Raw genomic sequence first — 230,686 nt, 5'->3', positions numbered from 1 at the left:
AGCTGGCCGGACAGACCGAGGCCGATCCAGAGCTCCGGCTGGCCGCGCTGCGCGATGAACGTGCGCGCATCGATGCCGAAATCGAACGCGTGGCCTCCGGCCGCGTGGCGGCGCTGGACGGCAAACGCGCGCTGGAACGCGCGCGCGACCTGATCCATCTCTCCGACGAGCTGGCCGAAGATTTCCACCGCGTGCGCGACGACTTCGAGCAGCTCAACCGCCAATTCCGCGAGCGCATCATCGACGACGAAGGCGCGCGCGGCGACGTGCTCGAACAATTATTCAACGGCGTGGATGTGATTGCAGACAGCGAAGCCGGGCGCACCTTCGAGGCGTTCTGGAGTCTGCTCAACGACACCCAGCAAAGCAGCCAGCTCGACCAGGCGCTGGATGCGCTGCTTGCCCGTGGGTTTGCCCGCAAGCTCGATCGCCGCGAACGCGCCTTCTTGCGCGGGCTGACCGGCACGCTGCTGGAACGCGGCGGCGAGGTGCACACGGTGATGCAGCATTTCGCGCGCAGCCTGCGCGGGTTCGTGCAAAGCCGTGGGTATCTGGAACAGCGCCGGCTCAATCAATTGCTCAAGCAGGCGCAGGGCGAAGCCTTGCAATTGCGCGACAGCCTGCACGCCACCACCGCCACCGGCTATACGCAGGCACTCAGCAGCAGCCGCCTGCGCTCGCTGTCGCAATGGCGGCTGCACGATCCACGGCTCACCCAGGTCGATGGACGCGTGCAGGCCGCCGACGCGGCCGAGATCTCGCTGGACAGCGTGGGCGATCTGGTCGCGCAATCGGAGATCGATGTGCGCAGCCTGCGCAACGACCTGCATGAGCTGCTCGGCCAACGCCCGCGGCTGACCATCGGCGACGCCTTGCAACAACGCCCGGCCGTGCAGGGCCTGGGCAGCGTGATCGGATACCTGTCGCTGGGCACGCGCCACGGCATGGTGATCGAAGGACAGATGGAAACGGTGCAATGGGAAGGCAGCGACGGCGCCGTGCGGCGCGCGCGCATTCCCTTGGTGTGGTTTACCCGGGAGAAACGCAATGAACTGGTCTGAGGACGCCGGCCCGGACGCCGACGAGAGCACCGCGGTGTCGGCCATCGACGACCGCATGCCGATGACGCAAGCCTCCAGTGCCGAGCCGCGCGGCGAGCTGTTTTTAGGCGACACCGGCACGCTGCCGTTCGACGCGCGGCGTGCGCTGTGCCAGTTGCTGGCAGGGCCCAGCATCGATGCGCAACGGCACGGCGCGCTGTGGCCGGCGTTGTTGCGCAACGAGGTGGCGATCCGCCAGGTGCTGTGCGAGCTGTTTCTGGAGCTGGTGCTCGACCGCGAGGGCGGGGTGGCCTTCACCCGCCAGGCCGACACCGCCGAGCTCGAATCGCCCACCGTGCTGCGCAGCGCGCCGCTGACGTTCATCGAGTCGGTGTTGCTGCTGTTCCTGCGCCAGCAACTGGCCGAGGCCGATACGCGCGGCGAGCGTGCGGTGGTGGACGAAGCGCAGTTGGTGGAGGCGTTGTCGGTCTACGAGAAGAACGTGTCCACCGATCGGGCGGGCTTCGCGCGGCGGGTGATGACGGCCATCGGCAAGATGCGCGACAACCAGTTGCTGTCGCGCTTGCGCGGCAGCGAGGAGCGCTATGAAGTCTCGCCGGTGCTGAAGCTGTTGTTCTCGGCGGAGGATGTGCAGGCCTTGGTGGTCGCGTATCGCGGTTTGCGGGAAGGGGATGTAGCTGCTGAGTAATTTTCCTTCTCCCGCGCCGGCGCGCCGGCTTCCGTTCTCGCTTCGGGACATTGTCCTCCTTCATCGGGAAGAAGCTGCCCGCAGGGCGGATGAGGGCACGTTGTGGCGTGGTGCTTGGGAGCATGTCGTATGTGTTGCATCTACTGCGACGGCAGTTATAGGAATCGCAGCATCAACAGCAACAGCGCCGCAGCAACACACCACACAGCAGCGCGGCACCATGCGTCATCCGGTTTTTCGCGTTCCACGTCGTCCCGTTTTGATGAGTGAGCTATGAATTCCCAGTCCAATCTGTCGCCAGCGCAACCAGGTGCCTCCTTGTTTGCCGAGACGCTCGCCGAGCAACGTGCGCAGCAGTTCCGCATGCGGCGCTTGCAGGTGCACAACTGGGGCACCTTCAACGGGCTGACCGAAGTGCCGATCGCGGAGAAGGGCTTCCTGTTTGTCGGGCGTTCGGGCTCGGGCAAGTCCACCTTGCTGGATGCGATGTCGGCACTGCTGACGCCGCCGAGCATCGTCGACTTCAACGCCGCCGCGCGCGAAGCCGAGCGCAGTGGGCGCGATCGGAGTCTGGTGTCGTATGTGCGCGGTGCGTGGGCCGATCAGCAGGACAGCGCGTCCGGCGAAATCGCTACCCAATACCTGCGCAAGGGCGCCACCTGGACCGCGCTGGTGCTGGAATACGCAAATGCGCACGGCGAGGCGGTGAGCCTGATCCGCTTGTTCTGGATCGCCGGCAGCGGTAACGCGGCGGCCGATGTGCGGCGTCACTACATGGTCGCGCCACGCCGTTTCGACGTGGCGACCGAGCTGGATGGCTTCGATCTTGACCTGCGCAAGCTCAAGGCGCGATTGGGTGAGGACGTTGCGCATTTCGACGGCTTCGCCGGCTACGCCGAACGTTTCCGGCACGCGCTGGGCATCGGCAACGAGATGGCGCTGCGGCTGTTGCACAAGACCCAGTCGGCCAAGAACCTGGGCGATCTCAATGCGTTTCTGCGCGGCTTCATGCTGGACGAGCCGCGTACCTTCGAAGCGGCCGACCGGCTGGTGGAAGATTTTGCCGAACTCGATGGCGCGCACCATGCGGTGGTCACCGCCCGGCGCCAGGTGGAAACCCTGACCCCTGCGCGCGAGCACCACGCGGCGCTGATGGCGCTGCGCCACAGCGTCGGCGAGTTGCGCGAGCTGCAGCTGGGCGTGGACAGCTACCGCGAGCAGCAGCGGCTGGCCTTGCTGGAGGAGCGGCTGCAGGAGCTCGACAACCAGGACCGTGGACTGGCCGGCGAAGAAGGCCAGCGCCGCGAATCGCTGGATAACCACGAACAAAAACTGGTCGGCCTGGAGCGCGAACAGCGCGCCGCCGGTGGCGAGCAGATCGAGGAACTGGAACGCGAACGCGCACGCGTCGAGCGCGAGCGCGACGAACGCCTACGCCGCCGTGCACAGATCGAACAGGCCTGCCGCCAGCTCGGCACCGCCCTGGCGGCCGGCGCCAGTGGCTTTGCCGCGCAGATCGCGCATGCGCAGACCGTGCTGGATAACGGCAAGCACGACGCCAGCGCGCTGGATGAGGCCATCGCCGAACGCATGGGCGCGCGGCGCGACGACGAGCGCCGGTTTGCCGAAATCCGTGCCGAACTGGAGGCGCTGAAGCGCGCGCCATCGAGCATGCCCGCACCGATGCAGGCCCTGCGCGCGCGCTTGTGCGAAGACACCGGCATTGCCGAGGCCGCGCTGCCGTTCGTGGGCGAGCTGGTGCAGGTGCGCGAGGACCAGACGGCCTGGCGCGGTGCGATCGAGCGGGTGCTGCACGGCTTTGCGCAATCGCTGCTGGTGGACGAGCGGCATTACGCGCAGGTCAGCGAATGGGTCAACCGCACCCACATCGGCACGCGCCTGGTGTACTTCCGTGTGCGCCGCAACGACGAGCTGCATTCGCGGCGGGTCGATCCCGGCGCGCTGCCCGGCAAGCTGCAGCTGCGCGAGCACGCCTTTACCGAATGGCTGCGCAACGAACTGACCCGTCGCTTCGACTACGCGTGCGTGGACAATGCCGCAGCATTGCGCAACGCCGACCGCGCGATCACCCGCGAGGGCCAGGTCAAGCATCCTGGCGATCGCTATGAGAAGGACGACCGCCACGCAGTCAACGATCGCAAGCGTTGGCTGCTCGGTCACGACAACCGCGACAAGCTCAAGGTGTTCGAGCGCGAAGCGCAGGCGCTGGCCCAGCGCATCGCCAGCTGCGATGCCGATGTGGCAGCGCTGCGCAAGCAGCGTGAGCAGGACCAGGAACGCCAACTCGCTGCGCACACCTTGGTGGAGCGCGACTGGGACGAGATCGACGTCGGCCCCAAGCTGCAGCGCCTGAGCGATATCGACGAACAATTGGTGCAGCTGCGCGAAGGCAACAGCGGCCTGCGCGTGCTCGGCCAGGCCATCGAGACCGCACGGACCCTGCGCGACCAGGCCAAGCGCACCTATGAAGATGTGCGGCTGGAGCGCGCGCAACTGGCGCGCGAACGCGTGCGGCTCGAACAGCAGCATGCGGCCTGCGCGGGCCGCGCCGGTTCCGCCACGCTCACGCCCACCCAGTTGCAGGGCTTGCGGGAACGGCTTGCCGCATTGACGCCGCTGTCGCTGGACAATCTGGAAGCGCATTTCCGCGTGGTCGAACGTGGCCTGGCCGAGCAGCTGGCCGACAGCCAGGGCCGCGACAGCCGGCTCAGCGCGCAGTTGCTGGAATGCTTCCGCAAGTATTGCCAGCAGTGGCCCGAAGACAGCGGCGATTTCACCGTGAGCCTTGCCAGCGCCGACGATTTCCTCGCGCGTCTGGACCGGCTGGAAAGCGATGGCCTGCCGCGTCACGAGCATCGTTTCTTCGACCTGTTGCAGACTCAGAGCAAGAACAACCTGCTGGCCTTGCAGCGTTACACCGCCGAAGCCCACAAAGGCATCAAGCAGCGCATGGACGAGGTCAACGCCAGCCTGGAGCAGGTGCCGTTCAATCGCGACACCGTGCTGACCATCGAGGTCGGCGACCGTCGCCTGGCCGAGGTGCAGGAATTCCAGCAGCAGTTGCGCGCGGTGCTGTCGCATCAACAGACCGAAGACCGCGCCCTGGCCGAAGCGCAGTTTTCCACCTTGCGTGCGCTGGTGGCGCGCCTGGGCGCGCAGGAACCGGAGGCACGCCGCTGGCGCGAACAGGTGCTGGATGTGCGCCTGCATGTGGAGTTCATCGGTGTGGAACTGGACGCGCAGACGCGCGCGCAGGTGGAGATCTACCGCAGCGGCGCCGGCAAGTCCGGCGGTCAGCGCCAGAAACTGGCAACCACCTGCCTGGCGGCCGCGCTGCGCTACCAGCTTGGCGGCGAAGACGGCGAACTGCCGCGCTACTGCGCGGTGGTGCTGGACGAAGCCTTCGACAAGGCCGACAACGAATTCACCGCGCTGGCGATGAACATCTTCGAGAACTTCGGCTTCCAGATGGTGGTGGCCACGCCGTTGAAGTCGGTGATGACCTTGGAGCCCTTCATCGGCGGCGCATGTTTTGTCGAAATCAGCGGCCGCCATAACTCCGGCGTGTTGCTGATCGAATACGACGAGCAGGCACAGCGATTGAAGCTGCCGGAGCGCTCGCGTGGCGATGAGCCGGCGGCTGCCGATGCTGCTGACGCAGCGCCGTCGATCACGGCGTTGAGCGAGCCTGCAGTCGTGCAGGGCGCTGCCAGCGCAGATGGCATGGCAGCCGACGGCGTGCCGCTGCACACGGCATCGCCTGCGGCGGAGGAGACCTCGTCCGCGGCGCCGGAAACGCAGACTGGTCAGCGCAAGCCGGCCGTCGCGACCGCGAACAAGCAGAACAAGACCGCCAAGAACGCCAGGACTGCATCTTCCACGCGTGCTGCGGCACAGCCTCGCGCAACGCAGACCAAGAAACCGACTTTGCGTACGCCAGCTGTCGCCAACACGCCGGCATCCGGCAAACGCACGGCGGGCGCGTCGGCGGTGTCTTCAGGAGCCAGGTCCAACGTGGGCAAGACCACTCCGTCTTCAAACACGCCGGGCAAGCCGATTGCGGCCGCAAATGCATCCAACGCCACATCCAGCAAGGTCGCCGCCGCATCTGCGCCAGTGAAAAACACTGCTGCAGCCAAGCCACGTGCAACAGCCGCATCGACTGGTCAGCCAGCGCGTGGCGCCGGCAAGACATCTTCATCACGTGCGGCAGCGAAACCGTCGCGGGCCAAAAAGCGCGCCGCTAAGGCGAACGCCCCGCAGGCGCGCGGCAAGCGCTGAAGACAATCCACGGGCGACGCCATCTGCAGGTGGCGTCGCCGTTTCGACTACGCTGCGTTGGCAGCGGGTGCCAGTGATGAGTGCAGCAGATCCCAGCCCATCTTGCCGATCAGCACGATCACCAGCACCAGGAACAATTTGCGGATCAATGGCGTGCCGCCACGTAACGCCATCCGTGTGCCGGCCACCGCGCCAGCCACGTTCGCCGCCGCCATCGGCAGGCCGATCGCCAGCATCACCTGCCCGCTGGGCAAGAAGAACGACAGCGCCGCAAGGTTGGTGGCCAGGTTGACCACCTTCGCCGCCGCCGAGGCGCGCAGGAAATCCAGCCCGAAAAAGCGAATGAACAGGAAGATCAGGAAGCTGCCCGTACCGGGGCCGAAGAACCCGTCGTAGAAGCCGATCGCCGCTCCCATCGCCAACGCGGTGGCCAGTTCGCGCCGGCCGATCTGACGTGGCCGATGCAGCGCGCCGAAGTCCTTCCTGATCAGCGTGTAGATCAACATCGCGATCAGCAGCACCAGGATCAGCGGCCGCACCGCCTGCCTGGGCATCAGGCTGACAGCGGTCGCGCCCAGGAACGAGAACGTAAACGCCGCCGCGGTGGCATACAGCACCGGCCGCCACGGAAAGCGCACCGTGCGCGCGTATCGCCACGCCGACGCAGCGGTGCCGAACATCGCACTGAACTTGTTGGTGCCCAGAATCAGCGACGGCGCCTGCTGCGGCAGCGTGGCAAACAGGCCCGGCAGCTGGATCAATCCGCCGCCGCCGACCGCCGCATCCACCAACCCGGCCACGAACGCAATGCACAGCAGCCACGGCAATTCGGTGGGAATCAGTTCCAGCAAGACCACGCTCCGCGCAACGGGGGCGACAGCATAGCCGCCGCTCCCGCGTCCCGCTTCGCAATGCAATCCCCAATCCCCAATCCCATCCCGCACAATCCCCGCATGCCGACCACACCCACCGACCCCTGTCCCTGCGGCCGCCCGGCCGATTACGCACGTTGTTGCGGCCCGTATCACGCCGGTGCCGCCGCGCCCGACGCCGAGACGTTGATGCGCGCCCGCTACAGCGCCTACGTGCGCCGCGATGCTGCGTACCTGCTGGCCAGCTGGCATCCGTCCACGCGCCCGGCCGCGCTGTCGCTGGACGAAGGCGGGCGCACCACCTGGCTTGGCCTGAGCGTGCAGCGCACCCTCGAGACCGGCCCCGAGACGGCCGAGGTGGTCTTCCTGGCGCGCTATCGCATCGGTGGCGGCAGCGCAGTCCGCATGACCGAACACAGCCGTTTCGTGCGCGAGGCAGGTCACTGGTACTACCTCGACGCGCGCTGAGACCCACGCCCACCGTCCCACCCCAGCCCGACGTCGCCACCAACTGCGCCCCTCGATGCACCGCCCGCCAGGCCTGTTCAGCCCGACGAACGGTCTTCACGCCCGCCATTTGTCGACGCCGCGTTCGCAGCCGATCGCCGAAGCTTGCCGCGCAGGCGAACTCCGCCGCGGGGGGACTTGGATCATGGCAACCTTCAATCTCTGGCAGTGGGTGCTTCTGGCGGCGGTCGTGTTCGCGATCGTGCTGCCGGCGTGCGTGGCGACCGCACTGATTCGCTTCGGCCCGCGCCACGATGCGCCGCGCCATGCCCGCCCCCGCCGAGTGACCGACAACGCCCCATCCGCGCCGGCCCTGTCGATGCTGACCGGGATCACCGGCGACGGCAGCTGAGCCTGTCGGGCCGGCGGCCTCTCGCTCGCACCGAGCCGCCGGCCCCACCCAGGGACGCCTCACGTATCGCCCTCTGCACGCTTGTGACCTCCAGGTTGGCTATGCTCGGCGGCTCGACTTGCCGCGCAGGAGCACCTCACCGCATGACGTCTGTCCACCCGCCGGCCATCGCGCCATGACGCTGGCCCGGCGTGCATTGCCGTTCGTGTTGGGACTGCTGCCGCTGGCAGCCTCTGCCGATCCGGCCTTCGACCGCTGCCTGGCTGGCCTGCAGTCCCAGGCCGCTGCCAAGGGCGTGGACGCTGCCAGCTTTCAGCGCTTCACCGCCGGGCTGGCGCCCGATCCCAGCGTGCTGCCGCTGCTGGATGCGCAGCCCGAATTCACCACGCCCATCTGGGATTACCTGACCAGCCTGGTCGACAGCCAGCGTGTCAGCGACGGCCAGGCCATGCTAGTTACCCACCGCGAGCTGCTTGCCCGCCTGTCCGAACAGACCGGCGTGGACCCGGCCACCATCGTGGCGGTGTGGGGCGTGGAGAGCGATTACGGCCGTGTCACCGGCAAGCGCCCGCTGCTGGTGTCGCTGGCCACGCTGTCGTGCGCAGGCCGCCGCCAGCCGTTCTTTCGCGGCGAATTCCTCGCCTTGCTCAGCCTGCTGCAGCAAGGCGATCTGTCGGCGGACGGACTCACCGGCTCCTGGGCCGGTGCGTTCGGGCAAACCCAGTTCATGCCCTCCACCTACGCCCGCATCGCCGTGGATGGCGACGGCGACGGCCGCCGCGATCTGGTGACCAGCATTCCCGATGCACTGGCCTCCACCGCCAACTACCTGGTCAAGGCCGGCTGGGAACGTGCCCGTCCGTGGGGCATGGAAGTCACCCTGCCGCGGGGCTTCGACGCCAGCAAGGCCGGGCGCACCCGCCGCCAACCGCTGCAGGCCTGGCAACGCGCCGGCCTGCTCGGCACCGACGGCACACCGCTGGCACCGACCGGACTGCCGGCAGAAACGCCGGCCGCCTTGCTGCTGCCGGCCGGCGCCACTGGCCCGGCGTTCCTGGTGTTTGGCAACTACGACGCGATCTATGCCTACAACGCCGCCGAAAGTTACGCACTGTCCATCGCCCTGCTCGCCGATCGCCTGCGTGGCGGCCCCGGCCTGATCGCGGCCTGGCCCACCGACGATCCCGGCCTGGGCCGGCCCGAACGGCGCGAACTGCAGCAGTTGCTGCTCGCCCGTGGCTACCAGATCGGCGAGGCCGACGGCATGGTCGGCAGTGCCACCCGCCGCGCCATCCAGGTCGAGCAGACCCGCCTGGGCCTGCAACCGGCCGACGGCCGCCCCGGCCAACGCATCCTCACCGCCCTGCGCGCCGCCCCGACGGTCACCGGCGCCGCCGCCATGCGCGCCACCGCGTTCAAGCTGCCGGCCGCATACCCGGCCTTCGCCCACTCCCCCAGCGTCCACAAGGCATCCCCCATGTCCGACACCACCGGCCTGACCACAGGCGATTTCCACGGGTTTCCGTCGCTGCTAATCGACACCCCGTTCTCCACCGCCGCCATCAGCCTGTTCGGCGGTCAGTTGCTCTCGTTCGTGCCCAAGGGCGGACAGGACGTGATGTGGCTCTCGCCCATTGCCAAGCAACCGCCTACCCCGATCCGCGGCGGCGCGCCGGTGTGCTGGCCGTATTTCGGCCGCCAGGACCAGACCGGCGACGTCCCCGCCCACGGCTTCGTGCGCACCGTGGCCTGGCAACTCACCGAAAGCCGCCGCGAAGACGACGGCACCGTGGTGCTCACGCTCACCCCGCCGCGTTTCGACGACCTGGCGCTGCGCCTGCGCATGACCCTGCGCATCGGCCGCACGCTGGAGCAACGCCTGATCACCGAAAACACCAGCGCCGCCCCGGTGCGTTTCACCCAGGCGCTGCACAACTATTTCCGTGTCGGCGACGCGCTCAAGGTCAGCGTGCAGGGCCTGGACGGCCTGGACTATCTCGATAAGTACGAGAACTACGCCACCGTTCACCGCCAGCAAGGCGACTGGAGCCTGCGCGACCCACGCGACCCCGGCCGCAGCGACCGCATCTACACCAATGCCGGCGGCCGCTACACGCTCACCGACCCGGTGCTCGGCCGCCGCATCGTCATCGCTACCGAAGGCAGCCGCTCGCTGGTGGCCTGGAACCCGGGCCAAGAGGCCGGCAAGCAGATGGCCGACGTGGGCGAGGGCTGGCGCGACTACGTCTGCCTGGAAGCGGCCAATGCCGGCCCGGACGTGATCGAACTCGCTCCCGGCGCCAGCCACACCCTGACCCAGACCATCAGCGTCGAGTAAGCGCAACAATCGCCTCCCGATCGGGCAAAGCCCACGCTGTTTTCAGAATACGAAAGCAGCAGCAACGACTCGCTTCTTCCACCGGGACATTGCCCTGCTCTATGGGGGAGAAGGTGCCCGAAGGGGCGGATGAGGGTACGAACGAAGCCTAGCGCAGTTGGAACGACACGAATGCTTCGCCGTACCCTCACCGCGGGTCTTGCACAGGACGTACAGGCTTTCCCTTCTCCCATCGGGAGAAGGTGCCCGCAGGGCGGATGAGGGTAGGCGCGAAGCCTGGTGGAGGCCGAGCGCACATGTCGCTTCGCCCCGTACCTCACCCAACCCCTCTCCCGCAGGAGAGGGGCTTTCAGTAGAGGGGGACCTTGGGCGCATCAGACGACAGCCCACCCCAACCCCACCATTCAATCCACCGCTACACTCGCCGCTTCGCCCAACTGCGCCGCGCGATGTCCCTCTCTCCCGATTCCGCTCCCGTCCCCGGGCGCCGCCGCGCCGCGCTGATCTTCATCTTCATCACCGTCCTGATCGACGTGCTGTCCTTCGGGGTGATCATTCCGGTACTTCCGGATCTGGTGCGCCACTTCACCGGCGGCGACTACGTGGTGGCCGCCGGCTGGATCGGCTGGTTCGGTTTCCTGTTCGCTGCCATCCAGTTCGTCTGCTCGCCATTGCAGGGCGCGCTCTCCGATCGCTTCGGTCGCCGCCCGGTGATCCTGCTCTCGTGCCTGGGCCTGGGCCTGGACTTCATCCTGATGGCCATTGCCCACAGCCTGCCGATGCTGCTGCTGGCACGGGTCATCTCCGGCGTGTGCTCGGCCAGCTTCTCCACCGCCAATGCCTACATCGCCGATGTCACCCCACCGGACAAACGCGCCGGCGCATTCGGCATGCTCGGTGCCGCCTTCGGCATCGGCTTTGTCGCCGGCCCGTTGATCGGCGGTTGGCTGGGCAGCATCGGGTTGCGCTGGCCGTTCTGGTTTGCTGCCGGGCTTGCCCTGTTGAACGTGCTGTATGGCTGGTTCGTGCTGCCCGAATCGCTGCCCGCCGAACGTCGTACCGCGCGGCTGGACTGGTCGCACGCCAATCCGCTGGGCGCGCTCAAACTGCTGCGCCGCTACCCGCAGGTGTTCGGCCTGGCGTCGGTGGTGTTCCTGGCCAACTTGGCGCACTACGTCTATCCCAGCATTTTCGTGCTGTTCGCCGGCTACCAATACCATTGGGGCCCGCGCGAAGTGAGCTGGGTGCTGGCCGGGGTCGGTGTCTGCAGCATCATCGTCAATGCGTTGCTGGTCGGCCGCCTGGTGCGCCGGCTCGGCGAACGCCGCGCGTTGCTGCTGGGGCTGGGCTGCGGGGTGATCGGCTTCATCATCTATGGGCTGGCCGACAGCGGCACTGCCTTCCTGATCGGTGTGCCGATCAGTGCGTTGTGGGCCATCGCCGCACCGTCCGCGCAGGCCCTGATCACCCGTGAGGTCGGCGCCGACGCGCAAGGTCGCGTGCAGGGCGCGCTCACCGGCCTGGTCAGCCTGGCCGGTATCGCCGGTCCATTGTTGTTCGCCAATGTCTTCGCCTGGTTCATCGGCAGCGGTGCACCGCTGCATCTGCCGGGCGCGCCGTGGTTGCTGGCCGCTGTGCTGCTGGCCGCAGGCTGGGGCATGGCCTGGAAACGGGCTGCGCGCGGCGCCGGCACCAGCCCCGCGGCGCAGCCGTGAAGCCAACCTATTCAGCTTGCGCTCGCGTCTGCTTTTTCTGATTTGCGCAGGCACTGCTAGGCTGGTGTCCTTCGTGCCGCGGCACCGCTTTGAGCTCCTATGGTTTCCGACGTCCTGGCAGTTCCGCCATCGGCTGCGCTCGCACTGCGCCACGCCACCCAGGATGCCCATCGCCTGGTCGAAGCAGTGCCGCTGATGCAGGCGTTAGCGCAGGGGCGGGTCGATTCGGCCGCCTATGTGCAGATCCTGCGCCGCCACCATGCCTTGCTGAGCGGCTTCGAAGCGCAACTCGGCAACTGGCTGGCCACCCTGGTCGGCAACGGCTGGCATTACCGCCGTCGGGTGCCGGCACTGCGCGATGACCTGCGCGCGCTCGGCCAGCAACCGGATCTGCCGGCCGCACTGCCCGCCACTGCCGACGATGCCGCGCGCTGGGGCATGTTGTACGTCATCGAAGGCTCGCAGCTCGGTGGACGGGTGATCGCACGCAGCGTGCGCAAGCAGCAGCCCGCGCTGGCCGGCGCCCTGCGCTATTTCGAGATGGCCGACGACGACCCGGCCGGCTGGCGCCGCTTCCAGGCAGCGCTGGACCGACGCCTGGCCACCCCATCCGCACGCGACGCCGCCATCGACGGCGCGCAGGCCATGTTCGCCCACTTCCATACCTGCCTCGCAGCGGAGCCACAGCCGTGAATCAGTCCACCGAACCTCTGGATATGGATGTCTGCGCGCGGGAACCGATCCATATTCCCGGCCTGATCCAGCCTTACGGCGTGTTGCTGGTGATCGAACCGGCCGATGGCCGCATCGTGCAGGCCAGCAGCACCGCCGCCGATCTGCTCGGCGTGCCGATGGATGCCCTGCTGGGCATGCCGTACACCCAGGTGCTGGAACTGCCCGATGCGCAACCATTTGCAGTAGACGATCAACCGCAGCACCTGCTGCACGCCGATGTGCGCTTCCCGCAGCGCAGCGCGCCGACCGATCATCCCTGGGTGGCCGCCTGGCATCTATATCCGGAGCAATGGCTGATTGAAATCGAGCCGCGCGACGCGCGCCTGATGGATGTCACCCTGCGCGAAGCGCTGCCGCTGTTGCGCAGCATCGAGCGCGATGCGGGCATCAACGAGGCGGCGGTGCGCGCGGCCAAGGGCCTGCGCAGCATGATCGGCTTCGACCGGGTGATGGTCTATCGCTTCGACGAAGAGTGGAATGGCGACGTCATCGCCGAAGCGCGCCAGCCCGAACTGGAAGCCTATCTGGGCCTGCATTACCCGGCCAGCGACATCCCGGCGCAGGCACGCGCGCTGTACCTGCGCAACCGCGTGCGCCAGATCGCCGATGTGCGGTACCAGCCGTCGCCGATCCAGCCCACCTTGCATCCGCGCCTGGGCACCCCGGTGGATCTGAGCGATGTCAGCCTGCGCAGCGTCTCGCCGGTGCACTTGGAATACCTGGCCAACATGGGCGTCAGCGCCACCCTCGTGTCCTCGATCGTGGTCAACGATGCGCTCTGGGGGCTGATTTCCTGTCACCACTACAGCCCGCACTTCACCAGCCATGCCATGCGCGATGCCACCGATGCGTTGACCCGCGCGCTGGCCGGGCGCATCGGCGCGCTACAGGCGGTGGGGCGGGCGCGGCTGGAGTCGGTGCTGCTCACCATCCGCGAAAAGCTGATCACCGACTTCAACGACGCCGAGCACCTGACCGTGGACATGCTCGCCGACATGGCCCCGGACCTGATGGACGTGGTCGACGCCGATGGCGTGGCAATCTTCCACGGCAACGAAATCAGCCGTCATGGCAGCGTGCCGGATGCAGAGGCGTTGCGCCGCATCCGCGACCACATCGAATCCGAGCATCACGACGCCCTGCGCGAGGATGCGGTCGGTGCCCTGCATGTGGACGCCATCGGCGAGGTGTTCCCTGAGCTGGCCGACCTCGCTCCGCTGGCCGCCGGCTTCATCTTCGTGCCGCTGATGCCGCAATCGCGTAGCGCCCTGTTGTGGACCCGCCGCGAGCAGGTGCAGCAGGTCAAATGGGCCGGCAACCCGCAGCTGGCCAAGCTGCAGGACATCCCCAACTCGCGGCTGTCGCCACGCAAGAGTTTCGATCTGTGGCAGCAGACCGTACGCGGCCGCGCACGGCGCTGGTCGCCGCTGCATCTGGAGTCGGCGCGCAGCCTGCGCGTGCTGATCGAACTGATGGAACGCAAGCGCTTCCAGCAGGATTTCACCCTGCTCGAAGCCTCGCTGTCGCGGCTGCGCGACGGGGTGGCCATCATCGAACGTGGCGCCAACGCCGCTGCGCACCGGCTGATGTTCGTCAACCCGGCGTTCGCCGAACTCAGCCAGACCGAAGTGGCCGAGTTGATCGGTTGCGACATCCTCGCTTTGCTGGCCGACGATGCCGCACGTGGCAAGGTCGAACTGTTCGAAGAGGCGCTACGCCTGGGTCGCGCCGCCTATGTCACCTTGCCGCTGCGCACCCGCGATGGTGCACCGGTGTATCGCCAGTTCCATCTCGAACCCTTGCCCAGCCCCAGCGGCGTCACTGCGCACTGGCTGCTGCAGTTGCGCGACCCGGAGTAAGAGCGCTGCGATCACCGGCAGGCGGCCAGCGCATGCGTCTGCCGCACTTGGTGCTCCATCAGCGGGCACGCACGCTAAGGCGCTGGCTTCGTCCGCAATGCCAGCAATGTGATCGTTCCGGCCACCAGGCCCCAGAACGCCGCGCCGATCCCGACCAGCGTCAGCCCGGAGGCGGTGACCAGAAAGGTGATCAACGCCGCTTCGCGTTCGCTGTCCTCGCGCAATGCCGCCGCCAGGCTATTGCCGATGGTGCCTAGCAGCGCGATCCCGGCAATGGCCATCACCAGTTCACGCGGGAAGGCCGCAAACACCGCTGCCACGGTCGCACCGAACAACCCGACCAGCAGGTAGAACACGCCCGCGCTGACCGCAGCGGTGTAGCGCCGCGCCGGATCTTCATGCGCTTCGCGACCCATGCAGATCGCCGCCGTAATCGCCGCCAGATTCAACGCAAAGCCACCGAACGGCGCCAGCACCGCATTGACCGCACCGATCCAGCCGACCGTCGGTGAGATCGGCACCGCATAGCCGGACGCCCGGATCACCGCCACGCCCGGCACGTTCTGCGAGGCCATGGTCACCACGAACAACGGAATCGCCAGGCCGAACAGCGCCGCCCACGATAGCGACGGCACTACCAGCACCGGGTGGGCCAGTTGCAACTGCACCGCCTCCAACCGCAGCAGCCCGCCGCTGGCAGCCATCGCAATACCCACCAACAAGGTCGCAATCACCGCATAGCGCGCGAACCAGCGCCGCCCGCCCAGGTAGGTCGCCAACATCGCCAGCGCCAGCAACAGCTGGCTCTGCATCGCCACAAAGATGTCCAGGCCGAAGCGCAACAACACGCCGGCCAGCATCCCGGAGGCAAGCGAGACCGGAATCCGCCGGATCGCGCGTTCGAACAATCCCGAAAACCCGGCCACCATCCCCAACACCGCGGCCACCACAAACGCACCGACCGCTTCGCCTAACGGCACCCCGGCTGCACTGCCGATCAGCATCGCCGCGCCCGGCGTGGACCAGGCCGTGACCACCGGCACGCGGTAGCGCAGCGACAAGCCGATACACGTCACGCCCATGCCGATGCCCAGTGCCCACATCCACGATGCAATTTGCGCCTGGTCGGCGCCCAGATGGCGCGCGGCCTCGAATACGATCACCGCAGAGCTGGCGAACCCCACCAGCACGGTGACAAACCCGGCGGCAATCGCGGGCAGGGATAGATCGCGAAGCAGATTGCGGGAAGCGGGCATGAGGGCGCTCTCTGTCTGGTACATGCATTTTCATCGAGCCATCCCGCGATCGATACCGCACCGTTACGCCTCCGGGTGTCGATCAACGAGCATGCATGCGTGCGGGACGTGGTGAGAGTGCGCAATCGCGTGCCGTATCCGCGTGGATACAGGTCGATGTCATGTCAGTGTCAAAAAGTGCTTGCACTTCTGCGTGGTCTCGATAAACTGCGCGGCCTCGCTCAAGACGGCGGCGCTTCTCGAAGCATCGCAACAACGAACGAGGCGAATCGGCAACATCACAAGGTGTTGACGAAACGAAAAAGCCGGCTATGATGGGCGGCTCGCTACACGGAAAAGACGCTACGGCGGATTGAAGTGCAGCGGCGGCAACTTCCTCTTCACGAGGGGTTGACGAGGATGAAAAGCCTGCTAATATGGCCGGCTCGCTTCGCAGAAAACCTTCGGGTTCAAACGAAGCAGCGTCAACCGCCTCCAAATGAGGTGTTGACGGCAAGAAAAAGTCCGCTATAATGGGCGGCTCGCTTCGACGGAAACGACGAAGCTGACGGGAACGGCGCTGAGGCCACTTCCCCATGTTCTTTGACAGTGTGCGCAGGTAATTTGTGCGGACGCCTGCAGGAAGGATGATTGTCCATCTTGCAGACGTTTAATCAAGCAACATATTAATTGCTTTGCAAGCGATAAGTTGCCAGTGGTTGGACTTCTGCAGCTAAAGTATTTGCCTTCGGGCATGTAATTTTAAGTGAAGAGTTTGATCCTGGCTCAGAGTGAACGCTGGCGGCAGGCCTAACACATGCAAGTCGAACGGCAGCACAGTAAGAGCTTGCTCTTATGGGTGGCGAGTGGCGGACGGGTGAGGAATACATCGGAATCTACTCTTTCGTGGGGGATAACGTAGGGAAACTTACGCTAATACCGCATACGACCTACGGGTGAAAGCGGAGGACCTTCGGGCTTCGCGCGGTTGAATGAGCCGATGTCGGATTAGCTAGTTGGCGGGGTAAAGGCCCACCAAGGCGACGATCCGTAGCTGGTCTGAGAGGATGATCAGCCACACTGGAACTGAGACACGGTCCAGACTCCTACGGGAGGCAGCAGTGGGGAATATTGGACAATGGGCGCAAGCCTGATCCAGCCATGCCGCGTGGGTGAAGAAGGCCTTCGGGTTGTAAAGCCCTTTTGTTGGGAAAGAAAAGCAGTCGGTTAATACCCGATTGTTCTGACGGTACCCAAAGAATAAGCACCGGCTAACTTCGTGCCAGCAGCCGCGGTAATACGAAGGGTGCAAGCGTTACTCGGAATTACTGGGCGTAAAGCGTGCGTAGGTGGTGGTTTAAGTCTGTTGTGAAAGCCCTGGGCTCAACCTGGGAATTGCAGTGGATACTGGATCACTAGAGTGTGGTAGAGGGTAGCGGAATTCCCGGTGTAGCAGTGAAATGCGTAGAGATCGGGAGGAACATCCGTGGCGAAGGCGGCTACCTGGACCAACACTGACACTGAGGCACGAAAGCGTGGGGAGCAAACAGGATTAGATACCCTGGTAGTCCACGCCCTAAACGATGCGAACTGGATGTTGGGTGCAATTTGGCACGCAGTATCGAAGCTAACGCGTTAAGTTCGCCGCCTGGGGAGTACGGTCGCAAGACTGAAACTCAAAGGAATTGACGGGGGCCCGCACAAGCGGTGGAGTATGTGGTTTAATTCGATGCAACGCGAAGAACCTTACCTGGTCTTGACATCCACGGAACTTTCCAGAGATGGATTGGTGCCTTCGGGAACCGTGAGACAGGTGCTGCATGGCTGTCGTCAGCTCGTGTCGTGAGATGTTGGGTTAAGTCCCGCAACGAGCGCAACCCTTGTCCTTAGTTGCCAGCACGTAATGGTGGGAACTCTAAGGAGACCGCCGGTGACAAACCGGAGGAAGGTGGGGATGACGTCAAGTCATCATGGCCCTTACGACCAGGGCTACACACGTACTACAATGGTAGGGACAGAGGGCTGCAAACCCGCGAGGGCAAGCCAATCCCAGAAACCCTATCTCAGTCCGGATTGGAGTCTGCAACTCGACTCCATGAAGTCGGAATCGCTAGTAATCGCAGATCAGCATTGCTGCGGTGAATACGTTCCCGGGCCTTGTACACACCGCCCGTCACACCATGGGAGTTTGTTGCACCAGAAGCAGGTAGCTTAACCTTCGGGAGGGCGCTTGCCACGGTGTGGCCGATGACTGGGGTGAAGTCGTAACAAGGTAGCCGTATCGGAAGGTGCGGCTGGATCACCTCCTTTTGAGCATGACGTCATCGTCCTGTCGGGCGTCCTCACAAATTACCTGCATTCAGAGATGCGTATCGGCACAGGCCGGTATGCGAAAGTCCCATCATGGGGCCTTAGCTCAGCTGGGAGAGCACCTGCTTTGCAAGCAGGGGGTCGTCGGTTCGATCCCGACAGGCTCCACCATTTGAGTGAAACGACTTTGGGTCTGTAGCTCAGGTGGTTAGAGCGCACCCCTGATAAGGGTGAGGTCGGTGGTTCGAGTCCTCCCAGACCCACCACTCTGAATGTAGTGCACACTTAAGAATTTATATGGCTCAGCGTTGAGGCTGAGACATGTTCTTTTATAACTTGTGACGTAGCGAGCGTTTGAGATATCTATCTAAACGTGTCGTTGAGGCTAAGGCGGGGACTTCGAGTCCCTAAATAATTGAGTCGTATGTTCGCGTTGGTGGCTTTGTACCCCACACAACACGGCATGTGACCCTGAGGCAACTTGGGGTTATATGGTCAAGCGAATAAGCGCACACGGTGGATGCCTAGGCGGTCAGAGGCGATGAAGGACGTGGTAGCCTGCGAAAAGTGTCGGGGAGCTGGCAACAAGCTTTGATCCGGCAATATCCGAATGGGGAAACCCACTGCTTCGGCAGTATCCTGCAGTGAATTCATAGCTGCTGGAAGCGAACCCGGTGAACTGAAATATCTAAGTAACCGGAGGAAAAGAAATCAACCGAGATTCCCTAAGTAGTGACGAGCGAACGGGGAGCAGCCCTTAAGCTGGAATGGCTTTAGAAAAACAATCTGGAAAGATTGGCCATAGAAGGTGATAGCCCTGTATTTAAAAGGGCCACTCCAGTGAAGACGAGTAGGGCGGGGCACGTGAAACCCTGTCTGAATATGGGGGGACCATCCTCCAAGGCTAAATACTCCTGACCGACCGATAGTGAACCAGTACCGTGAGGGAAAGGCGAAAAGAACCCCGGAGAGGGGAGTGAAATAGATCCTGAAACCGTGTGCGTACAAGCAGTAGGAGCTCGCAAGAGTGACTGCGTACCTTTTGTATAATGGGTCAGCGACTTACTGTTCGTGGCAAGCTTAACCGTATAGGGGAGGCGAAGGGAAACCGAGTCTGATAAGGGCGCATAGTCGCGGGCAGTAGACCCGAAACCGGGTGATCTAGTCATGGCCAGGGTGAAGGTGCCGTAACAGGTACTGGAGGCCCGAACCCACGTCTGTTGCAAAAGACGGGGATGAGCTGTGATTAGGAGTGAAAAGCTAATCGAACCCGGAGATAGCTGGTTCTCCTCGAAAGCTATTTAGGTAGCGCCTCATATGTATCCTCTCGGGGGTAGAGCACTGTTATGGCTAGGGGGTCATCGCGACTTACCAAACCATTGCAAACTCCGAATACCGAGACGGACTGTATGGGAGACACACGGCGGGTGCTAACGTCCGTCGTGAAAAGGGAAACAACCCAGACCCACAGCTAAGGTCCCAAATTCACTGCTAAGTGGAAAACGATGTGGAAAGGCATAGACAGCCAGGAGGTTGGCTTAGAAGCAGCCACCCTTTAAAGAAAGCGTAATAGCTCACTGGTCGAGTCGGTCTGCGCGGAAGATTTAACGGGGCTAAGCAGTGAACCGAAGCTTGGGGTGCATAAAACTTGTTTTATGCGCGGTAGAGGAGCGTTCCGTAAGCCTGCGAAGGTGGATTGAGAAGTCTGCTGGAGGTATCGGAAGTGCGAATGCTGACATGAGTAACGATAATGCGGGTGAAAAGCCCGCACGCCGAAAGCCCAAGGTTTCCTTGCGCAACGTTAATCGACGCAGGGTTAGTCGGTCCCTAAGGCGAGGGCGAAAGCCGTAGTCGATGGGAAGCAGGTTAATATTCCTGCACCTCGCGTGAGTGCGATGGAGGGACGAAGAAGGTTAGGTGTACCGGGCGTTGGTTGCCCCGGGGAAAGGCGGTAGGTTTGGATCTTTGGCAAATCCGGGATCCTTTAAGACCGAGCACCGAGACGAGCCTTTATGGCGAAGTCACTGATACCACGCTTCCAGGAAAAGCTCCTAAGCTTCAGCTCACGAAGACCGTACCGTAAACCGACACAGGTGGGTAGGATGAGAATTCTCAGGCGCTTGAGAGAACTCGGGTGAAGGAACTAGGCAACATGGCACCGTAACTTCGGGAGAAGGTGCACCCTTTTTGGTGGCTCGTGCGAGCTATAGCTGAAGAGGGTCGCAGAAACCAGGCCGCTGCGACTGTTTATCAAAAACACAGCACTCTGCAAACACGAAAGTGGACGTATAGGGTGTGACGCCTGCCCGGTGCTGGAAGGTTAATTGATGGGGTCAGCCGCAAGGCGAAGCTCTTGATCGAAGCCCCAGTAAACGGCGGCCGTAACTATAACGGTCCTAAGGTAGCGAAATTCCTTGTCGGGTAAGTTCCGACCTGCACGAATGGCGTAACGACAGCGGCGCTGTCTCCACCCGAGACTCAGTGAAATTGAAATCGCTGTGAAGATGCAGCGTTCCCGTGGCAAGACGGAAAGACCCCGTGAACCTTTACTATAGCTTTACACTGAACGTTGAGTTCGTCTGTGTAGGATAGGTGGGAGGCTATGAAACTGTGGCGCTAGCTGCAGTGGAGCCATCCTTGAAATACCACCCTGTCGTGCTTGACGTTCTAACCTAGGTCCGTTATCCGGATCAGGGACCGTGTATGGTGGGTAGTTTGACTGGGGCGGTCTCCTCCTAAAGAGTAACGGAGGAGCACGAAGGTACGCTCAGCGCGGTCGGACATCGCGCACTGTGTGCAAAGGCATAAGCGTGCTTGACTGCAAGATCGACGGATCAAGCAGGTACGAAAGTAGGTCTTAGTGATCCGGTGGTTCTGTATGGAAGGGCCATCGCTCAACGGATAAAAGGTACTCCGGGGATAACAGGCTGATACCGCCCAAGAGTTCATATCGACGGCGGTGTTTGGCACCTCGATGTCGGCTCATCACATCCTGGGGCTGTAGTCGGTCCCAAGGGTATGGCTGTTCGCCATTTAAAGTGGTACGCGAGCTGGGTTCAGAACGTCGTGAGACAGTTCGGTCCCTATCTGCCATGGGCGTTGGAAGTTTGAGAGGGGCTGCTCCTAGTACGAGAGGACCGGAGTGGACGAACCTCTGGTGTTCCGGTTGTCACGCCAGTGGCATTGCCGGGTAGCTATGTTCGGAAGCGATAACCGCTGAAAGCATCTAAGCGGGAAGCGCGCCTCAAGATGAGACTTCCCGGGGCACAAGCCCCCTAAAGGAACCATGTAGACTACGTGGTTGATAGGTCAGGTGTGTAAGTACAGCAATGTATTGAGCTAACTGATACTAATGATCCGTGCGGCTTGACCATATAACCTCAAGTTGCCTTGGTCCCAACGAACGTTGGTAGATCATCAAATGCAAGCTACGTCACAAGTTAACTCTGCGAGACTGGGCGCCTTAATCCGTTTCTTGGATGGCGACGCTCCAACCGTCTCCCTGGTGAAATTAGCGCTGTGGAACCACCCGATCCCATCCCGAACTCGGAAGTGAAACGCAGCTGCGCCGATGGTAGTGTGGCTCAAGCCATGCGAGAGTAGGTCATCGCCAGGGGCTTTACCCCGAAACCCTCAGTCCAAACGGACTGAGGGTTTCTTTTTTGCGCAAGCGCTGGGCTGCGCCGCGCGTAAATGCGCCTTGCATTCCGCCCCGCTTGCCGACCGGTACCGATGTCGTGCTGTGCGTGCAGTACCGCCGGGGCCAGTAGCCCGTCAGGACGCTGGCACCAAGCCTTGCCACACACGCCACGCGCCCATCTCTTGGAGAAAAGGGGCGCGATCCATCTGTTGGCCAAATAACCTGCCTGGCCAATGCCAGATGCACGGGTGCGGTAATGGCTGGAGCCGATAACAGACATCGCCCATGACAGCCTCGCTCGGCCGACGTCCTAGTGCGCATATCCTCGATACAAAGAACGGCCTGGAGCGGATCGATCACGCATCAGTGATGGGTCCCACATCCTTGGTGAGACAAGACGCAAGGCAGATGTTTCACACATCCAGTCCCAGAAACTGGATCGCCAACGCAGGGCTCAGCATTACATCGCTGCGCCATTGATCGGCTCCACGCCGTGCAGTCGAAGGACGCGTAGATGCGAGCCAAAAACGCAAGGGCCGCCGCTGCGAAAGATCAGCAGGTCACGTCGAAACGAATCATGAGCCGATATCTTCAGTTCACGGTATGACGTGTAAGTAGCGCTTCTATCAGGCGGGCAAGGCGGGGATAGACCAGCGATGGCACGCCGGCAGCGGCGCATTGATTGCATTTGAGTGTTTCGACCCCATTAGCTGCCTTGCCGGTATGTGACCGGCGCTTGTTGGATGCGCTGATGCCCGAGTTGCCCGAGGTCGAAACGACGTTGCGTGGCCTGTCGCCGCATCTGGTTGGGCAGCGGATCCATGGCGTGATCCTGCGTCGGCCCGATTTGCGCTGGCCGATTCCCGAGCAGATTGAGCGCTTGCTCCCCGGCGCTACCATTACCAACGTGCGCCGACGCGCGAAATATCTGTTGATCGATACAGATGCGGGCGGCAGCGCGCTGTTGCATCTGGGGATGTCCGGAAGTCTGCGGGTGCTGCCAGGCGACACCCTGCCGCGGGCGCATGACCATGTGGATATCAGTCTGCAGAACGGGCGCGTGCTGCGCTTCAACGATCCGCGTCGCTTTGGCTGCCTGCTGTGGCAATCCGGCACACAAACCCATGAGTTGCTCGCTGCGCTTGGTCCAGAACCATTATCGGACGCATTTACTGGCGATTATCTCCACGCACTGGCACAAGGGCGGCGTGCCGCCGTCAAAACCTTTTTGATGGATCAGGCCGTGGTTGTCGGGGTTGGAAATATCTACGCTGCCGAAAGCCTGCATCGGGCGGGAATCAGTCCGCTGCGCGAGGCGGGAAAAGTGTCGCTGGCGCGGTATCGGCGTCTGGCTGACGCAGTGAAAGACATCCTGGCGTATGCCATCCAACGCGGCGGGACTACCTTGCGCGACTTCATCAGCCCGGATGGTGCGCCTGGCTATTTCGAGCAGGAACTCTCTGTGTACGGGCGCGAAGGCGAGGCCTGCAAGCAATGTGGGCGGGTGTTGAAGCACGCGACGATTGGTCAACGCGCCACGGTGTGGTGCGGGAGCTGTCAGCGATAAGCGCGATATCGCGCCGACGCGGTGTTTGAGCACTGGTACTCTCGCGATCGTGTCACGATCGTTGCCGCGCAAGTCACAACAAAGCGACTCCGAGCAACTCTCCATATGGCTCGCCTGCGGGCGTGCTACACGCGTCTGCTCTGCGCAATGCTGTGACGGTCGACGCGGCTCTCTTGGGCACCGTAGCTTTCGGCATGCACTGGCTGGTTGCGACGCATGCGGTCGGGCCGCCCGAGACTACTGAATCGATTGCTGTACCGCACCCGTAAAGCGGCCAGCTAGCTGCAAGAATTCTCGCGATCGTTACGCTCGCTCTGGATACCGGCATCGGACGTGCGCTCCAACCTGCACGTCCGGGCGCATGTGCCGACCGCACGGAAACCCTCTTGTGCTCGAGTCCCTCGAGAGTGCTCAGCGCCCTGCGTGGCCAGTTCTCCAGGCAAACATAGTGCGACATCGCACCTGAGCTCCAGCGGAGGTACAGCAAGCAGCCGCGAGCAGCGGTGTCCTGGTGTCCAGGTAGGCGGCGGGCCACAATCGTGAGGTCCTCATGTGGAAGCGCTGTATGTCCAGCCCCCGACAGCTTGTCATTCCTCTGATCCTTATCGGTGCATGTGCGCTGGTAGCGATGCCGTCGACCGGCGCGATGACGCCCTCTTCGAGCGCGGCAGCTGCCGTAGAGCGTCTCCAGTTGAAGACCAACGCGATAGAGCTGAGCGTCACGCCGGCATTTGGCGGGCGCGTGCTGTCGTTCCATCTGCGCGGCCAGCCCAACGTGTTGAAGGTCGGTGCGGCAGTGGAGCAACAGCCTGCGCCCGAGGTGTCGGCCACTGCGGGGGATATTCCCTATTTCGGCCATGATGTGTGGGTCGGGCCGCAGAGTCAGTGGTGGTTGCACCAGCAGCTCAACCACGAGCGTCAGGCGGCGGCCGCGGTGTGGCCGCCGGATCCGTATCTGTCCCTGGCGCAGACGCGCGTCAGCATGCGTCGTCATGACGTGGTGGAATTTGAAGGGGTGCCCAGCCCGCTGACCGGGGTGCAATTGCGCAAGCAGATCAAACGTTCTGCAGCGCGTGCGGATACCGTCGACATCCAGGCCAGCGCACGTAATATCCGCGCGCAGCCAATTGCCTGGGATCTTTGGTTCAATACGCGGGTTGCGGCAACGACGCGGGTGTTTGTGCCCGTTGCCGCTGCTGCGGATATCCGGCTGCAGCCGCCGCGCGAGCCCGGCACGATTGCGCCGCGCTATCAGCATGAGCGCGGCCTGCTCGCGCTGCGCGCCGATACGCGTCCAGACCAATTGATCCAGCGCGGCAAGCTATTGCTGCAGCCGTCGGCAGGATGGATGGCCGGGTTCGCAGGCGGGCAGGTCTTGGTGATTCGCTTCGCGCATCAACCGCTGTCGGCGATCCATCCCGAGCAAGGCCAGGTGGAGTTGTATCTGGATGCGCCACCCCGGCATCCGGAACAGGGATTGCTGGAAATGGAGGTGCACGCGCCGTATCGGCAGCTTGCGCCAGGTGCGCAAATGCAGGCACAGGAGCAGTGGACGCTGCTGCGCTATAGCGGGCCGGATGAGGAACAGGCGCAGCGGCGGTTCCTTTGCAGCCAGGCCAACGCGCTGGCGCTGGCCAATGCGTGCGATGCGCCGCCTGCGCCTCGCTGAGATGCGAATTCACGTCGATGCCGGGCTGTGGCTATGATGTCGCCCATTCCCTGACCAGATCGATGCGCATGCAACGACGCCACTTCCTGAAGAATGCTGCTGCCGCATTGGCCGCGCTCGGTTTGCCGACGTTGCCGCAGTGGGCGCTGGCGGCCAAGGCCGTTGGTCTGCGTCGACTCGGGCAACCGCAACCCTTCGACTACGCCTGGTTGAAAGGGCAGGCGCGCGCGCTGGCGAAGGCGCCTTATAAAAGCCACAAGCAGGTATTGCCGGGGCCGCTCGAGGCGCTGAACTGGGATCAGTATCAGTCCATCCGCTATCGCCAGGACCACGCGTTGTGGGCCGATGGCAACGGCAAATTCCAGGCCAAGTTCTTCCACCTGGGACTGTATTTCCATACCCCGGTGCACATTTACGACATCGTCGATGGCAAGGCACAGCAACTGGCCTACGACCCGGCGGCATTCGATTACGGCCGCAGCGGGCTGGGCGGCAAGCAATTGCCAAAGGATCTGGGCTTTGCCGGTTTCCGGCTCAACACGCGCAAGGACACCGACCGCGACTTTTCGGCATTCCTGGGTGCAAGCTATTTCCGTGCGGTCGGCAAGGAAGGCCAGTATGGGCAGTCGGCACGCGGGCTGGCCATCGATACCGGTACCGGCGGGCCGGAAGAGTTTCCGGATTTCATCGCCTATTACCTGGAGCAGCCGGCCGACGATTCGGACACGGTGGTGGTGTACGGCTTGCTGGATTCGCCCAGCGTTGCCGGCGCGTACCGCTTCGCCATCACCAATGGCGATGTGCTGCTGATGGATATCGACAGCGCGCTGTACCCACGCAAGGCGATCGAGCGGCTGGGTATCGGCCCGTGCACCAGCATGTACCAGGTCGGCGAAAACGATAACCGGATGGACTGGGATTGGCGTCCGGAAATTCACGACACCGATGGCCTGGCGATGTGGACCGGCGGCGGCGAATGGATCTGGCGCCCGTTATGCAACCCGCCGCATCTGCGTTTCAACATGTTCGTCGACGAGAACCCGCGTGGGTTCGGGCTGCTGCAGCGCGACCGCAACTTCGACCATTACCAGGACGATGGCGTGTTTTACGAAAAGCGCCCGTGCCTGTGGGTGGAACCCAAGAGTGGTTGGGGCAAGGGCTCGGTGCAGCTGGTCGAGATTCCGACCGTGGACGAGACCTTCGACAACATCGTGGCGTTCTGGAACCCGCAAGCCAAGCCGCAGCCGGGGCAGGAACTGCTGATGGGCTACCGGCTGTACTGGGGCGCGCAGCCGCCGGCCAGCTCGCCGTTGGCGCATTGCGTGGCGACCCGAACCGGCCTCGGCGGCGTCGTCGGGCAAAAACGCAGCCATTTCTCCTGGCGCTTTGCGGTGGATTTTGCCGGTGGCGAACTGGCCGCGCTGGCAAAGGACCCAAAGGCCAAAGTGGAGGCGGTGTTGCAGGTGTCGCGCGGCACTACTGAAATCGTGTCGGCGCGCCCGCTGCACGAGCTCAAGGGCTATCGGGCGATGTTCGACCTGGTGCCGCCGGACGAGGGCACCCAGCAGATCGATATCCGCCTGTATCTGCGCGCCAATGGCAAGCCGCTCACCGAAACCTGGCTGTACCAGTGGACGCCGCCGCCGCCGAGCGAGCGCAAGATTTACTGAGAAGCGCCGGGCGGGGCGGCCGGCGACGCTTGTTGCGGGCATCGCGGGGCCAGCGCGGTCGCATGCGGCAATGCGGCGCCAGGGGACGCTGCTGCATGCAGCATGCGGCTGGGGCGCCATCTGTTGGTGGACGTGTTTGCGGGACGATGGGCGCTGCGTCACGCACTCAGGCCGGCGCTGAGGTGCCGACCAGGTGCAGTCGTCCGCGCGGACGTGTGCAGGCCAGCTCCACGCGGAAGCAGGTGCCGTCCTTGCCGCTGATGATGCGTAATTCGCCTTGATGGGCCTTTGCGATCTGCGCTGCCATATGCAGGCCCAGATCGACATCCGGTAGCGCACGTCCGCCGGTATGCACATGGGTGGAAGCGTGCAGCACATCCAGCCGCCGTGGATCGATCCCATCCAGATTGCAGACTTCGATGCGTAGCCGGCCATGTTCGGTGACCGCGACCGCCTTGATCAGCGAACTTTGCGGCCCTTGCACGACGGCGTTGATCATCAGGCTGCCGAACATCTGCGCCAGCCGGATCGCATCGCCGTGCACTGGCTCGTCGATGGCCACATGCGTGGACAGCACCTGGTTGGGGTAGGCGGCGCGGGTTTCGTCCACGACCTGGGAGAGTGCATCGAGCAGGTCGCTCCCGTCGCCATAGTCCAGCTGCAACCAATCGAGTTCAATGCCGCGAGCGAAATCGCAGGCGAAATCGATCAGTTCTTCCATGCGCCGCAGGCTACGCTGCAGCGAGCGGATGGAACTGCCGTAGCGATGGTCGAGTTGGTCGATGGACAGCATATCCACCACCGCATGCATGGACTGCAATGGGTTGCGCAGGTCGTGCCCGAGAATGCCGATGAATTCTTCGCGCAAGCGCGCCGAGGCGCCAACACGGCCCAGTTCGCTGCGGGCGCGCCGCGATTCCAGCGCGCTTTCTTCGGCGCGTTGCTCGGCCTGGATCTGTGCGGCCAGCAACTGTGCGAGCAGTTCGACCTTTTCCACCAGCGGTGCGTCCATGACGCGCGGCTGCGGATCCAACGCGCACAAGGTGCCGAACACGCTGCCATCGTCGAACCTGATCGGCACCGAGACGTAGCTCTCGAAGCCGTAGAGCCGCGGCGAGGGATGATCGCGGTAGACCGGGTCATCCGATGCATGCCCGAACCACACCGCATTGCCTTTCACCCGTACGCTGTCGCAAAACGTGGTGGCCAGCGGAAGTTCGTCGCCCGGACGCAGGCCAAAGGACAGTGCATCGTGCACCTGGCAGGTGATCCAGCGCGCTTCGGTGACGCGGGCGACGGCGGCAAATCCCATCCCGGTCAGGCGGGTGAGCACGCTCAACACGTCGGCGACCGAGGAGAGCCGGCCGACACGCGCGATATCGGCGCGCAATGCGGGAGGCAGTGGATCCATGAGTGCCTCCAAAGAGTGGACGCTTGCCAGTTTACAGGACCGCGGTTGCGCCCGGTTGTGTGGTGCGCCGCTGTCTCACAGGCGCCACGATACGCCTGTCTGATGGCGCTCGCGACGCCGGCGTGACCGCATGCCCGCACGGGTTTAGCAGCGCCTGAAAAGCGTATAGAGCGTGGCCGGCGGTCGCGGCTGGCTGTCGACGAACGCGGTGCCGCACCGTGTGCTGATGTGTGGTTGTAGCCGCTGGCGCCAGTGCGGCGGTGAGCGTTTGGTGTTGGCGAACGACCAACGGCGATGTGCAAACCCCTGCTTCCAGCGCGATATCGCAGCGCAAACGAGGATGCGCGCACACGCTGCTCCGGGGCAGTGCTGTCCTGGATGCACCACGGCAGCGCGGATGGCCGCGAGTGCGTTACCAGGCCCCGGCGCTAGGCGACGGGCAGCGGCAAGGCGATCTGCAGCGGATCGATGCGGCCTTCGCCACGCATGATCTTCTTGAACTCGGCCCGGCTGACCGACACATAGCGCTCGTTGCCGCCGATCTCCACCTGCGGGCCGTCCTGCACCGCGTGCCCGTGTGCATCCACGCGGACGGTCATGGTGGCCTTGCTGCCGCTGTGGCAGATGGTCTTGATTTCTTCCAGCTCGTCGGCCCAGGCCAGCAGGAACTGGCTGCCCTCGAACAACTCGCCACGAAAATCGGTACGCAAGCCGTAACACAGCACCGGAATCCGCAGCCGGTCGACCACCTCGCTCAACTGCCAGACCTGCGCGCGGCTGAGGAATTGCGCTTCGTCCACCAGCACGCAATGCAACGCGCCGTCGTTGTGGATGTCGCGTTCGACCAGCTGCTGCAACTCGGTGTCGCGCTCGAAGATACGCCCGTCCGCGCGCAGGCCGATCCGCGAGGCGACCACGCCGCTGCCGGCGCGGTGGTCGAGCTTGGGCGTGAGGATCAGCGTGCGCATGCCGCGCTCGCGGTAGTTGTGCGCCGATTGCAGCAAGGTGGTGGTTTTGCCGGCATTCATCGCCGAATAGTAGAAATAGAGCTTGGCCATCGGGCGATTTTAACGGGCCAGGCAGCAGGATGCGGCGCCTGTGTGCGCTGCGCTGGCGCGGTCGGGCGAGGTCGACGCCTGCCGTCGAGCGTGTGGGAGCAGCCTCCGGTTGTGGGCAGGGCTAGCCGCACTGGAGACATGAATCCATCGCGTCGGCCAGCCGCGGGCAGCCCCGGTACAATGGCGCGCTCTGTCGGAAGCCTCTATGTACGGTCTCAATCCCCCGCAAAGCGCCGCCGTGCTGCACTGCGAAGGTCCCCTGTTGGTGCTGGCCGGCGCCGGCAGCGGCAAGACGCGCGTGATCGTGGAAAAGATCGCGCATCTGATCGCCATCGGCCGCTATCCGGCCAAGCGGATCGCCGCGATCACCTTCACCAACAAATCCGCCAAGGAAATGCGCGAGCGTGTGGCCAAACGCATTCGCGGCGACGGTGCCGACGGCCTGACGATCTGCACCTTCCACGCACTGGGCCTGAAGTTTCTGCAGATCGAGCACGCCGCCGCCGGTTTGAAGCGCGGCTTTTCGATCTTCGATTCGGACGATGCCGCCGCGCAGATCAAGGACCTGATGCATGGTGCCAAGCCCGATGCGATCGAAGATGCCAAGAACCTGATCTCGCGCGCGAAGAATGCCGGCCTGTCGCCGGAGCAGGCGATGGCGGCCGCACGCAGCACCCGCGAAAAGGAAGCGGCCAGCTTGTACGAGCGCTACCAGGCGCGGCTGACCACCTTCAACGCAGTGGACTTCGACGACCTGATCCGTCTGCCGGTGCAGATCCTGGAAGCCAACGAAGACATCGTGATGGGCTGGCGCGAGCGCATCGGCTACCTGCTGGTGGACGAGTGCCAGGACACCAACGATGCGCAGTACCGGCTGCTGAAGATGCTGGCCGGGCCGCGCGGCAACTTCACCTGCGTGGGCGACGACGACCAGAGCATCTATGCCTGGCGCGGCGCCAATCCGGAAAACCTGCAGCAGATGGCGCGCGATTATCCGGCTCTGGAAATCATCAAGCTGGAACAGAACTACCGCTGCTCCAATCGTGTGCTGCGTGCGGCCAACGCGTTGATCGCGCACAACCCGCACGAGCATTTGAAGACCTTGTGGAGCGACCAGGCCGACGGCGAGCGCATCCGCGTGTGGGAATGCCGCGACAGCGAGCACGAAGCCGAAAAGGTCGCCGCGGAGATCTCGTTCCTGGGTACCGCCAAGCAGGTGCCGTGGAGCGACTTCTGCATTCTGTTCCGTGGCAATTTTCAATCGCGGCCGCTGGAAAAAGCGCTGCAGCTGTTGCGCGTGCCGTATCACCTCACCGGTGGTACCGCGTTTCTGGAGCGGCAGGAGGTCAAGGACTTGCTGTCGTGGTTGCGGTTGATCGTCAACCCGGATGACGACGCGGCGTTCTTGCGTGCCGTGCAGTCGCCCAAGCGCGAAGTCGGTGCGACCTCGCTGGCGCGTCTTGCCGAACTTGCCAGCGCCAAGTCGGTACCGATGTCGCGCGCAGCCGAGTCGATGGGCGCCTTGCAGCATTTACCGCCACGCGCAGCCAACGGTTTGAGTGCGTTTACCGACATCCTGCGCGATATGCGCGAGCACTCGTCCAGCATGCCGGCCGGCGAGCTGGTGCGCCTGCTGGCCGACAAGTCCGGTTTGCTCAACGACCTGCGCAATCAATCGAAAGACGAGACCGGCTTCCAGCGGCGCAAGCGCAATCTGGACGAGCTGGCCGAGTGGTTCGAAGGTGGTCCGCGCGGTGCAAGCGCCAGCGATCTGGCTGCGCAGTTGGCGTTGCTGTCGCGCAACGACAAGGACGATGGCGGCAACCAGGTGCGCATGATGACCATGCATGCGTCCAAGGGACTGGAATTCCGCTATGTCTTCATCGTCGGCTGCGAGGACGGCGTGCTGCCGCACGAAGTGAGCCTGGAAGAAGGCAATCTGCAGGAAGAGCGCCGCCTGCTGTACGTGGGCATCACCCGCGCCAAGGAGCAGCTGTGGATGAGTCACAGCAAGCTGACGCGCAAGTTCGGTGAGCATGTGCGACTGAAGCCGAGCCGGTTTTTCGATGAGATTCCGGCCGAAGAACTGCAGCGCGATGGTGCCGACCCGGTGGCCGACGCCGAGCGCAAGAAGGAACGCGCCAGTGCGGGATTGGCTGCGATCCAGGCATTGTTCGACTGAGTTTTCCTGAGCCGCGCGGGCAGCTGCGCCACGTGCATCAACAGGTGAGCCTGGCAGGCAAGACGGCGCTGGGCGCCTGCCGGAGGCACTGCGGGTGAGTGCGTGGCACACATCGGTTGCCAGGCGTGCCTGACGCTGAGCCTCCCGGGCCGGCTGCCCTGCGCGGCACGCGTGCGCAAGGATGGAGCGCATCGTGAACGTCTCGGCCGTGATGCGCTGGCGGTCAGGCGTGCATCGATGCCAGTCTTGCCGCTCGACGTGCGTACTACGCGCTGCAGCACGCGACCTGCAACAGACGTGGAACAGCCTGGCATGCAGGCCCGGCATGATCGCCCGCGCCGTCGCTGGCACGGCCCAAGGCTGGAACGTTGCTGGCCAGCCAGGCGAGCCGGCAACGCGCCGGTGGTGCACGCCAGTTGCACCAGCCCAACGGAGTGATATCGCCAACCGTGCGGGTACTGCAGCGTGGCCATGCGTGCGGTCGTCAGTCTTGTCAGTGCCACTGCCGCACGGCAGTCTGAGGTTCCCGCCAACAGAGCGCGCCGTGACCGTCATCCTCGAAACCGCACGCGTGCGCTTGCGTCTGCTCGATCCCGAGCGCGATGCCGAGGCAATGCTGGCGCTGGTCAACGATCCTGCGTTCATCGCCGGCATCAACGACCGCGGTATCCGCACCCGCGAGCAGGCGCGCGAGCATGTGCGCGAATGGGCGCAGGCGCATCAGCAACGACACGGCTTCGCGCACTGGGCGCTGGAAACGCGCGAGGCAGGCACCTTCATGGGCACCTTGGGCCTGCTGTGCCGCGAGACCTTGCCGGTGCCGCATATCGGTTTTGCGCTGTTGCCCGCGTATCGCGGCAAGGGCTATGTGACCGAAGCCGGGCGCGCGGTGCTGGAGCATGCACGCCAGGTACTGGGATTGACGCAGGTGTGCGCGATCGTCTCGCCAGGCAATGCGGAGTCGATCCGCGCGCTGGAAGCACTGGGGCTGCGCTATGAGAGCCTGCGGGTGCTGAGTCCCGGCACCGAGGCCGTGGCGTACTACACGATCGACCTCGGCCCTGGTGGCGTGGACAGCTGAGCAGCGCTGCGTCACCCTGCCGGCTGTTTTCCACCGCACAGGGAGGCCTGCATGGCACTGTTGGTCAACGCCTATTCCACGCTGCGCACGCCCCTGTGGCCGGACTTCCTGCCGCAGGCTGCCGTGCAGCGTCGCGACCACGCCGACCCGGAACTGGCCGCGCATCTGCACGGCTTTGTCGGCTATGTGAATCAGGCCGGCGATGGGCAGATGACCCAGGCGCGCTATCACCTGATGCGGCATGTGCAGCGGGTGCGGCAGCACTTCAGCTTCGAGGTGGACGATGCGGACTTCGGCGCGCTGGCGCAGTGGGCCGAGCACGCCAATGCGGTGTGTTTCCTGGCCGATGGCAGCGTGCGCGACCCGCAGGGGCGGGTGCTGATCAGCCAGGGCGAGCCGGCCATCGACGACGATGCGCAGGTACCGTATCCGCCCGATGCGTTGCAGCGGCGCGCGCAGCAACTTTACCTGCTGGCCGCGCAAGGCATCCGCGTGCCGCCCAGCCTGCCGCCGGTGCCCGGCGAGGCCGAAGCGCGCGTGCGCGATGTGGCAGTCGTCAGTCGACGCATGCTGGCGTTGTTTGCGGTGGCGCTGCGTGCAGAGATCCTGGCCGCTGGCGATACGCCGCCGTCGCTGGCCGAGGTGGAGACGCGTCTTCCCGGCGTGGCAGATGCGCTGTCGCCTCAGGAGCGCGCCTTCTTCGCCCAGCCAGCGCCGAATGCGCAGGCGCTGGCAAACTTCGGCTGGCGTTACGAAAGCCTGGCCGTGCTGCAATGGGCCTCGGGGCTGGCCGACACGCTGCCGGAACCCAACGCGCTGTGCGATGTGCCCCTGGTTGCACAGCGCGCGCTGGACAACGCACAAGCCGCCGAGCGCCCGACGCTGGCGCGACGCCCGCTCGCCGAGCTGCTGGACACGCTGGACCGCCACCTGCGCCTGCACTGGGCGGTCCGCCAGGCCGGCCAATCCGGTCAGCCGGTCCCCGCCGGCATCGTGCCGGGCGTGGTGTATGAGCGGCATTACGCGCTCAATTGGCTACTGCACTTTGAAGATGCCGAGTGGGACGAGGTGGACACGCCGACCTGACGCTGGCGTGCCCCGACCCCGACGTTCGTGCGCGGGCAGCGCTTGCACCGACGCGGCAGGACTGGCCGGTGCATCCATCCAACACGCGCACACACTGACATCGTGCGGCCGGGCGACAAGACCGTGCGGGTCTTGCAGGCGATGCCGCATGCCTCTGCGTGCCGTGGTGCGTATCGGGCGATCCGGCAACTGCCGGGTCACCCAAGGCAGCTGACGTCGATGCTGCCGCACACCTGCCGCGCTGCCGCTACGGCCGTCGGTGGGTGCCGCCCACAGATCAGGCGCCAGCTGCGTCCAGCCGCGCCTGTACCGCGGCAAGCGCCTCCTGCAGTTCGGCGACCGTTGCTTCCAGCGCCTGCATCCGCGCGTCCAGGTCGCTGCTGTCGCTGCCACTGCGCGCGCTCGGTGCCGCACGCGCGGCGGCGGCCTGCAGCGCCTCCACATCCAGCTCGCCGCTGAGCAGATGCATGTAAGGGTCTTCGCGCTGACCGCTGGCGCGCGGCAGTTGTGCGGCCAGGCCGCGCTGGATCAGCCGCTCCAGGTGATGGCGCACGTCGTCGGCATCGTTGAAACGCGCCAGGCGCTCGCTACGTGCGTACAGCTCGCCCAGCGTCTGCGGGCCGCGCAACAGCAGCAGGCCGATCAGTGCGACTTGCTGGCGGGTCAGATCCAGCACGCTGCCCAGGCGGTGTTCGTAACGCTCGGCACGCGAAGAAAACTGCTGGCGCACCAAGCCGAGGGTTTCCAGCTGGCGCAGCGCGTGGTGCACCACGCCAGTCTGCAGATTCAGCACCGGCTCGCGTGCGGTTTTCTGGTTGGCGGCCACCTGCGCGGCGTTGACGGTGAGCGGGTACGCGTCCGGCGTGGTGGCCTCCTTTTCGATCAGGCATCCCAGCACGCGGGCCTGGGCGGTATCGAGGACGGGCGGGGGCGAGGTCTCTGTCATGGATGACTCCGGAGGGCGATCAGCGCACAAGGATATGCCGATCCGCTGCCGGCGTTCTTCCGCTGCGACGCTATGCAAGGTGGCCGACGCCATCGACGGTGTCGCGCATGTCAGCGTCGTGCGCCGGCAACGGGCGTGGGCATCCAGGAACGGGCACGGCACATATTCGCCATCGTGTGGAAGACCGATGCAGCCACGCGGTTGGACGACCGGTATTGCGGCGACCGTCGTCCGTGCGCCCCTGTCATTTCGATGGCGGCGCCATCGGCCAGCGCGAGCGGTACGGCGCGAACCGGCTAAAATCGCACGCTTTATTGTCGACCCTGTCCCGGTGGATGCCATGCGCCCCTCGCTTTACGCTCCGTTGTCCTTCATCGCCTGCACCGCGCTGGCCCTGGGCGCCTGCAAGCCCGCCGACACGCAGCCAGCCCCGCACGCGCAGGAAGCCACCGCAACTGCCAATGCCGACGCCAGCGCTGCGGCCAGCAAGGCCGCAACGTCGTCCACCACTGCACCGGCCGGCGACGACAACCTCAATGCGGTGCTGTGGATGCAGCGCTCGGAGGAATACCGTGCCGTGGCCGAGCAGACCTATCGCGCTGCGGCCGACAAACTGGACGCTGCACTCAAGCAATCCAACTGGGACGCGTTGGTGCCGGAGGAACGCGGCAATGCCGCCACCGGCCTGAAGCCGGCGGTGGTGCTGGATGTGGACGAGACTGTGCTTGACAACTCGCCCTACCAGGCGCGGCTGCTGCGCGATGGCAAGGAATACGACGAGCTGAGCTGGGACCAGTGGGTGGCCGAGAAGAAGGCCACTGCCATTCCCGGCGTGGTGGATTTCGCCAAGGCCGCCAATGCCCGCGGTATCACCCTGATCTACATTTCCAACCGCGCGGTGCACCTGAAGGACGCCACCTTGGCCAATCTGCGCAGCGTGGGCCTGCCGGTGGCCGATGACAGCGTCTTTCTCGGCCTGGGCACGGTGGTGCCCGGCTGCGAGCAGAACGGCAGCGAAAAGAACTGCCGCCGCCAGCTGGCCGGACAGAAGTACCGCGTGCTGATGCAGTTCGGCGACCAGCTGGGCGACTTCGTGCAGGTCACCGCCAACACCGGCCAGGCGCGTGGCGCCTTGCTGCAGCAGTACCACGACTGGTTCGGCGAACGCTGGTGGATGCTGCCCAACCCCAGCTATGGCGGCTGGGAGCCGGCGCAGTTCAACAACGACTACGCGCAACCCTGGCAAAAGCGCCACGACGCCAAGCGCGCTGCGCTGGAGGTGGCCCGATGAGCCGCGCGCCCTTGCCGCTGGCCGCGCATGAGCGGCTGATCTTCGCGCTGGATGTGCCCGGCCACGATGAAGCGATCGCCTGGGTGGACCGGCTCGGCGATTCGGTGTCGTTCTACAAGATCGGCATGGAGCTGCTGGCATCGGGCGAGTACTTCCACGTGCTCGATGCGCTGGCCAAGCGCGACAAGCGCGTGTTCGTGGACCTCAAGTTCTTCGACATTCCCGCCACCGTGGCCGGCACCATCCGCCGCCTGGCGCAGTGGCCGGTGAGTTATTGCACGGTGCACGGCTGGCACGCCGGCATGCTGCAGGCCGCCGCCGAGGCCAATCACGGTGACATGCGCCTGCTGGCGGTCACGGTACTGACGTCGATGGGCCGCCCGGACCTGGCGGCAATGGGCATCGACCGTGAACCGGTGGACGTGGTGGTGGAACGCGCGCTGGCTGCGCAGGCCGCCGGGATCGATGGCGTGATCGCTTCGGGGCAGGAAGCCGGCCCGATCCGCCGCGCCACTGGCCCGGACTTTTCGATCGTCTGCCCCGGCATCCGCCCCGGCGGCCCGGTCGGCGACGACCAGCAACGCACGGTCGGCGTGGCGCAGGCCTTCACCGACGGCGCCGACGCGATCGTCGTTGGCCGCCCGATCCGCCAGGCGAGCGACCCTGCAGCCGCTGCCACCGCCATCCAGGACGAGATCCGCGCGGCACTGCCGCAGAACGGAAACTGATCGGGCCGAAGCAGCGGCCAGCTTCCAAATAAATCAATAGTTTAGGCGGCAACAATTAAAGCATTGCTTTAATGTGAAAGTCTCGTTAACATGCCAGCGTCCGATGTCAGTCGGAAGCTGTGCCACTCATTGTCCACCGGGCTTGTCCCGGTTTTCGAAGGGATCGGGCCTTGTGTCCGATCCTTTTTTTTGGCCGTCACGTTCGCGTGTCGTGGCGACCGACATCAGTGGCTGGCTGCGTGGTGGCATAGATCGCGCGTTACCCGCGGCACCAGGCGAGCATGCATCGCCTGGACGCACGCGCGAAGCGCGCCGTTAGCGCACGCTTGGATCCCTGCGTTCGTTATCGGTCATGCGCAACTGCCACCACCTTCAGCATCAGTTCCAGCCGCAGTGCAAACCAAGGCACTTACGGTAACGCAGCCGCCTTGCAGTAGCGGTCGATGAATTGCTGGTGGCTTGGCATCACATCCACGCAGTGGCTGATGGTCTGCGCCACGCTGGCCAGAAAGCCTTCGGCGTCGCGGTCGGGCACCTGGTCCACCAGCGGGTGATATCCCTGCGGCAGGATGCCCTGGCCCACCAGTACCTGCACCCAGCTGATTTCGGCAAACATTTCTTCGGCATTGCGATAGAAGCGCCCGCTGTCGCGGAACAGGTCCAGCGTGGTCTGCAGCTCCGGGGTGATCGGCATGTGGCGGCAATGCCGCCAGAACGCGCTGTCGTCGCGCTCGGTGGCGTGGTAGTACAGCAGCAGAAAGTCGCGGATGCGGTCGAACTCGAATGCAAGCCGGTCGTTGTAGCGCTGCACCAGCACCGGGCTGATGCCCTCGCGCGGAAACAGCTCCAGCAACTTGGAAATGCCGGACTGGATCAGATGGATGCTGGTCGATTCCAGTGGCTCCAGAAATCCGCTGGCCAGGCCCAGTGCGACGACATTGCGGTTCCAGCACTGCTTGCGCCGCCCGGTGGTGAAGCGCAGCGGGCGCGGGTCGGCCAACGGCTTGCCGTCCAGATTGGCCAGCAACGTGGCGGCCGCTTCGTCGTCGCTGATGTGCGCGCTGCAGTACACATAGCCGTTGCCGGTGCGGTGCTGCAGCGGAATGCGCCATTGCCAGCCGGCTGCGCGCGCAGTGGAGCGTGTGTATGGCGTGGGCGGGCCAACCTTTTCGCAGGGCACTGCCAGCGCGCGATCGCAGGGCAGCCAGTGGGTGAAGTCGTGATAGCCGGTGTGCAGCGCCTCTTCGATCAAGAGCCCACGGAAGCCGGAGCAATCGATGAACAAGTCGCCGTGCACCGTCTGTCCGGACGCCAGTTGCAGCGATTGCACATGGCCGCTTTCCGGATGCAGCTGCACCTGCTCGACCAACCCTTCGATGCGGGTCACGCCGCGCTGCTGCGAATAACGGCGCAGAAAGTGCGCGTACTGCGTGGCGTCGAAGTGGTACGCGTAGGCGATGTTGGCCAGCGGCGAGTTGGCCGGCACATCGCCGGCGGAGGTCATGAACTTGCCGCGCGCAGCCGCCACGGTATTGAGCGTGTACGCACCCAACGGCTGCGCTCTGCCGCGTGCGTGTTGCTTGATCCAGTATTGGTGAAACGGCAATAGCCCCAGCGGGTGCCCGATCTGGGTGCCGAAGCCATGCATGTACGCGGTTCCCGGGCGTTGCCAGTCGACGAACTCGATACCGAGTTTGAAGCTGCCCTGGGTCTGGCGCACGAACTCGGCCTCATCGATGCCGAGCAGGTTGTTGAAGGCCTTGATGTGCGGCACGGTGGCTTCGCCCACCCCGACGGTGCCCAGCTGGTCGGACTCGATCAGCTGCACCTTGAAAGTGGGCCCGAGCACGCGCGCAAACGCGGCGGCCGCCATCCAGCCGGCGGTGCCGCCGCCGACAATGACGATGTTGCGAAGTGGAGCGGGAATCATGTCGATGCATTCCTGAGCAAGACAGCGGACGGACACACGAACGGGGCCAGCTGGCCCCGTTCGAAATACCACATGCCCGTGCCGGCGCATGTGGCAATGCGCGCATCAGAACTTGGCGCCGATCTCCAGCACCACGCTGCGCGGCACGTAGTTGATCTCGCCACTGGTGTTGATGGCGATGTCCGGAGCGAACTGACCATTGCTGCCGAAGCCGTTGTAGGCGTAAGCGCTGTAGTTCTTGAAGTTGAACGCGTTGAGCAGGTTCACACGTGCGTTGAGCTTGAAGTCGCCGGCCACGGTGAACTCCTTGGTGGCCTGGAAGTCCACCGTGCGGTAGCCCCAGATATCGCCGCCGGCCAGGAACTTACCGCTACCCGGCGGGGTGACGCCGACCTGCTGGCAGGTGGCGCCATCGGGATCGGTGAAGCCGAAGCAGGCGATCGTGTTGATCGGCTCGGGCGTGGCCAACACCAGCTTGGCACCGAAGGTCACGCCCCACGGACCATCGATCGAACCGGAAGCGACAAAGCGATGTGCGGCCACGGCATCGGACTTCACGAACGGATAGCCGCGGATGGTGGCCTTATCGAAGCCGTAAGGCTCGTCGATGTTGCGGTTCTGGCGCGCGCTGGTGTGGGTGTAGGACAAGGTCAGGCCCCAACCGGATTCCTTGGTGTACGGCTTGTCGGCCGACAACAGCACCTGGCTGTTGCGTTGTTCCAGGCCGTTGCTGCCCAGGATGGTGTTCTGATAGCCCGGCACCGGCTCGCCCCACGGCACGTTGCCGTTCTGGAAGTAGGAGCCATCCGGATAGCGGTTGATCAAGCCCATCGCGAAACCGTCGTAGCTCAGGATGCGCTGGAAGGTCACATCGGTCAGCCAGTCGCCCACCTGGTTGGTGATACCGATGCTGTACTGGTCGCTGTACGGCGTCTTGAGCTTGTTGTTGAACATGAAGAGCTCGGCGCTGCCGGCGACACCGGGAATGGTGTTGAGCTGATCGATGCCGTTGAGATAGCGCGGGTCGAACGCTACGCAGGTGCGGTCGGCGCGATAGCACGTGCCGGTGGCCGGGTTTTCGAAATACACCGCCACCGGCGACAGCGCCGCCTTGCTGGTTTCCAGCGCCAACTGTTCGAACAGGTTGCGGTCGTACGAGCGCGCGGCACCGCCATGCACAATGGCGGCTTCGTCGCCGAAGATGTCATACGAAAAACCGAAGCGCGGCGCCCAGGCATCCTTGAAGTTCTTGCGGTTGTTGCCGGTGCTGATGTAGTCGGCCACGTTGATGCCGCTGGGCAGCAGACGGTTTGCCCACGGCTGGCCGGGATTTTCTGCGTCGTTGGCATACAGCGCATCGACGAACGCCTGCGAGGTGACGAAGTTGGTGTAGGCCGGGGTGTCTTCGTAATCCCAGCGCACCCCGATGTTGATCATCAACTTGTCGGTGGCGGCCCAGTCGTCCTGCAGATAGATACCGTACTGCTTGGACGGCGAGACCACCGTGGCGCGCTGGCCTGGCGTGGTGTAGGGCGCAATGAAGTCCACGCGGTACGGCGTTGAGTCAATGCTGCCATTGCTGACGCGATAGCTGAACTGCGGATTCAACGCCGCCGCATCCTGCGAGGTGAGCTCGATGTCCTTGTAGTTCACACCCATCTTGATGGTGTGTTCGCCATGCCACTGGAAGCTGGTGAAGGTCAGATCGTTCTGGATGAACCAGCCTTTCTGGCTCTTGCGCTGCGCGTTCTTGCCGCCAGCCGAACCGGTGGTGAGGAACGTGCGCTCATCGATATCGGTGGAGCCGGCACGTGGCTGGAAATAGGTGTAGACGATGCCATTGCCCAGGGTGCGCGGGGTCGGGTTGTTCTCCGAATTTTCGGTGCCGACGATGACCTCGTTGAACCAGTTGTCGGCACTGTGCTGCCAACGCAGGTTGGTGCGCTTGTCCTTGTTGATCTTGTCAGTGGCCTGCGCGAGCGTGTTGGTACCGCCGACGTTGGCAGTCTGCGTCTCGTCGCGGTAGATCGTGCTCAATTCGATGCGATCGCGATCGGTGGGCTCGAAGTCGATCTTGCCGAACAACAGGTCTTCTTCGAACGGCATGTTGGCCGGGCCATATTGGCTGGCCAGGTTGGCCGGCAACTGGCTGACGAAGGCCGCCGCCTCCGAGCTCGGCTGCACGCTCTTGGGCGCCACGTTTTCCTTGCCTTCGTAGGCAACGAAGAAATGCATGCGGTCCTGGATGATCGGCCCGCCAAGTGCGAAGCCGTATTCCTTGGTCTGCGAGTCGATCTTGCCATTGGCTTCTTCGTCGGGCCGCTTGTCGCGCAGGTCCTGATCGGTATAGCGATAGAACGCTTCGCCGTGGAATTCGTTGGTGCCGGACTTGGTGGCCGCGGTAATCGCCGCGCCACTGATCTGGCCGTACTCAGCCTTGTAGTTGGAGGTAATGACCTTGTATTCGCCGATCGCCAGCTGCGGGAATGGATTGCCCTGCGTATCGCTTTGACCGGCGACGCCGCCGCTACGCACGTAGCTCTTCTGGCCTACGCCGTCGATATACAGATTGCCGGCGCTGGCATTGGATGCACCGCCGCGCAGCTTGGTGTTGCCGTTGCCATCGACCTGAAACACCATGCCCGGCACGGTATCGGCAAACTCCAGGAAGTTACGCGTGGCCTGCGGCAACTGCTGGATCTGGCGCGCGCTGATGGTGTTGCCCACTTCCGAGGTCTTGACGTCGCGAATCATCGGCGCGCTGACCGTCACCGTATCCAGCGTGGTCGCATCACCGGCAGGCGCCGCGGCCGTCTCGGTGCCCAGATCGACAGTGGCGCTGGAGGCCACCGACAGGGTCACCGTGCGGCTGATGCCGTTGGATTCGACCTTGTAGGTGCCCGGCTGCAGCCCGACGATGGTGTAGTTGCCGTTCGCATTGACCGGCGCGCGTCGCACCGAGCCGGTGGCGAGGTTGGTGACGACGACTTCGCTGCCGCTCTGCGCGGAAGCGACCTGGCCGCGCAAGGTGGCGTTGCTGGACTGGGCCATGGCCGGAGTGGTGGCGAACAACGAGGCGGCCAGGGCGCAGCACAACAGGCTGCGCGCCGGCAGGGTGGAGACGGTGCGGTGATTCTTCATGACTTTCCCCCTCCCAGGGGTAAAGCGCGACGCAGTGCAGTGACTGGCGCGTTGGGTTGGTGCTTTGGTGTGGAACACAGGGACAACAGGCAACAGCAGCCGCAAGGGCTGCAAGAACAACAAGGGTCTGCGGTGACGGGTGCTTGCTCCTTCAGGCACGGGTCGAGACGGGTGAGGCAATGGCGACGCGTGGACAATGCAGTGCCGTGGCAATCACCGGGCAATGCAAGACCAACGATGCACCAGGGTGCGTGCCGTGCACGATGGCCAGCACAGGCGGCACCCTGTGCTGGGCGACTGCGGCGATGCTAGCGACTTACCAGATGATGCGTGCGCTCAGGAACAGCGTCCGCGGCGAGGTGGACAGCGCCCCGTACTGGTTGATGCTGGCACGCGGGTTGTAGACGCCGTCCTGGCCCCAGTCGATGGCGTACTGGTCGTAGTTGCGGAAGTTGAGCGCATTGATCAGATCCCCGCGCACCTGCACGGTCAACGCCTCGGTGACATGCATGTCCTTGGACAGCGACAGATCCAGCTGGCGCGTGCCGAAGATGTCGCCGCCGGCGATGAACTTGCCGCCCGGTGCATCCACCGAGACGATGCGGATGTTCTCCGACGGCTGGCCGCCGTACTGGTCGTAGGACACCGCCTCATTGCGCGGCGGCACCGTAGCCAGGGTCAGCTTGGCCGAGGCGCTGATGCCCCAGAACAAATCGTAGATGCCGGTCAGCACCAGGCGGTGGCGCGGCACTGCGTTCAGATCCAGGAACGGGTAGTCGGCGATGGTGGCCGCATCGAACCCGTAGCGCTCGTCGTTGCCGCGGTTGCCGCGTGCGCGCGAAAACGTGTAGGCCGCCGTCAGCCCCCAGCCGCTTTCCTGGGTATAGGGCTTGTCGGCCGACAGCAGCAGCTGTCCGGTCTTGGTTTCCACGCCATTATTGCCGATCAGCAGCGAACCGAAGCCCGGCGGATTCTCATTCCACGGCTGGCCGCCATTCTGGAAGAAATCGCCATTGGGATAGCGGTTGCCCAAGGTCAGGATCAGACCGTCCTTGCTGTGAATGTAGGACACCGTGGCCGAGGTGTTCCACTCGCCCAGCCGCGTGCGCAGGCCCAGCGAATACTGGTCGGAATAAGGCGTCTTCAGATCGTTGTTGAGCAGGTCGATCTCACCGTTGCGCACACCCGAATTGACCAGACCGCCGAGGCTTGCCGGGTCGCTGAGGTAGGCCGGGTTCCAGTTGACGCAGGTACCCGGCGCCGGCGTGCAGCCGGGCGCGGCCTCGGCGAAGCGGAGCGTGTACTGCGCCAGCGCCGACTTGACCTGCTCCAGCCCCAGGATGTCGAACAGGTTGCGGTCGTAGCTGCGTCCGGCACCGCCGAACAACACCAGCGATTCGTCGCCACGGAAATCGTAAGAAAAGCCCAGGCGCGGCGCGAAGTTGTTGTTGTCCTGCTTGCGGTTATTGCCGGTGCTGATGTAGTCGTTGATGTTGACGCCGCCCTTGGCCAGTTGCTCGGCGTAGGTGGCGCTCACCGTCGGGTCGGTGCCGGGGCCGTTCAAGGCCGCCACCACTTCCGGCGGGGTCACGTTGTCCAGGTAGGATGGAATCTTCTCGCCATCCCAGCGCACGCCCAGGTTCAATTGCAGCTTGTCGTTGACGTCCCAATCGTCCTGGATGTACAGGCCCAGCTGCTTGCTCTTGGTCGTCACCGAGGGCGCCGCACCGGCAAACGGCAGGTTGAACTTCACCTGGTACGGAATTGCCGAGGTTCCCAGGCCATCGGCCACCGCGTAATAGAACGAAGGATTGACCGTCGAGTTTTCGCTCTGGGTCAGCTCCACCTCCTTGTACTTCACGCCCATCTTGATGACGTGGCTGCCGTGCCAGTCGATGCTGTTGAAGGTCAGGTCGTTCTGGAAGCTCGGGCCTTTCTGTCCCTTGCGCTGGATCGCCAGGCCGCTGGTGGCGTTGTCGCGGATCAGCACATCGTCTTCGGCAACGCCGCGGGTATAGATGTTCTGGTTGCCCAGGGTGAAGGCATTGGGGTTGAACAGCACGTCCTCATAGGAGACACGCGCCTCGTTGACGTAACGTTCGCCGAAATGCTGCCAGCGCAGGTCATAGCGCTCTTCGGTGTTGAGGTTGTTCTTGCCGGCGATGGCGGTGTTGCGGTCGCCCACGTCGTCGCGGCTCTTTTCGTCGCGGTACTTGGCGGTCAACTCCAGGCGATCGTTCTCGCCCACGTCCCAGTCGATCTTGCCGAAGTACAGATCTTCCTTGAACGGACGGGTGACCGAACCCAGGCGGCTCTGCACGCCGGCCGGCAGGTCGTCGCTCAGGGCGCTGAAGCTGTCCGGCACCGAGACCGGGTTGGCCGCCACCTCGAAACCCTTGCCTTCGTAGCTGACGAAGAAATGTGCCTTGTCCTTGACGATCGGCCCGCTGAAGGCCATGCCGTATTCGTCCTGGTGGGTCTGGCGCTTGCTGCCGTCGGCATTGGGCGCACCGGCGCGCTCGTCGGCCTGACGCGCGCGGAAGTCGGTATTGGTGGTGCGCCCGAAGATCTCGCCGTGGAACTCGTTGCCGCCAGACTTGGTGGAGGCCACGATCGCCGCCGACCCCACCTGGTCGAACTCGGCCTTGTAGTTGGAGGTGATGACCTTGTATTCGCCGATCGCCAGCTGCGGGAACGGGTTGCCCGCGCTCTGCTCCTGGCCGGAGACGCCGCCGAACAGATAGCTCTTCTGGCCCACGCCGTCGATGTAGACGTTGACCGCCGAGCTGGCCTGCGCGCCACCGCGGATGCGGCTGTTGCCGTTGGGGTCGGTCTCGAACTGCATGCCGGGCACGGTGTCGGCGAACTCCAGGAAGTTGCGCGTCAGCTGCGGCACCGTGTTGATCTGCTTGAGCGACACATTGGTGCCCACTTCGGAGGTCTTGACCTCCTGCAGCGAGGTGGCGGTGACCTTGACCGTGTCCAGGGTGGTGGCGGTGCCATCGGCGGGCGTCGTCGCCTCGCCGCCACTGCCCAGATTCAGGCTCACCGACGAGGCCACCGACAAGGTCACCGTCTTCTCGGTACCCGGGCCGGCATCCACCTTGTAGGTGCCCGGCGGCAGGCCAACCAGGGCATAGCTGCCGTCCGGCCCGGTCGCCACGCGTCGCGTGGTGCCCGTGGCGACATTGGTGGCGGTCACCGTGGTGCCTGCCTGGGACGCGGCGACTTGCCCGCGCAGGGTGGCATTGCTGGACTGGGCCATGGCCGGGCTGGCGGCCAGCAACGAAGCGGCAAGGGCGCAGCACAGCAGGCTGCGCGCCGGCAGGGTGGAGACGGTACGGTAGGTCTTCATGACTTCCCCCTCCCAGGGGTCAGGCGCGTACCGGCAGCGTGGTCGGCGTGGCGCAGGGTGACGCGTTGTTTCAAGGACGAACGAGCAGCGGTAGCGGCAACGATAGAGTTATAAAAAACATAAGAAACCGTAAAGAATTCGTGAAGATGCGACGGGGTGCATAGACGTCAATGGTCCGGTGTGCCGCGGGCGGCGCTGGACGCACGCACGATCAGTTCCGGAACCATCTGCGAAAACGCCGGCGGTGCAGCGTCGGCAGGCGGTGCAGGCGCATCGACCAACTGCTGGCCCAGCAACAACTGCAACGCGCGCGCGCCCAGGCCGGCGATATCCACCCGCATCGTGGTCAGCGCAGGCAGCACGTAGCGCGCCATCGGCACATCGTCGAACCCGGCCAGCGCAATGTCCTGCGGCACCTTGAGCCCGGCGTGGCCGAGCGCGAACAGGCAGCCCAAGGCCATCATGTCGTTGGCGGCGAACACGGCGTCGGGCCGCGTGTCCCGGGCCAGCGCCTGGCCGGCGCGGTAACCGGATTCTTCGTCGAAATTGCCGGGCAAGATCCAGGGCTGCGCGGCCGGGTCCAGCGCCAGTTCGTCGCGATACCCGCGCAGGCGCTCATGCGCATCGAAGTTGTCGTCCGGCCCGGCGATGAAGGCGATGCGGCGGTGGCCGCTATCGCGCAGATGCCGGGTCATGACCCGCGCGCCGCCGTAGTTGTCCACATTGAGCACCGGGCGCTGGCTGGCGCTGCCGGCGCAGTTGAGCAGCACCGCCGGCAGGCCACCGGGCAGCGCGTCTTCATGCACGCCCGAATCGCCCAGCGACGGCGACATCACCACCACGCCGTCCACGCGCCCGGGAAGGCGCTCCAGTGCACGGCGCTGTGCCTGCGGGTCGCCGTGCGAGCTGGACACCAGCAGGTGATAGCCCTGCTCGCGCGCCACCTGGTCGATGCCGCGGATCAATTCGGAAAAGAATTCGCCATGCAGGTCCGGCAGCACCACCCCGATGGTGTGGGTGCGCCGGCTGCTCAGGCTGCGCGCGGCGTGGTGCGGGATGTAATTGAGCGCACGCGCCACCTGCAAGACCCGCTCGCGTACCGACTCGGCCACGTGCTGATGCCCGTTCATGGTGCGCGAGACCGTCGCCACCGACACCTGCGCTTCGCGCGCAACGTCCTTGATGGTGACGCTGCCGCCTTCGGACCGTGGCCGACTCATGCTGTGGCGTTCTCCAGGTCAACGCGCGTGGCACCGCGCGCCAGGGTGAGGCGCACGGCCTGCTGGCACCGAGCGCCCGTGTCACACAGGCACATGAATGACATCAGCCCCATCTGATGGAGACCCCCAAGCGAGATGCAGCGCACGCTAGCAGGAACTGCAAGCGCTTACATGATGCGCCGCAGCATTGGGCCAAACGCAAGTGGCGCAAGGGCTGAAGCCCGATCTCTGGACAAGTTTGTCCGAATAAGACATCAGCAGCCAATGTCGGACACTGGTCGACAACGTGCCAGGAACTACGAAAACGTAACATCTGCCCACCATACCGTGGCGCACGGTTTGCGCCCGCCTTGCCGCCAATGCCTCCAGACAGCAAGATGCGCCGATCGATCAGGGGGAACATCGTGCGCATGTCGCTACCTACCGTCCGTGCAGGGCGGTTCCACTTCGCCGCGTGGCTGCTGCTGGCCGCGCTGTGCGTGAGCGGCTGCCAGCGCAACCAGACCGCGCCCGCACTGCCCGGCGCCAAGGCCGAGCCGGCCGCGGCAATGCAGGCGATGACCCTGCCGCTGCGGCGCAATGATCTGGTGGCGTATGCGCGTATCCGGGTGACGCCTGCGCAATACACCCAGCTGGAGGCGGCGTGGCGCAGCGGTGCCAGCCGTTGGCCGTTGACCGAACTGCCGCTGCCCAATGAAGTCGGCGCGCTGCTCGGGTCGTTGTCGGCGCCCGATGCCGAACGCCGCCTGCAGCAGGCCTTCGATGCGCAGCTGGCCGGCCAGGCCCAGGGCATCGCGCAGGCGGCGCAATCGCTGGGCCAGTTCGGCGTGCAATACCTGCGTAGCCGCAACGACTACCAGCCCGAGCAGCGCGCCCATTACGTGCAGTTGGTCGACGCCTTGAGCGCGTGGGCCGCCACTGCGCCGCTGGCCGATCGCCCACGCGCCAAGGCCAGCATCGCCGACCTGGCGACCGCCGCCCGTGCCACCGGCATCACCTCCGATGCCGACCTGCAGCGGCTGGGCATGGAAGAAAGCCTGCGCCGGCTCGGGCCGTTCTGGGAAACCTGCAAGAAGGTGCTGGAGCGCTACGACCTGTCGATCGACGGCAGCCTGGACGCGCTGCGGACCGGCTTGATCAAGCAGGATGCCGACACCGCCCAGGTACGGCTGCGCTATCCGCTGGCCGCCCACGATATCGATCTGAACGTCGCGCTGATCAAGCGCGAGGGCCACTGGTACCAGCTGCAGACCCAGAACGAAGTGCAGGCGCTGCTCGATGCCCAGGCCGCGCCCTTACCCAGCGCCACTGCAGTGCCCGACACCGCAGCGGTCGCGCCGGCGAAGGCTGCCGACACCGGGCAACGCCCGGCTGGGCGATAATGACGGTGATGCCAGAACAGAATCCCCTGCCGTTCCCGGACGGCCAGCCCAGCCCGCCCAGCACTGCCGCAGCCGACACCGGCGCCACGACGGCGGCCTTGCCGCTCGCCGAGCCGGTGCCGCCAGCGGTTGCGCCATCGATCGCCCCCGGCGTTGCCGCTGCGCGCAGCGCCAAGCGCCCGTGGTGGGCGCGCCTGCTCGGCCGCCTGGCCGACCCCTGGCTGAGCCTGACCATCGAGCCGGACCAGCCCGGTCGCTACGACGACGGCCGCCCGGTGGTGTACGTGCTGGAAGACTACGGCATGTCCAATGCGCTGATTTTGGACAAGGCCTGTCGCGAAGTCGGCCTGCCGTCGCCGCTGGTGCCGTTGCCGGGCGACCCGCTGGAGCGCAAGCGGGCCTACCTGGCGCTCTCACGGCGCAGCAGCAGCAATTCGCTGATTCCCGAGCAGCGCGGCGGCAAGACCCACTCCGATTCGCTGGCCAAGTTGCTGCAGGCGCACCGCGTGCGCGCCGACCTGGACGTGCATCTGGTGCCGGTATCGATCTTCGTCGGCCGCGCGCCGGACAAGCAGAGCGGCTGGTTTGCGGTGCTGTTCTCGGAAAACTGGGCGCTGGTCGGCCGCTTCCGCCGCCTGCTGTCGGTCTTGCTCAACGGCCGCACCACCATCGTGCGTTTCGCCCCGCCGATTTCGTTGCGCCAGACCATGGCCGAGGGGCTGCCGCCCGAGCGCACCTTGCGCAAGTTGCAGCGCGTGTTGCGCACGCACTTCCGGCGCATCCGCGAAGCGGTGATCGGCCCGGACTTGTCTACCCGCCGTTTGCTGGTGGACCAGGTGCTGGCCGCCGAGTCGGTACGCGAAGCCATCGCCATCCAGGCCAAGCGCGACAATTCCAAGCCGGTCGATGCCTGGCGCAAGGCGCATGCCTATGCGTGGGAAATCGCCGCCGACTATTCCAGCCCGGTGGTCCGCTCGGCCAGCTTCCTGCTGACCCACGTGTGGAACCGCATCTACGCCGGCGTGCTGGTGCATCACCTGGACAAGCTCAAGCAGGCCGCGCCCGGGCACGAAGTGGTGTACGTGCCCAGCCACCGCAGCCACATGGACTACCTGCTGCTGAGCTACCTGCTGTACGAACGCGGCATCGTGCCGCCGCACATCGTGGCCGGCATCAACCTCAACCTGCCGGTAGTCGGCACGTTGCTGCGCAAGGGCGGCGCGTTCTTCATCCGCCGCTCGATCAAGGGCAATGCGCTGTATTCGGCCGTGCTCAGCGAATACGTCGCCCAATTGGTGGCTGGCGGCTATTCCATCGAATATTTCGTCGAAGGCGGGCGTTCGCGCACCGGGCGTCTGCTGCAGCCCAAGGGCGGCATGATCGCGATGACGCTGCGCGCGTATCTGCGCCAGCCGCGCAAGCCGGTGCTGTTCCAGCCGGTATACATCGGCTACGAAAAGTTGATGGAAGGCAACAGCTACCTGGACGAGCTCACCGGCCGGCCGAAGGAAAAGGAATCCATCTGGGGCCTGCTGTGGTCCATCCCCAAGGTGCTCAAGCAGAACTACGGCCAGGTGGTGGTGAACTTCGGCGAGCCGATCGCGCTCAACGACGTGCTGGCCAGGCACGCGCCCGATTGGGACGGCCAGCCGCTGCCGGAAGACGAAAAACCCACCTGGCTGGCGCCCGCGGTGGACATGCTGTCTACGCAGATCCAGACCCGCATCAACTGCGCCGCCGACGTCAATCCGATCAACCTGCTGGCGCTGGCCCTGCTGTCCACGCCCAAGCACGCGATGGGCGAGGCCGACCTGATCGCGCAGATCGAGTTGTGCAAGAAGCTGCTGGCCGAAATGCCGTACTCGGACCGCGTCACCGTCACCCCGCACACGCCGGCGCGCATCATCACCCACGCCGAAGAGATCAACGTGCTCACGCGCGTGTCGCACCCGCTGGGCGATGTGCTCAGCGTCAGCGGCGATACCGCGGTGCTGCTGAGCTACTTCCGCAACAACGTGCTGCACCTGTTCACCGCTTCTTCGTGGGTGGCGTGCTGCTTCCAGAACAACCGCCGCATGAGCCGCGCCGGTCTGTTGCGCCTGGGCCGCACGGTGTATCCGTTCCTGCAGGCCGAGTTGTTCCTGCCGTGGAGCGAAGACCGCTTTGCCGAACGCATCGAACAGACCATCGACATGTTCGTGCGCGAAGGCCTGCTGCTCAACGTCACCGACGACGACGGCGGCATCCTGACCCGCAACACCGGGCAGACCGACGAAGTGTTCCGCCTGCGCGCGATCGGCCATTCGCTGCAGCAAGCGTTCGAGCGCTATTACATCGCCATTTCGGTGCTGGTGAAGAACGGCCCCGGCGTGCTCGGTGCCGGCGAACTGGAAAGCCTGTGCCAGCAGGCCGCGCAGCGTCTGAGCCTGCTGTATGCACCGGCCGCGCCGGAGTTCTTCGACAAGACCCTGTTCCGCGGCTTCATCCAGAAATTGCGCGAGTTGCGCCTGGTGTGGCCGGACGACAACAGCAAGCTGATGTTCGACGAGCGCCTGGATGCCTGGGCCAAGGACGCCAAGTTCATTCTCGGCCGCGAACTGCGTCATACCATCGAACGCGTCAGCCCGGCAGCGGCCAAGCCGGACGTGGCTGTGCCGCCGCAGTAAGAGCGACTGACAAGACGTAGCGAGCAGTCGTCAGGTAGGTGTGGACGGCGGGCAGGAACCGGAGCGTACGCGTGGTACATGCCGATACCGGGCGCCGGCCGCGCCCGCCTGGCGGCTGCACAGTCGTTTTGTTGGATGCTCTAGGCCGTTGGCGAATGCCTTCACGTCTTGCAGGGCGCGTCGGGCGCGTGGCGAGGTGGCGGTAGGCGAGCGCCGGCGGCTTTCACACAGCGGTTCCGTTCGCTTCATCGGGCGCTTGCAGCGTTCCCGTTAGCATCGCAGCACCTTTCACTGTGATCGGCTGCGTTGCACCACGGGCGTCGCCGACAGGAGACTTGCATGCGCGCAGCCATCCACACCCAGTTCGGCGACCCGGCCAAGGTGCTCGAACTCGGCGAACGGCCCACACCGCAACCCGGCAAGGGCCAGGTCCGCATCGCGATGCGGCGTTCGCCCATCCACAACCATGACCTGTGGACGGTGCGCGGCAACTACGGCTACAAGCCCACGCTGCCGGCGATCGGCGGCAGCGAAGGGTCTGGCGTGATCGATGCGCTGGGCGAAGGCGTGCAGGGCCTGCAGGTCGGCCAGCGTGTCGTCGCCGCCGGCGTGCACGAGAGCTGGGCCGACTACTTTCTGGCCGACGCAACCGGCGTGGTCCCGCTGCCCGACGCACTGGATGACGACCGTGGCTGCCAGCTCATCGCCATGCCGCTGAGCGCGTTGATGCTGATCGAGTTCCTGCATGTCCAGAAAGGCGACTGGATTGTGCAAAACACGGCCAACGGCGCGGTTGGCAAGACCGTCGCCATGCTCGCGGCGGCACGCGACATCAACGTGATCAATCTGGTGCGTCGCGATGCCGGCGTGGACGAACTCAAGGCATTGGGCATCGGCAATGCGGTGTCGACCGCGCAAGACGGTTGGCAGGACCGCGTGCGCGCGCTGGCCGGCGATGCGCCGATCGTGCGCGCGATCGACTCGGTCGCCGGCAAGGCGGCAGGCGAGCTGATGGGGCTGCTTGCCGAGGGCGGCGAGTTGATTTCGTTCGGCTCGATGACCGGCGAACCGCTGGAGATCGCCAGTGGCGATGTGATCTTCAAGCAGGCCACAGTGCGCGGTTTCTGGGGCAGCAAGGTCATGGCCGCCACCAAGTCCGAGGACAAGCGCCGCATGATCGGCGAACTGCTCAAGGCGGCCTTGGATGGCAGCCTGGCCCTGCCGGTGGAAGCGGTGTACGACCTGCAGGACGCCGCCAAGGCAGCCGCCGCCAGCGCCGAACCGGGGCGTCGCGGCAAGATCCTGTTGCGCGCAGGCTGAGCCCCCGCAGCCGACGGACACAATCACACGCGGCATCGTCGAAGGCCAGGCGGTCAACTTAGTGGAGGAGCGCGCCCGAGCGCGACGAAGCCTTCCCGGGAAGGCCCGTCGCGCTCGGGCGCGCTCCTACGGGATCGAGGACGCCAGCTGCTCGAATGCCGCCAACTCACTCCCTTCCCCCGCATGCCGCGCAAGGGGCGAAGGGCGGATGAGGGAGCGCCGCCGGCCATGCGTGGACCGCGCCGCCGCAACGAGTGCCCGCGCACCACAAAAAGCAAACCCAACCGCAGACGCGTGCTATGCCGGCTCGTCGGGCACCAACTCCATCTCCAGCCGCGTGATGCAGTCCTTGATGTGCAGCTTGCGCTTCTTCAAGCGCTTCATCTGCAGCTCGTCGTCCAGGTTCGCGGGCACGCGCTGAATCTCCTCGTCCAACGCGCGGTGGGCGCGTCGCAACTCGGCGATCTGCTCGACGATCTCGGCGGTTGACAGGGTGTCCACCCCCCGAGCATACACAACCCCGGGCTGCACGCGTCAGCCGCGCTTGCCAAGCGGCCCGGGGCTGCGACAATGCCCGCGCGCCGCGGGGAAACGGCGGCGCGCCCCGTCCATCATTGCCGCGCGGCTACGGCCGTCGAGAAAGGAGTCTTTCGATGCGTCTGCATCCTTCCCTGCTGGCCCTGGGCCTGTTCGCCGCCGCCAACCTGGCCAGCGCCGCCGATGTCGCCAAGTACGACGGCTTTCTGTGCTGCAACCTGCGCACCGACGGCAGCTGGATCAGCGACAGCAACTACGCCGAAGACGGCAAGCGCATGCTCCCGGTCGGCACCCCGGTCAGCGTCACCGGCTTCGGCCGCAACCGCGTCAACCTCAAGATCGCCGGCGAAAAGCAGTCCATCGGCAACGATTACAGCCGCGACCTGGACAACACCGCCTTTGCCGCCCGGTATGTCGTCACCACCGACCCCAAGCTCAAGCTCGCTACCTTCCCGCCCAAGATTCGCCAGGCGATCAACGATGGCAAGCTAACCGGCGGCATGACCCGCGAACAGGTGCTGATGGCGGTCGGCTACCCGATCAGCAGCGAAAACCCCAACCTGGACGCCTCGCTGTGGCGCTACTGGCGCGACAGCTTCTCCGAGTACCAGGTGCAGTTCGGCCCCAGCGGCAAGCTGGTCAAGGTGACCGCCGATCCGCAGGTGATGAATTTGATCTGGGTGCCGTGAGGCACTCAGCGGAGCAGCAGGCGCCGGCGTGAGCCGGCACCTGTCATCGCCCCACGGTTGCTGATCACTGATGTCGCGTGCGTGCGCGCTGGCGAATGCAAGGCATCGACGACACCGCGCGGGTTCATTGAACGTGCGACCCCGACGAGGGAAGACATGCACGATGGTGAATTGATTATCCCGCCCGACGCACTGGCCGATCCGGAGGCCTTCGAACTGCTGCGTCTATGGGCCGCGAATGAACAGCTGCACGTGAGCATCAATCGCGATCTGGGTGGCGGTGCAGAGGACTTCGGCGAACTGCTTGCGGATCTGTTCGAGCATGCTTCGCGGATGTACGCACAGCGCGATGGCATGCCGCTCGCGCAATGTCGCACGCTGATGCTGGATGACTTCTTGCGACGCGTTGCCGACCCGAGCGGTCGGCAAGAGGGAGCGCTGCCAGTCGAGCACTAGCGGCGCCGTGCAAGGCCCTTGTTGCGCGATCGCGCGTCCCGGGCAAGCCTCTATTGACTGCGATGACTCGGTTAGCAGTGCGCCGGGCACGGACGCATCGCCGTGCTGCCTTTTGGATACCATCGACGCTGGCTTTCTCGCCCAAGGGCAAAGATCCTGGCGTCACTGGCCTTCCCGACCAACACCTGATGAGAGCGTCCTGATGAGAGTGTCATGCAGCGAGATCTGATTCTGTATCCCAAAGACGATAACGGCGACACGCTCTGGCATATCGCACAGCAAGGTGTCGACCTTTCAAAGCCGCGGGAAATCGCTTTTTCGGTGGTCTTCCCCAGCAAGGAATCGGCGCTGGAGTTCTCGGTGAAGATGCTTCGCTTCGAGCAGAAAGTCCGCTGCTGTCATTACCCGGAAAATACGGCGTTTCCCATGGATGTGACGGTGTATCCGACCATGGTGCCGTCGTACAAGGCGATTTCGGCGTTCGAGGAAGACCTGGCAGCCGAGGCCAAGCCCTTGGACGGCTTGAACGATGGATGGGAATTCTTCGGGGACGCGAAGGACGCCTGAGCGCTCGGCCAGTTCGAGGACTGCACGGCGTGCAGATCCTCCTATCAGCGCTTTCGCATCAGCGCGCTGACTGCGGCACACGTCGCAGCTGCGTCACGTCGTAGCCCATCGCCGCGATACGCTCGACCGCTTGCTGATAGTCGGCATCGGAGACCTGCGGGGTGCGCGCCATGTACCAGACGTAGTCGCGCTTGCTGCGCGCCACGATGGTCTGCGTATAGGCTGCGTCCCGCCAGGCGATCACGTACTCGGCCTTGAACGGCCAGAAGAACTGCATGCGCCAGAGCGCGCCATTGCCTTCCTTCGCCACCTGGCCGATCGGATGCATCGATTTGAGCGGCGCCTGGAAGCTGCCCTTGCGAAAGGTGAAGGTGGTCTGGATGCGACCATCCGGTCGCAGCGCGTAGCTCTCCACCGCGTCGTAGGCGCTGCGCTCGGGCCGGGTCGGAATATGCGCAATCACATACCAGTCGCCCATGAAGCGCGGCACATCAACGGTGTCTGCGCGGGGCAGGGCAGCGCGTGAATCGCTTGCGCCAGCACTGCCGTGGACCGCGAGCGTGAGTAACAACAGCATCGAACTACGTCGCATGGCACTTCTACCTAAGAGGGCACGTCTCAGCAATACGTAGGTGCACTGCGTCTGGATGCGAGCCCATGCGATGTAGCTCCGGCCTGGGGGCAAGACTGGCCTTAGTGCGTGCGACATGTCGGTGCCGTTTGCCGAGTCATCTGCGTTCAAGAGCCAAATAAAGAGCCACTCAAACGCCGGAAACGCCCAATTTATGCCGTGAGTATTGTTCAACCCTCAGCCGCCGTGATGACGACAAGGTGCGCTGAAGCATCGAGCTGAAAGGACGTTTCTTCCACCGTCAGCTGCCCAGCGATCACTGACTCGAGGGATGTCGGCGGGCGGTTTCCCAACGGCACTCACCAAGGCGATACCGCGTCTTCCCCATACGGGTAAATCGTCGCGATCGTTCCATCTGCAGCATGTTCCAGCGGTGCCATCTTGATGCTGCGCAGATGCGTCTGGCCGCCCGAAAGCACGCTGTCGTGATAGAACAGATACCACTGCTCCTGGAACAAGCAGATGGAGTGATGCGTGGTCCAGCCGACCACCGGTGCGAGCAGCACGCCCTGGTAGTTGAACGGGCCGTAGGGTGAGTCGCTGGTGGCGTAGCAAATCTGGTGGGTGTCGCCGGTGGAATACGACAGGTAGTACCGACCTGCATGTTGGTGGACCCAGGGACCTTCGAAGAAGCGGCGGGCGTGGTCGTCTGCGCGCAGCGGGGCGCCGTGTTCGTCGAGGATGACGACTTCGCGGCTGGGTTCGGCCAGTTCGGTCATGTGCGCGTGCAGGCGCGCCACGCGCGGGCCAAGTGCGGGTGCCTCGCCCACCGGTTCCTGATGCGTCTGCGCGTAGACATTGTCGCGGTAGTGCTGCAGCTGGCCGCCCCAGATGCCGCCGAAGTACAGGTAATGCGCGCCGTCGTCGGCGGCGAGTACGGCCGGGTCAATCGAGTAGGTTCCGGCGATGGGCTGCGGCTCGGCGACGAACGGGCCTTCGGGGCGATCGCCCACCGCCACGCCGATCTGGAATATGCCGTCGGCGCGTTTTGCGGGGAAGTACAGATAAGTCTTGCCGTTGCGTTGTGCCGCATCCGGTGCCCACATCTGCCGCTGCGCCCAGGGCACATCGCGCACATGCAGCACTTGCCCGAGGTCTTCCACCGCCGCACCTGGATGCGCCATGCGCAACACGTGGTAGTCGGCCATGTCGAAATGCGAGCCGTCGTCGCTGAAGGCCACGCCGGCATCGAGGTCGTGCGAGGGATAGATATACAGCGCACCGTCGAATACATGTGCGGACGGGTCGGCGGTGTAGAGGTGGGTGACCAGCGGTGCGGAAATGGCGGTGCGCGCCAGCGCCTGCAGATTAGCGGCTTGCAGTTCATCGGACATGCGCGTACCTGTGCATGAAGTGGGAGGGGAGGTCAGACAGTGGCGAACGGGGCGGCCTGTCGGCGCATGCCCAGTTCGTGCTCGATGCGGGTTTCCAGCGCCTTGTCGATTTCGTACAGCGCCAGCAATGCAGTGCCGAGCAGGAACGGAAGCGAGGCGTACACGCTGATGGACAGGCGGATGCCGTTGGTGACGGCCGCGCCTTGCTGCGGCAGTGCTGCGTCATAGCCATAAAACGCCAGGATGCCGGCGACCAGTGCGCCGCCTACGCTCAGTCCGATCTTCAAGCCGCACAACATCGCCGAGAAGATGATGGCGGTGGCGCGGCGGTGGTTCTTCCACTCCGAGTAATCGGCCACATCGGCGATCATGGCCCACAGCAACGGGATGGTGATGCCGTAGAAATACCCATGCAGGACGTAGGAAGCGAACACCCAGCCGATCGCATTCGGTGGGTATAGATAGAACGCCAGCAGGAACAGCGTGGAGATCAGCAGCGCGCCGCCGAAGACATTGCGCTTGCCAAAGCGGTCGGCCAGGCGTTTGGAAAAACCGATGCCCACGATCATCGCCAGGATGCCGCCGGCGCTGAACACGCTAAATGCGGAAGTCGGCGCGTCCTGTGGCCACTGCAACGCGCTCATGCCGGCGCCAGTCAGGACGCTGTTAATGCCGGCGATGAAGCGGTTGAACCCGGCGTGGTCGAGAAACTGCGTCAACGCATTCGCGTCGAGGTAGTACTTGAAGTAGTAGATGTACATCCCGCCCTTCATCGCCAGATTGATGAAGACCAGGATGGTGAGCGCCAGCATCACCAGCCAGGGCTTGTTGCGGACCAGATCGGTCAGGTCCTGGCGCACGCTGTTGCGTTGTTCGCTGATCGGCAGCACCCGCTCGCGCGTGGTGAAGAAGGTGATCAGAAAGCACAGCGTGCCGATCGCCGCGAACAGCGCCATGGTGTTGCGAAAGCCCTGCGCCTTGTCGCCATTGCCCAGAATCAAGACCAACGGCAGCAACAGCACCTGGATGATGAACTGCGCAAAGGTCACCGCCAGAAAGCGATACGCCGACAAGCTGTTGCGCTGCTCCATGCTGCCGGTGAGCACGCCGCTCAAGGCCGAGTACGGCAGGTTGTTGGCGACGTACACCAGCATCAGCAAGGTGTAGGTGGCAAAGGCGTAGGCGATCTTGCCCTGCTCGCCGAGCGTGGGCGTATTGAAGGCGGCCAGCGACAACGCCCCGAAAGGCAGTGCGGTCCACAGGATCCACGGGCGGAACTTGCCCCAGCGGGTGCGCGTGCGATCGGCCAAGATACCGATGACCGGCGTAAACACGAACGCGCCCAGCATGCCGACCACAAAGATCAGCGTCGCTGCCACGCTGGCAGGTATGCGGAACACATCGGTGTAGAAGAACGCCAGGAAAGTGACCAGCGTCTGGAAGATCAGATTGGCGGCCAGGTCGCCCAGGCTATAGCCGATCTTTTCGCGCAAGGAGAGCTGCTGTGACCGATCGTTCATGAGATGGGACGGACTCGAAGAATGCTGCGGAAAACGCCGCGGCGCGCATTGCGCCATCGGTCGCCGCTGGGAGGAACGGCGACCGATGACGACAACACTCAAAAGGTACCGCGGATGCCGAGCATGACGGTGCGCCCGGGCTCATACAGGTCGTAGGTGGCGTTGGGCCAGGCGAAGGTCGTGCGCAACGGTTCGTTGGTGATATTGGTGACGTTGAGCGTGATCTGCGGCTTGGACGGCAGCCAATCCAGTGCGTAGCTCGCCGACATATCGAGCTGGCCGCGCGCATCGGCGTTGAGGCGCGCATACGGAATGCCGTTCTGGTTTGCGCCGGAGATCACCATGTCGTCGTTCCAGGTGTAGGACAGGCGGATCGAGGCTGCGTCCTTTTCCCAGTAGACGGTGCCGTTCCAGAGGTTGGGTGCGACACCGACGGCCACCGCCGGCACGCCTTCGCCTTCGGACTGCTGGTTGACGTGGGTGTAGTTGAGGCTGAAACCCAGGCCGTCGAACAGCTTGTCCAGCGGCTGCACCCAGATGGCCTCGGTGCCGCGGATATTGAGCACACCATCGGCATTGACCTGCGTCTGCACATCCACGGTGGCCGCATTGGGGCCGCCGCGCTGGGCCAGGCCGGCCTGCTGGATCGGCAATAGCGTGTCGTAGTTCACGCCCAGGTCGTTGAACGGAATGCGGCGGATGCCGTTGACGGTGAAGCCGGTGATGCGCTTGTTGAACAGGGTCAGGCCCACATAGCCTTCGCCGCCGGTGTACCACTCGCCGCCGAAATCCACATTGGTCGACAGATACGGCTTGAGGTTCGGATTGCCCTGCGTGGCGGTCTGCGCGGAAGGGTCGCTGAAGTTGGTGTTGGGCAGCATCGCGCTGGGATCGGGGCGGGTCAGCGTGCGCGAGCTGGACAGGCGCATGACCACCTTGTCGGCCACGTCCCATGCCACGTTGAACGAGGGCAGGGTTTCCTTGTAATCCGAATCCAGCACCTGCACGCTGCGGACGCCATTGATGGTGACCGGGCCGGTAATGGTCTGGTCGGTGGTCACATAGCGCACGCCGGCGTTGAAGCGCATGGTGCGGTTCCAGACATCGGCTTCCGCATTGGTCTCGATGTAGAAGCCCAGATTTTTTTCGCGGATGCCGCCGGTCGAAGCGCCGGTGTTGGCCGAGTTGCTCTCCGGTGCGGCATCGCGCAGCGCGTAGTAGTTGGTGTCGGCCAGGAAGCGGGAGAAGTCGGCAGTGATGAAACCGCCTGGGCCGGGTTTCAGATAGCTGGCCAGGGCCGCGTTCGGGATTGCCGAGCCGGCGCCGCCGTTGCACACGTTGCCGCCATTGCCGCGGCACACCACCTGTTCCCAGGCGGTGCTGTTGTCGAAGCCACGGATGGTGCGCTCGGCCATGTCGTAGGACGCGCCGATCTTGACGTTGCGCTTGTCCTCGCCGAACTGCAGATCAGCGCGCGCGCCGCGCGTTTCGGTCTGGCGCTTTTCGTTCTGGATATTGACCCGGCCACCCGTCCAGCCCCAGCCCAGGTTGGGGTCGTTGAGATCGAGCGGGCTGGTGATGCTGGGGCGGTCGCCGCCTTCGTTGCGGTAGTCCACGGTGGTGAACGGCGAGGTGACCAGGATGCTGGGCGATTCGCGTGCGAGCCAGCTACGGGTGGCATTGGCCTGCACATTGAGCTTGATGTCCTGCTCGGCGCCAAACAGCAGTTCCGCACCGGGATTGACGCTCCAGAACTTGACGTTTTCGTGGTACGGGCGCGCTTCCAAAAAGTACTGCGCGTTGGCGAAGGTGGCGCTGGTCACCACGTTGTTCTGATCCAGCTGCATGCCGAGCGGAATCATGTTGCCGTTGCGGCCGATCAGATTCATGCTGATCCGCTCGGTGGTGCGCTCGGCTTCGGAGTACAGCGTGTCCAGGTAAAAATGCATGCTGTCGGAAGGGCGCCATTCCAGCGACATCACCGATGCATCGCGGTCGCGATCGCCACTCATGTAGACGCTGCGGCCCAGACGCGGGATCAGCGCGTCGCTGATCTGGTCGATGCTCAGGCCCGGGTTGCGCGCCAGCAGCCAGGCGGCGTCGATGGTCTCGCCGGTGGTGAGGCCGCTGCCGGCAGTGGCGGGCACAGTGTCTGGAACGCGCCAGTTGCCGCCGCCATTGACGTTGCACGCCGCCGGTTGGTTGGTGGCTGGCGTTCCTGCCGGCGGCGCGAGACCGCACTGGGTGTAGGTGAGGCCGGGGTTGGTCCAGCCCACGCTCTCGAAACCGCGCACGCCGAGTTTGCTGCGGACCGACGCCACACCGAACAGTGCACCGAAGGTGCCTGCTTCATTGGTCCAGCTGCCCATCAAAGCGCCGCGTGGGGTAGTTTTTTCGCTGGTGCTGTTCCAGTCGGCCTGCGCCTGATAGGTGAAGTGCACGCCGGGGCGGTCGAACGGGCGCGCGCTGCGCATGTCCACCACACCGGAAACGCCGCCTTCGAGCATGCTCGCGGTGGGTGTCTTGCTCACCGTGAGCTGGGTGAAGAATTCGGTGGGGAACAGATTCAGATCGACTTCGCGGTTCTGGTTCTGCGCATTCAGGCCGATCGAGGCGGTAGCGATGCTGGCGCCGTTGAGCGTGGTCTTGGTGAAGCTGGTGCCCAGGCCGCGGATGGCGATATTGAGACCTTCGCCATTGACGTCGCGCGCCAGCTGCACGCCGGGAATGCGGTTGAGCGACTCGGCGATATTCATGTCCGGAAACTTGCCGATGTCTTCGGCAAACACCGTGTCGGCAAAGCCGACCGAATCGCGCTTGGCGTCGGTGGAGAACTGGATGCTGCGTCGGTAGCCGGACACGGTGACGGTATCCAGCTGGGTCACCGCATCGTTATTGCCGGCAGTGGCTGGCGGGGTTTGCGCCGTGCTCTGGGCATCGGCGGACTGTGCCCAGGCGGCGGTGCTGGACATGCCCAGCAGGATGGATCCCAACGCGCAGGACAACGCGGTTCGTGCGTAGCTGTTCTTCACCGTAATCCCTTCCCTAACAGGTAGCAGATGTCCCACGCATCGCCCCTGCGCAGGGAGTGCCGCTGCCGTTGCGCGGCGCGACGATGGTGCGATGGGGGAGACGGACGATCAGTGCATTTGATGTTAGCGCTAACAAATTCGGAACATCACGCTGCAGGGCAGCATAGATGCGTGCACGCGCCGGCAGGTCGCCGGCCAACCCACGCCGTCGCGCCGGACGCGCTTGCGTACGGAGGCGCAGTGCTGCACTGCGCGATGGATTTATCGCGATGCCGTGGTAATGGTAGCGCTATCATCCGTGGCACAAGGCCACCTTCGTGCAGGTGCAGTGGTCGATGAATCGAACCGAAGAACACGGCAGCGACGGACCCGATCGGCACCTGATGGGTGCACGCTTGCAGGACATCGGCCAATCCGCGCAGGAAGCCGGCGCGCTGGCGCGCCCGCATAGGCCACGCGCATGAGCGAGGTGCCCGCCGCGGCCCCGGGGGCCGCAACGGCAAGGCTCGGCCGGGTGCGTTGGCGGGTCTGCGCCCTGCTGCTGGCCGCCACCACCATCAACTATGTGGACCGCCAGGTACTGGGCGTGCTGGCGCCGTTCCTGCAGACGCAGATCGGTTGGAACGAAATCCAGTACGGCTATATCGTCACCGCATTCCAGGCGGCGTATGCGCTGGGCTTGCTGTGCAGCGGTGCGGTGATCGACCGCTTCGGCACTCGGCTCGGCTATGCGCTGGCGATCGGCCTGTGGAGCCTGGCGGCGATGGGGCATGCCTTGGCCACCAGCGTGGTGGGGTTTGCGATTGCGCGGTTTTTCCTGGGCCTTGGCGAATCGGGCAATTTTCCTGCAGCGCTCAAGACGGTGGCCGAATGGTTCCCGCGCCGTGAGCGCGCGCTGGCCACCGGCATCTTCAATTCCGGCTCCAATATCGGGGCCATTGTTGCCCCATTGTTGGTGCCGTTGATTGCCACCGCCTGGGGCTGGCAGGCGGCATTCCTGTTCACCGGCGTGCTCAGTGCAACCTGGTTGGCGGTGTGGTGGTTCAGCTATCACCCGCCCGAGCAGCAACCCCGGTTGTCTGCCGCAGAACTTGCGCACATCCGCAGCGATGCGCATGAGCCGGTGCAGCGCCGGTTGTCGTGGTTACAGGTGCTGCAGCATCGGCAAGCCTGGGCGTTTGTGCTGGGCAAGTTCATCACCGACCCGATCTGGTGGTTCTTCCTGTTCTGGCTGCCGAAGTTCCTGCACGCCGAATATGGCCTGAGCTTGCTGCAATTGGGCGTGCCCTTGATCGTGATCTTCGTGCTGGCCGACATCGGCAGCATTGCCGGTGGTTGGGTGGCCGGGCGTTTCATCGCACGTGGCTGGAGCGTCAATCGCGCACGCAAGACCGCGATGCTGATCTGCGCGATTTCCGTCGTGCCCATCGTCTTTGCCGCACGCGCCGACAACCTGTGGCTGGCGGTCGCGCTGATCGGGCTGGCCACCGCCGCCCATCAGGGCTGGTCGGCGAATCTGTTTACGCTGCCTTCGGACATGTTTCCGCGCCACGCGGTTGCCACGGTGGTGGGCATCGGCGGCTTTGCCGGTGCGGTGGGCGGCATGCTGATCGCCACCTTCATCGGCTTTCTGTTGCAAGCCACCGGCAGCTATGTGCCGGTATTTCTGATGGCAGGCTCTGCCTACCTGCTGGCCTTGGTCGTCGTGCACACGCTGGTGCCGCGGCTGGAGCCGGCGCAGTTGCCTGTCGATCCAGCGCCGACATCGTCCTGAGGTGAGCCTATGCATATGCGCGCAGTAGCACTGGGGTTATTGATGGCGGCGGGCATGGCCGCGCCAACCCACGCGGCACCGCTGGCAGCGGCGGCGTCCAAATTCCTCGGAAGTGCGTACGGCGCGCAGCAGGCGCCGGGGTTTGCGCAGTACTGGAACAAGCTCACCCCGGAAAACGGAGGCAAATGGGGCAGTGTGGAGGCGGTGCGCGACCAGATGGACTGGAGCACGCTGGATGCGGCATACCGGTTTGCCCAGGCCAATCAGATGCCATTCCAGATGCATGTCATGGTGTGGGGCAACCAGCAGCCGGAATGGATCAAGACCTTGCGGCCGGCCGAGCAGCGCCGCGAGATCGAGCAATGGTTTGCCGCCGTTGCGCAGCGCTACCCGGAGATCGCGCTGCTGGAGGTGGTGAACGAGCCACTCAACGACCCGCCCAGCAAGGCCGATACCGGCGGCGGCAATTATCTGCAGGCGCTGGGGGGTAACGGCGATAGCGGCTGGGAATGGGTGCTGCAATCGTTTCGGCTTGCGCGCCAGCATTTTCCCAACACCAAGTTGATGATCAACGACTACAGCATCACCAATAGCGCGCAGGCCACACAGAAGTATTTGCAGATCGTGCGGCTGCTGCAGCGTGAGAACCTGGTCGATGCGATCGGGGTGCAGGAGCATGCCTTCGAGACCACGCCGGAGGTGGCGATGTCGGTACATCGCGACAATCTGGATGCGTTGGCCGCCACGGGCCTGCCGATCTACATCACCGAGTTCGATCTGGACGGGCCGACCGATGCGCAGCAACTGGCCGACTATAAGCGTGTGTTTCCGGTGTTCTGGGAACACCCGGCAGTGCATGGCCTCACCCTGTGGGGCTTTCGGCCCGGCTTGTGGCGCGACAAGGAAGCTGCCTACCTGATCCGCGCCGACGGCACCGAACGTCCCGCGCTCACGTGGCTGCGCGACTACGTTGCAGCCCATCCCGGCACACCTACGCCATGACAATCGCTCATGCTCGCCGCGCGCACAGGCGTTTGCGTGGTGTCCTGACCTTATGCCGATGCCCGCACGTCATCGTGTTGGCTGCATGCACCAAGTGGCAAGTAGCCGCGCTGATCGTGCTGGCCACTGCCGCACATCAAGGCGGGTGGAGGAGTTTTTCTACGCTGCTTGCTGACCTGCCTGCCTGTCACGCAGTTGCAACAGTCGCCGGCCTCGGCACCATGGTGCTCGCACCGCTCATTGGTTTCGTTTTGCAGGCCATCGGCAGCTACATTTCGATATTTTTTTACGGTGGGTGCGGCCTACAGTCGGGCGCTGGCGGTGGTGCACCGCCTGGTGCCACGACGCAGCCGGCGCGAGTGGAGCAACCGGCCTAGACGCGGTTCCAGGTGTCTGCGCACTTGGCGTCGATCCGACACACGTCAGCGCACCTGCTCCTTTCCGTAGCTGCCTTGCTCACTTATCGAGGATGCCAACATGTTGAAACTCCGTTATCCGCTCACGCTTGTGCTGTTGCTGGGCGCGTATGCGTCCGCTGTTGCCGGGCCCATCGCTGCCGGCAAGCAGCGCGTCCTGGGCAGCGCCTACAGCCCGCAGCAAGCGCAGGGCTTCACCAACTACTGGAACGCCGACGTGCCTGAAAATGCGGGCAAATGGGGCAGCGTCGAAGCCGTGCGCGGCCAGATGAACTGGGGCCCGCTCGACGAGGCTTACCAGCTGGCCAAGCGCAACCATATGCAGTTCCAGTTCCATGTCGGGCTCTGGGGTGCCCAGCAGCCGACGTGGGTGCGCAACCTGCCGCCAAACGAGCAGCTTGCGGCGATCGAGCACTGGTTTGCCGCGATTGCGCAGCGCTACCCCGACATCGACTTGATGCAGGTGGCCAACGAGACGCTGCCGGGTCACAACCAGCCGGACAATCGCCGCAGCGATACGGGCAACTATCTGCGGGCACTGGGCGGCACCGGGGCGACCGGCGTGGACTGGGTGCTTGAGGCATTCCGCCTGGCACGCAAGTATTTCCCCCATACCAAGTTGATGATCAACGACTACAACGTCACCGAGTACAACGACCAAGCCAGGCAGTATCTGCACACCATTCAGCTGCTGCAGCAAGAACACCTGATCGATGCGATCGGCATCCAGGGGCACCTGTCGAGCAACGGCCCCTCAGTTTCGGTGCAGCGCGCCAACCTCGACCTGTTGGCGTCCACCGGACTGCCGATCTACATCACCGAGTTCGACCTGGATGGGCGTACCGACGCTCAGCAGTTGGCAGCCTGGCAGCGTTTCTTCCCGATGTTCTGGGAGCATCCGGCTGTGCGTGGCGTGAACGTGTGGGGTTTCCGTCACGGTCTATGGCGTGAAAATGAAGGTGCGTATCTGATCAATTACGACGGCAGCGAACGCCCGGCCTTGACCTGGCTACGCAGCTACGTTGCCAGCAGGCCCTGACCGGGCTTCCTTCTCATTGTCCATAGGGCTGATATCGATCATGCGTTCTTCCGTGTTGTCCTTGCATCCCGATCGTTTGCTGCCGGCCGATCCCGGCACGCGCGCGATCGCCCGCCGCCTGTACGCACAGGTTGCAACGCTGCCGATCATCAGCCCGCATGGCCACACCGACCCGGCCTGGTTCGCCACCAATGCACCGTTTGCCAACGCCACCGAACTGTTGTTGGTGCCGGACCATTATGTATTCCGCATGTTGTACAGCCAGGGCATCGACCTCGATGCCCTGGGCATCCCGCGCGCAGATGGAACCCGCGCAGCAGTCGACCCGCGTGCGGCATGGCGCGTGTTTGCCGAGCACTACACGTCGTTGCGCGGCACGCCGTCGGCGCTATGGCTCAATCATGTGTTCCATGATGTCTTCGATTTGCGTATCCGTCTCGATGCCGGCACCGCCGATCACTATTACGACCACATCACCGCCGCGCTGAGAACGCCGGCATTCCTGCCGCGTGCGCTGTTCGAGCGCTTCAATATCGAGGTGATCGCCACCACCGAATCGCCGCTGGATCGGCTGCAGCACCATGCGGCCATTGCCGCCAGCGGTTGGCAGGGACGGGTGGTGACGGCGTATCGCCCTGACCCGGTCGTGGACCCGGAGCACGAGCAGTTTGCCGGCGCGCTGCAGCAGTTCGGCGCGCTCACCGGTGAGGACGTGCTCACCTGGGATGGCTACCTGCGTGCGCATCGGCAACGGCGTGCGTTCTTTGCCGCGCATGGCGCCACCTCGACCGATCACGGGCACCCCAGCGCCGCGACCGCCGATCTGTCACCAGCCGAAGCGCAGCGCCTGTTCGATACGGTGGTGCGCGGTGCGGCCACGCCGGAGCAGGCCGAACTGTTTCGCGCGCAGGTGCTGACCGAAATGGCGGCGATGAGCCTTGACGACGGCCTGGTGATGCAGCTGCATCCGGGCTGCTTCCGCAATCACAATCGGCAGCTGTTCGGGCAGTACGGACGCGACAAGGGCGCCGACATTCCGATGCGCACCGACTACGTGCATGCGTTGAAGCCCCTGCTGGATCGGCATGGCAACGACCCGCGCCTGCGCCTGATCGTGTTCACCCTGGACGAAACCAGCTACAGCCGCGAGCTGGCGCCATTGGCCGGGCATTACCCCTCCCTGCTGCTCGGCCCGGCGTGGTGGTTCCATGATGCGCCGGAGGGCATGTGGCGCTTTCGCGAGCAGACCCTGGCCAGCGCCGGCTTCTACAACACCGTGGGCTTCAACGACGATACCCGCGCATTCCTGTCCATTCCCGCGCGGCACGATGTGGCGCGGCGCGTGGACAGCGCCTTCCTGGCCAAACTCGTTGCCGAGCACCGGCTGGAAGAGGACGAGGCAACCGAGGTGGCAATCGACCTGGCCTACCGCCTACCCAAGCAAGCGTACAACTTGTGAGGTGGCGTAAACGGAGGGCGGCAGTGCCGAGGCGTGCGCACGCGGCGCCACTGCATCCTTCGCAGCGGCAGGATCGGTGAACTGATGCGTGCACACGCCAAGCACAACGTCACACGAGCGCTGCGCGCAGGTTATGCAGTACGTGCCTGCACGGGGCTTTTCTGGCTCTGCAGTGCATGGCCCATCATCGCAGCACCGCACGCTGCCAGCGACGCCTCGCGCGAACGTATTTCGCTGGATGCGCAGTGGCGCTTTCATCGTGGCGACCCGCCCGCAAACCAGGAAATCCTGGACTACGATGTGCGCCCGCAGGTGGTGCGCAGCAGCGATGGCAGGGTGGCCGATGCGCAGCCGGAACAAGCGCAGCTCATCGATGCGCCCGCCGTGCGCGTGCTCAAGCCGTGGATCCTGCCCACCGCCAACGGTTTGATCGCAGACCCGGCCCAACGGCACATACGCCCTCCAGGCAATCCGGGCAGCACGGTGGCGTATGTGCAGCCGCACTTCGACGACAGCGCATGGGAAACCGTGGACCTGCCGCATGACTGGGCCATTGCCGGGCCGTTCCTGGCAGATGGGCCTTACGGTGGCATGGGTCGGTTGCCGAGCTGGGGCATCGGCTGGTATCGCAAGAGCCTGGACATCCCGGCCAGCGATCGCGGCCGCGCGATGTTTCTGGATCTCGATGGTGCGATGTCTTACGCCACGGTCTGGCTCAACGGCAAGCTTGTCGGCGGCTGGCCGTACGGTTACAGCTCCTGGCGCGTGGATCTGACGCCGTATGTGATTGCAGGCAAGCGCAATCAACTGGTCATTCGCCTGGATAACCCGCCCGAGTCGGCGCGTTGGTATCCGGGCGGCGGGCTGTATCGCAACGTGTGGCTGACCAAAGCGGCGCCGTTGCATATCGCGCACTGGGGCACGCAGCTGACCACGCCGCACGTCTCGGCCGATGCGGCGCAGGTGCAGCTGACCGTCACCTTGGACAACGCCGCCCGCGGCGCAACCCAGGCGCAGGTGCGCACAGCGATTTATCTGCTCGACGATGCAAGCGACCGGCCCAGTGGCGAAGCGGTCGCGCGCATTCCAGCGCAGCCCATCAGCGTCCCTGCCGGCGGCACGGCGCAGGTGCAAGGCAGCACCCGGATCGATGCCCCGCGCCTGTGGGGGCCTCCACCCACGCAGCACCCGCATCGCTATGTGGCCGTCACCGAGGTCGACCAACAGGGACGCGTGGTGGACCGCTACGAAACCCGCTTCGGCATTCGCAGCATCGTGTTCGACGCCGACAAGGGCCTACTGGTCAACGGCGAGCACGTGCCGATCCGCGGGGTGAACAATCATCACGACCTGGGCGCGCTCGGTGCAGCGTTCAACAGGCGCGCCGCCGAGCGACAGTTGCAATTGCTGCAGCAGATGGGCGCCAACGCCATCCGCATGAGCCATAACCCGCCTGCGCCCGAATTGCTCGACCTGACCGACCGCATGGGTCTGCTGGTGGTGGATGAGGTGTTCGACAGTTGGGAGATGAAGAAGACCCCGCTGGACTTTCATCTGGTGTTTCCGCAGTGGCATGCCGCCGATCTGCGCGCGATGCTGCGCCGCGACCGCAACCACCCCTCGGTGATGCTGTGGAGCGTGGGCAACGAGGTTGGCGAGCAATACACCGGCCAACAGGGCGCGGCGATTGCGCGCGCGCTGCGCGCCATCGTGCATGCAGAAGACCCGACGCGCCCGGCCACGGTGGCGATGAACTACGCCTCGCCCGAGATGCCGCTGCCCGCTGCGCTGGATGTCGTCAGCCTCAATTACCAGGGCGAAGGCATCCGCGATGCAGCCGAGTTCGAGGGTACCGAGCGCATCCGTAAACCGCCGCAATACCCCGCGTTCCATGCACGGTTTCCACACAAGGCCATTGTCAGCAGCGAGACTGCCTCGGCACTGAGCAGTCGTGGCGTGTACCTGTTTCCGGTCACTGCGGACAACAGCGCACCGGTACGCGATGGCCGTGGCGGCGATTCGGTGGCGCATCAGGTCAGCGCGTACGAACTGCATGCGGTGGACTTTGGCTCCAGCGCGGACAAGGTGTTCGCTGCGTTGGATCAACATCCTTACGTGGCCGGTGAGTTCGTCTGGACCGGGTTCGATTACCTGGGCGAGCCCACCCCGTATTACAGCTCGCGCAGTTCCTACTCGGGCATCTTCGATCTGGCCGGCTTCCCGAAGGACCGTTACTGGCTCTATCAGTCGCGCTGGCGTCCGGAACTGCCGGTGGCGCATCTGCTGCTGCATTGGAGCTGGCCAGGGCGCGAAGGACAGGTCACGCCCGTGCATGTGTTCACCTCCGGCGACGAGGCCGAACTCTTCGTCAACGGCGTTTCGCAGGGGCGCAAGCGCAAGGCGCCACGGCAGTACCGGCTACGCTGGGACGCGGTGGTGTACCAGCCGGGCGAATTGCGGGTGCAGGCCTACAAGGACGGCAAGCCGTGGGCCAGCGAGCGCGTGCAGACGGCAGGCCGCGCCGCGCGCATGCAGCTGACGCCGGATCGGGGCAGTATCCGCGGCGACGGACAGGACCTGAGCTTCATCACCGTGCGCCTGCTCGATCGCGACGGACGTCCCGCACCGACCGCGGGCGACCGCCTGCGCTTCCGCATCGAAGGTCCTGGCGAGTTGGTGGCCACCGACAACGGCGACCCCACCGATCTGGAAACGTTCGCTGCGTCGCAACGTCATGCCTTCAACGGGCTGTGCCTGGCGATCGTGCGTGCCAAGGCCGGGGCGCGTGGCACGATCACCGTGCATGTGGAATCGGACACGTTGCAAGCCGCACAGACCCAGGTGGCGGTGCAGTGATGCGATCCAGTGCAATCGAAACCTGTGACCTCTCAACGGACCTGCCCATGCACATCAACCGCGCCAACCTCACCAAACGCCTGGGATTGCTGATCGCCGGCCTCAGTGCAGTGTGCACGCTGCAGGCCCTGGCCGCATGCGGGACGCCCGGCACCTCGCTCAAGCAGGCGTATGCGCAAGGGTTTCTGCTGGGGACTGCCGTCAATGCCGATATCGTCTCCGGCAAGGACGCAGCCTCCGCTGCGTTGGCGGCCTGTCACTTCAATGCGGTGACCGCGGAAAACGTGATGAAGGCCGAAGTGGTGGCGCCGCGTCGTGGGGTGCAGGATTTCAGTGCAGCCGATGCATTCGTGGCCTACGCACAGCGCAATCGGCAGTTCGTGGTCGGTCACACCCTGGTCTGGCACAACCAGACACCGGAGTGGTTCTTCACCACCGCCGATGGTCGGCCCAATACGCCGGCACAGCAGCTGGAACGCATGCGTGCGCATATCGCAGCGGTGGCCGGGCGTTACACGGGCAAGGTGCAAGCCTGGGATGTGGTCAACGAAATCATCGACGAAGACGGCAGTTACCGTTCGACCAACTGGGTACAGCGCGTGGGCGACGGCGACACCGTGGTCCGCAATGCCTTCACCTTCGCACAGCGCTATGCACCGGATGCGCAGCTCTACTACAACGATTTCAATGCATGGCGGCCGGCCAAGCGTGATGGCATCGTGCGCATGGTCAAGATGCTGCAGCAGGCCGGTGTCCGTATCGATGGCGTGGGCATGCAAGGCCATTGGGGGCTGAACTACCCCAGCTTGCGCGACATCGAGGACGCGATCGATGCGTACGCTGCGCTTGGCGTCAAGGTCATGATCACCGAGCTGGACATCGATGTGTTGCCGCTCACCAAGGAAGGCCAGATCATCGGCACCGGCATGGCGCACAAGCAGTTTCAGCTGCCGGAATTCAAGCGCTTTCTCGACCCCTATCGCGATGGTTTGCCTGCCGACGTGCAGGCGCAATTGCGCGACCGGTATGCCGAGCTGTTCGCGCTGTTCTGGCGCAAGCGCGACAAGATTGCGCGCGTCAGCGTGTGGGGCGTCAGCGATGACATGTCGTGGAAAAACGATTACCCGGTACCTGGGCGCACCAACTATCCGCTGCTGTTCGATCGCAATCATCAACCCAAGCCGGCGTTGGATGCGGTGTTGGCCGTGCCCACCGCAACCGCTGCACGCTAGCGGCTGCCGGCCCAAGAGCTGCTGACCACCACGCCCGGGCACAGGCGAGCACGGCCGATGTTCGGTGCGGCATGGATGGCTCGAAACACCGCATTCCTGCGTGCCGTGCACCTCATAGATGCATGCGCGCGATGCATTGGTGGCCGCTATGCGCAGTCGCCTGCACACGCATGATGGCATCATGCCCCCAACCATGAGACAGGACTGACCGATGCGCTTGCCGTCTTATCTGCTGTTGGCCGTGCCGTTGCTGGCGGTGCTTGCTGCCTGCACCAAGCAGACTCCACCGACGCCGCGTTTTGCGGCCATCGGCCAGCTGCAGACATTCGACCGCCGCTTCGGTGATGTGGTGGCAAGCGATGCGCGCATCGAGAAGCTCACCGAAGGCTTCACCTGGTCCGAAGGCCCGGCATGGGTACGCAAGGGAGGCTATCTGTTGTTTACGGATGTGCCGGAAAACAAGCTGTATCGCTGGTCCGAACAGGCCGGCCTGTCGGTCCTGCTCTCGCCCTCCGGCTACACCGGCCCGGAACTGCCCACGCTGCGCGAAGCCGGCGCCAATGGTCTGTACGCCGAGCCCGACGGCACGGTGCTGCTAGCCGATTCCGGCACGCGCATCCTGGCCAGGCTCGATCCGGTCACGCGCAAGAAGACACCGCTTGCGACTGCCTTCGAGGGCCACCGCTTCAACAGCCCCAACGATGTCGTGCGGCGCAGCGATGGCGTGGTGTTCTTCACCGACCCGCCGTACGGGTTGAAGGATCTGGATAAATCGCCGGTCAAGGAGCTGCGCTTCAATGGCGTCTATCGCCTGGACACCGATGGCAGCGTGCATCTGCTGGACGATGGCCTGAGCTTTCCCAACGGCATTGCCCTGTCGCCGGATGCGCGCACCTTGTACGTCTCCAACTCCGATCCGCAACGGCCGATCTGGATGGCGTATGCACTGGATGCACAGGGTGCCGTCACCGGCAAGCGCGTGTTCGCCGATGCGTCCGACCTGATCGCCAAGGATGTTCCCGGCCTGCCCGACGGCATGGCGGTTGCCGCCGACGGTACGTTGTTTGCCACCGGCCCCGGCGGGGTGATCGTTTTCGATCCCGCCGGCCAACGCCTGGGTCGCATCGCCACCGGCGAGGCCGTCTCCAACTGCGCCTTCGGCAACGATGGCCACACGCTGTACATGACCTCGCACGCGATGCTGGCGCGCGTGCGCGTGAAGTCGCTGGGCCTGCAGTTCGTGCGCTAGACGATCGCGGCGATGCTGCTGCATCGCCTCGCGATGGACACGCACGTCTGGCCGCATGCGTGTCTGACCGCAGCGCCAATCGCCTGGTACTGCCGTTGTATCGGCTGCCTTGTGTACTGCCTCGGTCAATCGTCCAGCCGCCACAGGCCGCTTGCTTGCAGACAAGGCCAGCGGCCATGACGCGCGCCCGCACGACGCGTCCTCGCCCGTAGCGCCACCGCTGCCGGTCTTACCGAGCAGCGTGGTGCCCGCACCTCCGACCGCCGGCCGCAGCGCCTGCGAGCCAGGCCTTTTACCTGGCTCGCCGCACCAACGTTGGCGACCGCAACCGTGGTGCGGCGCGTCAAAACAGGCGTGCACCGAATCGCTCTTGCACCGCGCAACGCCTGCTGCGCCAAGGCGTGCAGCTGTCCAGGCAATCGCCACGCTTGAGCCTGTTGCAAAAAGGTAATCATCGCTATACGGTAGTTTTCACTACTGTCATGAGCGGGTTGCCCGCGGGGTTGCGGCAATGAACGAAGCTTGCGTTTCCCGGTTGCTGCGCACCCTGGCGTGCGTTGTCGTAGCGGCGCTGCCGCTGATGCCTGCGCTGGCGGCAGCGTCCTCGCCGGTACAGGGCCTGTGGCTGACTGCGGCCAAGGACGCCGTCATCGCATTTGCGCCGTGTACCGATGCCGCCAGCGCGATGTGCGGAAAGGTGGTGTGGGACAAGGACGCCGGCACGCCGAAGGACACCTGCGGTGTGCAGATCGCGCGCCTGGAGCGCGACGACAACGGCACCTGGCGCGACGGTTGGGCATTCGATCCGCGCAGCGGCAAGCGCTACAAGGCCACGCTGCGGAGCAAGGGTGACAGCCTGACCCTGCGCGCGTTCATCGGCGCCGAAGTGCTCGGCGAAAACATGCTGTTTACCCGCGTGCAGGCCCTGCCATCCACGCCGGTGTGCGCCAGCCACTAGCTGCGGCCAGCGCCACATGCGCGCGCAGCACCGGCCGCCGCGATCGCGGCGGTTCTCACTCACATCCACCGGGGGAATCCAGATGGCGAAGATCCATGTCGGCGCGGTTGTCGCGTGTGCGTTGCTGCAAGGTGCGGCTTGCCTGCCGGCGCAGGCCCAGCAAGCCGACCCGGCCAGCGAAGGCAGCGTGGCGACCTATCAGTTCGACAACCAGGTCAAGCTGATGAGCGAACAGCGCACGCGCGGCATCTCCGATTCGTTGATGCGGCCCTCGGCCAAGTGGAGCACCCAGTTCGTGCATGCCAGCGGGCTGGTCGCCTTGCTGGAAGTGGCCGGGGTCAGCAAGAAGCAGTTCGTCAATGGCGACGGCCTGGGCGTCACCCTGGCGGGCGGTTATCGCTTCGGCAATCCGGACCGCTGGCACGCTGGCGTGGGCTTGGCCACCGAGCGATTCCCGGGCGCACGCTTCATGGCGCCGCACAGCATCGACCTGGAAACCGGCACGCCGAGCGACGTGCGCACGACCAACTACAACAGCGACTTCGCCGTGATGGAGCTGGGCTACGGCATCGTCGAAGGGCGCGTGTTGTATGTAGTGTCCAAGACCTACCGCGGTGCCGATACCGGCGGCGTGTGCGGGCAGATCCTGCGCTTCTCGATCGATCCGACCGCCGCATTGCAGTGCTACGCGCGCGGCGAACAGGATTCGCGTGGCACCGTGTTGGCCGACCTCAATACCCAGGTGCCGTTGCTGCCCTCGCTGCTGCCGTCCACGACGCTGCGCCTGCATGCCGGCTACCAGAAACTGGCCAACTTTCGCGAAGGCAACTTCGCCGATTACCAGATCGGCATCACCCATCGGCGTTGGGGCCTGGACTGGAACCTGGACTGGCTGACCACCAACACCAACGCGCACCAGTTGTACTGGGTGCAGGACGGCGAGCGTATCCGCAAGACCGACGGCGATGCGCTGGTGTTCTCGATCGGCTACACGTTCTGATGCGCACCCAAACGCTCGCAGACGACACCGGCGGCAATGCTCCGCTGGTGCTGGCGGTGGACCTGGGAACCTCAGGCTGCAAATGCGCGTTGGTGACGCTGGACGGCAAGGTGCTCGCCTGGGCGTTCGAACCGGTGCAACTGCACGTGCAGGGCGTCGCTGCCGAACAAGACCCGCACGCGTGGTGGGACGCGTTCAGCGCCACCGCCGCTGCCGTGGTGCAGGGTGATGCGGCGCTGCGCCGACGCGTGGTGGCCGTGTGTTGCTCGACCCAGGGCGAAGGCACCGTCTGCGTGGACCATAACGGCCAGGCGCTCGGGCGCGCCATGCTGTGGCTGGACATGCGCGGCCAGGCGGCCATCGCCCGGCGTCTGCAGGGGCGTTGGCTCAATGTGCGCGGCTACGATCCCCTGCGCCTGTGGCGATGGTTGCGCCTGAGCGGTGGCGCGCCTGCGCGCAGCGGCAAGGATTGCGCCGGCCACATCGCCTATCTGCGCGATCACCAGCCCGTGCGTTACCAGCGCACGCACAAGTTTCTCAACGTGCTCGATTACATGAACCTGCGCCTGACCGGCCGGTTCTGTGCCACTCCCGATTCGATGCTGACCACCTGGGTCACCGACAATCGCGACCCGCACCATATTCGCTACGACGCGGGCCTGCTGGACATGGTCGGCGTGGAGCGCGACAAGTTGCCGGACCTGGTGCCGTCCACTGCGGTGCTGGGGCCGCTGCTGCCGCAGGTGGCCCAGGCGCTGGGCCTGTCGCCGCAGACCGTGGTGGTGGCCGGCGCGATCGACACGTCGGCAGTGGCGGTGGCCGCGGCGGTGGAGGATCACGCCGCGCATCTGTACCTGGGGACCTCGTCATGGCTCGGCGCGCATGTGCCGCGCATGAAAACCGACGTGCGCAGTACGATCGCCGCGGTGCCGTGCGCAGTGGAAGGGCGCTATCTGGCGATCGCCCTGCAGACCACCGCCGGTGCCAACCTGTCCTTCCTGCGCGACCGCATCCTGTTCCATGCCGACGAACTGCTCAGCGACGAGCAGCGCCCGGACGTCTATGAAGTGCTCAATCGCATCGCCGCGCGCGTGCCCGCAGGATCCAACGGGTTGATCTACATGCCCTGGCTGTTCGGCGAACGCACGCCGGTGGAAGACCCGAGCCTGCGTGCCGGCCTGATCAATCTCTCGCTGATGCATAGCCACGAGGACATGATCCGCGCGGTGATGGAAGGGGTGGCGTTCAACACGCGCTGGATGATGGAGCCGTTTGCACGCCTGCTCGGCTGCGACCCAGGCACGATCGCTGCGGTCGGCGGCGGCGCCCAGTCGGATCTGTGGTGCCAGATCATTGCCGATGTCAGCGGCCGGCCGATCCGGCAATTGCACAATCCGATCCAGGCCAATGCGGTCGGCGCGGCCTTCATCGCCGGGGTCGGCCTGGGCCGGCTCGGCTTCGGCGACCTGGCGGCATTGCAGCGCCCCCGGCGGGTCTACGAGCCGGATGCGGGCACGCGTGCGCTGTACGACGACCGCTATGCGGTGTTCAAGGACCTGCAGCGCACGTTGGCGCCGATCTACCGACGGCTCAATCCCTCCACGCCCGTTCCCGCCCAGGAGGTCGCTGCGCATGTTTGCCCATGAACAACGCCAGCGCGTGGTCGCGCTGTGCATCGAACTGTCGCGCCGCGGCTATCTGGCTGGCACCGGCGGCAATGTCGCCTTGCGTATCGATGCCGAGTGTTTCGCGGTCACCCCTTCGGCGATCGATTACCTGAGCATGCAGGCCGAGGATATCTGCATCGTCCGCACCAAGGACCTGCACCAGCTCGACGGCACGCGTACGCCGTCGGTCGAAACCGGCCTGCATGCGCAGGTGATGCGGCGGCGCCCGGACGTGGGCTGCAGCATCCACACCCACCAGCCGGTCGCCAGCGCCTGCACCCTGCTGGGCGCGCCATTGGAGGTGACGCAACCGGCGTTGCGCCGGCTGCTCGGCGCACGGATTCCGATCGCCGGCTACATGCCGTCGGGCACCGGCCTGCTGGCCCGCCTGCTGGCCCGGCAGCTGCGGCCCACCGTCAACGCCTATCTGCTGCGCAATCACGGCGTGGTCTGCTGCGGGACCAACCTGCAGGCGGCCGTCACCGTGGTCGAGGCGTTGGAGCTGGTCGCGCGCAGCCACCTGCAGACGCAGATCCAGGCGCGTGCCGCGCGCGAGCCCGACCTCGCTGCGGGCCTGCAGCGGGTGCTGACGGCGCTGGATTCTCACCGGCACACGTCCGGTGCGTCCTCCCTTTCCCAGACATGATGGCACCGACAATGAGCGTGACTTCCGCGATTTCGCAATGGCCCGATGTGGACCAGCTGTATCGCCGCTTCGATGCGTTGGTCAAACAGCCGATGCGGCCGATCCGGCGCGAGGGCATGGACAAGGTGATGCGCTACTTCGAGCAGCGCTGCCAAGGCTCCAAGCAGTTGGGCGACGCCGCGCAGCGGGTGATTCCCGGCGGCGTGCAGCACAACCTGGCCTTCAACTACCCGTTCTCGCTGGCGATGCGCAGCGCCGAGGGCGCTTACCTGACCGACGTCGACGACAACCGCTACATCGATTTCCTGCAGGCCGGCGGCCCGACCTTGCTCGGCTCCAACCCACCGGCGTTGCGCGCACGCGTCAACGAGGTGCTGGACCAGTGCGGACCGGTGACCGGACTGCTGCACGAATACGAGGTCAAACTGGCCGAGCTGGTCTGCGCCAGCATGCCGGCGGTGGAGATGGTGCGCCTGCTCGGTTCGGGAACCGAGGCGGTGATGGGCGCGGTGCGCCTGGCGCGCGCGTATACCCGCAAGCGCTGGATCATCAAGATCGGCGGTGCGTATCACGGCTGGAGCGATCAGTTGGTGTACGGCCTGCGCCTGCCCGGCACCGGCCGCATGGAAGCGATCGGCATTCCGCGTGGGGCGACCGCGCAGACCCAGGAATGCCTGCCCAACGATCTGGACGCGTTGCGCCGCAAGCTGCAATTCAATCGCCTGCGTGGCGGGACCGCCGCGGTGCTGCTCGAACCGCTGGGGCCGGAGAGCGGAACCCGCCCGGTGCACGCGGACTACAACCGCCAGGTGCGCGCGCTGTGCGACGAGTTCGGTGCGCTGCTGATCTTCGACGAAGTGGTCACCGGTTTCCGGTTGGGCCCCGGCGGTGCGCAAGGCTACTTCGGGGTTGCGCCGGACATCACCGTGCTGGGCAAGTGCCTGGCCGGCGGCTATCCGATGGCCGGGGCGATCGGTGGCCGCCGCGAGGTCATGATGAGCCTGGTGGGCGGCATCGGCACGACCGCGCGGCGCGCCTTCGTCGGCGGCACGCTGTCGGCCAACCCGCTGTCCTGCGTGGCCGGCTACTACGCGTTGCTGGAAGCGCAGCAGAACGATGCCGCCGGCCGCGCCGGCCGCGCCGGCCGCGCCGGCGATCGCCTGCGTGCGGGTCTGGAGGCGATCATCCAGCGCCGCGGATTGCCGTACGTGGTCTACAACATGGGCTCGATCGTGCACCTGCAGACCTCCGGCGTGCTGCTGCTGGACACCGGCAACCTCTACAAACTCTGGCGCGTGCGCAACGAAGCCAAGGCGCGCAAGCACATGATGGAAGAGATGGGCGCGGCGTATTCGGCGCACGGCCTGATCACCCTGGCCGGTAGCCGCATCTACACCAGCATGGCCGACACCGATGCGGTGATCGACGAGGCCCTGAACCGTTTCGACGATGTCTTTGCACTGGTCTGAGCCGATGAACGCCACCGATGCCCTGCGCGACACCTGGCTGCAGACCCGCGAACGGCTGCAGGCCTCCCACTTGCTCGGCGACGATGACGCGGCCTTGTCGGTGCGTTGCCCGGGCGCCACGCAGATGTGGATCGGCAGCGCCACCGCGTCAACGCCGCTGCTGCTGGACTGGCGCGAGGATGCCGCGCTGGATGCGGCGCAGCGCCTGCATGCGCAGGTCTATGCGCAGCGTGGCGATGTGGGGGCGGTGGCGTGGTCGGCCGGTGCCTTCGGCCACTGCCTGGCCGACTGCGGCGGCGCATTGCCGCAGGTGTTCGACGAACAGGCGCGGCATCTGGGGCCGATGCCGCCGCCGGTGCGCGCGGCCGAGGCGGCGGCCACGCTGGCCGGGGCGATCGGCAATGCCGTGCTGGTGGCACGGCGGCCGCTGTGCCTGGGCACCAGTGCGCGTCGCCTGGCGCTGAACATCGCGTTGTTCGAAAAGTGCGCCAAGGCGTATGTGCTGGCGGTGGCCACCGGAGGACCCACCCGGCAGCTGCCGTGGTGGGTGCGTCGCATCGCCAACGGGCGTCTGCGCAAGGACCAGGTACGTGCGAGCGCCGCATTCGCCAATGGCGCCCTGCCCACCGAAAGCACGGCCTACTGAGGGCATCGCATGCGCAGCAGTCATCCACCCGCGTTGTCCGCCATGGCCGTTCCCGCCTCGCAGGGATTGCCGTCCGGTTTGTTGATCGGTTCGATCGCCCTGCTCATCCTGGGCGTGCAGCCGATCCTGCTGGGAACATTGGTCGAGCAGAAGCTGATCACGCTCTCCGGCGTGGGCATCGTGGCAATGGGGGAGATCGTCGCGCTCGGCCTGGGCGTGGCGCTGGGCGATGCGCTGTTGCCGCACCGCTGGCAGCGCCAGGTCGCCGTGCTGGCGGCGCTGTTGGCGGCACTGCTGGACCTGGCCACCACCCAGGCGGTCGGCGACACCGCATTCGTGCTGGTACGCGCAGCTGCCGGCCTGGCGGAGGGGCTGCTGCTGTGGGTGGCGACCCTGACCATCGTGCGCGCGGCCAAGCCGGATCGGGTCACCGCGGTGTTCATGCTGACCCAGGCGGTGGCGCAGATCGCACTGGCGAACCTGCTGGCGTTGTGGGTGCTGCCGTCCACCGGCTGGAAAGGCGGTTTCGTGGCGCTGGGCGCGGTGACGCTGTGCGCGGCCCTGCTGACACCGTTGCTGCCGGCGACCCTGTCTGCGGTGAGCGCAACCGCGCCGGCCAGCCGCGTGCGCTGGTCGCCGACAACCCTGTTGCCCTTGCTGATTGCCTTCGTGCAGATGGCCGCGACCGGCGCGCTGTGGGCGTACCTGGAACCGTTGGGGTTGCGCGCGGGCCTGGATGCCGGGGCGGTGCAGGCGCACACCTCGCTGGTGCTGGCGATGCAGATCGTCGGCGCGCTGGCGGCGATCTGGTGGGTGCGCCGGCTCGGTCACGCGCGCACCCTGGTGGTCGGCAGCCTGGTGCTGGCAGCGGTGGCGGCCATCATGGCGCGTGCGGCGCCGGCCGGCACTGCCGCGTTCACGGTTGCCTGCGTGGGCTTCGGCCTGGTCTGGATGTTCCTGATGCCCTTCCACGTGGGCCTGGCGTTCGGTGCCGACGCGCATGGCCGGGTGGCGGTGCTGGTGCCGGCGGTGCAGTTGCTGGGATCGGCAGCCGGCCCCTTGCTCGCTTCGCTGCTGCTACAGCACGATGATCCGGCTCCGGTACCGGCGTTCAGTCTGGCCGCCGCATTGCTGGCGGCGGTCCTGGCGGCGGCAGCCGGCCGCGACCAGCGCCGCCGGGCGCCGGCCGGAGCGCAGCAGAACAGGGGGGATCGATGAGCGACAGCGTGTGCGGAATGGGCCGCAGCGTGCCGGCGCGTCCGGCGCGCCGGTCGCGGATGCGTTTGCAGTGTGTGCGCTTGCAGCAGGGGCGTGCGCGTCATGCACGCTGACCTGGACGTCTGCGCCGAGGACATCGCGGCAGTGTTCGCCGCCCAGCAGCCGGTGGCCGCGGCCTGGCGCAGTTCCACCGCCGCGCAGCGGCGCGAGCGCCTGCGCGCGTTGCGCAGCGCGCTGCTGGCGCGGCGGCAGGCCCTGTATGCCGCCTTTGCCGGCGACTTCGGCAAGCCGGCACTGGAAGTGGAGCTGAGCGAGCTGTTGCCGGTGGTCGACGAAATCGCCGCCGCCATCGCCGGGCTGCCGCGCTGGATGCGCCCGCGCAAGGTGTCGCCCACCTTGCTGACGCTGGGCACGCACGCGCAGATCGGCTATCAGCCCAAGGGCCGCTGCCTGATCATCGGCCCATGGAATTATCCGGTTGCCACCGTGCTGGGGCCGCTGGTCTCGGCGCTGGCGGCAGGCAACACCGCCATCCTCAAGCCGTCCGAATTCACCCCGCAGGTCAACGCGGTGCTGCGCGAGCTGCTGGCCGAGGCGTTCGACCCTTCCGAAGTGGCGATGGTGCAGGGCGGGGTGGCCACTGCGCAGCGCTTGCTGGCCTGCCCGTTCGACCATGTGTTCTTCACCGGCTCACCGGCAGTGGGGCGGCAGGTCATGGCCGCCGCTGCCGCCCAGCTGGCCTCGGTGACGCTGGAGCTGGGCGGCAAATCGCCGGCCATCGTCGACCGCAGCGCCAACCTGGAACGCGCCGCGCAGGTGCTGGTGTGGGGCAAGCTGGTCAATGCCGGGCAGACCTGCATCGCGCCCGATACGCTGTTCGTGCATCGCGAGGTCCGCATGGCGCTGCTGCAGCGGTGCCGCGAACTGCTGGCGCAGCGCTACGGCAGCAGCGCTGCGGCGGTGGCTGCCAGCCCCGACCTGGCGCGCATGATCCATGTCGGCCATGCGGCGCGCCTGGCGGCCCTGATCGATGAAGCGCGCGCTGCCGGTGCCGAGCTGGTGGCCGGCGGCGAGCATGACGTGGCGCAGCGTTTCATCGCCCCGACGGTATTGGCCGATGTTCCGGAACACGCGCGCATCGCGCAGGAAGAAATCTTCGGGCCGGTGCTGCCGGTGGTGACCTTCGACCATCTCGACACCGTGCTCGCCGGACTCGACGCCGCCGCCAAGCCGTTGGCGCTGTATCTGTGGAGCAACGATGCCGCACAGGTCGCCCGCGTGCTGGCGCGCAGCAGCTCCGGCAGCGTGGTGGTCAATCACTGCCTGCAGCAATTCATGCACACCGGCTTGCCGTTCGGCGGCATTGGCCAGTCGGGGATCGGCAGCGCGCATGGCATGCATGGATTCAAGGCGTTTTCGCACGAACGTGCGGTATTGCGCGGCGGCCGCCTGCTGACCGCGCGGGCCTTCTTTCCGCCGTATCGGGGCTGGCAGCACCGCGTGGCCACCGCATTGACCGCCTGGCTGGCCCGCAGATGACGCGCGCGGCACAGATCGCCCGCGACGCAGCGCGTATGATGTGGCTCTGGCAAACACCGGCCGTGCAGGCGCATGGCTTGGCGGTGGCATGGCGCTACTGCAGACGATGGACGCCGCCTGGCCGGCGCAATGCAGCAGCGACGCAACGGCGCAGGTGCAGTCGCGGTGGTCTGGCCGACGCATCACTCCGTGTTCGAGGAATCCCCCGCCCATGTCCACGACCAAGTCCCGTCCGCGCGCGCCGCTCAAGGCGCCCGCGCCCAGGCTGACCGGCAACAAGCTCCCGGCCCAGCATCGCGCGACCGAGACCTACGAACATATCCTGACGGTGACCGCGCAATTGCTCGGCGATGTCGGCGTGGAACGGCTGTCCACCAATCTGGTCTGTGCGCATGCCGGACTGACGCCACCGGCGCTGTACCGCTACTTTCCCAACAAATATGCCTTGTTGTCCGAGCTCGGCACGCGCCTGATGCAGCGGCAGAACGCGCTGGTGCCCAAGTGGATCACGCCGCAGGCGATGTCCGGTTCGCGCGAACAGGTGCAGCAGGCGCTGACCGGCCTGGTGCTGGAGACCTACCGGGTGACCAAGGCCACCGAGGGCGGTGTCTGGATCCTGCGCGCGCTGCGTGCGGTGCCGGCCTTGCAGCAGGTGCGCCTGGACTCGCACGCGCAGGTCACCAAGGCGCAGGTGCGCATGCTCGCCGAATTCTTTCCCGATGCAGACCCGCGCCAACTGCGTCTGGTCAGCCGCATCGTGGTGGACCTGATCTATGCGACCGTGGAGCTGCTGTTCGATGTGCGACTGAGCAGCCGTGCGGTGGCCGAGACAGTCGGCACGATGATCGCCGGCCACGTCGAGCAGTTGCGCGATGCAACGGCCGATGTGCCGAAAGGCAGCGCTGTGGAGCGCCGGCGAGGTTCGCCACCGGCAAGGCGTTCAAACCGCGCTGGGTGATGGGCCGGCAGCGGGCGCGGTCGTCAGAGCCTGCGAAGGACGCGCCTTCCCTGCACCGAGGCATCTGGCAGGTGCAATGCGGCTGCTCGCAGGCGCTGAATGCCGCAAGCACACCTGCGCCGCATGCAACGCTCAGGGCAATGACGGCAGCACGAGCAGATCCTGCAGTTCCGGTCCGCCGCCGCGGTTGCCGCTGCCTGCGGCGATGTACAGATCCTCGCCCACCTGTGCCGCCTGCGTGCCGTGCCTGCCGCGCGGCAAGGCCGGACCGGTCTCCCACCGCGCGGTGGCCGGGTCGTAGGACTCCACCTCCGCGTGGCCGGCGACCTGGGCCGTGCTTTCGCCGCCCAACAGCATGACCCGGCCGTGATGCGCGACGGTTGCCGCGCCCGCGCGCGGGGTGGGCAGCGTGGCATCGGCCACCGACCAGGTGGCCTGCCGCAGATCGTAGATATCCAGCTGCGGAATTGTTTGCGACAGCGTGTCGCCGGTGTCGTGCGAAGACCGGCGCCCGCCGCCCGCGTAGAGCTTGCCGTCGAGCACCACGGCCTGGAAGTGATCGCGCGCATGCGGCGCATCGGGCAGGCGCGTCCAGCGCTGGGTCCGCGTGTCGAAGGCGTCCAGCCAGGGCACATAGCCGCTGTTGTGGCCACGCGTATTGCCACCCACCAGATACAGCACTCCGTCGTGCGCGACGGTACCGGCCGAACCGCGGCGGCGATCGGCAGGAATCTCCGCGCCCGTCTGCCAGCGGTCGGTGGCCGGGTCGTAGATCAGCAGATGCGTCAACGCCGCTTCGTTGGGATAGTCGCCGGTAAACCCGCCCACCAGATAGAGCTTGCCTGCCCAGACCGCCGCCTGGGCGTGGTTGACCGCCAATGGCGGTGCGCTGCCGCGCGACCAGCGCCGGGTGCGGGTATCGAAGATATCCAGCGGGCGTTCGCCGCGACCGCCGAGCAAATACAGGCGCTCGCCAATGGCGGCCATGCTGTTTTCGTGGCGTGCGTGCGGCTCGCCCTGCGCCTGCACCGCGCGCCATTGCTGCTTGCTGGTCGATCCGGCTGGTTCGAGGTCATTGGCCTGCCCGCTGACAGGCATGCTTGCGGTCACCACGAGCAGGAACACCGCGCAGAAAGACGTTGCCAAGCGATGCATCGGTGTTCCTTGGTTGCAAAGAGCGGCCAGTCTACTTACCTGTCGACGCACCGCCATAGCAGAAAGCGGACAGAGCCGCGACGCGCGTAGCGACCGCAACAGTGCGGCGCTGCCACCACGCTGACGATGGCAGTGGTCGATCATCTGCATTGCGGTGTTGCAGCCGGATACGCAGTGCACTTCATCAAACCCAGTGCATTTGCTGCTTGCAAGTGCCAGGGGAGACGCCGGCTCTTCACGTCCGACAGCACCGCGTATGCAAACACTACCGCGACCGCAATGACAGGAGACCTGCGTGACGCGTTCCCCGACAACTTCCCGTTCGGCGACAACGCCGCCCAAGAGCGTCGCCGCTGCAGCGGCGCGTGGACTGCGCCTGCGCGAGCAGCACGGCCGTGGCGGTACCGCCGTTGGTGTGGCGCGTGCGCGCGATCTCTCCGCGCAAACGTCGCTGTCTGCACAGACCATTGGACGCATGCATGCGTACTTCGCGCGACACAGCGTGGACAAGAGCGGCAAGGGTTGGGCGGATGCCAAGGCGCCATCGGCCGGCTACATCGCCTGGCTGCTCTGGGGCGGCGATGCAGGCCAGCGCTGGGCAGCGCGTGTGTACGCGCGCCTGCACCAGGCAAGCGCGACGAAGGGCGCCAGCAGCGGAAATGGCTCGAAAAAGACTGCTGTAAAGAAGGTTAAAGCAAAGAAGAGTGCAACCAGGCAAGCCGCAGCCAAAAAAACGGCGACCAAGAAGTCAGCAAAAAAGACAGTCGCAAAAAAGACCGCACCGAATAAGCGCACCACGAAAAAAACGGCGGCCGCAAGCGCCTCTGCCAGAAAGACTGCATCGTCCAAGGTCGCAAGCAAGGCAAGCAAGGCAAGCAAGAAAGCTGCAGCAAGGAGCAGCGCGGCTGAGAAGAAAGGCGCGACCAAGAAAGCGCCATCAAGGCGCACTGCGGCCAAGAAGAAGAGCACCTCCACAGCTGCGAAACAGCGTGCAGGCAAGACGTCCGCGCCCTGGAGCACGTCCAGCCCAAAGAGCGCTTCGCGCTCCAAGCCACTGTCTGCATCGCAGAAGACCCAGGCCCGCAAGCGCGCAAAAGCCGCAGGCCGCCCATATCCGAATCTGGTGGACAACATGGCCGTCGCCAGCAAGCGCAGCACGAGCAAGCGTGCGGCCAAGTCCGGCGGCACGAAACAGCGTGCAGGGAAGAAATAGCGGTATCGTTAACGCGCGTTTGTGCGTGCTGCGCTCGGAGGTGCGGCGGCACAGGCCCGTCTCTTGTCGGCATGCCCCCGGTCCGAGGCAGTGCCGACTAAGCCGTGGAGCGGTGGCGCTTGCTGTCGCCCCGGCATCGGTCCGAGCAGTACTTCACCTGGTCCCACACACGCTCCCACTTCTTGCGCCAACGAAACGGCCGCCCGCATTGCACGCAGACCTTCTCCGGTAGATCCTGTTTTTTGCGTGTTGCCATAGGCTGGAAGGACTGGGACACGTGTCGGTGCAGGGGGGTGCAAAGCATGTCATAGCGAGGTCCACTGCAAAATGCCGTCTCGGACTTCATGCAGGCAGCTGCCCAGAACACAGCAGTACATGGGCGGGGAGACCGGCGCGCACGCTTTGTTATAGTTCGCAGGAAGCGGTTTGGCGGCATGTCTCGGACATCGCAAGGCGGCACGCTCACATTCTCAAACAAGGACGTGCGTGAAAACATTGTTGCTGGTCGCGTCGGCCCTTTTGTACGTTGCCGCACTCTGCCTTCCTGCACTGCATGGTGGTGCCGAGCACGTGAGCGGCGTTGTCCTGCTCCTGTTCGGCTGGATCCAGGTGCTCGACGGCCAATGCGTCGCCTGGTTAGGCAACCTGCTGTTCTTCAGTGCGTGGCTCTGTTACCTCTTCAAATCAGATAGGACGGCATTGGGCCTGCTGCTGTCGGCATGCCTGATCGGCATGGATACCTTTCGTGCCACCCGCTATCTGAAAAACGAAGCCGGACACGAAGTGATGATCGACCGGATAGGCGCAGCCTTCTACGTATGGGAGCTGAGCTTTCTGGTCCTGGTGATCGTAGTGCTGATGCGTCTGTCGGAGACGCGTGGCGTCACGCGACCGAATACGGTTTGATACCGTAACCGCCGCCAGGACTTTTAAGGCGCGTGGGGAGCGAGCCTGTCACTTCCATCGAGCTGCTCACATAAGCGCTTCTGAAGCTTGGACACACGGAGGTTGGTCATGGACACCAGCATCAATGTAGAAACGCAAACCATCCCGACCCTGCCGAGCCGTTCGATTCCGCAGACGGTGGCGTTCTATCGGCAGCTGGGCTTTGTCGGCGATGCGCATCCGCATGATGCAGGTTACGCAATCCTGCGACGTGGCGATGTGGAGCTGCACTTCTTCGCGCATCCGGACCTGGATCCGGCCGGCTGTTATGCGGGCTGTTACATCAGGGTAGGCGATGTGGATGCCGTCCACGCAGCGATGAAGCTTGCCGCCTTGCCCGAGCAAGGCATTCCACGGCTCGACCCGGTTGGCGACAAGCCCTGGGGCATGCGTGAGTTCGCCATCGTCGATGAGAGCGGCAATCTGCTGCGGATCGGGCAGGTGATCGCGTCCGGGTGATGCATTGCGTGGGCGAGGCGACTGCACTGCTCGCCCCGCCTGATTCCACCGCTCGCCAATGAGATGGTGCTGTGCACCGTCTTACACGTCACCCATCGACCCAAGGGCGTGTGTCACTTCAGCAGGGGTGGCCATGCCGAGCGCTGCATAAGCCGCCTGCAAGGACGCACGAAAACGTGCGTCTGCGGGCAACGATCCGAACACCGCCTCCAATGTCAGAAAATCAGCGACATCATGACCTGCATCGCCAGTCGCGTTGCGGCCAAGCGCGCTGAGGACATCGTTCAACGGGTCGGTCAGCGGAACGCCGTTGTGCGCCTGCCTGCGGACGAAATGCAGCCACGCCGCAACGGCCAGGCATAGGCGCTGGATCGGTCGGCCGGTAGCGAGTGCGTCGCCGATCGTGCCGAGCAGGCGCACCGGGAGTTTCTGCGAGCCGTCCCAGGCGATCTGGGCGAGCAGGTGCCCAATGGCGGGATTGCGAAAACGGGCAAGGATGGCGTCGCTGTAGCGTTGCGCATCGAAGCCCTGCATGGCCTGCAGGGTGGGCGCGATCTCCGCGCGCATCAACGTTTCCACGTATGCGGCAAGTTCGCGGTGACGCATGGCCTCGGCCACGGTTTCCAGGTCCAGCAGGCTGCCGAGATACGCCAGCGCCGAGTGCGGCGCGTTGAGCAGACGCAGCTTGGCGCGCGCGTAGCCGGCGATGTCTTCGCTCAGGGTGACGCCGGCGTGCTCAAATGCGGGGCGACCATTGCTGAAGCGGTCTTCGATCACCCACTGGCTGTAGCGCTCGCGCTGGATCGGCCAGGCATCGTCCACGCCAAGCTGATCGTGTACGCGCGTGCGCAGCGCGTCATCGGTGGCGGGCGTGATGCTGTCGACCATCGAGCGCGGGAACGCTGCGTGCTGCGTGATCCATTGCGCAAGCGCGGGGTCGGTCTGTTCTGCAAGCCGCACGACCGCGCGCTGCAGCAGCGTGCCGTTGTCGGTGAGGTTGTCGCAGCTCAACGCAGTGAACGGCGCGGTACCGTTGTGCCTGCGCTGCTGCAGGCCGGCGACGAGGTAGCCGATGGCACTGCGTGGACTCGCGGGATGGGCGATGTCGTGGGCGATGTCCGGATGCGAGAGGTCGAGCGTGTCGCCGGCCAGGCAGTAGCCTTTCTCGGTGATGGTCAGCGTGACCAGGCGCACTGCCGGGTCGGCAAGGCGCGCGAGCACGGCGGCGTGTTCGTCTGCGGCGCACAGTACTTCGCGGATGGCACCGATGACGCGCAGCTGCGGGTGTTCGTCGAGCAGGGCGAGGGTGTACAGACCATGCTGTGGGCGCAAGGCATCGCGCACGTGCGGGCGATGCAGCGAGACGGCGCTGATGGCCCAGCTGGGGTCTTCGGCAAGCAGGTCGTCGATATAGACGGCCTGGTGAGCACGGTGGAAGGCGCCTGCGCCGAGATGCACGATGCCGATGGTGGTTCTTGCCAGGTCATAGCTGGGCCTTGAAACCACCGGCGGCAATGTGGCCAGGGTGTCGCGCGAAAGACGTGGTGCTTGCATCGTGTCGCCTGTGAGGTAGGAGTGTTTGGAGGAAGGGCTGCGCCGAACCCTCACCCCAACCCCTTTCCCGCAAGGAGAGGGGATTTGCAGCAATCGCGGCCGAAGGAGTTGTCGATCCACGGCCGCATGGCCAGGGTGTGGGCGGCTGTTACTTGTCGGTCACGGTAAAGCGCTGCCTGGCGCGGATATCTGCACTGGAGGCGCCGATCTGCACTTCATAGGCGCCTGGGTCCACCGCATACGCCTTGCGCTGCGCGTCGTAGATGCGCAGCGCGTTCTTTGCGTCGAGGGTGAAATGCAACGCGCGCTGCTCGCCCGGCTGCAGGGCGATACGTTGAAATCCGTGCAATTCCTTGCCGGCACGTTCGCGTTGCGGGGTGAGCGGATGCAGATACAGCTGAACCACCTCATCGCCTGCGCGTTGGCCGGTGTTCTTGACCGTGACGGTGGCAGTGAGCGAGCCATCGGCTGCGATGGTGGTGCGGTCCAGGCGCAGGCCGGAATAGGCGAACTGCGTGTACGACAGGCCGTGGCCGAACGGATACAACGGCGTGCCGCCGAAGTAGCGGTAGGTGCGGCCGCGCATGGCGTAGTCGTCGAACGCCGGCAGGGTTTCGCTTTCCTTGTAGAACGTCACCGGCAAGCGGCCGCCCGGGTTGGCATCGCCGAACAGCGTGTCGGCCACCGCGGTGCCGCCGCGCTGGCCGGGATACCAGGCCAGCAGGATCGCCGGCAGGTGCTGCTGCGTCCAATCGATGGCCAGCGCCGAGCCGGTGGTCAGCACCGCCACCACTGGCTTGCCGGTGGCCTGCAAGGCTTCGAGCAGGTCGCGCTGCGGCTTGGGCAGGCGCAGGTCGGTGCGGTCGCCGCCGGCAAATCCGGGGTAGTTCACCTTCATCTCTTCGCCTTCGACATCGCCGGTCAGGCCACCGACGAAGACCACCACATCGGCGCTGCGCGCCACGTCCAGCGCCTCCTGCAAGGGCGGCTTGGCCCCGGGTTGGCGCCAGGCTAGGCGCACCCCGGCATCGCGCTCGCCTTCGAAGTATTCCAGCCGCACCTGGTAGGCACGGCCGGCCTGCAGCTGCACGTCGACGCCATCGACGTGCAGGCGGTCGCTGGTGCTCCAACGGTCGATCACCGGCTTGCCGTCCAGGTACAGGCGTACGCCGTCGTCGGCGGCTGCTTCCAGGTGGTAGGTGCCGGTGGTCGGCGGGACCAGCTGGCCGCTCCAGCGGATGCTGAAGTTGTCCGCCGGCACCGCCTCGCTCGGGCCAGCCTCGCCACGCGCCAGCAGATTGTCGGTCGGCGAACCGCGGTCCCATTTGAAGCCGATTTGCGCATCCACGCGCACCAGGGCCGGCGTGCCGGACAAATCGCGGTTGCGAAAATACTCGCCCCGCAAACCGCGTTCGGGCGAGTTGGCCGACGGCCGCAAGTATTGCGGTTCGATGAGCGGCGTGGCGGCGGGGTCGTCGCGCCCCTCGACCAGGTCGGCGCCGCGCGCGTACAGCACCTGCGCATTTGGGGCCGCGGCGCGGATGCCTTGCAGCACGGTGACCGGCGCGGCCGGCGTGCCGTAGTAGTTGCCGAGCAGTGCCATGGTGTCATCGGCGGTGGGGCCGATCACCGCGATGCGCTTGAGCTTGGCCCGCGACAACGGCAACAGGCCATCGTTCTTCAGCAGCACCAACGATTCGCGCGCGGTGCGCCGCGCCAGCGCATCGTGCGCCGGCGATTGGTTGACCGAGGCGGGAATCGTCGACCACGGCAACTGTCCGGGCGGATCGAACATGCCCAGGCGCATGCGCGCGGTCATCAAGGTCGTCAACGCGGTGTCGATCTGCGCCTCGTCGATCAGGCCCTGGCGGACCGCCGCCGGCAGGGTGGAATACTCCTCCCCGCATTCCAGTTCGGTGCCATGCTTGACCGCCAGCGCGGCGGCTTGTTCGCGGGTGGCGACGATCTTGTGGTGCTTCCAGATATCCACGATTGCCCAGCAATCGGACACCACGTAGCCCTTGAAGCCCCATTGCTGGCGCAGCACATCCTGCAGCAGGAACTTGCTGGCACTGGCCGACTCGCCGTACACGCGGTTGTAGGCACCCATCACCGCATCCACCTTGCCGTCCTTGACCAGTGCCTCGAACGCCGGCAGGTAGGTCTCGTACAGGTCGCGCTGGGAGGGGCGCGCATCGAAGTGGTGACGATCGGCTTCCGGGCCGCTGTGCACGGCGAAATGCTTGGCGGTGGCGTCAAGCTTGCGGTACGGCTCACCTTGCGCGTTCTTCGGTGCGTCGGCGCCTTCGCCCTGCAGGCCCTGCACGAAGGTCACGCCCATGCGCGCGGTGAGGAAGGGATCTTCGCCGTAAGTTTCCTGGCCGCGGCCCCAGCGTGGATCGCGGAAGATATTGATGTTCGGCGACCAGAAGGTCAGCCCCTGATAGCGCGCGTGCTGGTTCTGGCGCAGGAACTGATGATGCTTGGCACGCGCCTCGTCGCTGATGGCGGTGGCGACCTCGTGCATCAGCGGCAGGTCGAAGGTGGCGGCCATGCCGATCGCCTGCGGGAACACCGTCGCCCCGCCGGCGCGCGCCACGCCATGCAGGGCCTCGTTCCACCAATCGTAGGCCGGCACCCCCAGGCGCGGAATCGCCGGCGCAGCGTTCTGCATCTGCGCGGCCTTTTCTTCCAGCGTCATGCGCGACACCAGATCGGCCGCGCGTTGTTCGAAACTGCGTTGGGTATCCAGATACGGCGGCGGTGTCGCTGCATGGGCAGCGCCTGCGGTACATGCCAGTGCGAGCAGGACACCATGCGCGAGCGAACGAAACGGGGCGGGCGGATGCGAAGGCATGGTCAGTCCTGTGAAGGGCGGTCGGGATGCGATTGGGCGAATGGCCCGATCACGCTGCCGACGAAGCCGCCGGCCTTTTCGGTGCTGAGAAAGCTGGCGTCGTCGTTGCGGCGTAGCCATTGCCAGCCGCGGCCATCGGCATCGAAGGCGAAGCTATACGCACCACCATCGCCGCTGATCTGCAGCCGCAGCTGTGCAGTGGCCGGGATGCGGGTCTGCGCCAGCGTGGTGGTGGCCGCGCCCTCGCGCTTGTCCAGAAACACCTGGACGGCATCGCCATCGCGACGGGCGCCGAGTGCATACCACGCGGTCGAATTCTGAAATGCGGCCAAGCCTGCACTGATGCCCGCCTGGGTCGGGACCTCCAGTGCGGTGCTGGCGGTGAAACGCAGATGTTGCTGGCGGCGTGCGAGAAACGCGGGCGTGCCGGTACCGTCCAGCCCCTGGCTGCTGGCATGCAACGTCAACCAGCCTGCCCGCGTGCGCAGGTCGGCCACGTCGTGCTTTGGCACGCGCACGGTCAGCCATTCGCGTTGCAGCGTGGCCTGATCGAAATCGTCATGCCAGACGAAGTTGCCCGACAATGGTGCCTGCGTGGCAACTGCCTTCATGCCTGCGGGCGCCTTGGCGATGTAAGGAATCGGCTGTCCCGCCGGCAGGATCGAGGGCCAGCCATCGCGCCACTGCACCGGCAGCAAAAACGTTTCGCGCCCGGTGTTGTAGTGATCGCCGCGATACGGACGGCTTGCGAGAAACACCGCCCACCACTGCCCGTCCGGTGTGTCGACCAGGTCCACGTGGCCGGCGTTGCTGACCGGATGCGCGCGCCCGGCCGGCAGATCGCGTTGGGTCAGGATGGGGTTGTTCGGTGCCGGTGCATACGGCCCCCACACGTTGCGGCTGCGCAACACCACCTGCGAATGCTGCGGCCCGGTGCCGCCCTCCGCACATGAGAGGTAGTACCACCCGTCGCGTTGATACAGGTGCGGGCCTTCGATCCAGATCGGCTTGCTGGCCAGGTCCACGCCGCCATTGAGCAGCACCTTGCGCGGGCCGACAGGCGCATTCTTCGCGATATCGAAGCGCTGCATCCAGATCGCGCGATGCCCGTCGTACAACGGCGTGCCTTCCGGCGGGCCGTTGTTGAGCAGGTACGCGCTGCCATCGGTATCGAAGAACAGGGACGGGTCGATGCCGTCGATGCTGGGCAACCATGTCAATGCCGACCATGGGCCCGCCGGATTGCTGGCACTGGCGATGAAATTGCCACCGCTGTCGACCGAGGTACCCACCACGTAAAAACGCCCGTCGTGATGGCGGATGCTGGCGGCATACATGCCGCGCGACATGCGCAGCCCGTCGTAGTCGAGCTGCTCGCGGCGTTCGACCACGTTGCCGATCTGGGTCCAATGCACAAGATCGGTGCTCTCCAGCACCGGGATCGCCGGAAAGTACGTAAACGTCGAATTGACCAGGTAATAGCGCTCTCCCACACGCGTGATGCTGGGGTCCGGGTAGAAACCGGCCAGCACCGGATTGCGGTAGTGCCCGGCCGGCAGCGGCGTGGCGAACACCGCATCGTCGCCGCGGTACTCGAACCAGTCGAACGCAACATCGGCAGCGGCCTGCGCCTGCGCGTTCGCAGGCACCCCCAAGGCCATCAGTAGGGCCACACACGTGGCAGAAAACGCGCGCATCACCAATCCCACATCGCGCCGTCTTCCAGTCGCGCGATCGGCAGCTGCTTGGGCACGTACGGATACTTCGCTGCAAGCGCTTCGTCGATGTCCACGCCATGCCCCGGGGTTTCGCCGCAGTGCAGGCGGCCATCGCGGAATTGGTAGTCGTGCGGGAACACCGCATTGGCCTCGTCGGAATGGAACATGTATTCCTGGATGCCGAAGTTGGGCACCCAGGTGTCGAAGTGCAGGGCCGCGCCCATGCACACCGGCGAAAGGTCGGTGGCGCCGTGAAAGCCGGTGCGCACCTGATGCAGCGCGGCGAAATCGGCCAGCCGGCGCACATGGGTGATGCCGCCAGCGTGGACGATCGTGGTGCGGATGTAGTCGATCAGCTGCTGTTCGATCAGGTGCTTGCAGTCCCAGATCGAGTTGAATACCTCACCCACTGCCAGCGGCGTCACGGTGTGCTGGCGAATGATCTCGAACGCGCGCTGGTTTTCCGCCGGGGTGGCATCTTCCAGCCAGAACAGCCGGTACGGCTCCAGGTCGCGGCCCAGGCGTGCGGCTTCGATCGGGGTGAGCCGGTGGTGCGCGTCATGCAGCAGTTCGATCTCGTCGCCATGGTCGGCGCGCAGTTGCTCGAACAGGCGCGGCAGGACGCCGAGGTAGCGCGGCGTGGACCATACGGTTTCGGTCGGCAGTTCGCTTTCGGCCGGTTCGTACGGCTTGCCGCCGACAGAAATGCCGTAGGTCTTCTTGATGCCGGGAACGCCGCACTGTGCGCGAATCGCGATAAAGCCCATCTCGCGGAAGCGGCCCACTTCGTCGCTGGTTTCGGCGATATCGCGCCCGTTGGCATGCCCGTACACCAGCGCACCTTCGCGCGAGCGCCCGCCAAGCAGCTGATACAGCGGCATGCCGGCCATCTTGCCCAGGATGTCCCACAACGCCACATCCACTGCGGCAATCGCGCTCATCGTCACCGGTCCGCGCCGCCAGTACGCGCCGCGGTAGAAGAACTGCCAGATGTCTTCGATGCGCCCGGCATCGCGACCAATCAGGTTCGGCACCAGGTGTTCCTGCAGATACGCGGCCACCGCCAGTTCGCGCCCGTTGAGCGTGGCATCGCCCACGCCGGTGATGCCCGAACGCGTGCGGATTTTCAAGGTGACGAAATTGCGCCCCGGGCAGGTGACGATGACGCGCGCCTCGACGATCTCGCGGTCGCGGGCAGAGCCTTGCAGCGGTGCAGGGGAGTCGGAAGTCTGTGACATCGTGATCTCGCTCAGGGGGAAGAGGTGGCAGTGATGGGAAGTTCGAACGGGCCGGCCGGCAGGCCGCTGCGGTCGTACAAGGTGCACACCGGGCTGTCGGCCCAGCAGTAGCGCACGCGCGTTGCGGTCATGCCGGACGGAATGCGCACGCTGACATCGTGGCCCTGCAGTGTGGCGCTGGCATAGCGGCAAGTGCCGGACGCCTCGCCGCACAGCTCGAAGCCGATCGGTGCGTCGTTGCCATAGCTCAGCAAGGTGGTGTCCACGTCATTGAAGCGGATGCGCACGCTGTCGCGCTCGCGCTCGCGCTGCACGCTGCGCGGCACCGGGCCGGACGGCGCAATCGCCTCGCCATACACCACATGCCGCGCCGCGCGCGCCAGGCGCCGGCCCAGCTCCTGCTTGTTGGCCGGATGGATGTCGTAGCGGTCGCCGATATCGATCGCCACCGCCAATCCTGCGTGCGCGTCGCTGGCCACAAAGCGTCGCTGCGCCTCGCGCAATTGCGCCCAGCCGCTGTCGGTCGGCTGGGTAGGCGGTGCGCCGTAATTGGCCAACTGCACCACCAGCAACGGCAGGCCTGCACCGAAGCGCTGCCGCCAGTCGCGCTGCCAGGCAGTGAGCAAGGCCGGATAACGCGCTGCATCGCCGGTATTGGATTCGCCCTGGTACCACAGCACGCCGCGCAGGCCCAGGTGTTCCAGCGGCGCGATCATGCCGTTGTACAAGGTGGTCAGCCCGGCGGCCGACGACCACGGTGCGCGCGGTGGCGTGCCCACTGCCTGCGGCACGATGCGGTATTGCCAGGGCGCGTCCAGTGCCACTGTGCTGCCGTCTGCAAATTGCAGTGCGCGCGATGGCGCGTCGCCCAGCAGCCCGCCGCGGCGATAGGTATTGAGCACATTGAGCACGATGCTGTTGCGCCCGGCATGCAGCAGTCCGCGCGGTAGCGCATAGCGACGTGGTTGATCGGCGCCATAGCTGCTGCCCACGCCGCGTCCGTTGACCCAGGTCTGGTCCAGTTCGTCCACCGGCCCGAGTCGCAACGAGGCGTCCTGTGCGGCCTGTGCCGGGGTCAGCTCGACGCTGGTGCGGTACCAGACCATGCCGTTGAAGCCGACCAGTTGCGGCACGCCCCAGTCGTCCCATGCGCCCAAGGCCGGCGGCGCATCCTGCCAATGGCCAGGCGCATCCGGCTGCCACGGTTCGCCTTCGCCATGGGCACGCCACCAGCGTTCCCACAGCGCGGCCCACCGCGGTGCGGCCGCCACCGGGTCGGTTGCATAGCGCGCCAGCACATCCAGCGCCGGACCATCGTCGCCGGCCGCACGCAGGGCCTTGTCGCCGATCCAGGCCTGCAGTTGCGACCCGCCCCATGACGCATTGATCAACCCCATCGGCACGTCGACCTTCTTCTGCAACTCGCGTGCGAAGTAGTAACAGGCAGCCGAAAAGTCCTTCACCGTCTCCGGTGTGGTGCGCTGCCAGGTTGCAGCGCCGCCGAAACCGCGTTGCGGTGTCGGGCTGGATTGCGCGGGCACCTTGAACATGCGGATGCTGGGGTGCTCGGCATCGGCAATCTCGCTGCGCGAATCCAGCGTGCGATGCACCTGCAGTTCCATGTTCGATTGCCCCGAACACAGCCAGACATCGCCGATCAGCACGTCATCGATCTGCTGCATCGCACCGTTGGCAGTGCTGGCCTTCAGGCTGTACGGGCCGCCGCCGGCGTGCGCGGGCAAGCGCGCCTCCCAGTGACCTTGCCGGTCTGCGCGCGCCTGCACCTGCGCACTGTCCAGTTGCACGGTCACACGCGTGCCCGGCGCCGCATCGCCCCACAGGCGGATCGGCGCATCGCGTTGCAGCACCGCATGGTCCTGAAACACCGGATGCAGCAGCGGCGCATCCGCGGCGCGCGCAAGTTGCGGCAGCAGCAACGCCGACAGCGTGCCGATCAATATCTTTACGCGACATGCGCTCACTTCGGATTCCCCGGTGCATACGGAAATGTCAGTGCCTGGTAATACGCCAGCGGGTGCGCCGGCGGGCTGACGCCTGCAGGCAGCGGGCGCCCGGACACGCTCTGGAAATAAGCGATGCTGGCATCGCGCCACCACTGCGCCTCACCTTGCTGGATCGCCAGAAAATCGGCGACCTGCTGGTAGCGCTGTGCATCGATCTTGCCGGCCAGATGCTGCCAGGTCGTGCGCATCGCAGCGACCTCGGCCACGCCATGGTCGTAACGTCGCACCAGTTCGTCCCACAGCGGTCTGCCGGAGGCCATGCGGTGATCCCACGGCACATGATGGAACCACAGCAGCAACGGCTCGGGCACGCGCCGCACATCGCCGAACTCGCGCGCCACCGGCGGCGCATATTGCGCAACGGCATTGCTGCCGCTGGCGCTGCGGTCGAAGCCGATCCCGTTGCGGTCGGCGCGGTGGTAATACACCGGATCCCAGTCCGGACGTTCGCTGCCGGCATCCCACGGCGCCGGGCCGTAATGGTGGCCGCGCCCCATCAGGTGATGCAGACCGAGCGGAGTCATGTAGTCCACCACTGCCTCGCGCGAACGCAGCATCATGCCGACCACCGGCTCGACCACTGCCGGATCGTTGGAAAAGGTCATGCGCGTCCATTCCTGCGCAATGGCCTGCGGCGACAGCTGCGGGTCCCACGCCAGCCGCCCGTACGCGTACCAGTTGGCCTGATCGAAGATCGAGCCGCTCCAGTTGCGATCGGCGCCGATATTGGCCACACCGGCGATCCCGGTCAGCCGTGTGCGTTTGCTCTCGGCGAACAAGCTGCCATCCACTGTCTTTGCAACGGTCGAGCCCTTGCCGCGCGCATAGGTGTCGGCTTGCAAGGTCTCGGAAAACAGCGGGCCCAGATAGGCCAGATGGGTGGAAAAGCCCAGATATTCCTTGGTGATCTGAAACTCCGGCATCAATGGCGTCCTGCCCATCGCACCGAACAATGGGTGAAACGGCTCGCGTGGCTGGAAGTCGATGGCCCCGTTTTTCACCTGCACGATCACGTTGTCGGCAAACGCGCCATCCAGCGGCACGAACTCGCTGTAGGCCTGCTTGGCGCGGTCGTCCGGTTGCTCATGCGAATAGACGAAGGCGCGCCACATCACCACCCCGCCGTGCGGCGCCAGGGCATCGGCCAGCAGGTTCGCGCCATCGGCGTGGCTGCGTCCATAGTCCTGCGGGCCGGGCTGGCCTTCGGAGTTGGCCTTGACCAGGAACCCGCCGAAATCCGGAATGCGCGCATAGATGGCGTCGGCGGTATCGCGCCACCAGCGCCGTACCTGCGGGTCCAGCGGGTCGGCGGTTTTCAGGCCACCGATTTCGATCGGTGCACTGAAACGCGCGCTGAGGAACACACGAATCCCGTACGGACGAAACACCTTCGCCAGGGCGGCCGCCTTGTCGAGGTATTGCGGCGTCAGGCTCCAGGCCTTGGCGTTGACGTTGTTGAGCACGGTTCCATTGATGCCCAGCGACGCATTGGCACGTGCGTAGTCGGTGTAACGCGGATCCAGATAGCCAGGCAGCGCCTGCCAGTTCCACAGCGACGCACCGGCATAGCCACGTTCCACCAGACCATCGAGATTGTCCCAATGATTGAGCATGCGCAGCTGCAAGCGTGGCGACGCGCGCACATCCAGCGCTGCGAGCGATTGCCCGGTCTGCAGCAGACGCAACAGGTGGAAGGTGCCGTATAGCACCCCGAGATCGCTGCCGCCGACAATGGCGGTGATGCGATGCCCATGTACCTCGGCGCTCCGAATCAGATAGCCGTCGCGGCCCAACTGGCCTGTATCGAGCTTCAGGGCGGCAATCTGTGGCGCGCTGGCGGCGCCCAAGACGATGGCGCCATCTTGCGTTACCGCGTCCACGCGCGGCGGTGTGCGTCCCAATAATCCCTGCAGGCCGCGCGCCAGTTCATCGCGTGCTGCATGCAGGGTGGGCGAATCGCCAACGACGACCAATTGACTGGCACTGTCACGCAATTGCGCGGCATTGGCCAGCGGTTGGTAGCGCAACCATAGATCGTAGCCATCCTCCGCATGCGCGTTGGCGCCGATCAACAGACCACTGCATAACAGCGCCGCCCACATCACTGCCTGCAGCGTAAATGCGCCGACACCCGTGTTGCGCCGCTGCATTGCAGACCGGCTCATGCGGCATGCTCGAGCGTCACCGGCGCATGCAGGCGCATATCGCCGCTCTGCCTGCTTCCCGGTACCATGGCTCGCATCGTCATACCTGCACCCGGCGTCCGCGTTACCGCAGCAGCGCCCGTGCATCCCGCAGCTTTCGCACGCATTTGAAGAGGCCACGCTTGGAGAAGGTCAGGAAATCGGTCCGCCGCACCAGCCGCGCGACCACCATCGACGAGGTGGCAGCGCTGGCAAAGGTCTCGCCGATGACAGTCTCGCGCGTGGTCAACAACACCGGCAGCGTGCGCGATGCCACCCGCGAACGGGTCATGCGCGCGGTCGACAAGCTGGGCTACACGCCCAATCTTGCCGCCAGCGCACTGGCGGCCGCGCAGAGCACGCGGATTGCGTTGATCTACAGCGATCCCAGCGGTGCCTACCTGCGCGAGTTGCTGCTGGGCGTGTTGCGGGTGGCATCGCGTACGTCGATCCAGCTGGTGATCGACTGCTGGGACGACCTGGACGCCGATGCCGAACGCAAGGCCGCGCGCAAGCTCGCCAAAGGCGTTGCCGGTGTGATCCTGCCGCCGCCCTTGTGCGAATCCAGGGCCGCAGTGCTGGAATTGGTGCGCGCCAAGGTGCCGGTAGTGGCGATCGCCTCCAACCATTTCAGCCCGGATGTCGCGTGTGTGCGCATCGACGAATTCGCTGCTGCCAAAGAGATCACCGAGCACCTGATCGCACAGGGGCATACGCGCATCGGCTACATCGCCGGGCATCCGAACCTGTCGGCCAGCACGCGGCGCTTCGAAGGCTTTCAGGCGGCGCTGGCCGACGCCGGTCTGCGCCTGGATCGGCACCTGGTGCAGCCGGGCGACTACACCTACAAATCCGGGCTGGTTGCCGCGGAAAAATTGCTGGCGCGCAAACGTCGCCCCAGCGCCATCTTCGCCAGCAACGACGACATGGCCGCCGCGGCAATCTCGGTCGCGCACCGGCGTGGGCTGGATGTGCCGCGCGATCTGTCGGTGGTCGGGTTCGACGACACCTCTGCCGCCACTGCGGTGTGGCCCGAAATCACCACCGTGCAGCAGCCCATCGCCGCCATGGCCGATGCCGCGCTGGACATCTTGCTGAAGACGATTCGTGCCAAGGAGCGTACGGCAAGGATGGTCGATCATGTGGTCGCGCACCTGCTGGTCAAGCGGGATTCGGTGGCCGCACCGACAGCGGACGATGCGGCCGAGTCAACGTAGCGATCAGACCCCTGCATGCCGCAAGCCGGATGTGGTCGCCTCGCAGGCTTGCATGCAACACACCGGCATTGCCGGTGTGCGCTCACGTTTCTGGTGACCGCGCATCACATTGGCAGCCATTGCTGGCCGCCGCAGTGGTAGCTGGCCCACCGTCGCAATGCAGACGGTCATTGCACGCGCCAGGTGAGGCGAAGCGCGTGCAGTGGCAATGCTCAACGCGTCAGATACTGATTGATCAGGTTTTCATACGCTTCCTGGCGGCCGCTGAGCTGCTGGGGCGCATTGCCGGCTGCATGCTTGGCCAGATCGGCCAGCGTGGTCTTGCCTGCGGCAAAGTCCGCGCCGGCGCCGCTGTCGAAGCTGGCGTAACGCTCGGCGCGCCACTGTTCCAGCGGCGAGGCGGTCAGCAGCGCGTTGGCCACTTCCAGCCCGCGTGCGAACGCGTCCATGCCGCCGATGTGGGCCAGGAACAGGTCCTGCGGGTCGGACGATTCGCGACGCACCTTGGCATCGAAGTTCAGGCCGCCCGGTGCCAGACCACCCTGCCGCAGTACCACCAGCATCGCGCCGACGGTGTCGTACAGATCGGTCGGGAACTGGTCGGTGTCCCAGCCGTTCTGCGGGTTGCCGCGGTTGGCGTCGATGCTGCCGAGCAGGCCGGCATCGGATGCCACCTGCAGGTCATGCTCGAAGCTATGGCCCGACAGCGTGGCGTGGTTGGCCTCGATGTTGAGCTTGAAGTCTTTGTCCAGGCCATGCTGGCGCAGGAAGCCGATCACCGTGGCGCTATCGAAATCGTACTGGTGCTTCATCGGCTCCATGGGCTTGGGCTCGATCAGGAAATTGCCCTTGAAGCCAATCGCACGGCCGTAATCACGTGCCAGGGTGAGGAAGCGCGCCATGTTGTCCTGCTCGCGCTTCATCTGCGTGTTGTGCAGGCAGGCATAGCCTTCGCGGCCGCCCCAGAACACGTAGTTCTCGCCACCGAGTTCAACGGTCGCATCGATCGCGGCCTTGACCTGCACCGCCGCACGCGCCACGACATTGAAGTCCGGGTTGGTCGATGCACCATTCATGTAGCGCGGATGCGAGAACAGGTTGGCCGTGCCCCACAACAGCTTGATGCCGGTGTCGGCCTGACGCTGCTTGGCGATGCCCACCATGTGTTTGAGATTCTTTTCGTACTCGCCGATGTCGTCGGCATCCGGTGCCAGGTCGATGTCGTGGAAGCAGTAGTAGGGCACGCCGAGCTTGGTGAAGAACTCGAACGCCGCATCGGCCTTGGCTTCGGCACGGTTCAACGCGGTAGTGCCCGCATCCCACGGATACGCCCGCGTGCCCGGGCCGAACGGGTCGGCGCCATTGCCGCAGAAGCTGTGCCAGTAGGCCACGGCAAAGCGCAGATGCTCGGCCATGGTCTTGTCGCCGATGGTTTTGTTGGCGTCGTAGACCTTGAACGCGAGCGGGTTGTCCGAATCGCGGCCTTCGAAACCGATCTTGCCGATGCCGGGGAAATATTCTTTCGCGCCGATGTACACGGTGTTGCTCATGGGGTGAACTCCTGCAGCAGGGGAGGGAAGAGAAGGAAAGCGTTACACCGGGACATCGGCATCAGCGCACAGGCCATGGCCACTTACGCGTTGCGCAGCGCGCATGGCACCGGCAACCGATGCGTCCGCGCGACTGCCATCGGCATCCAGCCAGAAAATGTTAGCGCTACCACAACTGCGACTGAAAAAAGCCGCGCGTTGTAGCGAAGCTGAAGATGCCATGCCGGTCCCGGGTCAAGCGACCTGCCGACTGTACCGAGCCTGCCGCAGAAAGGCTTGCTGCGCTGCGAGATACGAGCTGTGCTGTGGCACCGCACCAGGCAACGCGGGTCAATGGAGGCGGCCCGCAAGCAACAATGCGCGCAGCTACCGTGCGCATTGCACGCTGACGACTGCATGCATCTGCGGACAAAAACCCGGGCTGCCGGCACGTGGTTACCTTGCAACGGCCGCAGGACACCATGTCCAGGCAACAGGTCTGCCTCGACCGGCGCCATTGCAGCCGTCGGTGCCGCTGCCGCGTCAACGTCCAATGCGTCACAAGGGCTGCGTGTCGGCGTGCCACCCCCGCGCGCAGCCAACCCCGTCGCCTGCCAGCCCCCGGCAGCTACAATAGCCGGCTTATGACCGCTGTCCTGCCGCTGCCGCAACCCCTGGCCGACCCCGCACCGCGCGACCCGCGCCAGCGGTTGCAGCGCGAACAGCTGCGCCTGGGCAAACGCCTGCAGCGCCAGGTCGGCCAGGCGATTGCCGATTTCGGCATGATCGCACCCGGCGACAAGGTCATGGTCTGTCTGTCCGGCGGCAAGGACAGCTACACCTTGTTGGACATGCTGCTGCAGTTGCAGCGCAAGGCGCCGGTGCCGTTCAGCCTGGTGGCGGTCAACCTGGACCAGAAACAGCCCGACTTTCCCGCCCATGTGCTGCCGGCCTACCTGCGCGGGCTGGGGGTGCCGTTCGATATCGTCGAGCAGGACACCTATTCGGTGGTCAGCCGGGTGATTCCGGCCGGCAAGACGATGTGTTCGCTGTGCTCGCGGCTGCGGCGCGGCGCGCTGTATGCCTACGCGCAGACGCATGGCGTGACCAAGATCGCGCTCGGCCATCACTGCGACGACATCGTGGCCACCTTCTTCATGAACCTGTTTCACCACGCGCGGCTGGCGGCGATGGCGCCCAAGCTACGCAGCGACGACGGCGCGCATGTGGTGATCCGCCCGCTGGCCTATGTGCGCGAAGCCGACATCGCGGCGTACGCGCAGGCGCGGCAGTTCCCGATCATTCCGTGCAACCTGTGCGGCAGCCAGGAAAACCTGCAGCGCCAGCAGGTCGGCAAGCTGTTGCAGCAATGGGACCGCGAGTTCCCCGGCCGCGTGGAGCAGATCGCCCGCGCCTTGGGCGATGTCCGCCCCGAGCAATTGGCCGATCGCACGTTGTTCGATTTCCTGGCGCTGGGCCGCAGCGGCGATGCGCCGAGCGATGTTGATCCCGATCCCAGCGCGTGGCTGTCCGCCAGCCACGCCACCCACGACAGCGACTGACGCCGCCGCTCCGGCTGCCGGCAGTCTTCCACCCTCCACGTTTTTCTTCATTCGGTCCAACGCATGTTCTTTCGCAACCTCACCCTGTTCCGCTTTCCCACCACCCTGGATTTCTCCGAGATCGACACCTTGCTGCCGCCGGTGCAGCTCAAGCCGGTCGGCCCGCTGGAAATGAGCTCGCGCGGTTTCATTTCCCCGTTCGGCCGCGACGAGCAGGAAGTGCTCTCGCACCGTCTGGAAGATTTTCTGTGGCTCACCGTCGGCGGCGAGGACAAGATCCTGCCCGGCGCGGTGGTCAACGACCTGCTCGAGCGCAAGGTGGCCGAGATCGAGGAAAAGGAAGGCCGCCGCCCCGGTGGCAAGGCACGCAAGCGCCTCAAGGACGATTTGATCCATGAGTTGCTGCCGCGCGCCTTCGTCAAGAGCTCGCGCACCGACGCCATCCTGGACCTGCAGCACGGCTACATCGCGGTCAACAGCTCCAGCCGCAAGAGCGGCGAGAACGTGATGAGCGAGATCCGTGGCGCGCTCGGCAGCTTCCCGGCGCTGCCGCTCAATGCCGAAGTGGCCCCGCGCGCCATCCTCACCGGCTGGATCGCCGGCGAACCCTTGCCCGAAGGCCTGAGCCTGGGCGAAGAGTGCGAGATGAAGGACCCCATCGAAGGCGGCGCGGTGGTCAAGTGCCAGCACCAGGAACTGCGCGGCGACGAGATCGACAAACACCTGGAAGCCGGCAAGCAGGTCACCAAGCTGGCGCTGGTGCTGGACGACAATCTGTCGTTCGTGCTCGGCGACGATCTGGTGATCCGCAAGCTCAAGTTCCTCGACGGCGCCCTGGATCAGCTCGAACACAGCGAAGACGATGGCGCACGTGCCGAACTCGACGCACGCTTTGCGTTGATGAGCGCGGAAATCCGCCGGCTGTTCCTGTTGCTAGAAACCGCGTTGAAGTTGAGCAAGGCCGAGTAACCGGAACGTCGGACGGTGGCGGCGTTGAGGCGCGATGCGTGGCGCGAATCAAACGCTTTCGGTGCGTCGAGGGCGCGGTGCCCTCGCCACACGCGGGACACGCCGTGAATCCATCCGTGGAGGCTCGGCGGCGACATCCATGTCGCCACACGGTCCCGCAAGCGGCAAGGACACCGCACCAGACAAGGTGCGGATCGTTTTAGTGAAGGCCCTGCACACCGGCCAACTCGACGAGTCCTTGCCTGCCCGCCGTCGCGGGACACGCCGTGAACCCGTCGCTGGGGATTCGATGGCGGCATCCATGCCGCCAAAAGTCCCGCAGGCGTTGAGAACACCGCACCAAAGCGTTCTTCCGCTGCTCTCGTGAAGGACATACGTGCGATGTGTCCTGCGCGGTGGCGGACAAGGGCCCGGCAGCAACGTTGCAGAACAGCTGCCCCACCACTGATCCATCGGTTGGCCAATCGCTTCCAGGGACGACGCCGATCACGGTCTGGCAGTCACCGAGTGCGGCAATCGATGCGTCTCACCGCCTGACACATCGCGGCGGTATCCTGTGCGAATGTTCAAGCCCGTCCGCCGCCTGATTGTTCCGCCCTCGCAGGTTGTCGAACGCGACTGCGTGCACGTGCAGCTGGACGGCCGCGACATCGCAGTGCTGCGCGTGCGCGATCCGCGTGCGCGACGCATCAAACTCAGCGTCGACGAGCGCGGCGCACGGCTGACCTTGCCGCTGCGCGCAAGCCTGATGTCCGGCGAACGGTTTCTGCATGCGCATCTGGACTGGCTGACCACGCAGCTGTCGCGGTATCAGCAGGTCGATGCGTTTCCTGCGCTTGAGCGTGGCGTGCCCGGGCAGCTGCCATTGCGCGGTGCGTTGCTGCCGTTGAGCTGGCACGAAGGGCGCTATGCACGCATCGATATCACCGACGACGGGGCGCAGTTCCATGTGCCCACCCGCCTGGGCGATGCCGGCCTGCGCCGCACCTTGAAGGAATTCTACGAAGCGCAGGCGCGCGCCGATGTCGGCCGCTGGTTGCCGGGTTATCTGCCCGGCCTGCCGCGCGCACCGGCGCGACTGCGGCTGAAGGTGATGTCCTCGCAGTGGGGCTCGCTCGCACCGGATGGCTCGATGGCGTTGGACCTGGCGCTGGTGCTTGGTCGCCCTTCCGCGTTCGAATACGTGCTGGTGCACGAGCTCTGCCACCTGGTGCAGGCCAACCACTCGCCTGCGTTCTGGGCCGAAGTGGAGCAACGTTTTCCCACTTGGCGCGAGGAACGCAGTTACTTCCACGAACACGGCCGCCAGCTCAAGGCGCAACTGCGCCGGTTGCTGCACGTGCAGTGACGCAGGCGTAGCGCGCGGCTGCGATGACGTGCCTTTCGCGACAGTGGTGCAGCTACGGGTGCGGCAACAGCAACAGGCGATCGGTGCGGCCGGCACCGGCGAGTGGTCAACGCTGCAGCGAAGACGCCGCTAGCGCCACGCGTAGGAGGCAGCCCGGGCAAGTTGCCGGCAGGCCAGCGGCGACAGCCAGGCAAAGCGTTTTGACACGGCGTGTTCTGCAGCCGCAGCGCCTGCGTCCAGGGTGCGCGCCGACATCCAGTGGTCGGCGTGACACGCCGCTGCCCATGCCTGCTCCAACAGGACGCGATCGCCCGCATCCAGGTGGGCAGCGGCGCGCACCGCCTGGATGAAGGTCCACGGCGCATGCCACCGATCGAAGGATTCGAGTGCGCCCACGACACGGGCGGCATCTGCCACGTTCACCTGCGCGATTGGCATCTGCGTATCACGCGTGACGCACACCATCCAAGAAGCCGTTGATCACCGCCGCGACTGCTTCCGGCGCTTCCATATGCACGTGGTGCGTGCCGGGCAGCAGCTGCAGGCGTGCGTCGCGCATCATCGCCACGCGGTGGTCGCGCAATGCTTCCGGGAAATACGCCTGGGCGGGCGTGGCGAAGATCGCCTGGGCGGGGCAGGCGATGGAGGCCAGCAGCACGTCGATCTGCGCTTCGGTCACGCGGATGGCGGTGGGCAGGGTCAGGCGCGGATCGCTGCACCAGCTGTAGCCACCTTCCACCACGCGTACGCTGCGTTCGACCAGCAGCCGTGCAGCCGGTTCGGTGAGTTGGTTGGCCATCATGCGCGCGCGTACCGGCATTTCCATTGACGGAAACACCCGCAGCGGCCGCTCTGCCAGCGTACGTGCCGAGGCCACTGCATCGCGCAGGCGTGTGGCAGTGCTTTCCACGGGCTCGGCCAGGGCGCCCAGCGCCTCGATGGCGATCAAGGCCTCCACGCGTTCGGGCGCAGCGGCGGCCAGCAGGCTGGCAATGCCGCCGCCCATCGAGTGGCCGAGCACGGTGAAGCGCTCCCAGCCCAGGGCATCGGCGACCTGCAACAACATGGCGATCGCGCTGCTGAGCGTGTATTCGGCGCCTGTCGGCAGCCAAGCGCTGTGGCCATGGCCGGGCAAATCCAGCAGCACCAGATCCAGCTCCTGCGCGTGCAGATGCGCGCTCAGCGGCACGAAGCTGGCCGCGTTGTCCAGCCAGCCATGCAAGGCCAGCACCCGGCGCGGGCCGCGATCTTGGTTGCGCAATCCGGTGACCCGGCCGATGGCCAGGTCGCACGCAAACGGCTCCAACTTCACGCGCGGCGCGCCACGGCGGCCAGCGCGTGCGCATGCGCATCGCTGGCGTTGAGGCAGGGGATGTAGCTGAGCGTGGCACCACGTTCGGCCAGCGTTTCGGCAAAACCCAGCGCCACTTCTTCCAGCGTTTCCAGACAGTCGGTGGCAAAGCCCGGGCAGACCAGGTCGAAGCTGCGCACGCCGCCTTCGGCCAATGCCCACAGCGTGGGTTCGGCGTACGGCTGCAGCCAGCGTTCGGCGCCGAAGCGCGACTGATAGCCCATCTGCCACTCGTCCGCGCCCAGCCCCAGCGCTGCCACAATCGCCTGCGCGCTGCGTTCGCACTGCTGCGGATACGGGTCGCCGGCATTGGCCACGCGCTGCGGCAGGCCGTGGAAGGAAAACATCAACTTGTCGCTGCGCCCATGCACCTGCCAGTGCGCGCGAATCGACTCGGCGATCGCGGCCACCCAGCCGGCGTCCTCGCAGTAGTCCTGGATCACCTCCACCGCGATCTCCGGCGCGCTGGTGCGCCATGCCTCCACCACATCCTGGATCGAGGCGGTGGTGGTGGTGGAATACTGCGGATACAGCGGCAGCACCACGATGCGCCTGATGCCGCGCGCGCGCAGCCCGTCCAGCGTCTTGCGCAAGGCCGGCTCGCCGTAGCGCATGGCCCATTCCACATGCCAGTCGGGCATCACCGCTTGCAGGCCGTCGGCCAGGCGGCGCGTGTAGACCGCCAGCGGCGAGCCCTCCGGCAACCACACTTTGGCGTATTTTTCGGCCGATTTCGGCCCGCGGATCGGCAGGATCACCCCGTACAGCAGCGGCTTCCAGAACAGTGGCGGAATCGCGACCACGCGGCGGTCGCTGAGGAACTCGGCCAGGTAGCGGCGCACGGCCGGGGCGGTCGGCGATTCGGGAGTGCCCAGGTTGACGACCAGCAGGGCGGTATCGGGTGTCGTGTTCATGCGCACCATTCTGGCAGAGCCGGGCACCGCTGCCGACAGCAGCGCAACGATCGCTGCGATCGGCCGCCTCTTCCACGCCGGTTGCGCTCACCACCGATTCATTGCGCCGGCACTAACGTCGCGGCATTGCTATCTTTGACGGATTCTTCCTTGGAGCTTGTCATGCCTCGTTTGTCGCGCCTGGCCCTGTTGTTGTCGCTGACGTTGGTCGCCGGCCATGCCGTCGCCGGCCCGGAAGAAGACCAGCGCGCACGCAATGCGGTGCGTGTGCTCACCGAGATCATGAAGATCCCCGAGCAGGCCATTCCGGACAAACTGCTCGACGAGGCGCGCGCCATCGTGGTCATTCCCGACACGCTCAAGGCCGGTCTGGTGATCGGCGGCCGTCGCGGCCACGGCCTGATGTCGATGAAGAATCCCGACGGCAGCTGGTCGCAACCGGTGTTCGTCAAGCTCACCGGCGGCAGCATCGGCTTCCAGGCCGGCGTGCAGTCCTCCGACGTGGTGCTGGTGTTCCGCAACGACCGCAGCCTGGACAACATCGTCAACGGCAAGTTCACCCTTGGCGCCGACGCCGGCGTGGCCGCAGGTCCGGTCGGGCGCAACGCCGCCGCGGCGACCGACGGCCAGCTCAAGGCCGAAATCTGGTCGTGGTCGCGTGCCCGCGGCCTGTTCGCCGGCGTGGCGCTGGACGGTGCGGTGCTGCAGATCGACGATGCCGCCGACCTCAATGCCTACGGCAGCGGCGCGACTCCGCGCATGATTTTCGAAGGCCGCACCAACGAGCGCCCGTCCACCGATGTGATCGCTTTCCGCGACAGGCTGGAAGAGGCGACCTACACCGCGCGCGCCAATCGCAGCACCGATGCCGCCGCCGATGGCGCGCCGCCGGCACCGCGTCCGCAGACCCCGCCGCCGGTGCAGGCACAGCAACCGGCCAATGTGCCGCCGCCGGGCAGCGAAGCCAGTACCGTGCCGATGCAGCCCAGCACCACGCCGCCCGCCCAGCAGGGTTTTCAGCCGGTATCGGAGGGTGAAATCCGCACCGAATCACTGGACGGCAACCGCTAACGCACTGTCATCCCCCTGCGCGGTGCGCTGGGGTATCCTGCGCGTTCCATCTTTCAAGCAAGCGAGCAGATCATGGGCGGTTTCAGCATTTGGCACTGGCTGATCGTGCTGGTGATCGTGTTGCTGGTGTTCGGTACCAAGCGGCTCACCAGCGGTGCCAAGGATCTCGGCAGCGCGGTCAAGGAATTCAAGAAAGGCATGCACGACGACGACAAGCCGGCCGGCAAGCTCGGCGACGACTCCCGCACTGCCGAGCAGGCGCGTGAGGCGCAGGCCGAACGCGACCGCGACGCGCGCTGATCCGGAGCGGCGTCGGTGTTTGACATAGGTGTTGGCGAACTGACGCTCATTGCGGTCGTCGCCCTGGTGGTGCTCGGCCCCGAGCGTTTGCCCAAGGCGGCCCGATTTGCCGGATTGTGGGTGCGCCGTGCCCGAATGCAGTGGGATTCTGTCAAGCAGGAACTCGAACGCGAACTCGAGGCCGAAGAGCTCAAGCGCAGCCTGCAGGACGTGCAGGCCTCGCTGCGCGAGGCCGAAGACCAGCTGCGCAACACGCAGCAGCAGGTCGAGCAGGGCGCCCGCACGCTGCATGACGACGTCAGTCGCGATATCGACATCCGCGCCAGCGCCACGCCGGTGGCAACGCCGCTGGAACTGGCCCATGCGGATTTGTCTGCCAGCCCCGATGTGGATGCAACAGCCGGCGTAACCGATGCGGCTGGAGCTGCACATACCGCGCCGGTGATTGCGCAGGCTCAACCCATTGCGCCAGCGCCGCATCAAACCCTGGTTCCGGCTCCGCACGACACGATAGTGCCCGCGCCGCATGCCGCGCATCTTGCCAGCGCGCCCGAGCCGGTCGCCGTTGCGCCAGTCGATGCGGGCACACCGGCCGCGTGGACGCCGGGCGCGCCAGCCAAACTCCAGGAGAAACAGCCGTGAGCCTGTTCGACGACGCACAGGCCGAAAGCAGTCTGATCGAGCATCTGGTCGAATTACGCGCCCGCCTGGTCCGCGCGCTGATCGGTCTGGGCGTGGTGTTGCTGGCGCTGCTGCCGTTTTCGCGGGCGATCTATTCGTGGCTGGCCGCACCGCTGATCTCGCAACTGCCGCTGGGGCAGACGATGATCGCGATGAATCCGGCCGGCGCGTTCTTCGCCCCGCTCAAGCTGACCTTCTTCGTGGCGGTGTTCTTCAGCGTGCCGTGGCTGTTGTATCAGGCCTGGGCGTTCGTGGCGCCGGGGTTGTACCAGCGCGAAAAGAAGCTGGCATTTCCGCTGCTGGCGTCGGCGGTGGCGCTGTTCTATATCGGCTGCGCGTTCGCCTATTTCCTGGTGTTGCCGGCGGTGTTCCACTTCCTGACCACGTTCAAGCCAGACGTGATCGCAATTACCCCGGATGCCAATTCGTACCTGGATTTCGTGCTGGCCATTTTCTTCGCCTTCGGCGCGAGTTTCGAACTGCCGGTGGCCTTGGTGATCCTGGTGCTGCTGGGCTGGGTCAGCCCCAAGCAGCTCAGCGAAGGCCGTGGCTACGCCATCGTCGGCATCTTCATCCTGGCCGCCGTGCTCACCCCGCCAGACGTCGTATCGCAGCTGATGCTGGCCATCCCGATGTGCCTGCTCTACGAGCTGGGCATCATGGCTTCGCGTGCGGTGGCGCCGAAGAGCGCCTAGTGCCGTCGCTGCACCCAAGCGCGCCGCCATGCAGGTGCGCGGTGCGGTCGTCTTCGGGCACATGCGTCGCTGCGCGGCGTCGCCCCGGACGCCATGGTCCACGTTAGGAGCGCGCCCGCGCGCGACCAAGCCTACGTCGAGAAGCCCCGGTCGCGCCCAGGTGCGCTCCTACAGCCGCGCGAATTCAAGCAACAAACACATCCGGTCGCGATGGCGGGGCTGGTTGGGCGGCGGCGCCGGCGTGGGTGAACATCTGCTTCCACGCGGCGTAGACCGAACCGGCGAACACCGGCATCAGCACCGCCATCAACAGCAGTTGGGCCAGCCACATCGCCACGGTCTGGCCGGCAATCAGGCCGACGATCAGCGCCACGATCATGACCGCGAAATAGATCGCGAAAATGGCGATGAAGGCCAGGACGAAGAACACCAGCATCGCCGGCAGGTTGTGCAGGCTGGCGCGCAGGCTCTCGCGCAGCGCGTGGCCACCGGTGCTGCGGTCGAACATGACCTGCGGCGGCATCACGAACAGCGCCAGCGTCATCGCCGCGAAGGTGGCGATGGTCAGCAGCAGCCACAGTAGGATGCGCCCGGCCGGCAGGCTGGCGGCCAGCTGCTCGATCTGCACCGGGTCCGGCTGCGCGCCGGACTGGCTGATCTGGTTGATCTTGACCATTACTTCGGACAGCTGCTGCAGCCCGCTGGCGCCGATCATCGCCAGCAGCAGCACGCCCAGCAGCAGGCCGGCGATCAGCTGCGGCAGCAGCGACACCAGCAGGTGCGGCGCGCGGCCGTCCTGCAGGCCATGCAGCAGATGCGACGGTTTGGCGATGCGGCCTTCGTCCACTTCGCGGATGGCCCACAGCAGGCCGCCCATGAACAACGGGCCGGCCAGCACCAGCAGGAACTGCAGAGCCGGGCCCAACAGCGGCACCAGGACCGACAGCGACACCACCAGCGAGGCGGCCACGCTCCAGATCACCCCCATCGAGCCAAGGGCCAGCGGCGCCCGCTTCAACAGCGAGAAACCGGTCAACAGCCACTCTGCGCCGGCAGATGCCGGCACCTTACGAATTTCGCTCATTCCCATTCCGGATCGATACGCGCCGGACCATCCGGCGTCACGCGATTATCGCTGCTTTTACGTGTGCGCGGCGGGACGAGCGCTCACGGTTTGCAACCGGCGTGCGTGATGCACGAAGCGGCGCAACAACTTGCGGGCGATGGGGGCGGCGGTGACCTCGCGGGCGACCGTGCGGGCGCAACGTCCGTGGCGGGCGATGCAGTCGGCACGCGCCTGCACATAGCCGCGCATGTGGTGGGTGGCGAATTCGGGGTGGAACTGGACGCCCCAGGTGGCCCGGCCCCAGCGGAAGGCATGGCAGCGGTCCTGCCGGGAGTGCGCTAGCACGATGGCGCCGTCCGGGGCACGCACGACCGTCTGCAGATGGGTGGCATGGGCCGGGAACTGCGGCGGAAGCCCTGCGAATAAAGGATCCTGCTCAGCCGGCGGGTGCAGCTCCAGCGCGATGGTGCCGGATTCGCGCCCGGCCGGGTTGTAGTCGACCTCGCCGCCCAGCGCGTGCGCCAGCAACTGGTGCCCGTAGCAGATGCCCAGTAGCGGCATGCCCTGATGGGCGGCATGGCGCAGCCATTCGGCACTGCGTTCGCTCCAGTCGGCGCGGTCGGTCACGAAGGCGGCCGAACCGCTGACGATGATGCCGGCAAAGTCGGCCGGGTCGGGCAGCGCGTCCCCATTGGCAACGTCGATGGCCACCGTTTCCTGCTCGGCCAGCCCGGCCGCCACGCGGATCCAGTGCGGAAAACGGCCGTATCGCTTCATCTCCGGCACGGGTTGCCCGGTTTCGATGATCAGGAACGGCAAGACGGACATGCGCAAAGATCCGGACACAACAGATGCCCCCGATTGTAGGCGGCAGCGACGCGTTTTTTTCAAGCGGCACTCCAAGACGCGCGCTGCGGGTCATTGCCGAATGACATGTCCTGATTCCCTCGCGGCGGGATGCCGATGATGGTAGCGGTGGTCGCCGACTGGTGCATGTCCTGGATATCGGCAGACAAACGCACGGCTGGAATGACAGTGCCTTTGCGCGGTCGCCGTGGTCAGGTTGACGCAAGGTTCGGCGGGATTGGTGTGGAAAAACATCGAATCGTGCATACCCTTCAGAACACTGCGCTTGACGCCAGCGGAGCACGTCGCCGTGCCGGCGTGCTGCATCCCACGCGTTCGATCCATGCAATGTAGTAGGGCCATTGGCCCAACGCGCAGCGGGCGTCGCACATGTCGTCTGCGCTTCGTATTGAAGAAGTCGCTCGCGGGCAGATTGACTAAATTTCCGGGCATGAAAACCCATGCCACCAATTCAAACGCGACACGCACAAACCTGTCTTACGCTCATGAGGAAAAGCCCAGGCTAACGGAGGATCAGGCAGCAGCCAGCAGCAGCGGCGCGCAGCAACCGCTTGGACGGCCGCCTAGAAAACGGCAGAGGATGGAGTCGGATGACCCAAGGGCCTCGACGCGCGACAGGCAGCCCTTTACGGCAAGCGCCTTAAAGAAAGAGGAAATCGATGCCAGCGAAGGCGCATGGGACAGGCGCTTTCGGCCGTGGCAGCCGGCTGCCGTCAAAAACGCGCGCATCAAAACCGAGGGCTACCCGGATATGGCGACTGACGACGTCGGCACGTCGTCAGCGCAGCATCGGCCACAACGCTCGTCGCAGCATCATGGTGCGGAGGCAAGGGCATTTCGGCCGCGCGAACAACCGTTCGAATGGTCCGCCAGAAAGCGACCACGTGAAGAGCAGGCGCCATCCCGGCAGCCAAAGCGGCCATTCCATGGCATGGGGCTGACGACCGAGGACATCCGCAGGGCCGAACATCAGCTGGACCCGGCGGAAAAAAAACGGCTACAGGCGCAGCGACAGCAACAGCAGCGACAGTTGAGCGAGCCCCACGGAATCGGGAGGAACCACAACGCGGGCCGGTGCGTGTCGATGGCATATGACAACGAGCTGGCGCATCGCATGCGTGGCGGGATGGCGTTGCCCTTCCTGGAAGAGAGTGTCAACGCGCAAGTCAACGCGCAGCGGCTGGACAAATATCTTCAGTTGATTGGCACTGCACGGCGCGCCAGGGCAGGGGTGACGCCCGGCGATCTGGATCGTTGCACCGAGCTCGCGGCGCAATACCTGTTTGGGACCGGATGGTTCGAAGGGGCATCGCTGGCGCAGCTGGCGCATGTGGGCAACAAGCTGAGCAAGCACCCGAATCAGCCCGCATGCATGGAGGCAATCGCGTGGATCGCCGGAGAGCTCACGCAGGTCGACGATCTGGTGGGGCTGGGAGGCTACCCGTCGGTTCTGCTTCTGAATGCCTTCTCGAAGAATCTCGACAGCGGCCGGTGTGAGCGCGCGGTGGCGCGTCTGGCACGTCATCTGCGACGTGACGACCACGCCCGGCAGACTCTGAATGCGCAGAACATCAGCCTGGCACTCAATGCCCTCAGCAAGTGGTCCGATAACCCGGAGTGCCAGGCGACGGCACACCGGTTTGCCGCGCTTGTCGCCAGCGACTATCGCCTGCGTTGCGCCATGGATGCCCAGAGCGTGGCGACCGCGCTCAACGCCCTGTGCAAATGGCCCGACACGCCGGACTGCGGGAATGCCGTCAGCGCGCTCGCCGAGCGGTTGGCCGACGAGTCCAGATTGCGCAAGGATCTCAATCCATTGGACGTGGCCAATGCGCTCAATGCCCTGAGCAAATGGCCCGGCACGCCGGTCTGTGCGGCCGCTGCCAGCGCACTGGCCGCACGGGTGGCCGCCGAACCCAGGTTGCGCAAGGCCTTCGACGCGCAGCAAGTGGCCACCGTGCTCAACGCCTTGTGCAAATGGCCCGACAACCAGGCCTGTGCGGCGGCCGCCAACACCTTGGCCGAGCGACTGAGACGCGAGCCCGACGTGCGCGACGTGCTCAAGCCGCGAGAAATGACCAACGCGCTTAACGCCCTGAGCAAATGGCCCGACACGCCGGCCTGTGCGGGCGCCGCCAGCGCGCTGGCCGCACGGGTGGCCGACGATCCCAGGTTGCGCGTGGCCTTCGACGTACAGCAGGTGGCCACCGTGCTCAACGCCCTGAGCAAATGGCCCGACAATGCGGCCTGTGCGGCCGCCGCCGGCGCGCTGGCTGAGCGCTTGGCCGACGAACCCGAGTTACGCAACGCCCTGACCGCCCATGGCGTGGCCACCGTGCTCAACGCCCTGAGCAAATGGCCCGACAATGCGGCCTGTGCGGCCGCCGCCGGCGCGCTGGCCGAGCGGCTGGCCGACGAACCCGAGTTACGCCACGCTCTGACCGCGCATGGCGTGGCCACTGCGCTCAACGCGCTGAGCAAATGGCCGGACATGCCGGTCTGCGCGGCCGCTGCCAGTGCGCTGGCCGAGTGGCTGAGCGACGATCCCGACCTGCGCAAGGCGCTGGACGCTTCCAACCTGCCCCAGGTGCTCAACGCGCTCAGCAAATGGCCGGACGTGCCGGTCTGTGGCGAGGTGGTCAACGCGCTGGCCGAGCGATTGGTCGACGACCCCGCGTTGCGCAAGGCGCTCGACCCGCTAGGGGTGCCCAATGCGCTCAACGCGCTGAGCAAATGGCCCCAGATGCCGGTCTGTGGGGCTGCCGTCGAGGCGCTGGCCGCACGGCTGGCCGACGAGCCCGGGTTGCGCAGGGATCTGGATCCGCAAGGCGTTGGCAACGCACTCAACGCCCTGAGCAAATGGCCCAACGTACCGGCCTGCGCGGCCGCCGCCAGCGCGCTGGCCGAGCGGCTGACCAACGATGCCGGCTTGCGTCGTGCCTTCGACCCTATCAACGTGAGCCAAGCGCTCAATGCCCTGAGCAAATGGCCCGGCACGCCAGCCTGCGAGACCGCCATCGACGTCCTGGCGGCGACGCTGGCCGACGATCCCGATTTGCGCAAGGCCCTGGACCCGCAAGGCGTGGCCGTGGCGCTCAACGCGCTGAGCAAATGCCTCGCCCGGCCGGTGTGCCAGTCGGCATTCGTGCTGCTCGCCGAGCGTGCAGGCTCGGCCGAGCTGCCCTGGCGGCAGTTCCAGATGCGGGGGATCGCGGTGTTGGCCAACGCGATGTCCCGGCTGTCGCATCTGGACGAAGAGGACGATGAGCAGTTCCAGACCCTGGGTATCGCCAAGCTGCAGGCGATGGCCGGGCACCTGGATGTGCACCGCGAGCGTTTTGCGTCCGCTTCGGCCGGCGATATCGGTGTGCTCTTCAAGGCCTTTGCCTCGGCGCGGCTTCAGCGCCAGATGCGTTCGCTGGGACAACCGGCGCTGGAACGGGTGTCGGCCCTGATCGGGGACGATGGATTACGCCAGACCAGCCTTGAGGAGATCGGCAGCCTCTGCATGGGACTGTTGCCGCTGATCCGCAGTCCGGAGTTGGCCCCCCGCCATCGGGGCCAGGCATTGCGCGTGTTCGATACGTTGCAGCCCATCGTCGCGCGCAAGATCGACCTGTACCTGCGCGGCGACGGCGCGCGCGCGTCGGCCGGCATCGAACAGCATGCCACGCGCTGCCCGGCGCTGACCTTCTACCAGGTGCTCAAGGCCTACGCGTTGGTGAGCCGGCAATGGAAAGCGCGCCATCTTGACGGCCCGCGCAAGCAACTGCGCCAGCGCCGCGACGAACTGGCGAAGTGGGTGGACCTGACGCTGGCGCGCACGCGCGAGGCGATCGAGGCGGACCTGGGCGAGATGAGCTGGAACCTGATCGCCCAGATCGAGGCCGGCGACCGGATGTTCGACGCCCTGGACCTGCGCATGGCCAAGGACGCGCCGGCCATTACCCAGGCCCATCCACCCACCCGCTTCGACCTGGACAGCGGGCGCTTGAGCATGGCCTCGGTCCCCGGCCGGCCGGTGGCGCCGGCGCCCGGCCGCGGCAGCACGACCCATGTGGTGGTCGATCTGGTGGGCAAGGAGCTGTCGACCAACCGGTCCGAATCGGACAAGCCGTATTCGCTGTTTGCACGCCTGACCGGGCTGCCGCTGGTGGAGGTGCAATTGCCTGGTGAGCTATCGACCTTCATGCTCGCGCGGACGTTCAACTACAACGGCGAGCCCTGGCGCTTCGACATGTTCGGCGGCAGCCGCGCGGCGCGCGGCAAATCCGGCAGCCACAGCCTGGTGCTGTCCCAACGCAAGGAGTCGGCGTCGCTGTTGCCTGCATTCCGCTATGCCGACACCGCCCCGGGCAGCAGCCTGATGCATCTGGCGGCCAAGCTCGCTCCGCAACGCGAGGACTGGTCGCGCATGCAGCGCTCGCTGCTGGAGATGGTGCCCAGTGACCATGTCGTGGAAGGCACGCTGCGCCTGGGCGTGTTCGATGACGTCGAGGGCCCTGCGCATCCGTTCAAGCCGTTGGCCGTGGATGGCACTGCCCTGGCGTTGTGCCCCAACGATGGTTGCGGCTTCCTGAAACTGGAGGTGGCCTTGGCCATTCCAGCCTTCCGCAAGCATTACGAGGCCTGGCACGCGGTGCAGGCAAACCAGGCCACCGAGGAGCAGCGCGAGCTGGTGGCCAAGGACAAGGGGCCTTCGATGATGCCGGCGCAGGCGCTGCAGCATTACCCGCGCGATGCCGCGGCGCTGGAAGAGGCGCACGCGGCGATGCAGGACCGGCTGCGGACACTGGAGCCGACAGGCGATGATCCGCTGTGGGTGTACAGGCCGCTCATCGGCGGTGGCTACCAGGGCCAGCGCGTGCGGGCGGTGCCGTCGGCCGACGACAAGGTGCATCTGCCGCAGCAGCGCAGCCAGGCCTTCGACGTCGCGGGCGGCCCGTTGCTGCTCGGCAAGCCTCCCTACGACAAGGAGAATCTGCTGCCGGTGCCGGAACAGCGCATCGCCACCGTGGCCCAGGGCGACGCCACCGCCGCGTTCCTTTCCCAGTGCTTCGGCATCCAGTACAGCTACACCGGTTTCGATGATCGCTCCGGCGTCGATCCGCAGATGCTGCACAGCAAGGGCATGCTGGTGGTGGTGCCCGATCAGCAGTGGCCGGCTGAGTTCAGCGACACCGACCTGGCCTGCTCCAAGGAAGATCTGAAGACGCTGTCGTGCTGGACAAACGGCCGTGACCGCGGTGCCTTGCCGCGCGACATCCTCAGCACCGGCAGCCTGCGGCTCAAGGACATCGTGGAGCCTGGGCGCCTGGGCGCACTGCCGATCGACGAGTTGCGCAAACGCGACATGGACACCGACGGCGACGACGCCTTCATCTACGCAGGCTATCCCAAGCTGGCTGCGCTGATTTCGCGGGTGATGGATCGCAAGGCCAGGCTCGGTCGGCAAAAGTCCTTCAAGCCGCCGAAGACGGCCACGCCGGCCATCGACCCGGTCAGCGGCCACTACCAGCCAGGGCGGCTTTCGGAAATCATGGCCCTCAAGCGCGGTCAGCGCATCACCTCGGCGGCCGCCACGCTGGCGGCGCGCTTCATGGGGCAGCCGAACGAACTGCGCGAAGCGATGGCGCGCGACATGATGTTCGGCACCTACGATGGCATCGAGCGCGGATTGCGCAACGGTTTGCGCGAGCTGCTCGAAGAGCCGGTCCGCGATCCGGTGGTGTTGGCCACGCTGCGCGTGCAGGCGCGCGAGGCGATCGAACGCGCCCACCTGCCCGAGGCGCGTGAAGCTGCCGAGTTGCTGCACGCGCAGCTGCTTGCGCTTGAGACGGACCCGCCCGCCGACAGCGCCGCGCCGGCGTTGCCCGACGCCCTGGCGGAGGCGTTTCCCGGCCTGGCCAAGGCCTACGAGGCCGCCTCTGGCGTGGATGCGCGCATCCACGCCATCCTGGACAACTACCCGGTGTGCCGGCTGTCGCATGCGCAGTTCCCGGACGGGCAACCCGGGCTCGTCCCCGGCGAGCCGGAACTGACCATGCGCAACCTGTTCACCATCGCGATCAAGGTCGGCACCGATGCGTTGAAGTCCGACACCGGCACGGCGCTGTTCGCCAAGATCGTGGAGGCCTGCGAACGGGCCGAACGGGGCTTCGCCGAGCGGGTCCGCAACGTGCCCTACAGCAGGGCAACCGCCCGGGCCATGCAGGACGGGCGCTTCGATCCCGAACAGACCAAGCTGCTGCTGCAGCGCATGCCGTCGATGGCCGCCGGCGTCATGGAAGACGCGCTCGAAGCACTACAGCAGGCCGGCTGGATCGCCCGGTCGCAGCCGCCGGCCGAGCGTCTGCGCGACGTGCAGCCGCAGGACATTGCGCTCAAGGCACAGGCCTTGCTCAGGCGCGCTCGCCAGATGGAGCCGCAGGTCACCGACATGCTGCAGAACATCGCCGCGCGCCATGGTGGGCAACTGGCCGGCACGCAGCATCAACTGAAGTCCTACGGCTCGTTGCAGGACAAGCTCAAGCAGCGGATGGCGCTGAAGAAGCAGCCGTTGGACGAGGCGGCAGCCAGCGTCAACGACGCGCTGCGCTACAGCGTGGTGCTGGAACCGCAGGGCTTTACCGCCGGCCTGCGCGCCGTGCTGGCCGCACTGGACGATCAGGGCCATGCACGGGTCAAGCTGACCAATCAATTTACTGAATACCCGCCAGTCTTCAAGGCCATCAATGTCACGCTGCGCAGCCCTGAGGGTGCGCTATGGGAGATCCAGTTCCACACCCCGGAGACCTTCGCGCTGAAGGAGCGCTTCCACGATCTGTACAAGCACGCCCATGCGCTGGCGCTTGGCGGCGCATCGCGGTCCGAGCAGCGCAAGCTACAGGCGCCTGCGCTGGAGGCCTTCAAGCGTGTGGCCTCGCCGCCGGGGTGCGAGGAGATCGACGACTGGCAGGAAGAGACCGTGCCGGCGCTGGCAAGCGCGACGCCGACGCCCGGCTCCGAACAGACCCCCGTCAATACAGGCGCATCGCCGGCACACAGCGTGTTCCATGCCGCCACACGCAAGCAGGCGTCGCTGACGCCGGTGCTCGACACGCTGGCCGACGGCTTGGGCGCGCGGCTCTGGGGCAACGTGCGCTACAACGCCAGCCAGGGCCGGATCGAGCAGGTGCAACACGACCCGTTCCAGAAATCGGTCGCCTCGATCAAGGACAAGATCCGGCGCCATCAGCGCGCCGGCATGACAACAGAACAGGCCACGCAACGCGTGGGCGATGCGCTGCGCTATGCGCTTGAGTTGCCGTCCGAGGGTTTCGTGGCGAAGGTGCAGGCGGCCCAGGACGCACTGCGTCGGCACGGGATGACGTGCGTGAAGCTGCAGAATTACTTTACCTCGGGAGATGGCACCTACCGGGGCATCAATGCCAGCTTCACCGATGCCGAGGGCTACGCGTTCGAAGTGCAGTTCCACACGGCCGAGAGCTTCAACGCCAAGGCGCAAACGCATCTGTCCTACAAGCGGATGCAGTTGGCGCAGACACGCCTTGACAAGGAGTGGCAAAAACCCCGGCCCGATCCGGTCAGGCAGGCAAAACTGACGCAGGAAATCGCAGGGCACAGACAGGCGATGCACGAGATGACGGCCAGGGTGAGCAAGCCCGCCCACATCGAGCGCCTCGGAGGCCGCGTATGAGCACCCATCAACGCGCAAGACCTGGCGAATCTGCGGCTCTCAAGCCGGTTTAGCTGTGCGCCGGACGATATCTCCGCCCTCAAGGCATGAGCGCCGAGTGCCACTGGGGCGGGAATCACGCGCGTGCGGCTCGCAGGCGCGGGCGAACGCGTCGATCGCCATCATGGCGATCGACCGCGACGTGCGCGAGACCGGCGTGCACTCCGGAGGCGTTGCTGCATGCATGCCACGCAACCGTGCACCTGAGCGAACACGAGCACCCGGCAGGGATCGGTCCTGCCGCCAGCACAGCAGTTTTCAACGAATCCCGCCGGCCCTCGACGCCTCGCCGCGTCGAAGGTCCCTACGGATCATGCACGCGCAAGCGGCGTGGTCGTCAGGACGAAGGAGGCGTCTATTCGCGCGGCGGCAACACCGACAGCACTTCTTCGATGGTGGTCAGCCCCGCGGCGACCTTCTCCAGGCCGGTGCGGCGCAGCGTGCGCAGGCCTTCGCCGCGGGCAGCCTGGCTGAAGCCGGCAAGTTCGGTGTCGGGGCGGATGAGGGTGCGCAGGCGCGGGGTGACCGGCAGCAGTTCGTACAGGCCCACCCGGCCCAGGTAACCGGTGCGGCGGCATTCCAGGCAACCGACCGGGGCGTGCACGTTGAGCGGTTCCGGCAGCGCCTCGCCTGGCTCGCGGATGGCCGACCAGTCGGCATCGCTGAGCGTGTGCGGGCGCTTGCAATGCACGCACAGCGTGCGCACCAGCCGCTGCGCCAGCACGCCGTTGAGGGTGGAGGCCACCAGGTAATGCGGCACGCCCAGGTCGAGCAGGCGGGTGATCGCCGAGGCGGCATCGTTGGTGTGCAGCGTGGACAGCACCAGATGCCCGGTGAGCGAAGCCTGCACCGCCATCTGCGCGGTTTCCAGGTCGCGGATTTCGCCGATCATGATGATGTCCGGGTCCTGGCGCAGCAGCGTGCGCACGCCGCTGGCGAAATCCAGGTCGATGTTCTGCTGCACCTGCATCTGGTTGAATTCCGGCGCGATCATCTCGATCGGGTCTTCCACGCTGCACACGTTCACATCCGGCGTGGCCAGGCGCTTGAGCGTGGAATACAGCGTGGTGGTCTTACCCGAGCCGGTGGGGCCGGTGACCAGCACGATGCCGTGCGGGCGCTCGACCAGCGCGCTCCAGCCGGCGGCCTCTTCCGGACTGAAGCCGAGCTGCTCGATGCTCTTGAACGCCGAATCCGGGTCGAAGATGCGCATCACGCACTTCTCGCCGAAGGCGGTGGGCATCGTGGACAGGCGCATTTCCACCTCGCGCCCACCCGGCGAGCGGGTCTTGATGCGGCCATCCTGCGGGCGGCGGCGTTCGGCCAGATCCATGCGCCCGAGCACCTTGATGCGGCTGACCACGGCGGTCATCACCGAGGGCGGCACTTCCAGCACCTTGTGCAGCACGCCATCGATGCGGAAGCGCATGCGCCCGGCCTCGCGACGCGGCTCCAGATGGATGTCGCTTGCCCGCTGTTCGTAGGCGTACTGCAGCAGCCAGTCGACGATATGCACGATGTGGTGGTCGTCGGCATTGACGTCGCCGGCGCGGCCCAGTTCCACCAGCTGTTCGAAGCTGGGCAGGCCCGCGTTTGATTCGGTGCTGCGCGCATCGCCACGCGCGCCGCGCACCGATTGGGTCACGCCGAAGAACTCCATCGTGTAGCGATGCAGATCCAGCGGGTTGATCAGCGCCAGCTCGATGCGGCGCCGGCTCAGGTGTTGCACGTCGGCCAGCCAGTCCAGCGCCAACGGCTCGCTGGTGGCGATCAGCACGCGCTCGGCATCCAACGCCAGCGGCAGGATGCGGTGGCGGCGCGCGTAGGCGTGCGAGACCACGCCGGTGACGGCGGCCACATCGATGCGGGTGGGGTCGATGCGCAGATAGCGCAGCCCGGTGCGGGTGGCCAGCCATTCGGTGAGCCGTTCCAGGCCCAGCTCGCCGGCCGGCGGCTGCGCGGCGTGCAATTTCAGATTGGCCAGCAGCACCAGCGGATGCACATCGCTGGCGGTGCGCGCGCCGCTGGCGGAGAACTGCACGCGCTCGTGTTCGTGCGGTACCACCATGCCGTCGGCCAGCAGGGCCGCGGCCACCGGGTCGAACATCAGCCGGCCGCGCGGCAGCAGTGCCACGGCGTTATCCGGGTCGGCGGTACGCCGCTGTTCCATGCGTGTTTTCCCCAGCAGCGGTGCTGCGCGGCAAAGCGCCGCGGGTCGGCCGGTATACTAGCGCACCCCTTCCGTACGGCCTTTGCTGCATGTCCGATTCCCGGCGCGTTCCAATCACTTTCCAGGGCCTGATCCAGACCCTCAACCAGTACTGGGCCGAGCAAGGCTGCGTGCTGATCCAGCCGCTGGACCTGGAAGTGGGCGCGGGCACGTTCCATCCGGCCACGTTCCTGCGCGCGCTGGGGCCCGAGCCGTGGAATGCGGCGTACGTGCAGCCTTCGCGCCGTCCCACCGATGGCCGCTATGGCGAAAATCCCAATCGCTTGCAGCGTTATTACCAGTACCAGGTGGCGATGAAGCCCAACCCGGACAACATCCAGGACCTGTACCTGGGCTCGTTGCAGGCGCTGGGCATCGACCCGTTGGTGCACGACCTGCGCTTTGTCGAAGACAACTGGGAATCGCCCACGCTCGGCGCCTGGGGCCTGGGCTGGGAAGTCTGGCTCAACGGCATGGAAGTGACCCAATTCACCTACTTCCAGCAGGCCGGCGGGCTCGAATGCAAGCCGGTGCTGGGCGAGATTACCTACGGCCTGGAACGGCTGTGCATGTATCTGCAGAGCTGCGACAACGTCTACGAGCTGGTGTGGACCTACGGCCCGGACGGCGCCGCGGTGACGTACGGCGATGTGTACCACCAGAACGAGGTGGAGCAGAGCACCTACAACTTCGAACACGCCAATGTGGCCGAGCTGTTCCATCGCTTCGACGCCTGCGAAGCCGAAGCCAGGCATCTGGTCGAGGTCGGCCTGCCGCTGCCGGCGTACGAGCAGGTCACCAAGGCCAGCCACGCCTTCAACCTGCTGGATGCGCGCCGCGCGATCAGCGTGACCGAACGCCAGCGCTACATCCTGCGCGTTCGCGCGCTGGCCCAGGGCGTGGCGCAGGCGTACTACGCCCAGCGCGAGAAGCTGGGATTTCCTGGTGTGAAGAAATAACCGAGAGCCCCTCTCCCACCGGGAGAGGGGGTGGGGTGAGGGTCGGGGCGTAGCCCTCATGCACCCAACCTCCACAGAGCTTCGCCCGTCCCCTCATCCGCCCCTTCGGGGCACCTTCTCCCCCATGAAGGGGGACAATGTCCCGCAGGGAGAAGGGACTAGCGAGCCCCTCTCCCCTCGGGAGAGGGGTTGGGGTGAGGGGACGAGGCGCAGCCCTCATGCACCCAACCTTCCACAGAGCTTCGCCCGTCCCCTCATCCGCCCCTTCGGGGCACCTTCTCCCGCAGGGAGAAGGGACTACGCAAAGGTCCATGTCATATGAGCGAACAACTTCCCCTGCTGATCGAACTGGGCACCGAAGAGCTGCCGGTCAAGGCGCTGCCGGGTCTGGCGCAGGCCTTTTTCGATGGCGTGCTGAGCGGCCTGGAAAAGCGCGGCGTTGCCGTCACCCGCGGCGATGCCAAGCCGCTGTCTACCCCGCGCCGTCTGGCGGTGCTGCTGCCGGGCGTGGCCACCGAGCAGCCGGAGCAGCGCTCGGAAGTGCTGGGGCCGTATCTCAACATCGCCCTCGACGCCGAAGGCCAACCGACTAAGGCATTGGCCGGTTTCGCCGCCAAGGCCGGTATCGACTGGACCGCGCTGGAACGCACCAGCGACGCCAAGGGCGAGCGTTTCGTGCATCGCGCAGTGACGCCGGGCGCGCGCACGGCCGACTTGTTGCCGGAGATCCTGCGCGAGGCCATTGCCGCAATGCCCATCCCCAAGCCGATGCGCTGGGGCGCACACGAGTACGCCTTCGCACGGCCGGTGCAATGGTTGGTGCTGTTGTTCGGCAGCGAGGTGATTCCGGCCGAGTTGCTGGGCGTACGCGGCGACCGCATCACGCGCGGGCACCGCTTCATGCATGAGGGCGCAGTGTCGCTGGCGGCACCCGGCGACTACGTCGATGCGCTGCGTGCGGCGCACGTGCTGGTGGATCCGGACGCGCGCCGTGCCCGCATTGTCGACGAAGTGCAGGCGGCCGCCAGGCAGGCCGGCGGCAGCGCACGCATCAGCGACGACAACCTGGAGCAGGTGGTCAACCTGGTCGAATGGCCGGCGGCGGTGCTGTGCAGTTTCGAACGCGATTTCCTGGCGGTGCCGCAGGAAGCGCTGATCGAAACCATGGAGATCAACCAGAAATTCTTCCCGGTGCTGGATGACGGCGGCACCTTGACCGAGCAGTTCATCGGCATCGCCAACATCCACTCCAAGGACGTGGCCGAAGTGGCCAAGGGCTACGAGCGCGTGATCCGTCCGCGCTTTGCCGACGCCAAGTTCTTCTTCGACGAAGATCTCAAGCAGGGCCTGCAGGCGATGGGCGAAGGCCTGTCCAGCGTCACCTATCAGGCCAAGCTGGGCAGCGTGGCCGACAAGGTCGCGCGCGTGACGGCACTGGCCGAGGCGATTGCACCGCAGGTCGGTGCCGACCCGGTGCAGGCACGGCGTGCTGCGGAATTGGCCAAGAACGACCTGCAATCGCGCATGGTCAACGAATTCCCGGAGCTGCAGGGCATTGCCGGCCGCCATTACGCCAAGGCCGCCGGCGAGCCGAGCGAGATTTCGCTGGCCATCGACGAGGCCTACCAACCGCGTTTTGCCGGCGACGACATCGCGCTGTCGCCGCTGGGCAAGGTGCTGGCGATTGCCGAGCGTCTGGATACCTTGGCCGGTGGGTTTGCGGCCGGGTTGAAGCCGACCGGCAACAAGGATCCGTTTGCTCTGCGGCGCAATGCGTTGGGGTTGGCGCGGACGGTGATTGAGAGTGGGTTTGATCTGGATCTAAGAGATATTCTGTTTAAAGCTTCGATTGCCGTTTGGAGTCACATGAAGTTTGGTCCTAAGGCGCTGGAGTCGATCACTATCAACCACTGTGCGACAAACTTAGACGCTCTATCGCTGTTTGCAGATATGTTGCAGCTCAACCCACTTGAGCTGCAGAAGATACTTCGAGTTGATGAGCAATTCGACTTCATCCTCGACCGCCTACGCGGCTATTACGCCGACAAGGGCGTACCTGCAACGCATTTCAACGCGGTCGCCGCATTGTTCTCCGTCACGTCCGAAGCCGTGCCGACACCGACCAGCGTAGGAGCGCACCCGGGCGCGACCCACGGATCGCTCTACGACTTCGACCGTCGCATCGACGCCATCGGCATCTTCGCCACGTTGCCCGAAGCCGACGCATTGGCCGCGGCGAACAAGCGCATCCGCAATATCCTGCGCAAGGCCGAGGGCGAGATCCCCGGTGACATCGACACCAGCCTGCTGCGCGAACCGGCCGAACAAGCCCTGGCCGAAGCGGTGGAAGCGGCCATCGGCGATACCGGCGATGCGCTGCACCGCCATGACTATGTCGCCGTGCTCGCACGCCTGGCGCGCCTGCGCCCGCAGGTGGATGCGTTCTTCGACGGCGTGATGGTCAATGCCGACGACCCGCAGCTGCGCGCCAACCGGCTCGCACTGCTGAAGAAGCTCGGCGACCGCCTCGGCAGCGTCGCCGCCATCGAGCATCTGTCCAGCTGATGTCCAGGTCGGCGGGCGCGCTGCACTGGCAGGCCGCCCAGGCCGCGTTGGCGCGGCGCGACCTGGGCGTGGCAGCGTCTGCATTGCAGGCGCTGCTGGGGGTGGAACCGACGCATGTGGCTGCACGCGTGCTGCTGGCCGGCACCGTGTTGGCCAACGGCCGCATGCGCGAGGCCGTGACGCAACTCCAGCTGGCCGCTCGCGATGTGGGCGACGATGTGGCGATGCGTTGCCGTGTGGCGCAGGCCCTGTTGCGCGTGGGCGAGCATCACACGCTGCATGCGCTGCTGCGGCATCCCTCGGTGATGCAGTGCCGCGACGGCGCGACCTTGGCTTTGCTTGCACACGTGCACCAGTCCTTGGGCGAACACGTCGAGGCACTGGCGATGATGCAGCGCGCACAGGCGTGCGGATTCGATGGTCCGGACTTCCGTTTTTTTCTTGCGGTGCAACTGCAGTTCAATGGGCGCCTGGATGAGGCGGCGCAGGCCTTGGAGCAGACCCTGGCGCTGTCGCCCGGCTACGGCCGTGCAGCGCTCACGCGTGCGCGGCTGCGCCGTCAGACCACCGGCAGCAACCATGTCGCGCAATTACGTCAGCAATTGCAGCTCGCCAAACCCGACAGTGAAGATCGTGCCGGGCTGGCCTTCGCGTTGTACAAGGAGCTGGAGGACCTAGGCGACACCGCTGCCGCCTGGGACGCGCTGCAGCACGGCAATGCAGTGATGCATGCACGTCTGCGCCACGATGCCGATGCCGAGGCAGCGCTGTACGCGCAACTGGGTGACCTGGCTGCGCGGGGCGTGTTCGCAGCGCAAGGCACCGGTGCCTTACAAGGTCCGCAGCCGATCTTCGTGCTCGGCCTGCCGCGCTCGGGCACCACGGTGCTGGAGCGCATGCTGGGCAATCATTCGCAGGTCGTTTCGGCCGGCGAATTGAACGACTTCGGTCATCAGTTGCGTTGGGGCGCCGATCAGGCCGGGCGCAGTCTGCTGGACGCGCCGCTGTTGCAGGCGCTGCCCACGCTGGATTATGCGCAGATTGGCGCGCGGTATCTGCAACAAACGCAGTGGCGTGCCGGATCGGCGCGCTGGTATATCGATAAATTGCCGGCCAATGCGGTGGCGATCGGCGCGATTGCGCGCGCACTGCCGGGTGCACTGATCGTGCACCTGGTGCGCGAGCCGATGGCGGTATGTTTTTCCAATTACCGCGCGCTGTTCGGCGATTCGTATGCCTACAGTTACGACCTGCACACACTGGCGCGTCACTATCGGGCGCATCACGGCTTGATGGCGCAATGGCGCGCTGCCTTGCCGGGTCGGGTGATCGATGTGGACTACGCGCGGATGGTGCGCGATCCATCCACGGTGCTGCAGCAGTTGATGGCATATTGCGGGCTGGACATCGAGCCGGGGCAGATCGACATCACGCGCAATGCCGCAGCGTCGGCCACGCTGAGCAGCGTGCAGGTGCGCGAGGGCGTGCACAGCCGCAACGTGGAGGAATGGCGCCGCTATGCAGTCCAGCTGGAGCCTTTGCGGCAGGCGTTGTCGCAGGCGGGTCTGCTCGATGCTGGCGTGCATTGACAGCAGCCATTAGGTCTTGGGCGGCGCATCAGACGCGCTGCGAGCACGTTTCATCGGCCTCCAGTTCAATGCGCGCCGAAGCAGTCGCCCCGATGGACAGCGGTTGCGCCAGCCGGGTCTGCTTGCGCAACGTCATCACCGCATGCGCTGGCATGCAGGCGAGCAACAGTGCCGCAGCTGCCTCGCAAGTCCAAAAACGCCAGCGGCAGCCGTATTGGCTGCCGCTGGAGGTACGCATGCACAGTGCTGTGGATCAATGCGCGCCGAAGCGCCAGTTCAATTCCAGCATGTAGGAACGGCCGTAGCCGGTGTAGTTGAAGATGTTGTAGTACGGGTAGCTGGTGTAGGTGCGGTCACGCGGCGGACGGGTATTGGCGAGATTGTTGACCGTTGCCGTCAGCGAGATATCGTCGCTGATCGCGTAGTCCAGCGTTGCATTGAACGTGGTCCACGCGCCGACCTTGCGTGCTCCTTCCACTGCGTAGCCGTCGGTACTCTGCTGCGACAGAAAGTTCGGGGTGCGGCCGTAGCGCTGGCCGAACAAGGTGGTCGTCCACGCATCCTTCTGCCAGGTGACCGAGGCATTGGCGATGGTGCGGAACTCGGAGGAGAAGAACGGTTCGCTGAGCAGGTCGCGTACCGGGTCCTGGGGGAATTGCTGGCTTTCGTGCTTGAGGGTCGCGTTGTACTGCGCGTCGAACACGAACAGGCCCCAGGATTCGGTCGCCAGGTTGTACGTCGCCTTGGTGAGCACACCGGAGATTTCCTCGTTGGAAATATTCACCGGATTGATGCGGATGCTGCTCAGGCGATTGGGCACCGGTGCATCGGGCCCGGTCCGATCGATCCGCGAAAGCGCGTCCACGCAGGTAGGCGAATTGATGTCCAGGCTTCCCAGGCGGCACGCCGATTCGGTCTGCAGCAGATTGTCGGTGCTCAGATCGCTGACCTTCTGGTCGATCTTGATGTTGTAGTAGTCGGCATTGACGCTAAAGCGTGCGCTTGGCGACCACACCACGCCGGCGCCCCAGGACTTGGCCGTGATCGACTTCAGATCGCGATTGCCGGCGCGGCGTCCTGAAATCGTGGTGCCAGCGTAGGTGCAATCGGCGATCGGCACGCCCGGTTCTTCCACCGCGCAACGGTAGTAATCGTTGACGCCCTGGAAGAAGCCGCTGTCGCCGGCAAAGCTGAAGGCCATGTCCGGCGCCTTGAAGGCGGTGGCGTAGTTGCCGCGGAACAACAGCGAGTCGATCGGGCGGAATTCCAGTGCCGCCTTGTAGGTGAATTTGGAATCCCCACCGCCTCCCTGGTTCTTGTAGTCGTCGTAGCGACCAGACAGGTTGGCGGTCAACGTGCTCAGGATCGGGATCCGCGTCTCGAAGGCGGCCGCCCAGTTGTCGCGCTTGCCGCTGCCTTGGGTGCCGGTCAGCTGATAGAAGTCGCCGGCGATGACACGCGGATCGGTCGGGTTGGTCCAGTACTGATTGCCCGCCTGCAACACGCCGGCGATGCCAACAGCGCCGGCCGGCAGGTTGAACAGCTCGGTGTTGGTCAGCTGCAGGTTGACGTTCTGGGTCCAGGTTCTGGACTTGGTACGGATTTCGTCGTTGAAGCTGCGGTACTGCGCCGGCGTCAACGCGCGATAGAAGTTGGCGTCGTTGGGCGAGTAGATCGGGTAGCCGTAGTACTCGCCTTGCGGTGCGCCAAGGAATTGTTCGCGGAAGAAGTCTTCGATGCGATCGGCCAGCGGCCATTGCTGGCGGCTGTCGATGCGGTATTCCGAACGGGCGTAATAGGCATCGTAGGTCCAGTTGCTGGCGCCCAGGCCGCCCTTCAGGCCAATTGCGATGTTGTAGGAATCGGCGGTCTGGCGCTGATTGTTGAAATTCAGATTGCCGGTTTCTTCCGGCGCAAAGATGCGCTGATAGCTTTCCAGCTGCTGGCTGTCCTGGTTGTAGAACAGACCGCCGGTGTCAGAAGAGGCCTGCCAGAACTGCGAGCCACTGTTGACTTCGACCTTGGTGCGGTTGAGCAGCAGGGTCGAATACAGTTCGGCGTTGTCGTTGAATGCATAGCTCAGGTTGGCATAGCCGCTGGCGCTGCGCTCCTTGTTGAGGATGCTGGCATAGCCAGGCTCGGCACGGCTGCTGCAGAAGTTGCCACGGTTGGCACGGTTGTCTTATTGCACCGAACCGTTGAACAGCGCGCCCAGCGCGGCGCAGTTGTCGGCACCGGGGTCGATGTAGGTGCGCGGTGTGTTGTGCAGCGCGATGCGCGAGCCGTAGCGCAGGGTCGGGTCCGGGTTGTCGTTGGTGGAATCGAAATCGCGCCGCTGAAAACCGTAGATCGGGTCCTGATTATTGAGCTGCAGCCCCCACACGATATTGGCGCCGCCGATCTCGTTGCCGCCGGTGAGCTGAAAGCGCTGGTTGTTGCCGCCGCCACCATCGTAGGTGCCCATGCGGTAGTTCATCTGCACGCCGTCCATGCGCTTTTTCAGGATGATGTTGACCACCCCGGCGATGGCGCTGGAACCGTAGATCGAGGACTGGTTGCCGGGTGCCACGTCGATACGCTCGACCATGCCGACCGGCACGCTGGCCAGATCGACGAAGTTGCTTTGGCCGTTATAGAGCAGCGGGTAGTCGGCCATGGGCCGGCCATCGATGAGCACCAGGGTGAAGCCCGGGTCCAGTCCGAGCAGGCTCAACGACTTGGCGCCCGGAGTAAAGCCGCCGCTGAACTGGCCGTCCTGTACCGAGCCAGTGGCCATCGGCTGCGAGCGCAGCACGTCGTAGACGTCCTTGAAGCCGCGGCGCTGGATGTCCTGGGCAGTGATCGAAAACACCGGGGTCGCGGTTTCGATCTGGGAGCGGGGGATCAACGAACCTGTCACGGTGACCTTGTCCAACTGGGTCACGTCACCTTGCTCCTGTGCCATCGCAAGCGATGGCATCGTCAGGGCGGTGCATACGGCGGTAACCAGCAAACGACGCTTCATGAAACAGACCTCTCTCTCAAGGTGTAAACGGGCGAGCAGCAATTGGGGGGCCGCTCGCAATCGATGCCAACGAAACGTTAACAACACGCCGACTGTAACCACTTCACTCGGCCCCCGTATAGTCGCGCTTGCCTAGATTTTTTGTCCCTTCACGCCGAGGCTGGGTATCCTTTGACGATGCTTAAAGTCGCGTTTGCTCTTTCCTTGCTGTGCACCCTGTTCGTTCCGCTGCAAGCGGTTGCTCGGGCAACCATCGACAAGATCGAAATCAAGGGGTTGGACGGCGGCGACGACGCCGAGATGATCGAGAACATCCAGGTCTCCCTGTCTCTGTATGAGGCCGTGGGCAAGGAGCAGGGCGAATCGCGTCTGGAATATCTGTTGGCACAGGCCGAGCGGCAGACGCGTGAGGCGCTGGAGCCGTTTGGCTATTACTCGCCGACCATTACGCTGGCCGCACCGCGCGCCGGCGACAGGGTGACCGTGGTGATCACGGTGGACCGTGGCGAGCCGGTGCGGGTGCGCACCTCGCATATCTCGATCACCGGCTGGGCCGAGCAGGACCGCTACCTGGGCCAGGACCTCAAGCAGTTCGAGCCGCGCGAGGGCCAGGTCTTCAGCCATCCGCAATACGAAGCCAGCAAGGTGCGCATCACCCGGCGCCTGGCCGAGCGTGGCTACTTCGATGCCGACTTCACCCAGCGCCGCGTTGCGATCACGCGTGCCGAGCATGCGGCCGACATCGATCTGAACTGGGACAGCGGCCGCCGCTACGACATGGGCAAGGTGCGCTTCGACTACGACTACTTCCGCGACGGCCTGTTCGACCCGCTGGTGTACTGGGAGGAGGGCAGCTACTACCACGAAGGCAAGCTGGATCGGCTACGCGAGTCGCTGACCAAGCTGGATTACTTCAGCACCATCGATATCCAGCCCAAGCCCGAAGAGGCCGACGACCAGGGCCGCGTGCCGGTGGACGTCAAACTTACCCGCGCCAAGCGCACGGTCTACACCGCCGGCTTGAGCTACGGCAGCGAAAGCGGTGCCGGTGTGCGCGGTGGCGTGGAGCGGCGTTACGTGAACTCGCGCGGCCACAAGATGGACACGCAGCTGGATTACGCGCAGAACCGCAAGAGCCTGACGACAAGTTACCGCGTGCCGGCGTTCCGTTGGCTGGATGGCTGGTACACCGCCTCGGCGCGGCTGTACGACGAGCAGACCGATTACATCGACCTGCGCAACGTCAAACTCACCGGCAGCCGCAGCGGCCAGATCAACGAGCGTTGGAGCGCGATCGCCTCGATCAACGCCTTGCGCGAGCGGTGGCGTTTCAGCAGCGGCGACGATTTCGAAGGCGCGGTGTACGAGACCTCCACCCTGATCTATCCGCAGTTGCAGGCCAACTACGTCAATGTCGACGACCGGCTGTTTCCGCGCAGCGGCGTGTCGGCGCAGATGTTCATCCGCGGCGGCGCCGAAGGTGCCGGCTCCGATACCAACTTCGGCCAGCTGTATGGCCAGCTGCGCTGGTTTCTGGGCGCCGGCGACAACAGCCGGTTGATCCTTCGCGGCGAAGGTGGCACCACCTGGACCAGCGACCTGGTGGCGATGCCGCCGAGCCTGCGCTTCTTCGCCGGTGGCGCGAACAGCATCCGCGGTTATGCGTTTCGCGAAGTCGGCCCGCGTACGCCCAAGCCCGACGAATTCGCGCTGGGTGCCAAGAACGTGGTCACCGCCAGTGCCGAGTACGAGCATTACCTCAAGGGCGGCCCCTGGGGCGGGGCAGTGTTCGTCGATGGCGGCAGCGCCTTCGATGACCGGCCCGACTGGCATACCGGCGTCGGCTTTGGTCTGCGCTGGCGCTCGCCGGTGGGCCCGGTGCGGGTGGATATCGCACATGGCTTGAACGATCCCGACTCGCAGTTTCAGCTCTACATCGATATCGGGGCCAACCTGTGAGCGCACCTTCCCCTACGCCGCCGGCACCGCGTCCGCGCTTTTATCGCCGGCGCCGGTTCTGGGTGGGCTCGGGCCTGACCATGTTCGGGCTGGTGTTGCTGGCCTTGATCGCGGTCTATTGGCTGCTGCAGACCGTGGCCGGGCGCGACGTGTTGCTGGCGCAGGTCGTGGCGCGCCTGCCGGTGGGCGCCACGTTTACCTACGGCAAGGTCGAAGGCCCGGTGGCCGGCCCGCTGACCTTGCGCGATGTGGACTTCCATTATCAGGACATCCACTTCACTGCAGAACGCGTGTATCTGGAGCCGGACCTGCGCCCGCTGCTGGGGCGCAAGCTGCAGCTGGACGCGGTGCAGGTCAGCAATGCCACGTTGAACCTGGGCAAGAGCGAGGAACCGTTCACCCTGCCCAGCTGGCCCGAGTCGCTGCCGCAGATCAACGTGCCGCTGGCGATCCAGGCCGACAGGATCGATGTGCAGAACCTGCGCATCACCCAGCTGCAGCAGCCGATGATCGTGCTGCACAAGGTGCAGGGCGGGCTCGAGGTCGCCACCGGCGAGCTGCGCACGCGCGATCTGGTGATCGACACCGACATGGGCGACTTCCGCCTGCACGGCGATTACCTGCCCAACGACGACTACCGTGCCGATCTGACTGCCACTGCCGTGCTGCCGGCCGCACGCGGGCGTACCCCGGCCAGCCTGGGGCTGGTGGCACGCGGGGATCTGGACAAGATGGAAGTGGCCATTGCCGGCCGGGCGCCGGCGCCGCTGCAGGCCAGCCTGGTGTTCACCGGCCGCGACGACCCGACCTGGGCATTCAACGCCGTGACCCAGGCGCTGGATACCTCGTTGTTGATTCCGGCCGCGGAGGGGCAAGCCAACCCGCCGGCCACGCCGATCGCGCTGAACCTGCAGGCGTCCGGCAAGGGCGGCAACGCCGATCTGCACGGCAGCCTCAAGCAAGGAGAGCTGAGCGCCACGCTGCAACCCTCGCATGTCCGCCTGGCCGAGCAGGTCCTCACTGTCGAACCGTTGGTGATCGACACCTTCGAAGGCCGCACGCAACTGCGTGGCACCGCCGATTTCCGCGACACCCAGAATCCGAGTTTCCGGTTTGCGGTCAACGCCAGCGGCCTGCGCTTCACCCCGGCCGCGGATCCGGCCACGCCGGACGCGCCGCTGGTGCCGGTGGAGTTGCAAGACGCACGCCTGGGCGTGGCCGGCACCTTGAAGGCCTGGGCCGCGATCGGCCGCGCCTCCCTGGAGCGCGATGGTCAGCAGGCCGAGCTGGTCTTCGACAGCCGCGGCAACGACCAACGTGCACAGCTCAAGCAGGTGCAGGCAAAAACGCCGGGCGGCGCGCTGGATCTCAGCGGTGAAGTGGCCTGGGCGCCGGAGCTGCAATGGGATGTCAGCGCGCAACTGGCCAAGTTCGACCCGGGCTATTTCGCGCCGGGTTGGAACGGCAACCTGTCCGGCAAGATCGCGTCCAAGGGTCGCCAATTGCCGGCACCTGCCGGCGGTGTCTCGCCGGGGTTCGAGGCCACTGCAGAGATACCCAGCCTGACCGGGCAGCTGCGTCAACGCGCGCTGTCGGGCAACGGCAAGTTCGCGTTGCGCGGCGAACAGGGCGAAGGCGAATTGCAACTGGCGCTGGGCAATAGCCGCATCAACGCCAAGGGCAAGGTGGGCGACCAGCTCGATATCGCCGCGCAGCTGCAGCCGTTGCAGCTGGACGACGTGCTGCCTGGCGCCACCGGCATCGTGCGCGGGCAGCTGCAGGTCAGCGGCAAGCGCGACGCACCCGACATCACCGCCGACATTGCCGGCAACGGCCTGCGTTGGGACACCTATAGCGCGCAGAGCATCAGCCTGCGTGGCCGGCTGCCGTGGCGCGGCAGCGACGGGCAATTGGCCCTGCAAGGCACCGCCATCGAAGCCGGTGTGGTGCTGGATAGCGTGCGCGTGCAGGCGCGCGGAGCGGTGGAGGCCTTGCGACTGGATGCGGACATCGCCAACAGCATGGCCAGCGTCGCCCTGCAGGGCGATGTGCGGCGCAACGGCGAGCGCTGGCAGGGGCAGGTCGCCACGCTGCGCATCGCACCGGCCAAGGGCGATGCCTGGGCGCTGCGCAAACCGGCGCAGTTCAGCACCGATGGCGCCGCGTTTACCTTGTCCGACACCTGCCTGGGCGCGGCCACCGGCGGCGCGCTGTGCGCCAGCGCCAACTGGCCGCGCGAGGGCATGGTGGTGCACGGCGACGCATTGCCGCTGTCGCTGGTGCAGCCGTGGCTGCCCAAGCAGGAAGGTCGGCAGATCTATCTGCGCGGCGAACTGTCGCTGGACGGCAGCTTCAAGCCGCGCGGCAACGCCTGGGAAGGCAGCCTGCGCATCGCCTCGCCCGAAGGCGGCTTTCGCTTGGGCGAAACCCGCTACGCGGCAGTGGCCGGCAATCCCAATCGCGGCGAGTTGCTGCGCTACGACCAATTCAGCGTGCAGGCCGATTTCACCCAGCAACAGATCCAGGGCAAGCTCGGTATCGGCTTCCAGGGCGCCGGCTTTGTCGATGCCAAGTTCAATACCGGCTGGGATGCGTACGCGCCGCTCAACGGCGAGCTGTATCTGAACATGTCGCGGCTGTACTGGCTGGAGCTGGTGATTGCCGACGTGGTGCGGCCGAAGGGGCTGGTCGAGGGCCACGTGAGCCTGCGCGGCACCCGCGACAAACCGCTGCTCGGCGGCGATGCCACCTTGAGCGATTTCACTGCCGAATACCCGTCGATGGGTTTGACGCTGAGCGAGGGCAAGGGCCGCTTCGATGCGCTGCCGGACGGCTCGGCCAAGATCACCGCCTCGGCCAAGTCCGGCCCCGGCACGCTCACCGTCGATGGTGGGTTGTCGTGGTTCGGAACCAGCACACCGTTGCTGCTCAATATCCGCGGCGACAACGTGCTGGCCTACAACACCAGCGAGTTGCGCATCATCGCCAACCCGGACATGCAGTTCGGCATTACCGACAACACCATGCAGTTGCGCGGCAAGGTCACCGTGCCCGAAGCGGACATCGACCTGGAACGCCTGGACCGTGGCACCTCGGTGTCCGAAGACGTGGTGGTGCTGGACCCGGTGGACCCGGAACAAACGCCCGCATCGCCATTGGACATGGACCTGGCCATCGTGCTCGGCGACAAGGTCAACATGAGCGGCTTCGGCCTCAAGGGTGGACTGAGCGGGCAGATGCAGATCCGCGCGCGCCCTGGCCGCGAAATGACCGCCAATGGCGGGCTGGATGTGCGTGGGCGCTACAAGGCCTATGGCCAGGATCTCACCATCACCCGTGGCCAGCTGACCTGGAACAACAACATCGTTTCCGACCCGCGCGTGAGCCTGCGCGCCGAACGCAAGATCGGCGATGTCACCGCCGGCATCGACGTCAGCGGCCGCGCCGAATCGCCGCGTGCCGATGTGTGGTCTGAACCGGCGATGTCGCAATCGGAGGCGCTCTCGTACCTGGTCCTCGGCCGCGGCCTGTCCACTGCCAGCAGCGACGAAACCCAGCAGGTCAGCGCCGCCTCGGCGGCCCTGTCGGCCGGCAGCAGCCTGATCGCCTCGCAGATCGGCGCCAAGCTCGGCCTGGACGAAGCCGGCGTCAGTCAATCCAGCACGTTGGGTTCGGTGGTGGGTTTCGGCAAATATCTCTCGCCCAAACTCTACGTCGGCTACGGCGTGTCGATGGTCGGCGGCGGCTCGGTATTGACGCTCAAGTACCTGCTCAGCCGCGGCTTCGATATCGAAGCCGAATCGAGCACCATCGAGACCAAGGGGTCGGTGAACTGGCGGCGGGAGAAGTAGGCGACGGTGAACTGGCAGAAACTGCTGGCGACCGATGATCTCTGCCGCCGTTCGCGTGCAGCGCTCGTTGCATGGGTAGAGGATTACATCGGTTGCATCTGCTTTACTGCGCTGCGCATCGGCATCGATGGCGCGTTGGACTGTGTCTACTGATGGAAAGCGCGCCATTACGCACTCTTTATGCTCGCGCCCCGGCGCGCGAATAGCTCCTTTATGCCCGCCGGGCCTACCTTGGCACTCCCGCACTGTGGTGCGTTGAGTCGAACACGATGTGTATCCTGATTTTGCGCGGTCCTCAGGCCGATCCGGCACCGTCGGTGACGATGCAGTTGCCTGAGTGTGCTGGCCGTGCGTTGCGCACGTTGGCGTGTGCCGATGTGGATCGCTTGATTGCCGAGCTGCATGCGGCCGGTGGCGATGCCGAGGTGGAGCTGGTGTTGCTGGATTCGGGCGATCTGCCCTTGTCCGAGCGCAGTTGTGCGCGAGCCTTGCGTGCTGCCGTGGACGCGTTGCCTACGCCGTATATCGAGCTGCATACCGATGCCGATCAGGAACTGGAGCCGTGGCTGCATGCGCAGCATGCGCCATTGGCAGTGGTGATCACGCCGCACGATGCGCCGCGTGCATATGCGATGTCGCTCGGCATTGCCGCGCGGTGTCTGCCGCCGATACACGCGCCACTGCGCGTTGCTGCCTGAGGAGGTCGCCATGTCGATCATGATCATGCGTGGGCCGGAGGCGGCCATGCCGCAGGTGCGTGGGCCGCAGCCGTTGCCGCGCGCCGTCATTCGCCAATTGGTGGCGTGTGCCGGGGACGCGGGCAAGACGGTGGCCTTGCGTGCCTGTGGCTCGGAACAGGAACTGCTGGATGCGCTGCGTGTGGCCGGCCAGGCGCGGATGGAGATTGCGCTGATCGATCCGGGCAGCTGCGTGGACAGTACGCGGTTGCATCGCGTGTTGAGCCAATTGCCTTACCCCTATGTCGAAACGCACGACGACAGCGTGGACCGTCCGGAACGCTGCCTGCCGCACGGTTTGGGGCAGTGCATCGCCACGGTGCGTGGCTACTGCGCGCAGAGCTATCTGTTGGGGCTGGAGATCGCGCTGGAACATCTGGGCTGCACGGAGATTCAAGGCGATGTCCACGTCGGGACCTGAGCGGCGCCAGCTGCATTACTTCGCCGATTACGAGGGCTACTGCGATGGTCGGCCGGTGCTATGGGGGCAACTGGCGCATAGCGTGGACGTGCCGGCCGATGGCGAACTGGACGCAGCCGCGCTGGTGAGCGCGCTGCGCCGGCGTGCGGCCGAGGCACACGGCCTGGAAGCAGGGCAGATTCGCCTATGCCAGGTCACGCGGTTGTAGCTGGGAGCTTGGAGCAGCTACAACTGCGTGTGCGCAGCCACCAGCAGCCACTCGGCGGGTGCGGCCTCTGCTCGTCCGGCATGGCCTGTGGACGCTGCGGTTGCTGCACGCCGTCCGTACCCGCCTGGCAACCACTGGCGACGTTTAGTTTGCCGCGCCGTGTTTGGCGGGTGGACGCAGCGTCATAGCTGCAGACGATCCCGCACCGCATTGCGGCTCACGCCGTGCAGCGCCTGCAGCCATACCAGCCCAACAACAATCACTGAAAGACACTGCCGCCCGAAGGCGGCAGTGTCGTGTTGCAGACAGGACGCGTCACTGCCGTCCTGCAGACTCCGCTTACTTGGCTGCTGCGTTGTCCGGCACGAACTTGGTCAGCTGGTTGCCGGTGGCCGCCGTGCCGAAGTTGAAGCGGCCGTAGCCGGCGCCCCAATACAGCGCGCCGTTTGCGATGGCCGGCGAACTGATCACCGAGCCGCTGGCGTTGTAGTTCCACACGGTGGCGCCGGTGTCGGCGTCCAGTGCCACCATATTGCCGGCCATCGAGCCCGCATACAGCAGGTTCGGCGACACCGTCAGCGAGCCCTGGCCGCCCGCCGGCACGGTCGGATTCACCGGGTTGACGCCGGGCACCTTGACCTGCCATTTGATCTGGCCGGTTGCCGCGTCCAGCGCGGCCCACGAACCGCCGTTATGGGTCTGCACGTTCGCCGGCCCCAACGTATAGGTGGCGTTGGAGTTGTTGTTGATGGCCACGTAGATCTGCGACTTGTACGGGTCGAACGCGGTACCCCATTCCACGCCACCGGTGGTGCCGCCGGGGCCGACCTGGGTCGACCAGACCTTGGCGCCGGTCTTGGCGTCGAAGGCCCAGTAGATGCCGCTCTTCTGACCAGCGCCGACCAACTGCTGCAACCTGCCGTTGCGCGGCACGGCAAACAGTTGCACGCCGGCACCGCCAAAGTCGTAATCCGGGCCGGTCAGGTTGGTTGCCTGCGTGTTGGGGCACAGACCGTTGGTCGGCGCCACGATGCAGGACAGGTTCCACGCATCGTACCCCTGTGCACGGTTGGCCCAGATCAATTTGCCGGTATCCAGATTCAACGAAATCACCGAATCGACGTAGTTGTCCGGCGCCATGCAGTTGAGCTCATCCTGCACGGTGAGTTCGCTGCCGCGATAGGAGCGCGCGTTTGAAATGCAGTTACCCACGCCCTGCGGAATGTTGTAGTTGTTGCCGGTGCCGAAATACAGGCGACGGTTGATCGGATCGATGGCCACCTGGCCCCACACCGATGCGCCGGTGTAACCCTCGGGCACGTTGTAGAACTGCCATACCTTCTTGCCGGTGTTCAGATCCACCGCCACCACGCTGCCGCGGAAGCTGAAGGTGTGGTTGGCCGCCAGGTTGCCCCAGTCGCCGGAGGAGACGCCGACGTAGATGCGGTTGCCGTAGATGACCGGCGAGGAGGTGATGCGCGCCTGCGGGTTGGCTTCCACCGTGGTCTTCCACAGCAGCTTGCCGGTCTTCTTGTCCAGCGCCAGCAAGGTGCCGGCGACCTGGTCGCCAACGATGATGCTCTTGGCGCTGATGGCCGGCGTGTTGCGCGTCACCGAGTTGGCGTTGCCGGTGTAATCGGACAGTTTGGCTTGCCAGTTCGGCTTGCCGGTTTGCGTGTCCACGCTATACAGCGTGCCACCCCAGTCGGGCACATACAGGGTGCCGCCTTCGACGCTGGGCGTGGCCGAGATGTCGCCGGTGGTGGTCAGCGTCCACGCCGGTTTGAGCGTCTTGGCGGTGGTGCGATTGATCTTCCACTCGCCCGGTGCGAAACGCGAGTTCAAGTAGCCGCCACCGGCGGTGGTCCAGTTGGTGGGGCTGGCGAAGGGAAGGTCTTGACCGAAGCTGCGCCAGACCTGGCCGGAGCGTGCGAATGCCTCGGTATCCAGGGACGATACCGGCTGTTGCGCGGTGGTGGCGCCAGACTGCGCGAAAGCCACGGCACTGACGAGCAGGCAAGGAACGAGCGTCAAACTGCAAAATCGCAAACGGCGTTTGGGATTGGTCATCACGGCATGTCCTAGATGGAAGGAAGCGCTGGATCCCCCCGGATCTGCTGACCGAACGATGGACGATTGACGTGACTGCGCAACACCTGCGCGGCGCTGCATTCAGACAGCGGTCGGGTCCGTTTGCATCTGGTGCGACCAGCTTGAAAAATTTACGTTCAATCGGTTCGTTATTCGCACCAATCGTGATGATTCATCACTATTTCCTGGGTTGCGATAGAAAAAATGATTGATGCGGGCTTGGCCCAGGATGCGCCGATGACGGCGGTTTGCAAGAAGTAACCAGGAAATGTTGCGCAACCTTGTGTGGTGGGCCTTTGCAACGGATGGACGCGATGGGGAAGGGCGCGAGGAGAACCCGGTGCGCAGCGTCTCCGGTCGATGGCAGCGTCCTGCGGTATGTACCGAATGGGGCGTTTGGGATCGGCGCTGTGGCCGATTGCATTGCGCGTTGCTTGTCGTGCCGCGTGCGGCGGTGGCGGGATGCGCGATGCGGGTGGCCGTACCCTCATCCGTCGCTTCGGGACACCTTCTCCGGCGGGAGAAGGGCATGGCGCGTTGCAGATGCGCGCACTTCGCAGCGGCGTGCGGCCGTGCGGCTGCGCGCTGGATACGCAAGCCAGCGCGACAGCAGATGTTTCGCGCGCTACGCCGTGATGGGTACCACCGATCTGCACTTCGGTAACGCTGCGCGCCGCGCATCGCTGCAGGTATCCATCTCGACACGGAAGCGGCAGCCTCGCGACGCACAACGCACAACGCACAACGCACAACGCACAACGCACAACGCACAACGCACAACGCACGACGCCTAGACGGCACCCACTGCACGCATCACGCAAATGGTCTGCGTCCGCTTACACCCGCTCCGACGCGCGCGAAGCGTGTTGCACTGCAGCGGGATCGATCGCGGCTAGCTGTGCGATCGCATCCTGCACAACCGCTGGCACGCTGGCGTCCACGTCCACCGACACCACGTCCGCTTCGTCCAACGGCAGCTCCAATGTCTGCAGCTGGCTGTCGAGCAATGTGGGTGGCATGAAGTGGCCGGCGCGGTTGCTCAGGCGGGCGGCGATCACGTGCGGGGCCGCATGCAGGAACACAAAGCGCATCGGCACGCCGCTGTTGCGCAGCAGTTGGCGATGCGCGCTGCGCAAACCGGAGAAGGCCAGCACCACCGATTCGCCGGCCTGTACGCAATCGCGCAGCGTGGCCGATAGCAGTTCTACCCACGGCAGGCGCATCGCGTCGGTGAGCGGTTGGCCGGCCGCCATCTGCGCGCGTGCTGCCACGCTGTGGTAGTCGTCGGCATCCAGAAAACGGAAGCGGTAATGCGCTGCCAGCGCGTGTGCAATGGTGGTCTTGCCGCTGCCCGACACGCCCATCACCACGATGGCAAGCGGCGAAGCGGACGCGGGCGTGGCATGTGTGGCGGTGTCCATCACGTCAGGTTATATCTCTGGATCGATTCGGCATTCGAATGGATTTCACGTTGGCGGCAGCCGATGCGTGGTGTAGCGTCGGCGCTCCTCGCCAGGTGCGCGGGCACCCAGCGTAACGGCGTGCTCGGCCTGGTACAACGCATTTGAAGGTGTGTCGATGACGTCATCGCCCGCAACGTCTCCTGCATCGGCGCGCCTGCGCTGGCGCGAAAAGCTGGGCTATGGTGCCGGCGATCTGGGTCTGAATCTGTACTGGGCCAACATCTCGGCGTTCTTGTTGATCTTCTACACCGACACCATGCACCTGCCGGCGGCTGCAGTCGGCAACATGATCCTGTTGACCAAGATCGCCGATGCGATCGCCGACCCGGCGATGGGCGCATTGGCCGACCGCACGCGCAGCCGGCTGGGCAAGTTCCGCCCTTACCTGTTGTGGGGTGCGTTGCCGATGGCCGCTGCCGGCGTGCTTGCCTACACCACGCCGGATCTGGACCAGCATGGGCGTATGTGGTGGGCCACGATCACCTTCCTGGTGATGATGCTGGCCTACACGGTGGTGAGCATTCCGTACTCGGCACTATCCGGCGTGATCACCGCCGACAGCCAGCAGCGCACCGGTCTGATCAGCTTGCGTTTCATCGGTGCATTTGCAGGGACCACGTTGGTCAATTACTTCACGATGGACCTGGTGCGCTGGTTCGGCGCAGGCAACGATGCGCTGGGATGGCAACGCACGATGCTGCTGTATGGCGCAGTGGCGCTGGCGTTGTTCGTCACCGTGGCACTGACCACGCGCGAACGCGTGCAGCCGCCGCCGCAACAACGCACGCCGATTCGTCGCGACATCGCCGACCTGCTGCAGAACAAACCGTGGTGCGTACTGTTCGTGCTGTCGTTGATCATCATGATCACGATCACCATGCGCGGCGGTGCGGGCGTGTACTACCTCAAGTACTACGTACAACGCCCGGATCTGGTCGGCCTGTTTCTGGGCAGCTACTCGGTGGCATTGGGCGTGGGTGCGGCCATCACGCCGCTGCTGACGCGGCGCTGGGACAAGCGCCAGCTGATGTTCTGGCTGATGGTGCTCGTCGGTCTGCTGAGTTGTGCGATGTTTTTCGTGCCGGCCGATGCGGTGTGGGCGGTGTTTGTCTTGAACATGCTGATCGGCCTGGCGCTGGGGCCGAAATCGCCGTTGGCGTTTTCGATGTATGCCGATAGCGCCGACTACACCGAATGGCGCACCGGCCGCCGTGCCACGGCGATGACGTTCGCCGCGGCGACGTTTTCGCAAAAGCTCGGCGGGGCGTTGGCCTCGGCCGGCATTGCCTGGGTGCTGGCTGCAATGGGCTATGTCGCCAATACCGCGCAGTCCACCGGGTCGTTGACCGGCATCGTGCTGTTGCTGACAGTGATTCCAGGCGCGGTTGCGCTGCTGGCGGCCTGGACCATGCGCTTTTATCCGCTGGACGACGGGCTGTTGAACCGCATCCAGCTCGAACTGGCCGCGCGCAAGCGCGACGAACCGGAGCACCCCTGACCGTGTCTGCAACGCCCCCCGCCACGTCCGATGCGCTGTCCAGCCTGATGGCGCCCAGCGCCGATGGTGCGCGCTATGCGCTCTACAGCCCTACTGCAATGCCCAATGCCGGCGGCTTCCTGTGGAACCGCCGCATGATGGTGCAGCTGACCTGCCGCGGTTACGCCACCGGCCAGTTCATGCAGCCGGAGCCCTCGAAATACGCGCATGCGCCGATGCTGGAAGCGCGCAATTTCATGATGCCCGAGCAGCCGTACTACGCGCATCATCCCGGTCGCTTTTTCTATCTCAAGGACGAAGACACCGGCGCGTTGTACTCGGTGCCGCATGAACCGGTGCGCGCGCAGCCGCAAGCGTTTGAATTCTCTGCAGGCAAGCACGATGTGCGCTGGCGGGTGCGCCACGACGACATCGTGGTGGAATTGTGCGTGTCTCTACCCACCGACGATGCGGTGGAGCTGTGGGAATGTCGTGTGCACAACCTGTCCGGGCGCGCACGCAGGCTGAGCCTGTATGCCTATTTCCCGGTCGGCTACATGTCGTGGATGCATCAGTCCGGCGGTTACGAGCCAGCCTTGGGCGGGATCGTCTGCCGTAGCGTGGCGCCGTATCAAAAGGTGGACGATTACTTCCGCCAGCGCGATTTCAAGGACTGCACCTTCCTGCTGCACGAGCAGACGCCAGTGGCCTGGGACGCGCAGCAGATGGCATTCGAAGGCGAGGGCGGGTTGCACGCGCCTTCGGCCGTGCAGGCCGAGCAGCTGGGCAACCACGATGCGCACTACGAAACGCCGGCCGCCGCGTTGCAGTACCGGCTGACACTGGACGCCGATGCGGCCAGCGTGTATCGCTTCGCATTCGGGCCGGCCAAGGATGATGCCGAAATCGCTGCGCTGCGTGCGCGCTATCTCTCCGAAGCCGGTTTCGCCCAGGCGGCGCGTGAATATGCGGAGTATCTGCAGGCCGGTCGTGGCTGCGTGCAGATCGCAACACCCGATGCGGCGCTGGACAATCTGGTCAACCATTGGTTGCCGCGCCAGGTGTTCTATCACGGCGACGTCAATCGCCTGACCACCGATCCGCAGACGCGCAATTATCTGCAGGACCATATGGGCATGGCCTACCTGCAGCCTGCCACCGCACGCGCGGCGCTGTTGCACGCCCTGTCGCAGCAGGAGCCCAGCGGCGCAATGCCGGACGGCATCTTGTTGGTGGAAGGCGCCGAGCTGAAATACATCAACCAGGTGCCGCATACCGATCATTGCGTGTGGTTGCCGATCTTTTTGAGCGCCTATCTGGCCGAAACCGGCGATACCAGCATCCTGGACGCGCTCGTGGAAACCCATGACGGGCAGCGCCTGAGCGTGGCCGAGCGCCTGGATGCGGCCATGCAGTGGCTACTGGATGCGCGCGATGCACGTGGGTTGAGCTTCATCGCGCAGGGCGACTGGTGCGACCCGATGAACATGGTCGGCTGGCGCGGCAAGGGCGTGTCCGGCTGGCTCACCGTGGCCACCGCGTATGCAGTGCGCCTGTGGTCGGAGATCTGCACCGCGCAAGGGCGCAGCGCGCAGGCGCAGGCATTCGGCGAGGCGGTTGCCGTCATCAACGCCGACGCCAACCGTGAGCTGTGGGACGGCAACTGGTACGCGCGCGGCATCACCGACGACGGGGTGCGCTTCGGCATCGCCGACGATGTGGAGGGGCGCATCTATCTCAATCCGCAGAGTTTCGCGCTGCTGGCCGGCACTGCCGATGCACAGCAACGTGCGGCGCTGCTGGAGGCGGTGCGCGAGCAGCTGCACACACCGTATGGCCCGGTGATGCTGGCGCCGGCGTACACGCACATGCGCGATGACGTAGGACGGCTGACCCAGAAGTGGCCGGGCGCGGCGGAAAACGGCGCGGTGTACAACCACGCAGCGGCATTCTATTTGTACAGCCTGTACCAGATTGGCGAGGCCGACCGCGCCTGGGAAATCCTGCGCGCATTGCTGCCGGGGCCGACCCGCGAGGATGTGCTGCAACGCGGCCACCTGCCGGTGTCGCTGCCCAACTACTACCGTGGCGCGTGGCATCAATACCCGCGCACGGCCGGGCGTTCGAGCCAGCTGTTCAACACCGGCACGGTGGCATGGGTGTATCGCTGCGTGCTGGAGGGCTTGTTCGGACTGGTCGGGCAGGGCGATACGCTGGCGATCCGTCCGCAGCTGCCGTCGCATTGGCCGCACGCGCGTGCGAGGCGCCAGTTCCGTGGTGCGGACTTCGACGTCACGCTGACGCGCGAGCCGGGTCGCACCGCGATGGAGGTACTGGTCGATGGCGCGCTCTGTCCGGAGCAGCGCATCGGCAACATCGCGCGCGGGCAGGTGTATCGGGTCGAGGTCCGGTTGCCCGGATGAGTCCGCGGGCCGGTCGCCGCCTCGGCGTTGGCGGCGGCAATGGACGGCTGAAGCGGCTGGAGCGCGCTTGGGACGCCCTCCAGCTGGCTTGCGTCAGCGTGTCGGCGCTGGCCCCAGATAGGAGGCAGGCACCGGCACGGTGCTCAGCACGAGCTTCTCCAGGACGATGTTGTCGTCGATCCTGAAGACCTTGATCGTGTGCCGACCCTTCGCCAACGCGCCCATCTGCGCCGAGACGAACACCGCATTGTCCCGTACCGCGGTTGCCCAGGCTTTTTCGGTGGGCGTGTTCTGTGCCCCGCCGGTCGGGTGCAGCTCCCAATTGACGGTGGTCACCGGACCGTCGTCGATGGAGACGCCGAGGCGGAGCGGCCCGCGGTTGGACGTATCCAGTGTGGGCGCAAGATACAGGCCGAGCGTCGCAGGGCCCGGCGTGGTGACCACCACGTCGTACTCCACTGCGACACGGTCTTCGGCCGTGGTGGCAGGCTGTCCCTGCGGCAGCGCGACCAGGGCGCCTTGCGTTCGTCCCAGCGCGGGGATCGCCGTCCATTGCAGCCCCTTGTTGGCGATGACCCGCGAGAACATGGGCGCTTCGAGCGCAAGCACCCCTGGCGTTTGCGGGGCAGGCGGGGCGAATGCGATCGAGCGCGCGATCCGGTCGGGCGGCGTATCGCCGCCAACGCGGCTGATCGAGGGCATGGACTGTTGGGTCGGGTCGTTCCAGATCACATAGCTCATGTGGACCTGATTCATCATGCCGTCCCATTTGCCGCCGTTGATCGCGTGGTAGCGCTGTGTCAGGGCCTTGTCGCGCTCGAAGGTGGTTTCGACCATGTCGGCGAAGTAATTGGCACGTGCATCGTTGCGAGCGGCCAGGCGCTTGTTCCATGCGGCCGCGTAATAGAGCTGGTACAGATTGGAAACTGCCGCGATCGGGTATTCGATCAACTGGTAATAGGCATCTTGCTGGTCGGCAGGCAGGCTCGCCTTGACGCCGAGCATGCGCTGCTCGAGCGCCTGCCACTGCGCCGCGATTGCGCCGAACTCACCGCCATCCAGCTTGGCCGGCGCACCTTCGCCCAGGGCGAAGCTGTCCTGATCGAGCAATTCCGGCTTTCTCCGCGCAACCAGCATGCTGTAGCGGGTGATCAGCTCTCCGATGCGCGCGGCATGCGCCGCGTCGAACGATTCCTGTGCCCATTGCTGCGGATACGCCGCAAGTGCGCCGGGCGTCATCGCCTCCGGATTCCAGGCCATCTTCAGGAAAAAGCTCAGTGGATATTCCATCGGCTTGATATCGCCGACGTTGACCACCCACAGTTGCCGTGCGCCGCGCCGATAGGCCAGATCCATCTGCTGCCAGATCTTTTCGACCTGATTGGTATTGATCCATTTGTAGTTGCGCGGCACCCCCACATAATCGAAGTGGTAGTACACGCCGTACCCACCGGCGCGCTGCAGGTCGGTGACCGGAAGACGGCGGATCTGGCCCCAGTTGTCGTCGGAAAACAGCAGCGTGACATCGTCGGGCACCTGCATTCCGTGGTCGTAGTAGTCCTGCACTTCCTTGTAGAGCGCCCACACCTGCGGCGTTTGTGCGGCCGGCGCCTTCGTCACATCGGCAATGATGGCGCGCTGGTCAGCCACAACCTGTTCCAGCAAATGGCTGGCCGTGCTCTCGGCCATCGGTTCGTCGCCATCGCCGCGCATGCCGACGGTCACCAGGCTGTCGTAGCGTTGGCCGCCGCCCTTGGACATCATTCGCGCAATGCCGCCCTTCCAGAAGGCGCGCAGGTTGGCGGCATTGCGGGTGTAGTCCCAGGCGCCGCCGCTGTTGGGGATGCTCTTGAGGTGCCACTCCTTCTGCGCGCGCATCATCGGCTCATGATGGGAGGTGCCCATGACGATGCCCATCTGATCGGCCAGCACCATGTTGTTGGGATCATCGACATTGAATGCCTTGCCCCACATCGCCGGCCACAGATAGTTGGCCTTCATGCGCAGGCCCAGCTCGAAGACATGCGCGTACATCTTCGCATTGACGCCACCGAATTTCTTCGTCGCCCAGCCCTTCAAGGCAGGGTCTTCGTCGTTGATGAAGAATCCGCGGTAGCGCACCTTCGGCGCATCGGACACGCTGCCGCGGGTGATGAACAGGTTGGATCGATGCGCCGTTGCGACGTCGGCAAACCAGTACCACGGCGACACGCCAATCTTCTCGGAGACATCGTAGGTACCGAAGACCGCGCCACGGCGATCGGCGCCGACGATGACGAGCGCCCGATCGATCTGCGGCGTGGGGCGATCGACGACAATCTGCGTATACGCCTCCCAGCGTTGCAGCAAGGCGCGCCTGTCGATTTTCCCGGCGGCGATCAGCGTATCGATGATCGGGCTCTGGCCGAGCGTGCCCACGATCACGGCCGTTCCGCGGACGCCTGCCAGATCGGTGCTCACGCCACTGGTGCGGCCGGCAACCCGTTGCAGGTCGGCTGCGAAATTGTCGGCCACCGATCGCACGGCGGAATCGGCCGAGGCATCGACCACGACCGTGGCGGGTACGTCCGAGCGGATGAGCGCAAACGCACCGGCGCTGTCGCGTTCGCACACCGACACCGGCGTGCGACAGGCCCAGGCACCGTCGGCGACGAAAAGGCCGGCCACGATGAGCAGCAGGGATCGCACGCCCGACGGCGCACTAGACGAGATCTGGCTTCTTGCTTGAACGGACATGGGCTCTCCACACATGCGGTGCTGATTTCTGGATGGGTGCGACACACGGATCGACGGCACTGCCAAGCGGCGGGCGCGGCCGATGCACAGCACCGGTCTGCGCCACGCCTGCACGAGGGGTCGCGTTCCATCGCGTGGTGATGAACGCGCAACTGGGTGCGTTGACTGCCGTCGTTGCACTGCAACAGTCGATCGCACTGGCGCAGTGACGCAAGCGATGACCTTGTGCCTGGCATTGCTGTCATGCAAGACGCCATCGAGCAACGAAATGCTTTGGGTACATCGTCCGATTCAAGGTGGACAGACAGTATGTTGTGTTAGCGCTAACATCAAGCCCGCCGGCAAGCCCGGCTGCTCGGTAGACGCTCCGCAGCCCTGCGCAGGTCACGTCTTGCGCGGCCATGGTTTCGCCGAGCGCGGCGATGGTCGCTGTGTGGCTCAACCGTGCCGGCATGTGTGAATGGCCACGGGCGCCGCGCCGGTGGCCGCACACCAACCGCAGATATGCCCCCAGTCCGCGCGGGCATGTTTGCGCAATCTGCGATGCCAATGCCCGGCAAGGCGGGGGGCAGTGCAGGCCACCAAGGTCTTGCGCAGCCCGGCAGGACGCAACGCGCATGCCGATGCACCCACACCGCAGAGCCGCCCGGCCCGGATGCGGCGCCTGCAACGCCGATGTGCGCGACTGCGTAAACTCCACCGCTGGCGCTGCGCCACGTCGGAGGACATGTTGGTCTCGAGCTGGATCCTGCTGCTGGTCTCTCTTGGTTACGCAGCCCTGCTGTTCGGGGTGGCGTGGTGGGGCGACCGCCGCCCGCTGTATCCGGAGCGGCCGTGGCTGCGGCCGGCGGTCTACAGCCTGGCGCTGGCGGTGTATTGCTCGTCGTGGACCTTTTACGGCGCGGTCGGCTCGGCGGTGCGCAATGGCATCGGCTACCTGCCGATCTATCTGGGCCCGCTGCTGTTGCTGCTGTTCGGCTGGCGCATCATCGAGCGCCTGGCGCTGATCGCGCGCGCCGAAAATACCGTGTCCATCGCCGATTTCATCTCCTCGCGCTACGGCCGTTCGCGCCGCCTGGCCGCGTTGGTGGCGGTGATCGCACTGATCGGCATCGTTCCGTACCTGGCGCTGCAATACAAAGCGGTGGCGATGAGCCTGGAAGTGCTGACCGGGCATAGCAGCGCCGGGCGCGGCATCTTCGCCGACCCGGCGTTTTATGTGGCATTGCTGATGGCCCTGTTCGCCACCTTGTTCGGCACCCGCCAGGTCGACGCCACCGAACACCACCGCGGCATGATGCTGGCGATCGCACTGGAGTCGGTGATCAAGCTGGTCGCCATCGTGGCGGTGGGGCTGTTCGCGTGGCTATGGTTGAGCGAGCACCAACTGCATATCGCCGATTCGGCGCGCACGCTGTTCGAGCACACGCCGTCGGTGGGCTTCATTTCGCAGACGCTGCTGAGTTTTCTGGCCGTGATCTGCCTGCCGCGCCAGTTCCATGTGGCGGTGGTCGAATGTTGCGACGTTGGCGATATCCGCCGTGCGCGTTGGTTCTTCGGCGCCTATCTGGTGATCATCTCGGCGATGGTGGTGCCGATCGCTTCGGCAGGCATCGCATTGTTCGGCAAGGGCAGTGCGGTGGTCGACGATGCGGTGGTGCTGGCCCTGCCACTGAGCCAGGGCAACACGGTGCTGGCGCTGGTGGCGTATGTGGGCGGTTTCTCGGCGGCCACCGGCATGGTGATCGTGGCCAGCATCGCGCTGGCCACCATGGTCAGCAACGACCTGGTGATGCCGGTGCTGCTGCGTCGCCGCGGCAGCGCCGATGCGCGCGCGGCGGTGGCCTCGCGCGTGTTGTGGATCCGACGTGTTGCCATCTTGCTGCTGGCGCTCATTGCCTATGGGTATCACCGCAGCGTGGCCAACGACACCACGCTGGCTGCGTACGGGCTGATGGCATTTGCCGCGGTGGCGCAGTTTGCGCCCGGTGTGATCGGCGGGCTGTATTGGCGCGGTGCCAGCCGCAAGGGCGTGGAGACCGGCATGGCGCTCGGCTTCATGACCTGGATCTACACGCTGCTGCTGCCGGCGGCCACGCGCGCCGGCTGGCTGCAGACCGACTGGCTGGTGGACGGGCCCTTCGGTATCGCCTGGCTGCAGCCGCAGCAGCTGTTCGGCATGCGCGGCTGGGACCCGTTGGCGCATGGCACGTTCTGGTCGCTGCTGATCAACGTGGGCGCGATGATGCTGGTCTCTGCGCGCTGGCGTCCCGGCGTGGACGAACGGCTGCGTGCAGCGCCGTTCCTGGATCCGTACGCGCAGCGCCCGGCGGTGGCCGGCGACTGGCCGGGACATGTGCGCGTGGCCGATCTGCAGGCGCTGGCCGAGCGTGTGGTGGGCGAGCGGCACGCGCATCGCGCTTTCGTCGACCAGGCGGTGCTGCTGGAACGCGAGCTGCAGCCCACCGTGGTGGCCGACCGCGCCTGGGTACAGTTCACCGAACGCCTGCTCGCGGCCTCCATCGGCGCCGCCTCCGCGCGCCTGGTGCTGACCAGCCTGTTGCGCGGTTCGGGCATGGAACTGGGCGAAGTGGTGGCAGTGCTGGACGAAGCCGGCCAGGAGCTGCGCTTCAATCGCGAGATCTTGTCCACCACGCTGGAAAACATCAGCGCCGCGGTCAGCGTGGTCGACCCGGACATGCGCCTGACCGCCTGGAACCGGCGTTATCAGCAGTTGTTCGGCTATCCCGATGGCATGTTGTATGTGGGCCGGCCGGTGGCCGATCTGATCCGCTACAACGCCGAGCGCGGCGAACTGGGCGAGGGCGATATCGAAGACCAGATCGATCGGCGTATCCGGCATATGCGCGCCGGCTCGCCGCATGTGTTCGAACGCACCCGCAGCGACGGCAAGGTGATCGAGATGCGTGGCCAGGCGCTGCCGGGCGGTGGCTACGTCACCAGCTACAACGACATCACCGACTACAAGCGCGCCGAACGCGCGTTGCTGGACGCCAACGAAAACCTGGAACAACGCGTGGCCGATCGTTCGCGCGAAGCCGAGCTGGCGCAACAATCCAAGACCCGCTTTCTGGCGGCCATCAGCCATGACGTGTTGCAGCCGCTCAACGCCGCACGCCTGTTCGCCTCGGCCTTGCGCGAGAGCCTTCAGCACAACGAAGAGCAGCGGCATCTGGCCGAACGCGTGGATGCCTCGCTGCGTGCGGCCGAAGAATTGCTCGACGGCTTGCTCGACGTCTCGCGCCTGGATGCCGGTGGATTGCGTCCCACGGTCGAGGATTTCGACGCCAGCGCGCTGATGCACGAGCTGGCCGCGCAATACGCGCCGGTGGCGGCCAGCCGTGGTCTTCAGCTACAGGTGCATGTGCGCCCGATCTGGGTGCGCAGCGACCGCCGCCTGCTGCGCCGGGTGATGCAGAACTTCCTGGCCAATGCGCTGCGCTACACGCGCCAGGGCCGCATCGTGCTGGGCATGCGCGGGCGCGGGCAGCAGGTGGAGCTGCAGGTGTGGGACACCGGCCCTGGCATCCCCGAGCACCACATGCGGCAGATCTTCGAAGAATTCCGCCGCTATCAGCAGCCCTTCGATTGGGGCGAGCAGGGCCTGGGCTTGGGCCTGTCGATTTGCCAACGCATCTCGCGCCTGCTCGACCACGACCTGAGCGCGCGCAGCCAGGTCGGCCGCGGCAGCATGTTCTCGATCCTGTTGCCGCGTGTGGCGCCGGTTCCGGTGGCACCGCTGTTGCCGGTGACGGCCGCACGTGCATCGCCCAGTGGCGATTCGCTGGCCGGCCTGCGCGTGCTGTGCGTGGATAACGACCGCGAAATTCTCGATGGCATGCGCGCGCTGCTCGGTCGCTGGCAGGTGGAGGTGATCACCGCCAGCACCGTGGACCAGGCACTGGAACGTGCGCGCGAACAGCCGGACCTGATGCTGGTGGATTACCACCTGCACGACCGCATGGATGGCCTGGACACGCTCGATGCCGTGCAAGCCGCCGCACCGGCGCCGATCGCCGGCGCCCTGCTCACGGCCGACGGCCGCGACGAACTCAAGCAGCTTGCGCGCGAACGCGGTTACCGGCTGCTGACCAAGCCGGTGAAACCGGCCTCGTTACGCGCGTTCCTGAGCGCCTACCACGATGCAAAGACACGCTGACAGGTGCGACTGCAGCGTAGCAGCGTGCCTGCGCGCGATTGGGCATTACCGATAACGCTCCGTCGCGCGCAGGCACGCTCCTACGAGGAGAGGTGCTTACGCCGCGCCGCTCAGGTGCTCGTAGAGAATCACGCTGCCGACGATCACCAGAATCAGTCCACCCAGCATTTCAGCGCGCTTGCCGATCAGATTGCCCAGCGCGCGGCCCAGCATCACTCCGGCAGTGACCATGCTGAAGGTGCACAGGCCCACCACCACCGCCACCACGCCGATATGCACATCAAGAAACGCTAGGCTGACGCCGACCGCCATCGCATCGATGCTGGTGGCAAAGCCGGTGGTGGCCAAGCCCAGCACGCCATGCCGTTTTGGCGTGTCGGAGGCTGCGTCTTCGGCATCATCCGGCCCGTCGCGCAGGCCGGCAACGATCATGTGCGTGCCCAATGCGCCCAGCAGCACGAAGGCGATCCAGTGATCGTAGGCAGACACATAACTGGATGCGGCACGGCCCAGCAGCCAGCCGATCACCGGAGTGATGGCTTCGATGCAGCCGAAGATCAGGCCGGCGCGTAGCGCATCGCGCCACTGCGGTTTGCGCATCGCCGCGCCCTTGCCGATCGCCGCGGCAAACGCATCGGTCGACATCGCAAAACCGATCAACACAATGGAAAAAGGAGACATCGACACTCTCGGGTTGGGCACGGTCACAACGGCATGCGCCCGCGCCAACCGTCGTCGTGCACGCATGCCGCTGGTCTCGCCAAACCGAACTGGTTGCCTGCACCACGGCGCACTGGCCGAGTATGTTGATGCAGGCGCTTTCGATGCACGAAAGCAGGCTACTCCCCAAGGGGCGCGCAGTGTACCAACGCATTGCCGCGTTCGGTGCGTTTGCACTGCACGCGAAGGTCGGTCTGATCTTTATAGCCGTGGCTATCCGGGCGCCATGCGTGCGGCCTGCCCGCTTCTTCGAGCTGCCCAACAACTGTGTATTTCTTACATCGCAGGCATCGACGTGCGGCGCAGTGGCAGCACGGGCGATGCGGCATCGCGCAGGAGCCGGGCGCCTGGAAACGCGTATGGCAGGCGACGGCGCGCGTGCGCCGGGCGTGCAAGTGGCTAGTGCAGCGCGCTGGAAATCTCGGCGGTTGCCGCACACAGGGCCTGCAACGCCGCTTGCGGGCTCACCAGCGCAGGGCGCCGTTCGATGAAGGGCACCGTGAGCGTGTAGCTGGCGCTGCCGCGTTGCAGGATCGGTGCAGTCAGATCGACCACGCCCACCACTGCCTCGCTGGGCTGCATGGCATAGCCATCGCGGCGCGCCTGCGCGGCGGCGGCCAGGAACTGCGCGCGCTCGAATGGCACGTCGCTGGCTTCGAGCATGTCCAGCCAGCGCGCCTGCACCTCCGGCTGCTGGAAGGCGAACAGCACCAGCCCGGAGCTGGAATGCGTCAACGGGCGACGATGCCCCGGGCGCACCACCAGGCCCAGGTCGCTGGGCACGTCCATTTGCGCGATCACCACGATCTGGTCGCCGGACGGCGCCACCAGGTGGCAGGGCTGGGAGATCGCATCGGACAGCCGCCGCATCACCGGCAACGCGGCCTCGCTGATGCTCTGCACGTGCGGCTGCTGCATGCCGAGCATGAACAGCCGGTTGGTCAGCACGTAATCGCCTTCGCCATCGCGCGTGAGGTAGCCGCGCTCTTCCAGCACCTGCAGCATGCGAAAGATCTCCCCGCGCGAGCGCCCGATACCCTGCGAGATCGCGCCCATGCTCATCGGCTGCGCCTGGCGGGCGAGCAATTCCAGGATGTCCAGCCCCTTGTCCAGGGCGGGTGCGCGGTACTTGGCGGGTTCGGTGCTCATCCGTTTGCGGGTCCAGGCAAGGTGCGGCGCGCCAGGGTACAGGCATCGCAGGCACGGCGGCGGTGGATGTCTCTTCGTGCAAATATAAACAAAGATTTTATATTTGCATGGCGCTGGCCTGCGCAGTACGCTCGCCCGATTGCAACGCAAGCGCCACCAGCCTTGGGAGGGGAACGGTCGCATGCATCACAGTGACATTGCCGCGTCGCCGCGCGGCAACCTGGCGCGTACCGCCATGGTTCCCCTGTTGTTGATCGTCAGCCTGTTCTTTCTATGGGGCATGGCCAACAACCTCAACGACATCCTGATCAAGCAGTTCAAGAAGGCGTTCGAGCTGACCGACCTGCAGGCCGGGCTGGTGCAGAGCGCGTTCTACATGGGCTATTTCGTGTTCGCGATGCCGGCGGCGATGTTCATGCGCCGCTACAGCTACAAGGCCGCGGTGGTGCTGGGCCTGCTGCTGTACGCCTGCGGTGCGTTCCTGTTCTATCCGGCCGCGCAGGTGCACACCTACTGGCTGTTCCTGCTGGCGCTGTTCGTGATCGCCAGCGGCCTGGCGTTCCTGGAAACCACGGCCAACCCGCTGGTGACCGTCCTTGGTCCGGCCGATGGCGCGGCGCGACGCCTGAATCTTGCGCAGGCGTTCAATCCGCTGGGCTCGATTACCGGCGTGCTGGTCGGCCAGCACTTCATCTTCTCCGGCGTGGAGCACACCCCGGCCGAACTGGCAGCGATGGCGCCGGCCGCGCGCGAGGCGTTCTTCGCCACCGAATCGGCGGCCGTGCAGATGCCCTACCTGATCATCGGTGCGGTGGTGGTGCTGTGGGCGATCCTGATCGCGCTGGTGCGTTTTCCCAGCGGCGCGCCGGAGGCAGACACCGGCGTTGCGCCCAGGCGCGCACGCTTCAGCGAACTGCTGCGTAACCGCTTGTTCGTGTTTGCGGTGGTGGCGCAGTTCTTTTACGTGGGCGCGCAGGTCGGCATCTGGAGTTATCTGATCCGCTATCTGCAGGACGCAGTGCCTGGCACGCCGGAAAAAACCGCTGCGACCTATCTGACCATCTCGCTGGTGCTGTTCATGGCCGGCCGCTTCATCGGCACTGCGCTGTTGCGTTACCTGGCGCCTGCGAAGCTGTTGGCAAGTTTTGCCGTGATCAATCTGGTCTTGTGCGCGGTGGCCATCGCGCTACCCGGCTGGACCGGGCTGTACGCGCTGGTGGCGGCTAGCGTGTTCATGTCGGTGATGTTCCCGACCATTTTTGCGCTGGGCCTGGACGGCATGCACGACGATGCCCGCAAGCTGGGCTCGTCCATGCTGGTGATGTCCATCATCGGCGGTGCCTTGCTTACGGCGGTGATGGGCGCGGTATCGGATATGGCCGGCATCCACTGGGCGATGGTGGTGCCGGGTGCGTGCTTTGCGGTGATTTTGTCGTTCGCGTTGCGCGCACGTCGCGCGGCGCCCGTCGTTGCAGGAGCCTGAGCATGCCGCGCCTTTGTTATGTGCTGGATCTACACGACGATGCAGCGCTGATCGCCGAGTACGAGCGCTGGCATCAGCCCACCGAGGTGTGGCCGGAGGTAGTGGCCTCGCTGCAGCAGGCCGGCATCCTGGAATTGGAGATCTTTCGCAGCGGCGACCGGCTGGTGATGCTGATGGAGGTCAGCGAGGACTACGACCCGGCCGCCAAAGCCGCGCGCGATGCCGCCGACCCGCGCATCCAGGCGTGGGAGCAGTTGATGTGGCGGTTTCAGAAACCGCTGCCCAGCAGTGCCCCAGGCGAGAAATGGCGGCAGGCCGGGCGGATCTTTGCGCTGGGCGAGGCGATCCACGCGCAGCGCTAGGAGCGCCCTCATCCGCCCTGTGGGCACCTTCTCCCGCAGGCGGGAGAAGGGCATGCTCCGCGTTGATCCAGGCGTGGCAGGTTTAGCCAGCTGTTGGCTGTTCTGCATGGCCGAAAGCTCAGGCCGAGATGTGTCAATCCGAATTGCCGAGCGGTCCCGGACCGCTTCCTTCTCCCGCGCGCGGGAGAAGGTGCCCGAAGGGCGGATGAGGGAACGCGGGCTCAGGTCTTCGCGCTGGCCGCCAGATCCTCCACCCAGAACCGTCCACCCGGATAGCTGAACTCCGCGATCGAGGCGGCGTGCATTTGTGCGGAGAAACCAGCCGCTTCCGGGGCGAGATAGCGGCCGTGGCGAATGCGCACCGGGTCCAGGAAGTGTTGGTGCAGGTGGTCGACGAATTCGATGGCGCGGTCTTCCATCTTGCCGGTGATGGCCACGAAATCGGCCATGGCCAGATGCTGCACCAACTCGCACAGACCGACACCGCCGGCATGCGGGAACACGCGCACGTTGAACTTGGCGGCCAGCAGCAGGATGGCGAGATTCTCGTTGACCCCGCCCACGCGCGCGGCATCGATCTGGATCAGGTCCACCGCACCGGCCTGCAGCAACTGCTTGAACACCACGCGGTTCTGCGTGTGTTCGCCGGTAGACACCGGCACCGGAGCGATGCCCTGGCGGATGGCGGCATGGCCGAGCACGTCGTCCGGGCTGGTGGGTTCTTCGATCCAGGCGATGTCGAATTCGGCCAGCTGGCGCATCCAGTCGATGGCAGGGCCCACGTCCCAGCGCTGATTGGCATCGACCGCCATGGCGATATCCGGGCCGATCGCTTCGCGCGCCAGGCGGCAGCGACGGATGTCGTCGCGCACGTTGGCGCCAACCTTGAGCTTGATGGTGCGGAAGCCGTCGGCCACCGCTTCCTTGGCCAGCCGCACCAGCTTCTCGTCCGAGTAGCCGAGCCAGCCGGGCGAGGTGGTGTAGGCGGGGTAGCCTTGCTCGATCAGCTGCGCGATGCGCTGCGCGCGCTGCGGCTGCGCAGCGCGCAGGATGGCCAGCGCTTCGTCGCGGGTGAGCGCGTCGGTGAGGTAGCGGAAGTCGATGGTGTCGACCAACTGCTCGGGTGTGAGTTCGGCGATGAAGCGCCACAGCGGCTTTTTTGCCGCGCGTGCGGCCAGGTCCCAGGCGGCGTTGATCACCGCGCCGATGGCCATGTGCATCACGCCCTTTTCCGGGCCCAGCCAGCGCAGCTGCGAGTCGTTGGTGAGCCGGCGCGCGAATGCGCCCAGATCGGCGATGACCTCGTCGACCGACAGGCCAACCACATGCTCGGCCAGGGCCGCCACCGCGGCGGTCTGCACGTCGTTGCCGCGGCCGATGGTGAACACCAGGCCGTAACCGGCCAGGTCATCGGCTGCATCGGTGCGCAGCACCACATAGGCGGCCGAGTAATCCGGATCCGGGTTCATCGCGTCCGACCCATCGAGCTCGCGCGAGGTGGGGAAGCGGACGTCATGGGTTTCGAGGGCGATGATGGTGCTCATGAAAGTCCTGGCGATGGATGGCGGGAAATGGAACGGATGGGAAAAAGTGGCTGGAAGAACTAAGTGACGAAGAAATACGTGAGCGGAGAAGTGCGTTTAAGCCCCTCTCACCGGGAGAGGGGTTGGGGTGAGGGTACGAACGCTTAGCGCCAGGGATGTTGAGGCGCTGCAGTGACTCATGCCTTTGCAACGCAGCCCAATGAATCGATCGCACAACCAGCTGTGTATTGCCATCGAAGCGCTACACCGTTTTGAAATGCAACGCGGCGGCAAACTCCGCAAGAGCAACGTGCTTGTGATGCGTCAGCATGAGCGTCTACATGTCAGACCAAACAACAGACGGCATGACATCGAATTGCGCGACTCCGTGGCTACGTACCCTCACCCCAACCCCCGCTCCGCGCCCCGGCCCGCGCCAGCAACGCGGGCGCTTCAAGGCACGCGCGCCAATGGCGCGCAAGCTGTGCCTTGGCGCCCCGATGGGAGAGGGGCTTTGCGTTGTCGTGCGATTCGAGTTGCGTGAGTCCTTCGGCTTTCGCGCAAGAAAAATTCTTAGGGGTGGTACGCAATGTAGTGCAGTGCTACCTCAATCCTTCTAGAGAACCTCAAGCCGCATCGCGCGGATGCGCCACCACCGGTTGACGCTGACGACCCAGGCCTTCGATCTCCAGCTCCATCACATCGCCGGGCTTGAGGTAGACCGGCGGCTTCTGGCCCAGGCCCACGCCCGGCGGCGTGCCGGTGCTGATCACATCGCCCGGCATCAGCGTCATGTAGCGGCTGATGTGGCTGACCAGTTCGGCCACGCCGAACACCATCGTGCGCGTGCTGCCGTTCTGGTAGCGGTGGCCGTTGACCTCCAGCCACATCGACAGGTTCTGCGGGTCGGCGATTTCGTCGCGGGTGACCAGCCACGGGCCGATCGGGCCGAAGGTGTCCGCGCTCTTGCCCTTGACCCACTGGCCGCCATGTTCGAGCTGGAACTCGCGCTCGGACAGGTCGTTGATCACTGCGTAGCCAGCCACATGATTCAGCGCTTGCTCCACCGATACATCGCGCGCCACGTCGCCGATCACCACGCCCAGCTCTACTTCCCAGTCGCTCTTCACCGAGCCACGCGGGATGATCACCGTGTCATTGGGGCCGCACACCGCCGTGGTGGCTTTCATGAAAAGAATCGGCATCTTGGGCACTTCCATGCCCGATTCGGCGGCGTGGTCGGCATAGTTCAAGCCGACGCAGATGAACTTGCCGATGCGGCCCACCGCTGCGCCGTAACGCACCTCACCTTCGATCAACGGCAGCGTGGCCACATCCAGTGCGCGCAGTTTTTCCAGGCCGGCGTTGGTGATGTGCTCGCCGGCCACGTCGTCGATCAAACCGCTGAGGTCGCGGATGCGGCCTTCGCTGTCGATCAGGCCAGGGCGTTCGTGGCTTTCGGCGCCAATGCGTACGAGTTTCATGCGGTCTTCCTTTGCAGATGAGAAGGGGAGCGGCTAGCAAACCTAGCGCGCATGCATCGGGTGGGTAAGGACGGTGTGCGCATCCTGACGCAGACACATGCGACAGATCGCGTCACGCGATCGCTGCGCCTGCGTGTGTGGTGGGCGGCCGCATGCGTCGTTGCCGTGCTCAGTTGGACCAGCCGCCATCGATGATGTGGGTCTGGCCGGTGGTGAACGACGATTCGTCCGAAGCCAGGTACACCACCAGCTGCGCAATCTCGCGTGGGTCGCCCAGGCGGCCCATCGGTTGGCGGTCGGTGAAGCTCTTCCACACCGCCTGTTCGTCGCCGCCCAGGGCCTTGACGCGTTCGCCCAGCGACGGCGTCTTGATGGTGCCCGGGCAGATCGCGTTGCAACGCACGCCCTGCGCCACGTAGTCGGCCGCGATCGCCTTGCTCAGGCCGATCACTGCGGCCTTGGTCACGCCGTACACGAAGCGGTTCGGCACGCCCTTGATGCTGGAAGCCACCGAGGACATGTTGATGATGCTGCCGCGGCCGCGTTCGAGCATGCCCGGCAACACCGCCTTGCAGGTGTAGTACATCGCATCGACATTGATCGAGAACGAGCGGCGCCATGCCGGCTCGTCGCAGTCGAGAATGCTGCCCTGATGTACGAAGCCGGCGCAGTTGAACAGCACGTCGAACGGGCCGTGTGCGGCGATCAATGCGTTGATCGCGGCGGCGTCGGTGACGTCGAGCAGCTGGGTGGTGATGGCATCGGATTCGGCGGCCAGCGCCTGCAAGGCCGCGGCGTCGATGTCGGTGGCAATCACCTGTGCACCGGCGCGTGCACAGGCCAGCGCGCTTTCGCGCCCGATGCCGGCGCCGGCGGCGGTGATCAGGCAGCGCTTGCCCTGCAGGCGGGTGTTGGGTGTGGTGGAGATCGAGACAGTCATACCGATGAGGTTCCGTGGGTGGGGGCCGCCGGCCGTGGCAGACGATAGAACGTGCGTGCGTTGTCGCCGAAGATGGCTGCCGCGTGCTCGGTGGCATGCCGGGTGACGAGTTGCTGGGCGAGCGCGAACCAGTGCGCGTAGTCGGCGCGCAGGGTCAGCACCGGCCAGTCGCTGCCCCATAGCAGCCGCTGCGCGCCGAAGCGGGCGAACAGGTGCGCCACATACGGCTCCAGCGCGTCCACGCCCGCGCCGCGCGCGGCTTCGGTCAGCAGGCCGGAGAGTTTGCAATGCACAGTGGGATGCTGCGCCAGGGCCGCCATGCCGGCGGCCCAGGCAACGAACTCGCCGGCCGCAATCTGCGGCTTGCCGCCGTGATCGACCACCACGCGCAAGCCCGGATGGCGCTTCAAGCGCGCCTGCAGTGCCGGCACATGCACGGCACGAATCAGCGCATCGAAGGCCAGATCGTGCGCCAGCAGTGCATCGAAGGCGGCATCCAGGGCGGGACTGGCCAGCCAGTGCACGTCGGTGATGTCCTGCACCATCGGGCGCAGGCCCTTGAGTACGCCGCCGCCGGCATGCACCAGTGCGCCGATGCGTGCAGCGGCATCGGGCGCAGCGAAGTCCACCCAACCCACCACGCCGGCAATGCGCGCATCGTCGCGGGCCAGCTCGAACAGGTAACAGGTCTCGGCTTCGGTGGCGGCCGCCTGCACCACCACCACGTGACCGACATTGGCCGCGTCCAGCGCAGCGTTGACGTCATCCGGGCCGAAGTCGCGGTACAGCGGTGCCAGCTCGGGCGTCAGCCAGTGGTAATCGCCACGGGCCAGGTGCCAGAAATGCAAGTGCGCGTCGACCCGGCTCATGGCGTGGGCAACTCCGCTGCGAGCAGGCCCTCATCGCGCAGGCGTTGCCACAGTGCCGATGGCACCGGAGCCGCAAGCCGCGTGGCAGCCGATCGCACTTCGGCCACGGTGCGCATGCCGGCCACCACCGTGGTCACCGCCGGGTGCGCCAGCGGGAACTGCAAGGCGGCCGCGCCGATATCCACCCCGAACGCCGCACAGGCCGCGTACAGCCGCTGCGCATGCTGCAGCGTGGCGGTATCGACCGGGGCGTAGTTGTAGGTGGCGCCGGGGCCGCGTGCGTCGCTGAGCAGGCCGGAGCTGTACGGGCCGGCCGACAGGATCGCCACATCGCGTTGCTGCGCCTGCTGCAGCAACGCGCGCGCGCCGTGCTGTTCCAGCAGGGTGTAGCGGCCGGCCAGCATCACGCAATCGAGCGGAAAACGCGGCAACACCTCCAGTGCTACGTCCTGCTCGTTGACGCCCAGCCCGATCGCCCCGCAGGCACCGGCCGCCTTGAGCTCCGCCATCGCCGGCAAGGCCTCCTCCAAGGCCTGGCGCAGCACGTTGGCGTGGTTGTCGCCGTGGGTCAGCGCGCCGATGTCGTGCAGCAGCAGCACGTCGATGTAGTCGGTGCCCAGGCGCTGCAGGCTGGAGTCGAACGCCCGGCGTACGCCGTCGGCGCTGTAGTCGAACTCGGCACGCCGCCCGGCCACCGCAAAACCGTCGCGCCCGGCAACGGCGTGGGCGTCGTCGTAGACGCAACGGCCAACCTTGGTCGACAGCGTGTAGTCCGCGCGCGGCACACCGGCCAGGCCACGACCCAGACGCGCTTCGCTCAGCCCGTAGCCGTAGTAGGGCGCGGTATCGAAATGGCGAATGCCGGCCTCGAACGCGCCTGCGACCGCTGCCAGTGCGTCTGCTTCGTCCACTTCCGTGTACAGGTTGCCGATCGGGGCGGCACCGAAGCCCAGTGCAGAAAGCTGCACGTCCGTGCCGCCCAGACGCTGCCGCGCCACGCCGCTCATGCGCGCCGCTCCGCGAGCAGGGCGCAGGTGCGGGGGCTTGAAGAATCCGTCGAGCAGAAGCTGAGCATTGCAACGTCCACCATCCGGCAGGTGCCGGACTGTTCGCATATGAATATGGCAATCATCAATGAACAGATCACGCTGCAGTGCAGCATTGCGGTGCCCGGGTCTGCACACCGTCGTGAGGCCGGCGGCGCTATGTCGGATTTCGCAACTGGCATGACCAGTTCCTATAACGCCCGGCCTGCGGTTGCGGCATGAAAGCCGGTGCGGCTAGATACCTGCCTTCTTCGACGAAGCTGACGCATGGCAGACACGACACGGCGGGACTTGTTCAAGGGACTGGCTGCCGGCGCACTGGTCGCACCGCTGGCGGCCGCGGCCCAGGCGTCGACGCCACAGTGCGCAGGCACCCCGCCGTGGGCGCGCGGTGTGGAGGGGCAGCGCAAGGCGGATCTGGGCAACGGCACCTATCTCAACCCCATCGTGGCCGGCGATCACCCCGACCCCACCATCCTCAAGGATGGCGACGACTACTACATGACGTTTTCGTCGTTCTTTTCCTACCCGGGCATCGTGCTGTGGCATTCCACCGATCTGGTCAACTGGACCCCGATCGGCCCGGCGTTGCATCAGGGGCTGGGCACGATCTGGGCGCTGGACCTGTGCAAGCACAACGGTCGCTACTACATCTACATCCCGGCCAATCCGGACGACACCGGCTGGTCGATCTTCGTGATCTGGGCCGACGACATCCGCGGGCGGTGGAGCGCACCGATCGACCTGAAGATCGCCGGCTGCATCGATCCCGGTCACGTGGTCGGCGAAGACGGCAAGCGCTATCTGTTCGTCAACGGCATCCGCAAGGTACGCCTGCGCGATGACGGCCTGGCCACCGACGGACAGCTGGAACCGGCCTACGCGCCGTGGCGCTATCCCGACCACTGGGTGGTGGAGAATTTCGCGCCCGAGGGCCCCAAGCTGACCTGGCACGATGGGTGGCTGTACCTGGTCACCGCCGTCGGCGGCACTGCCGGGCCGGTGACCGGGCACATGGTCATCGCCGCGCGTTCGCGCTCGGTGCATGGGCCGTGGGAACACTGCCCGCGCAACCCGCTGGTGCGCACCCAATCGGACCAGGAGCCGTGGTGGTCGCGTGGGCATGCCACGCTGGTGGAAGGGCCGCGCGGCGACTGGTGGATGGTCTATCACGGCTACGAAAACGGCTTTCGCACGCTGGGGCGGCAGACCTTGCTGGAGCCGATCGAGTGGACGGCCGACGGCTGGTTTCGCGCCACTGGCGGCGATCTGTCCAAACCATTACGCACACCGGCACGCGTGCCTGCCGCCGGCATGGTGCCGGCGACGGGGTTGGCGTTGTCCGACGATTTTTCCAGCGACAGGTTCGGCACCCAATGGAGCCTGCATGCGCCCAAGCCCGGCGAACAGGCGCGGGTGCGGCGCGCGAACAAGGCGCTGACGCTGGCCTGTGCGGGCAGCTCGCCGATCGACAGCACGCCACTGACCTGCGGCGTGCCCGATCGCGCCTACATGGCAGAGGTGACGCTGGAACTGGTCGGCAATGCCGAAGGCGGCATTGTGTTGTTCTATAACCACAAGGCCTTCGTCGGCATCGGCTTCACTGCCGACAGCATGAAGACCTACGAATATTCCGAAGAACTGGTCTGGGCACGCGCACCCAACACGCATCGGCGCATTCGCGTGCGGCTGACCAACGATCACCAGGTCGTAGGGTTCGAGTATTCGGTCGATGAGGGCCGGCAATGGACGCGCCACCCCACCCGCATGGAAGTCTCCGGATTCCATCACAACGTGTTCGGCGGTTTTCTCAGCCTGCAGCTTGGCGTGTATGCCGCGCAGCAAGGCGAGGTGGTATTGCGCGATTTCCGCTATCGCGCGCTGAGCTGAGCGCGCATCACGCCACCCAGCGTGACAGTCAAATGGCGAGGCCCGGGGGGACCTCGCCGTCAGGCGTAACAGCGACCATCGAGGCCTTGCGCACAGCGTCAGCGGGATGCGGACGGCGCGAAGAATCGCCATGGATACGCGGTACATGCCGATTCCGTACGCCGGCCTGCTCCATTTGGCAGCGACGCGGTCGCTCTATCGATCGCAGTTAACCGCAGCAGTAGCAGACGTTGCCCTGGCCCAGGTCGCCGCCGAATTCCGGACACTCGGCTTTGCAGGCCCATGCACTACACGATTCGACTTTCGGCTGTGCGTTATCGACCGCCATCACCTGGAAGGCACCGAAGCCGGTGCTGGCCAGAAAGGTCGCTGCCATCAACGCACTACGCAAGCTTACCCAACGCTTCTTCATGCATTACTCCTTCACCGTTGCAAAAGCCGCTGGCGCGTCCGTGCGGCGCAAGGCGGCAACGAGGTCCTGCACCCGCTCCGTGGTATCGAAAACGCCAAGATGCGAATGACGCACGCGCCCCTCCCCATCGATGGCCATCAGCAGCGGCACGTTGCGTGCGCGGAACAGCATCAACGCGCGACGATCGGTCAACGTGACCACCGGGAAATCGAAACCGTGCACATGTGCGTATCGCGCAGCCTGCGCGGCATCGCAATGGCACACGCCCAGCAGCTGCGGCCGGCCGGGCAGGTTGGCCTGCAGCTCGCGCGCTGCCCGCAGCACGGTCGGTGCCGAGCGCTGGCAGTACGGGCAGGTGGTGGTGAAAAAGAACAGCACCTGCGCCGGCCCATGCGGCGCACCGAGCAGATGCCGTCGGCCATCGCCATCGGTCGCTTCGATACGCGGCACGTACATGCCGTCATACGGCGTGCTGATGCGCGTCTGCAGCCAGTGTTGCTGCACGCGTAGCTGCCGGTTCTGCCACGCCAGCACGGCAATCAATGCACAGGCCACCAGCAGGCCCATCCAGAGCCAGGGGAAACGTCGCGCCATGCCAGCTCCAAAGCGTCCTTGGTGCTCGAGCCTTGCCCAGGCATCAGCTCATGGTCAATGGTGATATCGACAACTGCGATGTCGCACGGTCTGCGGTTGTGGATGCGATCACGCCCCCGCGCTTGGGCTTGTCACTGACGCGTGGTGTCGCGATTGGCATTTGCGCAATCAGCGCGCCATGGAAGCGTGCCTGCGGCATTGGCGTGGCACGCGTAGGGAAGGCCGGATGACGATGCGAGCGCACTGGTGCGTTCAAATCACCCAACACGCTAAGCGGACCCCACAGCGACACCGCCACCAAGGCGAGCGAGCGCCTGTGGACGGTCCAGGCGCGTCGCCTCGCGTGCAGGCTGATCCGTAGGCCAGGCCAACGCCACCAGCAAGCACGACAGCACCACAAACACATCAGACCCTGCGCCATTGCCGCACGCGTCGCGCGACGCGCTGCCCACCATCCGGTCGAGCCCGCGCGTGGCATGCTGTGCGGCCCGGCGCGCGGGTACGCCGGCCTTTCAAGGATCACCTCATGCGCGCAATGGCGTTTTTCGTCCGGCTGTGTGTGCTGGCACTGCTTGCCTGCAGTGCTGCACAGGCCAATGACAGCAGTTTCGGCGACGACAATGGCACCATCCGCCTGCTGCATCAGCCCGACATCAGTATGGACCGCGAAGCGCTATTGCTCAGCGAAGAACGCGTGCAAGTGGACTATGTGTTCACCAACACCAGCGAGCGCGACCTGAGCGTGCCAGTGGCCTTCCCGATGCCGCCGATGTACTTTGGCATGGCCGACCATAATGCGCTGAGCGATTTCAAGCTCTGGGCGGACGGCAAACCGGTTGCCACCACGCGCAAGGTGGTAGTGCTGCTGGATGACGGTAGTGACATCTCCACCGCGTTCGCCGCCACCGGCTGGACCCAGGATGATGTTGCCGCGTTCACCGAATCGGCCACGCCCCCGAAGGGGCGCAAGCCGCTGCCCGCGCGCTGGGTCGATGGCGATGGGCAACCGCGTTTCACGCTCAACCCCTACTTCGTCTGGCAGCAGAAATTTCCTGCCAAGGCAAGCGTGCAGATCCGCCACACCTATACACCCAGCCTGTCTACCGGCGTCCCGCAGCCCAGCAGCTATTTGCTGAAGGCGTATGCAAAAGACACCTGCATCGAACCGGCGACCAAGGTCAGCATGCAGCGTCGTGAGGGCAAGTACGGGTTGGGATGGACCAACCTGCGCTACGTGCTCACGACCGGCAAGAACTGGAACGGCCCGATCAAGGACTTCCAGCTGACCATCCGCAAGCAGGCGGCCAGCGACATCCTGAGCCTGTGTTTCGACGGCGAACTGAAAAAGATCGACCCGCTGACCTTCCAGTTCAAGCAGGCCAACTTCGTGCCGATGCGCGATTTGAACGTGTTGTTCGTGCGCGCACCGGAATAAACCGGACAAGCAGCAGGGCAGCCGGGCGCGACGAAGCGTCTTGCAACGCTCACCACGATCGTATGCGCCAACGCGCATCGGTTGTCTTCTGCAAATGAAGCGTTGCCGAGAACACGCATCGTGCCCAGGTGCGCTTCTACGTTGGTGCCACGCTGCGTTGCATGGCACGTCCGTCGATTGCCCACCACCGATGACGGCCGAGGTGGCGGGAGCACGGGCACGAGCGCACCCGGACGCGACCAAGCCTCACCGATCAACCCCAACGCACGCAGTCCTACACCTGCGCGCGTCAGTCTTCTTCCGGCGGCGGCAGCACGATGCCGTCGGCATCGATGGCGAGCTTGCCGGCCATCAGCACTGCCTGGGTGCGATTGGTGACGCCGAGCTTGCGCAGGATTGCGGTGACATGGGCCTTGATGGTGGCTTCGGATACGCCCAGGTCGTAGGCGATCTGTTTGTTGAGGCGCCCCGCGCCCAGCATCTGCAACACGCGAAATTGCTGTGGCGTGAGATCGCGCAGACGCTGGCCAACCTCGCGTTCCTCGCTGTCGGTCGGCGGCAGGTTTTGCGCTTCGGCCGGGATCCAGCGCTCGCCATCGAGCACGGTGGCCAGCGCCCGCCCGATGGTGTCCGAATCGGCGGATTTGGGAATGAAGCCGAACGCGCCGTGGTCGATCGCGCGCCGCATCACCGTGGGCTCTTCGCGTGCGGAGACCACCACCACCGGCAACTGCGGATGCAGCGAGCGCATGTGCACCAACGCGCTGAATCCCTGCGCGCCGGGCATGTTGAGATCCATCAACAGCAAATCGGCGTCCGGCTGCGCGTCGGCCAGCGTGTACAGCGCATCCACGTTATCGGCTTCGAACAGTTCGACCCCCGGCATCACGCGCTGCACCGCCCCGCGCAAGGCTTCACGGAACAGGGGATGGTCGTCGGCGATGAGCAGGGTGGTCATTGGGGGGCCGGGATTGGGATTGGGGATTCGTAAAAGCAGGGATGTTGGGATTCGTAACTGCCCGCACGCATTACTGTTCGACAATGCAGATCCGGAGATGAAAATGGAAAGAGATTGGAAAGCCGCTTCTGCGAATCCCCAATCCCGAATCCCGAATCCCGGCCCTTCGGCGCGTCAGCGCGCCAGGCGCTCGTTGACCAGCGAATCCACTACCGACGGATCTGCCAGCGTGGAGGTGTCGCCGAGCTGGTCGGGCGCGTTCTCGGCGATCTTGCGCAGGATGCGGCGCATGATCTTGCCCGAGCGGGTTTTGGGCAGGCCGGGCGCCCACTGCAAGTGGTCGGGCGAGGCGATCGGGCCGATCTCCTTGCGCACCCAGCTGACCAATTCCTTGTGCAGGTCTTCGCTCGGGCTCTGCCCGGCGATCAGGGTGACGTAGGCATAGATGCCCTGGCCCTTGACGTCATGCGGGAAGCCCACCACGGCCGCTTCGGCGACCTTGGGGTGCGAAACCAGCGCGCTTTCCACTTCGGCGGTGCCGATGCGGTGCCCGGAAACATTGATCACATCGTCCACGCGGCCGGTGATCCAGTAGTAGCCGTCGGCATCGCGACGGCAGCCGTCGCCGGTGAAGTAGCTGCCCGGATAGGTGCGGAAGTAGGTGTCGATGAAACGCTGGTGGTCGCCGTACACGCTACGCATCTGGCCCGGCCAGGAATCGAGCAGCACCAGATTGCCTTCGGTGGCGCCTTCCAGAATCTTGCCTTCGGCATCGACCAGCGCCGGCTGCACGCCGAAGAACGGCAAGGTGGCCGAGCCCGGTTTGAGATCGACCGCGCCGGCCAGCGGCGAAATCAGGATGCCGCCGGTTTCGGTCTGCCACCACGTATCCACGATCGGGCAACGGCTGTCACCGACCACCTCGTAATACCAGCGCCAGGCTTCCGGATTGATCGGCTCGCCAACGCTGCCAAGCAGGCGCAGGCTCTTGCGCGAGGTCTTTTTGACCGGTTCCGCACCGTCGCGCATCAGCGCGCGAATCGCGGTGGGTGCGGTGTAGAAAATGGTGACCTGATGCTTGTCGATCACTTCCCAGAAGCGCGACACGTTCGGGTAATTGGGCACGCCTTCGAACATCACCGCGGTGGCGCCATTGGCGAGCGGGCCATAGACGATGTAGCTGTGGCCGGTGACCCAGCCCACGTCGGCGGTGCACCAGTAGATGTCGTCCTCGCGCAGGTCGAACACCACTTCATGCGTGTAGCTGGCAAACAACAGATAGCCGGCGGTGGTGTGCAACACGCCCTTGGGTTTGCCGGTGGAGCCGGAGGTGTAGAGGATGAAGAGCGGGTCTTCGGCGTTCATGCGCTCGGGTGTGCACTCGGCCGGCTGGCCGTCGACCACATCGTGGAACCAGCGATCGCGCGGTGCCTGCATCTCCACTGCGCCACCGGTATGGCGCACCACCAGCACGGTTTCCACCGTATCGGTGCCGGGAATCTTCAGCGCTGCATCGACATTTGCCTTGAGCGGAATCTTCTTGCCGCCGCGCAGGCCTTCGTCGGCGGTGATGATCAGCTTGCTCTGGCAATCGATCACGCGGTCGGCGATCGAGTTGGCGGCAAAGCCGCCGAACACCACCGAATGCACCGCACCGATACGCGCGCAGGCGAGCATGGCCACAGCGGCGTCGACGATCATCGGCAGATAGATGGTGACCCGGTCGCCCTTCTTGACGCCCAGGTTGCGCAGCGCATTGCCCAGCTTGCAGACGCGCTCGTACAACTCGCGGTAGGTGACCGGGTAGGAGGCCGCATCCGGGCTGTCGGGTTCGAACAGCAGTGCGGTCTTGTCGCCGCGTGTGGCCAGCTGGCGGTCCAGGCAGTTGACGCTGGCGTTGAGCTCGCCATCGCCGAACCAGCGGATATGGAAGTCGTCCAGCGCGTAGCTGACGTCCTTGATCTGGGTGGGTTGCTTGAACCATTCGAGCCGCTGCGCGGCCTTGCCCCAGAACTGTTCGGGGTGTTCGATCGATTCGCGGTACAGCGCAGCGTACTGCTCGCGCGTCACGCGCGCATCGGCGGCGAACGCGGGATCGACGGGATAAAGATCAGCCATGGCACCCTCACTTGCGATGAACTTGTCGGAAGAGGGCGTTGCGGCTGCCCTCGGTAGACAATCAGTGTGCCGCATCCATTCTGTCCCGGCGGTCAACGGCGCCTTAGACCATGGTCGTAACCGGGGTGAGTGCGCCAACGCACATGCCAGGCGTGCTGCGGTGCGACCATCGGTCATCTTGCGCAATGCTGCGTTGCAGCTACGACCAAAGGCGAATAGGCTCCGAAGCGCGGACTGCCTCACGCTCCGCACAGCATCGCCATCAAGCGCGAGGCCTTCATTGGGGAGAGGGTTCCATGAAACACCGTATTGCACCGCTGGTGCGCCATCCGTTGGCGGCCGCCTTGTTCGTGGCCACCATTTTGCCGGGCGCTGCGTTCGCCCAGACGTCCAAGGAAAAGGCACTGGAAGCGCGCATCGCCGAGCTCGAGCGCCAGGTCCAGATGCTGGTGTCTGCGCAGCAACAGCAGCAGGGCCAGATCGCGCAGACGCAGACACAGGTCACCGAAGTGCGCACCTTGCAGGCGCAGACGCCGCTTGCACCGGCGGTGCCGGCCGGCAAGAAGCCGATCCAGCTGACCAGCATCACGCCGAACGCGTTGCCGGGGACAACGTTCCGTTACGGTGGTTTCATCAAGGCCGACTTCATGACCACCCGTACCAGCGACGGCGCATTGCCTGAGGGTGCGGTGGGGCGTTACCTGTATATCCCGACCCAGACGCCGGTCGGCGGGCAGGCGTCCAGCACCGATACCGACTTCCATGCCAAGTTCTCGCGCTTCAATCTGGGCGTGGACACCGTCACCGAAAACGGCGACAAGCTCACCGCCTTCATCGAACTGGATTTCTTCGGCAACGCGCTGGCCAACCAGGTCAACAATCTGTATGGCGGTACCTTGCGGCACGCCTACATGAGCTGGAACAACTGGCTGGCCGGTCAGACCTGGTCCAACTTCATCGATCCCACCATCCTGCCGGAAGCGGCCGACATCGTCGGGCCGACCGACGGTGCGTTGTTCAGCCGTCAGACTCAGATCCGGTACACCCGCGGCGCTTTCAGCGTGTCGGCCGAAAACCCCGAGACGCTGACCACCCCGTACCAGGGCGGCAACACCATCCTGGCCTCGGACCATGGCGCGATGCCGGACCTGACTGCACGCTACAACTGGAAGGGCACCTGGGGCACCTTCGGTCTGTCGGCCATTGCGCGCCAGTACCGCACCCGCAGCGCGCTGACCAACGACACCGACTTCGGCGGTGCCATCGCCGGCGGCGGCCGCTGGATCATCAACTCCAAGAACGATCTGCGTTACCAGCTCAGCTACGGCGAGGGCCTGGGACGCTATCTGGGCCTGGGCAACGGCTCGGATGTGGAGATCGACATCGACGGCAATATCCAGACCGTCACCACGGTTGCCGGTTGGGTGGCCTGGCGCCACGACTACAACGCCAAGCTGCGCAGCACCCTCATGTACTCGCGCGTGAATTACGACCATTCGCTGGCCAATACCGGTGGGCTTGCCAGCAAGTCCCAGCAAAGCATTCGCGCCAACGTGTTCTATTCGCCGTTGCCGAAGGTGGATGTGGGCGCCGAGCTGATGTACGGCCGTCGCGAAGCCGAAAACGGCGACAGCGGCGACATTTCGCGGCTGCAGTTCACCACCAAGTACAGCTTCTAGCGTTCTGCCACTGGCGGCCTGCTCCACTGCGGTGGAGCGGGCATCGCCGCCTTATGTCTTACCAGCGCTCTACCAGGAGACAGACCATGACCGTCTCGAATGACGCGTTGATCGCCAAGATCGATGCCAATCCGAAGTACCACGCACTCAAGCGTCAGCGCAACACGCTGGGCTGGACGCTCACCATACTGATGTTGCTGGCCTATTACGGCTACATCGGCCTGATTGCCTTCGACAAGGAATTCCTCGCCAAGCCGATCGGTGCCGGCGTGACCTCGATCGGCATCCCGATCGCGATCGGAGTGATGGTGTTCACCATCGTCATCACCGCCATCTACGTGCGTCGCGCCAACAACACCTACGACCAGCTGACCGCGCAGATCCTGGAGGAAGCCCGCAAATGAGCAAGATTTCGCGCCTTCTCCTGATCCTGGCCGGCCTGATGCCTGCCGGCATCGCGCTGGCCGCCGGCGGCGACCTGGGCCAGGTCGACAAGCAGCCCACCAACTGGGTGGCGATCGCCATGTTCGGCTTCTTCGTGCTGGCCACCCTGTGGATCACCAAATGGGCGGCGGCCAAGACCAAGTCGGCCGCCGACTTCTATACCGCTGGCGGTGGCATCACCGGTTTCCAGAACGGCCTGGCGATCGCTGGCGACTTCATGTCGGCGGCGTCGTTCCTGGGCATCACCGCTGCGGTGATGGCCAACGGCTACGACGGCCTGATCTATGCGATCGGCTTTCTGGTCGGCTGGCCCATCCTGACCTTCCTGATGGCCGAACGCCTGCGCAACCTGGGCAAGTACACCTTCGCCGACGTGGCCGGCTACCGCTTCGCGCCGACGGCGATCCGCAGCTTTGCGGCGTCGGGCACCTTGGTGGTGGTGCTGTTCTATCTGATCGCACAGATGGTCGGTGCCGGTGCGCTGATCAAGTTGCTGTTCGGCCTGGACTACTGGGTGGCGGTGACCCTGGTCGGCGTGCTGATGATGATCTACGTGTTGTTCGGCGGCATGACCGCAACGACCTGGGTGCAGATCATCAAGGCCGTGCTGCTGCTGACCGGCGTGACCTTCATGGCCGTGGCGATCATGTGGCATTTCAACTTCAGCTTCGAGGCGCTGTTTGCCGAAGGCGTGCGGGTGAAAACCGCGGTCGCGGCCAGCGGTGGCGCTTCGCCCGAGGATGCGGCAAAAGCAGGCTTGTCGATCATGGGGCCGGGCGGTTTCGTCAAGGACCCGATTTCGGCCATTTCCTTCGGCATGGCGCTGATGTTCGGTACCGCCGGCCTGCCGCACATCCTGATGCGCTTCTTCACCGTTCCCGATGCCAAGCAGGCACGCAAGTCGGTGCTGTGGGCCACCACCTGGATCGGGTACTTCTACATCCTGATCTTCATCATCGGCTTCGGTGCGATCGCACTGGTGTTGACCAACCCGCAGTTCGCCGATGTCGCCACCGGCACCATCCACGGCGGCAAGGGCGCGGCCAACATGGCGGCGGTGCTGGTCGGTAACGCGGTGGGCGGCAACGTGTTCATGGGCTTCATCTCGGCGGTGGCCTTCGCCACCATCCTGGCGGTGGTGGCCGGCCTGACCCTGTCCGGCGCCTCGGCGGTGTCGCATGACCTGTATGCCACGGTGATCAAGAAGGGCAACCCGGCGCCTGGTTCGGAGCTCAAGGTCTCGCGTGCCACCACCCTGGTGCTGGGCGTGATCGCGGTGCTGCTGGGCATCGTGTTCGAGAAGCAGAACGTGGCCTTCATGGTGTCGCTGGCCTTCGCCATCGCCGCCTCGGCCAACTTCCCGGTGCTGATCCTGTCGTTGCTGTGGAAGAACTGCACCACCCGTGGTGCAGTGACCGGTGGTTTCCTCGGCCTGATCTCCTCGCTGGTGCTGACGATCCTGTCGCCGTCGGTGTGGGTGGACACGCTGGGCAACGCGGCCGGCTCGGCGCCGTTCCCGTACACCTCGCCGGCGCTGTTCTCGATGACGATTGGTTTTGTCGGCATCTGGTTGTTCTCGGTGCTGGATCGCAGCCCGCAGGCAGCCAACGAACGCGCTGCCTTCAAGGCGCAGCAGATCCGTGCCGAAACCGGCCTGGGTGCCAGTGGCGCCTCCGGTCATTGATCGACGGGTTGATGGTTGATGTGATCGCAGAACGCCGGCCCAGTGCCGGCGTTCTGCGTTTTGGCGATGCCGCCGCTGTCGGGGCGGCCCGGCCAGGGACATGTGCGAGATGCCCGCACGGCCCTGGCCCAGGTGGCCGCGTGTTCGCGGTGGCGCGCGCACACTCCGGTGCCACGGCTGAGGTCGGCACGGGTGAGTACGCCGGCCAGACGCAGGCGGTCGCGCATGTCGCGCTCGTCAAGGCTCAGGCCGGGGAAGGCAGGCGACTGCGGTGGCGACGCGACTGCGGCGGATGACGGCATGGCTGGCGGTGTCATGGGGGTCAGGCCAACTTATCCACTTCAACCGGGCGGGTTGCTTCACGCCAAGTGATTGAATGATGGCGGCTGTCCGGTGCAGGTGCCCGTCTCGTGCCTTCGCTCACGGGCGGCGGTCGCCCGACCGGCAGCGCCCGCGCGTAGGCGCAGGCCGCTCGCCAACGTTCGGCGGCAAGCGCATAGACGCGCACGCCAGGCCGGCACGCGCGCCTTCCCACACACGGCACGGCAGCGCGTGGCGGAATAGCCCGGTTCCGCCACGCCGGGCTCCACCGTCCTGAGGGCGACGCATGGCGCGGTACCATTGGTGGTTTGAACCACGGTCCGCGCCATGAAGATTGCCTCCTGGAACGTCAACTCGCTCAATGTGCGCCTGCCGCACCTGCAACAGTGGCTCGCCGCGTTTGCGCCGGATGTGGTGGGCATCCAGGAAACCAAGCTGGAAGACCACAAGTTCCCCGATGCAGCGCTGGCGGCACTGGGCTACCGCAGCGTGTTCTGCGGGCAGAAAACCTATAACGGCGTGGCGATCCTGTCGCGCTCGCCGGCAGTTGACGTGCAGATGGGCATCCCCGGGCTCGACGATGTGCAGCAGCGCGTCATCGCCGCCACGGTGGATGGCGTGCGCATCATCAATCTGTATGTGGTCAATGGCCAGGACGTGGGCACCGACAAGTACGCCTACAAGTTGCGCTGGCTCGCCGCAGCGCACGACTGGATCGCGCAGGAGCTGCAGCGGTACCCGCAGCTGGTGGTGCTGGGCGACTTCAACATCGCCCCGGACGCGCGCGACGTGCACGATGCAACGGTGTGGAACGAGCACCACATCCTCACCTCGACCGACGAGCGCGCCGCGTTGGACAAACTGCTGGCGCTGGGCTTGCACGACGCATTCCGGTTGCACAACCAGGACGCCGAGCACTTCAGTTGGTGGGATTACCGCCAGGCCGGTTTCCGCCGCAATCTGGGCTTGCGTATCGACCTGACCCTGGTCTCGGACGCGTTGCGCACGCGCGCGGTGGAATCGGGCATCGATCGCGAACCGCGGACCTGGGAGCGGCCCAGTGACCATGCGCCGGCGTGGGTGCGGCTGGCGGAGGTCGGCGCATGAGCGAACGGCATCTGCGTCGTAGCACGCACAAGGTGGGCGATGTCACGCTGGGGCCGGTGCATCGCCTGAGTTGCCACTGCGGTGCAGTGCAAATCGATCTGGATCTGCCGCATGGCCTGCTCGATCCACGCCGCTGCGATTGCTCGATGTGCCGCCGGCGCGGCGCCATCGTCGCGTCGGTCACCCTCGATGGCCTGCATGTAGTGCAGGGCGAGGAAGTGCTGCAGCTGTATCAATTCAACACGCAGACCGCAGCGCATTATTTCTGCGGCGTGTGCGGCATCTACACCCATCACCGGCGCCGCTCCAATCCCAACGAATACGGCTATAACGTCGGCTGCCTGGAAGGCGTCAATCCGTATGCGTTGAACATCGCCGTGCCGGTGGAAGACGGCGTGCACCACCCGGCCGATCGCATTGCCGCGAAAGGCTGAAACGACAACGCCCGGGCAGGCCCGGGCGTTGCGCGACGCGAGAGCGGTGTGAGGCGCTGCGTTAGCGCAGGCGGCCGCGGGTCACCAGATTGACGATGGCCAGCAAGATCACCGCACCCACCAGCGACCACACGAAGGTCCATAGCGTAATGGCCTGGTTGATGCCGCCACCAAACAGGAAACCGGCGATCAGTGCGCCCACGATGCCCACCACCACATTGAGGATGATGCCCTGCTGCGCGTCGCGGCGCATGATGATGCTGGCCAGCCAACCCACGATGCCGCCGACGATCAACCAGATGATGATGCCCATGTTGCTGATCTCCATGTTCGCGTGCACCGGAAGTGGTGCATGGGCGCCATTCAACGCAGCTGCGCGTGAAGCAGCTGTCGAGCGCGATGAACGGTGTGGCCGAATGTTCGGCTTGGTGCACGGCGCGTGACAGCGCATGCGAGCTGGCAGGTTGGCCCGGTGCAGCTGTGGCTACGCCCGCACCGCCCCGGCGAGCGTGGCGAGCCGCAGGCGCGTCAGTTGCTCGGCCCGGCCTTGGGCATCGACCCGGCAGTGGTGCCATTGCAGCGCGATGCACGCGGGCGTCCCTCGTTGCAGCCGGCGCTGCCCGACCGCGATACCGGTTGGAGCCACAGCGGCGACTATCTGCTGGTAGGGCTGGGCCAGGGCGTGCGACTGGGCGTGGATCTGGAGCGCATTCGTGCGCGCCCGCGTGTGCTGGAGATCGCGCAACGCTTCTTCCATCGCGATGAAATCGCCTTGCTCGCTGCGCTGGCGCCGGACGCACAGCACGCGTTGTTCTTCCGGCTGTGGTGCGCCAAGGAAGCCTTGCTCAAGGCCCATGGGCATGGCCTGTCGTTCGGCTTGCACCGGCTTGCGTATGCGCCCGCGCCCGACGGCGCACTGCGCCTGCAGTGGTGCGATCCGGAACTTGGCCAGGCCGAACACTGGCAGCTGCACGAATGGTGGGCCACTCCAGAGTGCCGCGCCGCATTGGCGTTCCATCCGTTGGCGGGCGCGTAATCCGTCCGCCGCGTTCCTACGCCACGCCGTGCGGCAGAATCGGTTGACGGAACTGCGCCACCCTATCCAGGTCGCGCAACGTCACCGTGAGGACGCCGCTGCGGCCATCAATGTCCACTTCGCCAAAGAACTGGTAACCGGCCAGCGGCGAGGTGTTGGGCGCAGGTGGCGCTTTTTGAAACACCACGCTCGGGCCGAACGTGGCATCCAGTGCATTGGGCCCGAAACTGCCGGCATTGAGCGGGCCGCCGACAAATTCCCAGAACGGTTCGAACTGCTGAAACGCGGCGCGATCGGGGTGATAGTAGTGCGCCGCGCAGTAATGCACGTCGGCGGTGAGCCACACCGTATTGCGGATGCGTGCGCGGCTGATGAAGCGCAACAGCGTGGCGATTTCCTGTTCGCGGCCACGTGGCACGCCGGGGTCGCCATTGGCAATCGCCTCCCAGCGCGGGCGCCCGTTTCCATCTTCGCCATCTGGCACCTGCAGGCCGATCGGCATGTCGGCGGCAATCACCTTCCATTGCGCGCGCGAGCCGGCCAGTTCGCGCTGCAACCACGCCAGTTGCTCCGGCCCGAGAAACGCGGCATCGGGACCGGGCCGCGGTTGCAGGTTGTCGCTGTTGGCGCCGCGGTAGCTGCGCATGTCCAGCACGAACACATCCAGCAACGGGCCGTAGGCAATCTTGCGGTAGATACGCCCGCTGCCGTCGGCACGCACGCCGCGCATCGGCGCGTATTCCAGGAACGCCTGGCGGGCGCGCCTGGCCAGCACGTCGATGTCGCGTACCTGATAGCGCGCATCCAGTTGCTTGCCGGGCGACCAATTATTGGTGGTTTCGTGGTCGTCCCATTGCCACAGTTGCGGCACCTCGGCATTGAAGCGGCGCACGTGCGCATCGAGCAGGTTGTAGCGGTAGTTGCCGCGAAATTCGTCCAGCGTCTCGGCCACCTTGCTTTTGGCCGCGGTGGTGAGATTGCGCCAGCGCTTGCCGTCTTCCACCGTCAGCTCGGCCGGGATCGGGCTGTCGGCGTAGATGGTGTCGCCGCTGTGCAGGAAGAAATCCGGATTGCGCTCGCGCATCGCCGAGTAGATGCGCATGCCGCCGATGTCCGGGTTGATGCCGAAGCCCTGGCCAACCGTGTCGCCGCTCCAGACAAAGCGCACATCGCCACGCGCCTGCGGTGCGCTGCGCAGATGGCCGTGGACGGGCGCGCTCAACACACCGCTGTCGGCATCTTCGAAACGCACGCGATAGAAGATGTCCTGGTCGCGTGGCAGGCCGCTCAGGTCCGCACGTGCGGTGAAGTCGTGCGCCGCCGATGCGATCGTGCCGTCCACGCGCCGCGCCTGACGCAGGCTTGGGCGGGTGTCCCATTCCACCCGCAACCGCGCCGGGCGGTCGGCACGGCTCCACAGCATCGCGCGGTCGTCCAGCACATCGCCGCTCTGCACCCCGTCGGTGATGGTGGGTCGTCCCGACGGCGCGGCCAGGCTGCGCGCAGACCAAGCGGCAGTGGCCGGCAGCAACACACCGGCACCCAAGCCTTGCAGGATGCGGCGACGGGCGGGATCGGAGACGGTCATGCGTGTCCTTCAGGCGGCTGCGGCTGCGTGCAGGTGTAGCGCCGCCGTCTTACCGCCACGTGTCCGTGACCGCCCCCGGGCGCGTTAACGCGATGGGCCGCACAGTGCGCCGCGAGCAGGATGCCGCGCGCACCAGCCTCGGGGCAGTGCGTCCGCGGCTGCCGCCCCGGCTCAGGCCTCCACTGCGCCGGGTCTGCCGTCCTCCACCACGAAGCGCTTGGTGGTCGACACCGTGGCGTTGCGGTCGCGCCGATCGGAGATGCCCTGCAGCCGGGTTTCCATCTGGCCCGGCGTAAGCGTCACCGACACATAGCCGCGCGTTTGCCCGTCCACGTAGTGCACATGCGGGTTGGCTGCCATGGTCGCGTGCAGTTCGTCGTTGCTCTGGCCGTCGGAGGTGATCGAAGTGCCGACGAATTCGGTAGCCAGCGTTGCCGACGCGTCGTCGGCCGGATCGGCCTTCAGGTCGGTGACCCAATACGAGTGGATGTCGCCGCCCCAGAACACCGGGTTGCGCAGGCGCGTTTTGGCAATCGCATCGAGCATGCGCTCGCGCGTGGCCGGGTAGCCGTCCCAGCCATCGGTCCAGTGCCCGACCACGCCGTCGCGCCCTGCCTGGCGCATCGGTGCCACCAGCAGATCCTGCGCAATGACATTCCAGCGCGCGGGCGACTGCGCGAAGCCGCCATGCAGCCAGCGCTCCTGCTCCCAGCCGAGCATGGTGCGCTGCGGGTCGGTGCGCTGGCGGCAACTGTCGGCCACCACATGGCCGCCGCGCCAGCCATTGGCTTGCGGGCAGGGCTGCTCGCTGCGGTACTGGCGGCCATCGAGTACGTAGAAACGCGCCAGCTGGCCGTAATCGAAGGAGCGGTAGATGCGCATGTCCGCGCCGTGCGGGCGATGCCGCGCACGCAGCGGGAAATGTTCGTAGAAGGCGCGGTAGGCGGCAGCGCGCCGGGCCAGAAAGGTATCGACCGGAATCGAGGGGTCCTGCGACCAGCGATTGGCGTAATCGTTCTGTACCTCGTGGTCGTCCCAGGTCGCCACGCAGGCGCTGCCGGCGTGCAGCGCCTGCAGGTCCGGGTCGGTGCGGTAGAGCGCGTAGCGGTTGCGGTAGCCGGCCAGATCCAGGCATTCGCCGCTGCCGTGCGGGCGCACGATCTTGTGCGCCGCCTCGCCGTGGTTGCTGTACTCGTAGATGTAATCGCCGAGGAAGAACACCAGGTCCGGCTGTTCCGCGGCCAGGTGGCGGTAGGCACTGAAATACCCCAGTTCCCAGTGCGAGCAGGAGACAAACCCGAACCGCGCTGCGTCCGGCGTCCGATGCGCCGCCGGCAGGGTGCGCGCACTGCCGATCGGGCTGCGTGCACCCAGGGCCTGAAAGCAATACCAGTAGGGACGATCGGCCGCCAAACCGGTGAGCTCCACGTGCACCGCGTGGCCCCAGACGGGGCTGGCGACGGTCTCGCCCTGGCGCACGATGGTGCGCATCTGCGGGTCGCTGGCCACCTGCCAGCGCACCGGCACCGCTGCGCGCAAGCCGCCGCGTCCGTCCGGGTCCAGCGGGCGGGGTGCCAGCCGTGTCCAGAGTACGAAGCCATCGGCCAACGGGTCGCCGGCCGCAACGCCCAGCGTGAAGGGATCGGCACTGCCGCTGGCGCGTGCGAACGGGCTGAGCAGCCCCGCCGCGGCCAGGCTGGCGCCGGCAATGAGGATGCGCCGCCGGCTCGGATCCGGTGGCGCCGGCGTGGCAGCGCAATCAGGCAGGGGTGAGGCGGCAGACGGGTCGATCACAGGCATGGACAAACGGCAGGCAAGCAGACACGACCATGCTGTGGCCACGGCATGTCCGTTTTGTGTCACGTGTTGCAGCGTCACGGCCGGTGGTTCAGCACAGCCAGCCACGGCGCGGCCGGGCAGCACGCGGCAGGGCAGCGGCCTGCCGAGGCAACCACGCCATTCCCAGCCGCGATGCAAAGATCGGTGCGCGCATGCCCGCCAGCCCAGCTGCGATAATCGCGCCATGAACGATGCCGCACTCGCCCCCGATGTCTCTGCCGCGCTCGAACGCGGCCTGCAGGCCCAATCCCTGGATGCGGCCTTCGCCGCACCGCTGCTGCGCTACCTGGCCCTGCTGGTGCGCTGGAACAAGACCTACAACCTCACCGCCGTGCGCGACCCGCGCGAGATGGTCACCCGCCATCTGCTCGATTCGCTGGCCATGCAGCCCTACATCGCCAGCGGTACCCTGGCCGACCTTGGCACCGGCCCCGGCTTGCCCGGCATCCCGCTGGCGATCACCCGCCCGCAGCTGCAGGTGACGCTGGTGGAAAGCAATGGCAAGAAGGCGCGCTTCATGCGCGAGGCCTTGCGCCATCTGGAGTTGGGCAACGCTCGCGTGGCCGAATCCCGTGCCGAAGCGCTGGACGAGCCGGCCGCCTACGACCACCTCACCGCGCGCGCGCTGGACACGCTGGCCGGCATCATCGCCGTCGGCGGCCACCTGTTGCGCCCGGGCGGCAGCCTGTTGGCAATGAAGGGTGTGTACCCGCACGAGGAAATCGCCGCATTGCCGGCCGGCTGGACCGTTGGCGAGGTGCACCCGCTGCAGGTCCCCGGCCTGGAGGGCGAGCGGCACCTGGTGGTGGTGCGCAAGGGCTGAGCCGAAGCCGCGTCGGCCGGTCCCAAGCGGCCCTCACCCCGACCCTCTCCCGCAAGCGGGAGAGGGGGCGATACCGCACTCACCAAGGGCGTCTCGTCCTTCCCTGACAAACCTAAAAGTCCCTTCCCCCGCCTGCGGGGGAAGGTGCCCGAAGGGCGGATGGGGGCAGTCCCCCTGACACGCCCGTCAATAACAGGGCAGCACCGACACTCCAGCCATGCCCCTGCACCAGCCCGTGTTGGGACTTCCGGCCCATGGCAGCACGACCGGGTGCTGCCATGATCGGGCGTTCGCTCCAGATCAGGCTTCCGCACGTGACCTCTCCGCTCGCCGCCGCACTCTCGCTCGCCCTGCTGGGCGCAGGCTTCGCCGCCCCCTCGGCGCAGGCCGCCACGCCACCGGCCCCGGCCACGCTCACCGCCGAGGCACCGGCCGATGCACGCTTTCGCGCGATCTACGAGAAAGAGTGGGCCTGGCGCCAGGCCGAGACCGGCCAGGCCGACGAAGACAGCGACACCACCGGCGACAACACGCATCTGCCCGATGTCAGCGCGGCCGCGCAGCAGGCGCGTCTGGCGGTATGGGACGGCGTACTCAAGCAGCTCGACGGCATCGACCCGAAGCAGCTCTCGCCGGCCAACCAGATCAACTTCGCCATCTACCGCCCGCAGGTGGAAAACCTGGCCGCCGAAGTGCGCCTGCGCCTGTACGAAATGCCGTTCAATTCGGATAGCTCGTTCTGGTCGAATCTGGGCTTCATGGCGCAGCGGCCGATGAAGACCGCGGCCGAGTACCGCGCCTACATCGCGCGCCTGAACGATGTACCGCGCTATTTCGACCAGCAGACGGTCAACATGCGCGCCGGCCTGGCACGCGGATTCAGCGTGCCGCGTGCCGTGCTGGACGGGCGCGATGTCTCCATCGCCACCGTGGCCGATGTCAAAGATCCCACCGAATCCACTTTCTACGCGCCGTTCAAGCAGCTGCCTGCGCAGATCCCGGCGGCCGAGCAGGCGCAACTGCGCGAACAGGCCAAGGCCGCGTTGCGCACCGCCGTCCTTCCGGCGTACAGCAAGCTGCTGACGTTCTTCCGCAACGACTACATGCCCAAGGCGCGCACCACGCTGGCGGCCGAAGCACTGCCCGACGGCAAGGCGTTCTACCGGCAGCAAATCCGCGAATACACCACGCTGGAACTGACGCCCGAGCAGATCCACCAGATCGGCCTGGACGAAGTGGCGCGCATCCAGACCCAGATGAACGCCATCATCCAGCAGGTGGGTTTCAAGGGCAGCTTCGCGCAGTTCCTGGCCTTCCTGCGCACCGACCCGCAGTTCTACGCCAAGACCCCGCAGGAGTTGCTCGATCGCGCCGCATGGATTTCCAAGCGCGTGGACGGGCAGGTGGGCAAGTTCATCGGCACGCTGCCGCGCGGGCGCTTCACCATCAAGCCGGTGCCCGACGATATCGCCCCGTTCTGGACCGCCGGCCGCGGCGGCGCCACCACTTACTGGGTCAACACCTACAACCTGCCATCGCGGCCGCTGTACAACTTGCCGGCGCTGACGTTGCACGAGTCCTCGCCGGGTCATTCGCTGCAGGGGTCGCTGGCGCTGGAGCAGGGTGAGCAACCGGCGTTCCGGCGCGAGAACTACATTTCCGCCTACGGCGAGGGCTGGGCGCTGTACACCGAAAAGCTCGGCCAGGAGATGGGCATCTACGAAACCCCGTACGAAGAATTCGGCCGGCTCACCTACGAAATGTGGCGCGCCTGCCGGTTGGTGATCGACACCGGTGTGCACCATGACGGCTGGAGCCGCGCGCAGGCACTGGCCTATCTGCGCGACCGCACTGCGCTCAGCGAGCACGAAGTCACCACCGAAGTGGACCGCTACATCTCCTGGCCAGGCCAGGCGCTGAGCTACAAGCTGGGCGAGATCACCATCGTCAAGCTGCGCGCCGAGGCAGAAAAGGCGCTGGGTGACCGCTTCGACATCAAGGCCTTCCACGATGTGGTGCTGCGCCAGGGCTCGGTCACCTTGCCGGTGCTGGAGCAGCAGGTGCGCGCCTTTATCGCTGAGAGCAAGGCACGCCCGATAGACGCCAAATCGGCCGGTCGCGCGGCGCCGTGATGCTGGGTCGCATTGCCGACCGCCGGCCAACCTTCTAGTGCGGTGAGGGCATCGCGCCCTCAAGGTCTTCGCGTTTACTCCAGGGCCCTTGCCCGCCCACCATCGCGGGACACGCCGCAAGTGCGTCCATGTAGGCTCCGTGGCGGCATCCATGCCGCCAAGGGCCCCACGACGGTAGGCGGGCAAGGACCAGTCGCGTTGGTGTGCAGCGTTTTCAACAAGCAACCAGCAGACCACCGGACGTGGCTCTCGCTCTTCAGTAAGAATCACCAGCCAACTGTCTGGTGCGGTGTCCTCGCCGCTTGCGGCATGGATGCCGCCATCGAGCCCCCATGGACGGGTTGACGGCGTGTCCCGCGAGCGGCGAGGGCACCGCGCGCTCGAACCACTGAGCTTTGAAAGCCACCGAGCGCATCAAACAACGCAACACCCCGTGCAATTGTGTAACCACCCCGGCCCCTATACGCTGCGCCCATGCTGCTTCCTCGCGCCCGCCTGTCGCACCCGTTGCTCCGCCTGATGGCGTTGCTGGTGCTGGTCATGGGCGTGCTGGTTGCACCGGTCGCCTGCGCACTGGGCGATGTGCATGCGCTGGCGCACGATCAGGCGCATCTGGACGACACCGCACCGCATGGCCATGACGGTGCCGACGAAGGCGATGCCGGCGAACGCGACGGTGCCGGTTTGCTGCATGCCTTGATGCACAGCGGCTACTGCCACGGGCACAGCCCGGCCATGCTGCCGGCGTTGGCCTGGGGCCCGTTGCCTGCGCGCACGCACGGGCAGCCGCCCGTGCTGACCACCGCCTACCGCTCGCATCTGAGCGAGACCGGATTGCGTCCTCCGATCGCGGCCTGATGCATCGCCGGCAGCTGCCGGCCTGTCCATCGATCCCGATTCCGGAGACACCCTCATGTGGTTGCGACTGACGGCGCTTGCCGTCTTCGCGGTGGTGCCGTGCGCCAAGGCGCAGGACCTGCCGCCCAAACCCGTGCTGACCCTGGACGACGCCATTGCACGCGTCGCCCGCCAGCACCCCGATCTGCGCCTGGCCGATGGCCAACGCGCGGTCCTCAGCGCCGACGCCGAGCGCGACGCACTGCGTCCGCCGTTGCGGATCGGTGCCGAACTGGAAAACGTGTTCGGCACCGGCCCCACCCGCGCGCTGGACCAGGCCGAACTCACCGTCACCCTGGCCGGCGTGCTGGAACGCGGCGGCAAGCTCGACGCGCGCCGCACCCTGGCGCAAGCACGTCTCGATGCGCTGGCACCGCAACGCGCCCTGGCCCGGCTGGATGTGCTGGCCGAAGTCGCGCGGCGTTACCTGGCCATCGGCATGGCCGCGCAGCGGCACGCGGCGGCGCTGGACACGCTGGCCCAGCGCCAGCGCACCGTCAGTGCTGCGCGCCAACGGCTGCAGGCCGGCGCATCGCCCGAATCGGTGCTGCTGACCGCCCAAGCCCTGCAGGCGCGCGCAGAACTGGAGCGCGATCGCGCGCAGCAGGAGCTGCTGGCCGCACGCCGCCAGCTGGCGGTGTTGTGGGGCGAGCGCACGCCGGACTTCGGCGCCATCACCGGCGACCCGTTGCAGCTGCCGGCGATTCCCGAGTTCGAGGTGCTGGCGCAGCTGCTCGATGCCACGCCGGAACTGGCGCGCTTGAACGGCGAGCAGCGCGTGCGCGAAGCCCGCGTACGCCTGGCGCGCAGCCAGGCGCGCCCGGATCTGGACTGGCAGGTGGGCGTGCGCCGGCTCGAAGGCAATGACGCCACTGCATTGCTTGGCAGCGTCTGGCTGGCATTGGGCAGCGCTGCACGTGCGCAGCCGGAGATTCGCGCCGCCGAAGCGGAGCTGGCGTTGCTGGACATCGAACGTCAATCGCAGGCGTCGGTGCTCTACGCCACGCTGGCCGATGCGCATGGCCGCTACCGCGCGGCACAGCTGGAAGTGACGCGCATGCGCGAGGATGTACTGCCGGCGCTCGCACGCGCCGATGCCGCCGCCGAGCGCGCCTATCGCGCCGGCGCCACCAGTTATCTGGACTGGGCGCAGCTGCAGGCGCAACGCAGCGATGCACGCCAGCAGCAACTGGCCGCCGCACTGGAAGCACAGACGGCGCTGATCGAAATCCAGCGCCTGACCGGGCAGCCGTTCGTGCGCGAGCCTGCCGCGCAGGTGACGCCATGACTGCTGTTTCGGTACTGCGTTTTCATGCCGCGCGTGAGGGCGTTATCGGAATCGCCGCATCTGCAGCGATGTCGGCACCCAGCGCTCGCCAAACGCTGCCCACGCCAGGCGCACCTTCTTCGCAACCCACTTCCATTCGTTCGCCCGACGCAGCGCGTCGGCGCCAACCAGGACCGCCTTCGATGACACGTTTCATGATTGCGCCGCTGCTGCTGGCGCTGGTGCTCAGCGGCTGCAGCCGCAACAGCGACGCAGCGCACGAAGACCACACAGGGCACGCCGCCGAAGGCGAGGCGGGCGCCGATGCGCACGCTGATGAAGCCCAGACCGGCACGCACGGCGGGCGGTTGCTCAGCCAGGACGGCGACAGCGTGGAGCTGGCCATCGCCGAAGACGGCACGCCGCCTACGTACCAGGCCTGGCTGTACCGCGATGGCAAACCATTGCCGGCCACCGCCGGCAAGGTGGAGGTGCATCTGACCCGGCTCGGCGGTATCAATGAAGTGCATCGCTTGCGGCCGCGCGACGACGGCAGTCTGCTGGCCGACAGCACGGTCAGCGAGCCGCATTCGTTCGATGTGGAGGTGCGCGCCACCGTGCAGGGCAAGACCCATCGCTGGGCCTATCCCAGCTATGAAGGCCGCACCACCATCGCGGCGAAAGTCGCGCAGGACGCCGGCATTCGTGTTGCGCCGGTGGGCGCCGGCAGCATTGCCGACCAGCACGAAGTGCAGGGGCTACTGACGCCGGCAGAAGGCGCGCAAGCACAGGCGACCGCGCGTTTTCCCGGCCCGGTACGCAGCCTGCGCGTCAACGTGGGCGACCAGGTACGCGCCGGTCAGGTGCTGGCCACGGTGGAGAGCAATCTGAGCCTGACCACCTATTCGGTGAGCGCACCGATCAGCGGCACCGTGCTGGCGCGTAATGCCAGCCTGGGCAGCAATGCCAGCGAAGGCCAGGCCTTGTTCGAGATCGCCGACCTGTCCACCTTGTGGGTGGATCTGCACATCTTCGGCGCCGACGCCGGGCATATCACCGCCGGCGCGCCGGTGACGGTCACGCGCATCAGCGATGGCGTGGTGGCGCAGACCACGTTGGAGCGCGTATTGCCGGGCACTGCGACAGCGAGCCAGAGCACCGTGGCGCGCGCGGTGTTGCGCAACAGCGATGGCTTGTGGCGGCCGGGCTCTGCAGTGAAGGCGCGGGTGACGGTGGCGCAGCAGCCGGCAGCGATGGTGGTGCCGGTGGGGGCGTTGCAGCGGTTCCGCGACTGGGACGTGGTGTTTGTACGGGTGGGCGATGTCTACGAAGTGCGGCCGGTGAAGCTGGGGGCGCGCGATGCGCAGCAGTTGGAAGTGGTGTCGGGCGTGGCGCCGGGCGATGCGGTGGTGGTGGAGCAGAGTTATCTGGTGAAGGCCGATATCGAAAAGTCGGGGGCTTCGCATGATCATTGATCGCGTTGGTTTGTGTGGCAGTGCGTTGTCGAGTGGGGGCGTTTGTTTGGTGCAGGGGAATGTGCCACGTCCAAGGCCTTCGCGCCCTCTTGGGCTGGAGCAGAGGCTTTCGCGCCCCTTCGGGCTGGAGCAGAGGCTTTCGCGCCCCTTCGGGCTGGAGCAGAGGCTTTCGCGCCCCTTCGGGCTAGGGCAAAGGCTTTCGCGCCCCTTCGGGCGCGAGTCACTTTTCTTTGCTTGTGCAAAGAAAAGTAACCAAAAGAAAGCACACCCCGTCCTCGCGCCCTCCGCGCCTGCGGCGCTGCGGGTTCGCAAGGCCGGCAGAAATTTTTGTAAGGGACGTCCCTGTCCCTTACAAAAACGTCGCGCATCCATGCGCGCCGCCCTGCGGGTTGTATCTGCCGGCCTTGCCGCTGCGGTATGGGGCCCCGAAAGCAAACAACAACAACAGCAACAGCAGCAACAGCAGCAGCAACAGCAGCAGCAACAGCAGCAGCAACAGCAGCAGCAACAGCAGCAGCAACAGCAGCAGCAACAGCAGCAGCAACAGCAGCAGCAGCAGCGCTGCTGTGTGGGTGGTGGTTTGTTCGGCGTGTTGCGCGGCTGCGCGGTAGGGAAGCGGTGCTCTCGATCGGGGGCAGGGCGAGGGCAACGACCGGCGCGGCGCGGTGCCGGGTGTGCACGGAGGAGCGTGTCATGCTGACCAACATCATTCGCTTTGCGATCGCGCAGCGGTGGTTGATGCTGGCGTTGACCGGTGTGCTGATTACGATCGGGGCGTGGAGTTTTTCGCGCTTGCCGATCGATGCAACACCGGACATCACCAACGTGCAGGTGCAGGTCAATACCGCAGCGCCGGGCTATTCGCCGCTGGAATCCGAGCAGCGGGTGACGTTTCCGTTGGAGACAGTGCTGGCGGGCTTGCCGGGTCTGGAATCCACCCGCTCGCTGTCGCGCTATGGCTTGTCGCAGGTCACAGCGGTGTTCGCCGATGGCACCGATCTGTATTTCGCGCGGCAACAGGTGGCCGAGCGTCTGCAGCAGGTCAAGTCGCACTTGCCTGCCGATCTGGAGCCGCAGCTGGGACCGATTGCTACCGGCCTGGGCGAGATCTTCATGTACACGGTCGAGGCCAAGCCGCATGCGCGCAAGCCCGATGGCACCGCATGGACGGCGACCGATCTGCGAACCTTGCAGGATTGGGTGGTGCGCCCGCAGCTGCGCAATGTGCCGGGCGTGACCGAGGTCAACACCATCGGCGGGTATGCGCGGCAGATCCATATCACGCCCGATCCGGCGCGCCTGGTTGCGCTGGGTTTCACGCTGGACGACGTTGCCCAGGCGGTCGAGTCCAACAACCGCAACATCGGCGCCGGCTATATCGAACGCAACGGCCAGCAGTTTCTGGTGCGGGTGCCGGGGCAGGTGGACGACATCGCGCAGATCGGCGCCATCGTGCTGGATCGGCGCGCCGGCGTGCCGATCCGCGTGCGCGATGTGGCGCAGGTGGGCGAGGGCCGTGAGTTGCGCACCGGTGCCGCCACCCAGGACGGCAGCGAAGTGGTGCTCGGCACGGTGTTCATGCTGGTCGGTGCCAATAGCCGCACCGTGGCGCAGGCCGCAGCGCAGCGGCTGGAGGTGGCCAATGCCAGCCTGCCGGCCGGCGTACAGGCGGTGCCGGTGTACGACCGCACCGCGCTGGTGGACCGCACCATCGTCACCGTCGCCAAGAACCTGATCGAAGGCGCATTGCTGGTGATCGTGGTGTTGTTCCTGTTGCTGGGCAACGTGCGCGCAGCGCTGATCACGGCCGCAGTGATTCCGCTGGCGATGCTGTTCACGCTCACCGGCATGGTGCGTGGTGGCGTGTCCGGCAATTTGATGAGCCTGGGTGCGCTGGATTTCGGCCTGATCGTCGATGGCGCGGTGATCATCGTAGAGAACTGCCTGCGCCGCTTCGGCGAAGCGCAACGCCGGCTGGGGCGCGTGCTCGAACGCGATGAGCGCTTCGCGCTCACTGCCGAAGCCACTGCCGAGGTGATCCGCCCCAGTCTGTTCGGCCTGGGCATCATCACCGCGGTGTATCTGCCGGTGTTCGCGCTCACCGGCATCGAAGGCAAGATGTTCCACCCGATGGCGATCACCGTGGTGCTGGCGCTGACCGGCGCGATGCTGCTGTCGCTGACCTTCGTGCCGGCAGCGATCGCGTTGCTGCTCGGCGGCAAGGTGGCCGAGCACGACAACCGCGCAATGCGCTGGGCGCGCGGCGTCTACGCGCCATTGCTCGAACGTGCGCTGCGCCACGGCCGGTGGGTCGGCATTACAGCGTTTGCAACGGTGGCGCTGTGCGCGGTGCTGGCCACGCGCCTGGGCAGCGAGTTCATCCCCAATCTGGACGAAGGCGATATTGCGCTGCATGCCCTGCGCATTCCCGGCACCAGCCTGGAGCAGGCCATCACCATGCAATCCACGCTGGAAAAACGCATCAAGCAGTTTCCGGAGGTGGCGCATGTGTTCGGCAAACTCGGCACCGCCGAAGTGGCCACCGACCCGATGCCGCCATCGGTCGCCGATACCTTCCTGATCATGCATCCGCGTGCGCAGTGGCCGGATCCGCGCAAGCCCAAGGCGCAGTTGCTGGCCGAGATCGAGGAGGCGGTGAAGCAGCTGCCCGGCAACAATTACGAGTTCACCCAGCCGATCCAGATGCGCATGAACGAGCTGATCTCCGGTGTGCGTGCGGATGTGGCGATCAAGGTCTATGGCGACGATCTGGACACGTTGGTCCAGCTCGGGCAGCGCGTGCAGGAAATCGCCGGCGCGGTGCCCGGTGCGGCCGATGTGAGTCTGGAACAGGCCACCGGTTTGCCGATGCTGGCGGTGGTGCCCGATCGCGCCGCGTTGGCCGGCTACGGGCTCAATCCCGGCGTGGTGCAGGACACCGTGGCGGCGGCCGTAGGCGGGCAGGAGGCCGGGCAATTGTTCGAAGGCGACCGGCGCTTCGACATCGTGGTGCGCCTGCCCGAAGCCCTGCGCCAGGACCCGACGGCGCTGGCCGATCTGCCGATCCCGCTGCGTGGCGATGGCGAACGTGCCGATGCGGACGAGTCCAGCCGCGCGGCAGGCTGGCGTAGTGGCGAGCCGACCACCGTGCCGCTGCGCGAGGTCGCCAAGGTCGACACCGTGCTGGGGCCCAACCAGATCAACCGCGAAGACGGCAAGCGCCGCATCGTGATCACGGCCAACGTGCGCGATCGCGATCTGGGGAGCTTCGTGGCCGAGGTGCAGCAGCGCGTCAAGGCACAGGTCAAACTGCCGACCGGGTACTGGATCGGCTACGGCGGCACCTTCGATCAACTGATCTCCGCCAGCCAGCGCCTGGCCTGGGTGGTGCCGGGCACCTTGGTGCTGATCTTCGCGCTGCTGTACTGGTCGTTCGGCTCGCTGCGCGATGCGCTGGTGGTGTTTAGCGGCGTGCCGCTGGCGCTGACCGGCGGCGTGGTGGCGTTGGCGCTGCGCGGGCTGGCCTTGTCGATTTCCGCCGGCGTGGGCTTTATCGCGTTGTCGGGGGTGGCGGTGCTCAACGGTCTGGTGATGATCGCCTTCGTGCGCAGCCTGCGCGCCGAGGGCATGCCGCTGGAGCAGGCATTGCGCGAAGGCGCGCTGGCGCGGCTGCGACCGGTGCTGATGACCGCATTGGTGGCCGCGCTGGGCTTTGTGCCGATGGCCTTCAACGTCGGTGCCGGTGCCGAAGTGCAGCGCCCGCTGGCCACGGTGGTGATCGGCGGCATCGTCTCCTCCACCCTGCTCACCCTGCTGGTATTGCCGGTGCTGTATCGCTGGCTGCATCGGGAGCGGGCGCCACGCGTCGCATCGCTTCCCACGCAGCCGCACGGGAGCACGCCATGAGCGATGCCTGCTGCGGCTGCGGCAAGACCCTGGATGTGGCCGCCATGCAGGCGCGCCAACGGCGCGTCCTGTGGTGGGTGCTGACGATCAATACCGGCAGCTTTGCGCTGATGTTGGCCGGCGCGCTGCACAGCGGCGCGGCCTCGCTGCTGTCCGGCAGCCTGGACAATCTGGGCGATGCACTCACCTATGCACTCAGCCTGGCTGTGGTTGGCGCCAGCCTGACCGCCAAGGCGCGGGTGGCCCTGCTCAAGGCCGGCATGATCCTGCTGGCGGCGCTGGCGGTGGCAGCCGAGATCGGCTGGAAACTGGCCCACCCACAGCTGCCGCTGTTCCAGAGCATGGGAGTGGTGGCGGGGCTGAACTTCGCCGCCAATCTGGTCTGCCTGCGCCTGTTGTGGCCCTACCGTAGCGGCGACATCAACCTGGCATCGGCCTGGGCCTGCTCGCGCAACGATGTCTACGAGGGCGTGGCGGTGCTGGCGGCCAGCGCAGCGGTGTGGGCGTTCGGCAGTGGTTGGCCGGACCTGCTGATCGCAGGGGTCTTGCTGCTCTTGTTTCTGCGCTCGGCCTGGCAGGTGGCGCGTGGTGCCTGGGCGGAACTGCGCCGGGTCGCTGCGCCAGCGCAAGCCGGAGGCGGGTGATCGCGCGTTGGCACCGTTGCCGGGTGCACCGCCGACCGCGTCCGGGCAGGTAGCGTAAGTGCTTGCGGCACATAGGAAAGCCGTGCATAATGCGCGGCTCGCTGTGCCCGGATCGCTCCGGATGGCGGTACCCAGCGCAATGGGGTTGCCGGCCTGTTCCAGCGTAAGTTCTTGATTCCCAACGTTGCGTGACAGCCCTGCGCTGTCGGGGCCGCCGCTCCCCAGGCTATGGGTGGCAATTCATTTATCGAGGTGCGTAATGTCCCGCGTATGCCAAGTGTCCGGCAAGCGTGTGCAGACGGGTAACAACGTCTCCCACGCAAACAACAGAACCCGTCGTCGCTTCCTGCCCAACCTGCACGAGCGTCGCTTCTGGGTTGCCAGCGAAAACCGCTGGGTGAAGCTCCGTGTTTCCGCGCATGCATTGCGCACCATCGACAAGAACGGCATCGATGCCGTTCTGAAAGAGCTGCGTGCGCGCGGCGAAAAGGTCTGAGGAGTAAGCAGTCATGGCAAAAGGCAAGCGTGACAAGATTCGTATGATTTCCTCGGCCGCTACCGGCCACTTCTACACCACGGACAAGAACAAGAAAAACACGCCGGGGAAGATGGAAATGATGAAGTACGACCCGGTCGTGCGTAAGCACGTGATGTACAAGGAAGGCAAGATCAAGTGATCGACTGATCGCTGGATCCGCTTTCAAGCAAACACCCGCCGCAAGGCGGGTGTTTGCGTTTGTGGGGTTGGGGAATGGTGTTGATGCGTGCAGGTGCCGATGGCAGTGTGATTTCCACTATCGGGTTGCCAGCCAAGCCCAAGAGAAACAAAGGTGCGTGATAAAGCCCCTCTCCCCTCGGGAGAGGGGTTGGGGTGAGGGTACGGGGCGAAGCCTCGCAATTATTCTGACTGCACGAGGCTTCGCCCGTACCCTCATCCGCCCTACGGGCACCTTCTCCCCCATAAAGGAGGACAATGTCCCGACGGGAGAAGGGGACACGGCTACAGCCCACGCGCACGCAATTGTGCGTCCAGCCGTGGATACACCCGCCGCGCATTGCCCTCGAACACCTTGTGCTTGTCGGCATCGGAAATCGCCAGCGCATCGATGTAGCGTTTGGTGTCGTCGAAATAGTGGCCGGTCTGCGGATCGATGCCGCGCACTGCGCCGACCATTTCCGAGCCAAAAAGGATGTTGTCGATGTCGATCACCTTGAACAACAGGTCGATGCCGGGTTGGTGATACACGCAGGTGTCGAAGAACACATTGCCCATCACATGCGTTGACAGCGCAGGCTTGCCCAGCATGTCGGCCAGGCCGCGAAAACGGCCCCAGTGATACGGCACCGCACCGCCGCCGTGCGGAATGATGAAGCGCAGCTGCGGAAAATCGGTGAACAAATCGCCTTCGAGAAACTGCATGAAGGCCGTGGTGTCGGCATTGAGGTAATGCGCGCCGGTGGCATGGAAATTGGCATTGCAACTGCCGGAGACATGCACCATCGCCGGGACGTCGAGTTCGACCATTTTTTCGAAGAACGTATACCAGGCGCGGTCGGTCAGCGGCACACCGTTCCAGTGCCCGCCGGACGGGTCGGGATTGAGGTTGCAGCCGACGAAACCCAGCTCGTTGACGCAACGTTCCAGTTCGGCGATCGCGTGTGCGATCGGCACGCCCGGCGACTGCGGCAGCTGGCATACGCCGATAAATGTCTGCGGATACAGCTGTACCACGCGGGCAATCAGGTCGTTGCAGTGGCGCGTCCACGCCTGGCTCACGGCTTCGTCGCCGATGTGATGCGCCATGGTGCTGGCGCGTGGCGAAAAGATCGTCATGTCGGCACCACGCTCGCGCAGCAGGCGCAGTTGGTGCATCTCCACACTTTCGCGCAGCGCATCGTCGCTGATGTGCGGATACACCGGCACAGGCGCTTGCGCATCGTTGTAATGCGCGATCTGCGCCTTGCGGAACGCATCGTGCGCGGCAGGCGCGGTGGTGTAGTGGCCGTGGCAGTCGATGATCATGGCGATGGTGGGTGCGTTGCAGCGGAAGCGGTGCGCCAGCGATTGCCTGCGCGCAAGGTGGGGCGGCCGGGGGCACGGACGCTGCAGGTCCCGACGGATGTGGCGGTCCCGATGCGCAGATCGGCACGGATCACGACGCGCTGCGTGTCGATGGCCTGCTCAGGCGGTCCATACGCACACGTGCCGCTGCGATGGCGGCCGCGGCAGCTCGGCGATGTAACGGCACGTTCAGCCATACAGCTCACCATCGAACAATTTGCGCGCCGTGCGGACCACCGCGGCACCGACCACGCTGCCCTGCGCATCGAGCTCGATCAGGCAACTGCTCGCACCGCTGGGGTGTTCGACGTCCAGCCGCTGGCTGCGCCCGCCAGGCACCTGCGCCAGCGCGTAGGCGGGCGAGCCGGGCAGCAGGCAGGCGGTAGCGACGGTCACCGCACCCAGCACGCCTATGGAGGCATGGCAGCGGTGCGGGATGAACGAGCGCACGCTGATGGCACCACCGGCGCGCGGCGCGGCGACCAGCATCATTTTCGGCACTGTGGCAGTGCCTACATCGCCCAGATGCATCAACGGGCCTGCCTGCAGACGCAGCGTTTCCAGGCGCGCCCTGAGCGCAGCATCGGCGTCGAGCGTGGCGCGGTCTTCGTAACCGCTGATGCCGACATCGCTGGCGCGTAGCACCACGCAGGGCATGCCGTTGTCGATCAGCGTGACCTGCAGGCCGTCGAGCGTGTCCACCGCATGCCCGCTCGGCAGCAGCGCGCCGCACGAAGAGCCGGCGATATCGGCGAATGCCAGCGCGATCGGCGCGGCCGTGCCGGGGACGCCGTCGATGCGGGCATCGCCGTCGTACCGCACCGTGCCACCGGGCGTCTGCACGGTGGCGGTGGCCAGGGTACCGGTGTTGCGCATGAAGATGCGCACCTGGGTCTGGCCGTTGCGTGCGGGCAGCAAGCCGCGTTCCAGCGCGAACGGGGCAACGCCGGCCAGCAGGTTGCCGCAGTTCTGCGCATCGCTGACCTGCGCGTGTTCCACCGCGACCTGCAGGAACAGATAATCCACGTCGGCATCGGCACGCGTCGAGCGCGACACCACGGCGACCTTGGACGTCAGCGGGTCGGCGCCGCCCATGCCGTCGATCTGGCGCGCATCCGGCGAGCCGTAGGCGCGCAGTAAAAACGCGTCGCGCGCGGCGGTGTCGGCGGGCAGATCGTCGGCCAGAAAGAATCCACCCTTGGAGGTGCCGCCGCGCATCCACATCGCGCGCACGCGCTCAGACATAACGCAGGCCTTTGGCGGCCAGACGTTCGCGCATCGCGTAGATGTCCAGGCCCAGTTCGCCGTTTGCCAGGCGTTCGCGCTTGCGCAGCTCGCGTGCCTGGCGCGCCTGTGCCTCGGTCAGCACCTCGGCAGCGGTGGCACGCGGCACCACGCAGACCCCATCGTCGTCGGCCACCACCACATCGCCGGGCCGGATCAGTTGCCCGGCGCACACCAGCGGCACGTTGACCGAGCCGAGCGTCTCCTTGATGGTGCCCTGCGCGCAGATGGCGCGGCTCCAGGCGGGGAACTGCATGGCAGTGAGATCGCGCACATCGCGCACGCCGGCGTCGATGATCAGGCCGCGACATCCGCGCGCATGCGCCGAGGTGGCCAGCAGGTCGCCGAAGTAGCCGTCGCAACAGTCGCTGGTGGGCGCGACCACCAGTACATCGCCTGCATGCAGTTGCTCGATGGCCACATGCATCATCCAGTTGTCGCCGGGCGGAATCGACACGGTGACCGCGGTGCCGGCGATGCGGCAGCCGGCGTAGATGGGACGTAGCCGATGGTGCAGCAGGCCGCTGCGGCCCTGCGCTTCGTGCGCGGTGGCCACGCCGGCCTGCGCCAGCGCGTCGACGATGGCCAACGGCGTCCGCTCGATCCGGGTAACGACCTGGCTCATCCATCCATCCTCGTTAAGAGTGCGCCTAGTCTGGCTGGCCGAAGCCAGCTGGCTCAAGATTCATTTGAGGTATGCATATTGGTTTTGCTTATAGTTAGAGCATGCAGCCGATCCCGGAACCAAATCTGCGTCACCTTTACGCGCTGGTCGTGGTGCACCAGGCCGGAAGCATCAGCGCGGCGGCGCCGCGGGTGAATCTGTCGCAGCCGGCGCTGACCCAGGCGGTGGCGCGATTGGAGCAGCAACTGGGCGTGCGCCTGTTCGACCGGCACCCAGGGGGCATGTCGGCCACCGAGGCTGCCGGGTTGCTGGTGCCGCGTATCGAGCGGGTGCTGGCGCATCTGGCTCGGGGGATCGGGGTCGCGCGGCGTGCGCTGCGCCTGCCGGCGCGCCCGGGCCTGGAGCGGCGGGTGTCGCTGGGCCAGCTGCAGGCCTTGGTGGCGGTGGATGTGGCAGGCAGTTACGCGTTGGCGGCGGTGCGCGCCGGCGTTTCGCAGCCGGCGATCTATCGCGCGGTGCAAGCGCTGGCCGATGTGATCGAAGTGCCGCTGACGGTACGCCGCGGCAAGACCATGCAGCCCACGCCGGTGGCGCTGCGGCTGCTGCGGCAGGTGCGGCTGGCGCTGGCCGAGTTGCGCGCCGGGCTGGACGAGGTGGCCGCGTTGCGTTCCCAGCACGCCGGGCGCCTCACCCTGGGGGTGATGCCGCTGGCGCGCGCCATCCTGTTGCCGCAGGTGCTGGCGCGGTTTGCGCGCGCGCATCCGGGGGCCGGCGTCCAGGTGGTCGAGGGCCCGTACGAGCAATTGCTGGCGCGTCTGCGCGAGGGCGGCCTGGATCTGTTGATCGGTGCGCTGCGCGACCCGTTGCCGGTGCGCGATGTGCTGCAGGAGCCGTTGTTCGACGACGAACCGGTGATCGTGGCGCGTAGCGGTCACCCCTTGGCCGGGCAGGGCTACGCGTTTGCGCAACTGCGCGATTACCCCTGGGTGATCGCTGCCGCCGGCACGCCGGTGCGCGCGCGCTGGGAGCAGCTGTTCGGCGACCACCAGCTGGAGCCGCCGCCGGTGCGCATCGAATGCGGCGCCGAATTGACCGTGCGTGGCCTGCTGCTGGAAGGCGACTGGTTGACCTTGATGTCGCGCGACCAGTTCCTGTTCGAGCGCCGCGCCGGCCTGCTCGAGGAGATCGGTAGCGCCGGGCCGTTGCTGCGCCGGCAGATCGGCATGACCACGCGCAGCGACTGGTATCCCACCCGGATGCAGTCGTCCTTCGTGCAGACGTTGCGGCAGGTCTGCGCCGAACGCGTGCAGCCGGCCGATGCGCAGGGCGGGCCGTTTCGTTATTGCCCCCCTGTCTGTGCGCCGCCGTTGCGTTTGCGCGCGGCCAAGTCAGAATCGGATTCCTGATGAAAACGGACCACTGATGCTGCCCGATTGGGTCACAGGTACCTGGCTGCTGGCGCTGGACTGGGCGATCCGCCTGGCCGCGCTGCTATGGATTCCCGCCCGCACCACGCCGGGTGCCGCGCGCAGCTGGCTGCTGTTGATCGGCTTTGTGCCAGTGGTTGGTCTGCCGCTGTACCTGTTGTTCGGCCACCCATGGTTGTCGCGGCTGCGGGTGGAGCGGCAAGCCACCGCTTCTCAGGTGATTCGCGAACAACAACTGCCCTTGCATGCGTTGCGCTGGATGCCGCAGGCAGACACCAGCAGTGCCGAGGTGGTGCCGCTGATCGAACGCGAGGGTGATTTCATGCCCACCCTGGGCAACGCGGTGGAATTGCTCGACGACTACGCGCAGTCGTTGCAGGCCCTGATCGCGGCGATCGACGCGGCCGACAAACGTGTGCACCTGCTGTACTACCTGATGTTCGACGATGCGGTGGGCGAGGCGGTGGTGGCGGCGCTGGAACGCGCCAGCGCGCGCGGCGTGCGTTGCCGCGTGCTGCTAGATGCGGTGGGCGCCAAGCGCGGCCTGCGCCGTTACCGCAAGCGTCTGCAGGACGGCGGCGTGCAGGTGCTGGCGGTACTGCCGGGCGGCCTGCGCTGGCGTCGCAGCGGCCGCATGGATCTGCGCAACCATCGCAAGATTGCGGTGCTCGACAACCGGGTGGCGTTTGTCGGTTCGCAGAACCTGGCCGAAGCCGGCTTCATCCATGGCGTGCCCAATCGCGAATTGGTGGCACGCGTGCGCGGGCCGGTGGTCAATCATCTGGAAGCGGTCTTCGCCAGCGACTGGTTCACCGAAACCGGAGAGCGGCTGGACGTGTGGCCCGATGCACCGGTGTGCGAGGCCAATATCGCGACGCAGTTGCTGCCCAGCGGGCCGGCGTACCCGTTCGAAAATGCGCGCGATGCGATCAATGCGGTGATCCATCTGGCGCGGCGCAAGGTGGTACTGGTCACGCCGTACTTCGTCCCCGACGAAGCCTTGCTGAGCGCATTGCGCATCGCCGCCGTCTCGGGCGTGGACGTGCAACTGATCCTGTCCGAGCACAACAACCAACGCCTGGCCGCGTGGGCGCAGGAAGCCTATTTCGAAGAACTGCTGCGTTGCGGGGTGAAGATTTCGCTGTATCGCCCGCACTTTCTGCACGCCAAGCACCTGAGCATGGATGAAGACATCGCGCTGGTGGGCTCGATCAATCTGGACATCCGCTCGTTCGCGCTCAACGCCGAGATCGGCATGCTCTGCTACGACACCGGGGTGGTGCAGCGGTTGCGTGAGATCGAGCAGGATTATCTGGCCAACGCGCGGCAATTGACGTTGGAACAGTGGCGTCGCCGCCCGGCCTGGCGCCGCAGTCGCGAGGGCATTGCGCGGCTGGCCGACGCGTTGATGTAGGGCGCCTGGGTCAATCCAGGCGCATGACCTGAAAGACGTTGCCCTCCGGGTCGCGGCCGTCGTACATCTGGTACGCAAAGCCGGGGTAACGTTTGAGCTCGCCCACATGCACGCCTGCGTGCTGCAGTTGCGCACGATGCGCGACCAGATCGCTGGTCATCGCAAACACCAGTTTGGTGGTCGCGTGTGTCGCATCCGCGACAGGAGCCGGCGCATGCGTCGATGGCCGCTGCCGGTAGGCTTGGCCCACCCGGTGCAGCGCCAGCTCGATGCCGCCAGCTGCGAGCACCACCCACTCGTCGGCAATTTCCTCGGTGACCGGGAGCGCGAAGTGGGTCTGGTAGAACGCCTTGATTGCCGCCACATCGTGGACGTAGAGGATGAGCCTGACCAGGGTGATGGACATGTTGCAGATTCCCCAAGGGCGCGTGCCGATGCTGATCAACCAATCGTAAGCGCCTGGCATGCAGGGCGTGTGGAGGCGTTGACACACACCGCGCTTGTGATGCCGTGAAGACAATCACTGCCGGCGACAGCCTGCGGGTATTGCGCATGCATCGCCTACAATGTCGACATGAATACACTGCGTGATCCCGGCGATGCCGTCATCGCCATCGTCGGTGGTGGCGCGTCCGGTGTGCTGGTGGCGCTGCAGCTGCTGCGCCAGGCCGCAGCGCCGTTGCAGATCGTCATGATCGAGCCGCATGCGGCGCTTGGCGAAGGCGTGGCGTATTCCACCGCGCGCGGCGAACACCTGCTCAATGTGCCGGCTGCGCGCATGAGTGCGCTGCCGGAACTGCCCCACGACTTTGTCGATTACCTGCGCGCGAACGCCTGTTGCCCCGAACTGGACGATGCGCAGTTGCCGCAGCAGTTCGTGGGGCGTCGGCACTACGCGCCGTATCTGCGCGACCGCCTGCAGGCGGCGCGTGCGCACAGCCCGGCGACGCTGCGCGTCCACCCCGCACGCGTGCAGGCGCTGCAGCCCAATGCCGGTGGCGCACTGTTGCAGCTGGACGATGGACAGGTGCTGCAGGCGAGCGTGGTGGTCTTGGCAGTGGGCAATGCGCTGCGACCGCTGCCGCTGCGGGGTGCCACCGGGCTGTCGCACGCGCAGCGTGTCGAAGCCTGGGAGACCGAGGCGGTGGCAGCGCTGCCACCGGACGCGGCCGTGTGCATCGTCGGTTCGGGCTTGAGCATGGCCGATACCGTGATGACGCTGGCAGCGCAGGCGCATCGGGCAAGCGTGCACGTGGTGTCGCGGCATGGCTTGTTGCCGTTACCGCAGGCGCACGGCGGCGTGGCGCTGTTCGATCCACAGCCGCTGCTGACCATGCCGCTGCGCGCACGCATGCGCACACTGCGCCAGCACGCGCGTGCCGCCGCCGCGCAGGGCCTGCCATGGCAGAGCGTGATGGAGCGCATCCGGCCGTTGAGCCAGGCGTTATGGCAGACGCTGTCGGTTGCCGATCAGCGTCGTTTTCTGCGGCATGTGGTGCGCTACTGGGACGTGCATCGGCATCGCATCGCCGCAACGGTGCATGCGCAGCTGCAGGCCATGCAGGCAAGCGGGCAGCTGCAGGTGCATCGCGCACGGCTGGACGTGGCCTTCGAGGTGGGTGCTTGCGTGCGCGTGAGCGCCGGGGCCGCCAGCGCCGCCAACGCCGGACATGCCTTGCAGCTGGATGTGCAGACGCTGGTCAATGCCACTGGGGTGGAAATGCGCGTGCAGGCGATGCGCAACCGGCTGCTGCAGCAACTGCTGGGGCAGGGCATTGCCGTGGCCGGGCCGCATGGGATCGGCGTGGACACCACTGCCGATGGCAGCCTGATCGATGCCGATGGACGTACGCAGCCGCAGCTGCGGGTGATCGGCAGCCTGCGCATCGGCACGCTGTGGGAAAGCCTGGCGGTGCCGGAGTTGCGCGAGCAGGCTGCGGCGATTGCGCGGGATGTGCTGGTGCTGCTGGGGCGTGATGGGCGTTGTTCCCTTCTCCCGCTGGGAGAAGGTGGCGCGAAGCGCCGGATGAGGGTGCGAGCGAAGCCTCGTGTTACCCATCACTCGTAGTGGCTTCGCCCCGTACCCTCACCCCAATCCCCGCTCCGCGCCCAGCCCGCGCCAGCGGCGCGGCCGCTCAAAGACACTCGCACCGTCGGTGCGCAAGCCCTGCCTTCTCGCCCCGAAGGGAGAGGGGCGTCTATCCGGCGAGCAATCACCACAATCCCAACCGCTTCATCGCAATCTCAGCCGCAGCGACGCCACAACCGGTAAAATGCGCCGGTGGATGTCTCTCATTTGCTCGATCATTTAAACCCCGCCCAGCGCGAGGCCGTTTCTGCGCCGCCGGGGCATTACCTCGTGCTGGCCGGCGCCGGCTCCGGCAAGACGCGCGTGCTGATCCATCGCATCGCCTGGCTCAACGAAGTCCAGGGCGTGCCCAACCACGGCATCTTCGCGGTGACCTTCACCAACAAGGCGGCCGGCGAAATGCGTCACCGCACCGACCTGCAGCTGCGCAATGGCAGCCGCGGGATGTGGATCGGTACATTTCACGGGCTGGCCCATCGCCTGTTGCGTCTGCATTGGCAGGACGCGCGGTTGCCGGAAGGCTTCCAGGTCATGGACAGCGACGACCAGTTGCGGTTGGTCAAGCGCGTGGTGCAGGCGCTGGAGCTGGACGAGAGCAAGTATCCGCCCAAGCAGATGAGCTGGTGGATCAACGAGCAGAAGGATGAGGGCCGCCGTCCGCAGCATATCCAGCCCGAGCCCAACGACGATTGGACCGAAGTGCGCCGGCAGGTGTATGCGGCTTATCAGGAACGCTGCGACCGCTCCGGGCTGCTGGATTTCGCCGAGTTGCTGCTGCGCGCGCACGAACTGCTGCGCGACACCCCGGCCTTGCTGGCGCATTACCGTGCGCGCTTCCGCGAGATTCTGGTCGACGAGTTCCAGGACACCAACGCCATCCAGTACGCCTTCGTGCGCGTGCTGGCCGGCGAATCGGGCAATGTATTCGTGGTGGGTGACGACGACCAGGCCATCTACGGCTGGCGCGGTGCCAAGGTCGAGAATGTCCAGCGTTTTCTCAAAGATTTCCCCGGCGCGCAGACCGTGCGGCTGGAGCAGAACTACCGCTCCAGCGCCAATATCCTGGGCGCGGCCAATGCGGTGATCGCGCACAATCCGGACCGCATCGGCAAGCAGCTGTGGACCGATTCCGGCGATGGCGACCCGATCGATCTGTATGCGGCCTACAACGAAGTGGACGAGGCGCGTTATGTGGTCGAGCGTGCACGGCAGTGGGTGCGCGACGGCGGCAGTTATGGCGAAGTGGCGGTGCTCTACCGCAGCAATGCGCAATCGCGCGCGCTGGAAGAAGCGCTGATTTCCGAGCAGTTGCCGTACCGCGTGTATGGCGGTATGCGCTTCTTCGAACGTGCCGAAATCAAGGACGCGTTGGCTTATTTGCGCCTGCTCACCAACCGCAGCGACGACGCGGCGTTCGAACGCGCGGTCAACACGCCCACGCGGGGCATTGGCGACCGGACGCTGGATGAGGTGCGCCGGCTGGCGCGTGCCAGTGCGTTGTCGTTATGGGAAGCGGCCATGTTGTGCACGCAGCAGAACACGCTGGCCGCACGCGCACGCAATGCCCTGGCCAGCTTCCTCAGCCTGATCGGCCAGCTGCATGCCGAAACCGGGCAGATGGAACTGGCCGAACGCATCGACCATGTGCTGATGCGCTCGGGCCTGCGCGAGCATTGGGCCAAGGAAAGCCGTGGCGGGCTGGATTCGGAATCGCGTACCGAGAACCTGGACGAACTGGTGTCGGTCGCCTCGCGCTTCACCCGCCCCGACGACGAAGACAGCCAGGGCATGACCGAGCTGGTCGCCTTCCTGGCCTATGCCTCGCTGGAGGCAGGCGAAGGCCAGGCCCAGGCTGGCGAGGAAGGCGTGCAGTTGATGACGCTGCATTCGGCCAAGGGCCTGGAATTCCCCATCGTGTTCCTGGTCGGCCTGGAAGACGGCCTGTTCCCCAGCGCGCGCTCGTTGGAAGAGAGCGGGCGACTGGAAGAGGAGCGTCGCCTGGCGTACGTGGGCATCACCCGCGCGCGGCAGAAGCTGGTGCTGTGCTACGCCGAATCGCGCCGCATCCACGGCCAGGACAACTACAACGTGCCCTCGCGCTTCCTGCGCGAGATTCCGCGCGACCTGCTCAACGAAGTACGCCCGAAGGTGCAGGTCTCGCGCACCGCATCGCTGGGCGCGGCGCGCGGCGGCCCGGTGCATGGCATCGTGGAGATCGCGTCGATCAAGCTCGGCGCCAACGTCGAACACCCCAAGTTCGGCGGCGGCGTGGTGGTCGATTACGAAGGCGCTGGCGCGCATGCGCGCGTGCAGGTGCAGTTCGACGAGGTCGGCGCCAAGTGGCTGGTGATGGCCTACGCCAATCTGACTGTGGTGTAGGCGGCTCGGCACTCGTCAGCGATTGCGCGTTGTTCAGCAGGCGAGGGCGTCGTGCCGTTGCATTGTGCGTGCGGCAAGCAGAGCCGACCGCTGCTGCACGTCGAGCGAGATCGCATGACCATCCGTGACAGATGATCGATGGATGAAGCGTCGCCTCCGCTGCGCTGTTGCGCGCCTACATTTCCCAGCTGAAGCTTGAGTTGATCTGCTTGCCGTTCACGGCCAGTGTCGACTTGTTGGCGAGCACGACCAGGGTAAAGGGCGGCACGCGCGTGTCGTCGCCTGTGTAAATCAGGCGCAGGATTCTGCGTTTGGTATCGAACGTCGTGACCTGGAAATTGCCTTGCAACCAGATGCCCGCGCTGTCGCCAGGTGCATTGAAACGAAGACTGGCGATCACTGGTCGGGTGTCGTGCCCGATTTCGAACAGGATGGAGTAGCCACTCTCTTCAAAAGAAAGTGAGGTGGTTGCGTGTGCAGGTGTGCTGAGGCATGCCCACAGCAAGAACGCAACGCAGGCTGCTACAAATCGTGTCATGACGTCATCCTTGAACGTGGTCGCACCGGAAGGGCACGGCCTGGAGTATCGATGCTGGCGCCGCGGCATTGCAACGGATGCGACAAGCGGTGGAATGGCGACACAGTCACCTCGCGGGTGAGGCCGGTGCTCGAACTCCCATTGGCGGTTTCCGGTGGTGAGCGCGCCAATCGCTTTAGCGAATAGGCAGATCGTGAGGTTCTGTAAGCCACTTTGAGCCGGCAATCGGGGCTATTGGTGCATCGCTCGATGCGTAGCGCGCTGCATCCATGCCACCCTGTCAGCAGTTCATTGCACAGGTACCCGGCGGCATGCAAACCGAAAAACAGAAGATGCTGGCAGGCGAGCTCTACAACGCCACCGATGCGCAACTGCAGGCCGATCAAGCGGCGGCGGCGGCGTGGATGGAGCGCTACAACGCCACTGGCGCGCAGCCATCCACACAGCGGCATGCATTGCTGGTCGAGCGGCTCGCCGAGGTGGGTGCCGGTGCGGTGATCCGGCCGCCATTTCATTGCGATTACGGCTACAACATCCATCTGGGCGCGGGCGTGTTCCTCAATTTCAATTGCGTGATTCTGGATATCTGTCAGGTGCATATCGGCGAAGGCACGCAGGTGGGGCCCGCCGTGCAGTTCTACGCTGCCGATCATCCGCGCGATGCGGCCGGACGCGCCAGCGGGCTGGAGTTCGGACGGCCGATTCGCGTCGGGCGCAATGTGTGGATCGGTGGCGGGGCGATCATCCTGCCGGGCGTCAGCATCGGCGACGACGCAGTGATCGGTGCCGGTGCGGTGGTCACGCGCGATGTGCCGGCCGGCGCGACCGCCGTGGGCAATCCGGCGCGCGTGCGCGTACCCCGGGGTGCTGCCGATGAAGCGCCCACCGACTGAAGGCAACCAAGAAGCGCCGCGACCGAAGCTGTCAGGCGGACGTGGCCGCTGCGCAATGCAGCTCATACGCAAACAGGGCAGTTTTGAGCGCGTTACTGGCGCCGAGGTGATGGTTGCTCGTCAGCCAGATGAGCGGCTTGAAGCGCTACAGTCCGTGACGTGCAAGATTGATTTGTATCAAGGTCTGCGTTGTTGAGTGCTGTCAATCTCAAATCGCCGGCGCCGCTGCCGGTCCATCCGGGAGGTCATCATGTACAAACGAATCCTGATCGCCATTGATGCGTCCGAGCTGTCGCATCGCGGCCTGTTTCAAGGCCTGGAGCTGGCCAAGGCGACCGGTGCGAAAGTGGATATCGTCACCGTGTCCGAGCCGTGGGCGATGGGCATGTACGACGCAATGGGCTGGAGCGTGGGCTACGAGGCCAGCCCCGAATACCGCAAAGAGCGCGAAGCGGCCGCCGAAAAGATCCTGCGCCCGGCGCTGGAGTTGGCCGCCGCTGCCAACATCAAGGCCACGCCGCGGCATGTGCTGGATCGTTTCGCGGCCGAGGGCATCGTGCAGACCGCCAAGGACTGCAACAGCGATCTGATCATCATGACCTCGCACGGCCGCCGCGGGATGCAGCGCATGCTGCTCGGCAGCCAGACGGTGGAAGTGCTGACCCACAGTGCGATTCCGGTACTGGTCATTCGCTGATGCCGATGCCAGTGCCTTGCCTCACCTGGGCGCGTACCTGGGCGCGATGTGGCGCCCAGGTCATGCACCTCGTGCCCAGGCGCGCTCCTACGCAACTCAAGGTACTTCGCTCTCCATCGGCTCCAGTTGTGCCGCAAAGCGCCGGACCGGTCGGGCGAGCCGGCGCAGTGCTTCGGTATGCACCAGCGGAGAGCCGTGCGTGGGTGTGGCCGCGCCGCTACGCATGGATGCGTACTCGGGTTGTACGTGCTGGCTCAGTTCGCGCATGAAGCGCCACATCGGCACGTAGTGACCACGCCGTGGCGCAGGAAGATGCGGCGCAGCGCGGCACTGGCGACGCCACTGCATGGGCGGCATGCCGAAGCGCTGCTGAAACGCGCGCTGAAACTGACGCTCGGACGCAAAGCCCATTTCGTAGAGCAACCAGGTCAGGCTGCAGTCCGGATAGGCCTGCAGGTAGCGGTGCGCGGTGCTTAGCCGCTGCTCGCGGATATAGCTGGCCACGCCGCCGCGCGACTGGAACAGGCGGTACAGCGATGCGCGCGATAACGCGAACGCGTGCTGCAACGACTCGGTGCCCAACTCCGCCTCGCCGATGTGCTGCTCGATATACGCCAGCAGGTCGATCATCAGCGGCGTGTGTGCCTCCCCGGCCGTGGATACGTGCGGAACGATGGCGCTGTAGTAACCGGTGCTGCTCATGCGGATGCTGCCTGCGGCCCACTCCCCGGGGCCTGTCCCCTGGTCAACCGAGAAAAGCAGCGCCAACCCATCACGCCTCTTTCACAAAGTCGGCGCTGGATCACGCATCGGTGCCTGCCTGCGCACGATCGCGGCGATTGAGACGATTTGTCGGGTGAGCCCACGGGCGCATTTCTATCCTCGCCGCAGCGCTGAGGAAGCGTCATCGCACGGCCCGCCGCTTCGGTCCGCGTGGTGCGCGGCGGTTGCGGGCTAGCCCGCGGCAGCGGCGTCGCACGCAGGCTGCAGGCATTCCGCCGGGCCGGCGACATCCAAGCCACATGGAAGCGCACGTGCACCGCACGCTGGCGCAACGGGCAAGCTCAATCGGAGATCAGGCATGGCCAGCAGTCAGAAGTTCATTGCCCGCAATCGGGCGCCACGGGTGCAGATCGAATACGACGTGGAGGTCTACGGCGCGCAGAAGAAGGTGCAGATTCCGTTCGTGATGGGGGTGATGTCCGATCTGTCCGGCGCCAATGCCGGTGAGCTGCCCTCGCTGGATGAGCGCAAGGCACTGGAGATCGACGTCGACAACTTCGACAGCCGCCTGCAGTCGATGCGGCCGCGCGCGCAATTCAAGGTGCCCAACACGCTCACCGGCGAAGGCGAGCTGGCGGTGGATATCACCTTCGAAAGCATGGACGATTTTTCGCCGGCCGCCATCGCGCGCAAGGTTGCGCCGCTGGCCAAGCTGCTGGAAGCGCGCACGCAGCTGGCCAACCTGGACACCTACATGGACGGCAAGGCCGGTGCAGAGCAGCTGATTGCCAACGCCATCCGCGACCCGGCGTTGCTGCAGTCGCTGGTGTCGGCCGCCAAGCCTGCCTCCGAACCGGAAGGAGCCTGACGCCATGTCCGCGACCGAAGCCGCACTGGCCACCAGTAGCACCGAAACAACCGAACAGGGCGACTTTGCCGCGCTGCTCAATCGCGAGTTCCGCCCCAAGAGCGAACGCGCCAAGGAAGAAGTGGAATCGGCCGTGCGCACGCTGGCCGAGCAGGTGCTCAACCGCAGCGATGTGGTCAGCGAAGACGTGTCGCAGACCATCAAGGCCTATATCGCCGAGATCGATCGCGCCCTCACCGAGCAGCTCAACCACATCCTGCATCACGCCGATCTGCAGCAGCTCGAAGGCGCCTGGCGCGGCCTGCATTATCTGGTCAACAACACCGAGACCGACCAGCAGCTCAAGATCCGCGTGCTGAACATCAGCAAGAAGGAACTGGGCAAGGTGCTCAAGCGCTACAAGGGCACCGCCTGGGACCAGAGCCCCATCTTCAAGAAGGTCTACGAGCAGGAATACGGCCAGCTCGGTGGCGAACCGTATGGCTGCCTGGTCGGCGATTACTATTTCGACCAAAGCCCGCCGGATGTGGAACTGCTCAACGGCATGGCGCAGGTGGCTGCTGCCGCGCATGCACCGTTCATTGCCGCGGCCGCGCCCAAGTTGATGGGCATGGACAACTGGAGCGAGCTCTCCAACCCGCGCGACCTGGCGAAGATTTTCTCCACGCCCGATTACGCCGCATGGCGCTCGCTGCGCGAATCGGAAGATTCCAAGTACATCGGCCTGGCCATGCCGCGCACGCTGTCGCGTCTGCCTTACGGCGCGGCCACCAGCCCGGTGGATGAATTCGATTTCGAAGAAGACACTGCCGGCGCTGACTCGTCCAAGTACACCTGGCAGAACGCTGCCTATGCGATGGCAGTGAACATCAATCGCTCGTTCAAGCAGTACGGCTGGTGCTCGCGCATTCGCGGTATCGAATCCGGCGGCGCAGTGGAAGGCTTGCCCACCCACACCTTTCCCACCGACGACGGTGGCGTGGACATGAAGTGCCCGACCGAAGTGGCGATCACCGACCGCCGCTCTGCCGAATTGGACAAGATGGGTCTGATGCCGCTGGTGCATCGCAAGAACTCGGACATGGCCGCCTTCATCAGCGCGCAGTCGCTCAACAAGCCCGACGAATACGACGACCCGGATGCCACCGCCAACGCAGCGTTGGGCGCGCGCCTGCCCTACATGTTCGCGTGCTGCCGCTTTGCGCATTACCTCAAGTGCATCGTGCGCGACAAGATCGGTTCGTTCTCCGATCGCGAACAGATGCAGAGCTGGCTGACGCGTTGGGTCACCCAGTACATCGACGGCGACCCGTCCAACTCAAGCGAAGAAACCAAGGCGCGCAAGCCGCTGGCTGCCGCCGAGGTGGTGGTGGAAGAAGTGGAAGGCGCGCCGGGCTATTACAGCTCCAAGTTCTTCCTCAAGCCGCATTACCAGCTGGAGGGCCTGACCGTGTCGTTGCGGTTGGTCTCGCGCCTTCCCTCGGCCGCCAAGGCCTGATCCGACGCATTCGCGTCACGGGCACGACGCGAATGCGCGTCGCGCCACCTCGTGTTGTCACTCTCATTGAAGGAGCAGTTCCATGGCGTTCGACATGCACATCAAGTTCGGCAGCGGCAAGGTCAAGATCGAAGGCGCGTCCAACCACAAGAAGCACAAGGGCGAAATTCCGATCCTGGCCTGGTCGTGGGGCGCGAGCAATTCCGGCGACCTGCACACCGGTGGCGGCTCGGCCAGCGGTGGCAAGGCGCATATCCAGGACATCTCCATCACCAAGTACGTGGATGGTTGCTCCAACGCATTGCTCGATGCGGTATGCACCGGGGCACGTGTGGAAAACGCCTGGCTGTACGTCACCAACGCCACCGGCGAGCAGAGCGACTTTCTCACCCTGGAATTGAGCGAAGGCGTGCTGATTACCTCGTTGTCGACCGGCGGTTCCGGCGGCGAAGACCGCCTGACCGAAAACGTGACGCTGCACTTCGGCAAGTTCAAGTACGGCTTCCAGCCGCAGGACGACAAGGGTGCCGCCCAGGGTGGCGCGAAGGAATTCACCTACGACATCCAGGGTGTGGCCAAGGCCTAACACGAACGCAGGCAACCACAACGCCTTCGCCACGCAGGGCCGTTTGGCGAGGCAGTGCGGCACGCGGGTAGACGCTCGCGCCGCGCCGCCCAGCGGATCGGATGTTGGCGCTGTGACGTTGGCTGCCTCCGATGGCGGCAATGCAATGACGGGCGGTGCCGCGCACGGCACCGCCACCTTCTTCGACAAGGAGCCACGCGATGGATGCCACCGCACAGACCCTGCTTGCCCAAGGCGAGCCGGCGCAGGCGTTGCAGCAACTGATCCAGCAGGTGCGCCGGCAACCGGCCGATGCAGCGCAGCGCGTGTTCCTGTTTCAGTTGCTGGCCGTCCTCGGGCAGTGGTCGCGCGCCGCAGATCAGCTGCGCGCCTGCGCTGAACTGGATGCCGCCACGCTGCCCTTGGTGCAGACGTACCTTGCAGTGCTGCAGGGCGAACAGACGCGCGCCGAGGTGTTTGCCGGCACGCGGCTACCGCATGTGATTGGCGAACCGGCCGAGTGGCTGGCAATGCATCTGCAGGCGCTGCAACTGGCGGCGCAGGGCCATGGCGAACAAGCTGCGGCGTTGCGGGCGCAGGCCTTCGAACGGGCACCCACCAGTGCCGGCGTGCTCGATGGCGAACGCTTCCAGTGGCTTGCAGATGCCGATACCCGTTTCGGACCCTGCATCGAGCTCATGCTCGACAGCGGCTATGCCTGGGCCCCGCTCAGTCAGATCCAGCAGCTGCGCATGCAAGCGCCGCTGGATCTGCGCGACACCGTGTGGGCGCCGGTGAGCGTGCTATGGCGCAACGGCGGCCAGGCCTTCGGCTACCTGCCGGTGCGTTACCCCGGCAGCGAGCACCTGGATGCCGGCGAGCTGCAATTGGCGCGCCGCACCGAATGGACCCACGGCACGCAGGGCGAAATCGGCCTGGGCCAGCGCATGTGGAGCACAGAGTCGCACGAGATTGCGCTGCTCGATGTGCGTGACGTGCAGTTCGACGCGGACTGATTTCAATGGCCGAACTCACCACTACCGAACGCTTGCAGCCTTCGCTACTGGACCGGCTCACCGATGCCGCGCCCAGCCAGCGCGAAGAGAGCCGCGAGCAACGCGTGATCTCGGCCACGCGCCTGCGCGAATGCGTGATCCGCGATCTGTCGTGGTTGCTCAATGCCGTAAATCTGGAAACCAGCCGCCCGCTGGAAGCGCACCCGCAGGTGCGCAGCTCGGTGCTGAATTACGGCATCCCGGACCTGGCCGGTGTTGCAGTGGCCGGCATCGATGCGGCAGCGCTGCAACAGCGCATCCGCGAGGCGATTCTGGCCTTCGAACCGCGGCTGATACCCGAGACGCTGCGCGTCAGTGTGCATGCCGATGCCGCACGCATGGACCGGCGCTCGCTGCTGTTCACCATCGAATCGGAGATGTGGGCGCAACCGCTGCCGTTGAATCTGTATCTGAAGACCGCGCTGGACCTGGAAACCGGGCGGCTCGATGTCGTCGAAGGGCACGGCTGACGCCATGGACCCGCGCCTGCTGCCGTACTACACCCGCGAATTGCAGCACGTGCGCGACATGGGCGCCGAGTTCGCGCGCGAGTATCCCAAGATCGCCGGACGGCTCGGTCTGGACGCGTTCGAATGTGCCGACCCGTATGTCGAGCGGTTGCTGGAAGGCTTCGCGTTCCTGGCCGCGCGCGTGCAACTCAAGCTGGACGCGCAATACCCGGTGTTCACCCAGCACCTGCTGGAGATGGTCTACCCGCATTATCTGGCACCGTTGCCGTCGATGGCGGTGGTGCAGTTGCAGCCGGATCTGAAAGACAGCGGGCTGGCAGCAGGCGTGGTGGTGCCGCGGCAAAGCGCGCTGCGCAGCCTGGTCGGCCCGGGCGAGCGCACCGCCTGCGAATTTCGCACCGCGCATGCAGTGAGCTTGTGGCCGTTGCAGCTGGCCGAGGCCAAGTATCTTGAATCGCCGGCCGCAGTGGCGGCTGCCGGCATCGCCTTGCCGCCCGGGCGCGTGGTGCGTGCCGGCGTGCGGCTGCGCTTTGAGCTGGTGGGTGGCGCGCAGACGCACGCGCTGGCGCTGGATCGGCTGCCGCTATTCCTGGCCGGCGCCGACGGCTTGCCCAAGCGGTTGTACGAGCAGCTGCATGCCGATACCACCGCCATGGTGGTGCGTGGCAGCGATGCCAGCGGTGGCACGCTGGAGATGACGCTGGGCGCCGATGCCGTGCAGATGCGCGGCTTTGCCGACGACGATGCATTGATTCCCTACGACGGCCGTTCATTCAGTGGCTACCGTCTGCTGCAGGAATACTTCGCCTGTCCGGAGCGCTTTCTGTTCGCAGAACTCACCGGGCTACGCGCGCCATTGCGGCGGTTGCACGGCAGCAGCTTCGAGGTGGTGGTGTTGCTGCAACGCAGCCTGCCCAGCCTGGCTGCGGCAGTGGGCGCCGAGCATTTCAAATTGTTCTGCACCCCGGCAATCAATCTGTTCCCACGGCGTGCCGATCGCATCCATCTGCACGCCGGCCTGCACGAATACCACGTGCTGGCCGACCGCACCCGGCCGATGGATTTCGAGATCCATCATTTGGGCGAAGTGGAAGGCTTCGGCGATCGTCAGGAGCCGGAGCAACGCTTCGCGCCGTTCTATGGTGGCGACGCACGCACCTGGCATGCGCGGCATGGCGCGTTCTACAGCATGCGCCGCGAACCGCGCATGCTATCGGCCCGCCAGCGCCGCGATGGCGCGCGGTCGAGTTATGTAGGCAGCGAAGTGTTCGTCAGCCTGGTCGATGCCGACGATCAGCCGCACAGCACGCGCCTGCGCCAGCTTGGGCTGCAACTGTGGTGCAGCAACCGCGATCTGCCGCTGCATATGCCGGTAGGCAAGGGCACCACCGATTTCACCATGGACAGCGGCGTGCCGGTCCAGAGCGTGCGCTGCGTGGCCGGGCCGACCAAGCCGCGCCCGGCGTTGTCGGATGGGCAGACTGCGTGGCGCCTGCTCAGCCAATTGCAGCTCAATTATCTCTCGCTCTTCGAAGACGGCCCCGACGGCGCCGCTGCGCTACGCGAGATCCTCACCTTGTACTGCGACCCGTTCGACGCATCCGCGCAGCGGCAGATCGAAGGCGTCAAGCAGGTGAGCGGCACACCGATCGTGCGGCGCATCCCGGTGCCTGGCCCGATCACCTTCGGCCGCGGCCTGGAGATCACGTTGACCTGCGAGGACGCCGCCTTCGAAGGCACCGGCGCCTTCCTGCTGGCCTCGGTGCTGCGGCACTTCTTCGCGCGCTATGTCTCGGTGAATTCCTTCACCGAAACCGTGCTGCGCACCACCGAACGCAACGAGGTGGCCCGATGGCCAGCCCAGCCCGGCACGCGCCCACGCCTGTGAGCGCCGCGGCTGCGGCGCTGGCCCAGGCGATGCAGACCCGGCCACAGGATTTCAGCCCGTTCGCTGCCTTGCGCGCGATCGAGCGCTGCCATCCGCTGCAGCCACGCCTGGGTGAATCGACGCGCGCCAGCGACGATGTGCTGCGGCTGCGGCATGCGCCATCACTGGCATTCGCACCCCATGCGCTGCACCGCTACACACCGGCAACGCACGATCAGCCTGCCGCGCTGTACGGTCTGTTTTTAGGCCTGTTCGGTCCCAATGCACCATTGCCCTTGCACCTGACCGAATACGCCATCGAGCGTGCGCAGCAAGCCAAGGACGGCACCTTTGCCGCATTTGCCGATGTGTTCCACCACCGCATGCTGAGCCTGTTCTACCGCGCCTGGGCGCAGGCACAGCCCAGCGTGCAGGCCGAGCGCCCGGCGAGCGACCAGTTCCGTGCCTGGCTGGATGCACTGGTCGGCATCGCCAGCCCGCATCTGCGCGACCGCGACGCGTTGCCGGACGATGCACGTCGTTACTACGCCGGCCGTCTTGGCACCGCCACGCGCACGCCGGAAGGCTTGCGGGCACTGCTGCAGCAGTTGTTCGAATGGCCGGTGCAGGTACAGGAATTCATCGCCGAATGGATGCGCCTGCCGGCCGATGCGCACCTGCAACTTGGTCTGGGTCCGCGCAACGCGCGGCTGGGCGTGGACAGCGTGGTGGGCGCACACGTGCGTGGCGCCCAGCAACGCGTGCGCATCTGCCTGGGGCCGCTGCCGCGCCTGGCGTTTCAACGCTTTCTTCCGGGCGGCCAGGCGCTCAGGCAACTCACCGCTGCGGTGCGCAGTTATCTGGGCGACGAATTTGGCTGGGAACTGCAGCTGTTGCTCAAGGCCGACGAGGTCCCCACGCCGCACCTGGCGCGCAATAGCCGGCTGGGCCTGGATACCTGGCTCGGCCGTCGCGCCTGGAGCATTGCCGACGCCGACGAGGTGCTGCTGCGCCCATCGGGCTGACGCACACCGCTCTACCTTTCGCTCACACGTAACGTACCGACTTCGAAGGACGCACCATGGCCGAGATCTCCCGCAGTGCCCTGTTCGGCAAGCTCAATCCGCTGGCCTACCGCGGCATCGAAAGCGCCACCGTGTTCTGCAAGCTGCGCGGCAACCCGTATGTGGAGCTGGTGCATTGGCTGCATCAGTTGCTGCAGCTGCAGGACTCGGACCTGCACCGCATCATCAAACACTTTCAGCTCAACCCCTCCACGCTGGCGCGTGATGTCACGTCGGCCCTGGACGCCTTGCCGCGCGGTTCCACTGCCGTCACCGACCTGTCGGCCAATGTCGAAGAAGCGGTGGAGCGCGGTTGGGTGTATGCCTCACTGAGTTTTGGTGAAGCGCAGGTGCGCACCGGCTATCTGGTGGTTGGCATTCTGAGCGTGCGCGGTTTGCGTAATGCATTACTGGCGATCTCCAAGGAGTTCGACAAGCTCAAGCCCGCGGTACTCAGCGAAGACTTTGCGCAGATCGTGGCCGGCTCGCCGGAAGATGGTTTGCTGCCCAGCGATGGTTTCTCACTCGGTCAGACCGCTGCACCTGGGGAGGCTAGCGGCGCCATCGCGCCGGCCGCACTGGGAAAGCAGGAAGCACTGAAGAAATTCACCACCGATCTCACCGCACAGGCACGCGAGGGCAAGCTGGACCCGATCATCGGCCGCGACGACGAGATCCGCCAGGTGGTCGATATCCTGATGCGCCGCCGCCAGAACAACCCGATCCTGGTTGGCGAGACCGGTGTCGGCAAGACCGCGGTGGTGGAAGGCTTCGCGCAACGCATCGCGCGCGGCGATGTGCCACCCGCGTTGAAGGACGTGCAGCTGCGCACGCTGGATGTGGGCCTGCTGCAGGCCGGCGCCAGCATGAAGGGCGAATTCGAGCAACGCCTGCGCGCAGTCATCGACGAAGTGCAGGCCAGCCCCAAGCCGATCATTTTGTTTGTCGACGAAACCCACACCCTGGTCGGCGCCGGTGGCGCGGCCGGTACCGGCGATGCGGCCAACCTGCTCAAGCCCGCACTGGCGCGTGGCACCTTGCGCACCGTGGGGGCGACCACGTTTGCCGAGTACAAGAAGTACATCGAAAAAGACCCCGCGCTGACGCGGCGCTTCCAGGCCGTGCAGGTGGACGAGCCGGACGAAGCCAAGGCAGTGCGCATGATGCGCGGCGTCGCTTTGATGATGGAACAGCACCACCGTGTGCAGATCCTCGACGAAGCGCTGGAAGCGGCGGTCAAGCTCAGTCACCGCTACATCCCGGCGCGGCAGCTGCCGGACAAATCGGTGAGCCTGCTCGACACCGCCTGCGCGCGCGTGGCGGTGAGCCTGCACGCTACGCCTGCGGAAGTGGACGACAGTCGCCGCCGCATCGAATCGCTGGAGACCGAGCACGCCATCATCGAACGCGAGCGTGCGATTGGCATCGTGGTGGATGAGCGTGCTGCAGCTTGCGCCAGCCTGCTGCAAAGCGAGCACGGCCGCCTGCACGAGCTGGAACAGCGCTGGGTTGCCGAAAAGGCGTTGGTCGATGAGCTGTTGTCGCTACGCGCGCAACTGCGAGGCGCCAATGCGCCGGTGGAAGGCACCGGCAGTGCGCTGGAAGCGGAGGCCGAACAGCGTGCGCCTGGCGATCTCGCCGTGCTCGAGGCACCGGTGCAGGTGGATCGCGACACGCTGTTAGCACGCCTGCAACTGGTACAGGCCGAACTGGCCGCACTCCAGGGCGAATCGCCGCTGATCCTGCCCACGGTCGATTACCAGGCGGTCGCCGCCGTGGTCGCCGACTGGACCGGCATCCCGGTCGGGCGCATGGCGCGCAACGAGATCGACACCGTGCTGCGCCTGCCCGAGCTGCTGGCCAAGCGCGTGATCGGCCAGGACCACGCCATGGAAATGATCGCCAAGCGCATCCAGACCAGCCGCGCCGGTCTGGACAACCCGGACAAACCGATCGGCGTGTTCCTGCTGGCCGGCACCTCCGGCGTGGGCAAGACCGAAACCGCACTCGCCCTGGCCGAAACCTTGTACGGCGGCGAACAAAACCTGATCACCATCAACATGAGCGAGTACCAGGAAGCGCACACCGTCTCCTCGCTCAAGGGCGCACCGCCGGGCTATGTGGGCTACGGCGAAGGCGGCGTGCTCACCGAAGCGGTGCGACGCAAGCCGTACTCGGTCGTGTTGCTGGACGAAGTGGAAAAAGCCCACCCGGACGTGCACGAACTGTTCTTCCAGGTCTTCGACAAGGGCTGGATGGAAGACGGCGAAGGCCGCCGCATCGACTTCCGCAATACCTTGATCATCCTCACCAGCAACGCGGGCACCGACCTGATCGCCAGCCTGTGCAAGGACCCGGAGCTGATACCCGACCCGGAAGCCATGGCCAAGGCCATCCGCGAGCCGTTGTTGAAGGTGTTTCCGCCGGCATTGCTCGGGCGGCTGGTGGCGATTCCGTATTACCCGCTGAGCAACGACATGCTCGGGCAGATCGTGCGACTGCAGTTGAACCGCATCAAGAAGCGCATCGAGGAGCGCTACAGGATTCCGTTCGAGTACGACGATGCGGTGGTGGAGCTAGTGGTATCGCGGTGCACCGAAAGCGAATCGGGTGGGCGGATGATCGATGCGATTTTGACGAATTCGATGTTGCCGGCGATGTCGAGGGAATTCCTGGGGCGGCTTGCACACCAGGCATCCATCGGAGGCGTAGGAATGAGCACGAATCCAGACGGCTTCTCGTACCTGTTCCACTGACAGGCGCAGGCGCGCACGGACAGAATCCAAAGAGAGGACTTCGATGAAGATCAGTGATGCATCGGAATTGGAAATGGTGTTGTTCCTGGATGAGAATTTCCAGGTTGTCGATGGTGTCCAGATCGAAGCGACGCAGCGGATGAGGGACATGCTCGTCTTCGCGCGCATGGCCAGTTTCCTTTCCGACAACGAAGCGCTTGCGTCGGCGGTCAAGGACCTGTCCTTTGAGCTGGGCACGGAATACGCAAAGTTCCGTGAGGTACAGCGCGATGGCGTCAATTATCGCCGTCTCGGCGCCTTCTCCTGTGCGCTTGGAAAATATGCATCCTATTACGGGTTCAGTAGGAAAGTGGTCATTCTCAATGGCCAGATTAGCCCTGCTGATTTCAACGATGTAGTGGGGGCGAAGATCATGTTTCGCGATCTTTTCACCCGCGCCCATGGCGAGTTCACGCACGCGATACAGTGGCTTCTGCTGGTCCAGCGATTCGGCGAGGTGGCGGCCGTTTACTACGCCAAGTCAGTCCAGTACCGTTCCACCCGCGACGTCCCCCCGCCCTGAGTAGCGGTCGGGTTTAGAGTCCGGGGTTGATGATATCGGTGTTTGCCAGATGTTGGGCATAAGCGGACGGCGTCATGCCGCCAATTGCTTTCTTCGGTCGGTCCTCGTTGTATTCGCGTCGCCAGCGTTCGATCTCGGTGCGCGCGTGCAGCAACGTCGGGAACCAGTGCTCGTTGAGGCATTCGTCGCGTAGTCGGCCGTTGAACGATTCAACATAGGCGTTTTGATTTGGCTTGCCGGGTTGGATTAGCCGTAGTTGCACACCACGGGCATGTGCCCAGACGACCATCGCTTTGCCGCAAAACTCCTTGCCGTTGTCGGTGCGGATCACCTTCGGTAAACCGCGACTGTGTGCCAACCGATCCAGCACGCGCGCAACGCCGTGCCCGGAGATCGCGCGTTCCACCTCGATGGCGACCGCTTCGTGCGTTGCGTCGTCCACGATCACCAGACACTTGATCACTCGGCCGTCGGCGGAGCGGTCGAACACGAAGTCCATCGACCACACCTGGTTGGCCTGCGCTGGCCGCAGCAGCGGCTGACGCTCGCCAACCGGCACCTTCTTGCGCTTGCGGCGCCGCACTTGTAGCTGCTGCTCGCGATACAACCGCTCCACGCGCTTGTAGTTCACCAGGCGTTCTTCCTGTCGCAGCTTGAGATAGATCATCCCCACGCCGTAGCGGCGATGGCGATGCGCCAACGCAAGAATGCGCTCGCGCAGTTCGCCATTGCGGTCTTGGCGTGGGCAATAGCGCAGCGCGCTGGCGCTCATGCCGATCGCCGCCAAGGCGCGACGCTCGCTGGCACCACGCCCGATCCACTCGCGCACCAGCGCACGACGCGCCGGTGCGCTCACCACTTTTTTCGCAACGCATCCTTGATCAGGTCGTTCTCGAACAACTGCTCGGCCAGCAACTTCTTTAGCCGCGCGTTCTCGGCCTCAAGATCCTTGAGCCGCTTGGCGTCGGGCACGCTCATTCCGCCGAACTTGCTGCGCCACAGGTAATACGAGGCCTCGCTGAAGCCATGCCGCCGGCACAGATCCTTGATCGCCACACCGGCATCAGCTTCGCGCAGGAAGCCGATGATCTGTTCTTCAGAAAAACGCTTCTTCACGTCCAATCTCCTTGGGGTAGGGAATTGGACTCCAAACTGAGGTGCTACTCAAAATTGGGGGGACGTCGCCCGGACGTTTCTCGCACAAGGCGGGCCACAGCGAGCCTATATGTGGAATTTCCTGGTGGACTGCTTCGACGGTGCGGAGGACTATCGACAGAACATCTACGCTAAGACATTCAGGTGCCCGCAGATCGCTACCGAACGCCTGCGGACGCTGCTCCCGACTCAATCGTGGTTGGGGGAATTCCTCTACGCTCGCCGGCACAAGGGCTTGAAAAATGGGGAGGAACCCTACGTAGACGCACACTACACGAATGGGCGGACCATCAACATGAAGCCACCCCACATCAACAGGACGGTCTGGACAAACGACGGGGAAGAAATTCGGGCCTATACCCAGCTGCGCGAAAACATCTATTACAAGTCTGTCATTGAGGCGAGGAAGAACTGAACTTTTGGAATTGTCGGGTGCGCGGCCAAGATTTCCGTAATGCCCGATAAGAACTAAAAGGAGCGCAGAGCATATGAATTCCGAGCTAGACCGGTGCAGGCAAAAACGAAGAACTGCAGAACTGCGAAGCTGCATTCTTCATCGCCGCCACTTCCTCGACGATCCAAGCCATCGGCAACAAGCGCGAGCGTGCTCGGGAACAGCGTTAGGAACAATTTAATAAAAAATCGGATCAGGTTCGGTTTAGAAGTGAATCTGACCCCGTCTCCCGGTCCAGGAGCGTTACAGGATTATTTTCAAGCATGACGATGCGCTGATGGAACTAGTGATGATTCGGTTTGCCGCGGTAGTGAAACGGAACGAATGATCGATGCGATTTTGTCGAATTCTTTGTTTCCCCAGATTTTCGGGATTTGGTGACGCCTAATCGGATTGGAGAACTGTGATGATTGACACCAGTGGCAGAAGGCGGTGGCTTTGCTATCAGTCGAATTTTTTAAAGACAGGGTGCCTGCAATGAGGATCCTATTCTGGAATGTCCAGCGGCTTGGTACTGGAACGCCAGGCAGCAAGCAAAAAATAATGGAGCAAGTTGTCGCTGAGGCTTTCCATCTGCACAACGCAGAATTTGCTGTCCTATGTGAAGTTACAAGCGACCTTGAGCTTGGAGGTGTGGCCATCAACAAGCAAGTAGTCACTGCTAAGCGGACCGCAAAGGGGACCAAGGCTCAGCTTGGCTATGCAGCTATCGATGATGACCTCGATGAAAGTGTATTGATGCGCTTTAATCCTCCAAGCTTCAGGGACGTTTTCGGGACTTCGCCTTGGAAAAAAGGCGGAGGTGAATTCACGAAGCAAAGCAAGCGTCATGTTGCGTGTCTGGGGGCTTTGAACGGGATAAGTTTGTATGTTTACCATGCCAATGCTAGCGGGAAGGCGGCCTTTTTAGTTGGGTGGGTAGCCGAGGCACTGCATCAGCTGCACAACGGCTCGTTTGTGTTAATGGGAGATCTGAATTGTGAGCCCGCAGGTCTCATCCTCGCCATGCAAGAGAGTGGTTCCGATCTTAATTATTTCAATGTTGCTTTTAATGGAGACACGCATAACGCTAAGATTGGAGTTTCCAAGACGTACGATTATGCAATCTCCGGAAGCAATGTTGCGACCAATGTTGAAGTGCTTAATATTGCTCCCGCAGTGGCCAACTTTTCTAAAAGCATCAACCCGCTCGACGACATATCAGATCACTGTCCAATCATTGTGACGTTCTGAAAACCATTTGTCAGCAATGTGCCGGAACGAACGAAAGTGCAAAATAGGTAACTGGTATCACAAAGCCGGGGTAACCGGGCCAGGCTAACCTATCGGTCGACAACAGCGACTTGAGATGCCGACGAGCCGCTGAATGCCCGCAAAAAGATGCGTCTATGGCCGCTGTGCTTGCGCGTCGGCGGAAACTGCAGTTCTTTGCACTTCCATCGCCGGCCAGAGTTGTGTCCGGCGCAAAAAAAAAGGGCTGCATGCGACATCGGTCAGCGAGCACTGTGCGTCTGCTTGGCGCTGTCATCGGCAATGTGCCGGGTTCATGGCGGTCCAAGCCGGTCCAAGCCGGTCTCTAACAAGCCGCCAGGCGCGCTTTATCCATCTTCGTCACTGAAGAAGAGAACGCGTGCTCCAAGAGACAACCTTCGTTCTCCGCTATCGGTAAGCTATGCCGTTTGGGGGGCGTAAATGAAAATAAGTCTTGCGGTGGTGATGTGCGTGTTGTCGTTACCGGCAGCGGCGCAGTCGGCCTACAAGTGCAGCGATGCAAAGCTGGGGACCGTTTACCAGTCCACGCCGTGCGCCGACGGCGCCGAGCAGAAGCGTTGGAACAAGCAAGCCGGGCCGGCTCCGACCGCAACGGTTGCGGCGACGCAGGCTGGCCCGAACACGGTGTCTGCCACGGGCCAGGAGTCAAACCTGGGCTTACGCCTGATCAGCTACGAGCGCCAGCCGAGCCCGGAGGCGTGTATGCGCGCCACCCATGTGCGCGACAGCGCCCGCGCCGATACTACGATGCGTGGCGATCCGGATTTCATGCATGCTCTTGAGCGAGCGGTCGTGCAGGCCTGTCGCTAGCAAGGGTGTTCAAGTCGCGCATCTGCAATCAAGGCACGACAAGGAAGATCGATGCAAGGACGTGAAGGGGCTTTTTCCAAATGGTGCGAGTTGCTGATCGTGGTAACGATCGCCTTCGGTCTGCTGATCTGGTCCAGCCTTTCGGCGGTGGCGCGCGATGCCATAGAGCCGGTCTTCTCCGACGCTAGCCTGTGGGGCATGGTGGTCTACGAACTGCTCGTTCTGGCGATCTTGCTGCCAGTGCTGTGGTTCCGCGGATGGAGGCCGCAGTCGGTCGGGCTGCAGTGGCAACTACGCGACTTGGCGGCGGGACTCGGCTTGCTGGCGGTGTGTCTGTTGCTCACCTATCCACTGACGCTGTTGAACTGGAGCTCGGGGAGCAACACGAATCCATTCGATGCGATGGTCGCCGGGCGGCTATCGATCGCGGCTGTGCTGGCGATCTCGCTGATCAATCCGATCTTCGAGGAAGTATTGGTGTGCGGTTACGTGATCCGCGCGCTGGAGCCGCGCTATGGCCCTGCAGTTGCGGTGAATGTCAGCGTGGCGGTCCGCGCCTCGTATCACCTGTATCAGGGTCCGATTGGCGCCATCAATATCTTGATGTTCGGGCTGATCCTGGGCTGGTGGGTGGCCCGACGCGGGCGGCTGTGGCCGGCGATCCTGGCGCATGGCGCGCTGGATTTGCTGGGCTTGATGGCCTACACCTGAGTGGCCTGGCGTAGCCGCGATGCCGCACACTTGCCGCTTAACCGAACACAGGACGAAGCAATGGCACGGCGATATGGATGGAGCGGGATGCTGGTGTGGCTGGCGGCGTTCGGCGCGATGGCGGCCGGCCCGACGCCCGGCGAATACGGCACCAAGCAAGGTTGGGGCAGCCTGCAGGTCAGCGACAAGGGTGGGGCGCGCCACTTCGAGATTCTCGCCGTGGGCGCCAACGGCCACACCTGTTCGCTGGAGGGCACGCTGCAAGGCGACAAGGCGGAAGTGCGCGATGCCAGCGACACGCCTTGCAAGCTCGCGTTCAAGCCGGTGGCCGGTGGCTTCAGCATCGCCGCACTGACGCAAGACAGCTGCCGCGACTACTGCGGCATGCGCGCCAGCTTCGAAGGCGACTATCTGAAGTTGCCTGCCGGCTGCACCTCCGCGGCCAGCAGCCGACGACGTGAGGCGTACCTGCGCGACTATCGCGGCAAGCGCTATGCCGAAGCACTCGCCGGCATGCAGGCGTTCGCGGGCGAGTGCGGCGAGTTTTTCAACTGGCTCGATCGCGACCGCTTCGCCAACGACCGCGCGCTCACCCTGCTGCGCCTGAACCGTCCGCAAGAGTGCCTGGCGGCACTGGACCAGACCATGGCCGGTCGCAGCCGCGACGAGGCCTCGTTCCAGGCGGAGATGGACAAGGACAGCACGATGCTACCGCCAAGCGACTGGGATGCGTACCTGCCCATTGCCAGGTCCACCTGGTTCAATCGCAAGCTCTGCGAGGCGGCAAAGCGTTGAGCGCGATGGCCTGCCTTGCTGCGCGCAGGGAAGCCCTTGCGCGCGGCGTCGCACGGAGCGTCGCTCGTGGTTGATCAAAGTGATGCGCAAGAAAGTTGGCGCTTGCAGCCGCGCGCGCTGGTACTCACAACAGTATCGCCAACTCAGCCCGCGAAGGATGGACAATCGAGTTCATCGTTGGATTCTTGCCAATACGCAGTCATGCCGTTCCCGATCGTCCATCGCCGCAACGCTGCGGCTGATCGCACTAGAGCGTCTTGCCTAGCGAGATGACCTGGAGCCCGCTGCAGACAGAACCACCATTCTCGATCTTCGCAACCGGCTGAAACCCGTTACCTTGCCGCGCAACTACTGCCGAGCGTCAGCGCGGATCTGTCCCGAAAGCGCCGGCATCTGCGGTGCTGTTTGATCTTGGAAGTGGCGCCGGAACTGCACGAAGTTGAAAGCCCGTGCACGCATGGAGTACGGGATTTTAGGCGGTACGCAATTGCGGAGCGTTGCAGAAGTACGCCATCGCGCGCTGCGAGGATGCCGGCCGAAGCCTCGTCGTGATTGCCGCAGACAAGAAAAGCGGCGCCAGACCGACGCCGCTCCGTTGCAGCAGTACGCCCGTTCGCTCAATTCTTCCGGTAAATCACCCCAAGCTTGTCGATGGCATCGCCGGCGCGGCCGGTGAAGCCGGCGATATGCCAGCCGGTGGGAGCAGTGAGGGTGTAGCGCTCGCTGGTCGGGGTGCCGGCGGCGATGCTGCGGCCCTGGTTGGTGGTCAGGCTGAGCGAGAACAGCCGGGTGCGGCCGTTGTACTGACCGAGCGTGACGGTGGCCGCGGTCAGCGTTTCGCCGCTGCGCAGGGCCAGGGTGGTGGCGGTGCCGCCGCTGCCGCCGTGAGCGAGCGTGGCGCCGTTGTCCAGGCTGGCGGCCACTGCATCCAGGCGTTCGGCACCGCGCAGGGTGACACTGCGCAGCTGGCGCTGGTGCGCGCCGCCGGCCACGTCGTTGAACGGTACGCCATGCGGTCCGCCGAAGCTGTCGCTGGTGCGCACGTCGGTGCCCACCGCCCAGCCGAACTGCGTGTACAGCGGATAGTGATCCGACAGCGGCTTGCCGGCGCTGTCGTAGAAGTTGCCTGGGTCGAGCTGGTAGCGATTGGCGGCCAGGGTCAGCTGCGGCGCGGCGCGGTACAGGATCTTGTCCACCACCTCGCAGGTGTTGGTCGGCGGCGTGCCGCACAGCAGCGGCGCGGCGCCGGCGGCCGGGGCGGTGCCCTTGATCAGTTCCACCCACGGATCGATCAGGTTGTTGCTGGCGATCAGCTCGCGGATGTTGTCTTCGCTGCGGGTGTAGCGGGTGTTGGAGTCCATCATCACCAACGCCGCGTTGCCGGCCGACCAGGTGCCGATGAATTGCGACAACTGGCTGATGTTGGCGCGGCGGGCGGCCAGGTCGGCAGTTTCGGTACCGGCATTTGGATGGGCGTTGTAAACGTCCAGCAGCACGCCGTTGTCCAGCCGCAGCTGCATGTAGCTGAAGCCCTTCGGCGTGAGGCAGTCGGTGCCGTTGCACTTGTCCCATGTGACCCGGGTGAAGTCGTTGAAGGGATAGTTGCTCAGCGTGTTGAGGCCATCGCCGATGGCGGCGCCGCCACTGGTGGGCGTGCGGTAGGGATGGTTGTCGCCGGCGTAGAGCGCCGCGTGGTAGTTGAAGTCTTCCTGCACGTGAACCAGCGCATACGGCGCCAGTTTCGGTGCCAGCAGCGGCGTATTGGTGGCGGGGTTGCTGCTGGAGATGCCCTCCGGCAGGCCAGCGACGTTGTAGGTGAGCACGTCGAGGACGCCGACGCTGGATTGGGCGTGGGCGACACCGGCGCAGGCCAGGGTCACACCGATTCCGACGCTGAGCAGAGAACGCAGATGCTGAAGCATGATGACCTCGTGCGGTTGGGTAACAGCGGATGGACGCGACGCGTTGGGCCCAGCGCGCCGCGTGGAGGGGATCAGTGGTCCATGGCGAGCGGGTCGAGTGCGGCCTGGACGATGCGGGCGAACTGCGGCAATGGGCAGTCGTACGCCGGCGTAGCAGTGCTGCAGCCGGGAATGAAGATGGCCGCGCTCGGCGGCGGTGCCTGCAGCGTCAATGGCACGCGTTCGCGCAGCTGCGTCAGGCTCTGCGCGGTGTAGCGCAGGCGGATGACGCGCTCACCGTCGGCACGCCGCCAGCGCTCGAACACCAGCGCGCCACCGGGCACGGTCTGGTCCGGTTGGTAACCGGGCAACTGCCAATGCAGATCGAACATGCCGGCCAGCAGGGTCAGGGTGCCGTCGTGGCCGGACACCACCACCAGACGCGCATCGCCGCCGATGGCGTCGGCCGCGGCGTGTGCATCGCTACCTTGCTGCAGGGTTGCCAGCAGGCGTGCGGCTAGTGGCGTGCTGGCCAGGCGGGCGACGGTGGGCGTGCGCAGACGCAGGGCGAATTCGGCCTGGTGCGGGGCGAACACGCGCAACAGCGTGGTTTCGTCCAGGCCTTGCCAGCCCAGCGCAGCGAAGTCCTGTCCATCGGCCCAGCCCATCAGCAGGCTTTCGGTGATGCCTGAAGCGGCGGTAGCCGGGCCATCGATACCGGGAATCGACGGGCCGGCATCATCCAGCCCGGCCGGCACCGTGGTCAGCCGCAGCTTGCCGGGCGCAGCCTGCGGCGGGCAGGGACGTTGCGCGCATTGCAGCAGCAGAAGTTCGAGCGTGTCGATCGCATCGGCCTGTGCGGCGTTCCAGGCGTGGGCGTCGCCGCCGATGCGGCCGGCGATGGCGGCCTGCATGCGCGCACGCGCTTCGGGCTGACGCAGCGCAGCGGTGCCATCGAACAGCACATCGGAAGTGCCGGTCGGCACGTGATGGACGGGGTTGGCGCAGCCGGGCGTCAACGTGCTGGCCAGCGCTTGCGCCGAGGCAATGGTGCGTTGGGTGCGGTTTGCCCAGTAATAAGCCTGGCTGCAGCCGTCGCCGATCAACAGACCAAGCGCGGTGTAGCGGGCGTGGTAGTAGTCGCCGAACAGGCGCTCCAGATGCGCACCGTTGGCGGTGAGGTGACCGGCCGGCACGGCAAAATGCGGCCATGGATGCAGCGAATAGCGGCCCAGCTGTTCGGGGCTGGACATCGCCGCACGCACGCCATGGCGTTTGAGGATCACCACCTTTTCCAGCGTGTCGGGCGCCGCATCGGTGGCGTGTGCAGGGCAGAGCGGTACGAGCGCGAGTCCGAGCAGGGCGGTGGCGCGGCGGCAAAAACGCAGAAGCATCGGCAAATCCAGTGCGAATGAAACGGTGGGGCGAAAAGAACGGCGCAGCACAGTGACGGCCGCGCGCGAGGGCGACGACCGTCAGCCGCGCATGCAGGCGCGCTTAGAACCGCGCGCGCAGACCCAGCGACCAGGTCCGGCCGTAGTCGGTGTAGCCGCCGAACAGGTGATCGCCGACGTATTGCCGCTGCACCTGACCGGTGAGATTGATGGCGTTGACGAACACCGACAGGGTGTCGTTGACCTTCCAGGCCACGTTCGCGTCCAGGCTGCCGAAGGCATCGCTGTTGAGCGTGGCGACATTGGCCGTGCCCACCGCGTTGACGATGTTGTCGCTCCAGCTGTAGCTGGCGCGCGCCATCAGCGGGCCCTTCTCGTAGAACAGCACGGCGTTGTAGGTGTTCCTGGCCACGCCTTCCAGGCTGTCGGTGAAGCGGCGCGTGCCGTCGCGGTAGGTCGCCTGGCTGTCGGTGAAGGTGTAGTTGAGCTGCATGCCCAGGCCGTCCAGCGGCGCCGGCAGGCCGGTGAACACCTGCTGGTAGGCCAGCTCCACGCCCTTGACGCTGGCCTGGCTGCCGTTGGTCTTGGACGAGAGCAGATAGGTCTGGCCCTGGTAGTCCAGGTAGGACAGCTGGGTCTGGATGAAGCTGGAGATGTCCTTGTAGAACACACCGCCAGTCAGCGCCGAGGTGCCGTCGATGTACCACTCGAAGGTCAGGTCGTACTGCCAGGCCTCGAACGGCCGTAGCGCCGGGTTGCCGCCGCTGGCGGTCAGCACTTCGCCACTGGAGTTGAAGGTCAGCTTGGACGAGAGGTCGGTGAGATCCGGGCGAGTGATCACCTTGGCCGCGGAGGTCCGCAGCACCATGTCCTCGCGCACGTCCCAGGCGGCGTTGAACGAGGGCAACGCGTTGGTATAGCTGCGCTCGAAATGCACCGGCTGGGCGGCACCGTCGAGATCGGCATGGCCATCGGTGGTCTGCTCGGTGCGCACCAGGCGCACGCCGAGATTGCCGCGCAGATCGCGCCCGGCCAGCGCGCCGCCGAAGTCGGTCATCGCATATGCCGAGCCGATCTTCTCGCGCACCTCGTAGGAATTCTGCAGGTCGGCACTATTGGGCGTGCCGCTGAGGTCGGTGGCGGTGGGCCAGTCGCCCCAGAACGGCGCCTCGATCGGCGCCAGCCACTGCCGCGGCAGTGTGCCCTTGCCGTCGACCAGCATGTCGCTCACCGGCAGCGCGGTGAAATAGCTGCCCGGAAAACGTACGCCGGCGATGCGGTTGAGCAGCAGGTCGGCACGGTCGTAGGTGCGCGAGCGCTCGCGGTACTTGGCGCCGAACTTGATGTCGCGCAGCCAGCCATCGCCGAGCGTGCGCTTGGCGTCCAGCTGCAGTGCGTCTTCCTTGTCGCGCGCATCGATCTCGCGCCATTCCAGCCGTCGTCCGCTGACGCTGGCCGGATTGGTCGGATCGAAGCCATTGGTGAAGCTCCAGTTGGGCACGTTGTCGTCGTCGGCCTGCGGCATCTCCACCCGCATCGACAGGTTGGTCCCGCTGCGCAGGCGCGTGCGGCGAATCGGGTCGGAGTCGTAGCTGTGTGCCTGCGAATGGAAGGCCACCGCACCGAGTGTCCACAGATCGCCATTCCAGGTGCTGGACAGGCGCGCGCTGCGGTTGTCGTCGGTGATGCCGGAGGTTTCGCGCGACACCTGCACCTGGCCATTGCGATAGTCGAAGCCGGTCACGCCGCCGTGGTCCACTTGCAGGTTGCTCATCTTGGCAACGCCGTCGAAGCCCACGCCCAGGCTGTATTCGTCGTAGTGCACCGTCTGCTTGGCATACAGCAGGTCCAGATTGGTTTCCCAGGCGGCGCTGGGGCGCCATTGCAGCGAGGCGGCCACGCCGGTGCGCTCGCGCTGTTCCAGTTCCAGCGTCGGGCGCAGGCCGGTGGGCAGGTAGGACGCACCCGGCGCACCCGGCACGCCGTTGGGGTAGTAATCCCAGCTCACTTCGTTGACGCGGTCCTGGCGCAGGCTGCGCTGGGCATACGCACCGGACACCAGCATGCCGAAGGTGCCCTCGGTATTGACCCAGTTGAACAGGCCGGACACGCGCGGGTCGTTGGCATGCGTGCGTTGCGCCTGGCTGGATTCCAGCGAGGTGTTGAGCAAGGTCTTGCCCAATTCCAGCGGGCGGAAGGTGCGCACATTGACGATGCCGCCGATGGCGCCTTCATCCAGATCGGCGGTGGGGCTCTTGATCACGTCCAGGCCGGAGACCAGTTCCGCCGGCAAGGTGTCGTAGCGAAACTGGCGGCCGGTCTGGCCGGAAGTGCGCACGTTCTCGTTGACCGCCATGGTCTGGCCGTTGAGCGTGGTCACCTGGAAGTTGGGGCCCAGGCCGCGCACGCGCACGTACACGCCTTCGCCGCGGTCGCGCACGATCGACACGCCTGGCACGCGCTGCAGGGCTTCGGCCACGTTCTGCGCCGGCAGCTTGCCGATGTCTTCGGCGGCGATCACGTCCACCACGCTGTCGGCATAGCGCTTCTCGCGCAGCGCGGCACTGAGACTGCCGGCATAGCTGCCCAGCACCTGGATGCTGTCCAGTTCGCGCACCGGTGCGCCGGCGGCGGCCGGGGTGGCGGTGGTGGCTGCGGCAGGCGGCGTTGCCGCGGGCGCATCGCTCACCGTCTCGGCCGGCTCGATGGTCACCGTGGTCGGCGTCAGGTAGCGATAGCGCAATCCGGTGCCTTGCAGCAGTTGCTGCAAGGCCTGCTCTGGCGCGGCGCCGGCGCTGGTGCCGCGACTCTGTTGCTCGGCGCCAACGCTGGCCGCATAGACGAACTGCAGGCCGGTCTGGCGCGACAGCGTATTGAGCGCGCGCGCCAGCGGTTGTGCGGGAATGGCGTCGACTGCGACGGGTGGCGTCTGGGCGCCGGCAGCGCCGGCATGCAGGGCGAGGGCAACGGACAGGAACAGGCAGCAGCGCATCATTACTTCCAGGCAGAGGGAGAGGGGCGTCGCACCGATCCACGCGGATCGCTGCGGCGACTACCCCCTCTACGAGGTGCGACGAGCCGAGTCGGGCACCGTTTTTCGATGAATTTTCTGTGACACGTGCAAGGGCGATGGCGTGCGCGTGCCGTGGCTACGCGCAGAGCGGTGGTGCGCGGGAAAAAGCACGTTGCCCCTCCGATCGCCGATCGCGTCGATCGTTGCGTTACGCGGCACCATGCAGCGCAACGCGTGCGCCTAGATCGAATGCGCCGATCCGGATGCCAGCCATTCGCTGCGCAGATGCGTTGGCGCAAACACCCGATGCAAACAGGCATGGCCGTGCGACACCGCGGCGTGCCGGCCAATGGCAAGCACACGTCGGGCAATGCCGTGGTGCCTGCCGTGCGATTTCTGCGCGCACGTCAGCGCCAGCGGGTCGGTCGCGTCGGCCGCGTGCGCTACCGGTCGGTGGTCGCCGGTGGTGCACCGCCGACGATGTGCAGCGCATCGGCGTGTTGTTCGAGCCGCAGACCGGGCTGCCGTGCGAGAAACGCGCGCAGGCCGGCGAGGTCGTCGCTACGCAGATTGCCGGTCAGGCGCATTGCGCCGGCGCGCGCATCGTCGATGTGCAGCTGGATGCGATTGAGGCGATTGAAGTCTTCGGCCACGTTGCGCAACGGTTCGTCGCGGAACACGATGCGCTGCTGCTGCCATGCATGCATGGTGGCGACATCTTCATTGCTCAATGCGACCTGGCCGGCCTCGTCGATGCGCGCGCTTTGTCCTGCGCCAAGATTGGCCAGCATCGGCTGCGCCGGGCGGTCGGCGCGCCAGACATGCACGCGACCGGCAGACACGTCGATGCGTGCCTGCTGCCCATGCAGCGCAATGTCGAACGCGGTGCCGATGTCTTCCACGCGCAGGTCCAGCGCCCGGACCTGCAGCGGGCGCCGGTCCGCTGCGACAGCGAAGCTGGCCTGGCCCTGCAGCAACTGCAGGCGGCGCGACCACGGCGTCATGGTGGCCTGGATGCGCGTGTCCGCATTGAGGAACACCACGCTGCGGTCGGCCAGTTGCACGCGGCGTTGTTCGCCATGCGCCGTCGCATAGGTCGAGGTGCGCGGCCAGGCCCAGCTGCCGAGCACCGTCAGCAGACCGAGCATGGCGGCCAGACCGACATGCCAGTGCGGCCGGCGTGCCGCCGACTGCGGGCGAGCGGTTCCCCTCGCAGCGACGGTGCGCCGTGGCGGCAACGGCAGTGCGATCACGTTGCGCGCCGTCCCGGTGTCGTGTTGGCGGTCGGCCTGCAGCAGCGTGTCGACATCCAGCGCCATCGCATCCAACGCCTCACCGAGCGCACCGGCCACCTGCGTCACTGCCAGGTATTCGCGCACATGCGCCGGCGAGGCGGTCAGCCAATCCATGAAGCGCGCCTGCTGGTCTGCATCCAGCGGCTGCATGCGTTGCAGCGCATGCCAGTGCGCCGCTTCCTCGGTCAGGCGGCGCGCCGCCAGCGACGCGACGCTCACCACCATTGCGCTCCCTCGTCGGCCAAGGCCTGTCGACAGGCCGACAGGCCACGCACCACGTATTTCTTGACCATGTGCGAAGACACACCCAGGCGTTCGGCGATCTGCTTGTAGCTCAGGCCATCGCGGTACTGCATCACCAGCACCGCGCGCACGCGTTCGGGCAGTCCCGCCAGCACGGTCTGCAGGCGTTGCTGGCGCTGTTGCCGCTGGGCGCTGTCTTCGACATCGTCACCGGCCACCAGCCGTTGCGCGAACCGTTCCATGTCCTCGATACGCAGCGGCGCCTGCTTGCGCCGCACCGCCTGCTCGCGCGCCAGATTGACCGCCACCGTGTACAGATACGCTTCCGGGTTGGCGATGGCCTGGCCCGGCTGCTGATGCGCACGCAGCAGGCGCAGATAGGTTTCCTGGACCAGGTCTTCGGCGTCCTCGTTCGCCCCGCGGCGCACGAAGAAGCCACGCAGCACCGGGCCATGCTCGGTGAACAGACGTGCCCAGGCGCGCTTTGGATGTGCCGACACCCCGACCTCCGGCCGATTGCAGGGGCGCAGGCTAGCGGCGTCGTATGACGTGGCGGTGACGCGTTGGCTGCCGATGACGTGGCGGCGGGCACGCACGGCCGGCCCCAGGCCCGTGCCTGCCCATGCAGCCGCCGCGACCCGAGACCGCCGCGTCCTGGGGCCGCGCCCTGCCGGCGACAGGCTGGGCGTACCTGAGGCGGACCCGGCTGCCGGCGGCACCTTGCTACCTGCCTGGGCTGCTCCGCGCTGTCGGGGCACGGTGATCGGGGGCCGAATGATTACCGGCGGCGTGTTCCGCGTCGGTGCCAATGCGGGATACTGCGTGTCCACGCAGGCGAGATGGGCTTGGATGTCCGAGCTGCCGATCACCGAGTTGTTGCAGGCCTGGCAGCGCGACGAACCCGGCGCGGGCGACGCCTTGGCGCGTCAGGTCTATGACGTGCTGCGCGCCACCGCCATGCGCGAGCTGCGTCGCGACGGGCGCGCTGGCTTGCAGGCGACCGAGCTGGTGCACGAGGCGTGGATGCGGCTGGAACAGGGCCAGCAGGGTTTTCGTTCGCGGGCGCACTTCTATTCGGTGGCTGCGCTGCAGATGCGCCACCTGTTGGTGGACCTGGCGCGCCAGCAGGCCAGCGCCAAGCGGTTGGGGCAGGCGGTGACGCTGACCCTCAGCCTGTCCGACGGCGCCGCACGGCCGGAGGCATTGACGCTGGTGGCCGATGCCTTCGACAAGCTGGCCCAGGTGGACGAGCGCAAGGCCCGTGCATTCGCATTGACCGAGCTGGTGGGCTTCAGCGTGGCCGAGGCCGCCGAACAGCTGGAGGTGTCGGTGCCGACGCTGGAGCGCGATCTGCGCTTTGCCAGGGTGTGGCTGGCGGCGCAGCTGTGAGCCTGGCCGCCACCGCGTGGCAACGTCTGGAAGCCTTGTTTCATCAGGCCTGCCAGTTGCCTGCCGCCGAGCGCGAGGCATTTGCGCGCGCGCAGGCCGGCGACGACGCCAGCGTGCGCGACCAATTGCTGGCGATGCTGGCAGTGGAATCGCAGGCCACCTTGCGCGTGCGGGCGCCGTTGAAACAGGCCGCCGCCGCATTGCGTGCGCCGTTACCGGAACTGCCGGCCGGCACGCGCTTCGGTGCCTGGGCGATCGATCGCCTGATCGGCGCCGGCGGCATGGGCCAGGTGTATCTGGGCCACCGTGCCGATGGCGCGTACGAGCGCGAGGTGGCGATCAAGCTGGTGGCCGCCGATGCGCTGGATGCGCAGGGCCGTGCACTGTTCGAATTCGAGTGCCGGCTGCTGGCGCAGATGGTGCACCCGGCGATCGCGCAGATCCACGACGTGGGCACCGATGCCCACGGCCAGCCGTACCTGGTGATGGAATACCTGCGCGGCGAGCCGATCACCTGGTGGTGCGACCAACACCGCCTGTCGCTGCATGCGCGCGTGTTGCTGATGCTGCGTGTCAGCGAGGCGGTCCAGCACGCGCATCAGAAGGGCGTGATCCATCGCGACCTCAAACCCAGCAACGTACTGGTCAGCGAGATCGACGGGCGGCCGATGCCAGGGGTGATCGACTTCGGCATCGCCATCGATGCGACCAACCCGGGGATGACCTACGCGCACGATCGCGGCACGCCGGGTTACATGAGCCCGGAGCAGGCACGCGGCGCGCCGGATGTGGATGCACGCAGCGATATCTATGCCTTGGCAGCGATGTTCTACGAATTGAGTTGCGGGCTGGCGCCGGTGGCCGGGCGCGACGGGGTGCCGCAGCCGCCGTCGCAGCGGCTGGCAACAGTGCCGGCCGATGCGCGTGCACGCATCTGCGCGGCGCGCGCGACCACCTACCAGAAACTACACGAGCAGCTGCGCGACGGGCTGGATGCGATCGTATTGCGCGCGCTGGAACCGCAGCCGGGCGCGCGCTACGCATCGGTGTCCGCATTGCTGGACGATCTGCATCGCTGGCTGGACGGCTACCCGCCGCGCGCCCTACAGGCGAGCCGCTGGCTGCGGCTGCGCAAGTTCACCCAGCGTCATCGCAGCGGCGTCGTCGCCGCCGGCCTCGCTGCGATTGCCGTGGTCGCCGGGCTGGGGGCCACGCTGTGGTCGCTGCAGCAGGCCGCGCGCGATGCGCAACGTGCGCAGGTCACCGGCGATTTCATGAGTTCGGTGTTGTCCAGCGTGGACCCTGGCGTGGCGCGCGACCTGGACAAGACCCTGATGCTGCGCGTGCTGCAGCAGGCCTCGCAGCGTGCGGCGCGCGAACTGGCCGACCAGCCCGATGCGCGCACCCAGGTGGAACTGACGCTGGGCCGCACGCTCATTGCGCTGGCCAATTTTGCGCAGGCCGTGGAGCATCTGCGCATCGCACAGACCCTGGCGCAGCAGACTGCCGGTGCGGGCAGCCTGCCGGCCTTGAAGGCCACGTCCATGCTGGGCCAGGCGCTCACTGGCGACGGCAAACCAGGCGACGCCGAGCGCGTCTTGCGCCAGGGCATTGCGCAGGCAGCACGCGGCGATGCGCAACAGCAGGCCATGGGCAACGAGCTGCGTGCCTGGTTGGCGTGGGCCCTGCGCGAACAGGGCCGCATGCGCGATGCGTTGGCAGAGAGCCGGCATGCCTATGTCGCCGCGCTGACCAATGCCTCCAGCAGCGCGGACCAGCGTATCGACGCCGGCAACAGCTACGCCGCCATGCTGGCCGATAACGGCCAGCTGGTACCGGCGATCGCCTTGCAGCGCAGCCTGTTGCGCGAGCGCATGGCCATGCATGGGCCCGAGCATCCATTGGTGGTGTCGATGCGCAACAGCCTGGCAGTGTTCCTGCTGATGCAGCGCGACTTTGCCGGTGCCGAAGCCGAACTCGTCCCGCTGCTGCAGGTCGCACGCGCGTTGTATGGCGAGAGTGCCGCCGACACCTTGATGGTCGAAGGCAACCTGGCCGGCGCGTTGCGCCAGCAGGGCAAGCTGGCCGAAGCCGGGCCGTACTACCGCAGGACGCTGGAGCGCGCACGCGCGGCCTTCGGCAACGATGCACCGGCCACCATCGCCTATCGCAGCAACCATGCGTTCTGGCTGCTGGACGACGGCCAGGTGGAAGCATCGCTGGCCGAACAGCGCGCCGCGCTTGCTGCCTCGGAGCGTGTGCTGGGGCGCGCGCATCCGCAAACGGCCGAGATCCTGCGCGGCATGTCCGAAGCCGAGCGCAGGCTGGGCCAGACCGTGGCGGCGCGCGACCACGCGCAGCAGGCCCTGCAGATTCTTACCGGCATTTTCGGCAATGCAGACCAGCCCCTGCGCGCGGCGCGCCAGACCCTGGCGTTGGCGACGCCGCCGGTGGATACCAGCGAGGCACAGACCACCACCTCGGTGGCGCAGCGCTGAGACGAATTGTCGGGTGACCGCTGCGGCCTGGCGGGATAGTGCCGTGCATGGCCACGACCGAAGCTTGCCGATGCAACCTGCCGCGCGCCTGACCGATTTGCATGTCTGCCCCATGGTGACCGGGGTGGTGCCGCATGTGGGCGGGCCGATCGTCAGCCCCGGCGCGCCAACGGTATTGATCGGCGGCCTGCCGGCGGCGCGGCTGGGCGATATGGCCGTATGCGTCGGCCTGCCGGACAGCATCGTGGCCGGCGCACCGACCGTGTTGATCGCAGGTCAGCCTGCCGCGCGACTGGGCGACAGCACCGCGCATGGCGGGGTGATCACCCTGGGCTGCTTCACCGTGCTGATCGGGTGAGTACTGCGTGGCGGCTGGTGGCCGGTGGCAGGCCGCCGCCAGTTGTCTGCCCGTGGCGCGCATGCGCCGGTACTCAAGCCTGCCGGCGCCCGCGGCGATGCCAGGCGGTGGCCGCCCCGGCGCATCGGCACCACGGTCGTGCTGTTGGCGGCTCGTTGCAGACATGACGCCCTGCCATTCCGCGCTCACATTCGTACCTGCACCACCGGTTGCCGTGTCCTTGGAGAAGCTCATGCAAACTGCGCCCCAGCCACATACCGAGCCACTGCAGCAGGCGATCGCCGCGCACCGCAGTGGCCAACTCGAACATGCCGCGCAGCTGTACACGCAGCTGCTGGACGATCAGCCCGGGCATGCCGACGCGCTGCATTACCAGGGCATCCTGTTGCATCAGCGCGGCAACAGCGCCGCGGCAGTGGCCTCCATCACCCAGGCGTTGACGCTGGCGCCCGCGCAACCGGATGCCTGCAACAACCTGGGCAACGTGCACCGCGAATGCGGCCGCCTGCGCGATGCCGAACACTGCTATCGCCGCGCACTGGCGCTGGCGCCTGCACATGCCGATG

At 65.5% G+C, this 230,686-nt stretch carries 165 protein-coding genes, 2 tRNA genes, 3 rRNA genes, 1 other RNA gene, 5 pseudogenes and 1 riboswitch (2 of these 177 only partly in view); of the genes and pseudogenes, 112 read left to right on the top strand and 64 right to left on the bottom strand.

Annotated elements, in window-relative coordinates:
• The 3 genes from ACCQ15_RS21210 to ACCQ15_RS21200 all read left to right on the top strand — a co-directional run.
• Positions 1–1,061, top strand: the 3' portion of a protein-coding gene (locus tag ACCQ15_RS21210; protein ID WP_029820599.1) for a DUF3375 domain-containing protein. 409 nt of this gene lie to the left of the window's left edge; the window shows 1,061 of its 1,470 coding nt (coding positions 410–1,470); its start codon lies off the left edge, out of view; it ends in the stop codon at positions 1,059–1,061.
• On the top strand, positions 1,048–1,749 hold the full coding sequence (locus ACCQ15_RS21205; protein WP_372381047.1) for a DUF4194 domain-containing protein: 702 nt from the start codon (positions 1,048–1,050) through the stop codon (positions 1,747–1,749). The genes ACCQ15_RS21210 and ACCQ15_RS21205 overlap by 14 nt, the downstream gene beginning before the upstream one ends.
• Positions 1,750–2,022: 273 nt before the next feature.
• On the top strand, positions 2,023–6,051 hold the full coding sequence (locus tag ACCQ15_RS21200) for an SbcC/MukB-like Walker B domain-containing protein (RefSeq protein ID WP_372381046.1): 4,029 nt from the start codon (positions 2,023–2,025) through the stop codon (positions 6,049–6,051).
• A 47-nt stretch (positions 6,052–6,098) separates the two neighbouring features.
• On the opposite strand, the gene ACCQ15_RS21195 is transcribed toward ACCQ15_RS21200, so the two are convergent.
• Positions 6,099–6,908, bottom strand: a complete 810-nt coding sequence (locus ACCQ15_RS21195) for a sulfite exporter TauE/SafE family protein (protein ID WP_218505902.1) — start codon at positions 6,906–6,908, stop codon at positions 6,099–6,101.
• A 96-nt stretch (positions 6,909–7,004) separates the two neighbouring features.
• On the opposite strand from ACCQ15_RS21195, the gene ACCQ15_RS21190 reads away from it, so the two are divergent.
• The 6 genes from ACCQ15_RS21190 to bphP all read left to right on the top strand — a co-directional run bounded on the left by ACCQ15_RS21190 (position 7,005) and on the right by bphP (position 14,429).
• The gene (locus ACCQ15_RS21190) at positions 7,005–7,391 is read left to right on the top strand and encodes a YchJ family protein (protein ID WP_081711182.1); all 387 of its coding nucleotides are present in this window, start codon (positions 7,005–7,007) and stop codon (positions 7,389–7,391) included.
• 184 nt (positions 7,392–7,575) lie between these two features.
• Complete coding sequence (locus ACCQ15_RS21185) at positions 7,576–7,782, top strand: hypothetical protein (protein ID WP_031425161.1); 207 nt, start codon at positions 7,576–7,578, stop codon at positions 7,780–7,782.
• A gap of 175 nt (positions 7,783–7,957) precedes the next feature.
• Positions 7,958–10,120, top strand: a complete 2,163-nt coding sequence (locus ACCQ15_RS21180; RefSeq protein ID WP_372381045.1) for a lytic murein transglycosylase — start codon at positions 7,958–7,960, stop codon at positions 10,118–10,120.
• A 449-nt stretch (positions 10,121–10,569) separates the two neighbouring features.
• Entirely contained in the window at positions 10,570–11,835 is a 1,266-nt protein-coding gene (locus ACCQ15_RS21175) for a TCR/Tet family MFS transporter (RefSeq protein WP_029820605.1), read from the top strand.
• 99 nt (positions 11,836–11,934) lie between these two features.
• Positions 11,935–12,528 (top strand): biliverdin-producing heme oxygenase, encoded by a 594-nt coding sequence (locus tag ACCQ15_RS21170; RefSeq protein WP_008573226.1) that lies wholly within the window; start codon positions 11,935–11,937, stop codon positions 12,526–12,528.
• Entirely contained in the window at positions 12,525–14,429 is a 1,905-nt protein-coding gene (gene bphP, locus ACCQ15_RS21165; protein WP_372381043.1) for a bacteriophytochrome BphP, read from the top strand. The genes ACCQ15_RS21170 and bphP overlap by 4 nt, the downstream gene beginning before the upstream one ends.
• 74 nt (positions 14,430–14,503) lie before the next feature.
• Here the strand turns inward: bphP and ACCQ15_RS21160 are convergent, their stop codons facing one another.
• A complete protein-coding gene (locus ACCQ15_RS21160) occupies positions 14,504–15,685 on the bottom strand; it encodes a benzoate/H(+) symporter BenE family transporter (protein WP_029820608.1) in 1,182 nt (393 codons plus the stop codon).
• Positions 15,686–16,427: 742 nt separating this feature from the next.
• Between ACCQ15_RS21160 and ACCQ15_RS21155 the strand changes: the two genes are divergently transcribed.
• The 8 genes from ACCQ15_RS21155 (at position 16,428) to ACCQ15_RS21120 (ending at position 26,520) form a co-directional block, all read left to right on the top strand.
• Positions 16,428–17,974 (top strand): 16S ribosomal RNA (locus ACCQ15_RS21155).
• 95 nt (positions 17,975–18,069) lie between these two features.
• Positions 18,070–18,145, top strand: a tRNA-Ala gene (locus ACCQ15_RS21150).
• Between the two features lie 18 nt (positions 18,146–18,163).
• Positions 18,164–18,240, top strand: a tRNA-Ile gene (locus tag ACCQ15_RS21145).
• Positions 18,241–18,467: 227 nt separating this feature from the next.
• Positions 18,468–21,348, top strand: a 23S ribosomal RNA gene (locus ACCQ15_RS21140).
• Between the two features lie 127 nt (positions 21,349–21,475).
• A 5S ribosomal RNA gene (gene rrf, locus ACCQ15_RS21135) occupies positions 21,476–21,590 on the top strand.
• Together the 16S, 23S and 5S rRNA genes with 2 tRNA genes alongside form the textbook arrangement of a ribosomal RNA operon.
• 775 nt (positions 21,591–22,365) lie before the next feature.
• Positions 22,366–23,181 carry a bifunctional DNA-formamidopyrimidine glycosylase/DNA-(apurinic or apyrimidinic site) lyase gene (gene mutM, locus ACCQ15_RS21130; RefSeq protein WP_008571924.1) on the top strand — a complete coding sequence of 272 codons (816 nt, stop codon included), beginning with the start codon at positions 22,366–22,368 and terminating at the stop codon, positions 23,179–23,181.
• A gap of 691 nt (positions 23,182–23,872) precedes the next feature.
• Positions 23,873–24,850 carry a DUF4380 domain-containing protein gene (locus ACCQ15_RS21125; RefSeq protein ID WP_218535601.1) on the top strand — a complete coding sequence of 326 codons (978 nt, stop codon included), beginning with the start codon at positions 23,873–23,875 and terminating at the stop codon, positions 24,848–24,850.
• Positions 24,851–24,918: 68 nt separating this feature from the next.
• Complete coding sequence (locus tag ACCQ15_RS21120; protein WP_218197015.1) at positions 24,919–26,520, top strand: OpgD/OpgG family glucan biosynthesis protein; 1,602 nt, start codon at positions 24,919–24,921, stop codon at positions 26,518–26,520.
• 166 nt (positions 26,521–26,686) lie between these two features.
• Here ACCQ15_RS21120 and ACCQ15_RS21115 read toward each other — a convergent pair whose 3' ends face one another.
• Positions 26,687–27,931, bottom strand: coding sequence for a GAF domain-containing sensor histidine kinase (locus ACCQ15_RS21115; RefSeq protein ID WP_014091510.1), 1,245 nt, complete (start codon positions 27,929–27,931; stop codon positions 26,687–26,689).
• Positions 27,932–28,359: 428 nt separating this feature from the next.
• On the bottom strand, positions 28,360–28,989 hold the full coding sequence (locus tag ACCQ15_RS21110) for a thymidine kinase (RefSeq protein ID WP_005917020.1): 630 nt from the start codon (positions 28,987–28,989) through the stop codon (positions 28,360–28,362).
• Between the two features lie 205 nt (positions 28,990–29,194).
• Between ACCQ15_RS21110 and rep the strand changes: the two genes are divergently transcribed.
• The 3 genes from rep (at position 29,195) to ACCQ15_RS21095 (ending at position 33,338) form a co-directional block, all read left to right on the top strand.
• On the top strand, positions 29,195–31,171 hold the full coding sequence (gene rep, locus ACCQ15_RS21105; RefSeq protein WP_007971162.1) for a DNA helicase Rep: 1,977 nt from the start codon (positions 29,195–29,197) through the stop codon (positions 31,169–31,171).
• 544 nt (positions 31,172–31,715) lie between these two features.
• On the top strand, positions 31,716–32,252 hold the full coding sequence (locus ACCQ15_RS21100) for a GNAT family N-acetyltransferase (protein WP_029820808.1): 537 nt from the start codon (positions 31,716–31,718) through the stop codon (positions 32,250–32,252).
• 51 nt (positions 32,253–32,303) lie between these two features.
• Positions 32,304–33,338: a DUF4272 domain-containing protein gene (locus tag ACCQ15_RS21095; RefSeq protein ID WP_372381042.1), complete on the top strand. Its 1,035-nt coding sequence runs from the start codon at positions 32,304–32,306 to the stop codon at positions 33,336–33,338.
• Between the two features lie 277 nt (positions 33,339–33,615).
• On the opposite strand, the gene ACCQ15_RS21090 is transcribed toward ACCQ15_RS21095, so the two are convergent.
• A complete protein-coding gene (locus ACCQ15_RS21090; RefSeq protein WP_372381041.1) occupies positions 33,616–34,284 on the bottom strand; it encodes a YceH family protein in 669 nt (222 codons plus the stop codon).
• A 331-nt stretch (positions 34,285–34,615) separates the two neighbouring features.
• On the opposite strand from ACCQ15_RS21090, the gene ACCQ15_RS21085 reads away from it, so the two are divergent.
• Positions 34,616–35,575, top strand: a complete 960-nt coding sequence (locus ACCQ15_RS21085; protein ID WP_029820805.1) for a 5'-nucleotidase, lipoprotein e(P4) family — start codon at positions 34,616–34,618, stop codon at positions 35,573–35,575.
• Positions 35,572–36,303, top strand: a complete 732-nt coding sequence (gene pyrF / locus ACCQ15_RS21080; RefSeq protein WP_011349125.1) for an orotidine-5'-phosphate decarboxylase — start codon at positions 35,572–35,574, stop codon at positions 36,301–36,303. The genes ACCQ15_RS21085 and pyrF overlap by 4 nt, the downstream gene beginning before the upstream one ends.
• A 409-nt stretch (positions 36,304–36,712) precedes the next feature.
• On the opposite strand, the gene ACCQ15_RS21075 is transcribed toward pyrF, so the two are convergent.
• From ACCQ15_RS21075 to ACCQ15_RS21060, 4 genes are all read right to left on the bottom strand, one after another.
• Positions 36,713–38,233: a tryptophan halogenase family protein gene (locus ACCQ15_RS21075; RefSeq protein WP_372381040.1), complete on the bottom strand. Its 1,521-nt coding sequence runs from the start codon at positions 38,231–38,233 to the stop codon at positions 36,713–36,715.
• 105 nt (positions 38,234–38,338) lie between these two features.
• Positions 38,339–41,374 carry a TonB-dependent receptor domain-containing protein gene (locus tag ACCQ15_RS21070; protein WP_372381039.1) on the bottom strand — a complete coding sequence of 1,012 codons (3,036 nt, stop codon included), beginning with the start codon at positions 41,372–41,374 and terminating at the stop codon, positions 38,339–38,341.
• A gap of 316 nt (positions 41,375–41,690) precedes the next feature.
• Entirely contained in the window at positions 41,691–44,729 is a 3,039-nt protein-coding gene (locus tag ACCQ15_RS21065) for a TonB-dependent receptor (RefSeq protein WP_372381038.1), read from the bottom strand.
• Positions 44,730–44,896: 167 nt separating this feature from the next.
• On the bottom strand, positions 44,897–45,949 hold the full coding sequence (locus ACCQ15_RS21060; RefSeq protein WP_029820800.1) for a LacI family DNA-binding transcriptional regulator: 1,053 nt from the start codon (positions 45,947–45,949) through the stop codon (positions 44,897–44,899).
• 410 nt (positions 45,950–46,359) lie between these two features.
• Between ACCQ15_RS21060 and ACCQ15_RS21055 the strand changes: the two genes are divergently transcribed.
• Both ACCQ15_RS21055 and plsB read left to right on the top strand, forming a co-directional pair.
• Positions 46,360–47,331, top strand: a complete 972-nt coding sequence (locus tag ACCQ15_RS21055) for a hypothetical protein (protein WP_136733244.1) — start codon at positions 46,360–46,362, stop codon at positions 47,329–47,331.
• The gene (gene plsB / locus ACCQ15_RS21050; protein ID WP_011349118.1) at positions 47,331–49,997 is read left to right on the top strand and encodes a glycerol-3-phosphate 1-O-acyltransferase PlsB; all 2,667 of its coding nucleotides are present in this window, start codon (positions 47,331–47,333) and stop codon (positions 49,995–49,997) included. Before ACCQ15_RS21055 ends, plsB begins: the two co-directional genes overlap by 1 nt.
• A 4-nt stretch (positions 49,998–50,001) precedes the next feature.
• On the opposite strand, the gene ACCQ15_RS21045 is transcribed toward plsB, so the two are convergent.
• A non-coding RNA gene (locus ACCQ15_RS21045) (sX9 sRNA) lies at positions 50,002–50,077 on the bottom strand.
• 259 nt (positions 50,078–50,336) lie between these two features.
• Between ACCQ15_RS21045 and ACCQ15_RS21040 the strand changes: the two genes are divergently transcribed.
• The gene (locus ACCQ15_RS21040; protein WP_372381037.1) at positions 50,337–51,317 is read left to right on the top strand and encodes a zinc-binding dehydrogenase; all 981 of its coding nucleotides are present in this window, start codon (positions 50,337–50,339) and stop codon (positions 51,315–51,317) included.
• Between the two features lie 297 nt (positions 51,318–51,614).
• On the opposite strand, the gene ACCQ15_RS21035 is transcribed toward ACCQ15_RS21040, so the two are convergent.
• Positions 51,615–51,818 (bottom strand): YdcH family protein, encoded by a 204-nt coding sequence (locus ACCQ15_RS21035; RefSeq protein ID WP_169306459.1) that lies wholly within the window; start codon positions 51,816–51,818, stop codon positions 51,615–51,617.
• Positions 51,819–51,970: 152 nt separating this feature from the next.
• Between ACCQ15_RS21035 and ACCQ15_RS21030 the strand changes: the two genes are divergently transcribed.
• The 3 genes from ACCQ15_RS21030 to ACCQ15_RS21020 all read left to right on the top strand — a co-directional run bounded on the left by ACCQ15_RS21030 (position 51,971) and on the right by ACCQ15_RS21020 (position 53,566).
• Positions 51,971–52,543, top strand: a complete 573-nt coding sequence (locus tag ACCQ15_RS21030; RefSeq protein ID WP_008573822.1) for a hypothetical protein — start codon at positions 51,971–51,973, stop codon at positions 52,541–52,543.
• 57 nt (positions 52,544–52,600) lie between these two features.
• Positions 52,601–52,999: a DUF5076 domain-containing protein gene (locus ACCQ15_RS21025; protein ID WP_011349115.1), complete on the top strand. Its 399-nt coding sequence runs from the start codon at positions 52,601–52,603 to the stop codon at positions 52,997–52,999.
• A 213-nt stretch (positions 53,000–53,212) separates the two neighbouring features.
• Positions 53,213–53,566 (top strand): ribonuclease E inhibitor RraB, encoded by a 354-nt coding sequence (locus ACCQ15_RS21020; RefSeq protein ID WP_011349114.1) that lies wholly within the window; start codon positions 53,213–53,215, stop codon positions 53,564–53,566.
• A 58-nt stretch (positions 53,567–53,624) separates the two neighbouring features.
• Here the strand turns inward: ACCQ15_RS21020 and ACCQ15_RS21015 are convergent, their stop codons facing one another.
• From ACCQ15_RS21015 to ACCQ15_RS21000, 4 genes are all read right to left on the bottom strand, one after another.
• Entirely contained in the window at positions 53,625–54,158 is a 534-nt protein-coding gene (locus ACCQ15_RS21015) for a lipocalin family protein (protein WP_011349113.1), read from the bottom strand.
• A gap of 338 nt (positions 54,159–54,496) precedes the next feature.
• On the bottom strand, positions 54,497–55,531 hold the full coding sequence (locus ACCQ15_RS21010; RefSeq protein WP_008573829.1) for a glycoside hydrolase family 43 protein: 1,035 nt from the start codon (positions 55,529–55,531) through the stop codon (positions 54,497–54,499).
• Positions 55,532–55,563: 32 nt separating this feature from the next.
• Positions 55,564–57,051: an MFS transporter gene (locus tag ACCQ15_RS21005; protein WP_008573831.1), complete on the bottom strand. Its 1,488-nt coding sequence runs from the start codon at positions 57,049–57,051 to the stop codon at positions 55,564–55,566.
• Between the two features lie 98 nt (positions 57,052–57,149).
• Positions 57,150–60,083 (bottom strand): TonB-dependent receptor, encoded by a 2,934-nt coding sequence (locus ACCQ15_RS21000; RefSeq protein ID WP_372381036.1) that lies wholly within the window; start codon positions 60,081–60,083, stop codon positions 57,150–57,152.
• 335 nt (positions 60,084–60,418) lie between these two features.
• Between ACCQ15_RS21000 and ACCQ15_RS20995 the strand changes: the two genes are divergently transcribed.
• The 17 genes from ACCQ15_RS20995 (at position 60,419) to ACCQ15_RS20915 (ending at position 81,211) form a co-directional block, all read left to right on the top strand.
• Positions 60,419–60,547 carry a hypothetical protein gene (locus ACCQ15_RS20995; RefSeq protein ID WP_256127428.1) on the top strand — a complete coding sequence of 43 codons (129 nt, stop codon included), beginning with the start codon at positions 60,419–60,421 and terminating at the stop codon, positions 60,545–60,547.
• Positions 60,544–61,857, top strand: a complete 1,314-nt coding sequence (locus ACCQ15_RS20990) for an MFS transporter (RefSeq protein WP_029820791.1) — start codon at positions 60,544–60,546, stop codon at positions 61,855–61,857. Before ACCQ15_RS20995 ends, ACCQ15_RS20990 begins: the two co-directional genes overlap by 4 nt.
• 9 nt (positions 61,858–61,866) lie before the next feature.
• Positions 61,867–62,859 (top strand): endo-1,4-beta-xylanase, encoded by a 993-nt coding sequence (locus ACCQ15_RS20985; protein ID WP_372381035.1) that lies wholly within the window; start codon positions 61,867–61,869, stop codon positions 62,857–62,859.
• A gap of 477 nt (positions 62,860–63,336) precedes the next feature.
• Entirely contained in the window at positions 63,337–64,314 is a 978-nt protein-coding gene (locus ACCQ15_RS20980; protein WP_372359252.1) for an endo-1,4-beta-xylanase, read from the top strand.
• Positions 64,315–64,354: 40 nt separating this feature from the next.
• A complete protein-coding gene (gene uxaC, locus ACCQ15_RS20975) occupies positions 64,355–65,773 on the top strand; it encodes a glucuronate isomerase (RefSeq protein WP_372381034.1) in 1,419 nt (472 codons plus the stop codon).
• A gap of 84 nt (positions 65,774–65,857) precedes the next feature.
• Positions 65,858–68,629: a beta-galactosidase GalB gene (gene galB, locus ACCQ15_RS20970; RefSeq protein ID WP_372381033.1), complete on the top strand. Its 2,772-nt coding sequence runs from the start codon at positions 65,858–65,860 to the stop codon at positions 68,627–68,629.
• A gap of 47 nt (positions 68,630–68,676) precedes the next feature.
• Positions 68,677–69,861, top strand: coding sequence for an endo-1,4-beta-xylanase (locus tag ACCQ15_RS20965; RefSeq protein WP_014091488.1), 1,185 nt, complete (start codon positions 68,677–68,679; stop codon positions 69,859–69,861).
• A gap of 211 nt (positions 69,862–70,072) precedes the next feature.
• Entirely contained in the window at positions 70,073–71,110 is a 1,038-nt protein-coding gene (locus tag ACCQ15_RS20960; protein WP_029820783.1) for an SMP-30/gluconolactonase/LRE family protein, read from the top strand.
• A gap of 511 nt (positions 71,111–71,621) precedes the next feature.
• Positions 71,622–72,068 (top strand): DUF2147 domain-containing protein, encoded by a 447-nt coding sequence (locus ACCQ15_RS20955; protein WP_029820782.1) that lies wholly within the window; start codon positions 71,622–71,624, stop codon positions 72,066–72,068.
• A gap of 82 nt (positions 72,069–72,150) precedes the next feature.
• The gene (locus ACCQ15_RS20950) at positions 72,151–73,068 is read left to right on the top strand and encodes a TorF family putative porin (RefSeq protein WP_218490359.1); all 918 of its coding nucleotides are present in this window, start codon (positions 72,151–72,153) and stop codon (positions 73,066–73,068) included.
• A complete protein-coding gene (locus tag ACCQ15_RS20945) occupies positions 73,068–74,714 on the top strand; it encodes a xylulokinase (RefSeq protein WP_372381032.1) in 1,647 nt (548 codons plus the stop codon). The genes ACCQ15_RS20950 and ACCQ15_RS20945 overlap by 1 nt, the downstream gene beginning before the upstream one ends.
• A complete protein-coding gene (locus ACCQ15_RS20940; RefSeq protein ID WP_003485022.1) occupies positions 74,701–75,381 on the top strand; it encodes a class II aldolase/adducin family protein in 681 nt (226 codons plus the stop codon). Before ACCQ15_RS20945 ends, ACCQ15_RS20940 begins: the two co-directional genes overlap by 14 nt.
• Before the next feature lie 11 nt (positions 75,382–75,392).
• The gene (locus ACCQ15_RS20935) at positions 75,393–76,850 is read left to right on the top strand and encodes an aspartate aminotransferase family protein (RefSeq protein ID WP_372381031.1); all 1,458 of its coding nucleotides are present in this window, start codon (positions 75,393–75,395) and stop codon (positions 76,848–76,850) included.
• A 4-nt stretch (positions 76,851–76,854) separates the two neighbouring features.
• Entirely contained in the window at positions 76,855–77,496 is a 642-nt protein-coding gene (locus ACCQ15_RS20930) for a hypothetical protein (RefSeq protein WP_372381030.1), read from the top strand.
• 78 nt (positions 77,497–77,574) lie between these two features.
• Positions 77,575–78,714: an MFS transporter gene (locus ACCQ15_RS20925; protein WP_033478785.1), complete on the top strand. Its 1,140-nt coding sequence runs from the start codon at positions 77,575–77,577 to the stop codon at positions 78,712–78,714.
• A 102-nt stretch (positions 78,715–78,816) separates the two neighbouring features.
• Positions 78,817–80,253, top strand: a complete 1,437-nt coding sequence (locus ACCQ15_RS20920) for an aldehyde dehydrogenase family protein (RefSeq protein WP_372381029.1) — start codon at positions 78,817–78,819, stop codon at positions 80,251–80,253.
• A gap of 211 nt (positions 80,254–80,464) precedes the next feature.
• Positions 80,465–81,211, top strand: a complete 747-nt coding sequence (locus ACCQ15_RS20915; protein ID WP_008577994.1) for a TetR/AcrR family transcriptional regulator — start codon at positions 80,465–80,467, stop codon at positions 81,209–81,211.
• A gap of 132 nt (positions 81,212–81,343) precedes the next feature.
• Here ACCQ15_RS20915 and ACCQ15_RS20910 read toward each other — a convergent pair whose 3' ends face one another.
• From ACCQ15_RS20910 to ACCQ15_RS20900, 3 genes are all read right to left on the bottom strand, one after another.
• On the bottom strand, positions 81,344–82,366 hold the full coding sequence (locus ACCQ15_RS20910) for a Kelch repeat-containing protein (RefSeq protein WP_011349097.1): 1,023 nt from the start codon (positions 82,364–82,366) through the stop codon (positions 81,344–81,346).
• A gap of 552 nt (positions 82,367–82,918) precedes the next feature.
• The gene (locus tag ACCQ15_RS20905; RefSeq protein ID WP_109298472.1) at positions 82,919–83,452 is read right to left on the bottom strand and encodes a hypothetical protein; all 534 of its coding nucleotides are present in this window, start codon (positions 83,450–83,452) and stop codon (positions 82,919–82,921) included.
• Positions 83,453–83,676: 224 nt separating this feature from the next.
• Positions 83,677–83,835: a DUF2256 domain-containing protein gene (locus ACCQ15_RS20900; protein WP_011349095.1), complete on the bottom strand. Its 159-nt coding sequence runs from the start codon at positions 83,833–83,835 to the stop codon at positions 83,677–83,679.
• Positions 83,836–84,074: 239 nt separating this feature from the next.
• Here ACCQ15_RS20900 and ACCQ15_RS20895 point away from each other — a divergent pair, with 239 nt between their 5' ends.
• Both ACCQ15_RS20895 and ACCQ15_RS20890 read left to right on the top strand, forming a co-directional pair.
• Complete coding sequence (locus ACCQ15_RS20895) at positions 84,075–84,485, top strand: hypothetical protein (RefSeq protein WP_008577812.1); 411 nt, start codon at positions 84,075–84,077, stop codon at positions 84,483–84,485.
• Positions 84,486–84,593: 108 nt separating this feature from the next.
• A complete protein-coding gene (locus ACCQ15_RS20890) occupies positions 84,594–84,983 on the top strand; it encodes a bleomycin resistance protein (RefSeq protein WP_011349093.1) in 390 nt (129 codons plus the stop codon).
• Positions 84,984–85,064: 81 nt separating this feature from the next.
• On the opposite strand, the gene ACCQ15_RS20885 is transcribed toward ACCQ15_RS20890, so the two are convergent.
• The 6 genes from ACCQ15_RS20885 to ACCQ15_RS20860 all read right to left on the bottom strand — a co-directional run bounded on the left by ACCQ15_RS20885 (position 85,065) and on the right by ACCQ15_RS20860 (position 96,524).
• Positions 85,065–86,537 (bottom strand): mannitol dehydrogenase family protein, encoded by a 1,473-nt coding sequence (locus ACCQ15_RS20885; RefSeq protein WP_372381028.1) that lies wholly within the window; start codon positions 86,535–86,537, stop codon positions 85,065–85,067.
• A 148-nt stretch (positions 86,538–86,685) separates the two neighbouring features.
• Positions 86,686–89,394, bottom strand: a complete 2,709-nt coding sequence (locus tag ACCQ15_RS20880; RefSeq protein WP_372381027.1) for a glycoside hydrolase family 3 protein — start codon at positions 89,392–89,394, stop codon at positions 86,686–86,688.
• 2 nt (positions 89,395–89,396) lie between these two features.
• The gene (locus ACCQ15_RS20875; RefSeq protein WP_372381595.1) at positions 89,397–91,067 is read right to left on the bottom strand and encodes a glycoside hydrolase family 43 protein; all 1,671 of its coding nucleotides are present in this window, start codon (positions 91,065–91,067) and stop codon (positions 89,397–89,399) included.
• A 23-nt stretch (positions 91,068–91,090) separates the two neighbouring features.
• Positions 91,091–92,350: a D-mannonate dehydratase ManD gene (manD, locus tag ACCQ15_RS20870; protein WP_372381026.1), complete on the bottom strand. Its 1,260-nt coding sequence runs from the start codon at positions 92,348–92,350 to the stop codon at positions 91,091–91,093.
• Between the two features lie 11 nt (positions 92,351–92,361).
• Positions 92,362–94,332 carry a sialate O-acetylesterase gene (locus tag ACCQ15_RS20865; protein ID WP_372381025.1) on the bottom strand — a complete coding sequence of 657 codons (1,971 nt, stop codon included), beginning with the start codon at positions 94,330–94,332 and terminating at the stop codon, positions 92,362–92,364.
• Complete coding sequence (locus tag ACCQ15_RS20860; protein WP_372381594.1) at positions 94,329–96,524, bottom strand: alpha-glucuronidase family glycosyl hydrolase; 2,196 nt, start codon at positions 96,522–96,524, stop codon at positions 94,329–94,331. The genes ACCQ15_RS20865 and ACCQ15_RS20860 overlap by 4 nt, the downstream gene beginning before the upstream one ends.
• Positions 96,525–96,700: 176 nt before the next feature.
• On the opposite strand from ACCQ15_RS20860, the gene ACCQ15_RS20855 reads away from it, so the two are divergent.
• Positions 96,701–97,774 (top strand): LacI family DNA-binding transcriptional regulator, encoded by a 1,074-nt coding sequence (locus ACCQ15_RS20855; protein WP_014091472.1) that lies wholly within the window; start codon positions 96,701–96,703, stop codon positions 97,772–97,774.
• Between the two features lie 212 nt (positions 97,775–97,986).
• Here ACCQ15_RS20855 and xylA read toward each other — a convergent pair whose 3' ends face one another.
• Complete coding sequence (gene xylA / locus ACCQ15_RS20850) at positions 97,987–99,324, bottom strand: xylose isomerase (RefSeq protein WP_014091471.1); 1,338 nt, start codon at positions 99,322–99,324, stop codon at positions 97,987–97,989.
• 623 nt (positions 99,325–99,947) lie between these two features.
• On the opposite strand from xylA, the gene ttcA reads away from it, so the two are divergent.
• The 3 genes from ttcA (at position 99,948) to ACCQ15_RS20835 (ending at position 103,182) form a co-directional block, all read left to right on the top strand.
• The gene (gene ttcA / locus ACCQ15_RS20845) at positions 99,948–100,865 is read left to right on the top strand and encodes a tRNA 2-thiocytidine(32) synthetase TtcA (protein ID WP_071117341.1); all 918 of its coding nucleotides are present in this window, start codon (positions 99,948–99,950) and stop codon (positions 100,863–100,865) included.
• Between the two features lie 63 nt (positions 100,866–100,928).
• Positions 100,929–101,834 carry a recombination-associated protein RdgC gene (locus ACCQ15_RS20840; RefSeq protein WP_008577753.1) on the top strand — a complete coding sequence of 302 codons (906 nt, stop codon included), beginning with the start codon at positions 100,929–100,931 and terminating at the stop codon, positions 101,832–101,834.
• Between the two features lie 562 nt (positions 101,835–102,396).
• A complete protein-coding gene (locus ACCQ15_RS20835) occupies positions 102,397–103,182 on the top strand; it encodes a YgjP family zinc-dependent metalloprotease (RefSeq protein ID WP_008577754.1) in 786 nt (261 codons plus the stop codon).
• A 129-nt stretch (positions 103,183–103,311) separates the two neighbouring features.
• On the opposite strand, the gene ACCQ15_RS20830 is transcribed toward ACCQ15_RS20835, so the two are convergent.
• Genes ACCQ15_RS20830 through hemH form a run of 3 tightly spaced genes read right to left on the bottom strand, consistent with a single transcriptional unit; the run spans position 103,312 to position 105,456 of the window.
• The gene (locus tag ACCQ15_RS20830; protein ID WP_051876470.1) at positions 103,312–103,620 is read right to left on the bottom strand and encodes a hypothetical protein; all 309 of its coding nucleotides are present in this window, start codon (positions 103,618–103,620) and stop codon (positions 103,312–103,314) included.
• 7 nt (positions 103,621–103,627) lie between these two features.
• Positions 103,628–104,488 carry an alpha/beta fold hydrolase gene (locus ACCQ15_RS20825; RefSeq protein WP_372381593.1) on the bottom strand — a complete coding sequence of 287 codons (861 nt, stop codon included), beginning with the start codon at positions 104,486–104,488 and terminating at the stop codon, positions 103,628–103,630.
• A gap of 2 nt (positions 104,489–104,490) precedes the next feature.
• On the bottom strand, positions 104,491–105,456 hold the full coding sequence (hemH, locus tag ACCQ15_RS20820; RefSeq protein WP_372381024.1) for a ferrochelatase: 966 nt from the start codon (positions 105,454–105,456) through the stop codon (positions 104,491–104,493).
• Positions 105,457–105,609: 153 nt separating this feature from the next.
• On the opposite strand from hemH, the gene ACCQ15_RS20815 reads away from it, so the two are divergent.
• The 4 genes from ACCQ15_RS20815 to tatC all read left to right on the top strand — a co-directional run bounded on the left by ACCQ15_RS20815 (position 105,610) and on the right by tatC (position 108,194).
• Positions 105,610–106,518 carry a lipid-binding SYLF domain-containing protein gene (locus ACCQ15_RS20815; RefSeq protein ID WP_011349078.1) on the top strand — a complete coding sequence of 303 codons (909 nt, stop codon included), beginning with the start codon at positions 105,610–105,612 and terminating at the stop codon, positions 106,516–106,518.
• Positions 106,519–106,590: 72 nt separating this feature from the next.
• The gene (gene tatA / locus ACCQ15_RS20810) at positions 106,591–106,818 is read left to right on the top strand and encodes a Sec-independent protein translocase subunit TatA (RefSeq protein ID WP_003484969.1); all 228 of its coding nucleotides are present in this window, start codon (positions 106,591–106,593) and stop codon (positions 106,816–106,818) included.
• Positions 106,819–106,833: 15 nt separating this feature from the next.
• Positions 106,834–107,460, top strand: coding sequence for a Sec-independent protein translocase protein TatB (gene tatB, locus ACCQ15_RS20805; protein WP_008577765.1), 627 nt, complete (start codon positions 106,834–106,836; stop codon positions 107,458–107,460).
• The gene (gene tatC, locus ACCQ15_RS20800; protein WP_005923115.1) at positions 107,457–108,194 is read left to right on the top strand and encodes a twin-arginine translocase subunit TatC; all 738 of its coding nucleotides are present in this window, start codon (positions 107,457–107,459) and stop codon (positions 108,192–108,194) included. The genes tatB and tatC overlap by 4 nt, the downstream gene beginning before the upstream one ends.
• A 184-nt stretch (positions 108,195–108,378) precedes the next feature.
• Here the strand turns inward: tatC and ACCQ15_RS20795 are convergent, their stop codons facing one another.
• A complete protein-coding gene (locus tag ACCQ15_RS20795; RefSeq protein WP_014091465.1) occupies positions 108,379–109,278 on the bottom strand; it encodes a BPSS1780 family membrane protein in 900 nt (299 codons plus the stop codon).
• Between the two features lie 57 nt (positions 109,279–109,335).
• Positions 109,336–110,088 carry a glutamine amidotransferase gene (locus tag ACCQ15_RS20790; RefSeq protein ID WP_003484963.1) on the bottom strand — a complete coding sequence of 251 codons (753 nt, stop codon included), beginning with the start codon at positions 110,086–110,088 and terminating at the stop codon, positions 109,336–109,338.
• 469 nt (positions 110,089–110,557) lie between these two features.
• On the opposite strand from ACCQ15_RS20790, the gene xopAD reads away from it, so the two are divergent.
• Positions 110,558–117,826 (top strand): XopAD/skwp family type III secretion system effector, encoded by a 7,269-nt coding sequence (gene xopAD / locus ACCQ15_RS20785; protein WP_372381592.1) that lies wholly within the window; start codon positions 110,558–110,560, stop codon positions 117,824–117,826.
• A 394-nt stretch (positions 117,827–118,220) separates the two neighbouring features.
• On the opposite strand, the gene ACCQ15_RS20780 is transcribed toward xopAD, so the two are convergent.
• Complete coding sequence (locus ACCQ15_RS20780; protein ID WP_372381023.1) at positions 118,221–120,035, bottom strand: GspE/PulE family protein; 1,815 nt, start codon at positions 120,033–120,035, stop codon at positions 118,221–118,223.
• An 89-nt stretch (positions 120,036–120,124) separates the two neighbouring features.
• On the opposite strand from ACCQ15_RS20780, the gene glyQ reads away from it, so the two are divergent.
• The 3 genes from glyQ to ACCQ15_RS20765 all read left to right on the top strand — a co-directional run bounded on the left by glyQ (position 120,125) and on the right by ACCQ15_RS20765 (position 125,187).
• Positions 120,125–121,033, top strand: coding sequence for a glycine--tRNA ligase subunit alpha (gene glyQ / locus ACCQ15_RS20775; RefSeq protein WP_008577775.1), 909 nt, complete (start codon positions 120,125–120,127; stop codon positions 121,031–121,033).
• 318 nt (positions 121,034–121,351) lie between these two features.
• Complete coding sequence (gene glyS, locus ACCQ15_RS20770) at positions 121,352–123,598, top strand: glycine--tRNA ligase subunit beta (RefSeq protein ID WP_372381022.1); 2,247 nt, start codon at positions 121,352–121,354, stop codon at positions 123,596–123,598.
• Positions 123,598–125,187 carry a tetratricopeptide repeat-containing sulfotransferase family protein gene (locus ACCQ15_RS20765; RefSeq protein ID WP_136733715.1) on the top strand — a complete coding sequence of 530 codons (1,590 nt, stop codon included), beginning with the start codon at positions 123,598–123,600 and terminating at the stop codon, positions 125,185–125,187. Before glyS ends, ACCQ15_RS20765 begins: the two co-directional genes overlap by 1 nt.
• A 253-nt stretch (positions 125,188–125,440) precedes the next feature.
• On the opposite strand, the pseudogene ACCQ15_RS20760 reads toward ACCQ15_RS20765, so the two are convergent.
• A pseudogene (locus tag ACCQ15_RS20760) lies at positions 125,441–128,131 on the bottom strand (TonB-dependent receptor plug domain-containing protein).
• A 237-nt stretch (positions 128,132–128,368) separates the two neighbouring features.
• Between ACCQ15_RS20760 and ACCQ15_RS20755 the strand changes: the two are divergent.
• The 5 genes from ACCQ15_RS20755 to ACCQ15_RS20735 all read left to right on the top strand — a co-directional run bounded on the left by ACCQ15_RS20755 (position 128,369) and on the right by ACCQ15_RS20735 (position 135,367).
• Complete coding sequence (locus tag ACCQ15_RS20755; protein ID WP_008571752.1) at positions 128,369–130,150, top strand: autotransporter assembly complex protein TamA; 1,782 nt, start codon at positions 128,369–128,371, stop codon at positions 130,148–130,150.
• Entirely contained in the window at positions 130,147–134,001 is a 3,855-nt protein-coding gene (locus ACCQ15_RS20750; RefSeq protein WP_372381021.1) for a translocation/assembly module TamB domain-containing protein, read from the top strand. Before ACCQ15_RS20755 ends, ACCQ15_RS20750 begins: the two co-directional genes overlap by 4 nt.
• A 269-nt stretch (positions 134,002–134,270) precedes the next feature.
• Positions 134,271–134,699 carry a hypothetical protein gene (locus ACCQ15_RS20745; protein WP_008571740.1) on the top strand — a complete coding sequence of 143 codons (429 nt, stop codon included), beginning with the start codon at positions 134,271–134,273 and terminating at the stop codon, positions 134,697–134,699.
• 10 nt (positions 134,700–134,709) lie between these two features.
• Positions 134,710–135,159 (top strand): type II 3-dehydroquinate dehydratase, encoded by a 450-nt coding sequence (locus tag ACCQ15_RS20740; protein WP_031424894.1) that lies wholly within the window; start codon positions 134,710–134,712, stop codon positions 135,157–135,159.
• Entirely contained in the window at positions 135,140–135,367 is a 228-nt protein-coding gene (locus tag ACCQ15_RS20735; protein WP_011349060.1) for a hypothetical protein, read from the top strand. Before ACCQ15_RS20740 ends, ACCQ15_RS20735 begins: the two co-directional genes overlap by 20 nt.
• A 339-nt stretch (positions 135,368–135,706) precedes the next feature.
• Here the strand turns inward: ACCQ15_RS20735 and ACCQ15_RS20730 are convergent, their stop codons facing one another.
• Both ACCQ15_RS20730 and ACCQ15_RS20725 read right to left on the bottom strand, forming a co-directional pair.
• Positions 135,707–137,437: an outer membrane protein assembly factor BamB family protein gene (locus ACCQ15_RS20730; RefSeq protein WP_372381020.1), complete on the bottom strand. Its 1,731-nt coding sequence runs from the start codon at positions 137,435–137,437 to the stop codon at positions 135,707–135,709.
• 857 nt (positions 137,438–138,294) lie between these two features.
• Entirely contained in the window at positions 138,295–138,879 is a 585-nt protein-coding gene (locus ACCQ15_RS20725) for a gluconokinase (RefSeq protein ID WP_008571736.1), read from the bottom strand.
• 157 nt (positions 138,880–139,036) lie between these two features.
• On the opposite strand from ACCQ15_RS20725, the gene ACCQ15_RS20720 reads away from it, so the two are divergent.
• Both ACCQ15_RS20720 and ACCQ15_RS20715 read left to right on the top strand, forming a co-directional pair.
• The gene (locus ACCQ15_RS20720) at positions 139,037–140,419 is read left to right on the top strand and encodes an MFS transporter (RefSeq protein WP_372381019.1); all 1,383 of its coding nucleotides are present in this window, start codon (positions 139,037–139,039) and stop codon (positions 140,417–140,419) included.
• Between the two features lie 2 nt (positions 140,420–140,421).
• A complete protein-coding gene (locus ACCQ15_RS20715) occupies positions 140,422–142,821 on the top strand; it encodes a GH36-type glycosyl hydrolase domain-containing protein (RefSeq protein WP_277575402.1) in 2,400 nt (799 codons plus the stop codon).
• A 93-nt stretch (positions 142,822–142,914) separates the two neighbouring features.
• Here ACCQ15_RS20715 and ACCQ15_RS20710 read toward each other — a convergent pair whose 3' ends face one another.
• Positions 142,915–145,557: a glycosyl hydrolase 115 family protein gene (locus tag ACCQ15_RS20710; protein WP_372381018.1), complete on the bottom strand. Its 2,643-nt coding sequence runs from the start codon at positions 145,555–145,557 to the stop codon at positions 142,915–142,917.
• A gap of 727 nt (positions 145,558–146,284) precedes the next feature.
• Here ACCQ15_RS20710 and ACCQ15_RS20705 point away from each other — a divergent pair.
• Entirely contained in the window at positions 146,285–149,737 is a 3,453-nt protein-coding gene (locus ACCQ15_RS20705) for a NahK/ErcS family hybrid sensor histidine kinase/response regulator (protein WP_372381017.1), read from the top strand.
• Positions 149,738–149,833: 96 nt separating this feature from the next.
• On the opposite strand, the gene ACCQ15_RS20700 is transcribed toward ACCQ15_RS20705, so the two are convergent.
• A complete protein-coding gene (locus tag ACCQ15_RS20700) occupies positions 149,834–150,418 on the bottom strand; it encodes a manganese efflux pump MntP (RefSeq protein WP_008571731.1) in 585 nt (194 codons plus the stop codon).
• Between the two features lie 12 nt (positions 150,419–150,430).
• A riboswitch (yybP-ykoY riboswitch) is annotated at positions 150,431–150,591 on the bottom strand.
• Positions 150,592–150,856: 265 nt separating this feature from the next.
• On the bottom strand, positions 150,857–151,606 hold the full coding sequence (locus ACCQ15_RS20695) for an IclR family transcriptional regulator (protein WP_008571729.1): 750 nt from the start codon (positions 151,604–151,606) through the stop codon (positions 150,857–150,859).
• A gap of 181 nt (positions 151,607–151,787) precedes the next feature.
• Here ACCQ15_RS20695 and fucP point away from each other — a divergent pair, with 181 nt between their 5' ends.
• A complete protein-coding gene (gene fucP / locus ACCQ15_RS20690; protein ID WP_011349050.1) occupies positions 151,788–153,089 on the top strand; it encodes an L-fucose:H+ symporter permease in 1,302 nt (433 codons plus the stop codon).
• Positions 153,090–153,091: 2 nt separating this feature from the next.
• Positions 153,092–153,451: an L-fucose mutarotase gene (locus tag ACCQ15_RS20685; protein ID WP_218196901.1), complete on the top strand. Its 360-nt coding sequence runs from the start codon at positions 153,092–153,094 to the stop codon at positions 153,449–153,451.
• A 221-nt stretch (positions 153,452–153,672) separates the two neighbouring features.
• On the opposite strand, the gene ACCQ15_RS20680 is transcribed toward ACCQ15_RS20685, so the two are convergent.
• From ACCQ15_RS20680 to ACCQ15_RS20655, 6 genes and pseudogenes are all read right to left on the bottom strand, one after another.
• Positions 153,673–154,995 (bottom strand): L-fuconate dehydratase, encoded by a 1,323-nt coding sequence (locus ACCQ15_RS20680; RefSeq protein WP_372381016.1) that lies wholly within the window; start codon positions 154,993–154,995, stop codon positions 153,673–153,675.
• 605 nt (positions 154,996–155,600) lie between these two features.
• Entirely contained in the window at positions 155,601–156,458 is an 858-nt protein-coding gene (locus ACCQ15_RS20675) for a fumarylacetoacetate hydrolase family protein (protein WP_011349046.1), read from the bottom strand.
• A gap of 169 nt (positions 156,459–156,627) precedes the next feature.
• A complete protein-coding gene (locus ACCQ15_RS20670; protein ID WP_008576004.1) occupies positions 156,628–157,398 on the bottom strand; it encodes an SDR family oxidoreductase in 771 nt (256 codons plus the stop codon).
• Entirely contained in the window at positions 157,395–158,267 is an 873-nt protein-coding gene (locus ACCQ15_RS20665) for an amidohydrolase family protein (RefSeq protein ID WP_057680791.1), read from the bottom strand. The genes ACCQ15_RS20670 and ACCQ15_RS20665 overlap by 4 nt, the downstream gene beginning before the upstream one ends.
• Entirely contained in the window at positions 158,264–159,274 is a 1,011-nt protein-coding gene (locus tag ACCQ15_RS20660; protein ID WP_011349045.1) for an aldo/keto reductase, read from the bottom strand. The genes ACCQ15_RS20665 and ACCQ15_RS20660 overlap by 4 nt, the downstream gene beginning before the upstream one ends.
• A pseudogene (locus tag ACCQ15_RS20655) lies at positions 159,271–159,508 on the bottom strand (hypothetical protein). Before ACCQ15_RS20655 ends, ACCQ15_RS20660 begins: the two are co-directional and overlap by 4 nt.
• A 72-nt stretch (positions 159,509–159,580) precedes the next feature.
• Here ACCQ15_RS20655 and ACCQ15_RS20650 point away from each other — a divergent pair.
• Entirely contained in the window at positions 159,581–161,203 is a 1,623-nt protein-coding gene (locus tag ACCQ15_RS20650; RefSeq protein WP_071117428.1) for a family 43 glycosylhydrolase, read from the top strand.
• A 208-nt stretch (positions 161,204–161,411) separates the two neighbouring features.
• Here ACCQ15_RS20650 and ACCQ15_RS20645 read toward each other — a convergent pair whose 3' ends face one another.
• Both ACCQ15_RS20645 and ACCQ15_RS20640 read right to left on the bottom strand, forming a co-directional pair.
• Entirely contained in the window at positions 161,412–161,615 is a 204-nt protein-coding gene (locus tag ACCQ15_RS20645) for a hypothetical protein (RefSeq protein ID WP_005922076.1), read from the bottom strand.
• A 3-nt stretch (positions 161,616–161,618) separates the two neighbouring features.
• Positions 161,619–162,182, bottom strand: a complete 564-nt coding sequence (locus tag ACCQ15_RS20640) for a peroxiredoxin family protein (RefSeq protein WP_014091440.1) — start codon at positions 162,180–162,182, stop codon at positions 161,619–161,621.
• 553 nt (positions 162,183–162,735) lie between these two features.
• On the opposite strand from ACCQ15_RS20640, the gene ACCQ15_RS20635 reads away from it, so the two are divergent.
• Positions 162,736–163,644, top strand: a complete 909-nt coding sequence (locus tag ACCQ15_RS20635) for a DUF4424 domain-containing protein (protein ID WP_372381015.1) — start codon at positions 162,736–162,738, stop codon at positions 163,642–163,644.
• Between the two features lie 289 nt (positions 163,645–163,933).
• Here ACCQ15_RS20635 and ACCQ15_RS20630 read toward each other — a convergent pair whose 3' ends face one another.
• Both ACCQ15_RS20630 and acs read right to left on the bottom strand, forming a co-directional pair.
• A complete protein-coding gene (locus ACCQ15_RS20630; protein WP_008575987.1) occupies positions 163,934–164,602 on the bottom strand; it encodes a response regulator transcription factor in 669 nt (222 codons plus the stop codon).
• A 174-nt stretch (positions 164,603–164,776) separates the two neighbouring features.
• On the bottom strand, positions 164,777–166,720 hold the full coding sequence (gene acs, locus ACCQ15_RS20625) for an acetate--CoA ligase (protein ID WP_372381014.1): 1,944 nt from the start codon (positions 166,718–166,720) through the stop codon (positions 164,777–164,779).
• A gap of 296 nt (positions 166,721–167,016) precedes the next feature.
• Between acs and ACCQ15_RS20620 the strand changes: the two genes are divergently transcribed.
• The 3 genes from ACCQ15_RS20620 to ACCQ15_RS20610 all read left to right on the top strand — a co-directional run bounded on the left by ACCQ15_RS20620 (position 167,017) and on the right by ACCQ15_RS20610 (position 170,527).
• The gene (locus ACCQ15_RS20620; protein ID WP_218559086.1) at positions 167,017–168,399 is read left to right on the top strand and encodes a DcaP family trimeric outer membrane transporter; all 1,383 of its coding nucleotides are present in this window, start codon (positions 167,017–167,019) and stop codon (positions 168,397–168,399) included.
• Positions 168,400–168,485: 86 nt separating this feature from the next.
• Positions 168,486–168,803, top strand: a complete 318-nt coding sequence (locus tag ACCQ15_RS20615; RefSeq protein ID WP_008575982.1) for a DUF485 domain-containing protein — start codon at positions 168,486–168,488, stop codon at positions 168,801–168,803.
• Positions 168,800–170,527 carry a cation acetate symporter gene (locus tag ACCQ15_RS20610; protein WP_029820732.1) on the top strand — a complete coding sequence of 576 codons (1,728 nt, stop codon included), beginning with the start codon at positions 168,800–168,802 and terminating at the stop codon, positions 170,525–170,527. Before ACCQ15_RS20615 ends, ACCQ15_RS20610 begins: the two co-directional genes overlap by 4 nt.
• Here the strand turns inward: ACCQ15_RS20610 and ACCQ15_RS20605 are convergent.
• Positions 170,521–170,829, bottom strand: coding sequence for a hypothetical protein (locus ACCQ15_RS20605; RefSeq protein ID WP_372381599.1), 309 nt, complete (start codon positions 170,827–170,829; stop codon positions 170,521–170,523). The genes ACCQ15_RS20610 and ACCQ15_RS20605 overlap by 7 nt on opposite strands.
• A gap of 346 nt (positions 170,830–171,175) precedes the next feature.
• On the opposite strand from ACCQ15_RS20605, the gene xth reads away from it, so the two are divergent.
• Positions 171,176–171,955 (top strand): exodeoxyribonuclease III, encoded by a 780-nt coding sequence (xth, locus tag ACCQ15_RS20600; protein ID WP_008575976.1) that lies wholly within the window; start codon positions 171,176–171,178, stop codon positions 171,953–171,955.
• Positions 171,952–172,389 (top strand): GFA family protein, encoded by a 438-nt coding sequence (locus ACCQ15_RS20595; protein ID WP_008575974.1) that lies wholly within the window; start codon positions 171,952–171,954, stop codon positions 172,387–172,389. The genes xth and ACCQ15_RS20595 overlap by 4 nt, the downstream gene beginning before the upstream one ends.
• A gap of 61 nt (positions 172,390–172,450) precedes the next feature.
• Here the strand turns inward: ACCQ15_RS20595 and ACCQ15_RS20590 are convergent, their stop codons facing one another.
• Positions 172,451–172,702 (bottom strand): GlsB/YeaQ/YmgE family stress response membrane protein, encoded by a 252-nt coding sequence (locus ACCQ15_RS20590; protein WP_005914591.1) that lies wholly within the window; start codon positions 172,700–172,702, stop codon positions 172,451–172,453.
• 126 nt (positions 172,703–172,828) lie between these two features.
• Between ACCQ15_RS20590 and ACCQ15_RS20585 the strand changes: the two genes are divergently transcribed.
• The gene (locus tag ACCQ15_RS20585) at positions 172,829–173,425 is read left to right on the top strand and encodes a 4'-phosphopantetheinyl transferase family protein (RefSeq protein WP_008575969.1); all 597 of its coding nucleotides are present in this window, start codon (positions 172,829–172,831) and stop codon (positions 173,423–173,425) included.
• A gap of 16 nt (positions 173,426–173,441) precedes the next feature.
• On the opposite strand, the gene ACCQ15_RS20580 is transcribed toward ACCQ15_RS20585, so the two are convergent.
• Both ACCQ15_RS20580 and ACCQ15_RS20575 read right to left on the bottom strand, forming a co-directional pair.
• Positions 173,442–175,013 carry an alkaline phosphatase D family protein gene (locus ACCQ15_RS20580; protein ID WP_277573377.1) on the bottom strand — a complete coding sequence of 524 codons (1,572 nt, stop codon included), beginning with the start codon at positions 175,011–175,013 and terminating at the stop codon, positions 173,442–173,444.
• 171 nt (positions 175,014–175,184) lie between these two features.
• Positions 175,185–176,813 carry an alkaline phosphatase D family protein gene (locus ACCQ15_RS20575; protein ID WP_372381013.1) on the bottom strand — a complete coding sequence of 543 codons (1,629 nt, stop codon included), beginning with the start codon at positions 176,811–176,813 and terminating at the stop codon, positions 175,185–175,187.
• A 223-nt stretch (positions 176,814–177,036) separates the two neighbouring features.
• On the opposite strand from ACCQ15_RS20575, the gene rsmG reads away from it, so the two are divergent.
• From rsmG to ACCQ15_RS20545, 6 genes and pseudogenes are all read left to right on the top strand, one after another.
• Positions 177,037–177,675: a 16S rRNA (guanine(527)-N(7))-methyltransferase RsmG gene (rsmG, locus tag ACCQ15_RS20570; RefSeq protein WP_008575964.1), complete on the top strand. Its 639-nt coding sequence runs from the start codon at positions 177,037–177,039 to the stop codon at positions 177,673–177,675.
• A gap of 314 nt (positions 177,676–177,989) precedes the next feature.
• Positions 177,990–179,807, top strand: coding sequence for a DUF885 domain-containing protein (locus ACCQ15_RS20565; protein ID WP_127171735.1), 1,818 nt, complete (start codon positions 177,990–177,992; stop codon positions 179,805–179,807).
• A 120-nt stretch (positions 179,808–179,927) separates the two neighbouring features.
• Positions 179,928–180,192, top strand: a pseudogene (locus tag ACCQ15_RS20560) (hypothetical protein); the annotation flags it as partial.
• Between the two features lie 89 nt (positions 180,193–180,281).
• Complete coding sequence (locus ACCQ15_RS20555) at positions 180,282–180,665, top strand: DUF2946 family protein (protein ID WP_011349032.1); 384 nt, start codon at positions 180,282–180,284, stop codon at positions 180,663–180,665.
• A gap of 55 nt (positions 180,666–180,720) precedes the next feature.
• A complete protein-coding gene (locus ACCQ15_RS20550) occupies positions 180,721–181,992 on the top strand; it encodes a TolC family protein (protein ID WP_011349031.1) in 1,272 nt (423 codons plus the stop codon).
• Between the two features lie 182 nt (positions 181,993–182,174).
• On the top strand, positions 182,175–183,446 hold the full coding sequence (locus ACCQ15_RS20545) for an efflux RND transporter periplasmic adaptor subunit (RefSeq protein WP_372381012.1): 1,272 nt from the start codon (positions 182,175–182,177) through the stop codon (positions 183,444–183,446).
• Between the two features lie 349 nt (positions 183,447–183,795).
• On the opposite strand, the gene ACCQ15_RS20540 is transcribed toward ACCQ15_RS20545, so the two are convergent.
• The gene (locus ACCQ15_RS20540) at positions 183,796–184,095 is read right to left on the bottom strand and encodes a hypothetical protein (protein ID WP_372381598.1); all 300 of its coding nucleotides are present in this window, start codon (positions 184,093–184,095) and stop codon (positions 183,796–183,798) included.
• 44 nt (positions 184,096–184,139) lie between these two features.
• On the opposite strand from ACCQ15_RS20540, the gene ACCQ15_RS20535 reads away from it, so the two are divergent.
• From ACCQ15_RS20535 to rpmG, 4 genes are all read left to right on the top strand, one after another.
• Positions 184,140–187,352 carry an efflux RND transporter permease subunit gene (locus ACCQ15_RS20535; RefSeq protein WP_372381011.1) on the top strand — a complete coding sequence of 1,071 codons (3,213 nt, stop codon included), beginning with the start codon at positions 184,140–184,142 and terminating at the stop codon, positions 187,350–187,352.
• Positions 187,349–187,996: a cation diffusion facilitator family transporter gene (locus ACCQ15_RS20530; protein ID WP_014091430.1), complete on the top strand. Its 648-nt coding sequence runs from the start codon at positions 187,349–187,351 to the stop codon at positions 187,994–187,996. The genes ACCQ15_RS20535 and ACCQ15_RS20530 overlap by 4 nt, the downstream gene beginning before the upstream one ends.
• Before the next feature lie 259 nt (positions 187,997–188,255).
• Positions 188,256–188,492 (top strand): 50S ribosomal protein L28, encoded by a 237-nt coding sequence (gene rpmB, locus ACCQ15_RS20525; protein WP_002809459.1) that lies wholly within the window; start codon positions 188,256–188,258, stop codon positions 188,490–188,492.
• 13 nt (positions 188,493–188,505) lie between these two features.
• The gene (gene rpmG, locus ACCQ15_RS20520) at positions 188,506–188,673 is read left to right on the top strand and encodes a 50S ribosomal protein L33 (protein ID WP_002809462.1); all 168 of its coding nucleotides are present in this window, start codon (positions 188,506–188,508) and stop codon (positions 188,671–188,673) included.
• Positions 188,674–188,996: 323 nt separating this feature from the next.
• On the opposite strand, the gene ACCQ15_RS20515 is transcribed toward rpmG, so the two are convergent.
• From ACCQ15_RS20515 to ACCQ15_RS20505, 3 genes are all read right to left on the bottom strand, one after another.
• The gene (locus ACCQ15_RS20515) at positions 188,997–190,019 is read right to left on the bottom strand and encodes an amidohydrolase family protein (RefSeq protein ID WP_372381010.1); all 1,023 of its coding nucleotides are present in this window, start codon (positions 190,017–190,019) and stop codon (positions 188,997–188,999) included.
• A 228-nt stretch (positions 190,020–190,247) separates the two neighbouring features.
• Positions 190,248–191,303, bottom strand: a complete 1,056-nt coding sequence (locus ACCQ15_RS20510) for a 4-oxalomesaconate tautomerase (protein WP_008572521.1) — start codon at positions 191,301–191,303, stop codon at positions 190,248–190,250.
• A complete protein-coding gene (locus ACCQ15_RS20505; protein ID WP_372171534.1) occupies positions 191,296–191,967 on the bottom strand; it encodes a 4-carboxy-4-hydroxy-2-oxoadipate aldolase/oxaloacetate decarboxylase in 672 nt (223 codons plus the stop codon). The genes ACCQ15_RS20510 and ACCQ15_RS20505 overlap by 8 nt, the downstream gene beginning before the upstream one ends.
• 101 nt (positions 191,968–192,068) lie before the next feature.
• Between ACCQ15_RS20505 and ACCQ15_RS20500 the strand changes: the two genes are divergently transcribed.
• Both ACCQ15_RS20500 and cls read left to right on the top strand, forming a co-directional pair.
• The gene (locus ACCQ15_RS20500; protein ID WP_218497474.1) at positions 192,069–193,373 is read left to right on the top strand and encodes a LysR family transcriptional regulator; all 1,305 of its coding nucleotides are present in this window, start codon (positions 192,069–192,071) and stop codon (positions 193,371–193,373) included.
• A 16-nt stretch (positions 193,374–193,389) separates the two neighbouring features.
• Positions 193,390–194,808: a cardiolipin synthase gene (gene cls / locus ACCQ15_RS20495; protein WP_008572527.1), complete on the top strand. Its 1,419-nt coding sequence runs from the start codon at positions 193,390–193,392 to the stop codon at positions 194,806–194,808.
• Positions 194,809–194,818: 10 nt separating this feature from the next.
• Here cls and ACCQ15_RS20490 read toward each other — a convergent pair whose 3' ends face one another.
• Positions 194,819–195,214 carry a VOC family protein gene (locus ACCQ15_RS20490; RefSeq protein WP_011349023.1) on the bottom strand — a complete coding sequence of 132 codons (396 nt, stop codon included), beginning with the start codon at positions 195,212–195,214 and terminating at the stop codon, positions 194,819–194,821.
• Positions 195,215–195,382: 168 nt separating this feature from the next.
• On the opposite strand from ACCQ15_RS20490, the pseudogene ACCQ15_RS20485 reads away from it, so the two are divergent.
• Together ACCQ15_RS20485 and uvrD are read left to right on the top strand one after the other, a co-directional pair.
• A pseudogene (locus ACCQ15_RS20485) lies at positions 195,383–196,783 on the top strand (FAD/NAD(P)-binding protein); the annotation flags it as partial.
• Between the two features lie 306 nt (positions 196,784–197,089).
• Positions 197,090–199,276 carry a DNA helicase II gene (uvrD, locus tag ACCQ15_RS20480; protein ID WP_372381009.1) on the top strand — a complete coding sequence of 729 codons (2,187 nt, stop codon included), beginning with the start codon at positions 197,090–197,092 and terminating at the stop codon, positions 199,274–199,276.
• A gap of 175 nt (positions 199,277–199,451) precedes the next feature.
• Here uvrD and ACCQ15_RS20475 read toward each other — a convergent pair whose 3' ends face one another.
• Positions 199,452–199,676, bottom strand: coding sequence for a hypothetical protein (locus ACCQ15_RS20475; protein ID WP_033478655.1), 225 nt, complete (start codon positions 199,674–199,676; stop codon positions 199,452–199,454).
• Between the two features lie 449 nt (positions 199,677–200,125).
• On the opposite strand from ACCQ15_RS20475, the gene ACCQ15_RS20470 reads away from it, so the two are divergent.
• Both ACCQ15_RS20470 and ACCQ15_RS20465 read left to right on the top strand, forming a co-directional pair.
• On the top strand, positions 200,126–200,707 hold the full coding sequence (locus ACCQ15_RS20470; protein ID WP_008572534.1) for a sugar O-acetyltransferase: 582 nt from the start codon (positions 200,126–200,128) through the stop codon (positions 200,705–200,707).
• A gap of 250 nt (positions 200,708–200,957) precedes the next feature.
• Positions 200,958–201,404, top strand: coding sequence for a universal stress protein (locus ACCQ15_RS20465; protein WP_008572535.1), 447 nt, complete (start codon positions 200,958–200,960; stop codon positions 201,402–201,404).
• A gap of 96 nt (positions 201,405–201,500) precedes the next feature.
• Here ACCQ15_RS20465 and tagK read toward each other — a convergent pair whose 3' ends face one another.
• Positions 201,501–202,172 (bottom strand): transcriptional regulator TagK, encoded by a 672-nt coding sequence (gene tagK, locus ACCQ15_RS20460; RefSeq protein ID WP_008572538.1) that lies wholly within the window; start codon positions 202,170–202,172, stop codon positions 201,501–201,503.
• Positions 202,173–202,485: 313 nt separating this feature from the next.
• On the opposite strand from tagK, the gene tssB reads away from it, so the two are divergent.
• The 9 genes from tssB (at position 202,486) to ACCQ15_RS20415 (ending at position 212,832) form a co-directional block, all read left to right on the top strand.
• The gene (gene tssB / locus ACCQ15_RS20455) at positions 202,486–202,995 is read left to right on the top strand and encodes a type VI secretion system contractile sheath small subunit (RefSeq protein WP_008572540.1); all 510 of its coding nucleotides are present in this window, start codon (positions 202,486–202,488) and stop codon (positions 202,993–202,995) included.
• 4 nt (positions 202,996–202,999) lie between these two features.
• Positions 203,000–204,493: a type VI secretion system contractile sheath large subunit gene (gene tssC, locus ACCQ15_RS20450; RefSeq protein WP_011349018.1), complete on the top strand. Its 1,494-nt coding sequence runs from the start codon at positions 203,000–203,002 to the stop codon at positions 204,491–204,493.
• Positions 204,494–204,575: 82 nt separating this feature from the next.
• A complete protein-coding gene (locus ACCQ15_RS20445; protein WP_008572542.1) occupies positions 204,576–205,079 on the top strand; it encodes an Hcp family type VI secretion system effector in 504 nt (167 codons plus the stop codon).
• Between the two features lie 200 nt (positions 205,080–205,279).
• Positions 205,280–206,074: a type VI secretion system accessory protein TagJ gene (locus ACCQ15_RS20440; RefSeq protein WP_372381008.1), complete on the top strand. Its 795-nt coding sequence runs from the start codon at positions 205,280–205,282 to the stop codon at positions 206,072–206,074.
• A 5-nt stretch (positions 206,075–206,079) separates the two neighbouring features.
• Positions 206,080–206,583: a type VI secretion system baseplate subunit TssE gene (tssE, locus tag ACCQ15_RS20435; protein ID WP_008572544.1), complete on the top strand. Its 504-nt coding sequence runs from the start codon at positions 206,080–206,082 to the stop codon at positions 206,581–206,583.
• A 4-nt stretch (positions 206,584–206,587) separates the two neighbouring features.
• On the top strand, positions 206,588–208,471 hold the full coding sequence (gene tssF, locus ACCQ15_RS20430) for a type VI secretion system baseplate subunit TssF (RefSeq protein WP_372381007.1): 1,884 nt from the start codon (positions 206,588–206,590) through the stop codon (positions 208,469–208,471).
• Positions 208,435–209,475: a type VI secretion system baseplate subunit TssG gene (tssG, locus tag ACCQ15_RS20425; protein ID WP_372381005.1), complete on the top strand. Its 1,041-nt coding sequence runs from the start codon at positions 208,435–208,437 to the stop codon at positions 209,473–209,475. Before tssF ends, tssG begins: the two co-directional genes overlap by 37 nt.
• A gap of 56 nt (positions 209,476–209,531) precedes the next feature.
• On the top strand, positions 209,532–212,270 hold the full coding sequence (gene tssH / locus ACCQ15_RS20420) for a type VI secretion system ATPase TssH (RefSeq protein ID WP_372381004.1): 2,739 nt from the start codon (positions 209,532–209,534) through the stop codon (positions 212,268–212,270).
• Between the two features lie 43 nt (positions 212,271–212,313).
• The gene (locus ACCQ15_RS20415) at positions 212,314–212,832 is read left to right on the top strand and encodes a LirA/MavJ family T4SS effector (RefSeq protein ID WP_372381003.1); all 519 of its coding nucleotides are present in this window, start codon (positions 212,314–212,316) and stop codon (positions 212,830–212,832) included.
• Positions 212,833–212,845: 13 nt separating this feature from the next.
• On the opposite strand, the gene ACCQ15_RS20410 is transcribed toward ACCQ15_RS20415, so the two are convergent.
• Positions 212,846–213,948 (bottom strand): IS3 family transposase gene (locus tag ACCQ15_RS20410; protein WP_506187867.1). Its coding sequence is split into 2 segments (ribosomal slippage): positions 212,846–213,690 and positions 213,690–213,948, totalling 1,104 coding nucleotides; the frame shifts between segments, so codons are not numbered across the junction.
• Positions 213,949–214,057: 109 nt separating this feature from the next.
• Between ACCQ15_RS20410 and ACCQ15_RS20405 the strand changes: the two genes are divergently transcribed.
• From ACCQ15_RS20405 to ACCQ15_RS20380, 6 genes and pseudogenes are all read left to right on the top strand, one after another.
• Entirely contained in the window at positions 214,058–214,402 is a 345-nt protein-coding gene (locus ACCQ15_RS20405; protein WP_372381002.1) for a hypothetical protein, read from the top strand.
• Between the two features lie 89 nt (positions 214,403–214,491).
• Positions 214,492–214,608 (top strand): annotated as a pseudogene (locus ACCQ15_RS20400) (IS5/IS1182 family transposase); the annotation flags it as partial.
• 376 nt (positions 214,609–214,984) lie between these two features.
• A complete protein-coding gene (locus tag ACCQ15_RS20395) occupies positions 214,985–215,674 on the top strand; it encodes a hypothetical protein (protein ID WP_031424834.1) in 690 nt (229 codons plus the stop codon).
• 459 nt (positions 215,675–216,133) lie between these two features.
• Positions 216,134–216,523, top strand: coding sequence for a DUF4124 domain-containing protein (locus ACCQ15_RS20390; protein ID WP_372363602.1), 390 nt, complete (start codon positions 216,134–216,136; stop codon positions 216,521–216,523).
• A 51-nt stretch (positions 216,524–216,574) separates the two neighbouring features.
• Entirely contained in the window at positions 216,575–217,234 is a 660-nt protein-coding gene (locus ACCQ15_RS20385) for a CPBP family intramembrane glutamic endopeptidase (RefSeq protein WP_031424830.1), read from the top strand.
• Positions 217,235–217,294: 60 nt separating this feature from the next.
• On the top strand, positions 217,295–218,029 hold the full coding sequence (locus ACCQ15_RS20380) for a hypothetical protein (RefSeq protein WP_082429883.1): 735 nt from the start codon (positions 217,295–217,297) through the stop codon (positions 218,027–218,029).
• A gap of 617 nt (positions 218,030–218,646) precedes the next feature.
• Here ACCQ15_RS20380 and ACCQ15_RS20375 read toward each other — a convergent pair.
• The 5 genes from ACCQ15_RS20375 to ACCQ15_RS20355 all read right to left on the bottom strand — a co-directional run bounded on the left by ACCQ15_RS20375 (position 218,647) and on the right by ACCQ15_RS20355 (position 226,375).
• On the bottom strand, positions 218,647–219,951 hold the full coding sequence (locus ACCQ15_RS20375) for a jacalin-like lectin (protein WP_372381001.1): 1,305 nt from the start codon (positions 219,949–219,951) through the stop codon (positions 218,647–218,649).
• Between the two features lie 71 nt (positions 219,952–220,022).
• A complete protein-coding gene (locus ACCQ15_RS20370) occupies positions 220,023–221,324 on the bottom strand; it encodes a histidine-type phosphatase (protein ID WP_372381000.1) in 1,302 nt (433 codons plus the stop codon).
• A 103-nt stretch (positions 221,325–221,427) separates the two neighbouring features.
• Complete coding sequence (locus ACCQ15_RS20365) at positions 221,428–224,319, bottom strand: TonB-dependent receptor (RefSeq protein WP_372380999.1); 2,892 nt, start codon at positions 224,317–224,319, stop codon at positions 221,428–221,430.
• 461 nt (positions 224,320–224,780) lie between these two features.
• The gene (locus ACCQ15_RS20360) at positions 224,781–225,857 is read right to left on the bottom strand and encodes a FecR family protein (protein WP_136732974.1); all 1,077 of its coding nucleotides are present in this window, start codon (positions 225,855–225,857) and stop codon (positions 224,781–224,783) included.
• Positions 225,848–226,375: an RNA polymerase sigma factor gene (locus ACCQ15_RS20355; RefSeq protein ID WP_011349002.1), complete on the bottom strand. Its 528-nt coding sequence runs from the start codon at positions 226,373–226,375 to the stop codon at positions 225,848–225,850. Before ACCQ15_RS20355 ends, ACCQ15_RS20360 begins: the two co-directional genes overlap by 10 nt.
• 349 nt (positions 226,376–226,724) lie before the next feature.
• Between ACCQ15_RS20355 and ecfK the strand changes: the two genes are divergently transcribed.
• The 4 genes from ecfK to ACCQ15_RS20335 form a co-directional block, all read left to right on the top strand.
• Entirely contained in the window at positions 226,725–227,264 is a 540-nt protein-coding gene (ecfK, locus tag ACCQ15_RS20350; RefSeq protein ID WP_014091408.1) for an ECF-type sigma factor EcfK, read from the top strand.
• Positions 227,243–229,762, top strand: a complete 2,520-nt coding sequence (locus ACCQ15_RS20345) for a serine/threonine-protein kinase (protein WP_372380997.1) — start codon at positions 227,243–227,245, stop codon at positions 229,760–229,762. Before ecfK ends, ACCQ15_RS20345 begins: the two co-directional genes overlap by 22 nt.
• Positions 229,763–229,805: 43 nt before the next feature.
• Positions 229,806–230,120: a PAAR domain-containing protein gene (locus ACCQ15_RS20340; protein ID WP_372380996.1), complete on the top strand. Its 315-nt coding sequence runs from the start codon at positions 229,806–229,808 to the stop codon at positions 230,118–230,120.
• Positions 230,121–230,352: 232 nt separating this feature from the next.
• Positions 230,353–230,686 carry the start of a tetratricopeptide repeat protein gene (locus tag ACCQ15_RS20335; RefSeq protein WP_372380995.1) on the top strand. 998 nt of this gene lie beyond the right edge of the window, so only the first 334 of its 1,332 coding nucleotides appear in the window; it begins with the start codon at positions 230,353–230,355; its stop codon lies beyond the right edge, outside the window.

Origin of the sequence: Xanthomonas sp. NCPPB 1754, assembly GCF_041475725.2 — a bacterium.
GTDB classification, from domain to species: Bacteria; Pseudomonadota; Gammaproteobacteria; order Xanthomonadales; family Xanthomonadaceae; genus Xanthomonas; species Xanthomonas euvesicatoria.
The sequence above is the reverse complement of the archived record's forward strand: the minus strand, read 5'-3'. Positions and strand labels throughout refer to the sequence as shown.

What these genes read in the sequence shown, in the direction of transcription:
- ACCQ15_RS21205 (WP_372381047.1), top strand. Translation starts at nt 1,048, where the DNA reads ATGAACTGGTCTGAGGACGCCGGCCCGGACGCCGACGAGAGCACCGCG.
- ACCQ15_RS21200 (WP_372381046.1), top strand. Translation starts at nt 2,023, where the DNA reads ATGAATTCCCAGTCCAATCTGTCGCCAGCGCAACCAGGTGCCTCCTTG.
- ACCQ15_RS21190 (WP_081711182.1), top strand. Translation starts at nt 7,005, where the DNA reads ATGCCGACCACACCCACCGACCCCTGTCCCTGCGGCCGCCCGGCCGAT.
- ACCQ15_RS21185 (WP_031425161.1), top strand. Translation starts at nt 7,576, where the DNA reads ATGGCAACCTTCAATCTCTGGCAGTGGGTGCTTCTGGCGGCGGTCGTG.
- ACCQ15_RS21180 (WP_372381045.1), top strand. Translation starts at nt 7,958, where the DNA reads ATGACGCTGGCCCGGCGTGCATTGCCGTTCGTGTTGGGACTGCTGCCG.
- ACCQ15_RS21175 (WP_029820605.1), top strand. Translation starts at nt 10,570, where the DNA reads ATGTCCCTCTCTCCCGATTCCGCTCCCGTCCCCGGGCGCCGCCGCGCC.
- ACCQ15_RS21170 (WP_008573226.1), top strand. Translation starts at nt 11,935, where the DNA reads ATGGTTTCCGACGTCCTGGCAGTTCCGCCATCGGCTGCGCTCGCACTG.
- ACCQ15_RS21160 (WP_029820608.1), bottom strand. Translation starts at nt 15,685, where the DNA reads ATGCCCGCTTCCCGCAATCTGCTTCGCGATCTATCCCTGCCCGCGATT.
- mutM (WP_008571924.1), top strand. Translation starts at nt 22,366, where the DNA reads ATGCCCGAGTTGCCCGAGGTCGAAACGACGTTGCGTGGCCTGTCGCCG.
- ACCQ15_RS21120 (WP_218197015.1), top strand. Translation starts at nt 24,919, where the DNA reads ATGCAACGACGCCACTTCCTGAAGAATGCTGCTGCCGCATTGGCCGCG.
- ACCQ15_RS21115 (WP_014091510.1), bottom strand. Translation starts at nt 27,931, where the DNA reads ATGGATCCACTGCCTCCCGCATTGCGCGCCGATATCGCGCGTGTCGGC.
- ACCQ15_RS21110 (WP_005917020.1), bottom strand. Translation starts at nt 28,989, where the DNA reads ATGGCCAAGCTCTATTTCTACTATTCGGCGATGAATGCCGGCAAAACC.
- rep (WP_007971162.1), top strand. Translation starts at nt 29,195, where the DNA reads ATGTACGGTCTCAATCCCCCGCAAAGCGCCGCCGTGCTGCACTGCGAA.
- ACCQ15_RS21095 (WP_372381042.1), top strand. Translation starts at nt 32,304, where the DNA reads ATGGCACTGTTGGTCAACGCCTATTCCACGCTGCGCACGCCCCTGTGG.
- ACCQ15_RS21090 (WP_372381041.1), bottom strand. Translation starts at nt 34,284, where the DNA reads ATGACAGAGACCTCGCCCCCGCCCGTCCTCGATACCGCCCAGGCCCGC.
- pyrF (WP_011349125.1), top strand. Translation starts at nt 35,572, where the DNA reads ATGAGCCGCGCGCCCTTGCCGCTGGCCGCGCATGAGCGGCTGATCTTC.
- ACCQ15_RS21075 (WP_372381040.1), bottom strand. Translation starts at nt 38,233, where the DNA reads ATGATTCCCGCTCCACTTCGCAACATCGTCATTGTCGGCGGCGGCACC.
- ACCQ15_RS21070 (WP_372381039.1), bottom strand. Translation starts at nt 41,374, where the DNA reads ATGAAGAATCACCGCACCGTCTCCACCCTGCCGGCGCGCAGCCTGTTG.
- ACCQ15_RS21065 (WP_372381038.1), bottom strand. Translation starts at nt 44,729, where the DNA reads ATGAAGACCTACCGTACCGTCTCCACCCTGCCGGCGCGCAGCCTGCTG.
- ACCQ15_RS21060 (WP_029820800.1), bottom strand. Translation starts at nt 45,949, where the DNA reads ATGAGTCGGCCACGGTCCGAAGGCGGCAGCGTCACCATCAAGGACGTT.
- ACCQ15_RS21055 (WP_136733244.1), top strand. Translation starts at nt 46,360, where the DNA reads ATGTCGCTACCTACCGTCCGTGCAGGGCGGTTCCACTTCGCCGCGTGG.
- plsB (WP_011349118.1), top strand. Translation starts at nt 47,331, where the DNA reads ATGACGGTGATGCCAGAACAGAATCCCCTGCCGTTCCCGGACGGCCAG.
- ACCQ15_RS21040 (WP_372381037.1), top strand. Translation starts at nt 50,337, where the DNA reads ATGCGCGCAGCCATCCACACCCAGTTCGGCGACCCGGCCAAGGTGCTC.
- ACCQ15_RS21030 (WP_008573822.1), top strand. Translation starts at nt 51,971, where the DNA reads ATGCGTCTGCATCCTTCCCTGCTGGCCCTGGGCCTGTTCGCCGCCGCC.
- ACCQ15_RS21020 (WP_011349114.1), top strand. Translation starts at nt 53,213, where the DNA reads ATGCAGCGAGATCTGATTCTGTATCCCAAAGACGATAACGGCGACACG.
- ACCQ15_RS21015 (WP_011349113.1), bottom strand. Translation starts at nt 54,158, where the DNA reads ATGCGACGTAGTTCGATGCTGTTGTTACTCACGCTCGCGGTCCACGGC.
- ACCQ15_RS21010 (WP_008573829.1), bottom strand. Translation starts at nt 55,531, where the DNA reads ATGTCCGATGAACTGCAAGCCGCTAATCTGCAGGCGCTGGCGCGCACC.
- ACCQ15_RS21005 (WP_008573831.1), bottom strand. Translation starts at nt 57,051, where the DNA reads ATGAACGATCGGTCACAGCAGCTCTCCTTGCGCGAAAAGATCGGCTAT.
- ACCQ15_RS20995 (WP_256127428.1), top strand. Translation starts at nt 60,419, where the DNA reads ATGAATCGAACCGAAGAACACGGCAGCGACGGACCCGATCGGCACCTG.
- ACCQ15_RS20990 (WP_029820791.1), top strand. Translation starts at nt 60,544, where the DNA reads ATGAGCGAGGTGCCCGCCGCGGCCCCGGGGGCCGCAACGGCAAGGCTC.
- ACCQ15_RS20985 (WP_372381035.1), top strand. Translation starts at nt 61,867, where the DNA reads ATGCATATGCGCGCAGTAGCACTGGGGTTATTGATGGCGGCGGGCATG.
- ACCQ15_RS20980 (WP_372359252.1), top strand. Translation starts at nt 63,337, where the DNA reads ATGTTGAAACTCCGTTATCCGCTCACGCTTGTGCTGTTGCTGGGCGCG.
- uxaC (WP_372381034.1), top strand. Translation starts at nt 64,355, where the DNA reads ATGCGTTCTTCCGTGTTGTCCTTGCATCCCGATCGTTTGCTGCCGGCC.
- galB (WP_372381033.1), top strand. Translation starts at nt 65,858, where the DNA reads ATGCGTGCACACGCCAAGCACAACGTCACACGAGCGCTGCGCGCAGGT.
- ACCQ15_RS20965 (WP_014091488.1), top strand. Translation starts at nt 68,677, where the DNA reads ATGCACATCAACCGCGCCAACCTCACCAAACGCCTGGGATTGCTGATC.
- ACCQ15_RS20960 (WP_029820783.1), top strand. Translation starts at nt 70,073, where the DNA reads ATGCGCTTGCCGTCTTATCTGCTGTTGGCCGTGCCGTTGCTGGCGGTG.
- ACCQ15_RS20955 (WP_029820782.1), top strand. Translation starts at nt 71,622, where the DNA reads ATGAACGAAGCTTGCGTTTCCCGGTTGCTGCGCACCCTGGCGTGCGTT.
- ACCQ15_RS20950 (WP_218490359.1), top strand. Translation starts at nt 72,151, where the DNA reads ATGGCGAAGATCCATGTCGGCGCGGTTGTCGCGTGTGCGTTGCTGCAA.
- ACCQ15_RS20945 (WP_372381032.1), top strand. Translation starts at nt 73,068, where the DNA reads ATGCGCACCCAAACGCTCGCAGACGACACCGGCGGCAATGCTCCGCTG.
- ACCQ15_RS20940 (WP_003485022.1), top strand. Translation starts at nt 74,701, where the DNA reads ATGTTTGCCCATGAACAACGCCAGCGCGTGGTCGCGCTGTGCATCGAA.
- ACCQ15_RS20935 (WP_372381031.1), top strand. Translation starts at nt 75,393, where the DNA reads ATGAGCGTGACTTCCGCGATTTCGCAATGGCCCGATGTGGACCAGCTG.
- ACCQ15_RS20930 (WP_372381030.1), top strand. Translation starts at nt 76,855, where the DNA reads ATGAACGCCACCGATGCCCTGCGCGACACCTGGCTGCAGACCCGCGAA.
- ACCQ15_RS20920 (WP_372381029.1), top strand. Translation starts at nt 78,817, where the DNA reads ATGCACGCTGACCTGGACGTCTGCGCCGAGGACATCGCGGCAGTGTTC.
- ACCQ15_RS20915 (WP_008577994.1), top strand. Translation starts at nt 80,465, where the DNA reads ATGTCCACGACCAAGTCCCGTCCGCGCGCGCCGCTCAAGGCGCCCGCG.
- ACCQ15_RS20910 (WP_011349097.1), bottom strand. Translation starts at nt 82,366, where the DNA reads ATGCATCGCTTGGCAACGTCTTTCTGCGCGGTGTTCCTGCTCGTGGTG.
- ACCQ15_RS20900 (WP_011349095.1), bottom strand. Translation starts at nt 83,835, where the DNA reads ATGGCAACACGCAAAAAACAGGATCTACCGGAGAAGGTCTGCGTGCAA.
- ACCQ15_RS20890 (WP_011349093.1), top strand. Translation starts at nt 84,594, where the DNA reads ATGGACACCAGCATCAATGTAGAAACGCAAACCATCCCGACCCTGCCG.
- ACCQ15_RS20885 (WP_372381028.1), bottom strand. Translation starts at nt 86,537, where the DNA reads ATGCAAGCACCACGTCTTTCGCGCGACACCCTGGCCACATTGCCGCCG.
- ACCQ15_RS20880 (WP_372381027.1), bottom strand. Translation starts at nt 89,394, where the DNA reads ATGCCTTCGCATCCGCCCGCCCCGTTTCGTTCGCTCGCGCATGGTGTC.
- manD (WP_372381026.1), bottom strand. Translation starts at nt 92,350, where the DNA reads ATGTCACAGACTTCCGACTCCCCTGCACCGCTGCAAGGCTCTGCCCGC.
- ACCQ15_RS20860 (WP_372381594.1), bottom strand. Translation starts at nt 96,524, where the DNA reads ATGCAGCGGCGCAACACGGGTGTCGGCGCATTTACGCTGCAGGCAGTG.
- xylA (WP_014091471.1), bottom strand. Translation starts at nt 99,324, where the DNA reads ATGAGCAACACCGTGTACATCGGCGCGAAAGAATATTTCCCCGGCATC.
- ttcA (WP_071117341.1), top strand. Translation starts at nt 99,948, where the DNA reads ATGACCGCTGTCCTGCCGCTGCCGCAACCCCTGGCCGACCCCGCACCG.
- ACCQ15_RS20840 (WP_008577753.1), top strand. Translation starts at nt 100,929, where the DNA reads ATGTTCTTTCGCAACCTCACCCTGTTCCGCTTTCCCACCACCCTGGAT.
- ACCQ15_RS20835 (WP_008577754.1), top strand. Translation starts at nt 102,397, where the DNA reads ATGTTCAAGCCCGTCCGCCGCCTGATTGTTCCGCCCTCGCAGGTTGTC.
- ACCQ15_RS20830 (WP_051876470.1), bottom strand. Translation starts at nt 103,620, where the DNA reads ATGCCAATCGCGCAGGTGAACGTGGCAGATGCCGCCCGTGTCGTGGGC.
- hemH (WP_372381024.1), bottom strand. Translation starts at nt 105,456, where the DNA reads ATGGTGCGCATGAACACGACACCCGATACCGCCCTGCTGGTCGTCAAC.
- ACCQ15_RS20815 (WP_011349078.1), top strand. Translation starts at nt 105,610, where the DNA reads ATGCCTCGTTTGTCGCGCCTGGCCCTGTTGTTGTCGCTGACGTTGGTC.
- tatA (WP_003484969.1), top strand. Translation starts at nt 106,591, where the DNA reads ATGGGCGGTTTCAGCATTTGGCACTGGCTGATCGTGCTGGTGATCGTG.
- ACCQ15_RS20795 (WP_014091465.1), bottom strand. Translation starts at nt 109,278, where the DNA reads ATGAGCGAAATTCGTAAGGTGCCGGCATCTGCCGGCGCAGAGTGGCTG.
- ACCQ15_RS20790 (WP_003484963.1), bottom strand. Translation starts at nt 110,088, where the DNA reads ATGTCCGTCTTGCCGTTCCTGATCATCGAAACCGGGCAACCCGTGCCG.
- xopAD (WP_372381592.1), top strand. Translation starts at nt 110,558, where the DNA reads ATGAAAACCCATGCCACCAATTCAAACGCGACACGCACAAACCTGTCT.
- ACCQ15_RS20780 (WP_372381023.1), bottom strand. Translation starts at nt 120,035, where the DNA reads ATGGAACAGCGGCGTACCGCCGACCCGGATAACGCCGTGGCACTGCTG.
- glyQ (WP_008577775.1), top strand. Translation starts at nt 120,125, where the DNA reads ATGTCCGATTCCCGGCGCGTTCCAATCACTTTCCAGGGCCTGATCCAG.
- glyS (WP_372381022.1), top strand. Translation starts at nt 121,352, where the DNA reads ATGAGCGAACAACTTCCCCTGCTGATCGAACTGGGCACCGAAGAGCTG.
- ACCQ15_RS20765 (WP_136733715.1), top strand. Translation starts at nt 123,598, where the DNA reads ATGTCCAGGTCGGCGGGCGCGCTGCACTGGCAGGCCGCCCAGGCCGCG.
- ACCQ15_RS20755 (WP_008571752.1), top strand. Translation starts at nt 128,369, where the DNA reads ATGCTTAAAGTCGCGTTTGCTCTTTCCTTGCTGTGCACCCTGTTCGTT.
- ACCQ15_RS20745 (WP_008571740.1), top strand. Translation starts at nt 134,271, where the DNA reads ATGTGTATCCTGATTTTGCGCGGTCCTCAGGCCGATCCGGCACCGTCG.
- ACCQ15_RS20740 (WP_031424894.1), top strand. Translation starts at nt 134,710, where the DNA reads ATGTCGATCATGATCATGCGTGGGCCGGAGGCGGCCATGCCGCAGGTG.
- ACCQ15_RS20735 (WP_011349060.1), top strand. Translation starts at nt 135,140, where the DNA reads ATGTCCACGTCGGGACCTGAGCGGCGCCAGCTGCATTACTTCGCCGAT.
- ACCQ15_RS20730 (WP_372381020.1), bottom strand. Translation starts at nt 137,437, where the DNA reads ATGACCAATCCCAAACGCCGTTTGCGATTTTGCAGTTTGACGCTCGTT.
- ACCQ15_RS20725 (WP_008571736.1), bottom strand. Translation starts at nt 138,879, where the DNA reads ATGGACACCGCCACACATGCCACGCCCGCGTCCGCTTCGCCGCTTGCC.
- ACCQ15_RS20720 (WP_372381019.1), top strand. Translation starts at nt 139,037, where the DNA reads ATGACGTCATCGCCCGCAACGTCTCCTGCATCGGCGCGCCTGCGCTGG.
- ACCQ15_RS20710 (WP_372381018.1), bottom strand. Translation starts at nt 145,557, where the DNA reads ATGTCCGTTCAAGCAAGAAGCCAGATCTCGTCTAGTGCGCCGTCGGGC.
- ACCQ15_RS20705 (WP_372381017.1), top strand. Translation starts at nt 146,285, where the DNA reads ATGTTGGTCTCGAGCTGGATCCTGCTGCTGGTCTCTCTTGGTTACGCA.
- ACCQ15_RS20700 (WP_008571731.1), bottom strand. Translation starts at nt 150,418, where the DNA reads ATGTCTCCTTTTTCCATTGTGTTGATCGGTTTTGCGATGTCGACCGAT.
- ACCQ15_RS20695 (WP_008571729.1), bottom strand. Translation starts at nt 151,606, where the DNA reads ATGAGCACCGAACCCGCCAAGTACCGCGCACCCGCCCTGGACAAGGGG.
- fucP (WP_011349050.1), top strand. Translation starts at nt 151,788, where the DNA reads ATGCATCACAGTGACATTGCCGCGTCGCCGCGCGGCAACCTGGCGCGT.
- ACCQ15_RS20685 (WP_218196901.1), top strand. Translation starts at nt 153,092, where the DNA reads ATGCCGCGCCTTTGTTATGTGCTGGATCTACACGACGATGCAGCGCTG.
- ACCQ15_RS20680 (WP_372381016.1), bottom strand. Translation starts at nt 154,995, where the DNA reads ATGAGCACCATCATCGCCCTCGAAACCCATGACGTCCGCTTCCCCACC.
- ACCQ15_RS20675 (WP_011349046.1), bottom strand. Translation starts at nt 156,458, where the DNA reads ATGAAACTCGTACGCATTGGCGCCGAAAGCCACGAACGCCCTGGCCTG.
- ACCQ15_RS20670 (WP_008576004.1), bottom strand. Translation starts at nt 157,398, where the DNA reads ATGACTGTCTCGATCTCCACCACACCCAACACCCGCCTGCAGGGCAAG.
- ACCQ15_RS20665 (WP_057680791.1), bottom strand. Translation starts at nt 158,267, where the DNA reads ATGAGCCGGGTCGACGCGCACTTGCATTTCTGGCACCTGGCCCGTGGC.
- ACCQ15_RS20660 (WP_011349045.1), bottom strand. Translation starts at nt 159,274, where the DNA reads ATGAGCGGCGTGGCGCGGCAGCGTCTGGGCGGCACGGACGTGCAGCTT.
- ACCQ15_RS20650 (WP_071117428.1), top strand. Translation starts at nt 159,581, where the DNA reads ATGGCAGACACGACACGGCGGGACTTGTTCAAGGGACTGGCTGCCGGC.
- ACCQ15_RS20645 (WP_005922076.1), bottom strand. Translation starts at nt 161,615, where the DNA reads ATGAAGAAGCGTTGGGTAAGCTTGCGTAGTGCGTTGATGGCAGCGACC.
- ACCQ15_RS20640 (WP_014091440.1), bottom strand. Translation starts at nt 162,182, where the DNA reads ATGGGCCTGCTGGTGGCCTGTGCATTGATTGCCGTGCTGGCGTGGCAG.
- ACCQ15_RS20635 (WP_372381015.1), top strand. Translation starts at nt 162,736, where the DNA reads ATGCGCGCAATGGCGTTTTTCGTCCGGCTGTGTGTGCTGGCACTGCTT.
- ACCQ15_RS20630 (WP_008575987.1), bottom strand. Translation starts at nt 164,602, where the DNA reads ATGACCACCCTGCTCATCGCCGACGACCATCCCCTGTTCCGTGAAGCC.
- acs (WP_372381014.1), bottom strand. Translation starts at nt 166,720, where the DNA reads ATGGCTGATCTTTATCCCGTCGATCCCGCGTTCGCCGCCGATGCGCGC.
- ACCQ15_RS20620 (WP_218559086.1), top strand. Translation starts at nt 167,017, where the DNA reads ATGAAACACCGTATTGCACCGCTGGTGCGCCATCCGTTGGCGGCCGCC.
- ACCQ15_RS20615 (WP_008575982.1), top strand. Translation starts at nt 168,486, where the DNA reads ATGACCGTCTCGAATGACGCGTTGATCGCCAAGATCGATGCCAATCCG.
- ACCQ15_RS20610 (WP_029820732.1), top strand. Translation starts at nt 168,800, where the DNA reads ATGAGCAAGATTTCGCGCCTTCTCCTGATCCTGGCCGGCCTGATGCCT.
- ACCQ15_RS20605 (WP_372381599.1), bottom strand. Translation starts at nt 170,829, where the DNA reads ATGCCGTCATCCGCCGCAGTCGCGTCGCCACCGCAGTCGCCTGCCTTC.
- xth (WP_008575976.1), top strand. Translation starts at nt 171,176, where the DNA reads ATGAAGATTGCCTCCTGGAACGTCAACTCGCTCAATGTGCGCCTGCCG.
- ACCQ15_RS20595 (WP_008575974.1), top strand. Translation starts at nt 171,952, where the DNA reads ATGAGCGAACGGCATCTGCGTCGTAGCACGCACAAGGTGGGCGATGTC.
- ACCQ15_RS20590 (WP_005914591.1), bottom strand. Translation starts at nt 172,702, where the DNA reads ATGGGCATCATCATCTGGTTGATCGTCGGCGGCATCGTGGGTTGGCTG.
- ACCQ15_RS20580 (WP_277573377.1), bottom strand. Translation starts at nt 175,013, where the DNA reads ATGACCGTCTCCGATCCCGCCCGTCGCCGCATCCTGCAAGGCTTGGGT.
- ACCQ15_RS20575 (WP_372381013.1), bottom strand. Translation starts at nt 176,813, where the DNA reads ATGCCTGTGATCGACCCGTCTGCCGCCTCACCCCTGCCTGATTGCGCT.
- rsmG (WP_008575964.1), top strand. Translation starts at nt 177,037, where the DNA reads ATGAACGATGCCGCACTCGCCCCCGATGTCTCTGCCGCGCTCGAACGC.
- ACCQ15_RS20555 (WP_011349032.1), top strand. Translation starts at nt 180,282, where the DNA reads ATGCTGCTTCCTCGCGCCCGCCTGTCGCACCCGTTGCTCCGCCTGATG.
- ACCQ15_RS20550 (WP_011349031.1), top strand. Translation starts at nt 180,721, where the DNA reads ATGTGGTTGCGACTGACGGCGCTTGCCGTCTTCGCGGTGGTGCCGTGC.
- ACCQ15_RS20545 (WP_372381012.1), top strand. Translation starts at nt 182,175, where the DNA reads ATGACACGTTTCATGATTGCGCCGCTGCTGCTGGCGCTGGTGCTCAGC.
- ACCQ15_RS20535 (WP_372381011.1), top strand. Translation starts at nt 184,140, where the DNA reads ATGCTGACCAACATCATTCGCTTTGCGATCGCGCAGCGGTGGTTGATG.
- ACCQ15_RS20530 (WP_014091430.1), top strand. Translation starts at nt 187,349, where the DNA reads ATGAGCGATGCCTGCTGCGGCTGCGGCAAGACCCTGGATGTGGCCGCC.
- rpmB (WP_002809459.1), top strand. Translation starts at nt 188,256, where the DNA reads ATGTCCCGCGTATGCCAAGTGTCCGGCAAGCGTGTGCAGACGGGTAAC.
- rpmG (WP_002809462.1), top strand. Translation starts at nt 188,506, where the DNA reads ATGGCAAAAGGCAAGCGTGACAAGATTCGTATGATTTCCTCGGCCGCT.
- ACCQ15_RS20515 (WP_372381010.1), bottom strand. Translation starts at nt 190,019, where the DNA reads ATGATCATCGACTGCCACGGCCACTACACCACCGCGCCTGCCGCGCAC.
- ACCQ15_RS20510 (WP_008572521.1), bottom strand. Translation starts at nt 191,303, where the DNA reads ATGTCTGAGCGCGTGCGCGCGATGTGGATGCGCGGCGGCACCTCCAAG.
- ACCQ15_RS20505 (WP_372171534.1), bottom strand. Translation starts at nt 191,967, where the DNA reads ATGAGCCAGGTCGTTACCCGGATCGAGCGGACGCCGTTGGCCATCGTC.
- ACCQ15_RS20500 (WP_218497474.1), top strand. Translation starts at nt 192,069, where the DNA reads ATGCAGCCGATCCCGGAACCAAATCTGCGTCACCTTTACGCGCTGGTC.
- cls (WP_008572527.1), top strand. Translation starts at nt 193,390, where the DNA reads ATGCTGCCCGATTGGGTCACAGGTACCTGGCTGCTGGCGCTGGACTGG.
- ACCQ15_RS20490 (WP_011349023.1), bottom strand. Translation starts at nt 195,214, where the DNA reads ATGTCCATCACCCTGGTCAGGCTCATCCTCTACGTCCACGATGTGGCG.
- ACCQ15_RS20470 (WP_008572534.1), top strand. Translation starts at nt 200,126, where the DNA reads ATGCAAACCGAAAAACAGAAGATGCTGGCAGGCGAGCTCTACAACGCC.
- ACCQ15_RS20465 (WP_008572535.1), top strand. Translation starts at nt 200,958, where the DNA reads ATGTACAAACGAATCCTGATCGCCATTGATGCGTCCGAGCTGTCGCAT.
- tssB (WP_008572540.1), top strand. Translation starts at nt 202,486, where the DNA reads ATGGCCAGCAGTCAGAAGTTCATTGCCCGCAATCGGGCGCCACGGGTG.
- tssC (WP_011349018.1), top strand. Translation starts at nt 203,000, where the DNA reads ATGTCCGCGACCGAAGCCGCACTGGCCACCAGTAGCACCGAAACAACC.
- ACCQ15_RS20445 (WP_008572542.1), top strand. Translation starts at nt 204,576, where the DNA reads ATGGCGTTCGACATGCACATCAAGTTCGGCAGCGGCAAGGTCAAGATC.
- ACCQ15_RS20440 (WP_372381008.1), top strand. Translation starts at nt 205,280, where the DNA reads ATGGATGCCACCGCACAGACCCTGCTTGCCCAAGGCGAGCCGGCGCAG.
- tssE (WP_008572544.1), top strand. Translation starts at nt 206,080, where the DNA reads ATGGCCGAACTCACCACTACCGAACGCTTGCAGCCTTCGCTACTGGAC.
- tssF (WP_372381007.1), top strand. Translation starts at nt 206,588, where the DNA reads ATGGACCCGCGCCTGCTGCCGTACTACACCCGCGAATTGCAGCACGTG.
- tssG (WP_372381005.1), top strand. Translation starts at nt 208,435, where the DNA reads ATGGCCAGCCCAGCCCGGCACGCGCCCACGCCTGTGAGCGCCGCGGCT.
- tssH (WP_372381004.1), top strand. Translation starts at nt 209,532, where the DNA reads ATGGCCGAGATCTCCCGCAGTGCCCTGTTCGGCAAGCTCAATCCGCTG.
- ACCQ15_RS20415 (WP_372381003.1), top strand. Translation starts at nt 212,314, where the DNA reads ATGAAGATCAGTGATGCATCGGAATTGGAAATGGTGTTGTTCCTGGAT.
- ACCQ15_RS20405 (WP_372381002.1), top strand. Translation starts at nt 214,058, where the DNA reads ATGTGGAATTTCCTGGTGGACTGCTTCGACGGTGCGGAGGACTATCGA.
- ACCQ15_RS20395 (WP_031424834.1), top strand. Translation starts at nt 214,985, where the DNA reads ATGGAGCAAGTTGTCGCTGAGGCTTTCCATCTGCACAACGCAGAATTT.
- ACCQ15_RS20390 (WP_372363602.1), top strand. Translation starts at nt 216,134, where the DNA reads ATGAAAATAAGTCTTGCGGTGGTGATGTGCGTGTTGTCGTTACCGGCA.
- ACCQ15_RS20385 (WP_031424830.1), top strand. Translation starts at nt 216,575, where the DNA reads ATGCAAGGACGTGAAGGGGCTTTTTCCAAATGGTGCGAGTTGCTGATC.
- ACCQ15_RS20380 (WP_082429883.1), top strand. Translation starts at nt 217,295, where the DNA reads ATGGCACGGCGATATGGATGGAGCGGGATGCTGGTGTGGCTGGCGGCG.
- ACCQ15_RS20375 (WP_372381001.1), bottom strand. Translation starts at nt 219,951, where the DNA reads ATGCTTCAGCATCTGCGTTCTCTGCTCAGCGTCGGAATCGGTGTGACC.
- ACCQ15_RS20370 (WP_372381000.1), bottom strand. Translation starts at nt 221,324, where the DNA reads ATGCTTCTGCGTTTTTGCCGCCGCGCCACCGCCCTGCTCGGACTCGCG.
- ACCQ15_RS20365 (WP_372380999.1), bottom strand. Translation starts at nt 224,319, where the DNA reads ATGATGCGCTGCTGCCTGTTCCTGTCCGTTGCCCTCGCCCTGCATGCC.
- ACCQ15_RS20360 (WP_136732974.1), bottom strand. Translation starts at nt 225,857, where the DNA reads ATGGTGGTGAGCGTCGCGTCGCTGGCGGCGCGCCGCCTGACCGAGGAA.
- ecfK (WP_014091408.1), top strand. Translation starts at nt 226,725, where the DNA reads ATGTCCGAGCTGCCGATCACCGAGTTGTTGCAGGCCTGGCAGCGCGAC.